The 226,289-nt window shown below is 48.5% G+C and carries 229 protein-coding genes, 1 tRNA gene, 24 pseudogenes, 1 CRISPR repeat array and 1 riboswitch (2 of these 256 running past the window's edge); of the genes and pseudogenes, 153 read left to right on the top strand and 101 right to left on the bottom strand.

Annotated features, from left to right (window positions below; genetic code table 11):
* The 3 genes from GKO28_RS16220 to typA form a co-directional block, all read left to right on the top strand.
* Positions 1–2,454 carry the 3' portion of a response regulator gene (locus GKO28_RS16220; protein ID WP_182077068.1) on the top strand. 675 nt of this gene lie to the left of the window's left edge, so 2,454 of the gene's 3,129 nt are visible here — the last part of the coding sequence; its start codon lies beyond the left edge, outside the window; its stop codon occupies positions 2,452–2,454.
* A gap of 71 nt (positions 2,455–2,525) precedes the next feature.
* Positions 2,526–3,176, top strand: a complete 651-nt coding sequence (locus GKO28_RS16225) for a CoA pyrophosphatase (protein ID WP_182077069.1) — start codon at positions 2,526–2,528, stop codon at positions 3,174–3,176.
* 202 nt (positions 3,177–3,378) lie between these two features.
* Positions 3,379–5,187 (top strand): translational GTPase TypA, encoded by a 1,809-nt coding sequence (typA, locus tag GKO28_RS16230; RefSeq protein WP_173534360.1) that lies wholly within the window; start codon positions 3,379–3,381, stop codon positions 5,185–5,187.
* Positions 5,188–5,392: 205 nt separating this feature from the next.
* Here the strand turns inward: typA and trxB are convergent, their stop codons facing one another.
* Positions 5,393–6,346, bottom strand: a complete 954-nt coding sequence (trxB, locus tag GKO28_RS16235) for a thioredoxin-disulfide reductase (RefSeq protein ID WP_182077070.1) — start codon at positions 6,344–6,346, stop codon at positions 5,393–5,395.
* A gap of 309 nt (positions 6,347–6,655) precedes the next feature.
* On the opposite strand from trxB, the gene GKO28_RS16240 reads away from it, so the two are divergent.
* The 32 genes and pseudogenes from GKO28_RS16240 to GKO28_RS20485 all read left to right on the top strand — a co-directional run bounded on the left by GKO28_RS16240 (position 6,656) and on the right by GKO28_RS20485 (position 28,804).
* Positions 6,656–7,294 carry an ABC transporter permease gene (locus tag GKO28_RS16240; protein ID WP_203564229.1) on the top strand — a complete coding sequence of 213 codons (639 nt, stop codon included), beginning with the start codon at positions 6,656–6,658 and terminating at the stop codon, positions 7,292–7,294.
* On the top strand, positions 7,291–7,458 hold the full coding sequence (locus GKO28_RS16245; RefSeq protein ID WP_182077072.1) for a hypothetical protein: 168 nt from the start codon (positions 7,291–7,293) through the stop codon (positions 7,456–7,458). The genes GKO28_RS16240 and GKO28_RS16245 overlap by 4 nt, the downstream gene beginning before the upstream one ends.
* Positions 7,455–7,859 (top strand): hypothetical protein, encoded by a 405-nt coding sequence (locus GKO28_RS16250; RefSeq protein WP_182077073.1) that lies wholly within the window; start codon positions 7,455–7,457, stop codon positions 7,857–7,859. Before GKO28_RS16245 ends, GKO28_RS16250 begins: the two co-directional genes overlap by 4 nt.
* Complete coding sequence (locus GKO28_RS16255) at positions 7,849–8,490, top strand: MlaD family protein (RefSeq protein ID WP_182077074.1); 642 nt, start codon at positions 7,849–7,851, stop codon at positions 8,488–8,490. The genes GKO28_RS16250 and GKO28_RS16255 overlap by 11 nt, the downstream gene beginning before the upstream one ends.
* Complete coding sequence (locus GKO28_RS16260; protein WP_182077075.1) at positions 8,433–8,831, top strand: hypothetical protein; 399 nt, start codon at positions 8,433–8,435, stop codon at positions 8,829–8,831. Before GKO28_RS16255 ends, GKO28_RS16260 begins: the two co-directional genes overlap by 58 nt.
* Positions 8,828–9,613 (top strand): hypothetical protein, encoded by a 786-nt coding sequence (locus tag GKO28_RS16265; RefSeq protein ID WP_203564230.1) that lies wholly within the window; start codon positions 8,828–8,830, stop codon positions 9,611–9,613. The genes GKO28_RS16260 and GKO28_RS16265 overlap by 4 nt, the downstream gene beginning before the upstream one ends.
* A 171-nt stretch (positions 9,614–9,784) precedes the next feature.
* Positions 9,785–10,511, top strand: a pseudogene (gene rpsB / locus GKO28_RS16270) (30S ribosomal protein S2).
* Between the two features lie 92 nt (positions 10,512–10,603).
* Positions 10,604–11,488 (top strand): translation elongation factor Ts, encoded by an 885-nt coding sequence (gene tsf / locus GKO28_RS16275; RefSeq protein ID WP_182077514.1) that lies wholly within the window; start codon positions 10,604–10,606, stop codon positions 11,486–11,488.
* Positions 11,489–11,574: 86 nt separating this feature from the next.
* On the top strand, positions 11,575–12,294 hold the full coding sequence (gene pyrH, locus GKO28_RS16280; protein ID WP_173534352.1) for a UMP kinase: 720 nt from the start codon (positions 11,575–11,577) through the stop codon (positions 12,292–12,294).
* Between the two features lie 70 nt (positions 12,295–12,364).
* Positions 12,365–12,922, top strand: a complete 558-nt coding sequence (gene frr, locus GKO28_RS16285; RefSeq protein WP_173534729.1) for a ribosome recycling factor — start codon at positions 12,365–12,367, stop codon at positions 12,920–12,922.
* A 28-nt stretch (positions 12,923–12,950) separates the two neighbouring features.
* The gene (gene uppS / locus GKO28_RS16290) at positions 12,951–13,709 is read left to right on the top strand and encodes a polyprenyl diphosphate synthase (protein WP_182077077.1); all 759 of its coding nucleotides are present in this window, start codon (positions 12,951–12,953) and stop codon (positions 13,707–13,709) included.
* A gap of 10 nt (positions 13,710–13,719) precedes the next feature.
* Positions 13,720–14,214 carry a phosphatidate cytidylyltransferase gene (locus GKO28_RS21870; protein WP_282099346.1) on the top strand — a complete coding sequence of 165 codons (495 nt, stop codon included), beginning with the start codon at positions 13,720–13,722 and terminating at the stop codon, positions 14,212–14,214.
* Positions 14,108–14,548, top strand: a complete 441-nt coding sequence (locus GKO28_RS21875) for a phosphatidate cytidylyltransferase (protein ID WP_282099347.1) — start codon at positions 14,108–14,110, stop codon at positions 14,546–14,548. The genes GKO28_RS21870 and GKO28_RS21875 overlap by 107 nt, the downstream gene beginning before the upstream one ends.
* An 18-nt stretch (positions 14,549–14,566) precedes the next feature.
* Positions 14,567–15,763 carry a 1-deoxy-D-xylulose-5-phosphate reductoisomerase gene (ispC, locus tag GKO28_RS16300; protein WP_182077078.1) on the top strand — a complete coding sequence of 399 codons (1,197 nt, stop codon included), beginning with the start codon at positions 14,567–14,569 and terminating at the stop codon, positions 15,761–15,763.
* 7 nt (positions 15,764–15,770) lie between these two features.
* Complete coding sequence (rseP, locus tag GKO28_RS21880) at positions 15,771–16,643, top strand: RIP metalloprotease RseP (protein ID WP_182077079.1); 873 nt, start codon at positions 15,771–15,773, stop codon at positions 16,641–16,643.
* A gap of 11 nt (positions 16,644–16,654) precedes the next feature.
* On the top strand, positions 16,655–17,116 hold the full coding sequence (locus tag GKO28_RS21885; protein ID WP_182077080.1) for a site-2 protease family protein: 462 nt from the start codon (positions 16,655–16,657) through the stop codon (positions 17,114–17,116).
* A gap of 26 nt (positions 17,117–17,142) precedes the next feature.
* The gene (bamA, locus tag GKO28_RS16315; RefSeq protein WP_282099348.1) at positions 17,143–18,903 is read left to right on the top strand and encodes an outer membrane protein assembly factor BamA; all 1,761 of its coding nucleotides are present in this window, start codon (positions 17,143–17,145) and stop codon (positions 18,901–18,903) included.
* Entirely contained in the window at positions 18,896–19,444 is a 549-nt protein-coding gene (locus GKO28_RS21890; protein WP_282099349.1) for a BamA/TamA family outer membrane protein, read from the top strand. Before bamA ends, GKO28_RS21890 begins: the two co-directional genes overlap by 8 nt.
* A 14-nt stretch (positions 19,445–19,458) precedes the next feature.
* The gene (locus tag GKO28_RS23010) at positions 19,459–19,698 is read left to right on the top strand and encodes an OmpH family outer membrane protein (RefSeq protein WP_374220739.1); all 240 of its coding nucleotides are present in this window, start codon (positions 19,459–19,461) and stop codon (positions 19,696–19,698) included.
* Positions 19,619–19,945 carry an OmpH family outer membrane protein gene (locus tag GKO28_RS16320; RefSeq protein WP_374220774.1) on the top strand — a complete coding sequence of 109 codons (327 nt, stop codon included), beginning with the start codon at positions 19,619–19,621 and terminating at the stop codon, positions 19,943–19,945. Before GKO28_RS23010 ends, GKO28_RS16320 begins: the two co-directional genes overlap by 80 nt.
* A gap of 2 nt (positions 19,946–19,947) precedes the next feature.
* A complete protein-coding gene (locus GKO28_RS22425) occupies positions 19,948–20,613 on the top strand; it encodes an LpxD N-terminal domain-containing protein (protein ID WP_182077081.1) in 666 nt (221 codons plus the stop codon).
* On the top strand, positions 20,553–20,987 hold the full coding sequence (locus GKO28_RS16330; RefSeq protein ID WP_182077082.1) for a hypothetical protein: 435 nt from the start codon (positions 20,553–20,555) through the stop codon (positions 20,985–20,987). The genes GKO28_RS22425 and GKO28_RS16330 overlap by 61 nt, the downstream gene beginning before the upstream one ends.
* A 10-nt stretch (positions 20,988–20,997) precedes the next feature.
* A complete protein-coding gene (fabZ, locus tag GKO28_RS16335) occupies positions 20,998–21,453 on the top strand; it encodes a 3-hydroxyacyl-ACP dehydratase FabZ (protein WP_173534346.1) in 456 nt (151 codons plus the stop codon).
* Positions 21,454–21,460: 7 nt separating this feature from the next.
* Positions 21,461–22,239 (top strand): annotated as a pseudogene (gene lpxA / locus GKO28_RS16340) (acyl-ACP--UDP-N-acetylglucosamine O-acyltransferase).
* 5 nt (positions 22,240–22,244) lie between these two features.
* Positions 22,245–23,429, top strand: coding sequence for a lipid-A-disaccharide synthase (gene lpxB, locus GKO28_RS16345; protein ID WP_182077083.1), 1,185 nt, complete (start codon positions 22,245–22,247; stop codon positions 23,427–23,429).
* On the top strand, positions 23,423–24,040 hold the full coding sequence (gene rnhB, locus GKO28_RS16350; protein ID WP_182077084.1) for a ribonuclease HII: 618 nt from the start codon (positions 23,423–23,425) through the stop codon (positions 24,038–24,040). The genes lpxB and rnhB overlap by 7 nt, the downstream gene beginning before the upstream one ends.
* A gap of 39 nt (positions 24,041–24,079) precedes the next feature.
* On the top strand, positions 24,080–24,940 hold the full coding sequence (gene motA, locus GKO28_RS16355; RefSeq protein WP_173534342.1) for a flagellar motor stator protein MotA: 861 nt from the start codon (positions 24,080–24,082) through the stop codon (positions 24,938–24,940).
* Positions 24,941–24,965: 25 nt separating this feature from the next.
* Positions 24,966–25,166 carry a flagellar motor protein MotB gene (locus GKO28_RS20480; protein ID WP_247646603.1) on the top strand — a complete coding sequence of 67 codons (201 nt, stop codon included), beginning with the start codon at positions 24,966–24,968 and terminating at the stop codon, positions 25,164–25,166.
* Between the two features lie 176 nt (positions 25,167–25,342).
* Positions 25,343–25,891: an OmpA family protein gene (locus tag GKO28_RS16360; RefSeq protein ID WP_282099350.1), complete on the top strand. Its 549-nt coding sequence runs from the start codon at positions 25,343–25,345 to the stop codon at positions 25,889–25,891.
* A 1-nt stretch (position 25,892) separates the two neighbouring features.
* Positions 25,893–26,618, top strand: a complete 726-nt coding sequence (locus GKO28_RS16365) for a class I SAM-dependent methyltransferase (RefSeq protein WP_203564232.1) — start codon at positions 25,893–25,895, stop codon at positions 26,616–26,618.
* Positions 26,606–28,003, top strand: coding sequence for an HDOD domain-containing protein (locus tag GKO28_RS16370; RefSeq protein WP_182077086.1), 1,398 nt, complete (start codon positions 26,606–26,608; stop codon positions 28,001–28,003). The genes GKO28_RS16365 and GKO28_RS16370 overlap by 13 nt, the downstream gene beginning before the upstream one ends.
* A gap of 5 nt (positions 28,004–28,008) precedes the next feature.
* Positions 28,009–28,804, top strand: a pseudogene (locus GKO28_RS20485) (TrmH family RNA methyltransferase).
* Between the two features lie 215 nt (positions 28,805–29,019).
* On the opposite strand, the gene GKO28_RS16385 reads toward GKO28_RS20485, so the two are convergent.
* Together GKO28_RS16385 and GKO28_RS16390 are read right to left on the bottom strand one after the other, a co-directional pair.
* The gene (locus GKO28_RS16385) at positions 29,020–29,988 is read right to left on the bottom strand and encodes a glycoside hydrolase family 18 protein (protein WP_182077089.1); all 969 of its coding nucleotides are present in this window, start codon (positions 29,986–29,988) and stop codon (positions 29,020–29,022) included.
* The gene (locus GKO28_RS16390; RefSeq protein ID WP_182077090.1) at positions 29,972–30,793 is read right to left on the bottom strand and encodes a hypothetical protein; all 822 of its coding nucleotides are present in this window, start codon (positions 30,791–30,793) and stop codon (positions 29,972–29,974) included. The genes GKO28_RS16385 and GKO28_RS16390 overlap by 17 nt, the downstream gene beginning before the upstream one ends.
* Positions 30,794–30,963: 170 nt before the next feature.
* Between GKO28_RS16390 and GKO28_RS16395 the strand changes: the two genes are divergently transcribed.
* Positions 30,964–31,194 carry a DUF2789 domain-containing protein gene (locus GKO28_RS16395; RefSeq protein ID WP_182077091.1) on the top strand — a complete coding sequence of 77 codons (231 nt, stop codon included), beginning with the start codon at positions 30,964–30,966 and terminating at the stop codon, positions 31,192–31,194.
* On the opposite strand, the gene GKO28_RS16400 is transcribed toward GKO28_RS16395, so the two are convergent.
* From GKO28_RS16400 to GKO28_RS16420, 5 genes and pseudogenes are all read right to left on the bottom strand, one after another.
* Complete coding sequence (locus GKO28_RS16400; protein ID WP_182077092.1) at positions 31,191–31,952, bottom strand: molybdopterin-binding protein; 762 nt, start codon at positions 31,950–31,952, stop codon at positions 31,191–31,193. The two genes, GKO28_RS16395 and GKO28_RS16400, sit on opposite strands and share 4 nt — an antisense overlap.
* An 88-nt stretch (positions 31,953–32,040) precedes the next feature.
* A complete protein-coding gene (locus tag GKO28_RS16405; RefSeq protein ID WP_247646604.1) occupies positions 32,041–32,655 on the bottom strand; it encodes an ATP-dependent endonuclease in 615 nt (204 codons plus the stop codon).
* A gap of 6 nt (positions 32,656–32,661) precedes the next feature.
* A pseudogene (locus GKO28_RS23015) lies at positions 32,662–32,772 on the bottom strand (DUF2813 domain-containing protein); the annotation flags it as partial.
* Positions 32,756–33,717 (bottom strand): annotated as a pseudogene (locus GKO28_RS16410) (DUF2813 domain-containing protein). The pseudogenes GKO28_RS16410 and GKO28_RS23015, both read right to left, overlap by 17 nt.
* Positions 33,718–33,778: 61 nt before the next feature.
* Positions 33,779–34,708, bottom strand: coding sequence for a LysR family transcriptional regulator (locus GKO28_RS16420; protein WP_182077095.1), 930 nt, complete (start codon positions 34,706–34,708; stop codon positions 33,779–33,781).
* Positions 34,709–34,826: 118 nt separating this feature from the next.
* Between GKO28_RS16420 and GKO28_RS21905 the strand changes: the two genes are divergently transcribed.
* The 3 genes from GKO28_RS21905 (at position 34,827) to GKO28_RS16435 (ending at position 36,464) form a co-directional block, all read left to right on the top strand.
* Positions 34,827–35,198 carry a putative sulfate exporter family transporter gene (locus GKO28_RS21905; RefSeq protein WP_203564233.1) on the top strand — a complete coding sequence of 124 codons (372 nt, stop codon included), beginning with the start codon at positions 34,827–34,829 and terminating at the stop codon, positions 35,196–35,198.
* Positions 35,186–35,833, top strand: a complete 648-nt coding sequence (locus tag GKO28_RS21910; RefSeq protein ID WP_203564234.1) for a YeiH family protein — start codon at positions 35,186–35,188, stop codon at positions 35,831–35,833. Before GKO28_RS21905 ends, GKO28_RS21910 begins: the two co-directional genes overlap by 13 nt.
* 205 nt (positions 35,834–36,038) lie before the next feature.
* The gene (locus GKO28_RS16435; protein WP_182077096.1) at positions 36,039–36,464 is read left to right on the top strand and encodes an ion channel; all 426 of its coding nucleotides are present in this window, start codon (positions 36,039–36,041) and stop codon (positions 36,462–36,464) included.
* Between the two features lie 56 nt (positions 36,465–36,520).
* On the opposite strand, the gene GKO28_RS16440 is transcribed toward GKO28_RS16435, so the two are convergent.
* The 4 genes and pseudogenes from GKO28_RS16440 to GKO28_RS16455 all read right to left on the bottom strand — a co-directional run bounded on the left by GKO28_RS16440 (position 36,521) and on the right by GKO28_RS16455 (position 40,221).
* Positions 36,521–37,213, bottom strand: a complete 693-nt coding sequence (locus tag GKO28_RS16440) for an aspartate/glutamate racemase family protein (protein ID WP_182077097.1) — start codon at positions 37,211–37,213, stop codon at positions 36,521–36,523.
* An 89-nt stretch (positions 37,214–37,302) separates the two neighbouring features.
* Positions 37,303–37,884, bottom strand: coding sequence for a DUF4442 domain-containing protein (locus GKO28_RS16445; protein WP_182077098.1), 582 nt, complete (start codon positions 37,882–37,884; stop codon positions 37,303–37,305).
* Positions 37,885–37,927: 43 nt separating this feature from the next.
* Positions 37,928–38,296, bottom strand: a complete 369-nt coding sequence (locus tag GKO28_RS16450) for an antibiotic biosynthesis monooxygenase (protein ID WP_247646605.1) — start codon at positions 38,294–38,296, stop codon at positions 37,928–37,930.
* Positions 38,297–38,387: 91 nt separating this feature from the next.
* Positions 38,388–40,221, bottom strand: a pseudogene (locus tag GKO28_RS16455) (ABC transporter ATP-binding protein).
* Positions 40,222–40,400: 179 nt separating this feature from the next.
* On the opposite strand from GKO28_RS16455, the gene GKO28_RS16460 reads away from it, so the two are divergent.
* The 9 genes from GKO28_RS16460 (at position 40,401) to recD (ending at position 52,316) form a co-directional block, all read left to right on the top strand.
* Positions 40,401–42,794 (top strand): DUF1631 family protein, encoded by a 2,394-nt coding sequence (locus GKO28_RS16460; RefSeq protein WP_182077099.1) that lies wholly within the window; start codon positions 40,401–40,403, stop codon positions 42,792–42,794.
* Positions 42,791–43,015, top strand: coding sequence for a hypothetical protein (locus GKO28_RS16465; RefSeq protein WP_182077100.1), 225 nt, complete (start codon positions 42,791–42,793; stop codon positions 43,013–43,015). Before GKO28_RS16460 ends, GKO28_RS16465 begins: the two co-directional genes overlap by 4 nt.
* A 173-nt stretch (positions 43,016–43,188) precedes the next feature.
* Positions 43,189–45,441 (top strand): exodeoxyribonuclease V subunit gamma, encoded by a 2,253-nt coding sequence (gene recC, locus GKO28_RS16470; protein WP_182077101.1) that lies wholly within the window; start codon positions 43,189–43,191, stop codon positions 45,439–45,441.
* A complete protein-coding gene (locus GKO28_RS16475; RefSeq protein ID WP_182077102.1) occupies positions 45,407–46,480 on the top strand; it encodes a hypothetical protein in 1,074 nt (357 codons plus the stop codon). The genes recC and GKO28_RS16475 overlap by 35 nt, the downstream gene beginning before the upstream one ends.
* The gene (locus tag GKO28_RS16480; protein WP_182077103.1) at positions 46,437–46,730 is read left to right on the top strand and encodes a hypothetical protein; all 294 of its coding nucleotides are present in this window, start codon (positions 46,437–46,439) and stop codon (positions 46,728–46,730) included. Before GKO28_RS16475 ends, GKO28_RS16480 begins: the two co-directional genes overlap by 44 nt.
* On the top strand, positions 46,730–48,112 hold the full coding sequence (locus GKO28_RS16485; RefSeq protein WP_182077104.1) for a UvrD-helicase domain-containing protein: 1,383 nt from the start codon (positions 46,730–46,732) through the stop codon (positions 48,110–48,112). The genes GKO28_RS16480 and GKO28_RS16485 overlap by 1 nt, the downstream gene beginning before the upstream one ends.
* The gene (locus GKO28_RS21915) at positions 48,081–48,464 is read left to right on the top strand and encodes a UvrD-helicase domain-containing protein (RefSeq protein WP_182077105.1); all 384 of its coding nucleotides are present in this window, start codon (positions 48,081–48,083) and stop codon (positions 48,462–48,464) included. Before GKO28_RS16485 ends, GKO28_RS21915 begins: the two co-directional genes overlap by 32 nt.
* Positions 48,445–50,514, top strand: a complete 2,070-nt coding sequence (locus tag GKO28_RS16495) for a 3'-5' exonuclease (protein ID WP_203564236.1) — start codon at positions 48,445–48,447, stop codon at positions 50,512–50,514. Before GKO28_RS21915 ends, GKO28_RS16495 begins: the two co-directional genes overlap by 20 nt.
* Positions 50,511–52,316, top strand: coding sequence for an exodeoxyribonuclease V subunit alpha (recD, locus tag GKO28_RS16500; protein WP_182077107.1), 1,806 nt, complete (start codon positions 50,511–50,513; stop codon positions 52,314–52,316). Before GKO28_RS16495 ends, recD begins: the two co-directional genes overlap by 4 nt.
* A 7-nt stretch (positions 52,317–52,323) precedes the next feature.
* Here recD and GKO28_RS16505 read toward each other — a convergent pair whose 3' ends face one another.
* Positions 52,324–53,112: a tRNA pseudouridine(65) synthase TruC gene (locus tag GKO28_RS16505; RefSeq protein WP_182077108.1), complete on the bottom strand. Its 789-nt coding sequence runs from the start codon at positions 53,110–53,112 to the stop codon at positions 52,324–52,326.
* A gap of 105 nt (positions 53,113–53,217) precedes the next feature.
* Here GKO28_RS16505 and GKO28_RS16510 point away from each other — a divergent pair, with 105 nt between their 5' ends.
* On the top strand, positions 53,218–53,712 hold the full coding sequence (locus GKO28_RS16510; protein WP_182077109.1) for a hypothetical protein: 495 nt from the start codon (positions 53,218–53,220) through the stop codon (positions 53,710–53,712).
* Positions 53,713–53,792: 80 nt separating this feature from the next.
* Here GKO28_RS16510 and glnE read toward each other — a convergent pair.
* Positions 53,793–56,481: pseudogene (glnE, locus tag GKO28_RS23020) on the bottom strand (bifunctional [glutamate--ammonia ligase]-adenylyl-L-tyrosine phosphorylase/[glutamate--ammonia-ligase] adenylyltransferase).
* A 284-nt stretch (positions 56,482–56,765) separates the two neighbouring features.
* On the opposite strand from glnE, the gene GKO28_RS16525 reads away from it, so the two are divergent.
* From GKO28_RS16525 to GKO28_RS16550, 6 genes and pseudogenes are all read left to right on the top strand, one after another.
* Entirely contained in the window at positions 56,766–57,437 is a 672-nt protein-coding gene (locus GKO28_RS16525; protein ID WP_182077112.1) for an AsmA family protein, read from the top strand.
* A gap of 13 nt (positions 57,438–57,450) precedes the next feature.
* A complete protein-coding gene (locus GKO28_RS16530; RefSeq protein WP_203564237.1) occupies positions 57,451–60,564 on the top strand; it encodes a YhdP family protein in 3,114 nt (1,037 codons plus the stop codon).
* Positions 60,565–60,741: 177 nt separating this feature from the next.
* Positions 60,742–61,448: pseudogene (locus GKO28_RS22435) on the top strand (carbon-nitrogen hydrolase family protein).
* A gap of 201 nt (positions 61,449–61,649) precedes the next feature.
* A pseudogene (gene tldD / locus GKO28_RS16540) lies at positions 61,650–63,089 on the top strand (metalloprotease TldD).
* 1 nt (position 63,090) lies between these two features.
* Entirely contained in the window at positions 63,091–63,534 is a 444-nt protein-coding gene (locus GKO28_RS16545) for a GNAT family N-acetyltransferase (RefSeq protein ID WP_182077114.1), read from the top strand.
* Positions 63,535–63,538: 4 nt separating this feature from the next.
* Positions 63,539–63,868 (top strand): antibiotic biosynthesis monooxygenase, encoded by a 330-nt coding sequence (locus tag GKO28_RS16550; protein WP_210768911.1) that lies wholly within the window; start codon positions 63,539–63,541, stop codon positions 63,866–63,868.
* Here GKO28_RS16550 and GKO28_RS16555 read toward each other — a convergent pair.
* Positions 63,865–64,728, bottom strand: a complete 864-nt coding sequence (locus GKO28_RS16555; protein ID WP_182077115.1) for an HDOD domain-containing protein — start codon at positions 64,726–64,728, stop codon at positions 63,865–63,867. The two genes, GKO28_RS16550 and GKO28_RS16555, sit on opposite strands and share 4 nt — an antisense overlap.
* Positions 64,729–64,910: 182 nt before the next feature.
* Here GKO28_RS16555 and rlmB point away from each other — a divergent pair.
* Positions 64,911–65,655: pseudogene (gene rlmB / locus GKO28_RS16560) on the top strand (23S rRNA (guanosine(2251)-2'-O)-methyltransferase RlmB).
* A gap of 120 nt (positions 65,656–65,775) precedes the next feature.
* Here rlmB and GKO28_RS16565 read toward each other — a convergent pair.
* Together GKO28_RS16565 and fnr are read right to left on the bottom strand one after the other, a co-directional pair.
* Positions 65,776–66,444, bottom strand: a complete 669-nt coding sequence (locus GKO28_RS16565; protein ID WP_182077116.1) for a hypothetical protein — start codon at positions 66,442–66,444, stop codon at positions 65,776–65,778.
* 47 nt (positions 66,445–66,491) lie between these two features.
* Positions 66,492–67,239: pseudogene (gene fnr, locus GKO28_RS16570) on the bottom strand (fumarate/nitrate reduction transcriptional regulator Fnr).
* Between the two features lie 160 nt (positions 67,240–67,399).
* On the opposite strand from fnr, the pseudogene hemN reads away from it, so the two are divergent.
* Positions 67,400–68,813: pseudogene (gene hemN, locus GKO28_RS16575) on the top strand (oxygen-independent coproporphyrinogen III oxidase).
* 16 nt (positions 68,814–68,829) lie between these two features.
* On the top strand, positions 68,830–69,492 hold the full coding sequence (locus GKO28_RS16580; protein ID WP_182077117.1) for a sulfite exporter TauE/SafE family protein: 663 nt from the start codon (positions 68,830–68,832) through the stop codon (positions 69,490–69,492).
* Between the two features lie 51 nt (positions 69,493–69,543).
* Here the strand turns inward: GKO28_RS16580 and nadB are convergent.
* Positions 69,544–71,133 (bottom strand): annotated as a pseudogene (nadB, locus tag GKO28_RS16585) (L-aspartate oxidase).
* Positions 71,134–71,295: 162 nt separating this feature from the next.
* On the opposite strand from nadB, the gene rpoE reads away from it, so the two are divergent.
* The 16 genes from rpoE (at position 71,296) to GKO28_RS16660 (ending at position 82,816) form a co-directional block, all read left to right on the top strand.
* Positions 71,296–71,898, top strand: a complete 603-nt coding sequence (gene rpoE / locus GKO28_RS16590; protein ID WP_173534724.1) for an RNA polymerase sigma factor RpoE — start codon at positions 71,296–71,298, stop codon at positions 71,896–71,898.
* Positions 71,899–71,942: 44 nt separating this feature from the next.
* On the top strand, positions 71,943–72,416 hold the full coding sequence (locus GKO28_RS16595; protein ID WP_182077118.1) for a sigma-E factor negative regulatory protein: 474 nt from the start codon (positions 71,943–71,945) through the stop codon (positions 72,414–72,416).
* Positions 72,416–73,378, top strand: coding sequence for a MucB/RseB C-terminal domain-containing protein (locus GKO28_RS16600; RefSeq protein WP_247646828.1), 963 nt, complete (start codon positions 72,416–72,418; stop codon positions 73,376–73,378). The genes GKO28_RS16595 and GKO28_RS16600 overlap by 1 nt, the downstream gene beginning before the upstream one ends.
* 26 nt (positions 73,379–73,404) lie before the next feature.
* Positions 73,405–73,872, top strand: a complete 468-nt coding sequence (locus GKO28_RS16605) for a SoxR reducing system RseC family protein (RefSeq protein WP_182077120.1) — start codon at positions 73,405–73,407, stop codon at positions 73,870–73,872.
* 51 nt (positions 73,873–73,923) lie between these two features.
* Positions 73,924–74,163, top strand: coding sequence for a glutaredoxin family protein (locus GKO28_RS16610; RefSeq protein WP_173534305.1), 240 nt, complete (start codon positions 73,924–73,926; stop codon positions 74,161–74,163).
* Positions 74,164–74,249: 86 nt separating this feature from the next.
* Positions 74,250–76,043, top strand: a complete 1,794-nt coding sequence (gene lepA, locus GKO28_RS16615) for a translation elongation factor 4 (RefSeq protein WP_182077121.1) — start codon at positions 74,250–74,252, stop codon at positions 76,041–76,043.
* Positions 76,044–76,072: 29 nt separating this feature from the next.
* Entirely contained in the window at positions 76,073–76,237 is a 165-nt protein-coding gene (locus tag GKO28_RS20505; protein ID WP_182077122.1) for a hypothetical protein, read from the top strand.
* 120 nt (positions 76,238–76,357) lie between these two features.
* Positions 76,358–77,035: a signal peptidase I gene (gene lepB, locus GKO28_RS20510; RefSeq protein ID WP_307839043.1), complete on the top strand. Its 678-nt coding sequence runs from the start codon at positions 76,358–76,360 to the stop codon at positions 77,033–77,035.
* A 10-nt stretch (positions 77,036–77,045) separates the two neighbouring features.
* A complete protein-coding gene (locus GKO28_RS16625) occupies positions 77,046–77,411 on the top strand; it encodes a DUF4845 domain-containing protein (protein WP_182077123.1) in 366 nt (121 codons plus the stop codon).
* Between the two features lie 17 nt (positions 77,412–77,428).
* Complete coding sequence (gene rnc / locus GKO28_RS16630; protein ID WP_173534301.1) at positions 77,429–78,139, top strand: ribonuclease III; 711 nt, start codon at positions 77,429–77,431, stop codon at positions 78,137–78,139.
* On the top strand, positions 78,136–79,068 hold the full coding sequence (era, locus tag GKO28_RS16635; RefSeq protein ID WP_182077124.1) for a GTPase Era: 933 nt from the start codon (positions 78,136–78,138) through the stop codon (positions 79,066–79,068). Before rnc ends, era begins: the two co-directional genes overlap by 4 nt.
* 3 nt (positions 79,069–79,071) lie before the next feature.
* A complete protein-coding gene (locus GKO28_RS16640) occupies positions 79,072–79,401 on the top strand; it encodes a DNA repair protein RecO (RefSeq protein WP_182077125.1) in 330 nt (109 codons plus the stop codon).
* Positions 79,370–79,804 carry a DNA repair protein RecO gene (locus GKO28_RS16645; RefSeq protein WP_182077126.1) on the top strand — a complete coding sequence of 145 codons (435 nt, stop codon included), beginning with the start codon at positions 79,370–79,372 and terminating at the stop codon, positions 79,802–79,804. The genes GKO28_RS16640 and GKO28_RS16645 overlap by 32 nt, the downstream gene beginning before the upstream one ends.
* Before the next feature lie 74 nt (positions 79,805–79,878).
* Positions 79,879–80,616: a pyridoxine 5'-phosphate synthase gene (pdxJ, locus tag GKO28_RS16650; RefSeq protein WP_182077127.1), complete on the top strand. Its 738-nt coding sequence runs from the start codon at positions 79,879–79,881 to the stop codon at positions 80,614–80,616.
* Positions 80,617–80,693: 77 nt separating this feature from the next.
* Complete coding sequence (locus GKO28_RS16655; protein ID WP_182077128.1) at positions 80,694–81,053, top strand: STAS/SEC14 domain-containing protein; 360 nt, start codon at positions 80,694–80,696, stop codon at positions 81,051–81,053.
* 47 nt (positions 81,054–81,100) lie between these two features.
* On the top strand, positions 81,101–82,816 hold the full coding sequence (locus GKO28_RS16660; RefSeq protein WP_182077129.1) for a hypothetical protein: 1,716 nt from the start codon (positions 81,101–81,103) through the stop codon (positions 82,814–82,816).
* Between the two features lie 64 nt (positions 82,817–82,880).
* On the opposite strand, the pseudogene mog reads toward GKO28_RS16660, so the two are convergent.
* The 3 genes and pseudogenes from mog to yjgA form a co-directional block, all read right to left on the bottom strand.
* A pseudogene (gene mog, locus GKO28_RS16665) lies at positions 82,881–83,463 on the bottom strand (molybdopterin adenylyltransferase).
* Complete coding sequence (locus tag GKO28_RS16670) at positions 83,460–84,125, bottom strand: HAD-IA family hydrolase (RefSeq protein ID WP_182077130.1); 666 nt, start codon at positions 84,123–84,125, stop codon at positions 83,460–83,462. Before GKO28_RS16670 ends, mog begins: the two are co-directional and overlap by 4 nt.
* Positions 84,126–84,128: 3 nt before the next feature.
* Positions 84,129–84,704: a ribosome biogenesis factor YjgA gene (gene yjgA, locus GKO28_RS16675; RefSeq protein ID WP_182077131.1), complete on the bottom strand. Its 576-nt coding sequence runs from the start codon at positions 84,702–84,704 to the stop codon at positions 84,129–84,131.
* A 77-nt stretch (positions 84,705–84,781) separates the two neighbouring features.
* Between yjgA and GKO28_RS20515 the strand changes: the two genes are divergently transcribed.
* The 4 genes and pseudogenes from GKO28_RS20515 to GKO28_RS16690 all read left to right on the top strand — a co-directional run bounded on the left by GKO28_RS20515 (position 84,782) and on the right by GKO28_RS16690 (position 87,227).
* Complete coding sequence (locus GKO28_RS20515; RefSeq protein ID WP_247646609.1) at positions 84,782–85,009, top strand: PmbA/TldA family metallopeptidase; 228 nt, start codon at positions 84,782–84,784, stop codon at positions 85,007–85,009.
* Positions 84,963–86,113: pseudogene (locus GKO28_RS16680) on the top strand (metallopeptidase TldD-related protein). The gene GKO28_RS20515 and the pseudogene GKO28_RS16680 overlap by 47 nt, the downstream one beginning before the upstream one ends.
* Positions 86,106–86,738 carry a DNA-3-methyladenine glycosylase 2 family protein gene (locus GKO28_RS16685; RefSeq protein ID WP_307839044.1) on the top strand — a complete coding sequence of 211 codons (633 nt, stop codon included), beginning with the start codon at positions 86,106–86,108 and terminating at the stop codon, positions 86,736–86,738. Before GKO28_RS16680 ends, GKO28_RS16685 begins: the two are co-directional and overlap by 8 nt.
* 24 nt (positions 86,739–86,762) lie before the next feature.
* On the top strand, positions 86,763–87,227 hold the full coding sequence (locus tag GKO28_RS16690) for a polyhydroxyalkanoate granule-associated phasin (protein WP_182077132.1): 465 nt from the start codon (positions 86,763–86,765) through the stop codon (positions 87,225–87,227).
* Here the strand turns inward: GKO28_RS16690 and GKO28_RS16695 are convergent, their stop codons facing one another.
* Positions 87,228–88,175 (bottom strand): dihydroorotate oxidase, encoded by a 948-nt coding sequence (locus GKO28_RS16695; protein ID WP_182077133.1) that lies wholly within the window; start codon positions 88,173–88,175, stop codon positions 87,228–87,230.
* A gap of 204 nt (positions 88,176–88,379) precedes the next feature.
* Positions 88,380–88,694, bottom strand: a complete 315-nt coding sequence (locus tag GKO28_RS16700; protein WP_182077134.1) for a helix-turn-helix domain-containing protein — start codon at positions 88,692–88,694, stop codon at positions 88,380–88,382.
* 65 nt (positions 88,695–88,759) lie between these two features.
* Between GKO28_RS16700 and GKO28_RS16705 the strand changes: the two genes are divergently transcribed.
* The 6 genes and pseudogenes from GKO28_RS16705 (at position 88,760) to thiD (ending at position 92,565) form a co-directional block, all read left to right on the top strand.
* On the top strand, positions 88,760–89,521 hold the full coding sequence (locus GKO28_RS16705) for an aminotransferase class I/II-fold pyridoxal phosphate-dependent enzyme (protein ID WP_282099351.1): 762 nt from the start codon (positions 88,760–88,762) through the stop codon (positions 89,519–89,521).
* Positions 89,466–89,906, top strand: coding sequence for a hypothetical protein (locus GKO28_RS21930; RefSeq protein WP_282099352.1), 441 nt, complete (start codon positions 89,466–89,468; stop codon positions 89,904–89,906). Before GKO28_RS16705 ends, GKO28_RS21930 begins: the two co-directional genes overlap by 56 nt.
* Positions 89,907–90,088: 182 nt before the next feature.
* A riboswitch (TPP riboswitch) is annotated at positions 90,089–90,233 on the top strand.
* Positions 90,234–90,263: 30 nt separating this feature from the next.
* Positions 90,264–91,095: pseudogene (gene thiM, locus GKO28_RS23025) on the top strand (hydroxyethylthiazole kinase).
* A 3-nt stretch (positions 91,096–91,098) separates the two neighbouring features.
* Positions 91,099–91,770, top strand: coding sequence for a thiamine phosphate synthase (gene thiE / locus GKO28_RS16720; RefSeq protein ID WP_182077135.1), 672 nt, complete (start codon positions 91,099–91,101; stop codon positions 91,768–91,770).
* Complete coding sequence (locus GKO28_RS22440) at positions 91,767–91,970, top strand: bifunctional hydroxymethylpyrimidine kinase/phosphomethylpyrimidine kinase (protein ID WP_307839045.1); 204 nt, start codon at positions 91,767–91,769, stop codon at positions 91,968–91,970. Before thiE ends, GKO28_RS22440 begins: the two co-directional genes overlap by 4 nt.
* Positions 91,924–92,565, top strand: a complete 642-nt coding sequence (gene thiD / locus GKO28_RS16725; protein WP_307839046.1) for a bifunctional hydroxymethylpyrimidine kinase/phosphomethylpyrimidine kinase — start codon at positions 91,924–91,926, stop codon at positions 92,563–92,565. The genes GKO28_RS22440 and thiD overlap by 47 nt, the downstream gene beginning before the upstream one ends.
* Before the next feature lie 77 nt (positions 92,566–92,642).
* Here thiD and GKO28_RS16730 read toward each other — a convergent pair whose 3' ends face one another.
* The 7 genes from GKO28_RS16730 to radC form a co-directional block, all read right to left on the bottom strand.
* Positions 92,643–92,981, bottom strand: coding sequence for a hypothetical protein (locus tag GKO28_RS16730; protein ID WP_173534281.1), 339 nt, complete (start codon positions 92,979–92,981; stop codon positions 92,643–92,645).
* Between the two features lie 12 nt (positions 92,982–92,993).
* Positions 92,994–94,442 carry a serine hydrolase gene (locus GKO28_RS16735; protein ID WP_182077136.1) on the bottom strand — a complete coding sequence of 483 codons (1,449 nt, stop codon included), beginning with the start codon at positions 94,440–94,442 and terminating at the stop codon, positions 92,994–92,996.
* Between the two features lie 91 nt (positions 94,443–94,533).
* Complete coding sequence (locus tag GKO28_RS16740) at positions 94,534–95,553, bottom strand: serine hydrolase (protein ID WP_182077137.1); 1,020 nt, start codon at positions 95,551–95,553, stop codon at positions 94,534–94,536.
* The gene (locus GKO28_RS21935) at positions 95,525–96,070 is read right to left on the bottom strand and encodes a serine hydrolase (protein ID WP_182077138.1); all 546 of its coding nucleotides are present in this window, start codon (positions 96,068–96,070) and stop codon (positions 95,525–95,527) included. The genes GKO28_RS16740 and GKO28_RS21935 overlap by 29 nt, the downstream gene beginning before the upstream one ends.
* A gap of 64 nt (positions 96,071–96,134) precedes the next feature.
* Positions 96,135–97,139 (bottom strand): GyrI-like domain-containing protein, encoded by a 1,005-nt coding sequence (locus tag GKO28_RS16750; protein WP_182077139.1) that lies wholly within the window; start codon positions 97,137–97,139, stop codon positions 96,135–96,137.
* A gap of 77 nt (positions 97,140–97,216) precedes the next feature.
* Positions 97,217–98,467, bottom strand: coding sequence for a branched-chain amino acid ABC transporter substrate-binding protein (locus tag GKO28_RS16755; RefSeq protein ID WP_182077140.1), 1,251 nt, complete (start codon positions 98,465–98,467; stop codon positions 97,217–97,219).
* Positions 98,468–98,852: 385 nt separating this feature from the next.
* Positions 98,853–99,527 (bottom strand): DNA repair protein RadC, encoded by a 675-nt coding sequence (gene radC / locus GKO28_RS16760; protein ID WP_173534276.1) that lies wholly within the window; start codon positions 99,525–99,527, stop codon positions 98,853–98,855.
* 50 nt (positions 99,528–99,577) lie between these two features.
* Here radC and coaBC point away from each other — a divergent pair.
* Together coaBC and dut are read left to right on the top strand one after the other, a co-directional pair.
* Positions 99,578–100,773: pseudogene (gene coaBC, locus GKO28_RS23030) on the top strand (bifunctional phosphopantothenoylcysteine decarboxylase/phosphopantothenate--cysteine ligase CoaBC).
* A 250-nt stretch (positions 100,774–101,023) separates the two neighbouring features.
* Complete coding sequence (gene dut / locus GKO28_RS16770; RefSeq protein WP_173534274.1) at positions 101,024–101,473, top strand: dUTP diphosphatase; 450 nt, start codon at positions 101,024–101,026, stop codon at positions 101,471–101,473.
* A gap of 68 nt (positions 101,474–101,541) precedes the next feature.
* On the opposite strand, the gene GKO28_RS16775 is transcribed toward dut, so the two are convergent.
* Genes GKO28_RS16775 through GKO28_RS16790 form a run of 4 tightly spaced genes read right to left on the bottom strand, consistent with a single transcriptional unit; the run spans position 101,542 to position 102,966 of the window.
* Positions 101,542–101,862 carry a CHAD domain-containing protein gene (locus tag GKO28_RS16775; protein WP_182077141.1) on the bottom strand — a complete coding sequence of 107 codons (321 nt, stop codon included), beginning with the start codon at positions 101,860–101,862 and terminating at the stop codon, positions 101,542–101,544.
* Positions 101,863–101,881: 19 nt separating this feature from the next.
* Complete coding sequence (locus tag GKO28_RS16780) at positions 101,882–102,148, bottom strand: hypothetical protein (RefSeq protein ID WP_182077544.1); 267 nt, start codon at positions 102,146–102,148, stop codon at positions 101,882–101,884.
* A complete protein-coding gene (locus GKO28_RS23035; RefSeq protein WP_182077142.1) occupies positions 102,033–102,296 on the bottom strand; it encodes a CHAD domain-containing protein in 264 nt (87 codons plus the stop codon). The genes GKO28_RS16780 and GKO28_RS23035 overlap by 116 nt, the downstream gene beginning before the upstream one ends.
* Positions 102,280–102,966, bottom strand: coding sequence for an HAD family phosphatase (locus GKO28_RS16790; RefSeq protein ID WP_182077143.1), 687 nt, complete (start codon positions 102,964–102,966; stop codon positions 102,280–102,282). Before GKO28_RS16790 ends, GKO28_RS23035 begins: the two co-directional genes overlap by 17 nt.
* A gap of 57 nt (positions 102,967–103,023) precedes the next feature.
* Here GKO28_RS16790 and GKO28_RS16795 point away from each other — a divergent pair, with 57 nt between their 5' ends.
* The 14 genes and pseudogenes from GKO28_RS16795 to GKO28_RS16850 all read left to right on the top strand — a co-directional run bounded on the left by GKO28_RS16795 (position 103,024) and on the right by GKO28_RS16850 (position 120,171).
* The gene (locus GKO28_RS16795) at positions 103,024–103,422 is read left to right on the top strand and encodes a YchJ family protein (RefSeq protein ID WP_247646610.1); all 399 of its coding nucleotides are present in this window, start codon (positions 103,024–103,026) and stop codon (positions 103,420–103,422) included.
* Positions 103,422–104,750 (top strand): leucine-rich repeat-containing protein kinase family protein, encoded by a 1,329-nt coding sequence (locus tag GKO28_RS16800; protein ID WP_182077144.1) that lies wholly within the window; start codon positions 103,422–103,424, stop codon positions 104,748–104,750. The genes GKO28_RS16795 and GKO28_RS16800 overlap by 1 nt, the downstream gene beginning before the upstream one ends.
* 109 nt (positions 104,751–104,859) lie before the next feature.
* Entirely contained in the window at positions 104,860–105,504 is a 645-nt protein-coding gene (locus GKO28_RS16805) for a TetR/AcrR family transcriptional regulator (protein ID WP_173534270.1), read from the top strand.
* A 19-nt stretch (positions 105,505–105,523) separates the two neighbouring features.
* A complete protein-coding gene (locus GKO28_RS16810) occupies positions 105,524–107,926 on the top strand; it encodes an acyl-CoA dehydrogenase (RefSeq protein WP_247646611.1) in 2,403 nt (800 codons plus the stop codon).
* A gap of 123 nt (positions 107,927–108,049) precedes the next feature.
* A complete protein-coding gene (locus tag GKO28_RS21950) occupies positions 108,050–108,946 on the top strand; it encodes an OmpP1/FadL family transporter (protein WP_182077145.1) in 897 nt (298 codons plus the stop codon).
* Positions 108,943–109,374 (top strand): outer membrane protein transport protein, encoded by a 432-nt coding sequence (locus GKO28_RS21955; RefSeq protein WP_182077146.1) that lies wholly within the window; start codon positions 108,943–108,945, stop codon positions 109,372–109,374. Before GKO28_RS21950 ends, GKO28_RS21955 begins: the two co-directional genes overlap by 4 nt.
* A gap of 88 nt (positions 109,375–109,462) precedes the next feature.
* A complete protein-coding gene (locus tag GKO28_RS23040; protein ID WP_374220740.1) occupies positions 109,463–109,918 on the top strand; it encodes a 3-hydroxyacyl-CoA dehydrogenase family protein in 456 nt (151 codons plus the stop codon).
* Positions 109,869–111,854 (top strand): 3-hydroxyacyl-CoA dehydrogenase/enoyl-CoA hydratase family protein, encoded by a 1,986-nt coding sequence (locus tag GKO28_RS16825; RefSeq protein ID WP_374220741.1) that lies wholly within the window; start codon positions 109,869–109,871, stop codon positions 111,852–111,854. The genes GKO28_RS23040 and GKO28_RS16825 overlap by 50 nt, the downstream gene beginning before the upstream one ends.
* A 176-nt stretch (positions 111,855–112,030) precedes the next feature.
* Positions 112,031–113,234, top strand: a pseudogene (locus tag GKO28_RS16830) (acetyl-CoA C-acyltransferase).
* A gap of 71 nt (positions 113,235–113,305) precedes the next feature.
* A complete protein-coding gene (locus tag GKO28_RS21960) occupies positions 113,306–113,431 on the top strand; it encodes a hypothetical protein (RefSeq protein WP_282099353.1) in 126 nt (41 codons plus the stop codon).
* Entirely contained in the window at positions 113,425–113,874 is a 450-nt protein-coding gene (locus GKO28_RS16835; protein ID WP_307839122.1) for a chalcone isomerase family protein, read from the top strand. Before GKO28_RS21960 ends, GKO28_RS16835 begins: the two co-directional genes overlap by 7 nt.
* 666 nt (positions 113,875–114,540) lie before the next feature.
* Positions 114,541–115,101, top strand: coding sequence for a hypothetical protein (locus tag GKO28_RS16840; protein WP_203564240.1), 561 nt, complete (start codon positions 114,541–114,543; stop codon positions 115,099–115,101).
* Positions 115,061–116,317, top strand: a complete 1,257-nt coding sequence (locus GKO28_RS16845) for an autotransporter assembly complex family protein (protein WP_203564241.1) — start codon at positions 115,061–115,063, stop codon at positions 116,315–116,317. The genes GKO28_RS16840 and GKO28_RS16845 overlap by 41 nt, the downstream gene beginning before the upstream one ends.
* Positions 116,314–120,171 carry a translocation/assembly module TamB domain-containing protein gene (locus GKO28_RS16850; protein WP_182077150.1) on the top strand — a complete coding sequence of 1,286 codons (3,858 nt, stop codon included), beginning with the start codon at positions 116,314–116,316 and terminating at the stop codon, positions 120,169–120,171. Before GKO28_RS16845 ends, GKO28_RS16850 begins: the two co-directional genes overlap by 4 nt.
* A 59-nt stretch (positions 120,172–120,230) precedes the next feature.
* Here the strand turns inward: GKO28_RS16850 and GKO28_RS16855 are convergent, their stop codons facing one another.
* Positions 120,231–121,295 carry a type II asparaginase gene (locus GKO28_RS16855; RefSeq protein WP_182077151.1) on the bottom strand — a complete coding sequence of 355 codons (1,065 nt, stop codon included), beginning with the start codon at positions 121,293–121,295 and terminating at the stop codon, positions 120,231–120,233.
* Between the two features lie 143 nt (positions 121,296–121,438).
* Positions 121,439–121,762 carry a ComF family protein gene (locus GKO28_RS16860; RefSeq protein ID WP_182077152.1) on the bottom strand — a complete coding sequence of 108 codons (324 nt, stop codon included), beginning with the start codon at positions 121,760–121,762 and terminating at the stop codon, positions 121,439–121,441.
* A gap of 513 nt (positions 121,763–122,275) precedes the next feature.
* Between GKO28_RS16860 and bioB the strand changes: the two genes are divergently transcribed.
* Positions 122,276–123,271, top strand: coding sequence for a biotin synthase BioB (gene bioB / locus GKO28_RS16865; RefSeq protein WP_182077153.1), 996 nt, complete (start codon positions 122,276–122,278; stop codon positions 123,269–123,271).
* 68 nt (positions 123,272–123,339) lie between these two features.
* Positions 123,340–123,528: a hypothetical protein gene (locus GKO28_RS16870; RefSeq protein WP_182077154.1), complete on the top strand. Its 189-nt coding sequence runs from the start codon at positions 123,340–123,342 to the stop codon at positions 123,526–123,528.
* A gap of 24 nt (positions 123,529–123,552) precedes the next feature.
* Here GKO28_RS16870 and GKO28_RS16875 read toward each other — a convergent pair whose 3' ends face one another.
* From GKO28_RS16875 to GKO28_RS16895, 6 genes are all read right to left on the bottom strand, one after another.
* A complete protein-coding gene (locus GKO28_RS16875; protein ID WP_173534259.1) occupies positions 123,553–123,858 on the bottom strand; it encodes a metal-sensitive transcriptional regulator in 306 nt (101 codons plus the stop codon).
* Positions 123,842–124,051: a heavy-metal-associated domain-containing protein gene (locus tag GKO28_RS16880; protein WP_173534258.1), complete on the bottom strand. Its 210-nt coding sequence runs from the start codon at positions 124,049–124,051 to the stop codon at positions 123,842–123,844. The genes GKO28_RS16875 and GKO28_RS16880 overlap by 17 nt, the downstream gene beginning before the upstream one ends.
* A gap of 133 nt (positions 124,052–124,184) precedes the next feature.
* Positions 124,185–125,825 (bottom strand): copper-translocating P-type ATPase, encoded by a 1,641-nt coding sequence (locus tag GKO28_RS16885; protein ID WP_307839049.1) that lies wholly within the window; start codon positions 125,823–125,825, stop codon positions 124,185–124,187.
* The gene (locus tag GKO28_RS20535) at positions 125,710–126,417 is read right to left on the bottom strand and encodes a heavy-metal-associated domain-containing protein (protein WP_247646612.1); all 708 of its coding nucleotides are present in this window, start codon (positions 126,415–126,417) and stop codon (positions 125,710–125,712) included. Before GKO28_RS20535 ends, GKO28_RS16885 begins: the two co-directional genes overlap by 116 nt.
* Before the next feature lie 274 nt (positions 126,418–126,691).
* On the bottom strand, positions 126,692–127,006 hold the full coding sequence (locus GKO28_RS16890; RefSeq protein ID WP_173534256.1) for an RnfH family protein: 315 nt from the start codon (positions 127,004–127,006) through the stop codon (positions 126,692–126,694).
* Positions 127,007–127,077: 71 nt separating this feature from the next.
* Entirely contained in the window at positions 127,078–127,506 is a 429-nt protein-coding gene (locus GKO28_RS16895) for a type II toxin-antitoxin system RatA family toxin (protein WP_182077155.1), read from the bottom strand.
* 48 nt (positions 127,507–127,554) lie between these two features.
* Here GKO28_RS16895 and dnaB point away from each other — a divergent pair, with 48 nt between their 5' ends.
* The 4 genes from dnaB (at position 127,555) to GKO28_RS16915 (ending at position 132,580) form a co-directional block, all read left to right on the top strand.
* Positions 127,555–129,003, top strand: coding sequence for a replicative DNA helicase (dnaB, locus tag GKO28_RS16900; protein WP_373314787.1), 1,449 nt, complete (start codon positions 127,555–127,557; stop codon positions 129,001–129,003).
* A gap of 125 nt (positions 129,004–129,128) precedes the next feature.
* On the top strand, positions 129,129–129,473 hold the full coding sequence (locus GKO28_RS16905) for a cupin domain-containing protein (protein ID WP_307839050.1): 345 nt from the start codon (positions 129,129–129,131) through the stop codon (positions 129,471–129,473).
* Positions 129,474–129,499: 26 nt separating this feature from the next.
* Positions 129,500–132,196, top strand: coding sequence for a DNA translocase FtsK (locus GKO28_RS16910; RefSeq protein WP_182077156.1), 2,697 nt, complete (start codon positions 129,500–129,502; stop codon positions 132,194–132,196).
* Between the two features lie 66 nt (positions 132,197–132,262).
* Complete coding sequence (locus GKO28_RS16915; protein ID WP_182077157.1) at positions 132,263–132,580, top strand: DUF805 domain-containing protein; 318 nt, start codon at positions 132,263–132,265, stop codon at positions 132,578–132,580.
* 308 nt (positions 132,581–132,888) lie between these two features.
* Here the strand turns inward: GKO28_RS16915 and GKO28_RS16920 are convergent, their stop codons facing one another.
* Positions 132,889–133,245 (bottom strand): hypothetical protein, encoded by a 357-nt coding sequence (locus tag GKO28_RS16920; protein ID WP_182077158.1) that lies wholly within the window; start codon positions 133,243–133,245, stop codon positions 132,889–132,891.
* Between the two features lie 2 nt (positions 133,246–133,247).
* Complete coding sequence (locus GKO28_RS16925; protein WP_182077159.1) at positions 133,248–133,613, bottom strand: imelysin family protein; 366 nt, start codon at positions 133,611–133,613, stop codon at positions 133,248–133,250.
* A gap of 183 nt (positions 133,614–133,796) precedes the next feature.
* On the opposite strand from GKO28_RS16925, the gene GKO28_RS16930 reads away from it, so the two are divergent.
* From GKO28_RS16930 to GKO28_RS16940, 3 genes are all read left to right on the top strand, one after another.
* The gene (locus GKO28_RS16930) at positions 133,797–134,168 is read left to right on the top strand and encodes a hypothetical protein (protein WP_182077160.1); all 372 of its coding nucleotides are present in this window, start codon (positions 133,797–133,799) and stop codon (positions 134,166–134,168) included.
* 95 nt (positions 134,169–134,263) lie between these two features.
* Complete coding sequence (locus tag GKO28_RS16935; protein WP_182077161.1) at positions 134,264–135,982, top strand: proline--tRNA ligase; 1,719 nt, start codon at positions 134,264–134,266, stop codon at positions 135,980–135,982.
* Between the two features lie 153 nt (positions 135,983–136,135).
* Entirely contained in the window at positions 136,136–136,753 is a 618-nt protein-coding gene (locus GKO28_RS16940) for a lytic transglycosylase domain-containing protein (RefSeq protein WP_307839051.1), read from the top strand.
* A 127-nt stretch (positions 136,754–136,880) separates the two neighbouring features.
* On the opposite strand, the gene GKO28_RS16945 is transcribed toward GKO28_RS16940, so the two are convergent.
* The 3 genes and pseudogenes from GKO28_RS16945 to GKO28_RS16955 form a co-directional block, all read right to left on the bottom strand.
* Positions 136,881–137,552 (bottom strand): Crp/Fnr family transcriptional regulator, encoded by a 672-nt coding sequence (locus GKO28_RS16945; RefSeq protein WP_182077162.1) that lies wholly within the window; start codon positions 137,550–137,552, stop codon positions 136,881–136,883.
* 9 nt (positions 137,553–137,561) lie between these two features.
* Positions 137,562–138,333 (bottom strand): annotated as a pseudogene (xth, locus tag GKO28_RS16950) (exodeoxyribonuclease III).
* A 227-nt stretch (positions 138,334–138,560) separates the two neighbouring features.
* On the bottom strand, positions 138,561–139,334 hold the full coding sequence (locus GKO28_RS16955) for a carbonic anhydrase (RefSeq protein ID WP_182077163.1): 774 nt from the start codon (positions 139,332–139,334) through the stop codon (positions 138,561–138,563).
* Between the two features lie 239 nt (positions 139,335–139,573).
* Here GKO28_RS16955 and GKO28_RS16960 point away from each other — a divergent pair, with 239 nt between their 5' ends.
* The 8 genes and pseudogenes from GKO28_RS16960 (at position 139,574) to GKO28_RS16995 (ending at position 145,368) form a co-directional block, all read left to right on the top strand.
* Entirely contained in the window at positions 139,574–140,083 is a 510-nt protein-coding gene (locus tag GKO28_RS16960; protein WP_182077164.1) for a hypothetical protein, read from the top strand.
* Positions 140,084–140,098: 15 nt separating this feature from the next.
* Positions 140,099–140,761 (top strand): uracil-DNA glycosylase, encoded by a 663-nt coding sequence (ung, locus tag GKO28_RS16965; protein ID WP_203564324.1) that lies wholly within the window; start codon positions 140,099–140,101, stop codon positions 140,759–140,761.
* A complete protein-coding gene (locus GKO28_RS16970; RefSeq protein WP_182077165.1) occupies positions 140,758–141,534 on the top strand; it encodes an ROK family protein in 777 nt (258 codons plus the stop codon). The genes ung and GKO28_RS16970 overlap by 4 nt, the downstream gene beginning before the upstream one ends.
* A gap of 116 nt (positions 141,535–141,650) precedes the next feature.
* A complete protein-coding gene (locus GKO28_RS23045; protein ID WP_374220742.1) occupies positions 141,651–143,339 on the top strand; it encodes a glycoside hydrolase family 9 protein in 1,689 nt (562 codons plus the stop codon).
* 24 nt (positions 143,340–143,363) lie between these two features.
* A pseudogene (rfaD, locus tag GKO28_RS16980) lies at positions 143,364–144,366 on the top strand (ADP-glyceromanno-heptose 6-epimerase).
* Positions 144,367–144,495: 129 nt separating this feature from the next.
* A complete protein-coding gene (locus tag GKO28_RS16985; protein WP_182077166.1) occupies positions 144,496–144,924 on the top strand; it encodes a DUF4124 domain-containing protein in 429 nt (142 codons plus the stop codon).
* A gap of 48 nt (positions 144,925–144,972) precedes the next feature.
* Positions 144,973–145,128 carry a hypothetical protein gene (locus tag GKO28_RS16990; protein ID WP_182077167.1) on the top strand — a complete coding sequence of 52 codons (156 nt, stop codon included), beginning with the start codon at positions 144,973–144,975 and terminating at the stop codon, positions 145,126–145,128.
* A gap of 39 nt (positions 145,129–145,167) precedes the next feature.
* Positions 145,168–145,368, top strand: coding sequence for a hypothetical protein (locus GKO28_RS16995; protein WP_173534238.1), 201 nt, complete (start codon positions 145,168–145,170; stop codon positions 145,366–145,368).
* Here GKO28_RS16995 and GKO28_RS23050 read toward each other — a convergent pair.
* The 8 genes from GKO28_RS23050 to phbB all read right to left on the bottom strand — a co-directional run bounded on the left by GKO28_RS23050 (position 145,335) and on the right by phbB (position 152,851).
* Positions 145,335–145,505 (bottom strand): YgjP-like metallopeptidase domain-containing protein, encoded by a 171-nt coding sequence (locus GKO28_RS23050; protein ID WP_247646613.1) that lies wholly within the window; start codon positions 145,503–145,505, stop codon positions 145,335–145,337. The two genes, GKO28_RS16995 and GKO28_RS23050, sit on opposite strands and share 34 nt — an antisense overlap.
* Complete coding sequence (locus tag GKO28_RS17000; protein WP_247646614.1) at positions 145,474–145,854, bottom strand: metal-dependent hydrolase; 381 nt, start codon at positions 145,852–145,854, stop codon at positions 145,474–145,476. Before GKO28_RS17000 ends, GKO28_RS23050 begins: the two co-directional genes overlap by 32 nt.
* A gap of 85 nt (positions 145,855–145,939) precedes the next feature.
* Positions 145,940–146,013: transfer RNA gene (locus tag GKO28_RS17005), tRNA-Gly, on the bottom strand.
* A gap of 138 nt (positions 146,014–146,151) precedes the next feature.
* Entirely contained in the window at positions 146,152–147,546 is a 1,395-nt protein-coding gene (locus GKO28_RS17010; protein WP_182077168.1) for an efflux transporter outer membrane subunit, read from the bottom strand.
* Complete coding sequence (locus tag GKO28_RS21965; RefSeq protein ID WP_282099354.1) at positions 147,539–149,050, bottom strand: efflux RND transporter permease subunit; 1,512 nt, start codon at positions 149,048–149,050, stop codon at positions 147,539–147,541. Before GKO28_RS21965 ends, GKO28_RS17010 begins: the two co-directional genes overlap by 8 nt.
* Positions 148,995–150,668 carry an efflux RND transporter permease subunit gene (locus GKO28_RS21970; protein WP_282099355.1) on the bottom strand — a complete coding sequence of 558 codons (1,674 nt, stop codon included), beginning with the start codon at positions 150,666–150,668 and terminating at the stop codon, positions 148,995–148,997. The genes GKO28_RS21965 and GKO28_RS21970 overlap by 56 nt, the downstream gene beginning before the upstream one ends.
* Before the next feature lie 11 nt (positions 150,669–150,679).
* Positions 150,680–151,837: an efflux RND transporter periplasmic adaptor subunit gene (locus GKO28_RS17020; RefSeq protein WP_182077169.1), complete on the bottom strand. Its 1,158-nt coding sequence runs from the start codon at positions 151,835–151,837 to the stop codon at positions 150,680–150,682.
* Between the two features lie 279 nt (positions 151,838–152,116).
* Entirely contained in the window at positions 152,117–152,851 is a 735-nt protein-coding gene (gene phbB / locus GKO28_RS17025; RefSeq protein ID WP_182077519.1) for an acetoacetyl-CoA reductase, read from the bottom strand.
* Between the two features lie 503 nt (positions 152,852–153,354).
* Between phbB and GKO28_RS17030 the strand changes: the two are divergent.
* From GKO28_RS17030 to GKO28_RS17055, 7 genes and pseudogenes are all read left to right on the top strand, one after another.
* Positions 153,355–155,012, top strand: a pseudogene (locus GKO28_RS17030) (CTP synthase).
* A gap of 205 nt (positions 155,013–155,217) precedes the next feature.
* The gene (locus GKO28_RS23055; RefSeq protein WP_374220743.1) at positions 155,218–155,544 is read left to right on the top strand and encodes a hypothetical protein; all 327 of its coding nucleotides are present in this window, start codon (positions 155,218–155,220) and stop codon (positions 155,542–155,544) included.
* 34 nt (positions 155,545–155,578) lie between these two features.
* Entirely contained in the window at positions 155,579–156,031 is a 453-nt protein-coding gene (locus GKO28_RS23060; RefSeq protein WP_374220744.1) for a hypothetical protein, read from the top strand.
* A 57-nt stretch (positions 156,032–156,088) separates the two neighbouring features.
* Positions 156,089–157,384 (top strand): phosphopyruvate hydratase, encoded by a 1,296-nt coding sequence (gene eno, locus GKO28_RS17040; protein ID WP_182077170.1) that lies wholly within the window; start codon positions 156,089–156,091, stop codon positions 157,382–157,384.
* Between the two features lie 97 nt (positions 157,385–157,481).
* Positions 157,482–157,829, top strand: coding sequence for a cell division protein FtsB (gene ftsB, locus GKO28_RS17045; protein WP_182077171.1), 348 nt, complete (start codon positions 157,482–157,484; stop codon positions 157,827–157,829).
* A gap of 93 nt (positions 157,830–157,922) precedes the next feature.
* Positions 157,923–158,654, top strand: a complete 732-nt coding sequence (locus GKO28_RS17050; RefSeq protein WP_182077172.1) for a PLP-dependent aminotransferase family protein — start codon at positions 157,923–157,925, stop codon at positions 158,652–158,654.
* A gap of 31 nt (positions 158,655–158,685) precedes the next feature.
* Entirely contained in the window at positions 158,686–159,387 is a 702-nt protein-coding gene (locus GKO28_RS17055; RefSeq protein WP_182077173.1) for a PLP-dependent aminotransferase family protein, read from the top strand.
* Here the strand turns inward: GKO28_RS17055 and GKO28_RS17060 are convergent.
* The 5 genes from GKO28_RS17060 to GKO28_RS17080 all read right to left on the bottom strand — a co-directional run bounded on the left by GKO28_RS17060 (position 159,371) and on the right by GKO28_RS17080 (position 163,334).
* Positions 159,371–159,709 (bottom strand): hypothetical protein, encoded by a 339-nt coding sequence (locus GKO28_RS17060; protein WP_203564243.1) that lies wholly within the window; start codon positions 159,707–159,709, stop codon positions 159,371–159,373. The genes GKO28_RS17055 and GKO28_RS17060 overlap by 17 nt on opposite strands.
* A gap of 140 nt (positions 159,710–159,849) precedes the next feature.
* On the bottom strand, positions 159,850–160,116 hold the full coding sequence (locus GKO28_RS17065; RefSeq protein ID WP_182077175.1) for a DUF2917 domain-containing protein: 267 nt from the start codon (positions 160,114–160,116) through the stop codon (positions 159,850–159,852).
* Positions 160,117–160,237: 121 nt separating this feature from the next.
* Positions 160,238–161,602 (bottom strand): FAD-dependent 5-carboxymethylaminomethyl-2-thiouridine(34) oxidoreductase MnmC, encoded by a 1,365-nt coding sequence (gene mnmC / locus GKO28_RS17070; protein ID WP_182077176.1) that lies wholly within the window; start codon positions 161,600–161,602, stop codon positions 160,238–160,240.
* The gene (locus tag GKO28_RS17075) at positions 161,577–162,095 is read right to left on the bottom strand and encodes an MnmC family methyltransferase (RefSeq protein ID WP_182077177.1); all 519 of its coding nucleotides are present in this window, start codon (positions 162,093–162,095) and stop codon (positions 161,577–161,579) included. The genes mnmC and GKO28_RS17075 overlap by 26 nt, the downstream gene beginning before the upstream one ends.
* Positions 162,096–162,107: 12 nt before the next feature.
* A complete protein-coding gene (locus GKO28_RS17080; RefSeq protein ID WP_182077178.1) occupies positions 162,108–163,334 on the bottom strand; it encodes an MFS transporter in 1,227 nt (408 codons plus the stop codon).
* 170 nt (positions 163,335–163,504) lie between these two features.
* Between GKO28_RS17080 and GKO28_RS17085 the strand changes: the two genes are divergently transcribed.
* Complete coding sequence (locus tag GKO28_RS17085; RefSeq protein WP_182077179.1) at positions 163,505–163,657, top strand: hypothetical protein; 153 nt, start codon at positions 163,505–163,507, stop codon at positions 163,655–163,657.
* Positions 163,638–163,823 carry an HU family DNA-binding protein gene (locus GKO28_RS17090; RefSeq protein ID WP_374220745.1) on the top strand — a complete coding sequence of 62 codons (186 nt, stop codon included), beginning with the start codon at positions 163,638–163,640 and terminating at the stop codon, positions 163,821–163,823. Before GKO28_RS17085 ends, GKO28_RS17090 begins: the two co-directional genes overlap by 20 nt.
* Positions 163,824–164,915: 1,092 nt before the next feature.
* Here the strand turns inward: GKO28_RS17090 and GKO28_RS17095 are convergent.
* The 11 genes from GKO28_RS17095 to GKO28_RS17145 form a co-directional block, all read right to left on the bottom strand.
* On the bottom strand, positions 164,916–166,385 hold the full coding sequence (locus GKO28_RS17095; RefSeq protein ID WP_182077182.1) for a DUF927 domain-containing protein: 1,470 nt from the start codon (positions 166,383–166,385) through the stop codon (positions 164,916–164,918).
* A gap of 161 nt (positions 166,386–166,546) precedes the next feature.
* Entirely contained in the window at positions 166,547–166,795 is a 249-nt protein-coding gene (locus GKO28_RS17100; protein WP_182077183.1) for a hypothetical protein, read from the bottom strand.
* Complete coding sequence (locus GKO28_RS17105; RefSeq protein ID WP_182077184.1) at positions 166,788–167,885, bottom strand: toprim domain-containing protein; 1,098 nt, start codon at positions 167,883–167,885, stop codon at positions 166,788–166,790. Before GKO28_RS17105 ends, GKO28_RS17100 begins: the two co-directional genes overlap by 8 nt.
* Positions 167,886–167,895: 10 nt before the next feature.
* Complete coding sequence (locus GKO28_RS17110) at positions 167,896–168,267, bottom strand: DUF1484 family protein (protein WP_182077185.1); 372 nt, start codon at positions 168,265–168,267, stop codon at positions 167,896–167,898.
* Positions 168,267–168,548: a hypothetical protein gene (locus GKO28_RS17115; protein WP_182077186.1), complete on the bottom strand. Its 282-nt coding sequence runs from the start codon at positions 168,546–168,548 to the stop codon at positions 168,267–168,269. Before GKO28_RS17115 ends, GKO28_RS17110 begins: the two co-directional genes overlap by 1 nt.
* Entirely contained in the window at positions 168,541–169,062 is a 522-nt protein-coding gene (locus tag GKO28_RS17120; protein WP_182077187.1) for a hypothetical protein, read from the bottom strand. The genes GKO28_RS17115 and GKO28_RS17120 overlap by 8 nt, the downstream gene beginning before the upstream one ends.
* Positions 169,063–169,151: 89 nt before the next feature.
* Positions 169,152–169,331, bottom strand: coding sequence for a hypothetical protein (locus GKO28_RS17125; protein ID WP_203564244.1), 180 nt, complete (start codon positions 169,329–169,331; stop codon positions 169,152–169,154).
* Between the two features lie 46 nt (positions 169,332–169,377).
* Positions 169,378–169,590 (bottom strand): hypothetical protein, encoded by a 213-nt coding sequence (locus tag GKO28_RS17130; RefSeq protein WP_182077189.1) that lies wholly within the window; start codon positions 169,588–169,590, stop codon positions 169,378–169,380.
* Between the two features lie 110 nt (positions 169,591–169,700).
* Entirely contained in the window at positions 169,701–169,928 is a 228-nt protein-coding gene (locus tag GKO28_RS17135) for an ogr/Delta-like zinc finger family protein (protein ID WP_182077190.1), read from the bottom strand.
* 12 nt (positions 169,929–169,940) lie between these two features.
* Complete coding sequence (locus tag GKO28_RS17140) at positions 169,941–170,669, bottom strand: hypothetical protein (RefSeq protein WP_182077191.1); 729 nt, start codon at positions 170,667–170,669, stop codon at positions 169,941–169,943.
* A 17-nt stretch (positions 170,670–170,686) separates the two neighbouring features.
* Positions 170,687–170,902 (bottom strand): AlpA family transcriptional regulator, encoded by a 216-nt coding sequence (locus tag GKO28_RS17145; protein ID WP_182077192.1) that lies wholly within the window; start codon positions 170,900–170,902, stop codon positions 170,687–170,689.
* 609 nt (positions 170,903–171,511) lie between these two features.
* On the opposite strand from GKO28_RS17145, the gene GKO28_RS17150 reads away from it, so the two are divergent.
* On the top strand, positions 171,512–171,853 hold the full coding sequence (locus GKO28_RS17150) for a hypothetical protein (RefSeq protein ID WP_182077193.1): 342 nt from the start codon (positions 171,512–171,514) through the stop codon (positions 171,851–171,853).
* A 182-nt stretch (positions 171,854–172,035) separates the two neighbouring features.
* Here the strand turns inward: GKO28_RS17150 and GKO28_RS17155 are convergent, their stop codons facing one another.
* From GKO28_RS17155 to GKO28_RS17185, 7 genes are all read right to left on the bottom strand, one after another.
* Positions 172,036–172,449, bottom strand: coding sequence for a tyrosine-type recombinase/integrase (locus tag GKO28_RS17155; protein ID WP_203564245.1), 414 nt, complete (start codon positions 172,447–172,449; stop codon positions 172,036–172,038).
* Positions 172,433–172,987, bottom strand: a complete 555-nt coding sequence (locus GKO28_RS17160) for a hypothetical protein (RefSeq protein ID WP_203564246.1) — start codon at positions 172,985–172,987, stop codon at positions 172,433–172,435. The genes GKO28_RS17155 and GKO28_RS17160 overlap by 17 nt, the downstream gene beginning before the upstream one ends.
* Before the next feature lie 4 nt (positions 172,988–172,991).
* Positions 172,992–173,300, bottom strand: coding sequence for an Arm DNA-binding domain-containing protein (locus tag GKO28_RS17165; protein WP_203564247.1), 309 nt, complete (start codon positions 173,298–173,300; stop codon positions 172,992–172,994).
* Between the two features lie 163 nt (positions 173,301–173,463).
* On the bottom strand, positions 173,464–174,984 hold the full coding sequence (gene lysS / locus GKO28_RS17170) for a lysine--tRNA ligase (RefSeq protein ID WP_182077194.1): 1,521 nt from the start codon (positions 174,982–174,984) through the stop codon (positions 173,464–173,466).
* 69 nt (positions 174,985–175,053) lie between these two features.
* Complete coding sequence (gene prfB, locus GKO28_RS17175; RefSeq protein WP_182077195.1) at positions 175,054–176,157, bottom strand: peptide chain release factor 2; 1,104 nt, start codon at positions 176,155–176,157, stop codon at positions 175,054–175,056.
* 79 nt (positions 176,158–176,236) lie between these two features.
* Positions 176,237–176,911, bottom strand: coding sequence for an NAD-glutamate dehydrogenase domain-containing protein (locus GKO28_RS17180; RefSeq protein ID WP_182077196.1), 675 nt, complete (start codon positions 176,909–176,911; stop codon positions 176,237–176,239).
* Positions 176,877–180,968 carry an NAD-glutamate dehydrogenase gene (locus tag GKO28_RS17185; RefSeq protein WP_182077197.1) on the bottom strand — a complete coding sequence of 1,364 codons (4,092 nt, stop codon included), beginning with the start codon at positions 180,966–180,968 and terminating at the stop codon, positions 176,877–176,879. Before GKO28_RS17185 ends, GKO28_RS17180 begins: the two co-directional genes overlap by 35 nt.
* A 234-nt stretch (positions 180,969–181,202) precedes the next feature.
* Between GKO28_RS17185 and GKO28_RS17190 the strand changes: the two genes are divergently transcribed.
* From GKO28_RS17190 to GKO28_RS17205, 7 genes are all read left to right on the top strand, one after another.
* Complete coding sequence (locus GKO28_RS17190; RefSeq protein WP_182077198.1) at positions 181,203–182,792, top strand: DUF1631 family protein; 1,590 nt, start codon at positions 181,203–181,205, stop codon at positions 182,790–182,792.
* A 1-nt stretch (position 182,793) separates the two neighbouring features.
* Complete coding sequence (locus GKO28_RS20555) at positions 182,794–183,036, top strand: DUF1631 domain-containing protein (RefSeq protein WP_247646854.1); 243 nt, start codon at positions 182,794–182,796, stop codon at positions 183,034–183,036.
* On the top strand, positions 182,942–183,343 hold the full coding sequence (locus GKO28_RS17195) for a DUF1631 family protein (protein ID WP_307839124.1): 402 nt from the start codon (positions 182,942–182,944) through the stop codon (positions 183,341–183,343). The genes GKO28_RS20555 and GKO28_RS17195 overlap by 95 nt, the downstream gene beginning before the upstream one ends.
* A gap of 289 nt (positions 183,344–183,632) precedes the next feature.
* Positions 183,633–184,217: an ATP-binding cassette domain-containing protein gene (locus tag GKO28_RS22450; protein ID WP_307839053.1), complete on the top strand. Its 585-nt coding sequence runs from the start codon at positions 183,633–183,635 to the stop codon at positions 184,215–184,217.
* Positions 184,218–184,230: 13 nt separating this feature from the next.
* Positions 184,231–185,217, top strand: a complete 987-nt coding sequence (locus tag GKO28_RS22455; RefSeq protein WP_307839054.1) for an ATP-binding cassette domain-containing protein — start codon at positions 184,231–184,233, stop codon at positions 185,215–185,217.
* Positions 185,168–185,518 carry a hypothetical protein gene (locus tag GKO28_RS22460; protein ID WP_307839055.1) on the top strand — a complete coding sequence of 117 codons (351 nt, stop codon included), beginning with the start codon at positions 185,168–185,170 and terminating at the stop codon, positions 185,516–185,518. Before GKO28_RS22455 ends, GKO28_RS22460 begins: the two co-directional genes overlap by 50 nt.
* A 110-nt stretch (positions 185,519–185,628) precedes the next feature.
* Entirely contained in the window at positions 185,629–186,120 is a 492-nt protein-coding gene (locus GKO28_RS17205) for a TIGR02281 family clan AA aspartic protease (protein WP_182077201.1), read from the top strand.
* Positions 186,121–186,168: 48 nt separating this feature from the next.
* On the opposite strand, the gene GKO28_RS22465 is transcribed toward GKO28_RS17205, so the two are convergent.
* The 17 genes and pseudogenes from GKO28_RS22465 to pnuC form a co-directional block, all read right to left on the bottom strand.
* Complete coding sequence (locus tag GKO28_RS22465) at positions 186,169–188,220, bottom strand: insulinase family protein (protein ID WP_182077202.1); 2,052 nt, start codon at positions 188,218–188,220, stop codon at positions 186,169–186,171.
* A complete protein-coding gene (locus GKO28_RS17215; protein WP_203564249.1) occupies positions 188,157–188,615 on the bottom strand; it encodes a pitrilysin family protein in 459 nt (152 codons plus the stop codon). Before GKO28_RS17215 ends, GKO28_RS22465 begins: the two co-directional genes overlap by 64 nt.
* Positions 188,560–188,898 (bottom strand): pitrilysin family protein, encoded by a 339-nt coding sequence (locus GKO28_RS17220; protein ID WP_203564250.1) that lies wholly within the window; start codon positions 188,896–188,898, stop codon positions 188,560–188,562. The genes GKO28_RS17215 and GKO28_RS17220 overlap by 56 nt, the downstream gene beginning before the upstream one ends.
* A 164-nt stretch (positions 188,899–189,062) precedes the next feature.
* Positions 189,063–189,776 carry a 1-acyl-sn-glycerol-3-phosphate acyltransferase gene (locus tag GKO28_RS20565; RefSeq protein WP_247646617.1) on the bottom strand — a complete coding sequence of 238 codons (714 nt, stop codon included), beginning with the start codon at positions 189,774–189,776 and terminating at the stop codon, positions 189,063–189,065.
* Complete coding sequence (locus GKO28_RS20570) at positions 189,757–190,134, bottom strand: hypothetical protein (RefSeq protein ID WP_247646618.1); 378 nt, start codon at positions 190,132–190,134, stop codon at positions 189,757–189,759. Before GKO28_RS20570 ends, GKO28_RS20565 begins: the two co-directional genes overlap by 20 nt.
* 62 nt (positions 190,135–190,196) lie before the next feature.
* Positions 190,197–190,946, bottom strand: a complete 750-nt coding sequence (locus GKO28_RS20575; RefSeq protein ID WP_307839056.1) for an MFS transporter — start codon at positions 190,944–190,946, stop codon at positions 190,197–190,199.
* A gap of 155 nt (positions 190,947–191,101) precedes the next feature.
* Positions 191,102–191,863 (bottom strand): flagellar brake protein, encoded by a 762-nt coding sequence (locus GKO28_RS17230; RefSeq protein WP_182077205.1) that lies wholly within the window; start codon positions 191,861–191,863, stop codon positions 191,102–191,104.
* Between the two features lie 22 nt (positions 191,864–191,885).
* Positions 191,886–192,452 carry an SCO family protein gene (locus GKO28_RS17235; RefSeq protein ID WP_182077206.1) on the bottom strand — a complete coding sequence of 189 codons (567 nt, stop codon included), beginning with the start codon at positions 192,450–192,452 and terminating at the stop codon, positions 191,886–191,888.
* An 18-nt stretch (positions 192,453–192,470) separates the two neighbouring features.
* Positions 192,471–193,175 (bottom strand): dethiobiotin synthase, encoded by a 705-nt coding sequence (bioD, locus tag GKO28_RS17240; protein ID WP_182077207.1) that lies wholly within the window; start codon positions 193,173–193,175, stop codon positions 192,471–192,473.
* On the bottom strand, positions 193,172–193,768 hold the full coding sequence (locus GKO28_RS17245; RefSeq protein WP_282099359.1) for a methyltransferase domain-containing protein: 597 nt from the start codon (positions 193,766–193,768) through the stop codon (positions 193,172–193,174). The genes bioD and GKO28_RS17245 overlap by 4 nt, the downstream gene beginning before the upstream one ends.
* Positions 193,728–194,069 carry a methyltransferase domain-containing protein gene (locus tag GKO28_RS21975; RefSeq protein ID WP_282099360.1) on the bottom strand — a complete coding sequence of 114 codons (342 nt, stop codon included), beginning with the start codon at positions 194,067–194,069 and terminating at the stop codon, positions 193,728–193,730. The genes GKO28_RS17245 and GKO28_RS21975 overlap by 41 nt, the downstream gene beginning before the upstream one ends.
* Positions 194,066–194,712, bottom strand: a pseudogene (locus GKO28_RS17250) (DedA family protein). Before GKO28_RS17250 ends, GKO28_RS21975 begins: the two are co-directional and overlap by 4 nt.
* 77 nt (positions 194,713–194,789) lie before the next feature.
* Complete coding sequence (gene secF, locus GKO28_RS17255; RefSeq protein WP_182077520.1) at positions 194,790–195,728, bottom strand: protein translocase subunit SecF; 939 nt, start codon at positions 195,726–195,728, stop codon at positions 194,790–194,792.
* A gap of 17 nt (positions 195,729–195,745) precedes the next feature.
* Positions 195,746–197,573, bottom strand: a pseudogene (gene secD / locus GKO28_RS17260) (protein translocase subunit SecD).
* A gap of 45 nt (positions 197,574–197,618) precedes the next feature.
* Complete coding sequence (yajC, locus tag GKO28_RS17265; RefSeq protein ID WP_182077521.1) at positions 197,619–197,888, bottom strand: preprotein translocase subunit YajC; 270 nt, start codon at positions 197,886–197,888, stop codon at positions 197,619–197,621.
* 338 nt (positions 197,889–198,226) lie between these two features.
* Positions 198,227–198,760 carry an AAA family ATPase gene (locus tag GKO28_RS17270; protein ID WP_203564251.1) on the bottom strand — a complete coding sequence of 178 codons (534 nt, stop codon included), beginning with the start codon at positions 198,758–198,760 and terminating at the stop codon, positions 198,227–198,229.
* Positions 198,739–199,290: a nicotinamide riboside transporter PnuC gene (pnuC, locus tag GKO28_RS17275; protein ID WP_182077209.1), complete on the bottom strand. Its 552-nt coding sequence runs from the start codon at positions 199,288–199,290 to the stop codon at positions 198,739–198,741. Before pnuC ends, GKO28_RS17270 begins: the two co-directional genes overlap by 22 nt.
* A 297-nt stretch (positions 199,291–199,587) precedes the next feature.
* Between pnuC and GKO28_RS17280 the strand changes: the two genes are divergently transcribed.
* From GKO28_RS17280 to GKO28_RS17290, 3 genes are all read left to right on the top strand, one after another.
* Positions 199,588–199,905: a protein kinase gene (locus tag GKO28_RS17280; protein WP_182077210.1), complete on the top strand. Its 318-nt coding sequence runs from the start codon at positions 199,588–199,590 to the stop codon at positions 199,903–199,905.
* Positions 199,906–199,909: 4 nt separating this feature from the next.
* Positions 199,910–201,781, top strand: a complete 1,872-nt coding sequence (locus tag GKO28_RS17285) for an HDOD domain-containing protein (RefSeq protein ID WP_182077211.1) — start codon at positions 199,910–199,912, stop codon at positions 201,779–201,781.
* Positions 201,782–201,875: 94 nt separating this feature from the next.
* A complete protein-coding gene (locus GKO28_RS17290; RefSeq protein ID WP_182077212.1) occupies positions 201,876–202,343 on the top strand; it encodes a phasin family protein in 468 nt (155 codons plus the stop codon).
* Positions 202,344–202,509: 166 nt separating this feature from the next.
* On the opposite strand, the gene bamC is transcribed toward GKO28_RS17290, so the two are convergent.
* On the bottom strand, positions 202,510–203,658 hold the full coding sequence (gene bamC, locus GKO28_RS17295) for an outer membrane protein assembly factor BamC (protein WP_182077213.1): 1,149 nt from the start codon (positions 203,656–203,658) through the stop codon (positions 202,510–202,512).
* A gap of 31 nt (positions 203,659–203,689) precedes the next feature.
* Positions 203,690–204,566, bottom strand: a pseudogene (gene dapA, locus GKO28_RS17300) (4-hydroxy-tetrahydrodipicolinate synthase).
* Positions 204,567–205,098: 532 nt separating this feature from the next.
* On the opposite strand from dapA, the gene GKO28_RS21980 reads away from it, so the two are divergent.
* The 8 genes from GKO28_RS21980 to GKO28_RS22475 all read left to right on the top strand — a co-directional run bounded on the left by GKO28_RS21980 (position 205,099) and on the right by GKO28_RS22475 (position 209,262).
* Positions 205,099–205,719: a PTS transporter subunit EIIC gene (locus GKO28_RS21980; protein ID WP_203564252.1), complete on the top strand. Its 621-nt coding sequence runs from the start codon at positions 205,099–205,101 to the stop codon at positions 205,717–205,719.
* Positions 205,720–205,730: 11 nt separating this feature from the next.
* Positions 205,731–206,000: a PTS transporter subunit EIIC gene (locus tag GKO28_RS21985; protein ID WP_282099361.1), complete on the top strand. Its 270-nt coding sequence runs from the start codon at positions 205,731–205,733 to the stop codon at positions 205,998–206,000.
* Positions 205,997–206,602 (top strand): glucose PTS transporter subunit EIIB, encoded by a 606-nt coding sequence (locus tag GKO28_RS22470; RefSeq protein WP_203564254.1) that lies wholly within the window; start codon positions 205,997–205,999, stop codon positions 206,600–206,602. Before GKO28_RS21985 ends, GKO28_RS22470 begins: the two co-directional genes overlap by 4 nt.
* Positions 206,602–206,994 carry a glucose PTS transporter subunit IIA gene (locus GKO28_RS17320; RefSeq protein WP_182077214.1) on the top strand — a complete coding sequence of 131 codons (393 nt, stop codon included), beginning with the start codon at positions 206,602–206,604 and terminating at the stop codon, positions 206,992–206,994. The genes GKO28_RS22470 and GKO28_RS17320 overlap by 1 nt, the downstream gene beginning before the upstream one ends.
* The gene (locus tag GKO28_RS20590; RefSeq protein ID WP_182077215.1) at positions 206,970–207,125 is read left to right on the top strand and encodes a hypothetical protein; all 156 of its coding nucleotides are present in this window, start codon (positions 206,970–206,972) and stop codon (positions 207,123–207,125) included. The genes GKO28_RS17320 and GKO28_RS20590 overlap by 25 nt, the downstream gene beginning before the upstream one ends.
* A 103-nt stretch (positions 207,126–207,228) precedes the next feature.
* Positions 207,229–207,528 (top strand): hypothetical protein, encoded by a 300-nt coding sequence (locus GKO28_RS20595; RefSeq protein WP_247646620.1) that lies wholly within the window; start codon positions 207,229–207,231, stop codon positions 207,526–207,528.
* Entirely contained in the window at positions 207,477–208,241 is a 765-nt protein-coding gene (locus tag GKO28_RS20600) for a hypothetical protein (protein ID WP_247646621.1), read from the top strand. Before GKO28_RS20595 ends, GKO28_RS20600 begins: the two co-directional genes overlap by 52 nt.
* 7 nt (positions 208,242–208,248) lie before the next feature.
* Complete coding sequence (locus GKO28_RS22475; RefSeq protein WP_307839057.1) at positions 208,249–209,262, top strand: prolyl oligopeptidase family serine peptidase; 1,014 nt, start codon at positions 208,249–208,251, stop codon at positions 209,260–209,262.
* A gap of 64 nt (positions 209,263–209,326) precedes the next feature.
* Here the strand turns inward: GKO28_RS22475 and GKO28_RS17330 are convergent, their stop codons facing one another.
* From GKO28_RS17330 to GKO28_RS17345, 4 genes are all read right to left on the bottom strand, one after another.
* Positions 209,327–209,587, bottom strand: coding sequence for a DUF2164 domain-containing protein (locus GKO28_RS17330; RefSeq protein WP_182077216.1), 261 nt, complete (start codon positions 209,585–209,587; stop codon positions 209,327–209,329).
* A 65-nt stretch (positions 209,588–209,652) separates the two neighbouring features.
* Positions 209,653–210,747: an anhydro-N-acetylmuramic acid kinase gene (locus GKO28_RS17335; RefSeq protein WP_182077217.1), complete on the bottom strand. Its 1,095-nt coding sequence runs from the start codon at positions 210,745–210,747 to the stop codon at positions 209,653–209,655.
* 19 nt (positions 210,748–210,766) lie between these two features.
* On the bottom strand, positions 210,767–211,873 hold the full coding sequence (locus GKO28_RS17340) for a peptidoglycan DD-metalloendopeptidase family protein (RefSeq protein ID WP_182077218.1): 1,107 nt from the start codon (positions 211,871–211,873) through the stop codon (positions 210,767–210,769).
* A 15-nt stretch (positions 211,874–211,888) separates the two neighbouring features.
* The gene (locus GKO28_RS17345; RefSeq protein WP_182077219.1) at positions 211,889–212,101 is read right to left on the bottom strand and encodes a hypothetical protein; all 213 of its coding nucleotides are present in this window, start codon (positions 212,099–212,101) and stop codon (positions 211,889–211,891) included.
* A 329-nt stretch (positions 212,102–212,430) separates the two neighbouring features.
* Here GKO28_RS17345 and GKO28_RS17350 point away from each other — a divergent pair, with 329 nt between their 5' ends.
* The 8 genes from GKO28_RS17350 (at position 212,431) to cas6f (ending at position 221,854) form a co-directional block, all read left to right on the top strand.
* A complete protein-coding gene (locus GKO28_RS17350; protein ID WP_182077220.1) occupies positions 212,431–213,255 on the top strand; it encodes an SAM-dependent methyltransferase in 825 nt (274 codons plus the stop codon).
* A gap of 201 nt (positions 213,256–213,456) precedes the next feature.
* Positions 213,457–214,452 carry a type I-F CRISPR-associated endonuclease Cas1f gene (gene cas1f / locus GKO28_RS17355; RefSeq protein ID WP_182077221.1) on the top strand — a complete coding sequence of 332 codons (996 nt, stop codon included), beginning with the start codon at positions 213,457–213,459 and terminating at the stop codon, positions 214,450–214,452.
* Positions 214,449–215,837 (top strand): CRISPR-associated endonuclease Cas3'', encoded by a 1,389-nt coding sequence (locus GKO28_RS17360; RefSeq protein WP_203564255.1) that lies wholly within the window; start codon positions 214,449–214,451, stop codon positions 215,835–215,837. The genes cas1f and GKO28_RS17360 overlap by 4 nt, the downstream gene beginning before the upstream one ends.
* A complete protein-coding gene (cas3f, locus tag GKO28_RS17365; RefSeq protein WP_203564256.1) occupies positions 215,818–217,785 on the top strand; it encodes a type I-F CRISPR-associated helicase Cas3f in 1,968 nt (655 codons plus the stop codon). Before GKO28_RS17360 ends, cas3f begins: the two co-directional genes overlap by 20 nt.
* A gap of 69 nt (positions 217,786–217,854) precedes the next feature.
* Positions 217,855–219,174: a type I-F CRISPR-associated protein Csy1 gene (gene csy1, locus GKO28_RS17370; RefSeq protein WP_182077222.1), complete on the top strand. Its 1,320-nt coding sequence runs from the start codon at positions 217,855–217,857 to the stop codon at positions 219,172–219,174.
* Positions 219,171–220,133, top strand: a complete 963-nt coding sequence (gene csy2, locus GKO28_RS17375) for a type I-F CRISPR-associated protein Csy2 (RefSeq protein ID WP_182077223.1) — start codon at positions 219,171–219,173, stop codon at positions 220,131–220,133. Before csy1 ends, csy2 begins: the two co-directional genes overlap by 4 nt.
* Positions 220,134–220,270: 137 nt before the next feature.
* Positions 220,271–221,284 carry a type I-F CRISPR-associated protein Csy3 gene (csy3, locus tag GKO28_RS17380; protein WP_182077224.1) on the top strand — a complete coding sequence of 338 codons (1,014 nt, stop codon included), beginning with the start codon at positions 220,271–220,273 and terminating at the stop codon, positions 221,282–221,284.
* Positions 221,285–221,293: 9 nt separating this feature from the next.
* On the top strand, positions 221,294–221,854 hold the full coding sequence (gene cas6f / locus GKO28_RS17385) for a type I-F CRISPR-associated endoribonuclease Cas6/Csy4 (RefSeq protein WP_182077225.1): 561 nt from the start codon (positions 221,294–221,296) through the stop codon (positions 221,852–221,854).
* A 128-nt stretch (positions 221,855–221,982) separates the two neighbouring features.
* Positions 221,983–226,289: a CRISPR direct-repeat array (repeat unit 28 nt; unit sequence GTTCACTGCCGCACAGGCAGCTCAGAAA) (it continues 412 nt past the right edge of the window).

Genomic DNA, 226,289 nt, shown 5'->3' on the forward strand with positions numbered 1-226,289 from the left:
GAATTAATGCTGATTGAGCAAGATACGGAGTTGACGCACTTGCAGCAGCAATTAAGCAGTGTGGTGAATTCGGCTACTGAAATTTGCATTATTGCTACGGGTGTTATGGGCGAGATTCAGTTGTTTAATGTCGGCGCAGAAAAGATGCTGGGTTATTCTGCTGAATCCGTGATCGGTATTTTAACGCCTGATGTCTTTCATGATGCCAACGAGTTGACGAGCCGAGCGCAATATATTGCCGCACAAACCGGGGTTTCTGTCGGTGGATTTGAAGTGCTGGTGTATATGGCAAGGCAAGAAGGGAGTGATACCCATGAGTGGACTTATATTTGTCGAGACGGCTCGCGGTTAACGGTCAATTTGATTGTCACTGCGCGATATGATGATGCCGGTGAATTGATTGGGTACTTAGGTGTGGCCACCGATGTGACCGAGCAAAAACACATTAATGCCGCACTGGAGGCTGCCATTGATCAAGCGGTGGCGGCCAGTCAGGCGAAAAGCGATTTCTTAGCCAATATGAGCCATGAGATTCGCACGCCAATGAATGCAGTGATTGGGTTTTCAACCTTGCTGTCCGATACCCCTTTGAGTGCGGTGCAGCTTGAGTTTGTTGGTGCGATTCAGCAATCCGGCGATGCGTTGCTGAGTTTGATTAATGATATTTTAGATTTTTCTAAGATTGAAGCGGGGCATTTGCAGCTCGAGCAAATTGAATTTGATGTACGCTATTTGCTGGAAGGCGCTTTGGATATTGTGGCGGAGAAAGCGGCTAAACAGGCGCTTGATTTAGCCTGTATTATCAATCCCAATGTGCCGTTACGTTTGATTGGCGATCCGAGTCGTTTACGGCAGGTGGTGCTTAATTTACTCAATAACGCGATTAAATTTACCGCGCAAGGCGAGGTGGTGGCGCGGTTGGTGGCGTTGCCTAGCTCAAATGATGCGCGTTGTGTGTTGCGCTTTAGTGTTAAAGATTCCGGTATTGGGATGAGCGAGTCGGCGCAAGTGTCTTTGTTTCGGCCATTTTGTCAGGCTGATGCTTCGACAACGCGCCGTTTTGGCGGCACAGGCTTGGGCTTGTCGATTTGTAAGCGCTTAATCGAAGCTATGGGCGGTGAAGTCGGCGTGGTGAGCGTTTTGGGTGAGGGGTCGGAGTTTTGGTTTGAGGTGACGTTAGCCGTTGCCAAAGTCGAAGCGCCACCACCCGATGTTGAGTTGGCCTTACAAGGTTTGCGCGTGCTGGTGGTGGATGATTTTGCCGCCAATCGTGAGCTGATCGCTTTGCAATTGACGTCTTTTGGGATGGAGCCGGTTTGTTTTCACTCACCACAGGAAGCGTTGAGCGTTTTGGCGCAAGCGCCCACACACTTTGCATTGGCGCTGATTGATTTGCAGTTGCCTGGCTTGGATGGATTGCAATTGGCGAGACAAATACAGACTATGGTGGGTGAAACGCCATTGCCATTGGTGTTGCTGACTTCGATGGCGGTGCCAGGTTTGGCCGCCGAAGCCAAAGCAGCCGGCTACTCGGCATTTTTGACCAAACCAGTCCGACAAACACAATTGCTCCATGTTATTGAAGAGGCTTTGAAAATGCGGCAATTTCCTCGTGGGACGCAAAATTTCGTAACAGCGCATCATTTGGCCGAGCAGATCGCGGCGAGTAAGCCTTATTTATTATTGGCTGAAGACAACCCCATCAATCAGAAGGTGGCCGTGTTGATGTTGGAAAAATTTGGCTGCCGGGTCGATGTGGTTGAAAATGGCGCATTGGCCGTCGCCGCAGTCGAGCAACGCCGTTATGATTTAGTGTTGATGGATTGCCAGATGCCAGAAATGGATGGCTTTGTGGCGACGCAAACGATTCGTGCATTGCCACCCGAGCAAGCGGATGTTTATATCGTGGCGTTAACTGCGAACGCATTTCAATCGGATGTGGATCATTGTTACGCGGTGGGGATGAATGATTTTGTCGCCAAGCCGATTCACATGGCTGAGATTTCATTGGCTTTGCAGCGGGGCTTGGCAAAATCAGGGCGTTTGGCACGCTTAGAGCCGCAGGTACAAGAGCCGGGGGGCGATATGGAAGTGGGCATTAGTTTAGAGTTGCAGCAAGAGTTATTAGATATTGATCGCATGTTTAATGAGCTGAAGCAGGCCGTTGGCATGGATATGAAAGATGAGTTGCTGGCTTTGTTTTTCCCTACTTTGGATGAGTGCATCACAGGTTTGTCGCCCGCTATTGCGGCTGGCGATTCAGTTCAGGTGGTGAGTTTGGCGCATAAACTAAAAGGCGCTGCTGCGCAGTTAGGTGCGACAAAAATCGCAACGTATTGCAAGGCAATTGAAATGGCCGCCAAAAGCAATGATTTTGAGTCGGCAGCGGCACAGTTTGCGTTGGTGCAGTCTTTGGGTGTGGGTTTGACGCAGCAATTGCGCGCTAAAGCTTAGTTGCAGGGCAGTGCGCCTTGCTGGCCCATGAATGACGGCTTAAATGGCCCTTAAGTTAGGAATGAATAAATATGTTGCCAGATGTTGCGCAATTACCGCACTGGCTGAGTCAGCAATTGGCGAATTCGTCACGAGTAAGTGGTTATGACTACCAGTATCAATCTTCTCGATCCGCCGCAGTTTTGATTCCTATTGTGCTGCGCCCTGAAGGGGCTACTGTGTTGCTTACCGTCAGGGCCGAGCATTTATCGCAACATGCTGGGCAGATTAGCTTTCCGGGTGGGGCGACTGAGTCTGGCGATCAAGATGCTGTTGCGACCGCCTTGCGTGAAACGGCAGAAGAAATCGGTTTGGAGCGTGATCGAGTGCAAGTTGTGGCTTGTTTGGGGGAGTACCACACCATCAGTGGGTTTTGTGTGACGCCAGTGGTGGGGGTGTTGCAGCCGGGTTTTTCAATTTGCCCTGACCCGAATGAGGTTGCTGATGTGTTTGAGCTCCCTCTGGCAGTGCTACTGAATCGCTCGTTGTATGAAAAGCGTTGGGTGAGCCGGCAGGGTATACGCGGTGCAACGCATTTTTTAGAGGTTAATCAACGTGTTGTTTGGGGTGCTACTGCAGGTATATTGCTCAACTTCGCACTGGACTTGATGTTGGATGGTATACCTAAAGATATGACCATTGAAACGGCCAATGGGCAGCACGTATCGTCCTCGTCGCCGTAAATTGAAGTTGGCTGATAGATGGAGCCAATTTTATTGGCGATTAGCGCTTTTAATCGTGCTGCAGGTGCAAATGAATCTGCCGTTAATCAGAGAATTGCCAATAAAAATCAGCTTTACTCGCCAAAGTCATTGACGAGTTCGCAGTTTTTTCATTAAGGCGTGATACAATCCGCCACTTTCGCAAATAGCCCACAGTCCAAACATGACCCGTGCACTTCGTAACGTCGCCATTATCGCCCACGTCGATCATGGTAAAACCACGCTGGTAGACCAGCTTTTACAACAAGCCGGTACTTTCCGTGCTAACCAAGCGGTTGTTGAACGCGTAATGGATTCTAACGATCTTGAAAAAGAGCGTGGGATTACCATTTTGGCGAAAAACACGGCCATCGAATACGAAGGCACGCATATCAATATCGTTGATACCCCAGGTCACGCGGACTTCGGTGGTGAAGTTGAACGTGTATTGGGTATGGTTGACGGCGTATTGCTGCTGGTTGATGCCGTTGAAGGCCCAATGCCACAAACGCGTTTCGTGACTAAAAAAGCTTTGGCTTTAGGTCTGAAACCGATCGTGGTAATTAATAAAGTAGACCGTCCAGGTGCACGTCCGGATTGGGTTCACGATCAAGTGTTTGACTTGTTCGACAAACTCGGTGCGACTGACGAACAGCTCGACTTTAAAATGATTTACGCTTCAGGTTTGAATGGCTTTGCCAAGCTGACTTTGGAAGAAGAATCAGACAATATGCGTCCATTGTTGGACTTGTTGGTAGCAACAGTGCCTAGCCCTCCGGGCGACGCTGATGCGCCATTGCAATTGCAAATTTCTGCCTTGGATTACTCTACATTTACCGGCCGTCTTGGCGTGGGTAAAGTATTGAATGGTCGTATCAAGCCAGGTCAACAAGTTGTGGTGATGAACCATGATGACCAAGTGTCTAGCGGCCGTATCAATCAAGTTCTGGGCTTTAAAGGCCTTGAGCGCGTACCTGTTGAAGAAGCTGAAGCTGGCGACATCATCATTATCTCTGGTTTGGATGAGATCGGTATCGGTGTCACCATTTGTGATCGCGATCAACCTGTTGGCTTGCCAGTGCTTGGCGTTGATGAACCAACGTTGACCATGGACTTTATGGTGAATACATCACCACTCGCTGGTACTGAAGGCAAGTTTGTAACGAGCCGCCAGATTCGTGAGCGTTTGACTAAAGAATTGTTGGTTAACGTTGCATTGCGCGTTGAAGATACTGACAACACGGATATCTTCCGCGTTTCAGGTCGTGGCGAATTGCATTTGACTATTTTGCTCGAAAACATGCGCCGTGAAGGCTTTGAATTGGCTGTGGCAAAACCACGTGTCGTTTACAAAGACATCAACGGTGAGAAATGTGAGCCATACGAAAACTTGACCATCGACTTAGAAGATGAGCATCAAGGTGGCGTGATGGAAGAAATCGGTCGTCGCCGTGGCGAATTGACCAATATGGTTTCTGACGGTCAAGGCCGTACACGTTTGGAATATCATGTTCCTGCGCGTGGTTTGATCGGTTTCCAAGGTGATTTCATGACCTTGACTCGTGGTACTGGTTTGATGAGTCACGTGTTTGATGACTACGCCCCAGCCAAGCCTGATATGCCAGGTCGTCATAACGGCGTGTTGATTTCTCAAGACAATGGCGAAGCAGTGGCTTACGCATTGTGGAAATTGGAAGATCGCGGTCGTATGTTTGTTAGCCCAGGCGACAAACTGTACGAAGGTATGGTTATCGGTATCCATAGTCGTGACAACGATTTGGTTGTGAACCCAATTAAAGGTAAACAACTGACTAACGTTCGCTCTTCTGGTACTGATGAAGCAGTTCGTTTGACTACACCAGTTAAAATGACTTTGGAATCAGCCGTTGAGTTTATTGATGATGATGAATTGGTTGAAATCACACCAAAAACCATCCGTATCCGTAAGCGCTTCTTGACTGACAACGAACGTCGTCGCAATAAAGTCGCTTAATCGCTGCTTTAAGTGCCAAAAAAACGCCAATCGATTGATTGGCGTTTTTTTATGCCCAGTGTTTGTTGGTGGCGGATTTTGGTATGACAAGACCCAGAGGTGTGTTGATGGGGGTGTAAAAAACGCCATCTGGAAGGATGGCGTTTTGTTGGGTATATTTCTATAGGTCTTAGCCATCAAAGCTTATGGCTAAATACCCTATATTTTAACGCAGTGTTTCTAAGTATTTATCAGCATCCAATGCCGCTTGGCAGCCGCTCGCTGCGGATGTTACGGCTTGGCGATAGATGTGGTCTTGCACGTCACCGGCAGCAAATACCCCAGCAATGCTGGTGGCTGTTGCGCCGCCGTTGCGGCCGCCTTGGGTGATGATGTAGCCCGTGCTGTCCATGTCGAGCTGACCTTTGAAGATGTCCGTGTTTGGCTTGTGGCCGATGGCAATAAACACACCCATCAAGGCTAAGTCTTTGGTCGAGCCATCAACAGTTGATTTCAGGCGTGCACCCGTTACGCCTGTTGCATCGCCCAAAACTTCATCGAGTGTTTGGTTGGTTTCAAGGGTGATTTTGCCTTCGGCAACTTTTTCCATCAGATGGTCGATCAGGATTTTTTCTGAGCGGAAAGTATCGCGGCGGTGAATTAAAGTTACATGCTTGGCGATGTTTGATAGGTAGAGTGCTTCTTCTACGGCAGTATTGCCACCGCCAACGACGGCAACATCTTGGCCGCGATAGAAGAAACCGTCGCATGTGGCGCAGGCCGAAACGCCGCGACCAGAAAATGTTTCTTCAGAAGGTAAACCTAAGTATTGGGCTGATGCGCCGGTGGCAATAATCAGCGCGTCGCAGGTATATTCTCCTGAGTCGCCCACTAAGCGGATTGGTTTTTCAGTTAAATGCGTCGTGTGAATGTGATCAAACAGCATTTCGGTGCCAAAGCGTTCGGCGTGCTTTTGAAAGCGCGTCATCAACTCTGGGCCTTGGACGCCGTCAAAATCGGCTGGCCAGTTGTCAACTTCAGTGGTGGTCATGAGTTGGCCACCTTGTGCCATACCGGTAATTAATACAGGCTTTAAATTGGCACGTGCGGCATAGACGGCGGCAGTGTAGCCTGCTGGGCCTGAGCCCAAAATGAGTAAACGATGATGTTGGCTTGCCATGTCGATTCCTTGCTGTTGGTCTAAATAATGCTACTCAATGGGCTTGAGTGTAATGGTTTTTTAAGAAAGCTTCTAATCTAGCTTTTAAATCGGTGCCATAGCGTAAGGCTTGTTTTTAATGTTGGGGGCGATGCATGGCAATATCAAGTGTTGTTGCCGCTAGGTTTGATGGATGAGTCGGAGTGGGAAATTGTTTACAATTGCAATTTTAATTTTTGATGGTGTACGGATCATGCAAAAAGGGCTGGCGCATTGTTGCTTATCTTGAAGCGGTTTTTAAATCATTTTGCTGCTTTAGCGCGCCCACCCGTGAGGCGAGTACTGTTAAAGCAAATTTATTTTACCGCCAATGAGGCGGTTTGGTTGGTGGCGATTACAGGTTTTGCTTTGGGTGCGACGGTCGTGGTGCAGTTGCACGAAGAATATGGGCAAAGTCGTGATGCGGCGTTGCGGCTTTTGGGGTCTTTGAGTTTTGTCGAGTTATCGCCTTTGTTGGCGTGTTTAATGATGGTGGCGCGCTCGGCGTCAGCAATGGCGATTGAATTGGCGTCGATGCGAATTTCAGGAGAGGTTGCCGCGCTGCGGCGCATGGGGATTTCGATTGAGTCTTATTTGTTGTTGCCTCGGGTGCTGGGGATGACGCTGGCGGCTGTGGTTTTGGCGGGTGTCATGTCGCTGGCGTCGGTGTTGGGTGGTGTATTGTTTGCAACTGGCTGGGATGCAAGTTACCAAATTTTCGCTTTGGAGCGAATGCTGCGCTGGCATGAGGTGCTGATTTGTTTGTTAAAAGCGGCTAGTTTTGGTTTGGTGGCTGGGGTGGTGTCGATTTATGCTGGGTTTTCGGTGCCGCTGCAGGTGTCCGAAATTCCTAAGGCGGCATCGCGAGCGGTGCTGCGAGGGTTGTTGGCTTTGTTTGTGTTGGATTTTTGTTGGGCGCTGGTGTTATGACGCAAGGTATATTGAATATTGATTTGAGTCTTGCGTCTGGGCAGTTTTGGCTGGAATTGGCTGCGTCTGACGATTTTTCGTTGTGGATTGATCGTATCTCAGAGGATTTAAATCGTTCGGCTTTTAATGGGTTTTTGGTGTTTTGGAGTCTAGGCCGGTTTTGATTAGCAATTTGCGAGTGTGGGAAAACATCGTTTTGCCGTGTTGGTATCATGGCGCTGGCGACTTGTCGGATGCTGAGTTGGCGCTGCAAACGATTTTGCAGCGAGCGGGCTTAGATGTTGCTGCGCAGTCAGCCATGTTGGCAATGTTGCCTGATCGGTTGGATGTAATGCAGCGCCGATTGGTGGCTTTGCTGCGCTTGGCGCTGCAAGACGCACGAATTTGGGTGGTCGAGGAGGCTTGGTGGCGTTGGTGGCATGATCCGCTGTGTGCTGAATGGCCTTTGGTAAAAGTTTTTTTACAGTTGCCGGTGCCGCAGGTATTGCTGGTGATCGCTGCGCAGCCCGCGCCAGCGGGGTTTGAGTGCGTTACCTTGGTAAAGAGTCGGGATAATGAAGAATAAAGTGCAGTTATTAAAGGATTACGATCCTCGATTTCGTTGGCTAACTTGGCGGGTGGTGTTGTTGGCAACGTGGGTTTTTGTGGCTTTTGCCGTGCTGCTGGTGGTTTTGGGGCAGCGGCAAGGCTTTTTTAGTAGTAAGGAAAAAGTACATTTTGTTGCCGAAAATGGCAGTGGATTGACGCCGGGAATGCAGGTGCGATTGTCTGGGTTTCGTATCGGGGTGACCGATAAAGTGAGCTTGAATGAGCAGGCGAAGGTGGATGTCACTTTATTGATTGAGCAGCAATATATGCAGTGGCTGAAGGCCGATTCGATTGCGATTTTGCAGCAAGAGGGTTTGATTGGGGATCATTATATTGAGATTGCCGGAGGCTCGGCGGCAGCGCCGCGTTTGCCTGAGGGTGGTGTGCTGGTGTTTGCGCCGGCCTTGGGTCTTGCTGATATTGCGCAAAATCTAAGCAATCGTACTTTGCCGATGATTGATTCGATGCAGCAAACATTTGATTATTTGAATGATCCTAAAGGGGATATTCGTTTAGCGCTGGCCAATGTGCGGCAGTTGAGCTCGTCGAAATGCGTGAAACGCGCCAGCGACTCGATCAATTATTGGCTCGGGTTGATGGTGTGGTGAATGTTGAGGCGCGTAGCACATTAAATAGTGCGGATCGCTTGTTGGCGCGAGTGGATGGGGTGGCCGCAGAGTTAAATACACAATTGTCGCCGGTGCTGCTCGGGGCGGCATCGATTGTGGTGAGTGTTGATGCGGCCGCCAAGGACGCAAGTGCGACGGCCGCCGTAGTGCGTAAGGCGATTGAATTGTCTGCGCCAAGCTTGCCTGGGATGGTGCGTCATACTGATGAGTTGCTGTATGGTGGCCGGCAAACCTTGGAGGCGGTGAATCAGAGTTGGCCAATCAATACCATGCTAACGCCTTTGCCATTGCAGGCGCCAGTACCGGAGAGTCGACGATGAATCGAGTTTGGGTGTTTTTATTTTGCGTGGTGTTCACGGCATGCGGTACGGCCCCAGTTGTGACTTCGCCTGCACGTATGGCCGCTGAGCGCTCGCATCGCATGGCTTTGCAAGCAATACAGGATGGACGTGTTCAAAGTGCAGAGGGCGAATGGCAGCAGGCGTTGCGTGGATATCAGGCCATAGACGATTGGCGTGGACAGGGAATGGCAAGATTGGGTTTGGCGCAGGCAAGTCAGCGTTTGGGGCGAAGCTTTCAGGCTGAACAAACTTTGTTGCCAATGCTGCAAGATGGGTATTTTTTGCCAGAGCAGCAGGTGCAGGCCGCTTTGCAGTTGGCGCAATTGATTTGGCGACAGGACTTGCCTCGCGCGCAGCAGTTGCTAGCTCAGGCGCGTTTAAATTGCGCTGCGCCTTGTTTTGTGGCGGTGCAGATGGATAATTTGGCGGCGCAGATTGCGCTTGAGCAAGGTGATGTGTCTACTGCTGCGCAATTGGCCGCTCAGGCGCTCGATTTGGCAGCAGAGCGCCCAGCTGAGCACGCATTTGCGCTGCGCTTATTGGCTGAGGTGGCGTTGCGGCAAGGGCGTTGGTTTGATGATGCTGAGCGTGCGCTGATGCAGGCGATTGATTTAGATCGTCAAAGTGCCGAGCCCATGTGGTTGCTGGACGATTACCGTTTGTTATTAAGCATTGCGAAGCGCAAAGGCGATGTGGCGTTAGAAAAGAAGGCGCAGGCGCATTTGGCATCTTTGTGTGCGGCAATTGAATGTTCGCCTTGAGTCAAATTTGTATTTCCTATATAATCTTTGGCTTGCTATGTTTGTGTTGTTTTAAAATAGCGTCGTAAGCACAGCTAAAATCCCGTTCGCCCTGTCAGGGGTGCGCTTCAAATGGTTTGAAGTGTCCCGAGCGAATGGAAGACCTAACCCTAAGACACATTGGAGAATTAAATGTCTGTAAGTATGCGCGATATGCTCGAAGCTGGTGTCCACTTTGGTCACCAAACCCGTTACTGGAACCCAAAAATGGGTAAGTACATCTTCGGTGCACGCAACAAGATTCACATTATCAACTTTAGAAAAAACACTGCCATTGTTTGAAGACGCGATGAAATACATCCGTCAATTGTCTGCAAACAAAGGCAATGTAATGTTTGTTGGTACAAAACGCGCTGCTCGCGAAATCATCGCTGAAGAAGCAGCACGTGCAGGCGCTCCTTTCGTTGATCACCGCTGGTTGGGTGGTATGTTGACTAACTTTAAAACAGTTAAGCAATCAATCAAACGCCTGGCTGAAATGAAAGCTGTTCTGGAAAATGCTGAAGGCAGTGGCTACGGCAAGAAAGAATTGTTGATGATGAAACGTGATGTTGAAAAACTAGAGCGTTCATTGGGCGGTATTAAAGAGATGGGCGGTTTGCCTGATGCGATTTTCGTTATCGATACTGGCTACCAAAAAGGCGCGATTGTTGAAGCCGTTAAATTGGGTATCCCAGTAATTGGTGTTGTTGATACTAACAACAGCCCAGAAGGTATTGACTTCGTAATTCCTGGTAACGATGATTCTTCACGTGCAATTCGTTTGTACGCTCGTGCTGCTGCTGATGCAGTGCTTGAAGGCCGTAACCAAGCAACTCAAGCTTTGGCTGCTGCGGTTGCCGAAGCTGCTGCTGAGTAAGTAGCCCATCGCTGAAACCAAGAAAAAGGGGCGTCTGCCCCCTTTTTTGTAATGTTTACCGAATAAACTGAAATCCCTATTCAGGAGAATACATAATGTCTATTACTGCAAAAATGGTCGCTGAGCTACGTGAATTAACCCGCCTTGGCATGATGGAATGCAAGAAAGCTTTGGTTGAAGTTGAGGGCGACATCAAAAAAGCTGAAGAATTGTTGCGTATTAAGTCAGGTAACAAAGCATCTAAAATGGCTGGCCGTACTGCTGCTGAAGGTGTAATTGCATCGTTCATCTCTGCAGACAAAAAAGTTGGCGCGGTTGTTGAAGTTAACTGCGAAACTGACTTTGTTGCTAAAGATGAAGGCTTTGTCGCTTTTGCTAAAGCCATTGCTCAAGCTGCTGCAGAATCTAATGCTGCTGATGTTGAAGCTTTGTCTGCGGTTCAATTGGCGACTGGCGAAACCGTTGAAGAAGCACGTAAAGCATTGATCGCTAAACTTGGCGAAAACATGACTGTACGTCGTTTTGCCCGCTACGAAACTGAAGGCGAGTTGGCGACTTACTTGCACGGCGCAAAAATCGGCGTGTTGGTCAACTTGATCGGCGGCGACGAAGTTTTGGGTAAAGATATCGCGATGCATATCGCTGCTGCTAAACCAAAAGCATTGGATGCTAGTGGTGTTGATCCTGAGTTGATCGAAACTGAGCGTCGTGTTGCCATTGAACGCGCAAAAGCCGATAACAAGCCAGAAGAAATGTTGACTAAAATTGCTGACGGCACAGTGAACAAATTCTTGAAAGACGTTACTTTGGTAAACCAAGTGTTTATTAAAGCGGAAGATGGCAAACAAACTATTGAGCAATTGTTGAAATCTAAATCAGCTTCTGTTGCTGGTTTCACCATGTTTGTTGTTGGTGAAGGCATTGAGAAAAAAGTGGTAGATTACGCTGCTGAAGTTGCAGCAGCTGCACAACTTTAAGTCTAGTCTTAGGCTTTGAAATGACGCCGCACGGTGACGTGCGGCGTTTGTACGACCACGACCACGCACTGTAAAAGGATAAATACATGAGTCAAACCACAAAATACAAACGCATTTTGTTGAAACTCTCCGGTGAAGCCTTAATGGGTGATGATAGCTACGGCATTAACCGAGCGACGATCGACCGGATTGTGCAGGAAGTGAAGAGCGTTGTTGATTTGGGCGTTCAAGTCGCTATCGTTATCGGTGGCGGTAATATTTTTCGCGGTGTTGCGCCTGCAGCATCGGGCATGGATCGTGCCACTGCTGATTATATGGGCATGCTGGCTACGGTGATGAATGCGCTGGCATTGCAAGATGCAATGAAGCGTGCGGGCATTATTTCACGCGTTCAATCTGCGCTGACTATTGCTCAGGTTGCTGAGCCTTATGTTCGCGGCAAGGCTATTCAATATCTGGAAGAAAATAAAGTCGTAATTTTTGGTGCCGGTACTGGTAATCCATTTTTTACTACTGACACTGCAGCCGCGCTGCGTGGCATGGAAATGGGCGCTGATATCGTAATCAAAGCCACCAAAGTGGACGGCGTTTATACTGACGATCCTAAAAAGAACCCAGATGCAGTTCGTTATCAAACCGTGACGTTTGATGAAGTGATTGGCCGCAATTTGAAGGTCATGGATGCGACAGCATTTGCTTTGTGCCGTGATCAAAAAATGAATATTTGCGTATTAAGTATCTTCAAAGCTGGCGCATTAAAGCGTATGGTGCTTGGGGAAGACGAGGGTACGCTGGTACACTGCTAAGCGTGTTGATTCGCAGGGCGACGGGCGGAGCGATGTTCCGCCTGTTTTTTATTGCAGCAAGAGGTAAATGATGATTGCAGATCTAAAGAAAACCACCGAAGCCAAAATGCAAAAAACGGCTGAAAAACTACGCACGGACCTCGCTAAGGTACGTACTGGGCGTGCTCATACGGGCTTGCTAGATCATGTACAAGTGGATTACTGGGGTAGTATGGTGCCAGTGAGTCAGGTTGCGAATGTGACACTGATTGATTCACGCACGATTGGTGTACAGCCTTGGGAAAAGCCGATGGTGGCTAAGGTTGAAAAGGCCATTCGTGATTGTGATTTGGGCTTGAATCCGGCTTCGCAAGGTGACTTGATTCGTGTGCCGATGCCGATGCTAACTGAAGAGCGCCGCAAAGATTTAATTAAAGTGGTTCGCAATGAAACCGAAGAAGCTCGGGTTGCAATGCGCAATGTTCGTCGCGATGCCAATGATCAAATGAAGCGTGCGCTTAAAGATAAAGAAATTTCGGAAGATGAAGAGCGCCGTGGTCAAGATGAAGTGCAAAAGCTGACTGACAAATATATCGCTGAGCTTGATAAGCAGCTTGCAGATAAAGAAAAAGAACTTTTGACGGTATAAAAGTCGATTTGATTAGGCGGTAAGAAACGTGGCTTTATTCTCTCGCGAACGCGAAGAACCCAATGTTTTAGCGGGTAAAATTCCTCAACATATTGCGGTCATTATGGATGGTAACGGACGCTGGGCTAAACAGCGTCTGATGCCTCGAGTGTTTGGCCATAAGAAAGGGGTCGATTCTTTACGCGAAGTGATTAGCACTTGCAAAGAATTGGGCGTGCAATGCCTGACTGTTTTTGCTTTTTCAAGTGAAAACTGGCGTCGTCCTGAGGAAGAAGTCACGTTTTTGATGGGTCTGTTTTTGCAAGTTTTGCAAACTGAAATTGAGCGGATGTTTCGCAACAATATTCAATTAAAGATCATTGGTAATCGCAGTCATTTTTCAGCTGAATTATTACAAATGATTGAAAATGCAGAGGCAAAAACGGCAGTCAATGATGGTCTGGTGCTGACGATTGCTGCCGATTACGGTGGGCACTGGGATGTACTGCAAGCCACGCATCGTTTGCTGGCCGATTATCCTGAGCGTGCTTGCGAGTTTGGCGAAGAAGACCTGAAGCCTTACCTTGCAATGGCCTACGCGCCCGATCCTGATCTATTTATCCGAACTGGCGGTGAGCAAAGAATTAGTAATTTCTTGCTATGGCAATTGGCCTACACCGAACTTTATTTTACTGATTTGCCTTGGCCTGACTTTGGTCGTGAGCCTTTGCTGGATGCTATTGCATGGTACCAAGGGCGAGAGCGACGTTTTGGCCGTATCAGTGAACAACTTGATGTATCAAAATAAATAATTATATATGCTGAAAACCCGTGTTTTAACTACGTTACTGTTGTTGCCGCTGGTTTTAGCAGCGCTGTTTTTATTGCCGCCAATGGCTTGGACTTTGTTTTGTGCCCTGCTAATGGGGTTGGCCGCATGGGAATGGAAGAGCCTAGTCGGTATGCATGGCCGTTTTTCTACGTGCTACCCCTGGTTAACTGCGGTTTTGTTTTTGCTGTGCTCTCGATTTGCGCCAATTTATTTTATCTATGGCTTATTATTGGCGTCGCTCATTTTTTGGCTGTTTTTGGTACCATTCTGGCTCAAATTTAAATGGCCTTTAAACTCAGTTGGCAATTTAAATGCCTTTAGTGGTTGGGCGTTATTGATTCCTGCTGGGCTTTCCATGATCGTATTGCGTGGCAATGGGTGGCCATTGTTGTGTGTTATGGCCATTGCTTGGGTCGCCGACTCATTCGCGTATTTTTCAGGCAAGAAGTTTGGCAAGAAAAAAATTAGCGCCAAATATTAGCCCTGGTAAAAGTTGGGAAGGGGTATATGGTGGAGCACTTGCTGTTGTATGCTATTCCCTGTTAATACCCAAGCCATTTTTGTTGCTGCCAAGTATTGTTGTTTTACAAAGTCAAACAGCACAAATGTTTGTCTGGGCTATTTTTGCGCTGGTACTCACCGCAGCAAGCGTGATGGGTGATTTACTTGAGTCATTGTTAAAGCGACAGCGCGGCATCAAAGACAGTAGTCATTTATTGCCAGGACATGGCGGCATCTTGGATCGTGTTGACAGTTTATTGGCCATCTTACCCATCTCTGCGGCGATTTACCTACTCCACCTTATGCCCTTGTAACAAAGCGATCGGATAACCATGCAGCAACAAATTGTAACTATTCTCGGTGCGACTGGCAGTATCGGTAGCAGCACATTGGACGTGATCGGGCGTCATCCTGAGCGTTATCGCATTTTTGCGCTGAGCGCAGCAACGCAAATTGATAAGTTACTTGCTGCCTGTGAAGTGCACCGGCCGCTACATGCTGTGGTACTTGATGAACAAAGTGCTGAACGGCTGAAAAAAGGTTTGCTTGCTCGTGGTTTAAGTACTGAGGTGAGTTATGGTGCTGAGGCGTTGGTGCAAGTCTCAACCGCGCCAGAGGTATCGACGGTAATGGCAGCGATTGTGGGTGCTGCCGGGATGTCGGCGACGTTAGCCGCGGCGCAAGCAGGTAAGCGAGTCTTGCTGGCCAATAAAGAAACCTTGGTTTTGGCCGGTCAGTTATTTATGGATGCCGTGGCACGTTCAGGCAGCGTGCTCTTGCCGATTGATAGCGAACACAATGCGATTTTTCAATCCCTGCCCACTTTCTATCGCGAGAATCCTTACGCCTATACACTGGCAGACGCAGGGATTGAAAAAATTCTACTGACTGCATCAGGTGGCCCTTTTCGAACTCGCGAGCTCGATACCTTTTCGCAAATTACAGCCGCTGAGGCGGTCAAACACCCAAATTGGTCAATGGGGCGAAAAATTTCGGTTGATTCGGCCAGTATGATGAATAAAGGTCTCGAAGTCATTGAAGCGCGTTGGTTATTTAATGCGCCAGCAGAGCAAATCGAGGTTGTGGTTCATCCACAAAGCGTGGTTCATTCGATGGTGCAATACCGCGATGGATCCGTGATGGCCCAATTGGGTTCACCCGATATGCGCACGCCCATTGCATATGGTTTGGCTTATCCAGAGCGTATTGCTGCCGGCGTGAAAGCTTTAGATTTATTTTCAGTAGGTCGGCTGGACTTTTCTGCGCCGGATTTTGCGCGTTTTCCATGTTTAAATTTGGCTTATGAAGCACTTAAAGCCGGAGGCGCTGCGCCAGCAGTACTTAATGCTGCGAATGAGGTTGCGGTAGCCGCATTTTTAGAATCGACGATTTTGTTTACTCAAATCCCGCAAGTCATTGAAAAAACACTCAGTCAATTGTCGTTGCAGCCAGCCGGTAATATTGAAGAGTTGCTCGATGTTGATGCTCAGTCGCGGTGTGTGTTGCGCAAGAATTCATCTTGCAAATAGGCCGTACATGCTAACGCTATTTGCATTTATTGTTGCGATTGGACTGCTGGTATTCATTCACGAGTTCGGTCATTACTGGGTTGCAAGGCGATGCGGGGTAGGGGTATTGACCTTCTCGATTGGTTTTGGTCGACCTATTTATCAGTGGCAACGCGGTCAAACAACTTGGCAAATTGCGCTAATTCCTTTGGGTGGCTACGTCAAAATGCTCGACGAATCCGAGGGTGAGGTTGCGCCTGCATTGCGACAATTTGCGTTTAATACCCAGCATCCGGCAAAAAAAATGGCGATCGCATTGGCTGGTCCCTTGGCCAATTTGCTATTGGCGTCGTTCATTTATGCTGGGTTGTATGCTTACGGAGTTGTGACGTTAAAACCACTGGTGGCAACGGTTGCGATGGACAGTATTGCGGCCAAGGCCGGTTTGCGCGCTGGCGATGTATTGCAGCGGGTTAACGGTGATGCAGTACAAAGTTGGGATCAGGCGCAGGTGAGTATTTTTGGTGCAGCCAGTCAAAAAGAGCTTAAGCTTGAGGTGGCTACGCCACAGGGCGAACGAGCATTTACTTTAGATTTAAGCTCATTAAGTAGTGAAGACTTCGATCAGCATATTTTAAGTCGTCTGGGACTGTCGCCCTATGCAACGACCAATCAAATTGCCTATGTGCAAGAAAAAGGTGCGGCGGCACGTGCTGGACTTCAGGTGGGAGATGTGGTGCTAACGCTCAATCAGCAGCCATTGACCTCATGGTTGGAATTTCAGCGCTATATTGCTCAAAATCCAAGCCAGCCTTTTGAATTAAAAATTCGACGCGGCGCACAAACACAGACTTTAACGATCTCGCCAGATGTTATTGATCAAGATGGCAAAAAAAAATAGGCCGTATCGGCGTGAGCCCAGCCAATGACAAGGTTTTGTATGAAAGCATGCAGCAAACCATTCGTTTGTCCCCGGCGCAAGCGATGCTGGGCGGGATTGAAAAAACCTATGATCTATCGGTTTTAACGGTGAAGATGTTTGGTAAAATGCTGGTTGGCGCTATTTCTCCCAAACAAATTAGCGGTCCATTGGGGATCGCTGAATTTGCTGGTCAGAGTGCCGCAATGGGCTGGGTGGCTTATCTGCAATGTTTGGCTTTGATCAGTGTCAGCTTGGGGGTTCTCAATTTGATGCCAGTACCGATTTTGGATGGCGGCCATTTGCTGTATCATGGCTACGAATGGCTAACTGGACGTACCATCCAGGCTTGGCTGACTGTGGTCTTGCAAAAAATTGGCATTTTTTTATTGCTCATGTTAATGGCGCTGGCGTTATTTAATGACGCTCAACGCTTCTTGTTTGGCTTAGGCTAATCTCTAACCTGTTGACGAATCGACCGATGAAATTTAAACCTATGTATGCGCTGGTCGCAGCGGCGTTTGCCAGCATCAGCCTTGCTGCTCAAGCTTTTAACCCTATCACTGTTCAGGATATTCGAGTCGAAGGGTTGCAAAGAACCGACCCAGGGACGGTTTTTAATTATCTCACTGTCAAAGTGGGTGATAAATTTGATGAAGCCCAAGCCAGTGAAGCAATTCGCGCCTTGTTCGCGACAGGTTTTTTTGATGACGTTCGTATCGAGGTCGATAAAAACGTGATCGTCATTACGGTTGAAGAGCGGCCAACAGTGGCGCAAATCAATGTCAATGGCGCCAAATTATTAGAAAAAGATCAAGTTAAAGCTGCATTTAAAGGACAAAACTTAGCCGAAGGACGCATCTTTCAGCAAGAGGTCTTGGACGCTGCGGTTAACGAATTAAAACAACAGTATTACGCCCGTGGTCGGTATTCGGTCGATGTGAAAGCGACAGTGACTAAGTTGGACCGTAATCGCGTTGGGGTACAAGTTGACATCTCTGAAGGGGATGTCGCTAAAATTAAATCAATTAATTTTGTTGGTAATAAAGTTTACTCGCAGGATGATTTAATTAGCCAAATGTCACTCACTACGCCAACTTGGATGACTTGGTATACCAAAACCGATCAATATTCAAAACCAAAATTTGGTGCTGATTTAGAGGCGATTAAGTCGCTTTATTTAGATAATGGCTATTTAAATTTTGCGATTGAATCGACGCAAGTGGCTTTATCAGAAGATAAAGCCGATGTGTTTTTAACTATTAATTTACGCGAAGGCGATTTATACCATACTGGTGATATTAGCTTTGCGGGTAATTTTGATTTGCCAGAAGCAGAGTTAAAAGCCTTGGTTGCAGCTGAACCTGGCGAAGTTTTTTCTCGTGATTCGATTAATAAAACCACCGCAGCCATCTCTGATCGTCTGGGTAAAGAAGGACACGCCTTCCCGAATGTAAATGCAGTGCCAACGATTGATGAGGCGAAAAAAACCGTCGCGTTTACTTTCTTTGTTGATCCAGGCAAAAAGACATCAGTTCGACGTATTAATATTTATGGTAATAATTTAACTAAAGACGAAGTATTACGCCGTGAAGTGCGCCAAATGGAATCGGCTGAATATAATTTAGCGGATATCAAGCGTACCAAAGAGCGTTTGCAGCAGCTAGATTTCTTTAGTGAAGTCAATATTGATACGCCTGTCGTTCCAGAAAGTTCTGACTTAGTGGATATGAACATCAATGTAGTTGAGAAAAAAACCGGCAATTTAAATTTTGGTGTTGGTTATGGGCAGGGTGAAGGTGCTTTATTCCAAGCCTCGATTTCGCAGGCCAATTTTTTGGGTACTGGGAAACGATTCTCTGCCGAAGTAAATACCAGTCAAGCATCTAAAGTTTTAGCTTTTGGGATGAATAATCCATATGCTACATCTGATGGTGTGTCTTTTGGCTGGACTGCTTATTTGCGCGATACTGATCCAGGTGTAATGGATTTAGGGCAGTATCAAACGCAATCAAAAGGGGTCGGTTTTAATTTTGGCATGCCAACCACTGAATATAATTCAATTGGTTTGGGTATCAATGCTGAGATCATGGATTTCAAAGTATCAGAGCTGTCCCCTGATTATGTACTTGATTACATTGAAGAATATGGGAAAAGTGCTGCGATCTATTCTTTAAATGCCAATTGGGCAACAGATTCTCGTGATTCTGCAGTATTTCCAACTAAAGGCTTTTTTGTTTAAAACTTCTGCAGAACTAGGGATTCCGCCGCGGTCAGATATTAATTATTATAAATTAAATTTGCAGAGTCAATATTTCTACTACTCTCTACCTACTAAAAAACCATTTACATTTTTGTGGAATATGGAAATCGGTTATGGTGGGTCTTATGGTGGATCGAATGAATATCCATTCTATAAAAACTTTTATGCTGGTGGTGTAAACTCAGTTCGTGGTTATAAATCAGGTAGCTTAGGACCGATTGATAATACTGATAACAGCATGGGTGGTTCGACTCGATTTGTGAATAATTTTGAAGTCTTTGCACCAGTACCTGGTATGAAAGACGATAAATCAATGCGCTTAAGTGCGTTTTATGATGCTGGTAATGTTTGGGGCTATGATCAAGATATTAATTTTGGCTCTATTCAGCATTCAGTCGGCGTTGGCTTTACCTGGATATCGCCGATTGGTCCATTGAAATTAATTTATGCACATCCAATTAATCCATCAGCGACAGCAAAAACTGAATCTATTCAGTTTCAAATTGGTCAGCTATTTTAAAAGAGATGAGAACAATGAAGTTGATAAAACTATGGCCGATATTTTTTATTTTCGCTGTGGCGAATGTTTTTGCGGATACCAAAATTGGCTTTGTTGATACACAGCGAATTTTGCGCGAAGCTTCGCCAGCAGTTCGTGCAGCGAAAAAACTGGAAAAAGAGTTTGAGCCACGGCGTGCTGAAATGCAAAGAGTCTCAACCCAAGGCAAGTTGTTGCAGCAGGTCTTGGATAAAAAACAATATATCGGAAAGTGATCGTCGAATTAAAGAGCGTGAATTAATTAAATTGAATCAAGACTTTCAGCGTATGCAGCGTGAAATCAATGAAGATTTAAATGCTCGCCGTAATGAAGAATTAGCGGGTTTACAAGAGCGAGTTAATTTGGCAATTCGTACGGTTGCAGAGGGTGAAAAACTAGATCTAGTGGTTCAAGATGCTGTTTATCGTAATCCAAAGATAGATGTTACTGATAAAGTCTTGAAACTATTGGTAGATAAATAATCGTGATTGAAACAATAAAATTATATAAATTATCGGCATTAATTAACGCTTTTGGTGGTGAGTTACGCGGAGAGGATATTGAGATCTCCGCGGTTTCATCTTTAGATTCTGCAGTTGCAGGTTGTTTGTCATTTTGTTTGGGAAGTAAATTTCTAAATCAGGCGAAAGCATGTCAGGCTTCTGCTTTGGCGTTAAGACAATTTGAGCCTGAATTACAATGCTCACAAATCATCATTAAAGACCCGCAGTTGTTTATTGCGCGGGTATTGTCTTTATTGCATCCAGCCCCTAAAGCACAAGGGAGGATTCACCACTCAGCGATTGTTGCTGATGATGCGGTTGTTGATCCAACCGCAGAGATTGGCCCTTTGGTGGTCATTGAGTCGGGGGCGGTCATTGGTGCAAATACCTTGATTCAAGCCGGTACGGTCATCGGCCAAAATGTAAAAATTGGCGCCCATTGCTTATTTCACGCCCGTGTGGTGGTCTATGCCGATACTGAAATTGCCGATTATGTTGAAATCCATAGTGGTGCAGTGATTGGTTCGGACGGTTTTGGTAATGCTTGGGCCGGTCAGCGCTGGAAAAAATCCCACAAATTGGCCGAGTGCAGATTGGCTCACATGTTGAAATCGGCGCCAATACCACGATTGACCGTGGGGCTTTAGATAACACTGTGATTGCCGATGGCGTGCGTTTGGATAATCAAATTCAAGTCGCGCATAATGTAAAAATTGGCGCGCATACTGCAATTGCAGCATGTACTGGTATTGCTGGATCAACCACCATTGGCGCCAATTGCTTGATTGGCGGCGGTGTTTTGATTGCCGGCCATATTGAAATTGCGGATCGGATTACTTTATTGGCTGGAAATGGCGTGCCGTCTTCATTAACTGAGGCGGGCGTTTATGCTAGCGGTGTACCGGTGATGCCTTATGCATCATGGGCAAGAAATGTATTGCAGTTTAGGCGTTTAGATGAAATGACTAAGCGTTTAAAAAAAATCGAGAAACAATGCTTAGCTAAAGATTCTGAGCAGTAAGGAGAAACAAATGGAACCTATTGATATTGTCGGCATTATGAAACATTTGCCACATCGCTATCCCTTTTTATTGGTAGATCGTGTTCTGGAACTTGAAAAAGGAAAGTCTGTTGTTGCATTAAAAAATGTATCAATGAATGAGCCTTTTTTTCAAGGACATTTCCCTAAATATCCAGTAATGCCAGGTGTGTTAATTTTAGAAGCATTGGCACAAGCTGCAGGTATTTTGACATTCAAAAGTATTGAACCTGCGCCATCAGAAGATACCATTTTATTTTATGCCGGTATTGATAACGCGCGTTTTAAACGTCAAGTTGTGCCGGGTGATCAATTGATTTTAAAAGCTGAGATTGTGGCAAGTAAACGTGGCATTTGGAAGTATGTTGCCAAAGCTTATGTTGGCGATGAACTCGCTTGTGAAGCTGATTTAATGTGCGCTCAGCGCGAAGTTACACCTAATAATTAAGAAATATATGCCAAGAATTCATCCTACTGCGCTGGTCGATTCAAATGCTGTACTGGCAGATGATGTGACTATTGGTCCATATTCTATTATTGGGCCAAATGTTAAATTATCTGCAGGTACCGTTGTTGAAGCGCATTGCGTGATTGAAGGTCACACCCAGATTGGTGAAAACAATCTATTTCATTCTTTTTGTTCTGTTGGCTGTGTGCCACAAGATAAAAAATATAATGGTGAGTCGACCCAATTAACGATCGGGGATCGAAATACATTTTTTCAAAATGTGACGATTTCAGTGGGTACAGCGCAAGATCGTGGGCACACTATTGTTGGCAATGATAATTGGATCATGGCCTATGCGCATATTGCGCATGATTGCATTGTTGGCAATAACGTGATTTTAGCCAACAATGCGACATTGGCAGGGCATGTTTCAATTGGCGACTTTGTGATTTTAGGTGGGCTCACGGCGGTTCATCAATTTTGTGTGTTATTGGCGATCATGCTATGGCGGGTGGTGGTTCGATTATTGTGCAAGATTTACCACCATTTGTGATGTGTGAAGGTAATCGCGCTAGTGCTCGAAGTATCAATATTGAAGGTTTAAAACGCCGTGGTTTTAGCGCTGAAGCTATTTCTGCAGTTAAAAAAGCTTATAAAATTTTGTATCGAGATGGCGTTGCATATAATGATGCAATGGCACAAATTCGTGAAATGGCAAAGACAGAATCTGCTCTAGATTGCTTCGTTAATTTCTTTGATCAAGCCAAACGTGGGATTGTTCGTTAATACTTATGAACGATCAACTGTTTACCGCAGCGAAAGGGCCGCGTATTGCCATTGTTGCCGGAGAAGCTTCTGGTGATTTATTGGGCGCGGCCTTAATTAAAGCACTACTACTTCATTTTCCAACTGCTCAATTTTCCGGTGTTGCTGGCCCTAAAATGCTAGCTGCTGGCGCTAAAACCATTGAGCCTATGGAGACATTATCTGTTGGGGGTATTGTAGAGGTGTTGCGGCATTTGCCTAATTTGCTCAAATTAAGGCGGCGTTTAGTCCGTGCAATTAAAAAAGAAACACCTGATTTATTAATTACGATTGATGCCCCTGATTTTAATATTGGATTGGCGCGTAAAGTAAAACGAAGTGGTATTCCAACCGTTCATTATGTGAGTCCTTCGGTATGGGCTTGGCGTCCTGAGCGGATTAAAGCAATTGGCAAAGCGGTATCGCATATGTTACTTATTTTGCCATTTGAAAAATCAATTTATCAGCAAGCTAATATTCCCGCTACTTATGTAGGTCATCCTTTGGCAGATTTAATGCCTTTGATCGATGAGCAATCTAAAATGCGTGAAGTATTGAATGTTGGATCCGCAAAAAAAGTAATTGCAGTTTTGCCCGGTAGCCGTCAACGTGAAGTGAAAGTAATGGCGTCTATTTTTGTTAAAACCGCTTTACGATTGTCTGAAGTGCAATCGGATATGGTTTTTTTAGTGCCTTTTATTACTCGCGAAACCAGACAAATCTTTGAGAGTGAAATTTGGCTACAAAATGCGCAGGCACTGGATTGGCGTTTAATGTTTGGTCATTCACATGAAGCAATGATTGCATCTGATGCAATTTTATTGGCTTCTGGTACTGCGGCATTAGAAGCAATGCTCGCCAAAAAACCGGTTGTCGTTGCGTATAAAATTAGCCCGCTGACGTATAAAATGATCAAAAGAAAGTTCTTATTGCCCTATGTAAGTTTGCCTAATATTATTGCCGGTCGTTTTATTGTTCCTGAATTTTTACAAGATGAAGCGGTGCCAGAAAACTTGGCGCAAGCATTAAATAATTATTTGCTGGATAAAAACTTGTCGAGCGATTTAGCCGCAGTGTTTACTAGTCAGCATGAAACGTTGCAATGCGATGCAGCTGCGCGAGCAGCTGCGGCTGTGGCACAGCTGTTACCTAAAAGAGCGCAGCTATGCTGATCTGTGGCGTTGACGAGGCAGGGCGCGGCCCCCTCGTTGGATCGGTGTTTGCTGGCGCAGTGATTTTGCCCAGCAACCATACGATTGAAGGGTTGACTGACTCCAAAAAGCTATCAGAAAAACAACGTGATCGTTTAGCTGTATGCATTAAAGAGCAGGCGATTGCTTGGGCTGTAGCCAGTGCTACTGCCGCTGAGGTCGATGAGATTAATATTTTGCAAGCGACTATGCTCGCGATGCAGCGCGCAGTTGGCGCTTTATCGATTACGCCATCTGAAGTTTTAGTTGATGGCAATAGAACGCCAGTATTGGCAATGCCGAGTAGGGCGATTATTAAGGGTGATGCCACTGAGGCATGTATTTCTGCCGCCTCAATCTTGGCCAAAGTCAGTCGTGATGCCGAAGCGTATGCCTTAGATTTACGCTATCCGCAGTATGGTTTTGCTCAGCACAAAGGCTATGGCACAGCACAGCATTTGGCGGCACTGGCTCAATTTGGCCCCATCCCAGAGCACCGCACCTCGTTTGCACCTGTTCGAGCTGCATACGCGCAACGTCAGCTATTTTTAAACGTTGTCGTGGTCTGCTGTAACTTCTATGATGTAATGTAGTAATTTTCTTTGCGTGATCGCTAACTAGGAAGCTGGCTTATGTTTGTCATTATTGGCTACATTTTTATGTGCGTCTGTATTTTAGGGGCATATGTCTGGCATGGTGGTCATTTGGCAGTGTTTTGGCAGCCGTCTGAAATTATTATTATTTTCGGTGGTGCAATTGGCGGCATGATTGCTGGTTCCAGCGCGAAAGGATTAAAATTATTCACCAAAGCTTTACCGACAATTTTTAAAGGCTCGCCTTTTAATAAAGCATTTTATATGGATTTATTTGCTTGCCTTTTTGAATTGCTGGCTAAAGTGCGCAAAGAAGGCTTGATGTCGATTGAAGGCGATGTGGAAGATCCGCACGCCAGTCCTATTTTTTCTAAATACCCCAAAATTGCGCATGACCATCATGTCACAGATTTTATTTGTGACTATTTGCGTTTAATGGTCGGTGGTAATTTAAATGCATTTGAAATCGAAAATCTGATGGATATCGAAATCGAAGCCCATCATAACGAAGCCCATGTGGCAGCAGGAATGATGGCCAAATTGGGCGATGGTTTACCGGCATTTGGTATTGTGGCTGCGGTTATGGGGGTGGTGCATGTGATGGGGTCTTTGCACTTACCGCCGTCTGAATTAGGTAAATTAATTGGTGCTGCGCTGGTTGGTACCTTTATGGGTATTTGGTTGGCCTATGGTTTTGTTGGGCCATTGGCGAATGTATTAGAAACTAAAATGGCCGAAGGGCATCAAGTCTTTCTCACTATTAAAGTGACGTTAATTGCCAGCCTAAATGGCTATGCACCGCAAGTTGCCGTTGAATTTGGGCGTAAGGCATTGGATTCAACCGAGCGGCCTTCGTTTAAAGAATTAGAAGAGTTTGTTAAAAACGCTAAATCTAAATAATGCAGTCCTTAAGGGTTGATAAATAATGAGCGATGACTCTCAGCGCCCCATTGTTGTAAAAAAAATTAAAAAAGGTGGCGGTGGCCATCATGGTGGCGCATGGAAAATTGCCTATGCCGACTTTGTAACGGCAATGATGGCATTTTTCTTATTAATGTGGCTGCTGGGCTCGGTATCTAAAGGGAATTTAAAAGGGATTTCGGATTATATTTTAACAACCCTTTAAAAGTCGCTAACGCCGGTGGTTCGGGATCCGGTGATGCTGATTCGCTGATTCAAGGCGGTGGTAATGACATTACCAAGCAAGCTGGGCAAGTCAATAAGGGGGCGCCCCCTGCGCAAACCGAGGCAGCAAAAGACAAAAAAAGATTGAATGAGTTAAAGCAAAAGTTTGAAGCTTTAATGGATGATAAAATAAAACAAAACACCAATTTAGGGCAGTACAAAAATCAAATTAAGCTCGATATGGTGGCAGAAGGATTACGGATTCAAATCGTGGATGAGCAAAATCGCCCAATGTTTAAATCCGGTAGTTCCGAATTAGAGGATTATGCGCATGGTGTTTTGCAAGAAATCGCGCAATTACTCAATGAAGTGCCTAATACCGTTTCATTAGCCGGTCATACCGACGGCACGCAATTTGCGGGTGGTGCGGCTGGATTTACCAATTGGGAATTGTCGTCAGAGCGCGCAAATTCTTCGCGTCGCGAGTTGATTATTGGTGGCTTAGATCCAGAAAAAGTATTGCGCGTGAATGGTTTTGGCGATGTGATTCCGCTCGATAAAGGCAATGTCTATAACCCGGTGAATCGTCGGATCAGTATTGTGGTTCTCAATCGGGATGCAGAAACGGATATTCGTCGTCAAGCGGGGCAAAGTGAAGATGCCGTTGAACCCGTAGCGTCGGCGCAGGAAGGTTTTGTTAATCCAATTAAAAAACCTGTGCAATAGCATGTCAGTGACAAATTGGCCGCAAAGCGCCATTTTTTTGTTGATCACTTCGGCTTCTTTGCTGCTTCTTTATCCCATCAGTCATTTTTTTAGCCCTTTGCTGGCGACGATGATCATTCCAATGGCGGCGTTTTTAGCCGCTTATTTATTGCATGATCGCTTCTGGTGGAAATGGATGCATTTATGCTTTTTGCCATTACTGCTGCTGTTTTCTCAGTTAAATATTCAATCGTATTGGTATTTATTCGCCTTGCTGCTGTGTTGGTTTATTTTTGGCCGGGTGATGATCTCGCGAGTGCCGTTGTATTTAAGTAATCACTCTGCTTTACAACAACTAGCAGGTATAGTGCCAGAACAGGCGCGCTTCTTAGATATTGGTGCTGGTACCGGTACTGTTTTGCACTACTTAGCGCAGCATCGCGAAGACTTAAGCCTAAGTGGGGTGGAATATGCCAAAGGGCCTTGGCTAGTCGGTAAAGTTCGATTGCCTGCCAATGTAGCGTGGCTCAATACCGATTACCAAAACGTTGATTTAGGTGCTTTTGAATGCGTGTATGCTTTTTTATCCTCTGCGGCAATGCCGGATTTGTGGCAGCAAGCGGTAGCGCAAATGCGTCCTGGTACTTTGTTTATTAGTAATACCTTTGTGGTTCCAGAAGCTCCTGCGGATCAAGTGATCGAATTAAATGATTGGAAAGACGGTAAGCTTTTCCTATGGCGAATGTAAAATCAGTAAGTAATGCTTGGCTGCAATTTTGGGATCGCCGTGCGATTCCTATCTTGCAAGAGTCTCGCAATCAATTGATGGGGATGATTCGCCGTGCTGACCTGATTCGGCCCAGTGAAGTGGCCGAAATTGTCGCACGTGATCCATTACTGACCGCACAAGTGCTCAGAATGATGAATCAGCGGCAAAAAAGCAGCATGTCGGCAGATGTAGTGGCGATTGAGTCTGCAATCCTGTTAATCGGTGTGACGCCATTTCTGGAACGTTTTGCTCGCGCACAAACAGTAGAGAGTGTCATGCTGCCGGCACATCAGGCAGAGTACGGGCAACTACTCAAACGTGTTTTTGAAGCGCGCTTGGCACGGCGCTTAGCTACGGTTTTTGCCAACAAACGTTTTGATGCCAAATTGGGAGAAATCCAAGCCGCTGCGGTGTTGGCTAATTTGTGTGAGTCATTGGCAATCATTAGTCCCCATCTTGATGAGCAAGCGCCTGCAGCTTCTTTGGATTTATTGAACTTGCTCGAACAATGGCAAATGCCCACCGCCATTTTGGATCTCATTCGGGTTGATGCTGAGCCCGCAACGCGTAGCGTGCTACAGCATGCGGTGGTGCCCTTATCGCGGCAATTAGATCGAGGGTGGTGGCAAGACGAAATTCAGCAGCGGTTACTGACCATTGCAGGGGTGTTGAACTTCCCACCCGAACAAGTTTGGCAATTGCTGACTGAGCAGTTGCTTGCGTTTGCACGTAAAGAGGGCAAAAGCAGTCAACTGTATACACCAGCACGTTATTTGGTCATGTTGCCCGGCGCTTGGCCGACGCCCGCGAGGACTGCACCGGCAGCCAATCTGGCTGCTGCAATCCCAGCGAAGGATCTCTTGGCTGAACGAATGCAAGCTTTGCATTTGGCGGGCGTGCAAGGGGTACCGACGAATCAAGTGATGGCTTTAGCCGTTCGTGCCTTAGCCGAAGGCCTGGGCATGCAGCGCATTGCATTTACTTTATTGATGGCGGCGGAAAATGCGCTACGCGCTCGGTATGTGCAAGGTGTTACCCCGACAGACTCATTGCATGCATTACGAATTTCTTTAGAAAAGCAGCATATTTTTACCAAGTTATTGCAAAAACCACAGAGTTTTTGGCTTAACGCTGATAATTACACTCAGTTTTCGCCGCATTTACCGCCAGAATTGGTCGCGCAAATTGGCGCAAAAAGCTTCTGTGCGATGTCCATTTTTGTGGGGGCGCAGCCTGTGGGTTTAATTTATGCCGATTCAGGTTTGGATGGTACAGTGAATGAATTTCACTACACGCATTTTAAAAATATATGTATTTTGGCGAGCAAGGCCTTGGCGCATAACGCTCGCCGCTCTTCAGTGTGAAATCAATGGAAATTATTACTTCGTCGCAAAACAGCCTTTTTAAACAAGTGATGAAGTTATCGCAAAATCGGCGTGAGCGAATTAAAACGCAACAAACCCTGCTCGATGGCAGTCATTTATTAGCCGCATGGCTCGATGCGGGTCATCCGCTTGAAAAAATCATTGTTTCCGAATCCGGTTGCCAACGTAGTGAAATTCAAGCCTTGCTGACGCGCAGTCCGGCGCATGTGGTTTGTTTTGCCAACGCATTATTTAATCAGCTAACGGACTTACCCAGTGCCAGTGGCGTATTGACCGTGGTGGCGATCCCTAGGGCGCCAACAGCGCAATATTCGGGTTTTGTGTTGTTGCTTGATGGCGTGCAAGATCCGGGTAATGTCGGCGCGATTTTGCGTACGGCACAAGCGGCTGGTGTTGAGCAGGTATTGCTCTCTAAGCGCCTGTGCAGATGTTTGGTCGCCGAAGGTACTCAGGGCGGGTATGGGGGCGCAGTTGGCTTTGCCGATGATTGAAAACGCCGATCTTTGCCTGTTTGCTAGCCAGTTTAAAGGACAAATCGCCGCCACTTTACTCGATGGCGCAGTCGATCTTTATGATGCTCCGCTGACTGGGTCTTTAGCGCTGGTTTTGGGCTCAGAAGGCGCAGGGGTGAGTGAAGCATTGGCTAAAGTGGCCACGCAGCGAATTAAAATTCCGATGCAACAAGGCATTGAGTCGCTCAATGTCGGTCATGCGGCAGCGATTTGTTTATATGAAATTAAGCGACAAAATCGCAGCACTTCATGCGTAAACGCACTTTAATATGATGGCATGGCGATAACGCCGATTTTGCCGCGCTCGCAATTTGTGGGCGCGGTTTTCGTTTACTGGCGCATTCATTTCTTATCGCTCTTGCTGAGTGGCAATGAATGATGTGCAATCAAGAATAAAAAGCGGCTGCCGCCTTTAAAAAAACTGAGGCGATACAGCCGCTTAAAAAACACTTCAATTGGCTAAATTAGCGAATTATTCGCTAATTATTTTTTAATCAGTCCTTGGTAAATGGTGTCGACTAATTCAGCATCAGCGCTGTCTTGCGACAATTCCCACGCCATAATACCGCCGAGTTTTTTCTTTTTAACGAAAGCAATTTTCTCTTTTAATAATTGCACATCGTCATACACCCAAACGTCTTTACCATTCACTTTCCACACTGCACGCGTTTTTTCATCGCGATGCACCGTGCCGGGCAAGGTTTTTAAGTAAGAATAAGGCGCAGAGCCCGCTTCGAGCGGGCCTTTGGCTTTGGCGATTGCCGGTTGATATAGGCCATTGTTGTCTAAGCTATTTACGGTCCAGCCATAGCCATAAAATGGCACGCCCAACACGATTTTATTGGCAGGTACGCCGCGGCTGAGGTATTCATCAACGGTGCTATCCACTGAAACGCGATCTTTTGCGCCGCCGATTAAGGTGGCATGGTGTCCGGTGGTGGCAGACCATGGCCCGGTGAAGTCATACGTCATGAGGTTGATCCAGTTTAATGACGGAATGACTTTTTCTAGCTCGATTTTTTCTGATTTTGAGCTGGCAGCGGGCGTGGCAATCGTGAGTAGCAGGCCGGGTTGAACTGCATCGATTTGCTTACGGAACTCAGCGAGTAGCGCGGTATAGTTAGGGGTGTCTTCTTCGCGAACGACATTGCCATCATTGCCGGCGGAACCTGGGTATTCCCAGTCGATATCAAAGCCATCGAATACCCCTGCGGCCAGGCCAGGTACCACTTTGCCGTTTTTATCCGGTACATTGCCTTTGATGTAGGCATCAACGCAAGACTTAACAAATGCTTCTCGATTGGCCGGTAGCGCCGCATCTGAAAAGTGTTTCGACCACGTCCAACCGCCCAAACTGATGACTACTTTTAAATTTGGGTATTTTTTCTTTAATTGCTTAAGTTGATTCCAATGGCCGTATAAGCCTTTGTCGCCTTTATCTTCTAAAACCATTGAGCGTTTTATCGGCTGCTAACGGTAGCCAGTAATCGTCACCGGCCGTGCCTTCGCCAGCTTGATCAACGCCGACCACACAACGATTGTTTTTTACATTACCAAAGGCGTATTCAAGCACGGTGATTTTGCCGGCCGCGCCGCTGGTTTCGAGATTTTTAACGTTAAAATCGCTGCTGTGTTTACCCCAAGAGGTGAAATACATCACCGACTGTGGGCTGCTTGGCCCCGCAGCACCGCTGGTAATCGGTTTGACTACGCTGGCAGCACTGGTGGCGGTATTGTCAGCATCAAGGCGAATGAGTTTGAGGTTGTCAATAAAGGCATCTTTGCCTTCCCCTTTGGCTGAATCCCATTGCTCCCACTTCAGATGGAAATCAAATTTAGCCTTAAATTCGATTTCATAATGTTCCCATTTTTTGGTGTCTTTCAGGCGATTGGGAAAGCCATTGGCGGTACTGGCAATCCATTGTTCTTTGCGACCGGGTTTGCCTTCATCCAAACCGAGCGTTGCGCCGCAATTGCTGCCGCACATCCCCAAATAATCAAAAACAATTTTATATTGGCCGGCTGGAAATTGCTTACGGCTAAAAATATCGCCAATATTAACCGGTTTATTAAAGCGCGCGGCTTTGTTTTCGGCATTGAGCGGATCGGGCTCAATCGAGGTGTATATTGGCGAGGTTTCTTCACCGCCTAGACCAATCCATTGACTTAAATCTTGATTGAAGTTGTCTTCCATGACCGGCGTCTCGGCATGGGCGAACGCGGTAACAAGCAGTAATGGTAATAGTTTTTTTCTCATTATTATTCCCCTCTGTAAGGCAAAAAAAAGCCAGTGCTTAGCTTACTGTAAAGGGGGCGCGACATACCAATTTATATGCCGTTGTGTTTGATTTGTAGCGATTAAAAATGAGCTACAACAAGAGCAGATGCTGTGTTTAATTTAGAACTTTTATCGGGTGGGAATGAGCGATGGATACCAATACACATACCTTGGCAGTATTGTTTGCCCAATTGGGTTTGCCCAATGCGCCGCAAGAAATTGAGCAGTTTTTGGCTGCGCACCATTTGCCTCGAGGTGTGCCTATTGCGCAAGCTTCGTTTTGGAGCAGCAGCCAAGCTGCTTTTTTACGTGAGGCTTTAGAGCAAGATGCAGAATGGGCCGAGTCGATTGATATGCTGGCCAATTTGCTGAGCAATTAGTCGCTCGGCATATTGGCGGGCTCTAAAAATAAATAGCCCAGTTGACTCAGTTGTTGCTGTAAAAAATCAATTGCCGTTTGGCTGTCGTGCGTATCGCCTTGCACGCTAAATTCGATATGCGCTTGCTGGCAATGCGGGTTGCCAAAACTAGGTAAGCTAGAAAAAGTCAGTTGCGGCCATTGATCGACAACGGCTTGCATAACATCAATTAAATCACCTTCTTTAGCGTCGAGCACGGTCAAGCTGCGGCGAGTGGCCATGGTGCCTGCGGTGTAGTACTGATCAAGTAGCCATTCCACCATCGGCCAAGCCATCGTGGGAAAACCCGGCAGCAAGTAATGCTGTGCAATCGCCGCGCCCGCCACTTGGTTGACTGGATTGGGGATGATGCTTGCGCCTTGGGGGAATTCCGCCATTTTTATGCGATGCGGATACGCGTCATCCCCAAAGCGCTGCTCAATCAGAGCCGCTGCTTGCGGTTGCAGTTGTAATGGCACATTGAGCGCACTAGCGAGGGCGGCACGCGTAAAGTCGTCGGGCGTAGCGCCAATGCCGCCGCAGCTAATGACGTGGCGTTTTTCGGCCAAAGTGCGCTGAAAATGTGCGATCAGCGTCGCCGGATCATCCGGTAAATAATGCACGCTGCTTAAGGTATGGCCGCGCGACTGCAGTCGCTGCAAAATCGCCGCAAAGTGCTGATCGACACGCCGGCCGCTTAAAATCTCATCACCAATAATCAATACAGTAAATTGCGCCATTGTGTTGTATCCATAAAATAGTTTTTGATGGGTATATCCATGTGGCTAATGTATTGTTTGTCATGCACGGATATACATTGCAAAGTAATTAGCTGCTTTCTTCGCTTAAAGTTTGTAGGGTTTGAAACATGTTTTGCAAAACTGCCGGCACAGCTTGCCGACCTTTGATTTCGGCGGCTTCGGCGATTTCGAGCGCCATCCCCGGTTTGGAGTGATGGCGTAGCGCGCGGCTGATGATTTCTTCATCGTTGAGCGGTGGCTGTTGTTCTAGTGCGGCACGGTAATAGTGATTCATTTCGCCGCGTGGTGCGGCAGCTTGGCGATAGGTGTCGGCAAAGCCGTTATCCCACAAAAAATGCTCGATGTCGCGACAGTTGAGCATCGTAATGTGCTGCTCTTCTGGGCGATTCCCCAGTAGGCTGCGGGCGCGTTTTTGGTATTTCATGCCGGCGTCGTCGCCGTCGCAAATCACATGCCAATGAATGCCCAAATGATCGGCAAATTTAATCAACGGTGCTAAGCCCGCTTGGGCAAACTCAACGCAGCGTATGCCTTCGAGTGGGAAATTAACCCCGCAAATTCGCGCCAGTTCCGGTAATAACCAAAACTCAGTTTCACCCTCAACCAATAGCCACACGCGAGCAAACATACTGCTGGCGCGATTGCTGCGAATATGAAAAGCGACTTTTCTGGCGTCAGACATCGATAGCGCGTGATCGGCCAATTGATAAACGTGAACGTGGTTACTCCGGCGCACTAAGCGGCGCAGCGCGTGCTGCGCAAAGCTACCAAGTAAGTCGCCATTATTGGTGGTGATGATTTTTTTGCAAGGTGAGTTGCTCGATCAAGCCCCAAATCATCGCCAATTGAATCGGGTGCAGATGGGTTTCGGGGTCTTCCATCACCAAAATGGGTTTGGCATCGGCGTGAAGTGGGTTTTCGCCACGTGCGGCCAATAAAGCACCGAGCAACATCAGCAGCGTCACGCGGCGCGAACTCGAACCAGAACGATTGGCAATTTCAATTAAAGTGTCGTCGTCACGAAAATTAAGCGGCGCAGCAGCGATTTGTTCTGCCAGCCGCTGTGGTGGCTCTTTGCCTTGTAATAAGTGTGCTTGTTCGTGAAATAACGCTTGCATCGCGGCTAAGCCAGCGGATAACTCTTGCGGGTGTAGCTGATGTGGTAGCGTTAAAATTCGCTCAAACACGGCGCGCACCGCGGCGCTGGCCGGCAGTAGCGGGTCGTCATCGTGCGCTTGGCTGGCTAGGCGCGGATGGGTGAGCCAATCGGTGAGTTGCATATCGCGAAAACGTAATACTGGATGCAATTGAATTAATTGCGTAGCGAGCGCATCGCTATTGGGGTGCTCAATTTCGTTGCCATCGGCGCCAATAAAGCTGCGCCGAGCGCGAATCTCGGTGTGACCAAAGCGCTCGGCAGCAAAGCGCAGCGCCAAGGTGCTCACCCCATTGGCATTGGGCCAAGTCAGTGCCCCCAAGCGTTGGGCGTAGTGCACTGGAAAACCAAAGTAATATGTAGCCGCCGCGCAATGCTGGCGCGTGAATTGGCGATGCGATGAAAATCATCATGGGTAAATAAAGTAGCAATCGGGGCTGGGCTAGAGAGGCAGCGACATAGCGCGCTAATCAGGCTGGTTTTTCCCCAGTTGTTCTCGCCAAAGAGCGCCGTCGCGTTGGCATTCAATGCTAAGTCGATTTGACTAATGCCACGAAAATTGGTGATTTGAAGCCGAGCCAGTTGCATTGTCGATTACCGAGTCAAGAAAGGGCGTCACGTTGATCAATGCAATCATAACATGCACTTGTCAATGTTCGTCAGCACGCATCAAGTGCTTTGTTTTTCTGCCTCTTGTTCGTTGTCTAGCCATTGATGACACGCCAAACGTAAGCGCTCTGCACCGGCGGTAAGTTGTTTTTCTGCATGCCACACAATAAAAAAATCGCCGCTCCAAAGCATGGTTTTTTAAATGAATGGTGGCAAAAGTGCCTGCCGCCAATTCGCGCTTGATCGCGCGGCGTGAGCCGCAACTAATGCCCATATTCAGTCGAATTGCTTCTCGAATTGCTTCGCCACTACCTAATTCAAGCACCACATTGATGGTGCCTAGATGGGGCAACAGCATAGTTTCTAAACTCTGCCGCACGCCAGAGCCCGGCTCGCGCAAAATCCACGCGCATTGCGCGAGTTCAGTTGGATTGGGTGTGCTGCCAGCCAAAGGATGATCAGGATGGCAAAAAATAACCATTTCATCTTTGAGCCAGAGCTCGCACATTAAATTACTGTGGGTGAGCGGCGCTTCGATCAGGCCAATATCGGCCCTGCAGTCGAGCAGCATTTTCATGACTGCCGGTGAGTTGCCGATTTCAACTTCATAGCGCGTGTTCGCCACTTGCATTAAAGGCGCGAGCAGCGCCGGTAATACATAGTTGCCGATGGTGAGACTGGCGGCGATTTTAAGGCGGCTTGGCACGCCTTGCTGGTAAATGGTTTCTAAATCATGGGCTTGTTGCAGCATATTGAGCGCACGCGGCAATAAATAGCGACCGTGCTCATTAAGCGAGACTCGGCGGCCGATTCGATCAAACAAAGTCACGCCTAAGCGGCGCTCTAATTCGCCAATCGCGCCACTCATTGCCGATTGCGAAAGCCCAAGTGCCGCACCCGCGGCAGTAACTTGCCCCGCTTGGCTGATGGCGACAAAGACTTCGAGCTCTCTCAGGGTGATTTTTAGCATGGTATTTTCGCTTATCGGTTTTTCCGATGATTATAGCCTGAAAATACGGTTTATCTTGATGTAGGGGTGGGGGATATAGTGGCGTTGTCCGCAAATAAAAACATCACTGGATCAATTTATGACCTTCATCAATCAACTTAAATCTTGCGCACCCGGTTTGGCCGTAGTTTTGGGTTTGACCATTATTTCAACCCTTGTCGGTAATGCATTTCCACTCATGGGTGGCGCAGTAGTTGGGATTTTACTGGGTATTATCATCCGCAGTCGTACGACCATTGCGCCGCAATTTAGCGCGGGGATTCAATTTTCATCCAAGCAAATTTTACAATGGTCGATTGTTGGCTTGGGCTTTAGCTTGCCGATTGCCGATGTGATTAAAACCGGCATGAGCTCGTTAGAAATCACTTTTGCCACCATTACCGCCGCGGTACTCAGTGCCATTATTTTTGGCCGCTTATTTAAAAATCCCACTCAAATGTGTGTGTATTAATCGGTACCGGTACGGCGATTTGTGGTGGTTCGGCGATTGCGGCAATTACGCCAGTTGTGAAGCCCGATGAACACGATACGGCATTCGCTTTGTCGACGATTTTCTTATTTAATATTGTCGCTGTGCTGGTATTTCCTGCCATTGGCCAGATGCTGGGTATGAGCGATAGTGGCTTTGGTATGTGGGCCGGTACCGCGATTAATGACACCTCGTCAGTGGTCGCTGCCGCGTATTCATGGAGTGACAATGCCGGTGACTATGCAACGATTGTGAAGCTGACTCGCGCCATGTTGATTATTCCGGTGACGTTGATTTTTGCTTTCTTGTTTGGCATGACCCGTCGCAAAGAAACCATCGCAGAAGAAACTGGCTCAGTGTGGAAAGCAGTGCCTTGGTTTATTTTGTGGTTCTTATTGGCTTCTTTGTTTGGCAGTATGTTGCCAGATTGGATGATTAAAACCGCGCAGTTTATTGCCCCAGTGATGATTACGATGGCTTTGGTGGCGATTGGTTTGTCGACTGATTTGGGCCGGATGCGTCAAACCGGCTGGCGTCCAGTGGCTTTGGGTTTACTGGTATGGGTGAGTGTAGCCAGCACCAGCTTGGTGGTGCAGCATTTGACGGGTCGCTGGTAGTCTTGTGACAAAATGAGTTAACTAAAAAGTATTGATTATTAGGGTATTGCGCTATGGGCTTTTTTTATATAAAGCACATAAACCAATACCCTTTTTGTTTGATGTGGCGATCTTTGATATTTTTTCATCGTGCCTCGCGCAAGTTTGATGGAGGCGCTCTAGACTGAGTGGCAATCGAGTGTAATTTGCCTTTTGAGGGGTAGAGATGATTTATTTAATCTGTGGGTTTTTACTGGTTGTCGCTACGGTATTGATACATGTATTGGGTATTTTTTTAATTACCTATGTTGAAAAATTCTTAATCCAGCAATTTGCCAGCTCGATCATGGTTGAGGCGATTTTATTTGCCATCGTGACGTATTTGTTGTTGGTGGTGCATTTGGTGTCGATCTTTCTTTGGGCCTTTGTGTACGTCGAGATTGGTGCCATGCATAATTTTAGCGATGCTTTTTTCTATTCGATTTCTAGTTATTCCACCGTCGGTTTTTATGCTGAAGGTCCAACTGGGCCGATTGGCCGCTTAAGCGGGGCATTTGAATCTTGCGTTGGCATGGTGATGTTTGGCTTGTCCGCGTCGTATTTGTTTGGCATTCGCGGCAAGTTAAATGCCAATGCGCTTGCCAATAACTAAAGGGTATATGCCTGTTATATATGTTTATAAATGATGATGAACATATACCCTTGTGTTTATGATAGGGCGAATTGAGCAATGGCTTGTGCATGGAGTTGTGCCGTGTCAAAGAGCGGCACGCTGGCATCTTCTGCTTTAACAAGAAGAGCAATTTCGGTGCAGCCTAAAATAATACCTTCAGCGCCTTGGGCGACGAGCTCGGACATGATGTCGCGATAGACTGATAGCGATTCAGGACGGATTTGCCCAAGGCAGAGCTCATCGTAAATGATGCGATGCACGCTCAAACGGTCAGCCTTGTTGGGCGTGAGTACCGTGAGACCAAACTGTTCGATCAGTCGATCGCGATAAAATGCTTGTTCCATGGTGAATTGGGTGCCCAATAAACCTATTTTATTTAAATGGTGCTCACTAATGGCCTCGCCAGTAGCATCGGCAATATGAATCAACGGAATATGGACTGCTTGGCTGACGGTTGGGGCGACTTTATGCATGGTATTAGTGCAAATGGCGATGCAGTCAGCCCCGGCTATTTCGAGAGTACGAGCTGCTTGGGCGAGCAACTCCCCCGCCTTTTCCCATTGTCCGCTGCTTTGTAAGATTTCTATCTCATGAAAATCAACGCTGTATAAAATAATTTTCGCTGAATGCAGTCCACCACGGCGATGTTTGATGGCCTCATTGATATGTCGATAATAGGGAATGGTTGATTCCCAGCTCATCCCGCCGATGAGTCCGATGGTTTTCATTTGCGTCCCTAAAATCAATAATAATCTCGTATTGTTCGTGTTTGATGTCATCGCACCAATGGTGCTGAGGCCTGGTTTGACCTTTTTCCTTAATTTGGCGTTGACGAAGTCGATGTAGCTGCGCCACTGGCTGCTTGCGCTAGTCGCTGGCGGCGTTCCAGTTGTTTTGCGTCGTAAGCCGATTTGTGCGCGATATATAATACGCGGTCGACTTCGGCGCAGACATCGCCCTTGGCGTTCACCATTGCCACAGCATAGGTGCGAGTGATTTCTGGGGTGATGGCGAGTAATTGATGGATTTCAGTCAGTTCTGCTTCGTCGAGTCTAAATTCAGCCGTTAGCGTGCTGAGTGCCGGGCGTTTAAAGCGGATGGTGCCGCCTTTATCCCAAACTACATACTCTTCGCCCAAATTAAAATACAGCATGCTCATATAAAAAGGGTCGGTGGCGGCAAACATGCTGCCGCCAAACAGGCTGCCATTGAGGTTGCGCGTTTTCCAGTTCAGTGGCAATTTGACGGTGATTTGCCGCACGTCGGTACTAATTTGGCTGACTTTGCAACCGGTGCGGCGGATCGCAGGGTAGTAGTTAAAACCGATTTTCAATAGCGCAGCCGCAAGGCGCGGTCGAGCAAGGATGGCAAAGGCGAGTTTTTTTACTAGGGGCGACATAGTCATCCATCGGTTTCTAATGCGTTAATCAGTCACTAATGCGTTAATCAATCATGCCGTGCGTTGATTCCAGATTAAAACGCATAATCACGCTCCACTTTGGCAATGCGGGTTTTTTGTACTGGCTATACCACTGGGCGCGGCCCGACTTTTGCGCTAGTTGATGCTCGCTATGGGCTTTCCAGTTTTGGATTGAAGCTAAATCTGCCCAGTACGACACCGTGATGCCAATGCTGGCTCGGGCAGACTCAACCCCTAAGAACCCCGGTTGCTGTTGCGCTAATGCCAGCATTTTTTCCGCCATTTGAGCGTAGCCTTGCTCATCCTCAGTACGTATTGAAGTGAAAATCACGGCGTAGTAAGGTGGTTTTGGCGTATTGGCATAGCTTGGGTGCTGGTTTTCAGTTGTCATGATGGTGCCGCCATTGCCTTGAAGTGTTAATCAGGGAAATCGTCAGTGATAGGTCATGTTTGCCGCATGTTGTACCACTGACGATGAGGGTTTAATCGGCTTCTTCGCCTAAAAATCCGCCGCTTTGATGTGACCACAGTCGCGCATAGAGCCCGCCTTGTTCCAGCAGGCTTTGATGGTCGCCTTGCTCAACAATCCGTCCTTGGTCGAGCACGATCAAGCGATCCATCGCAGCAATGGTGGATAAACGATGTGCAATCGCCACCACGGTTTTGCCTTCCATTAAACGGTATAAGCTGGTTTGAATCGCCGCTTCCACTTCAGAATCGAGCGCGCTAGTGGCTTCGTCGAGCAATAAAATCGGCGCGTCTTTGAGCATCACGCGCGCAATTGCAATCCTTTGGCGCTGCCCACCCGAGAGTTTGACGCCGCGCTCGCCTACATGCGCGTCGTAGCCGGTGCGCCCAGCAGGGTCGCTTAAGTTCAGAATAAAATCATGCGCTTCAGCGCGTTTGGCAGCGGCAATCATTTCCTCATCTGTGGCATTGGGGCGGCCGTATAGGATGTTTTCGCGTACTGAGCGATGTAGGAGCGACGTGTCTTGCGTCACCATGCCGATATGGGCGCGTAAGCTGTCTTGCGATACGTGCGCGATGTTTTGGCCGTCTATCGTGATTTGCCCCGCCTGAATATCGTAAAAGCGCAGCAATAGATTAACAATCGTCGATTTGCCCGCGCCGGATCGACCGACTAAACCGATTTTTTCGCCGGCGCGAATGTGTAGCGACAATTGTTTTAGTAGCAAGCGATCTGCTTCGTAGCCAAAATCAACGTGGGCAAATTGCACCTCTCCGCGTGGAACGGTGAGTGCGGTGGCGCCAGGGGCGTCGTTGACTTCATGTGGCGTGGTGAGGGTGTTGATGCCGTCTTGTACGGTACCAATATGCTCAAACAGCGCGGCGATTTCCCACATAATCCATTGTGACATGCCGTTTAAACGCAGCGCCATCGCCAATGAGGCTGCAACCGCGCCAGCGCTCACTTGGCCATGACTCCATAAATACAAGGCGGTGCCGGCGCTGGCAATAATTAAACAGATGCTTAAGGTGTGATTGACCACCTCAAAGCTGCTGACCAAACGCATTTGGCCATGCACGGTATGCATAAACTCCTGCATCGCGCTGCGAGCAAATGCCGCTTCGCGGCGACCGTGCGAGAACAGCTTTACTGTTGCAATATTGGTATAAGCATCGGTAATTCGCCCCGTCATCAATGAGCGAGCATCTGCTTGGTTTTGCGCGGCTTTGCCTAGGCGCGGCACAAAATAAAACATCGCGCCAATATACAGCAGCATCCATGACAAGAGCGGCACCAGCAGCCACAGATCAAAGCTGCCGGCCACAGCCAGCATGGTGAAAAAATAAATCGCGACAAACACCATAATGTCGGTCACGATAAATACAGTTTCGCGTACCGCTAACGCCGTTTGCATGACTTTGGCCGAAACGCGACCGGCAAATTCATCCTGATAAAAACTCATGCTTTGGTGGAGCATTTGCCGGTGAAAATCCCAGCGCAGCAACATCGGGAAATTACCCGCTAAGGCTTGATGTTTCAGCAAAGTTTGCAGGCCGACCACCAGCGGGCTGAGTAATAGCACGCCCGCAATCAAACTCAGGCGTAAGTGTTCTTGCGCCCAGAGTTGACTTGGCTCGACGTGCGCCAACCAATCGACAATATGCCCGAGCAAACTATACAAAATCGCTTCAAAAGAACCAATGATGGCGGTGCAGAGCATCATGCCAAAAATCAGTGGGCGTAGTCCTTTTGTACAGCGCCATATAAATGATTTGAAATCATGGGGGTAAGGTTTTGTTTTGCTGTTCAGGGTAGGGGTGAACTATATTTTCAAAAAGTCGAAACACTGAGAGTGAGCCTTGCTGCCATTCGGATAGCTAGATTGTACCGAATCTGACGCAAGCAGCGAGGGCTATTGTCAGTTATCATCCGGTTTTTATGCAGTTTGAGTTGAATGCTGTTGTTCAACTTAGCGCAATGCAATTTCGGCTAGGCCGACTTAATTCGATGTGTGAGGGTGTGCCAGATGGATAGAAATGATTTACTCATTGCGACGCGCTCGGTGTTTTTGGCTGAATTTAATCAAAGAATGCCGATGGTGCTGGCGCACTCGATAGGGCAATTATTTAATCAGGCCGATCGGGCCACTTCAATGCTTGAGCAACGTCGTTTACTCGCTGCGCGGCAATTGATTATGAATCACGATCAAAAACTTGAGCAGCAGCTGTCGCGTCAAGTTGAGCAATTATTGCATCGCAGTTTTCAAAAACAGCTTATAACCACTTTCGTCCGTCCTTTACCGAGGGGTTCAGTGCCACATTGTCCTTGGTGGAGTCGGCGTCGTTTGAAGAAGAATTACATATTGATCAAAATTACCACGCGTTTTCGGCAAGAGGCCGAAGAAGGTATTCGCGATTTAAATATTCGCATTGCTTTATTGCTTGAGCAAGACGTGATTAAAGAACGCGAAAATCCATTTCGTACTTATATTCTCTCGCGCAGTATTGCGAATGCTTTAGAGGAAACCGTCGCCGAAACGGGCAGCGACAATGAATTAATTCCAGTGCTCTTAGCGCAATTTACCACGTCAATGTGCCCGCATGTCGCGCCGCTGTATGAGGCTTTAAATCAGCTGCTGGCCCAGCATGGGATTGCAGCGCAATTGCAATTAAAGGTTAGAAAACAAAGTGAACCCGCTGCAGGCGCAGCGGGAAATCTGCTGGATCAGTCTGATGAATCGCCCTCAGCATTAACACCTGACGCGCAGCACAGCGAATCGGTATCGCGAAGCGGTGAGTCGCCACGCGCAGTGTCAAGCACTCGTTCATCGATGGGCTCATCGGTGGGCTCGGTAGGCGCAGCGCCGTGGGGCGCACGCTCGGAAGATCAATTTTTGGATTTTGTGCAATCTAGACCGTCTGCATCGCAGGCTGCATTGCAGGGGGCTGCGCCAGCGAGTGTACCGAATGCTGTGGCAGGCATGGGTTCTGGCGGTTCTGGCTTGATGGACTCGGTGGCAGCGCCGTTGGTGGCGTCCAGTGCCGAGGCACGCGCCAGTATGGCGCGGGCACCGTCATGGCTGAGTCATATTGGGCAAGTGGGGCGCAGTATTCAGCAGTTTTTTAGTGGCCACAGTCTGCAGCAAGGCGCGCAGGGGCAAGGCCCGGTGTGGGATGACGCCGCATCGCTGGAACTGCGTTCGGTGAGTGCGCCGCTGAGCCAATCACTGCAAAGTCTGATTGAAGTCGCTACGCCAACGGCAGAGGCCATGTGGAATGGCGATGGTCGGCTGCGCAATCTGATTTTAGAGCAGCGCCAACAATTGGGCGCCAGCACCAGTGACGTCAATGAAGCCATGACCATTGATGTGGTGGCCATGCTGTTTGAATTTATTTTGCGTGACGATAAAGTGCCGGCCGAAGTTCGGGCGCAGCTTGGGCGTTTGCAGTTTTTGGTATTAAAAATCGCGCTGCAAGATCCAAATCTATTTGCCAGAAAAACCCACCCAGCGCGCATGCTGGTCAACCGAATTGGTTCGATTTCTTTGGGTATGCAGCAAAATAGCGAAAGCGCCGCCCGAGTCAATACCGAGATTTGCCGCATTGTGGCGATTATTTTGGCCGATGAAAGCGAAGATTTAGGCTTATTTGTGCAAATGCTCGATGCGCTGGATGCGTGGGTGGCCAATGAATTAGCGCATTCCGAAAAAATGGCCAGTAGCGCCACGCAAGTTTTGGATTCTGCCAAACAGCGCACATTACATTTTGCGCGTATTACCGCGATGATTTCCGACGCTTTGTCGCCCTATACCATTGAGCCGTATTTGTATGATTTTTTGATCAGCACTTGGGCGCGAGTGATTGAGTTAGCGGGGCGCGAAGCGCCGCATAAAGCAACACAATATCGTTTATTGGTGCCCGATTTGATTTGGAGCTTGGCACCTAAGGTTGATCGTGATGAATGCAAAATTTTATTGGGTTTGATTCCAACCATGATCGCCACTTTGCGCGAAGGGGTGTTAACGCTCAATTGGACGGCCGAACAATTACAAGAATTAAATCTGCATTTGGTGGATGCGCATCGTTTGGCGATGCGCTCAGGCTCGATTCAAGTGCATGGTGCTGTGCCGCCGCCGCTGTCGGTGATGCATGAGGCTTTTGCGCCATTTTTGGACGCGGTGCATCCCACTGAAATCACCGAGAATGAGGCCGTGGTCACGTTAAATCCACTGTTTATTCAAGCTGAGATCGATGCTTTAGAAGTTAATCTCAATCTGATTGATCAATTGATTGAATCGGAATTAGGGCCGCAAACTGCAGTTGAAATCGATAGCGTAGATGAAGACTTTACAGCGTGTTTAAGTAATGGCGTGGCGGTGGAAATTAATTTTTTGCTGGCACTGCGCGCATTGCCCAGTTGAGCTGGCAAGCGAATCATCCCGATGCGATTGTATTAACTTGGCCTGATCAAGACGCGCCGGCGGTATTGAGTTTACGGGCGTTTCGCCGTTTATTTGCCCGTGATCGCGTGCGCTTTTTAGAGCAAGCACCACTCTTTGATCGGGCAATGAGCGAATTATTGGCCTCGGCCGAGCAAGTGGCCAGTACCGAAACGGCATTGCCCAGCATGGTGATGGCCTAACCAAGCCCAAGCATGGGGAACCGCCTAAAACAGCGTCTCGCTGGTGCTGGTCTTGATGTTAGCTCAGCGTGACGTGCCGATTGCGGTTCAAAACTTACTTTGTGCGCCTTTTCTGGCAACTGAAGTCAGCTTAACAAGGTAGAATAAGCCTTGCTTCTTACTTCGGTGCCCGCATGTCCAGCCGCCTGCATATTTACCAGTCCAATCGCCTCGAAAATCTGTTCGAATTATTGCAAGCGCTGTATGGCGTCGCTTTGAGCGATCCGTTTGCCAGCGAAAAAATCATTGTTTCCAGTAAAGGTATGGAACGCTGGCTGCGGTTTAAATTGGCCGATCGCGTTGGGATTTGCGCGGGGATCGACTTTCAACTGCCCGCCAGCTTTGTCTGGTCTTTGCTCAAAGACGCATTACCGCATTTACAAGCTGATTCGCCATATAGCGCTAGCCCCCTTGCTTGGCGCTTATTTGGGGTGTTGCCAACATCCGGCGCTCGCGCTGCTAGCCCGATTGTGGCGGCGTATTTGAGTGAGGGGGACGCGCGGCGGCAAATGGCGTTGGCGGGTAAGTTGGCCGACGTGTTCGATCAGTATTTGGTGTTTCGCAGTCATTGGATTGCGGCGTGGGAAGCGGGTCAGTTAGTGGGTTTGGGCCCCGATGAAGCGTGGCAAGCCACATTGTGGCGTGAAGTGAAAGCCAGTATCGACGCCGATTTTGGCTCCATGCCACATCGTGCCGATATGTTTGTGCAACTGTTTAATACGTGGCAAAACGATGGGCCAAGTCGTTTGCCTGAGCGCATTACCGTGTTTGGTATTGCCGGCATGCCGCCAGCGTATATCGACGTGCTGGGAGCTTTGGCTGAGCACATCGACGTGAATTTATTTTTGCTTAATCCTTGCCGCGAAGAATGGGGCGCTATTGTCAGCGCCCAAGTGATTGCGCGCCGCGAGTTAGACCGCAAGCAAGAATCACTCTACCTCGATATTGGTCATCCTTTATTGGCATCGATGGGCAAGGCGGGGCGTGATTTTTATCGCGCGGTAACGGAAGCTTTCCCGTGGAGCGGTGGCGGTGAGCAGTGGTTGTTTTATGACCCGCTCGAGCATATTTCCACGCCGAACTTATTGCAAACGCTGCAATCGGATGTGCTCAATTTACTCAATCGTGATGCATTAAATGCCCATGTGGTGGCAAAGAACGATCGTTCACTAACGTTCCATAACGCACATAGCGCGATGCGTGAAGTTGAAATCTTGCACGATGAAATCGCCGCCATGCTGGTCAATGACGACAGTTTGTTGGCTTCAGAAATTGCCGTGTTACTGCCCGATATGGGGCCGTATGCGCCGCTGATTGAGGCGGTTTTTGGCGGTGCCAAAGCCTCTGGCGCACCCAATATTCCGTTTAATATCGCCGACTTAACCACGCAGCAAGAATGCCCGGCGGTCGATGTGTTAATGCAGCTCTTGCGATTGCCGGAAAGCCGCTGCAAAGCCGATGAAATGTATGGCTTACTCGAAACGCCGCAAGTGGCGGCGCGTTTTGACATCAGCAGTGATCAGTTGCTGACTTTGCGGCATTGGATTGCGGCGGTGGGCATCCGCTGGGGCTTAGATGCGGCGCATCGGGCTGAGTTTGATTTGTCCGATATGGGCGCAGCCAATACCTGGCAGCTGGGTTTAGATCGATTGCTATTGGGTTTAGCCTTGCCCAATGCATTGGCGGGTGACGCAGTACCGCTGTGGGGCGAGGACACGTCTGAATTAGCCGCGCTGGCGCCGTGGGATGATTTGGAAGGCTCGCAAGCGAGCTTATTGGCCAAATTAACGACATTTGTTGCCGCAGTACGGCATTGGCGAGCGGCGCTCAGTATTTCGCGTACTTTGCCGGAGTGGCGCGATGCGGCTTTATTGCTACTCGAAAATTTTATTTTATTTGACGAGCATGACGAGGCCGAACTCAAACTGGCTGAAGCTATTCGCACAACGCTAGCGGATTTAGCCGATGAAGCGCAATTGGCCGGTTTGGCTGAGCCCGTGCCGCGCGAAGTGGTGTGCGATTGGTTGCAACATCGCTTTGAAAACAGCAGCCGTGGCTCGGGATTTATGTCGCGCGGGGTGACGTTTTGCACCATGGTGCCGATGCGCGGCTTGCCGTTTCGGGTGGTGGCGGTGTTGGGTTTGAATGAAAATGATTTTCCACGCAATCCGCCGACGGCGGGTTTTGATTTAATTGCCCAGCATCCGCGCTTAGGCGATCGTTCGCGCCGCTTGGATGATCGGTATTTATTTTTAGATTTGATATTGGCGGCACGAGAAAAACTTTATCTGTCGTGGGTTGGGCGCAGCTTAAAAGACGATGCGCATTTTCCGCCGTCGGTATTGGTGAGCGATGTGCTCGATTGTGTGGCGCAAGGGTTTTTTTGAGGGTGATATCGACGCGAGTCTCGAAGTGCGACGAGCGAATTTATTGCAGCATTTAACCCTTGAGTATCCTTTGCAACCCTTTAGCCTACAAAACTTTGTTGGCCATACCCCTGAAAGCAATGCAAATGCCATTGCGTCGTTTAATCCGCTGTGGTGTCGTGCTGCTGAACAAATTGCATTGGCGGCGGTTGGGCGCGTGTCGAGCGTTGCTGAGGGCGCAGGCGATGCTGTATTGAATGAGCTGGCGCACAGCGATGCGATCAGTGATGCGCCGAGCGATTCAGGCGCAATCCATTTGGCCACTGCCGAGCAATATCCGCCATTTGCCATGCCCAATAGTTTGCGCTGGGATGAGTTGGCACAGTGTTTGGCCAAACCTGCCGCTTACTTTTTGCGGCATCGGGCGAATTTGCATTTTCAGCCTAGCGCCAATGATGCCGGTTTAGAGGACGATGAGGCGTTTGATTTAAAAGATTTTCGCGACAATGCCGTGCGCGATTTGGGTCTTAAGTATGGGCTTGAAGCGCATGATCTAGCTTTTGCGCGGGGCAATACCCCGTTGGGAGTGCCGGGTGAAATGCTGGTGGATGAACAACTCTTTGCCGCTTGTGCGCTGCTGGATGCTTTGCCGCGCTATCAATGTAGTGATCAGTTGCCCGCGCAAATGGTGCAAATGACTTTGTCGCCGTCTTGGTCGCCAACTCCAGCTGATGTGCAAATTACTGGTTGGTTAGATGCGTGTTATGCCGATGGGCGCATTGTTTTAAAAAGCCAAATTTATCCGCGCGATATGTTCCGTGCTTGGGTTGAGCATTTACTACTGTGCGCCATGCAGCCCAGCGCCATGCAAACCGTGACGCGTTGGTTGTCGCCTGAACGCGTGTTGTACTGCTCGCCGATTGCGGCGGAACAAGCGAAGGTGTATTTGAGTGATATTTTGGCTTTATATCAAGCCGCAATGGCCGCGCCATTGCCGTTATTCCCGCACAGTGCGTTTGGCGTGGGGGAAGGCGCTGCCAAGCGATACGGTCGAGGATGAAAACACTCAAGCCTTACGCTGGGCAGCGGCGATTAAGCGTTGGTTACCGAGCTTTAACCGCGATGGCGAATGGCTAGAAGTGCAAAATCAATTGCTATGGCCGCAAGATCCACTGCAAACCAATAGTCCCAACGGCGTGCAATTTACGGCGTGGGCGACGCGAATTGTGTTGCCGATGTTGGCCGCAGTCGAGGAGCGAACCTTGCATCATGATTTAAACCGCTTGTTAGCCGAACAAGGACGTGCGTGATGACTGAACGCCAATTGGATGGATCGATGGCGCACGCCAGCGTGGTAACGCCTTCAGCCGCAGACAAAACGGCCATGCCTGAATTTGCGCCGTTAATGGTGCACGATGTGCCGCTCGGTGGCCGAGTGTTGATCGAAGCTTCGGCCGGTACCGGCAAAACCTTTAATATCACTGGCCTGTATGCGCGTTTGATTTTAGGCGCGGGTATTGGACCCGATGAGCCAGCGTATAACGCGGTCAATGGATTACTCCCCGAGAGTATCTTGGTGGTGACGTTTACCAAGGCAGCCACAGCCGAGCTCAAAGATCGGATTCGTTTGCGCTTGGCGCAATTAACGCAAACCTTTGTTGAGCAAACGCCGGTCATGGTGGGCGGCGCGCCAGAACCATTTTGTGCCGAGGTGTGGGAGCGGGTCATCGCCGAGGGTTTAGATCCCGATCCTTTATTGCGGCAACTGCGCTTGGCGCTCGCGACGCTCGATTGTGCCGCGATTTCAACGATTCATAGTTTTTGCCAGCGCTTATTGACCGAGCAAGCGTTTGAGGCGGGCTTTGACTTTGATCGGCAATTACTTGAGGACGAAAGCGAATTACTCGCTGAAATTACCCATGATTTTTGGCGCAGTCAGGTGTATGCCGCCGATATGGCGTGGGTGGCGTATTTGCGTGAGCAAAAAATCGACGTGCCGTATTTAGAGCAATTGGCTGGACAAGTCAAAAGCCTAGATCCAGTGTATTTCTTGCCTTTGCCCGATTTGCCATCGGCTACGTATCGGGACGAGCGCCGTGCGCAATATGCTGAGCAATGGCGGCAATGCCAGCGCTGGTGGGATCCAGACGAAATCGCCGCGCTGTTACTCAATGCCCAAGCCGGTGGCATTTTTTCTGGCACGTATAAGCTGACGAATGAAAAATGGCAGGATGGGCTAGCGGCGGTCAATCGCTTATTACAAAGCCCAACGCCCAGCGTGTCTTTATGTAAAGATTGGGAGAAATTCACCCAAAGTCATTTGCTCAAAATGACTAAAAAAGAATTTAAACCGGTGGTGCCGCAACATGCGTTTTTTGCCGCCGCCGAAGCTTTATTGGCCAATGCCGACAGTATGGCGGCTGATTTGGCTTTGCAACTTAAATACTGGCGCTTGGATTTTGCCCGCTATGTGCGTGAGCAATTGGCGCTTCGCAAAGCGCACAGCGGCAAAATGTCGTTTGATGACAGCATTACTTGCTTGGCTGCGGCGCTGGACGATACGGTGCGGGCGCAAAACTTAGCCAATAAGGTCAATCAAAAATATCGCGCGGCCTTAGTCGATGAGTTTCAAGATACCGATCCGTTGCAATTTAAAATTATTGATCGTTTTGTTTGGCCATGCTTTAAGTGACGGCAGCGAGCCGCCGTTTTTTATGGTGGGCGACCCGAAGCAAGCGATTTACGCTTTTCGCGGTGCCGACGTGTATGCCTATTTGGGCGCGCGTGGGCAGGCTAAAGCGTGTTATTCGATTGAGACTAATTTTCGCTCTGACGCGCCGATTGTTGAATTTGTGAACGCGCTATTTGCGCCCAAAGACGCTTTTGTTGAGCAACAAATTAGTCATCCGACCATTGCCGCCAAGCAAAGCGGTGAATCTAAATGGCAATGCGCCGATGACCGTGCGGCGGTGCACGCTTTTGTGTTTGATGGTGGCAATCCCGATACGGCGGAAAAAACTGCTATTGGCGGCAACCGCCGATGAAATCGCTGGTTTACTGAATGCCGCTAGCCAAGGCAAAGCCACGCTCAATGGGGACGCTTTAAGTCCAAAAGATATTGCGGTTTTAGTGCCGAGCCATCGGCAAGCGCATGCCATGCGCCATGCGCTGGCGGAGCGCGGCGTGGCGGCGGTGATGCAAACTCGAGAAAGTGTTTTTGCCTCCAGCGAGGCGCAAGGCTTGTGTGCGATGTTGGCGGCGATTGAAGCGCCAGCGCAAACCAGTTTGCTGCGTAAAGCCTTGGTGAGCTCGGTGATGGGCTTTAGCGTGGCGCAATTAATGGCGCTGCAATTGGATGATGCAGCGTGGCAAGACGAAGTCGAAAACCTACAAAGTTGGCGCGATGAATGGCGCAAGTTTGGCTTTATGCCGATGTTTCGGCGCTGGTTGGTCGAGGCCGATATTGCCAGCCGCGTATTAAAGCAAGACGGAGGCGAGCGGCGCTTGACCAATTTACTGCATGTGGCGGAGCTGGTGCAGCATGAATCCAGATCCCGCCCCAATCCGGCCTTATTGCTGGCGTGGCTCGAGCGGCAAATTGCTGAGCCCAATCAGGGCGCAGAAAGCCAGCAAATGCGTTTAGAAAGCGACGCCGATCGCGTGCGCTTGGTGACGATCCATGCGTCCAAAGGCTTGGAATATCCGATTGTGTTTTGCCCATTTGCATGGAAAGGTAAGAGCGAGTTGGTGCGTAACCCGCAATGGGTGTCGTTTCACCAACCAAGCGCGGCGCATGCGTTGCAGATTGATGTCGGTACGTCTGAGCTCGACGCGCATCTGGCGCAAGCCGAGCACGAAGCCTATGCCGAACAGATTCGTTTGTTGTATGTGGCTGTCACCCGCGCCAAGCATCGGCTGTATTTAGCGTATCCGGCGTTTGAAAAGCTCGCTTGGCAGTCGCAGGCGGGACTAAAAAACGCGCCGTTAACGCATTTATTGCGCACGGAATCAGGTCAAGCCATTAGCGAACACCTCAAATCGCTTTCGCTGCCTTTGCTGAGTGACGCATTTAAGCGCTTGGATGCCCGCGTGTCGGTGAGTGGCTTACCCGAGTGGACGCGATATGCCGGCACGGATCGTGCACTACCGCATTTGCAATTAGCTGCGCGCTCTAAGCGCTTTGATTACGCACCGTGGAGTTTGGCGGCGCCGTGGCGCTTAGCCAGTTTTACTTCGCTCACGCGCAGTTACGCCAGCGATGCAGTGGCTGAAGCGGGGACTGATTACGACGCTGATGGGGTGCAAGTGCCTCGCTTGGATAGCGAAGCGTTGTCGGATGAAATGCGCTTTCGATTTATGCGCGGTAGTCGGGCTGGTACCACATTGCATTCGGTGTTTGAGCACACTGATTTTACGCGAGTCGATGCCGCAGTCTTGGCGCAAACGGTGACGCAAGCGATGCAAAAATCCGGCTTGGCCTTAGCGCTCGATGCCGCACCGCCAGTCGCCGATTGGTTGCTGGCCGTGCTCGCCGCGCCCATTGAGCTGGCGACGGGTGTGTTGCGCTTAAATCAATTAACGCATCGCCAGCGCTTAAATGAATGGCAGTTTTTATTGGGGTGTAAGTCGGTGGATATCGCCGCCTTTTGCCGCGTATTGGCCCAGCCTGAGTTTGGCGTTGAGCCGCGCTTTATCGCCGCTGCCCAGCGGCTAAAGCCAGAAAAATTCGTCGGTTATTTAAATGGTTTTGTCGATTTGGTTTTTTTCTGGCAAGGCCAGTATTTTATTGCCGATTACAAATCCAACTTTTTGGGCGATCGCTTGAGCGATTACGATCCTGCCGCATTGCGTGATGTGATGAGTGACTCGCATTATTACTTACAGTATTTGCTGTATAGCTGCGCTTGGCATCGGCATATGTTGGCGCGCTTGGGTGAGCGCTATGACTATGCGCGTGATTTTGGTGGGGTGTTGTATTTATTTATTCGGGGTATGTCGCCAGAAGTCGCTAATTGTGGCGTTTGGCACGATAAACCCCCTTTGAAACTGATTGAGGCGCTCAATCGTGCCCTAGGTGAAGGCGTAGCGCAATGACCAATACCGTAGAAACAACGACGCCACTGACGGCGATCAATTCCCGCGCAGTAGAAAAAATCGATTTTTCTAGCGTATTGCTGGATTTATTGCGGCGCAAAAATCCTAACGCTCCCGCTGATTTATTGGGGCTTGCCGCGCAATTGGCTAAAGCCAGTGAGCGCGGCGATGTGTGTGTGGATATCCCGCCGCAAACCGATTTGGCGGCATGGCTGGCCAGTGGTTTGGTGGGCGAGGCGGGTGATTTTATGCCCTTAATTGCTTCGCATCAGCGGCTGTATTTAGCGCGCTATCACGCGTATGAGTCGCGATTGGCCTTGCAATTGCGCGCCATGGCGCTTGATGCGCCGCCAGCGCCAGATGAAGCTCGACTGGCGGCACATTTACAGACTTTTTTTGCCGGCAGCCAAGAAAATCCCGATTGGCAAAAAATCGCTGTGACCGCTGCGCTGCATCAACGACTGAGTATTGTTAGCGGTGGTCCAGGAACTGGAAAAACCACCACGCTGATTAAATTATTAACCTTGCTGCAAGTCAGTAGCGATCGCGTACTCAATATTGCGCTGGCGGCGCCGACAGGTAAGGCCGCCATGCGCATGCAGGCGGCGATTAGTCAGGGCAAGCAAGATTTAGCCGCGAAAGGCTTGTTAAGTGCGGAGTTGGCAGCGCAAATCCCCGATCAAGCCACGACTTTGCATCGTTTACTCGGCAGCCAATTTAATTCCGTGCAGTTTCGCCACCATGCCGCGCGCCCTTTAGTACTCGATGTGCTGGTGCTGGACGAAGCGTCGATGATCGATTTGGCCTTGATGAGTAAATTGGTCGATGCTTTGCCGCCACACGCTCGGTTGATTTTATTGGGTGATAAAGATCAGCTCGCTTCGGTTGAAGCGGGCGCAGTGATGGGGGATTTATGTGCCGAAAGTGGGTTTTCGCCTGACTTTGCTGCCAAATTATCGCGCTTAACCGGCCAAGTGGTTGAGCCTAGTTTTTCCGCGTCGGCACTGGGCGAGCATGTGTTGACGTTGCATAAAAGCTATCGGTTTTCTGGCGCGATTGGCGCTTTGGCCAAGGCGATGAATGGCGGCGATTTACGTGCAATCAGTACGCTATTGCAGTCTGCCGCCAGCCAAGCCAAAAGCGATGCGCCATTGATTTGGTATGCCAGTAATCCCGCTGCCAGCGGTCAAGATTTATCCGCGCCACTGCTGGCAGGCTACGCGCCATTTTTTGCTGCGGTGGCGGCCAATGCCGCGCCGAGCGAGGTGTTTAAGGCGTTTGATGCGTTTCGAGTGTTGAGTCCGGTGCGCCAAGGCGCAGCCAGCGTGTCGCGTGTGAATCATTTGATTGAGGCGCAATTGGTCAAACAAGGTTTAAGAATGAATGACCAAGTTTGGTATGCCGGTCGGCCGGTATTGGTGCCACAAAATCTATACGATTTAGCACTGTATAACGGCGATATTGGCCTGACTTTAGCCGATGAAAACGGCAAGCTCTGGGTGTATTTTCCCGATAGCAATGGCGGCACACGCAAAGTTGCGCCTGCGCGCTTGCCCTCGGTGGAAACCGCGTTTGCAATGACGGTGCATAAATCACAAGGCTCGGAGTTTGCGCATGTGTTGTTGCTGTTGCCCAGCCCAAGTGATGGCAGCGTGAGCGCTTTAAGTCGGGAGCTGGTTTACACCGCGATTACGCGTGCGCGCCAGCAAGTGAGCTTGTGGGGTGAGGAAAGCATTATTACCAGCGCCAGCCGCAAAGGCATTACGCGGCAATCGGGTTTGGCGCTGCGTTTACTGGCGTGAAACGGACTTAAACAAAAATTTGGCGCTGCAGTGACGTACTCGGTTGTGGTGCTTGGTACTCGATTTGGTGGGTGCCTAAAGCCGCTAAGCAGCCTAATTCTTGGATTACCCAGCTCATATCGGCGGCGACGGGTGCTGTAATACTGAGCATTTGTCCGCTAATGGGGTGTTTAAACTGCATCTGAGTGCACGCCAACAATAGGCGATTCACGCCAAAAGCTTGCGCAAAGGCGCGATTGTGTCGACCCTTGCCGTAGGTGGTGTCGCCAATAATTGGATGGCTTAGGTGTTTGAGGTGGCGGCGAATTTGATGGCGGCGGCCAGTAATTGGATCGAGCGTGACTAAGGCATAGCGGCTGCTGGGGTATTTGTCGACCATCCACGGCAGCTCGACACTGGCAATACGTCGATAGTGGGTTTGACTGGCTTGCGCGGCTTTTTCAACAATGCCACCAAACACTTCGGCGTCGTCTTTACGGATTTCTAATGGATGATCGATTTCGCCTTGCTCATCCGGCCAGCCGCGCACTACCGCCAGATAGTTTTTTGCCACTTGCCGTTCGGCAAATTGCATCGACAGGGCGCGGGCGCTGTCTGAGTTAAGGCCAAACAATAAAACCCCTGAGGTGGCTTTATCCAAGCGATGCGCCGGAAAAACATGCTGGCCAATTTGATCGCGTAACAGCTGCACCGCAAAGCGCGTTTCGTAGGCGTCTAAGCTGCTGCGGTGAACTAATAAATCACTGGGTTTGTGAATGGCAACGAGATGATCGTCTTGATACAAAATGGGGAGCATAGTGCTGCTTTGTGGCGAGGGGTTTGGATGAGACTGGCTGGTTTATGACGAAATCAGTCAGCATGTGCTAATGTAATGGTTGTCTGCATGTGTTTTGGGTACGTCATGTCTATGGTTCAGCAATTGCCACATTACATTTGTGGCCATCATCATCCGCTGGAAGCCTATCAGCAAGCGGATGATCACTCACAAACTTTGTGTTGGTCAGCAATGACCTTGCCATGCCCAAATTGCTGCACGCAAATTGTGCAAACCTTAGATTTGAATCCGCAAGTTTACGTTAATCTTCAGCAATTATCATCCAGTTTGACCGCTTTTGTGATTGAGGTGAGCGAGGTGAGCCAGCCTTTAGATGGCGTTTTATCTCTGACGGGTTATGTGCAGCGCGCGGCGTCGATTGATGAATTGCATCCTGGTGGCGATATTTTTGACCTGCCCAATGCAGTGTGGCGCAAAGAATATTGGTTTGATAATGACACTGAGCCGATGCACGTGGTGGCCTTGCTCCGGCATTTAAAGCAAGAGATGCGTTGGTTAGAAACGTATTTGCCGCAAGGCGTGCGCGCGATTCATTTTGCTGATTTTGTCGGCACGACTTAATTTTTAATGGGCCATCGATGGCAAAAAGCCCCAACGTTGCAAGGCGTTGGGGCTTGATTGTTTTTAGTTAGCTGAAGCCATCACCCAAACAGGTTTTGCCAAGTGGCTTGCACCGATTGCAGATCGTTTTCCAGCGGCGCAATCATATCGGGCGTGAGCGGCGTGCCATTCAGGCGATTGATATGCTGCAAGCGGCGTAGTGCGCGGTAGGCAATGCGGGCGTGCTCAGCAGCGTGGCTGCTGATTAAGCCGTGTTGGGCGGCGGTGTCGAGTAAGGCGATATTGCCCAAATTGGCGGTGAGCGCCGGAATCGTGGCTGAATACGCCAAAATCAAAAATTGCATAATAAATTCAATATCCACAATCCCGCCGCGTAAATGCTTCACATCCACGGCGCTGGCTGGGTGGGTTTCAAGGATTTTTTCGCGCATTTTTTTAACTTCGGCTTTGAGCGAATCAATGTCACGCTCAAGGCAAATCACCGCATTGCGAATCAGCGTGAATTTTTGACCGATGGCGACATCCCCCGCGCAATAGCGAGCGCGTGTGAGGGCTTGATGCTCCCAAACCCAGGCTGAATTGCGCTGATATTGCTCGAAAGCATCAATGCTAGAGACCAGCAATCCCGATGTGCCATTAGGGCGTAAGCGTAAATCAATATCGTACAGCTGACCGGCCGAGGTCATGCTGGTGAGCCAGTTGACTACCCGCTTAGCAAAGCGAGCGTAAATTTCGCCGGCGTTGGGGTGCTCGTCCTCGTATAAAAACACCAGATCCAAGTCCGATGCGTAGCCTAATTCTTTGCCCCCCAATTTGCCGTAACCAATAATGGCAAATTGCGGTGTTTCGAGGTGTTTATTGGGCATTTCGCGCCAAACTTCTTCGACGGCGACCGATAAAATGAGATCGGCCAGATCGGACAAATGATCCGATAGCGTTTCTAACGGCAATAAGTCGGCCAAGTCTTGCGAAACTAAGCGAAAAATCTGCGTGTGTTGAAAGTGCCGTAAGCAATCCATCTTGGCTTCGGTGTCGTCTTTAAGCTGGCCAATGTCTTGCCTCAGCTGCTCACCTAATTTACCCCAATCTGGCGCTTGATGTAGTAAGCGTGAGTCGAGTAATTCATCGAGCAAGATTGGGTGGCGAGTCAGGTATGCAGACACCCAAGGGCTAGCGCTATACAGTGATGCGAGCCGTTTTAACGCCTGCGGGTGTTCTGCGTAGTGCCAAGTAAGATTCGCGGCGGCCAATGGCTTCGAGTAAGTCGAGTAAGCGCGTCAGCGTAATATCAGGATTGCTCACTTGGGCGGAGATGGTAATCAGTGACGGTAAGATCGCGTCGAGTCGTTGCCGGCAGCGATCGGGCATTTGCCGATATTTGCTGCTGTCGTGCAAAGCATTGAGTCGACGTTGGATTTCCAGCGGTTTGGCAAAGCCCAATGCACTTAATCGGCTGGTGTCTTCGTCAAGGTATTGGTCGATATGCGTTTCGGTGTTGCTGGCATTGAGAGCACTGTGCTCAGGTAGCGCAAAAATTTGTTCAAATTGTGCGGTAACTTGCGCGCGGTGCATGTCGAGCGTGGCTTTAAATTGCGCCCAATCGCCGACGCCTTGGTTGGCAAACCCCATGCTCAGCGCCAGTCGCGCCTGATCGTCGCTTTGTGTGGGCAGCATTTGGGTCTGCGCATCGTCTAAATACATAATTCGATGTTCGACATTGCGTAAAAAAACATACGCCGCTTGCAGTTGATTGACGATGTCGGCAGGGAGTGTGCCTTGTTGTTCCAGCTCGTTCAAAATGACTTGTGTGGGTCTTTGCTGCAAAGCCTTGGTGCGCCCACCGCGGATGAGCTGGAACACTTGGCCGATAAATTCAATTTCACGAATGCCGCCAGGGCCCAATTTGACGTTTTCAAAGCGATCTTTGCGCGCCACTTCACGGCGGATCTGGCTGTGCAGCTCTCGCATAGAGTGATACGCGCCGTAATCGAGGTATTTTCGGTAAATAAACGGCGTGACTAAGCTCATTAATCCGGCCGCGTCACCGCTTAAAGCGCGCCCTTTAATCCATGCATATCGCTCCCACTCGCGCCCTTGGGTGAGCAGGTAGTTTTCTAAAGCGGCAAAGCTGGTGACTAAGGGGCCAGAGTCACCAAAGGGGCGTAAGCGCATGTCGACTCTAAATACAAACCCATCTGCTGTGGTGTCGCCAATGATGCGAATTAGCTTTTTGCCAATTTGGGCAAAGTACTCATGATTGCTGATGCGCTTAGTGCCATTGGTTTCGCCGTCTTCGGGGTAGACAAAGATTAAATCAATGTCCGATGAGACATTGAGCTCACGGCCACCTAATTTACCCATACCAACAATAATCAGCTCTTGCACGGTGTCGCTGTCTTCGCCAATGGGTTGGCCAATGCGCTCGGTGGCTCGACTTAAAAATTGCAATGCGTGGCTGAGCGCCACTTCAGCTAAATCGCTAGTGGTGGTGACCACTTCATTGAGGTCAGATCGACCGCTGATTTCTCGGGTGATGAGTCTGGCCATCACCGCTTGGCGCAAATTACGTAATTGTTGGCTGAGTTGTTCTTCGGTTTCAATGGGCTCTTGCGCCAGTTGATCGAGCATCGCTTGTCGAGTAAAGACTTGCTCGAGCGATGCGATGGTGGCGTTGATCAAGTGGGGGTGACGCATAAAGAGATTATTAAGGTAGCGGCTATGCTGGCGTGCGGCAAGAATGGCAGGGTTGGCGGAGGCGATATCGGTCATGGGCTCACTCGTAGGCATTGGCAATTGGCGCTATGGGGCTTCCCCTGAAGGTGTCTAGTGTGATGCGGGGCATAGACGGCGGCAAATCTTTGCGAGAAATGCCAAGTGAAGCAGAATGCCGCTTTGGAATCAGGGTAAAATAGCGTTCATGTGCGTAACCCTAGCATAGCCGAGCCTGTTTGGGCGCTTTCCCCTTTCTGAATTTGGACGTTTTTTTAGTGCGCCGCATCAAACTTGCTTTATTTCATCTTCCGCACAGCCTCTTCCGGTGGCTAAAGCGTCTTGTGCTGGCCTTTTTGTTATTGTTGCTGATTGTGGCGAGTGCTTGGCAGTTCTGGTTTATGCCGCGATTGAATGATTATCGGCCTTGGCTGATGACGCAGCTCGAGCAGGCTACGGGTGTGCCGGTGTTTATTGGGCAAGTCAGTGGCGGCTGGCAAGGGGGCTACCCACAGTTAATGGTGCGCGATTTTGCTGTAGGTAAGAATCGCCAAGCGCCCGACCTGCGCTTTGCGACGCTCAGTGCCACTTTATCGGTTCGCACGCTATTTTTAGGGCAGATTCAATTTCATCAAATCGTGCTTCAGTCGCCTTTGCTCGACATTAGTCGCACTATGGATGGTCGTTGGTGGATGGGGGGTGTGGCATTAAGCCAACAATCTAGCGAGCACCGCGATGCCAGTATGCTTAATTGGTTATTGGCGCAAAATGAAATCGTCATTGAGCAAGGGCAAGTGCGGTTTAGTGACGCACAAGGCCAATACCCTAGTTTGACGCTCAGTCAGGTGGATTTTTCTACCGATCAATTTCTAGGCGCACATCGCTTTAATTTGGCTTTAACGCCACCACCCAGTGTGGGGCCGCGTATTCAAGTGCAGGGTCGATTAAAAGGGCGAGATGTTGCGCAACTACAGCAATGGTCGGGCTGGCTAAAATTGCAATTGCCCGAAAAGTAATCTGATTAAGTTTATGCCGTGGCTGAATGCCTTAATGCCTAAAACTTTGTTGCTTGAGCATGGTGTGGGGCAGTTAAATTTGCGGGTCGATTTAGCACAAGGCCAATTGCAAGCCATCGAGGCCGATTTGGGCGCGCGTGATTGGCAAATGCGTGATCAAGCTACGACCACCCTGTATCAGCTGCCAAAGCTTGATGCCGTTGTCTTCTGGTCTGATACCCCTAAGGGAAAAACCTTAAAAATTAATGGTCGGCAAATTGAATCGCCGTCTGGGGTGTTGTGTACATCGTGTAATCTGACATACAGCCAAACCAAGGCCGAATCGACGACCGAGGCGGCTTTACAGTTAAAGCAGTGGCAGCTTGCGGGTTTAAATGCGTATTTGCCGTTACTCAAGCCTTATTTGGCTAGAGCAAGGATGCCGCAATTGAGCAGTGCCCCCGCTCAGGTGGGCGGGCTGATTCAAGAGGCAGAGCTCAGTTGGCAAGGCCCATTATCTGCCGCCAAGGCATTCGCTGGACGTTTTGATGCGCAAGCGCTGGTGCTGCGCCATGCTGATTTGAATTTTGGCCCGATTGATTTGACGGGGCAGTGGCAAGAACAAGGTGGACGACTTGATGTACGGGGACGTAATACCGAGTTTAACTACCCGGCACAATTTGTCGATCCCATGCTGCTCAACGAGCTAAGTACCCGCATCGAATGGCAAAAGAAGGCGCAAAACTGGCGCTTTGATCTGCTGAATTTTTCAATGATGAATCCAGCCATTCAGTTGAAATTAGATGGTCATTATGAAGGGCCAAGTTCAGGATTGGGCAAGGTCAAAGTATCGGGAGATATTGCGCATCTGTCGGCCAATCAGGCGTATCGCTATTTGCCACGCATTTTGGGCGATGATGTCCTTGTTTGGTTAAAACAAGCTTTGTTGGCAGGGGATGCCAGTCAGGGGCGAATTACTTGGCAGGGGGATGTTGCTGGATTTCCTTACCATAAAGGTTCGGCGGATGAGGCACGTGGCCAATTTGCAATTTATGCCAAAGCGGCGGATGTGACGCTGAACTATGTGCCAGGCTGGCCAATGATTGACCATATTAATGGTGATTTGGCTTTTGAAGGCTTGGCGATGAAAATTAATGCATCGGCTGGCGAGATCTCAAAAACCCGTTTAAGTGGCGTGCAGGTTGAAGTTCCAAATTTAGAACAAGATCAGCATATCTTGGTCAGCGGTCAAGTAAGTGGGCGTACGCATGACTTTTTATCGTTTGTTGCCAATAGTCCGGTTAAGGAGAGCACGCAAGGGTTTTTAGATACTTTGGAGGCCGAAGGCGATGGCACGTTGGATTTAAAGCTCGATATGCCAATGATGGATATTGATCACACCAAGGTGAGTGGTCGCTATCGATTTAAGCAAAATCAATTGCGCTTTGGCGGTGCGATTCCGGTACTCAATGCCGCGACTGGCGAGGTCGAGTTTTCCGAATCGGCGATTAAAGTGCCATATGCTCAGGCCAAAGCACTTGGCGGTACGGTTAAACTATTGGGCTCGAACGATGTGAATGGCGCTTTGGTATTGAATTTAACCGGCGACGCGGCAATGGGGCAGATTGCGACCGCCTATTTGCCGGCACTGCAAACGCAGATTTCAGGGCAAAGTCAGTATCAAGCGCAGCTTAAAGTCGCGCCTAAGCAATTTGATCTATCGGTGAGTAGCGATTTACAGGGCGCTAAAGTTAATCTGCCAGCGCCGTTGGGCAAAAATGCCGCGCAAAGCCGGTCGCTGAATGTTAAAGCCAGCGGTGGGGCTTTGCAGCATCAGTTAACGTTTTCTTTAGGCCAATTATTATTCGGCAAAATGCAAAGTAAACAATCGAGTCCTAGCGCCGAACCGAAAGTGCAAATGGTGCTCGGTCTAGGCAGTGAAGTGAGGGCGTTACCAGAAAGTGGCGTAGTAGTGACTGGGCATTGGCCAGCGCTAGATGTTGAAGATTGGCTCGATTTTGTTGAAAAAATGCCGCACTCAGCGAGTGCCGCTAGCAATAGCTTGCCGGCAATTACAGTGAAAGAGCTGGGTTTTAAGCAAGTGAATGCATGGGGGCGCTTGTTTAATGGCGTCATCATCAGCGCTAAGCCTGCAGCAAAAAATTGGCAGGTTGATTTAGAGAGTAAAGAGTTGGCGGGCCGAATCCACTGGCAGGCCGGTAGTCGGCAGCTGAATGCCAAGCTGAGTAAGTTATGGCTGCCATTTTCGATGGAGTCACAGGCCGCACCGACCACTGTGCCGGGTTTAAGTGGGCCGGTGCAAAACAATGCATTGGACGAGCCAAGTGCTTGGCCGCAAATGACTTTAGATGTGGCTGATTTACGCTATGAGCAGATTGAATTGGGTCGGTTAAATGTATTAGCGGTACCGCAAGGCGCGGCGCTCAATATTGAGCAGTTACAGTTAAAAAACACCGACGGTGATTTAACATTAAATGGAATCTGGAAGCAAAAAGACGGTAAAAATCTGACTCAAGGGCAGGTGCAACTGACTTCAGCCAATTTGGGGCGATTATTGACTCGGTTTGGCTACCCAGAGGCGATGACGATGGCGCCGCTGCATTTTGGCGGCAATGTTGAATGGCAAGGCCCGCCTTGGTCTCCCAAACTCAATTCAATGCAAGGGCAGTTTAAAATTGACGTTGGTGCTGGGCAGTTCCTTAAAATTGATCCGGGCGCAGGACGGTTTTTGACGGTACTCAATTTGCAAGCGATTCCTCGGCGTTTAAAACTCGATTTTGAAGATTTAATTTCACAAGGCTTTGGCTTTGATCGAATCACCGGGGACGCCACGATGAATCAGGGCGTTGCCAAGACTAAAAACCTCACGATTGACGCGCCGTCGGCCAAAGTGCGTTTTAAAGGCGACGCCAATTTTGTCGCTGGGACGCAAGACATTGTGGTGCGCATCGTTCCTGCCGTCGGGGATGCGGTGGCTTTGGGCGTGGCGGCGATTAATCCGATTGCGGGTTTGGCGACTTTTGCCGCGCAGCGCTTGTTTGATCAAAATCCCTTGGGAGAGCTGGTTTCGTTTGAGTATCAAATCAGCGGTTCAATGCGTGATCCACAGGTTAAAAAATTAAACTAATGGGTATGTTGCTGTAGTTAATATTAGATGTGGCTTTTGTGGCTATACATGGCGAGGGTAATATGCAGTCAGTTCAAGTCTGTGCGATTCAAATGATTTCTGGCCCGGTGGTGGCTGACAATTTTACAGCGCGCCAAGCTGCTGATTGCACAGGCAGCACAGGCAGGTGCCAAGCTGGTGCTGTTGCCAGAATATTTTGCGATGATGGGGCAAACCGATCAAGACAAATTGGCAATACAAGAAACCTTTGGCGCTGGGGCGATCCAAGACTTTCTGGCCGCAGCGGCGCGCGAGCACGGCATTTATTTGGTGGCCGGTACGATCGCATTGCGCTCGGAGCATGCCGCAAAGGTTAAAAATAGTTGTCTGGTATTTGACCCGCTGGCGCGTGTATTGCGCGCTACGACAAAATTCATTTATTTGGTTTTGATAGTGGTACCGAGCAGTTTTGTGAAAGCAACACCATTAGCGCAGGCGATGCAGTGGTCGCGTTTGACACGCCATTTGGCCGCGTAGGTTTGGCAGTTTGTTATGATTTACGCTTTCCAGAGTTGTTTCGCCAAGTGGACGGTGTTGACATTTGGTTATTACCGGCGGCATTTACGGCAACGACCGGCCGCGCACATTGGGAAGTATTGCTGCGCGCGCGGGCGATTGAAAATCAATGCTTTGTCATTGCTGCCGATCAAGGTGGCGAACATCCCAGTGGTCGAACCACCTATGGGCATAGCATGATTATTGATCCTTGGGGGCAAGTGCTAAACTGCCTGGCCAGTGGTGATGGGCTGGTGTTGGCTGAATTAAAGGCCAGCCAGTTGCAGCGAGTTCGCAGTAGTTTGCCGGCTTTGTCGCATCGAGTATTGTCATTGCCGGCAAGCGACTAACCGGCACTCGATGGGCATGTTGTTTTCTTTGGTTTGAATTGCCGATCGGAAACAATGAAATTGTTCGTACTTTTTTTGGTCTTTGATGGACAATCGCGGTAACTCAATGTTGTAAAAGTGTGCAGGGTTGATTTTGATTGCAAGGCCTTGCCGACTTGGTGCTCCATACAACTTAAACACCCTAATTAAAAGTGAAATCCAATGACCGTTTTTGCCTTAGCTGAACAGCAATTACTAACCCCATTTAATTTGGATGAGGCGGCGCTCAGTCAAGTTTTTAGCGACATCATGACGCACAATATTGATTACGCCGATTTGTATTTTCAGTACAGCCGCTCTGAAGCGTGGAGTTTGGATGAAGGGATTGTAAAGTCAGGTAGCTTTAGCATTGACCAAGGTGTGGGCGTGCGGGCGATTCAAGGCGAAAAAACGGCGTTTGCCTATTCAGACGATATCAGCTTGCCCGCATTAACGCAGGCCGCTTATGCCACTCGGGCGATTGGTCGGCAAGGGGGTGAGGGTATTGCTCGCCATGTCACAAAACATAATGCACGTCAGCTTTATACCCCAACAGATCCTATTTCGAGTTTGAACGAAGCGGCCAAAGTGGCGATGTTGGAAAAATTGGAGCAATTGGCGCGCAGTCTCGATCCTCGCGTAGTGCAAGTGATGGCGAGCTTGGCAGGCGAGTATGAACTGGTGTATATCGCGCGTCACGATGGCCATCGTGCTGCGGATGTGCGCCCGATGGTGCGCTTGTCGATCAATGTCATTGTTGAAGCCAATGGTAAGCGTGAGCAAGGTAGTGCCCGGTGGTGGTGGCCGTTTTGATTATGGCTATTTCACCGACATGGTTTTGCTCGATTACGCCAAAAAAGCGGTTGATCAGGCGGTGCTCAATTTAGATGCTAGACCGGCTCCGGCGGGCGAGATGACGGTGGTGTTAGGGAATGGCTGGCCCGGCATTTTGCTGCACGAAGCGATGGTCATGGTTTAGAGGGTGACTTTAATCGCAAAGGCAGCTCGGCTTTTGCTGGCAAAATTGGTCAGCGTGTTGCGGCGCCAGGCGTAACGGTGGTCGATGACGGCACGATTGGTGATCGTCGTGGTTCGCTCAATGTCGATGATGAAGGCAATCCAACGCAGCGCACGGTGTTGATTGAAGACGGTATTTTACAAGGCTATCTGCAAGATAGTCTCAATGCTCGTTTGATGGGGCAGCCGGTAACGGGCAATGGCCGTCGTGAAAGCTACGCGCACATCACCATGCCGCGCATGACCAATACCTTGATGGAAAACGGCGATAAAGATCCGCAAGAAATTATTGCGTCGATTAAACGCGGTTTGTATGCGGTGAACTTCGGTGGTGGTCAGGTGGATATCACCAGCGGTAAATTTGTGTTTTCTGCGGCTGAAGCGTGGTGGGTTGAGGACGGGAAAATGCTGTATCCGGTGAAGGGCGCAACGCTGATTGGTAATGGTCCAGATGTACTGACTAAAGTGTCGATGCTGGGTAATGATTTGTCGCTCGATCCGGGTGTGGGAACGTGTGGCAAAGATGGGCAAAGCGTGCCTGTTGGCGTGGGACAACCCACGATGCGAATTGATGGCGGCTTAACGGTGGGTGGTACCGGGGGTTAAGATGGCATTGGTGATTCGAAAAATTGTCGCCGATGAATATCAGCGTGCCGCAGAGGTGGTGCAAACGACTTTTGCGCATTTGGCCGTGCAGTATCAGCCCCCTGCTGGGGTTGCAACGTTTGCCCGCTTGTCGACTGCCGATGAGATTGCCAGTCGCGATGCGCGGCACTCGATGACGTATGTGGCTTTGATTCAAGACGTGATTATTGGCGTATTGCAGGTGAGGTCATCACAACATATTGCCATGCTGTTTGTATTGCCGGAAATGCAAAGTCGCGGCGTTGGCCGCGCTTTATTGAAGGCTGCTGAGCAAGATGCGCCACTACAAACGGTGAGTGCTAGTGTCAATAGTGTGATGGCGTATATGCGCTACGGCTTTATGCCTTGTGGTGGTGACCAAGTTAGCCCATCAGGGATTCGTTTTGTACCGATGCAAAAAGGATGATGTTTTGATCTACTCCGCCACCTTTATTTTTGACACCAAGCAATTTGACGCTGAATTTCATCGGCTCGATCAGCAAATTGCTCAAGCGGCCAAAGAAACCGAGGGTTATTTGGGTGAAGAGGCTTGGCAAAATGTAGAGAGCGGTCGGCTTTGCAATGTGTATTATTGGCAGTCAGAAGCGGGCTTAAAGGCGTTAATGCAGCATCCGGCGCATTTGGAAGCCAAGCAGCGTTACGCGCAATGGCTGTCCGGTTATCAAGTTATTATTGCTCAGGTGGTTCGATCTTACGGTGACTCGTTAATCAGCCATCCTTGCGCAGTCAATCATGGTTAAAACACACTCAAAATTTCTTGGCAGGCTTCATTCATTTCATTAATTAAGTTGGTGTATTGCGGGTCACTGAGCTCGGAGGGGGCAAAGGCTTCGGACAAGTCTTGTTTGTTGATTTCGTCCAACCCGCCGGCAAATAAATTGGCCACATAAATCACGTCGGTGAGACGTCTTAATTGTGTGGTCGGTGGGCGAGGTAAATCAATGTCTCGGACTGCTTCGATGATTTCTTCTGGTAGCGATAAGGTGTCAAGCAGGACGGTACCAATGCTGTCATGCCATTGCGCGACTAAATATTCTACGGTTTTGGGTCTTTCGAGGAGCTCTGGGTTTCTACCGGCGCGATCGAGCATAAAGAAAGCACCCAAATCGTGAACCAGTCCGGCTAAAAAAGCGACTTCAGGATTGAGACGCGGCGCGAGGTGCTTGCAAAGTACTCGGGCAATGGCGGCAGTTTTGAGACTATGTTGCCACCAGAGGCGAGATTGCGCCTCAAAGGGCGCAAGCTGCGCTGAGCGTGATAGTTGATCCATCGCACAAGCCAGCGCTGCCGAACGTGCGACCCCCATTCCTAAGCGAATCACGGCATTTTCGATATTTACAATGGCGCGCCCAGAGGGGTTGTAGCTGGCAGAATTGGCTAGCTTAAGTAATTTGGTGGTGATGAGCGGGTCTTTTTCTACTTCGCTGGCAATTTTTTGCATTGAAGCATTGGGGTCTTTCATTGCAGCGCCAATTTGGATTGAGATATCAAAGCAAACTGGAAAAATCGTATTGCCATCGAGTTCTTTGGCAATGTCCTCTAGCATCGCGAGGTATTGATCTCTGAGCTCGGTTCTGGATTTGTTTTCAGTGGCTGTCATGGTCATGGCATGCTGAGGCTATTTGATGATGGTAGTGGTTTAAGAATAGTATCTATTTAACTGAGTATTGCCTTCGCTGTAAAATAATAAGCGCTTTCTGGCGCTAACAATGTCTTATTTACAGTCTTTTTTGCATAAACACCGTAAAATTGCGAATCTCGGCTTTATTAGGAAATATGCGTATGTCGCAAAATAAAATTATTCATGGGTTTCATGCAGTCACATCGCGCTTGCGGCGTTTTCCCGATTCTGTGCTGGAGGTTTACGTTAATAGTGAACGTAGCGACCCACGGATGAAAGACTTACTGAAAACCGTGAAATTACAAGATGTAAAACTGGTTCAAGTGGATGGTGCGCGTTTGGATGGTATTGCTGGCCATGTGCGTCATCAAGGTGTTGCGGCGCTGATTGATACTGAAAAAAGCTATTTGTCGATTGAAGATGTGTTGGATGATTTAGATGAGCCACCGTTTTTATTGATCTTAGATGGGATTACCGATCCGCATAATTTGGGCGCCTGCCTTCGGGTGGCCGATGCTATGGGCGTGCATGCGGTGATTGCACCGAAAGATAAATGTGTTGGCGTAACGGCGACCGTATCCAAAGTGGCGTGTGGTGCCGCTGAAGTCGTGCCGTATGTGATGGTGACGAATTTGGCGCGAACGATTCGCGACTAAAAAAGAGCGTGGTATTTGGGTGGTGGGTACTGCGGCTGATGGTCAGTGCGATTTGTTCCATTATGGGCAAACGGGCCCGATTGCGTGGGTGTTGGGTAATGAGGGTGAAGGCATGCGCCGTTTGACGCGTGAGCTTTGCGATAGTTTGGTATCGATTCCAATGTATGGTTCGGTCGAAAGTTTGAATGTGTCGGTAGCCGCAGGGATAGTCTTGTCTGAAAGCCGTCGTCAGCGCGTGATGGCCAAGTAAGCCATAGTCGCTGCGTTGGGTTTGAGTGTGCTTGACTGAAAGTTGGCATGATTAAATAGGTATTGCGATGTAGGCTTTGTTCAATAAGCGCTGCATTGCAATACCTATTTTTATTGGCGCTTAATTGGTAGGCGTAGATTGCGTGGGGATTTGTAAAATAAAGCTGGCTAATTGTTGGGCTGGCGAAGTATTGGTTTGGCTCCATGGGCCAAAAAATTGGCGTTGTAATGGTGGGTAGGCATGGAAGTTATGCGCTGGATACTGGTTGAGAAATTCGCTGGCAAGCTGCTGGAGCGCGATGCATTGTTGTTGCTGTGCACCCATTTGCTGGGCGAGCTCGGCAAGGAACTGCGCTTGATCAAGCGGATTGGGAGTGGGTAGGTTTGGGATGTTTTGCCAAAAGGCGGGGTTTTCTTGTGAGGGGTTGCCGGTCATGATTTGCCACGCGCGATGTGCAAAGCTGGCCGCGCCAAAGTCGCCAATATGCAGCCAACCATTGGCAATCGGGGCGAGTGCATCCAGTAAAGGGGCAGCACTTTGTAGTGCGGTTACCGAACCCGCTGCGGCGAAGATAAAACCGTGTTCAGCTGCTTGCAGTGCTGGCAGGGCGAGTAGTTCAATATCGGCGTGAAAAGTGTTGGGTGCCGCGTGTGGATTGGCTTGGACAAACATCATTGCCGATTGGGCGTTGGTTTTGTCGCAAAATTGATAGTCAATCGCCGCAAAATGCTTGAGACGATGTGCGAGCAGTGCTTGTAGGGGTTGTGGCGCGACGATGGTGTAATGCATTGTAGCTCCATTGGGCTGCCGTTATTGATTGGGCAGCCCGTGCGAGATTATTCGCCTTGGCAGTTGCTCAACAGCTTTTTCAAACTGTCGCCATCAATGATTTCAATTAAGCGATTTTGAACTTTGATAAAACCTTGGTCTTGAAATTTTGACAGAGTACGACTGACGGTTTCAAGTTTGAGTCCGAGGTAGCTACCGATTTCTTCACGCGTCATTCGCAAATGAAAGCTAGTTGATGAGTAGCCGCGCACGGCAAAGCGTTGTGATAGGTTGAGCAAAAAAGCTGCCAAGCGTTCTTCTGCTTTCATATTGCCTAATAGCAACATGACGCCATGATCGCGAACGATTTCGCGGCTCATTACTTTATATAAGTGGCGCTGCAAGAGTGGTACGTCACCGGCTAATTCTTCAATTTCACCAAACGGCAGTTCACATACTTCGCTGTCTTCGAGTGCAATGGCGTCGCAAGTATGAAAATCTGAACTAATGGCATCCATACCCATTAATTCGCCAGACATATGAAAGCCCGTGACTTGTTCTCGGCCATCCTCAGAAATTACACTGGCTTTAAAAAAAACCAACGCGGATGGCAAACAGTGATTTAAATGGTTCACCAGCACGGTAAAGGGCTTCGCCGCGTTTGATCGGTCGGGCTTGCGTGATAATGGCATCGAGCTCTTGCATTTCATCGGGGTTAAGCCCGATAGGGAGGCAAAGTTCACGCAAGCTGCAGTTAGAACATGATTGACGAAGGTGGCGAGGAGTCAGTTCGCGTATTTGAATATTTTGAATCATATAAGGCTCGATGTACGCTTGAATGATAATTTCAGCAGCTGTTGTAAAGCAAAATCAGCTATCTATAAAGAGGGATGTTGTATTTTATCTGATTTAGATCAAACTTTATTCTACTGGTCCATCTTATTCTGCGACCAAAGCAAAGTTACTGGGAAAGATCATGATCTCGAAAAAAATAAACATTACTACGCCAGCTATTGATTTCGATCGTGAGTTAATCGTGCGTTACGATGGCAAAGGCCCTCGCTATACCTCCTACCCAACCGCAGATCGATTTGTTGCTGGTCTTAGCCAAGAGGCGCATTCGGCTTGCCTAAGTCAGCGCATGCCTGGCGCATTGTCAATGCCTTTGTCATTGTACTTCCATTTGCCGTTCTGTAATACGATATGTTACTACTGCGGTTGTAATAAAAATTATTACTAAAGATCAGTCTAAAGCCGATGAATACCTCGATTATCTCACGCAAGAGGTAAAAATGTACGGTGATTTGTTGCCGAATCGACCTAAAGTAAGCCAGTTGCACTTAGGGGGCGGCACGCCGACCTTTTTGTCGCATGCTCAGCTGCAGCGTTTAATGGATGTGGTCAATACCCATTTTACTTTGCTGGAAAATGGCGAGTATTCAATTGAAATTGACCCGCGCAAAGTCGGTGAAGAAACGATTAAGCATTTGGCCAATCTTGGCTTTAATCGAATGAGTGTTGGCATCCAAGATTTTAATACCGAAGTGCAGGTTGCAGTCAATCGCGTGCAATCGGAAGCCGAAACACGCACCGTGATTGAAGCGGCTAGGATGTATGGTTTTCGCTCAGTCAGCGTTGATTTGATTTATGGTTTGCCGAAACAAACAGCGGCATCACTGGCGGAAACCATTGATCGCGTGCTGATGCTCAAGCCTGATCGTATTGCCCTATATAACTACGCGCATTTGCCCGAACGATTTATGCCACAACGTCGCATTAATGCCGATGAGTTGCCGTCGGCAGAGACGAAACTCGATATTTTACAAAATTCAATCGAGCAATTAACTCAGGCCGGTTATGTCTTAATTGGGATGGATCACTTTGCGCTGCCCAATGATGATTTGGCCGTCGCGCAGCGTCGTGGCCGCTTGCAGCGTAATTTCCAAGGATATTCAACGCATGCCGATTGTGATTTGCTGGCATTTGGCGTGTCTTCGATCGGTAAGGTTGGTGCGAACTACTACCAAAATGTAAAAACATTGGAAGCGTATTACGCCAAGCTAGCGCTAAATGAATTTCCGATTGAGCGTGGCTTGACCATGAACCGGGATGATGATGCGCTGCGCCGCGCGGTGATTCAGGCTTTAATGTGTCAGTTTGAGTTATTCTTTCAGACGTTTGAATCTGGCTATGTGATTGATTTTGTTGACTACTTTGCCGAAGAGCTTGAGCTGCTTAAGCCTTTTGTTGCAGATGGTTTGTTGGTGTTAGAGACGGATTCTATCGTGGTGACGCCTAAAGGGCGGATGTTGATTCGTTCGATTGCGATGGTGTTTGATGCGTATTTACGGACAAAAGCGACTCAAGCAAGGTATTCTCAGCTGATTTAATGGCTTGTGAAGTGGTATGCTTGAACTAGATTGGCTGGCGTTATTTTTAGCAGGTTTACTCGGTGGCGGTCACTGCGCAGGGATGTGCGGTGGTATTGTTGCAGCGTTTAGTGCCAATTTACCCAAAGGCCCAAGGTGGATGTACGACTTGGGCTTTAATTTTGGCCGCTTAGCAGGGTATGTCGCTGTAGGCGCAATATTGGGTGGCATTGCGAGCTTTACTGCCCTTAGTCAGCTGCAGGCATTAAAATCAATCTTATTTATTTTGGCCAATATATTGCTCATTGTTTTGGGTCTATATATTGCAGGTTGGTCGTTGTGGCTCACTCAAATTGAGAAAGTCGGACAGCCGCTGTGGCGGGCGATTCAACCGATTTTACGGCGTTTTTTACCGATACGTTCGGTGTGGCATACGCCTTTGATTGGTTTTTTATGGGGCTGGATTCCTTGTGGTCTGGTTTATACCGCCAGCTTGGCTGCGCTATCAACGGCATCAGCACTCAAGGGTGGGGTGGTCATGTTAGCGTTTGGTTTGGGGACGCTGCCGAATTTGTTGTTGATGGGCTTTTTTGCGGCACGCTTTATGCGGGTATTAAATTACCCTGGAGTTCGTCCTAGCTTTGGTTTGGTGATTGTGGTCTTTTGGGGTGTATCGACTATTGAGTTTGATTTGATTTGATTTGATTTGATTTTTGTCTAAAAAAGCGCCGCAGTGAGTGCGGCGCTTTTTTTATTTTCTACTGGACTGAGGCGTAAGGATGGTCGGTTTAGCTTGCGGGGCCATGTCAGGGTAATCTCGGCTGTAATGTAGGCCACGGCTTTCTTTTCTGGCCATGGCGCAACGAACGATAAGCTCGGCGGTAATCACCAGATTACGTAATTCAATTAAGTCGTTTGACACGCGGAAATTGCGATAAAACTCATGAATTTCGCTCTTGAGTAATTCAATCCGGTGCAGTGCGCGCTCAAAGTCGTTTGGTGGTGCGCACGATGCCAACGTAGTCCCACATAAAGCGTCGTAGCTCGTCCCAGTTGTGTGAAATCACCACTTCTTCGTCAGGGTCGGTGACGCGGCTTTCATCCCATTCGGCAACGTGAGGGAGGTTGCGAGGAGTTTTTGTTGCAAGATGTGCTCGGCTGCTGATTTGCCTAAAACCATGCATTCAAGCAAGGAATTTGACGCAAGTCGGTTGGCACCATGTAGACCAGTGCAGGCCACTTCACCCACGCCATAAAGTCCGGCCACGTCGGTTTGCCCGTTCAGATTGGTGACTAAGCCGCCGCACGTATAGTGCGCGGCGGGTACCACGGGAATTGGCTCTTTAGTGATGTCGATGCCCAGCTCAAGGCAGCGCAGGTAAATGTTGGGGAAGTGCTCTTTGACAAAGGCGGCGGGTTTATAGGAAATGTCTAAATAAACACAGTCAAAACCGCCTTTTTTCATTTCAAAGTCAATGGCGCGTGCCACGATGTCCCGAGGGGCTAATTCTGCCCGCTCATCGTGATTGGGCATAAATCGCGTGCCGTCCGGTAGGCGCAAGATGCCGCCTTCACCGCGCACGGCTTCGGTAATCAAAAAAGATTTAGCGTGGGGATGGTAGAGGCAGGTCGGGTGAAATTGAATGAATTCCATATTGGCCACGCTACAGCCCGCGCGCCAGCCCATGGCGATGCCGTCGCCAGTGGCCACGTCAGGATTGGTGGTGTACAGATAGACTTTGCCCGCACCGCCGGTGGCGAGTACGGTGTGCTGCGCAAGGATGGTTTCAACTTGATCGGTAGCTTTGTTGTAAACATAGGCGCCGATGCAGCGATTTTCACTGGTTTTATCCGTAATTAAATCGACGGCGATATGTTCTTCCAGTACGGTAATGTTTGGGTGTGCGGCTACTTTGATCGCCAACGTGTCAATCACTGCCGCGCCTGTAGCGTCGGCGGCATGAATGATTCGGCGGTGACTGTGGCCACCTTCTCTGGTGAGATGAAAGCCGTGGTAGCTGGTTTGACCTTCGTCGTCTTTGGTGAAGGGAACGCCCATTTCGATGAGCCAATCGATAGCTTCTTTAGAGTTTTCGATAATAAATCGAGTAGCGTCAAGATCACACAAGCCTGCGCCAGCCACTTGCGTGTCATTGATGTGTAGCTCGCTGCTGTCGGAGCCATCCAGTACGGCGGCGATGCCACCTTGCGCCCATCCGCTACCGCCATCGCGTAGCGCGCGTTTGGTAATGAGGCCGACTTTGAGTTGGCTTGCCAATTGAAGTGCGATGGTCATGCCACCGAGTCCGCTGCCCAGAATCAATACATCAAATGTGCGCATGGTGATTTATTTCGAAAAATGGATGGGCAAATATTAACAGAGCGCACGATCTCTGGCTTGGCTTACAACAATGTGGCTTGCAATTTTCAAGCCAAACCCAATATATCAAGGCTTAAATGTAATAAATGCAATTTTCTGTGGGAGTTTTTACCCTTGCTTAAAATCAGTGAGCGCGATTTAGATCATGAATTGGTCTTGCGGGCGCAAAATGGCGACCAGCGTGCTTTTGAACTGTTGGTTGTAAAGTATCAGCGACGTGTGGTGCGACTGTTATCGAGAATGATTCGTGATCAAAATGAAATCGAAGACGTAACCCAAGAGGCTTTTATTAAGGCCTATCGGGCTTTGCCGTCTTTTCGCGGTGAAAGTGCGTTTTATACGTGGCTGTATCGCATTGCGATTAATACCGCGAAAAACTACCTGTCGACCTTGGGTCGCCGGCCGATTTTGTCTGCAGAGTATGAAGATGAGGATGGCGATACTGTCGATGCGGCTGCATTAGTACCAGATTTTCATACGCCAGAGACTGAACTATCCAATAAGCAGATTGTCTCTACAGTCAATGAGGCGGTTGATGCTTTGCCTGATGAATTGCGCGAAGCGATTACTTTGCGTGAAATGGATGGGATGAGTTATGACGAAATCGCCTTGGCGATGGATTGTCCGATAGGTACCGTGCGTTCGCGTATCTTTCGCGCGCGGGAAGCGATTGCCAATCGCCTGCGTCCTTTGCTGGGCGATGTGGGCAAGGATAAACGCTGGTAGTCGGGCGTGGCGTATGGCGGCGGTTAAAGACAGGGGTTTGTAGTATGAGTGAAAAAATTTCAGCCTTAATGGATTGTGAAGTTGCGCCGCAAGATGTTGCAGCTGTAGTGGATGAGTTGCTCTCGTCGGCAGAGCAGCAAGAGGATTGGTGTCGTTGGCATTTGGCGCGAGATGCGATTGGGCAGCCGCATCTGTCGACGTCGTCTGAATTTATGCAAAAATTTTCTGCCAGATTGGCGCAAGAGCCGGTGGTGATTGCACCTCGTGCATTGCGCCCCAAGAAAGCGCCATGGCTGCAATTGGCCGCGCTGGCATCGGTGGCGTTTGTGGGTTTGGTGGTGTGGCAGTACTCCTTACCAAGCGCTTTGCCTGTTGATGTGATGGCGCAGCAAAAACCGATTGAATTAAAGTCTGCAGAAATTAGCCCTTATTTGGTTGCGCATCGGGACGGCTTTTCAAATCCTTTAGCCTCTGAGCAATTTGCTCAAGCGCATTTTGAAGTTGGAGAGCAGCATTGATGGTGGCGAAAGCGTATTGCCGGATTGTGGTCATATTGGGGTGTTTGTGTGCCTTTAGCGCGCAAGCCACGCCTTTAGATAAAGCTGAGGCGCAGCGGGTGTTGGCGCGCTCGGCATCGGCCGCCGAGGCGGTGAGCTATACGGGCAATTATATTTATCAATCAGGCGAGAATATTGCCAACTATAAAATCAGTCATGCGATCGAGAATGGCGTGGCCGCAGAACATCGTGAACTATTAGACGGTGAGCCGCGTGAGTATTTACGAGTGGGTGATAAAGTCAGTATGTATCCGGCGCAAGGCTATGCTGTGCAACTGGATCGTCGCTATACCTCTAAATTATTTCCAAATCATTTGCCTGATGATGTAAGCGAGTTGCTGCATTCTTATGGGGTTTCTAAAGTAGGGCGTGAGCGGGTTGTCGGTCGAGAGACGACGATTTATCAGCTTGATCCATTGGATGCTTACCGTTATCCGCAGCGTTTTTGGGTGGATGATGAGAGTGGTTTGATTTTGAAATGGTTGATGATGGGTATGCGCCAAGAAATGGTGCAGTCGTTTAGCTTTACTCAAATTCAGGTTGGCGGCAAAATCAATCAAAAATTGCTAAAGCCCATTTATCCGCTGCGTAGTGTGCAGGTGAATGACGGTGCAGTGCTGGATCTTGCCGAAGATAAAAAATGGCGCATTAAGCCGACTGTACCGGGTTTTAAGCTGATCAAAAAAAGCACTCGAAGCTTGCCGCATAAATCACGCGAAGTGGTGCACTACTTATTTAGTGATGGGGCAGTAACGTTGTCGGTGTTTGTTGAGCCGATGAATGCCAGTATTCCCCTTGGGTTGGCGCATCAAGGTGCGATTCATTTGTATGCGCGGCAAGTTGATCAATATTTATTGAGCTGCTTGGGTGAAGTGCCTGCCGTGACGGTGGAGCGTTTTGCGAAAGCGTATACGCTGCGTTGAATTAATGAATAAGGTTTAATCTCAGAATGATAATCACAGAGGCGCAAGTTGAGCGCTGTGAAGGTGGCCAGGCATGGGTCAAAATCCGGCCTCGTAGTCCTTGTGGCAATTGCCATCCAAAGTATGGCTGCAAGTCTGTGGCGATTACGCGCTTGTTTGGGCAGGGGCAAGAGAGCTATCCGGTGCAAAATCAATTGGGGGCGAAGGCCAGCGATTGGGTAAAAGTGGCGGTGAATGACGGAGTGTTGCTGCAAAGTGCGCTGTGGGGTTATGGCTTGCCTTTGTTGTTGTTGCTGTTGGGTGCTGCATTGGCTTTGTTGGTTGCGCCAGCGGCTTGGTCTGAGTTGGCGTCCTTATTGGGTGCTGCTCTGGGTTTTGTTGTTGCGTTTGTAGTGCTGCGTTGGCGTAATGCCAAAATGCAAGCATTTCAGCCGCGAGTGATCGAAATTATGTCAGCCACATCAGGCTCGACGATGTGCGCGGGACGGCAATGATGGTTGTTTTTTCTGGTTCGCATTGGGCGCAGTAGCGCGCGTAAAGGGTTTATGAAATTAAAATTATATGGCCGCGCCTATTGCAGCCTATGTACACAGATGCAAGCGCAGTTGTTGGCGCAAGCGGCTGGACGATTTGAGCTTGAGTGGATTGATATCGATGATATTGATGAATTAGAGGCAAAATACGGTGAGTGGGTGCCGGTTTTGCTTGATTCTGATGGTGTTGAAATCTGTCATTACCACCTTGATCAACAGGCTTTGGATGCTAGCCTGGCAAAAATCAGTTAAAATGGGCGGTTATCGCTAGTATGGGCACGCGCAGCGTGCCTTTTTCTATTCGCAAATTGTGTAACAGCTTAGTGGCTGCGGGACTCATGGATCACATTCGTAATTTCTCTATTATCGCGCACATCGACCACGGTAAAAGTACCTTGGCTGATCGTTTTATTCAATTTTGTGGTGGCTTGGAAATGCGTGAAATGAGCGCCCAAGTCCTTGATTCCATGGATATTGAAAAAGAGCGTGGCATTACCATTAAAGCGCAAACTGCCGCTTTAAAATACAAAGCACGTGACGGCAAAATATACAATCTCAATTTGATTGATACCCCAGGTCACGTTGACTTTAGCTATGAAGTGAGCCGGTCGCTGGCCGCCTGTGAAGGTGCGTTGTTGGTGGTTGATGCCTCGCAAGGGGTTGAGGCACAAACCGTTGCTAACTGCTACACCGCGCTTGAACTCGGTGTTGAAGTGCGTACGGTCTTAAATAAAATTGATTTGCCTGCTGCCGATCCAGATCGAGTGGCGCAAGAAGTCGAAGACATTATTGGTATTGAAGCGGTAAATGCGGTTCATGCTTCGGCCAAGTCGGGTATTGGTATCGAAGACATTCTGGAAGAGGTTGTTAACAAGATACCCTGTCCAAAAGGCGATCCAGATGGTCCATTAAAAGCGCTAATTATTGACTCGTGGTTTGATAATTATGTTGGCGTGATTATGTTAGTGCGCGTGATTGATGGCGAAATTCGTCCGAAAGACAAAATTTTATTTATGTCGACTAAAGCGCAGCATTTGTGTGAACAGGTTGGGGTGTTTACGCCTAAATCAGTACAACGCGATGCGCTTCGTGCTGGTGAAGTTGGCTTTATCATTGCTGGGATTAAAGAAATTGCCAGCGCTAAAGTGGGGGATACCATCACTACGGTTAAAAATCCTGCCGCTGCTGCTTTGCCAGGCTTTAAAGATGTTAAGTCACAAGTTTTTGCCGGGCTTTATCCGGTAGAAAGCCATGACTATGAAAAGCTGCGTGATAGTTTAGAAAAACTTCAGCTCAATGATGCATCCTTGCATTATGAGCCTGAGGTTTCGCAAGCCTTGGGCTTTGGTTTCCGTTGTGGCTTCTTAGGGCTCTTGCATTTAGAAATTGTGCAAGAACGCTTAGAGCGCGAATTTGATATGGATTTGATTACGACGGCACCAAGCGTGGTTTTTGAGTTGGTACTCAAAGGCGGCGAAGTGGTACAAATCGAAAATCCATCCAAGCTGCCAGACCCGTCAAAATACGATGAAGTCCGTGAGCCGATTATTACTGCTACGATTTTAGTGCCGCAAGATTATGTCGGCCCCGTGATGACTTTGTGTAATCAAAAACGCGGTATGCAAATCAATATGCAGTATATGGGTCGTCAAGTGATGTTGACCTATGAAATGCCAATGGCCGAAGTGGTGATGGATTTCTTTGATAAGCTCAAATCAGTGAGTCGTGGTTATGCCTCGCTCGATTATGACTTTAAAGAATTCCGCGTTGGCGATTTAGTGAAGTTGGATGTTTTGGTTAATAGCGAGCGCGTTGATGCACTGAGTTTGATCGTTCACCGCAGTACTAGCCAATATCGTGGTCGTGAATTGGTTTCGAAAATGCGTGAGTTAATTCCACGGCAAATGTTTGATATTGCAATTCAGGCGGCAATTGGTAGTCATATTATTGCGCGTGAAACGGTTAAAGCGGTACGAAAAGACGTATTGGCTAAATGTTATGGTGGCGATGTGTCACGAAAACGTAAATTGCTAGATAAACAAAAGGCCGGAAAAAAACGCATGAAGCAAGTAGGGAATGTGGAAATTCCACAAGAAGCCTTCTTAGCAATTTTACAAGTTAGCGACAAATAAACACTCCACTTCGTTAAAAGGAACAGTCAATGAATTGGCTCGTAATTGGTATTCTTTCTTTGGTGTTAGGCCCGATTTTAATTATGGCAGGGGCCAAGCACGAACGAAAAAATAATGAACCACCTCAGTTGGTGCAATACGGCTATTTATTGGCTGTTGTTGGCTTGTTTATTTTGTTGGTGCAGTTTTTTTAGTATTAGTGCCGCCATGTTGATTTTTGTTGCTCTGACCGGTGTGGTCTGGGCAATGGATAAATTTGTTTGGGGAAAAAACACGCGGCGATAAACAAATCGCTGATTGGGTTGAGTACGCGCGTGGATTTTTTCCGGTTATTTTGGCGGTATTTGTATTGCGCTCGTTTATTGTTGAGCCGTTTCAAAATTCCATCTTCTTCTATGCGTCCAGGATTGGTCGTCGGTGATTTTATTTTAGTGAATAAATTCTCTTACGGACTGCGCTTGCCGATCTTGAATAAAGTGATCGTGCCAGTAGGTGAGCCTGAACGCGGTGATGTGATGGTGTTTGATTATCCAGATAATCCGAAAATTCAATATATTAAGCGGGTTATTGGTTTACCCGGTGATGTAATTGAATATCACGGAAAAAAACTCACGGTTAATGGCAAGCCCGTAAATACGACGGCAGAAGGTGAGCACCAATACGTTGAAAATGGCGTGTATTTGGTCAATAACCAACAATTTGTTGAGCAACTCGGCCAGAAGCAATATAAAACATTAAATATGGCCGAAGTGCCGGCGCTCAATTTACGTGAAGTGGGTGATTTCCCGTTTAGAGAAAATTGTAGCTACGATGATTCAGGCTTTAAATGTACGGTGCCTCAGGGCCAGTACTTTATGATGGGTGACAATCGGGATCATAGCGCTGATAGCCGTTATTGGGGTTTTGTTCCTAGCGAAAATATTGTGGGTAAAGCGTTTTTTGTTTGGATGAATTTCAAACATTTTGATCGTATTGGTACTGCTATTAAATAGGGGTGTGGCAATGAAAAAGCAATTAGGGCTATCTTTTTTTGGTTTTATTATTGTCGCAATGGCAGTGGCTATGGCATTGATTGTCGGCTTTAAAGTTGTGCCAACGTATACCCAGTTTTTCTCGATACAAAATACGGTCCAGAAGTTAGCAAAAAGTAGTGCCGGACAAAGTCCAGACGCGATTCGTGAATCTTTTGATAAAGATGCCGCAATCGGTTACATCACGGATGTGACGGGTAAAGATTTATCGATCACCCAAGTGGGTGGAGTGACAACAATCGCAGCCAACTATGAAAAGGTTGTACCTTTAGTCGCCAATGTGAGTCTTTTGTTTGATTTTCAAATTGAGCAGTCTTCCGGCACGAGTGCTCAATAATTTGAGGGATATTTAATTTGTCAGTCGTCTTACCCGCCGAGCGTTTGCAAAAAACGCTCGGTTATGTTTTTTCTGAACCTAAGCTGCTAAAGCAAGCTTTAACGCATCGTAGTTTCTCATCGAAACACAATGAACGGCTTGAGTTTGTTGGCGATGGTATTTTGAACTCAATTGTGGCTCGCAGCCTGTATTTTGCATTCCCACAATTGAGCGAGGGCGATTTGTCGCGCTTGCGTGCGCATTTTGTTCGACAAGAATCATTGGCGGTGATTGCCAGTGAATTGCAGCTGGGTGATTACCTTTCGCTAGGCGAAGGGGAGCTCAAAAGCGGTGGTCATCGTCGTCCGAGTATTTTGGCAGATGCACTGGAAGCGATTTTGGGCGCGATTTGGCTTGATGGCGGCTTTGCCGCTGTAGAAGCCGTATTGAATCAGCTATTTGCTGCGCGTATTGCGGCGGTTAATCCTGAAGAAGCAATGAAAGATCCAAAAACTTCATTGCAAGAGTGGTTGCAAGCTCGCAAAGTTGAATTACCTAACTACGTGATTGAACGGCAGCAGGGTGATTCACCTGACCAAATTTTTGAAGTAAGTTGCACCATTGCTGAATTAAAAGTCAGCGCAAAAGCAGAAGGTACTAGCCGGCGAGCCGCAGAGCAGCTTGCTGCTGGCGCAGTACTCCATCAATTGCGTGAGCAATTTCCAGGCAAAAAGGTTGTACGAAAATGAATGAACTAATTAATGAAGAAAATGCAGTAAGCGATGGTTTTCGCTGTGGTTTTGTTGCCATTGTTGGTCAACCTAATGTTGGTAAGTCAACGTTAATGAATCATTTGATTGGTCAAAAATTAAGTATTACGTCGCGTAAGGCACAAACTACCCGTCATCGTATTACTGGGATTTTAACCTCTGAGACTGCGCAGTTTGTTTTTGTGGATACGCCAGGGTTTCAAAAGCGGTTTAGAAATGCGCTCAATCAAGCGATGAATCGTAGTGTAACGACAACGTTAGCCGATGTTGACGCGATTTTATTTGTGGTTGAAGCTGGGCGTTTTGGTCCTGCAGATCAAGCGGTACTTGAGTTATTGCCTAAAGATCGTCCGGTTGTTTTGGTGATTAATAAAGTCGATATGCTGCCCAATAAATCGGCGTTATTCCCGTTTATTGAAGAAGTTGCTCAGAGTTTTAACTTTGCCGCAATTGTGCCAGTATCGGCCCAAAAAGGCTTGAAATTAGATGTCTTGGTGTCGGCGATCGAACCGTTGCTACCAGAGTCAGTGCCGATGTTTGGTGAAGATCAGATTACCGACCGTAACGAGCGATTTTTAGCTTCGGAAATTATTCGTGAGAAAATTTTCCGCATGATGGGCGAGGAATTGCCCTATGTAATGGCGGTAGAAATCGAAAAATTCGAAGAAGAAACACTGGCTGATGGCCGTGAATTACGTCGAATTTATGCAGCGATTTTGGTGGATAGAGAAAATCAAAAGCCGATTTTGATTGGTAAAAATGGCACCAAATTAAAGAAAATCGCTACCGATGCCCGTATAGATATGGAAAAATTGTTTGATGCCAAAGTGCATTTAGAGGTTTGGGTCAAAGTAAAAAGTGGTTGGGCTGACGACACCCGTTTGGTGCGTCAATTCGGTTACGAATAAAGTATGACGCGTTCGTCAAGTAAGCTGCGGATTAATTTGCAGCCTGCTTTTGTTTTGCACCAGTATGCGTATCGTGAAACGAGCCGCTTGCTGGATGTGTTTTCTCGAGATCATGGTCGTGTAACGCTCTACGCACGTGGCGTGCAGCGACCAGGGTCGCAAATTCGCAGTGTTTTGCTGGGTTTTCAACCCTTGTTGTTGTCGTGGTTTGGGGGCGGGGATTTAAAAACACTGCATGCTGCACAATGGCAGCCTGGCTTGCCCCAGTTAAGCGGCTTGCCGCTGTTGTGTGTGTTTTTATATGAACGAGCTGTTGCAGCGTTTATGTCCTAAAGAAGAGGCTAATCCCGCCTTATTTACCGCTTATTTTTCTGCAATTCAAGCTTTAGGCAAACTCGGTGCGGATCAGCGTGCGGTTGAACCTATTTTACGCTTATTTGAACGCCAATTACTCGATAGTCTGGGGTATGGCATTGATTGGCTGCGTATCGCCCGATCTGATCAACCGCTCAATCTGCTTGAACGATATGAGTTTGAATATGGCGTCGGTTTAGTGCCTAGCCAAAGCGCAGTAGCTTGTCCTGCGCCGTTAATTTTGGCATTTGCTGCGGGAGATTTTACTGATCTGCAGGTTTTGCCATGGGCCAAAATGTGGATGCGACAATCGATTGCAGCAGTGTTGGGTGATTCCGTATTGCACACGCGACAATTGCTGATTGATTTGCAGAAGTTATAATAGGGTATGCTTTACTAGCGCATGCTATTGTTATGTTGCTGGCTTATACCTTAATTAATAGGATTAATTTGCACATGTCTCGTTCTATTTTACTCGGTGTTAATATTGACCATGTTGCAACGGTACGTAATGCCCGTGGTACGCTCTATCCACAACCTGTGTTGGCGGCGCAGCTCGCCGAGCAAGCAGGTGCTGATTTAATTACCTTGCATCTACGTGAAGATCGTCGACATATTCGTGATGAAGACGTCCGTTTGGTGCGTGCGGTATTGCAAACGCGTATGAATTTAGAAATGGCATTAACCGAAGAAATGCTGGCGCATGCGCTAGACATTCAGCCGCAAGACGTTTGCTTGGTGCCTGAGCATCGTGCTGAAGTGACTACCGAAGGTGGACTTGATGTATTAGCTAATCCAGCGCATTGCGGTCGATATATTCAAACATTACAAGACGCAGGGATTCGCACTTCAATTTTTATTGATCCGGATTACGCGCAAATTAAAATGGCCCATGAATTGGGCGCACCAGTGATTGAGATTCATACTGGGCGTTATGCTGATGCTAAAAATAGGGCTGAGCAACAGTCTGAATTAGAGCGCGTTAAACAAGCGGCAGCTTATGCTGCCTCTTTAGGTTTGGTGGTTAATGCTGGGCATGGTTTGCATTATCATAATGTACAAGCCATTGCCGCCATTGCCGAAATCGAAGAACTAAATATTGGACATGCTTTAATTTCGCATTCAATTTTTGTCGGTTTAAAAACCGCAATTGTCGAAATGAAAGCATTAATGCAGGCTGCTCGTTGTAGTTAGTTGTGCGCCTGAGGGCACCTAGCTGAGTCTTTCGGTGATCAGTTTTACCTTAGTTGTTCATACTTGAGGGAATAGCCATGATTAGTATTTCACACGAAGCTAAATATACGCATGCAGTGGTATTTGAACAATTTACCCTGCAAGACTATAAAGAGTTCGAAGATAATGTCTTATATGATATTCGTTTTCATGGGGCAGCCCGGCTTTTGCTCGATTTGAGATTAATGGATGGCTATACCATCGATATGGCATTAGAGGAAATTCGATTTTCAAAGCAAAATCGTCAAAATTTTGATCGAGTGGCCGTGGTCAGTGATGATCAATGGGTGGTTTGGTCTGTTTGGTTAAATCAAGTTATTTCTGAGTCTGAAATAAAAGTATTTGCCGATATTGTGAGCGCACAGCAGTGGCTTGAAGATGTGAATATTGCCGCCTAAATGTCGTATTTTATGTTGACGACAAAACATGCAGTTTGGATATAAATATGCTCGATCGAATTAGCTCTCTTTTTTCTCGTGAAAAATCGCCGCTAGCAAACCAAAAGTCTGCGCAGCAGTGGTGTAAACAAATATTGCAATTAGATCCGGCATCTCGTTGCAATAAAGTGCATGAGTTAGTTACAGATTTTATTGCGGCAGCGGACAAAGCTTCATTTGAACGCTTGCAAGCTTTGATGCTGGTTGATGAACAAATACAAGAGGCATTTGACGCGGTTTGTTATCAATATATATCTAATCCGCGCATGTCTAAAGAAATGGAGCAGCAGCTCTGGAAATCTGTAGTGAGTTTTTCTACGGATATGGTGGATGCTTATCAACGATTTGTACAAGCCGATGGCAGCGAGAGCCAGCAACAATCATTTGATCCTTTGATGCCGGTTGTTTTGGCGCGCAGCTTGCGTTATCTCGCCATTCAAGCTAAATGGCATTACTTCCGTTTTGAAAAAGTACCGCCAAAATTATGGCTGCAAGCGCATCAGTTATATCGTTTATCTGAAATCGGCGGTTTTGACTGCAATTCATTCGCACTTTATCCAAGCAGTAAGGACGAGGTGTCATCATGTGCGGATGAATATATTCAAATGCTCATGCTCAATACCTTATCAAATAATAATTTATCAGTGCGTCAAATTGACATGATTGATGGCTGGCTTGAGCAATGGTCTAAATTCATTCAGATCGGCCGAAAATATCAAGATACGCAGCATCATTTCTGTATCAATTTGCAAGAGTCGCAAGGTCCGCAAAAAATTAATAACGATTTATTGGGTGAGCCCTATCGTTATTGGGGATTGAACGATTTAATCGGGCATATTCAAGAGACATTGGGCAAGCTAATGACTGGCTCTAGTTATGCCTCTTTGGGTTTGAACTCCGATTCGCGTGGATCAGCGGTGAGTGATTTACTCAAACACCTGGATGTATTTTGGACCATGTGTATGCGTAACAGTCAGGTGAAACGCAGCGCTAGACAAAAGGTGACGAAATCCGCTGACGTGATTTATGGTTTGGATCGTATTTGTCGGTACGTTAAATTAGATAACGATAAATTTAATCGACAAGGTGCAGATGCTAAAGACACAGTAGATTACGATGAAATCATGGATATGCGTTTATATGGATTTGTTTCTTCAAGAACCAAAGAAAAACTAGCCGCCAATCCATATAGTTTTACTAGTAATGCCAAGCAAGAAGTCGATTGGCATAGCTGGTCTATAGATAATGAAAGCGCTGACGGTTTTGGCGCTACATTACGGTTTTCTGAAAACGAATGGATACGGCCTAGTTTATTGTTAGCCTCGCGTGAAAATAATGAAGCGAACTGGCGAATTGGTATTTTGCGTCGAATAGCACGCTTGAGTGATGACGAAGTTTCTGTTGGCGTACAAGTTATTAGCGTCACACCGGTGATGGTTGGGATGAAGTCAGAACAAAAAGATCGAGTTGAAACAATTACCGTAGCCGATTTGAATTTTACTGCCGGACTTGAATTGCCCAATGTTCGAACTGCACTGTATGTCGCGCATCAGTTAAATGGAAATAGCGTCAATACTTTGATTATGAATTTAGCTGATTATGGCGTAGATAAAGTTTATCAAGTAAATGCACGCGATAAGAAGTTTTCGGTTAGTTTAGGGTCAGTGTTAGAAAAAGGGGTTGATTGGGCTTGGGTCACAGTGAATGTGTTGCGGCAAGCATAATGAATGCAACTGAATACGGTACATAAAAAATGGCGTGAATCTCACGCCATTTTTTATGGGTCAATTAATGCCGTATTGCTGATTTTGGGCGGAATGATTTTACAATTGCAGGGTCTGTTTCTATGTATGGACCGTCAAGCAATTGAATGCAATATGGAATAGCAGAGAAAATGCCCGGCACGAGTGTTTTGGCCTTGGTCGTTTTTTAAGCCTTCTAATGTTTCTTTGATCGATTTGGGTTGCCCTGGCAAGTTTAAAATTAAACTATTACCGCGAATGACGGCAGTTTGTCGTGACAAAATGGCGGTCGGTACAAAATGCAAACTAATCTGCCGCATTTGCTCGCCAAACCCAGGCATTTCTTTATCCATTACTGCACGCGTTGCTTCAGGCGTGACATCGCGTTTAGCGGGGCCGGTACCGCCTGTAGTGAGGACGAGTTGGCAAGCGGCGATATCAACCAGTTCGACTAAGGTTTGCTCGATCAGCGATTGCTCATCAGCAATGAGGCGCGTTTCTAGTGTGAATGGCGTAGTGAGTACTTGCGCTAGCCACTCACCAAGTGCCGGGATGCCTTGGTCTGCATAAATACCGCTGCTGGCTCGATCAGAGATAGAAACAAGCCCAATTTTTAATGCAGAATTCATATTGAAATACTCAAAGTAAAGCTTGATGCCGTGCGGTTTAATTGAAGAGCAGTAAAGTCGCAAACGCTAAATTGCGCCAAACCGGTTGAATCTGCTCCGGCCGCATGGCTAATGGCAATAACGTGAGCGCCTGCTGCATGTGCTGAACGAATTCCCGCTGGCGCATCTTCAAATGCGATGCAATCACGAGCATCAAGTTGTAGTAATGCAGCGCCTTGTAAGTAGGGTGCTGGATTGGGTTTGCCCAAAGTTACATCTTCTGCGCCAATTAAGTGTTTGGGCGTCGGTAGGCCTACAAAAGCCAGTTTTGCCAGCGCCAGTTCACGTGGCGCCGAGGTGACCACGGCCCATTGATCGAGATCGAGTGACTCAAGAAAATTCTTCGCGCCAGCGATCGCTACCGAGCCATCTAGGCTTAGTAGTTCTTCAGCAATCAACTGCGCTGTTTCTGCTTGAGCATCTAGATGGGGTGCAACGAGGGCAATGGTTTCTTCGCCACGTCGACCATGCATGACTTTTAAAATGGTGGAGAAATCGATTTGATGACGTTCAGCCCAATTGCGCCAGATTTTTTCAATGCAAAGCGTTGAGTCAACCAAAGTGCCATCCATATCAAACAAAAAACCGTGAGCGCAAAGCCTCGGAGCTGAATCGGGGTGCATAAATTAATCCTTGGTCGGGGCTTCTTCTTCGGGGTCTTGGTATCCGGTAGCCGGCTCTTTGATGAAAGTTTTCATCAACTGAAATAATTCTCGGAAAGCTTTTGGCGGTACGTGCTTGCCTGCTTCTTGTTGTTGGCGCTCTTTGAGTGAATTGCGGATCAGTTGGCGTAGGTGCTGAATGTCAACTTCAGGATAGTCGGCGATAAAGGTTTCAACGGTTTTTACATCGGTGAGCATTTTTTCGCGTAAACGCTCAATTTGGTGCAGCCAAATATTGTGCGTGTTTGAAATGCCTTTTTGCGCATCAAGAAACGCATAAATTGGGGCTGGATCGATATTTCGCATCAATTTGCCGATATACTGCTTCTGACGTGCAGTGGCACCATTGGCCGTGATTTTCCGACCTTCTTTGACTGCATCCAAAATGTTCTCTGGCAGGTTCAAAAGGGCGAGTTGTTTTGGCGTATATTGCAGCAAAGTCGCGCCTAATTCTTGCAACGCAATGGCGTCGCGCTTGGCTTGTGACTTGCTGATGATGCCAACGGGCTCATCGCTGTCGTATTGATTTAGGTTGGTCATGGTGTCAAGTACTTGTGCAAAAGCAGTATGATACCAAACGAAACCCTGTTACTGATTGTTCTTCTGGGAAAACTTCTGTGTCTGAATTTAGTTTTAGTGAACAAAACCTGCGTGATTTAGCCGCGCAAGTGTTACAAGAGGCGCAAAAACAAGGCGCAACCGCTTGTGACGTTGAGGTTTCCGAAGGCGCGGGCCAAAATGTATCGACTCGTTTGGACGAAATCGAAACGATTGAATACAACCGAGATAAAGGTGTGAATGTTACCGTTTATCTGGGGCAGCAAAAAAGCGCATGCCAGCAGTAGCGATTTTTCTAGCGCTGCATTAGCTGAAACGGTCAATAAAGCGTTAAGCATTGCCAAATACACTGCTGCCGATGAATTTGCCGGTCAGGCCGATCCGGCGCGCTTGTGTACGCACTTTCCTGATTTGGACTTATATCACCCTTGGCCTTTATCCGTCGAAGGCGCGATTGAGTTGGCGCGAGAGTGTGAAGCAGCCGCTCGCGGAGTGGATACGCGAATAAATAATTCCGATGGCGCCACGGTATCGACGTCTGGCTCGCGCTGGGTGTACGCCAATTCCTTGGGTTTTATGGGCACGGGTACCAGTACGCGCTACAGTATTTCTGCGGCAGTGATTGCCGAAGATGAAAGCGCCATGCAGCGCGATTACTGGTATAGCTCGGCGCGCGCCGAAACCGATTTAGATTCGGCCAAGAAAATTGGTCAACGTGCCGGTGAGCGCACGATTCGCCGATTGGGCGCACGTCGGCTAAAAACTGGCGAATACCCCGTGCTGTTTGAGGCACCCGTGGCCAGCTCTTTGATCGGACATTGGATTGCAGCGGTGAGTGGTGCAAGTTTGTATCGAAAATCGAGCTTTTTGGTCGATAGCCTAGGCAAATCGGTGTTTTCGCCGTGCGTTACGATCACTGAAGATCCATTTTTAAAGCGCGGCTTTGCCAGCGGGGCTTTTGATGCCGAAGGCGTGGCCACCGTGGCGCGTACGGTGGTGGATGTCGGTGTGCAGCAAGGGTATTTCCTTGGTAGCTATTCAGCGCGAAAGCTAGGGATGGATACCACGGGTAATGCCGGCGGCCCACATAATCTCTTGGTGGCACCCACCATCGATGCGGCCAGTCTATTGGGCTTGATGGGAACGGGCTTATTGGTGACCGAATTACTGGGGCATGGCACCAATATGGTCACGGGGATTATTCGCGTGGCGCGGCTGGGTTTTGGGTTGAGAATGGCGTGATTCAATATCCGGTTGAAGAAATCACCATTGCCGGTAATTTGCGCGAGATGTATCAGCAAATTATTGCCGTGGGAGATGACGGTTTGCGCTCAAGTAGTCGCCATGTTGGCTCGATTTTGATCGAAAAAATGACCGTGGCCGGTGAATGACCTCACAGCTTCCCGCTTATTGGCAACAAGCCTGCGTGCATTTAGCGGCGCAAGATACAGTGTGGCCAAGCTCATTGCGGCGCATCCTGCGGCTAGCCTGCAAAGCCGAGGGGATGTTTTTCATACCTTGGCCAGAGCGATTGTTGGGCAACAAATCTCGGTTAAAGCCGCTGATACAGTCTGGGCAAGATTCTGTGCGGCGCTGGGGGATGTATCAAGCGCCGCCGTGTTGCAGCAAGATCCAGAGGCACTACGCGCCTGTGGCTTGTCGGCCAGAAAGGTGGAATACCTCTGCGATTTGGCCGCGCAGCAGCATCAAGCGGGGCGCTTAGACCCGAGTTTGTGGGTGGACTGGGATGATGAAGCGATTATTCAAGCATTGATCGCCATCCGCGGAATAGGGCGCTGGTCGGCGGAGATGTTTTTATTGTTTTATTTATTGCGCCCCAATGTTTTGCCGCTGGCGGATATCGGTTTGGTCAAAGCCATTGCACTGCATTACCACGCAGGTGAGCGTTTGCCGCGTGCGGCGTTGATTGAGCTTGCCGCAGTGTGGCAGCCGTGGTGTAGTGTGGCCACGTGGTATCTGTGGCGCAGTTTAGACCCAGTTCCGGTCGAATATTAATGCTGTTCTTTGATAAGAAATGATATGACTCAATTAACGCAAGACCCGTTTGCTACATGGCATGAGTTGGCACAAAAAACGCAAGAAATGTGGCTCGATTCCGCCTTTGTCTTTTCACAGCGCACGCAAATGCTCGCGCAAGCGGGGATGAATCCGAATGCGGCCGAACAAGCTGAAATGACGCAGATGGGGATGGAAAAACTCGAAGCGGTGGGTGAATCTTCTGTCGCTGCTTTGCAGCAAATCGGGGCTATGCAGCAAGCCTTGTGGGCCAAGGCTTTGCAGCAAAATCAAGCGGCCATTGCCTTGGTGACCGCCAGTATGGCTTCGCCGCAAGCTGCACTAGCGGCACAGCAACAATATTCTTATCAGTTGCTCAGTCCTGAGCTACTCACGCAAGCCAGCGCCGATATGGCGCATGCCATTCTGCATCCAGTGCATAAACGCACCACTGAAAATGCAGAACGGTTGCGGGAAGAGAACGATTAATTACAATGTTTTGAGCTTGCCATGAAATTGTGACAAGCTTGAATAGCCTTTCTTTTCCATGATTTCGCTAAGCTCAGCTTTTACTCGGCCAAAAATGCTCGGGCCTTCTTCATACAGCGCCGTGCCCATTTGCACCAAAGTCGCACCTGCTAGAATGTGCAAGAATGCTTCATGACCTGATTTCACACCACCGCAACCGATGATGGCTTTTTCTGGGCAACGGCGATAAAACGCATTCACATTGGCTAGCGCAGTCGGCAGAACGTAATCGCCACCCAAGCCACCAAAGCCATCTTTCGGTTTGATGATGACCGATTCGCTGTCAATATCAATCGCCAGCGCATTCCCAATTGAATTAATACAAGTCACGAAAGCGACGCTTGGGTAACGATTTAAAATCGCCGCCGCTTCGTCAAAATGCGCAATATCAAAATACGGGGGTAATTTCACGCCTAAAGCACGTTGCCCGTAACCGGAGGTGACTTCGGCCAATAAAGTATCCATGGCATCAAAATCATAACCCAGCTGCGCTTTGCCCGGTACATTCGGGCAAGACAAATTGATTTCTAAGATCGCCGGAGTCACCGCGTCTTTTAAGCTGTCGATCATCGCCAAATTGTCATCGAGCGTGAGACCCGAAATCGAAATAAACAAGGGCTTGCTTTCGTAGTCATGACGCTCGGTATAGCGCAAATAATAAGCAAAGCCTTCGTTAGGTAGCCCCATCGAATTGATGCTGCCCCACGGCTTATCCCCATTGAGGACGCGGTAGCGCGGCTCGGGATTGCCATCGCGCGGCTGTAAAGTACAGCTTTTGGTCACCATGGCGCCCGCTTCTGATTCTTGCAGTGCTTCGAGTTGTGAACCCACGCTGCACCAAACCCCTGAGGCGTTCATCAGTGGGTTGTTCAGAGGTAGATCTAAAAATGTTGTAGCTAAATTGGGCATGAGAATGGCTCCCTAAGACGATTAAATTCATCTTAGCGGCTAGAGCGCAATGGGAATGTGAGCCTAATCAACAAAAGCTTGTTTTAAGATTTTGATGTGATTTGTTGGCTGAGCGTCGCCATCATTTGCCGCCATGCCGTGGTGACCTCGGGGCCTAGCTCTGTTTCTATGCGTAGCAGTAGTTCGCGTTGTGGGCTGGTGAGCTCATGCTCGAGTTGCTGGCCAAGTGGCGTCAAATATAGGTTTTTTTACTCGCTTGTCATGTTCGTCGCTTTGGCTGGCAATCAATTGGGCCGCTTGCAAGGCTTTGAGTGGTCCGTGTAATGCTTGTTTGCTTACGCCTAATTTGCTTAAAAGTTGGTGAATAGCAACACCAGGATTTCTGGCGACAAAATACAACACTCGATGATGAACGCGTCCCCATTGTCGTTCGGCCAGTAAAGCGTCCGCTTGTGCGGTAAAGGCACGGTAGCCATAAAACAAGAGTTCAATATCGGCTTCAATTTTTTGGTCAATCATATTGACTTAATTTTCCTTGATGGGCATGATTTAGGTCTACTTAATTGACCTATATGGCGTATCTTATGCTAGCTAGAAGAATTGAACGTTTAACTTCGTCATTGGTTCGCGATATTTTAGCGGTCGCGCAACAACCTGGGGTGATTTCATTTGCCGGTGGCTTACCCGCCAGCGAAGCTTTGTTGTCGCTCGATTTAGCCGCATTGCCTGCCGACGTGGTGAAAAGTGCCTTGCAATATGGCCCGAGCGAAGGCGAGCCGCAGTTGCGCGAGTTAATCGCTCAACGAATGCAAGCTATCGGTTTTAACTGCAGCGCCGAGCAAGTATTGATTCTGAATGGCTCGCAGCAAGGGATTGATCTCGTTAGCAAGTTAATGATCGACGAAGGTACGCCGGTCTTGGTCGAGGAGCCGGCGTATTTAGCCGCTTTGCAGTCGTTCCGTTTATTGGGAGCTGATTTACGCACTTTGCCGATTGCCGATGGCGTTGATTTAGTTGCGTTGGCCGATCAGTTGCCGCAGGTGGCTATGGCGTATTTAACGCCGACATTTCAAAACCCATCGGGCTATTGCTACAGCCATGCGGAGCGGAAAGCGGTAGCGGAGCTGCTCGATACCCATGGTACGTGTTTGTTTGAGGACGACCCCTATCGCGAGCTAGCATACGATACCCCCGCACCTGCACCCTTGGTGAGTCATTTGACATCGGCGCCTTGGGTGTATCAAAGGCTCGTTCAGCAAAACTTTGGCACCGGGTTTACGCTTGGGCTATTTGATTGCACATCCAGATTTAATGCCGCATTTGGTGCGCTTAAAGCAAGCGGCTGATTTGCATAGCAATCGTTTAAGTCAATTGATTGTGACGCAAATATTGGCGAATGATCAGCTCGATCCACATTTAGCTGCCGTATTGCCATTGTATCGACAACGCCGTGATGCGATGGCCACGGCTTTGGCAACGCATTTAAGCCCTTATGCCACGTGGTCCTTGCCGAGTGGCGGTTTGTTTTTTTGGGTCAAACTCAACACAGTCGATGACACTTTAGCGCTGATGCGCGCCGCTTTGGCGCAAAAATTGGCGATTATGCCCGGCGTGGCATTTATGGCGTCGAATCAAGATGATGGGGCGATTCGACTCAATTTTAGTCATGCTAATCCCGAACAAATTCAAATTGGGATTGCGCGCTTAGCGCAGATCTTGCGGGACTTTTGAGCGCAGAATCGGACTTGGCGCGGATTGCGGACTGAGGTTGCAGCCACACGCTTTAGGCGCGTCTGTTGACGTTTGCTTGCTCGCTGCTGCTGACGCGATTTTTGCGGCGAATACAACGTCAAAGAACCTAGCTAAAAAGTTGATCTAGTGCCGCACCGCGCCTGCGCTGAGACGGTACAATAGCCACAGACTCGGGGTGTCGTGAGGGGCTGTTGCTGTGTGGTTTACCAACCGGGAAGCCAACGTCAATAGGTCGAGACCGGCTGAGAGAAACCCGTTGTACCTGATCCAGATCATACTGGCGTAGGGATGTCTGCTGCGACTTGGCGACTTCCTGCGCTTTATAAGGAAATCGCGATGTCTCAAGTTGATCTTACAATTGCTGAACTGCCATTTCATTTAGTTGCCGATGAGCTAGAACGCTTACGCGCTAATACCCCCCTAGTGCATGTGCTGACCAATGAGGTCGTGCAATGCTTTACTGCCAATACCCTACTTGCCATTGGCGCTTCGCCAGCGATGATTGTGGCCGAAGCAGAGGTCGCTGATTTTGCGGCGATTGCCGATGCGCTGCTGATTAATATCGGCACCGTTTACCCAGCCCGACTACAAGCAATGAACTTAGCGATTGATGCCGCTAACGCGGCGGCAACGCCGTGGGTGCTCGATCCGGTGGCGGTTGGCGTATTGCAATACCGCCGCGATGCAGCGCTTGCGATGTTGGCGAAAAAAACCAGCGGCAATTCGCGGCAATGGCTCAGAGATTTTGGCTTTGGCCGCTGCATTGGCTTTAAATGCTGAGGCGACAGCGGGCGGGAAAGGCGTTGATAGCACGATGAGCTCAATGTCGGCACTCAGCGCCGCGCAGCAATTGGCGCGCGCCACTGGCGCGATTGTTGCCGTGACGGGCGCGACGGACTACATCACCGATGGCGAGCAAACATGGGCGGTGCCGTGGGGTCACCCAATGATGACGCGCGTGGTGGGCACGGGTTGTGCGTTGTCGGCCGTGGTGGCGGCCTTTTTGGCTGATGCGCCCAATCGACTCAATGCCGTGGCCGCAGCCTGCGCCGTGATGGCGATTGCTGGCGAGCGGGCGGTAGAGTGCTCTGATGGTCCGGGGCACATTTGTTGCGCCGTTTTTAGACGCATTACACGTGATTCATCCGGTGCAATTACGGAGCTATAGCGAATGACGACAACAGCGAACCCGATTGATTTAAGCCTGTATTTGGTGCTTGACCCGGATTTATGTGGCGGATTGGATGAAATGGTCAGCACCGCGAAAATCGCCGCGCAAAACGGCGCCACCGTAGTGCAATTGCGCGCGCCGCAATGGAAAAAACGCCAATGGTTGCTGGCCGCTCAAGCGTTAAAAACCGTGCTGGCACCGTACAATGTGCCACTGATTATTAACGATCAGCTCGATATTGCGCTGGCGATGGATGCCGATGGCGTGCACGTTGGCCAACAAGATCTGCCCGCTAGTGAAGTACGGCGATTATTGGGGCCAAATAAAATCGTTGGTTTATCAACCAATGGTTTGGCGCAATTTCATGAGGCCGAGGCAATGTATCAGGCTGGCATCATTGATTATGTTGGGGTTGGGCCGGTATACCCTACAGGAACGAAAAAAGATGCTTCGCCAGTGATCGCCGTGGACGAAGTGGCCGCCATGCTGCAGAACCGCATCTTGCCAGCGGTGGCTATTGGTGGCATTCAAGCAGGGAAAGTGGCTCACTTGATGGCGCAGGGCTTTGATGGGGTTGCCGTGGTCTCGGCGATTTGCGGCCAAGCCGATGTCGCAGCCGCAACGCAAGGTCTCTTGGCTGAAATACATGCCGCAAAGGGAGGTACGAAATGACCATTCATACTTTAACCATTGCCGGTTCAGACTCTGGCGGCGGTGCAGGGATACAGGCCGATTTAAAGACTTTTTCAGCGCTTGGCACTTACGGCATGAGTGTGATTACCGCGCTCACCGCCCAAAACACCCAAGGCGTGCACGGCGTTACAGGTGGTCTCCCCCGAATTTATCGCTGCGCAATGCGATGCGGTGTTTAGCGATATTCGGGTTGACGCCGTCAAAATGGGCATGCTTGGCAATGCGGCGACGATTGCCGTGGTGGCTGAGCGTTTGGCGCATTATCAACCGCCAATTATGGTGCTCGATACGGTGATGATTGCGAAGGGCGGTCATGCGCTGCTTGATCCGGCGGCGGTGAATGCGCTGCGCGAGCAATTATTGCCGATGGCCAGCATCATTACGCCGAATTTACCCGAAGCGGCGGCATTGCTCGGCTGTGCGGAAGCGCAATCAGAAGCGCAAATGCGGCAACAAGGTCGCGAATTAATCGCCGCAGGCGCGCAAGCCGTATTGATGAAGGGCGGGCACTTAGGCGGTACATCCTGCCCAGATTGGTTGATTACACCGAATAATGAAGTGTGCTTCCCTGCAGTGCGCATTGCCACACGGCATACGCATGGCACCGGCTGCACCTTGTCGGCGGCGCTCACCGCGCTGCGCCCGCAATGCGCTGATTGGGTAGAAACCGTCGCCAAAGCCAAAGCATGGTTATTGCTGGCCATTAGCGAGGCCGAACGCCTCGAAGTGGGCCACGGTATTGGTCCGGTGCATCACTTTCATCAGTGGTGGTAGTTGGTGAGTGCGAAGTAGAAGGATTGCCGCACAAACGATGCTCATGCGGCAATCAAATTATTGCTCATTCATGTTAATTAAGACTTAGGCCAGAATAAAAATGCCGCGCAGAGTGCCGCGCAACAAAACACCACAAAATAGCCGAGTGCATGATTGCAAATAAATAGCCTGCGCCATGTATTGCTCTCTATGCGTTTCCAGTTGCCTGTTTTAGCTGCATACCGTATGCCATCCAGAAAGCCACCCATTGCCTCTGCATCGTGCATATACAGTTCTAGGCGAGGCGGCAGGGCATCGCTGTAATTTTCTTTCAAATAAGTGTAGAGCGCATGCGAGCATGCCAGATACACCAAACCACCTAGCAGGCCACTGAGCACTAAAAATGGCATGATGTAATCGAGAAAAAGTTCGCGCATTTTATAAATCCTTTATGGTTTGACTAAAAGGCCAGTGGCTTGGCCGCTCGATGATTCATTGTCGGCATAGCTCAATTCGACATTGTTTTTATTGAACTTGAATGAATAATGCCGAGAAATTGCCCCTTCCGCATATTGGGTTTTGATTTCTAGCGTATTGGTATTTTTCCATCGCGCCTTGGCATATAAATTTAGATTGTGAAAACGCGCATCGGCTTGGCGACGATATGCGCCATCCAGACCAACAGGCCAACTGGTTTTGCCGTTGATTGAATCCACCTCCCAAATTAAGCTACCTGCATCTTGTGGGTCAAGTTTGAGGCTAATGGCTTCGATGCCCCACGGCTTGTTGGAAAAACGCCATGTTTTGGCGTACCAATTGCTGCCAAGTTCAAGGGTGTTTTTTGCATCGCTGTCAGGCAAGGCGATGGCTTGTATTGTTTCGCTTAATTCCGCTAGAGCTATGGCATTGACGGGTAACGGTGGTTTATTTTTTGCTAATTGATGCAGTTGATTAAGCGTTCTTTCATTAAAGTCTTGATCAGCAATTTTACTGGTCATCACGATCACTAATTGCTGCGCTGGGTCAACTAGAACAAATTGCCCGTGTCGCCCCAAGGCTTGAACGTGTTTTTGACTTAAATCCACCCAGAAACCACGGCGATAGCCTGCGCTTTGCGCTGATCTTGTATCTTCAAATAGATTTTTTATCCAACCGGCTGGCAATAGTCGCTGGCCTTGCCAAACGCCATCTTGCAGCCAAAATTGCCCTAGCTTGGCTAAATCGTGCGGTGCAAGGGCCAAGTTAGCTTCGCCAATGGTGTGGCCAGATGGATCTTTTTGCCAATAAAAGTTTTGAATGCCAAGCGGTTTAAAGAGTTGCAGGGCGGCAACTTCTTGCATCGGCATATTCCAAGCCTTTTCAATCACTGCGGACAGCAAATTCATATTGCCACCGTTGTAATTAAAGGTTCGTCCGGGTTCATCGTCCATGGCTTGCTGCAAAACGTATTGATTCCAATCGGCGCTGTTGACCATCTGATAAATACTGGATTGAGAATTATAAGGTATTTCATACCAAGCAATCCCCGAGTGCATGTCGACCAGATTACCAAGCGTAATCGCCGCCTTGCGTGGGTCAATATCACCTTTCAGTTGCTCGGCAAAAAAAGGTCGCATCGGCTGATCAAGGCTTTTAAGTTTGCCTTGCTCAATTGAAATCCCCAGCATCGTTGAGGTAACGCTTTTGGTAACCGATCGCAGATCGTGCAGAGTATTGGGTTGATAAGGATAGAAATAGCTGTCTAGAACAACATACCCATTGCGCATGATTAAGATGCTATCAATGGGTGTGCCTGATTTTTGAATTTCTTTCAGTGCCATATTCAGCTGAGCCGAGTCGATCCCCTGCGCCTCGGGCGAGCTGGTGGGTAAATCATTGGTGTTGTTGGCAGCAACCATGCCACTCGCCATTAGCAGTAGCAAACTACAAAATTTAAAGCACATGCTGATGCCCTTGTTGATTTGGTTGGTGATGAAATCGACCTAATGCTTAGCGGAGAATGCCTTGGCTGGCGATTGAGTTGTTCATATTGAGTAAGGTCGCCTTCTTGCCGTTGAATTTGATCTTGTAATTTACGCGGTAAGATTCATCCACATCCATCGCTTCGAATTGCAAGGTGTCGTTATCCAGCCATTGCGCTCGCGCGGCGCGCATTGATTCTGGCCCGGATTTTTGCCAACGATTGTCGATGGGTGTTACGGGGGTGTATCGCCAGGCATCATTCAAACTGGCTTGAATAATGAAGGGCTTGTTAATGGGGCTGCGTGGCGACACCGTGATGGTGGCGATATCATTATTGAATTCAAGTTGTAGCTGGCTTAGCCAAAATTCAGGGTTAGCAAGATCAATTTTGCGTTGATGGAGCGTTTTTTCCAGTGGTGAGCGCAGCTTTGACGTGGCTGTTGGGGTGGCAAGTTGCGTGATTTTATTTTGTAGCATTTCGAATGCGACGGGGTTAGCTTCAGACGGCGCTTTGAGTTTTAAATAAAATTCGCGCAGTGCGCTGAGGCCAAAATCGGATTGTTCTTGGTTGCGTGAGGTCATCACCACAGTGATGTCATCTTGCGGAAAAACGGCAATAATTTGTCCTGCATAACCCGATGCGGTATACCATTCTCGGTTTTTTCCTACCCACCATTGCGCGCCATAGTAATGAGAGCCTGAAGCGATACTTAACATTGGCGCTGTGGCGTATTGCACCCAGCTAGCGGGCACGATTTGTTGACCTAGCCAAACGCCATTTTGCCGATACAGTTCCCCGAGTTTTAGCATGTCGAGCGGCATGATATAAAGCCCGCGCCCACCAGCAAGATGGCCTTGTTGGTCGCTATTGATCCAGCGTGTATTGCTAATACCGAGTGGTTTAAACAATCGTTGTTCGGCGTAATCGGCCAATGAACTACCCAATGCCGCTTCACCCAAAACACCAAGCAACTCCGATCCACCGCTGTTGTAGTTAAAATTATTGACCTGATCGGGTTCAAGAGAGCGATTGAGTACAAACTTCACGATATCGATATCGGGTTTGTCGTTTTAGCTCATCAAAATCACCAAAATCATCACCACGCCACTCTTGCCACAACAATCCTGACTTCATCCCCAGCAATTGTTCAACAGTAATCAGTTTGGCATTTGGCAAGTCGGCGTATTGCGGCAAAATATCGGCGACGGTGTCGGTCAGCTTGAGCTTGCCGTCGCCGATTAACATGCCAATCAAAGTCGCCATAAAGCTTTTGGTGACTGAATTAACTTGATGCGGAATGCCGGCGTGAAACGGCGCAACATAGGCTTCGAGTACCACCTTGCCATGCCGCGCAAGGATAATACTTTCCATATCAAAGCCGGGCGTTTGCAAGTAGTTGAGCATTTTGCTGAGCTGCGCGGAGTCTAGTCCCACTGATTCGGGTGTGGCGCGCTGGACTAATGCCGTGGCTTGTGTGGTGGGTGAGCTGGGTAAGTCGCTAGTTGCGGCTTGACTTAAGCTCAGGCTCAGCGCGATGGCGACGCTAATCAGACGATATTGCATACAGTATCCTTGGGTATTGGCTTGAGCCTGTTATTGATTAAGGTTTGTAGTTAAATACATCGTATTATTTCGCTCGCCGTTGCTTTACGGGTACACAAAGCTGATAAGTAAATTTGGTTGTCGCCAGCAGCGTCTCTTGTGGGTCTTTAATTGGCCCTAGCGTATGGCCGGGTCGACTTTCGTCAAACGTCCATTTGCTGTGCGGCAAGTAATAGCCAAATACATACTGAGCCAGAATCATTGAGTCGGCGACGGTGCCGCAAAAATCGACGACTAAATACTGCCCCGCTGCAATGTCGGCGACGAGGATGTTGCGCTCAGCTTGAAACGTCGCATCGACCAGCAAGCCAACGGCGTATTCGCAGCGCCGATGGTCGGTGACGTTGGGGTTGTCCAGCATCCGTGAAACCAAGCGGCTGTTCGCATTCGTTAAGCCGTGTGCTTGCCCCCATTGCGCTACGCGTTGCCAAAGCGTAAACATTTGCTCGAGCGCCACGCCGTTTTGCCAAAAATACACCCAACGATAGCTCGGCATTTTTTCAAATTTGAGCGCTGAAATTTGCCGTGGTAATTCGCCATTCCTGGCCGCTGCCAGTGCGACTTGAAGCTGTGTATCGGGTATTGATTCTATGGGTTTATCCGAATGGGATACTTTGCAATTCTTGCTATCTTGCAAGATGTTTTCATTATTTTTGTGAGATTGCTGACGCCAGTTATAGCTTAAACCGTCTAAAGTCCATTGCTCGCCTTTACGCCAGTCGCTGGCCGTCATACCAAAGTGCGTGCGAAATGCCCGAGAAAACAAGGCTTGGGATTTAAAACCACAATCGAGCGCAATTTGCTGCATGGGGAAGGGCGGGTAAATCAAAAGTAGATTCGCTGCACGTTCAATGCGGATGCGACGTAGATAATCATTCGGCGTTTCGTGCTGAATCGCCGTGAATACGCGGTGAAAATGATAGGGTGAAAAATGCGCGGCTTGGGCTAAATCAGCGAGGACGATGTGCTGGTCAAAGTGGTGGTGAATGTATTGCAGGGCTAAATGAATGCGCTTGACGTAGTCGTCCATATTTGGCGATAACAGTTTTTTTGGGGTGAACAATAAAAAAGGGAAGCGGATGCTTCCCTTTTTTTAAGTGCGGCTAATTATTTGGCAGGTGCTGGTGCTGGTGCCGATGCCGTAGCCGATGCCGCTGCAGCTGGTGCGCCGCCGCCGACAACTTCAACGATTTCCCATTTGCCATTTTTAACGACATAAACACCGATGGCACCATTTTTAACGTCGCCTTTTTCGTCAAAAGTGATGGTGCTCGTCAAACCTGGGTATTCCATGGTTTTTAGGACTGGCAAGTATTTTGCTGGGTTGGCAGAGCCCGCTTTTTGCATTGCAGCGACCATCATTTTGGTTGCGTCATAGCAATATGGCGCATAGAGCTGAACTTCTACGCCAAATTTATTTTTGAATTTTTCTTTAAATTCTTTACCGCCTGGCATGTCTTCTAGAGATTTACCTGGGCTAGATGCGTAAGTGCCTTCGGCATCGGTACCGGCCAATTTGATAAATTCGCCAGTTTGGGTGCCGTCAGCACTCATCACGGTAGCTGGAATGCCGAGTTTTTTGGTTTGTTTTTTCAATGGTGCGGCTTGTGCGTCCATACCACCGTAGAAAATCAAATCTGGTTTTGCGCCTTTGATGTTAGTCAGAATGGCGTTGAAGTCTGTTTCTTGGTTAGTGGTGAATTCACGTTTCACGATTTCAGCACCAGCGGCTTTAGCGGCTTTTTCAAATTCGTCAGCTAAGCCTTGGCCGTAGGCAGTGCGATCGTCAATGATGGCGATTTTTTTGGCTTTGAGTTTTTTAACTGCAAAGTCACCGAGTACCACACCTTGCTGTGCATCATTGGCCATCACGCGAAATGCGGTTGGGAAACCTTGTGCGGTGTAGGCAACAGCAGTGGATGATGGTGAAATTTGTACGATGCCAGCATCGTTATAAATTTTTGACGCTGGAATGGTCGTGCCTGAATTCAAGTGGCCGATCACGCCGCTGACTTTTTGGTCAACAAAGCGCTGAGCGACGGTGGTGGCGGTTTTCGGATCGGCTTGGTCGTCTTCTGACACCAATTCAATTTTCATTTTTTTGCCAGCAATATCCACACCGCCAGCGGCATTGATTTCGTCGATGGCCATTTGCACGCCATGTTCGTTGTCTTTACCCAAGTGGGCGATATTGCCGGTCATTGGCGAGGCTTGACCAATTTTGATGATGTCGGTTTCCACTTCAACCGTAACGGGTGCAGATGCTGGGGCGCTGGCCGTGTCGGCCGGTTGTTGTTTGCCGCAGGCAGTGATCGACAAAATAGCGGCAGCGATGAGGCTGAGGCGAGCGATGGTCATCGTGAATCTCCGAGATGGGGTGTTGTTATTAATTACGGTTGTTTGGGTACTATTGCCATTTAAAGGCAATCAATCTTGCTTTCGCAATCAGCGACTAGAAATCAGTGTTTTCCTGTATCTCGACCGCAACAGTTCTTGCATATTGTAGGGGTGACAGTTGCTAGGAGCGGGTCAATCATTGCTGATTTGTTTGTTAACTGAAAGAAATACGCCAGATAGCCACGTTCTACGGTGTTTTGAGGCGTGCTTTGGGTGATGGATTTTCGGGTTTGGGGACGTGCAGTTTGGACTCGGGATTGGCGTTTATTTTTAAAATGGTTGTTTGAATGCATGTTGCATTTTTGCTACGAAGCCCGTTACCGGTGGTTGGGGTTTAACGTCGGCGCTATAAATGGCCTAGTTCGGCCAACGACACTACGCGGTGGGCGGCGACGATAAAGTGATCGAGTAGTTTGATGTCCAGCAGCGCCAAAGCGTGTTGCAATTGGCTGGTGAGTAAAATATCCGCTGGCGATGGTTCGGCGTGGCCAGAAGGGTGGTTGTGCGCGACGATCAGCGCAGCGGCATTGAGCTCTAACGCGCGCCGCGCCAGCTCTCGGGGGTAAACGCGGGTTTCAGTGAGTGTGCCTTTAAATAAAATCTCGGCGGCAATCAGCTTGTGGCTGTTGTCTAAAAATAAGCCATGAAATTCTTCATGATTGAGGCCGCGCAGCCGCAGCTTTAAAAAATCCCGCACAGCGCTGGGGCTACTCAGCGTATCGCGCGCTTTGAGTTCTTCACATAGCGCACGGCGGCTCATTTCGAGTACCGCTTGCAATTGGGCATATTTGGCGTCGCCAATGCCGTTAATGTGCGCGAAATCATCGAGCTTAGCTTGAAATAAAGCTTGTAATGAGCCGAAATGCTGTAGCAAATCACGTGCTAAATCGACGGCGCTTTTACCGGCAATCCCCACGCGTAAAAAAATCGCCAGTAATTCAGCGTCATTAAGTGCCACTGCGCCATGGCGAAGTAATTTTTCCCGTGGACGAGAATCTGCAGGCCAATCGGTGATAGACATCGGCGTTTCTTGGTAAACTTCGGATATTCGCTATAGCAGAGGCTTACATTGTGAGTCATAAAAAAATTGTATTGGGCATTACCGGCGGCGTTGCCGCGTATAAATCGGCGGAATTAACGCGGCTGTTGGTGAAGGCCGGTTATCAAGTCCATGTGGTGATGACCGAGGCGGCAACGCATTTTGTTGGCGCAGTAACGTTTCAAGCATTGTCAGGCCATCCAGTGTTTGTTGATCAGTGGGATGCGCGTATGCCCAATAATATGGCGCATATCGATTTAACCCGTGGCGCGGCCGCGGTGTTGATTGCGCCGGCATCGGCCGATATGTTGGCCAAAATTGCGCAAGGGCATTGCGATGATTTATTGTCGACCTTGGTCGCGGCGCGGACTTGCCCATTGCTCGTTGCGCCAGCAATGAATAAACAAATGTGGGAAAACGCCCCTAATCAGCGCAATGTGGCGCAATTACGTGCCGATGGCGTGGCCATCTTGGGGCCGAGCTCCGGTGAGCAAGCGTGTGGCGAGGTCGGTGATGGCCGGATGCTGGAAGCGGCGCAAATTTTTTGAAATGCTTGAAGCCAGTCTGCAGCCGAAACGCTTGCTGGGTAAACGGGTGTTGCTCACTGCAGGCCCCACTTTTGAGCGAATTGACGCGGTGCGCGGTATTACCAATAGCAGCTCAGGCAAAATGGGCTACGCGATTGCGCGCGCAGCGTATGAGGCGGGTGCTGAAGTGGTGCTGGTGTCGGGTGAAACGGCGTTGCCAACGCCGATGGGGACGCGGCGTATTAATGTCTTGAGCGCGCAGCAAATGCTCAATGCGGTCGAGGCCGAGGTGGCTGCGGCGGATATCTTTATCGCGGTGGCTGCCGTGGCTGATTACTACGTGCTCAATCCGTCTGAGCAAAAAATCAAAAAAAGACGCGCATATTTTAACGCTAGAGCTCGCGCCCAATCCGGATATTTTGGCCAATATTACCGCCAAAGAAAATCCACCGTTTTGTGTGGGTTTTGCCGCTGAATCAGAAAATCTATTGGAATACGCTGAAGCCAAACGTAAGCGTAAAAAACTGCCGTTATTGGCCGCCAACTTAGTGCAAACGGCGATGGGGCATGATGATAATGAAATTGTGCTGCTGGATGACAGTGGTGAAACGCGTTTAGCGCGCGCACCAAAAATCGACATTGCGCGCAAACTGATTGCGCATATCACCCGTTTGTACGACGCAGCGCAATTAGAAAAATAAAAATGGGTTTACCCGCTTAAAATTGACTCAGCTAGGTGCTTGCGACTGATTGAGTTCAATCGACTAAGGGTTTGCCAACCGCGTTTGTGCGGATTTTGGCCTGAGGCAAGGCACGAAGCGCGCAGCGTAGTCATTCTACGCCAGCGCTTGGTAACGCCGCATCAGGCCAAAAGCACTCCAGCGCGGCGGGAAACCAAACTTCAACAGACCCTAGGCCATTGTTTAATTTAAATATTTTTAGGAAATACTTATGACCACGATCGATGTAAAGATTTTAGACGAACGCTTAAAAGATAATTTGCCGGCCTATGCCACAGCAGGTGCCGCAGGATTGGATTTGCGCGCTTGTTTGACTGCGCCGATCGAATTGGCGCCCGGCGCAACGACTTTGGTGCCAACGGGCATGGCCTTGCACTTGGATAATCCCGGCTTGGCGGCGATGATTTTGCCGCGTTCAGGCTTGGGGCATAAGCATGGCATCGTGTTAGGCAATTTGGTCGGTCTGATTGATTCTGATTACCAAGGGCAAATCTTTGTTTCGGTCTGGAATCGAGGCAATACCACGTTTACGATCCAACCTTTAGAGCGCATTGCACAATTGGTGATCGTGCCGGTAGTGCAAGTAGGCTTTAATATCGTCGATGAATTTGCCGCGAGTGATCGCGGAGAAGGCGGCTTTGGCAGTACTGGTAAGCATTAAGCGAATCCAATGCGAAGAGTAAATCTCTTCGCATTATGGGTATCTATTTGTAGCAGTCATATTTAATGCTATTGATGGATATACTCCAGTTGAACGTTGAGCTTTTTCCAATCGCGCTGTGCATTGAGCCAGTGCGATTTTTTTACGCGTTTTTTTCCTAGCCACAGCGCTAAAACGCTGGCGTCGTGCAATTCACCCAATGAAGTTTGTGCAGTTTTGAGTGCGGGTGATAGTGCATGAAAGCGAGTCGGCAACCACGTTGTCGCTAGCGTATTTAAGTAACGCAAATGTTTGATATGCGCGCGACGTTGATGCCATTGTGCCATTGATGCTGAGGAACTTGTTTTGCGGCTTAGCGCTTGGATTTGTTGGCGGGCTTGCCGTACCACCTGATGTTTTAACTGCGTTTTACTGGTTTTTTGGATGCGCCGCTGGCAATGCCTGCAAGGTGCTCATGGCTAAAGTAGCGACGTCATTGGTACTGAGTGCCGCTTTTAAGATCGCAATGCCTTCGACGTAAGCTTTACTGAGTGAATTAAATTGTGCGGCATTGATGTCTTTACCCAGTAAAGTCAGCATCACCTCCGCATCGCGTGTTGGGCTGCTGAGTTTGGCGAGCGCTTGCCATGCTTTTAAAATCGCCGCGTCGAGTTTTTTGTTGGATTTTAAAAACAATCGGCAGCAAGCAGCGTAAACGGCGTAAGGCGACTCTAAATTGATGCAGTGCTTCGCTGTTCTTGCCTTTGATGATTTTATTTTTGGCGCGATCCAAGATGATCAGTTGCTTAGCGATTGAGTGTAAAAAATCATTTTTTTTCGGCATGACCTTGCTCCAAGATGAATCGCGCAGCGCTGAGTGAATCAACTATTTCAATCTCTAACGCTTGTGTTTGCTCGGTTGCGGGAAGTAAATCGGGCACCATAATGACTCGACATCCAGCAGCATGGCCAGCTTGCGCGCCGAAATTTGAGTCTTCAAACACCACGCAATTGGCAGCATGCACGCCCAGTTGTGAGATTACTTTAAGGTAAATGTCGGGGGCCGGTTTGGGGTGAATGATTTCATCGCCGCAAACGGCAAATTGAAAATAAGGCCATAAACCGCTGATGCTCAGGTGATGATTGGCCATGGCGCGTTTCGTTGAGGTGGCAACCGCGCAGGGAATGGCGCTGTGTTTTAAAAAATCGAGTAATTCGATCACACCGGGCCGTAAATTGATCGTTTCATGGCTGCGGGCGAGGTAGATTTCGTGCGTTGTTGCGCGCAATTGAGCGACTGGAAAATGCGGCCCGAGTGCAGCGTGCAAATACGCTTCGGTTTTCGATGAATGCATGCCAATCATGCCCAGCGGGATCTCGGCGGCAATGGCGTGGCCTAATTGTTCGGCCGCATCATGCCAGCAGCTTAAGGCCATTCGCTCACTATCAATTAATAAACCGTCCATATCAAAGATGGCCGCCGCAATTTTATTGGGGTTGGTGTTTATTTTCATTGCCTTATTTTCGATTTATTTCAACAATACGCCAGTTTACTCGCCTTGAATTGATTTATGACTCTGAAAATGACCGTTTCTGCCCAATCGATTTGCCCGTGTGGCTTACCTGCAACCTATGGCCGCTGCTGTGGCCGTTATCATGCCGGTCTTGCTGCGCCGACGCCTGAAAGCCTGATGCGCTCTCGCTATAGCGCGTACGTGCTTGAATTAACGGATTATCTAAACGCCACTTGGCACCCTTCAACCCGCCCTGATGATTTAGGCGTAAGCGAAGACGACGCCGTGAAGTGGCAAAGCTTGAAAGTGAATTTTGCTGCCGAGCAAGGCGATGAGGGTGAAGTGAGCTTTGTTGCTCGCTATAAAGTCGGCACGGTGGCGTACCGCTTGAGCGAGCATAGCCGTTTTGTTCGTGAAGATGGGCGCTGGTTTTACCTTGATGGTGAAGTGATTTAATGCTCAAAGGTTTGAGTACTTTAGCGCAATTAAAAGCCGGTGCCTTGCAAGGCTGCACGCGCTTAGATATTAGCTGTGGTTTGACTGAGTTTCCGCGCGAAATTTTTGCTCTGGCCGATAGCCTTAAAATTCTTAATCTATCCGGTAATCAGCTATCGAGCTTGCCGGATGATTTGCCAAGGCTGCGGCATTTAGAAGTGATTTTTTGTTCTGAAAATCGCTTTACTGAGCTCCCTGCCGTATTGGGGCAATGCCCATCGCTGACGATGATAGGCTTTAAATCCAATCAAATTGCGCATGTTGACGATGAGGCATTGCCGCCGCATTTACGCTGGTTGATTTTAACGGACAATCAACTGACTGAACTGCCTAGCTCAATTGGGCGCTGTCATGAGTTAGAAAAACTGATGTTGGCGGGTAATCGTTTGGCGGCACTGCCCGCTGCGCTGACGCAATGCCAGCAATTGGCCTTAGTTCGGGTGGCAGCCAATCAATTGACGGCGTTTCCGGCGTGCTTATTGCAGTTGCCGCGCTTGGCGTGGTTGGCGATCGGTGGTAATCCATTCAATGCGGCGCTCGAACGAAACCAGATGGATGACGTTGCGAGTGTGAATGCGTCCGAGGTGACACTAGGGCAAAAGCTCGGAGAAGGGGCGTCGGGCACCATTTATCAAGCGCAATGGCATCTCGCTGAGCCACGAACAGTGGCCGTTAAGTTATTTAAAGGTGCAGTCACTAGCGACGGTTGGCCGCACACTGAAATGGCGGTGTGCCGCGCGGCAGGAGAGCATCTGCATTTAATCGGGGTGTATGCCCAATTGCTAGGGCATCCTGCGGGGGATGGCTTGGTATTACCGTTGATTTCTCCCGAATTTACCGTATTGGCGGCACCTCCGAGTTTAAAAACATGTATTGCCGATGTGTACGCCAGCGATTTACGGTTTACTTGGCGTGTCGCCTTGCTGCTGGCGCATGGCATTGCCGATGCGGCGCGGCATTTACATCAGCGCGGCATTTTGCACGGTGATTTATATGCGCATAATATTTTGCATCACTCCGATGGCCGAGCTTATTTGGGTGACTTTGGTGCTGCGTCGTTTTACTCGCCAGATGCCGCATGGGCACCGGCGCTAGAGTGCATTGAGGTTCGTGCTTTTGTTCATTTATTGCTTGAATTGCTGGCGCGAATCGATTGGTCAGCGGCTGATGACGAGGTGCGGCTTGCTGTGATGTGTTGGCAGGAGCAATGTGTCGATTTAGCGGGCGCTGGTCGAATCACTTTTGCTGATTTGCAACAAGGACTGTGGCGAATTCTGCAAAACAACTAGGTATCTTCCCTAGATTGCTGTGACAGACTTGACAGATGTAGTGGCTCGATTTAATTTTCAAACAGTCGTTTGAAGTTGATGCAAGTCAAGTTATTACATGGGGTCTGGCATGGAAACGGGGAAGGCACTAGAAACATCATTACGCATCTTAAATGCGGCAGAAATCTTGTTCGTTGAGCATGGTTTTTCCGGCACGTCGATGCGGCAAATCACTGGCGCGGCACAGGTCAATATTGCGGCAGTGAATTATTATTTCGGTTCCAAAGAAGGCTTGTTTCAAGCGGTATTTGAGCGCCGAGCCGAGCCTTTTGCTCGCCTTTCTCTCGATAAAATCAATCAACTCACCAGTAGTAAAAACAACTTTACCGCCACTGAAGTCGCCGAGGCATTTATGTCTGCGGCGATGGAAATGGGGAGTAATCCTGCGCACGGCGGGCTGATTTTTGTGAAGTTGCTGGCGCGTAGCTATGTTGAACCCAATCCCGTTTTAAAAGAAAAATTGCCACAGCGCTATGGCGAGTTGACGCGTCGTTATCTTGAAGCGTTGGGGCAGGCTTTGCCGCATTTATCCAGTCAGGAAGTGAGTTGGCGCTTTCACTTTATGACCAGCGCCATGTTTAACGCATTCGCTGGTAATAATGTGATGCGCTTATTTATGACCCAGTCTTTGGTTAATGCCCGTGATCCGCAGTTAGTTGCACAGATGTTATTACCTTTCATTGCTGCAGGCTTAAATAGCCCTGCTGCCGTTTAGTTGCCACTTGGAGTTAATCATGTCAATTTTTATCTGCATTGTTGCAGTTGTGGCTTTACTCGGGGTACTTGCTTATTCCCGCGCGCCACTGTGGTGGAGTTCTTTGCTGATTTTGATCGGGGCAGCTTATGCTTTTTATCAGCAAAGTTTAAACCCAATTGTGCTGGGTATGTTGATCGCGCTGTTGATTATCATAAACTTCAAGCCAATACGTCGTGCTTTAATTACTGGGCCTTTGTTTAGTATTTTCCGCAAAATCACGCCACCCATGTCACAAACCGAGCAAGAAGCCGTTGATGCCGGTACGGTATGGTGGGATCGCGATTTGTTCTCGGGCAAGCCTGATTTTGATAAATTGCATCAGTATGCCAAGCCAACGTTGACTGCTGAAGAAGAAGCGTTTTTAAATGGCCCGACCGAAACCTTATGCGCAATGCTTAATGATTGGCAAATCACGCAAAAAGATAAAGATTTGCCACCAGAAGCTTGGGATTTCATTAAGAAAAACGGCTTTTTTGGCATGATGATTATTAAAAAAGAATTCGGCGGTAAAGAGTTTAGTAATTATGCGCATGCTCGCGTCGTCACTAAAATTGCTACCCGTTCGGGCTCTGCAGCGGTGACAGTGATGGTGCCTAATTCACTCGGCCCGGGTGAGTTGCTGCAGCATTATGGTACTGAAGCCCAAAAGAATTATTACTTGCCACGCTTGGCGGTCGGTGAAGAGATTCCATGCTTTGCCTTGACGAGCCCAGAAGCTGGCTCTGATGCCGGTGGCATCCCTGACTTTGGTATCGTGACACGCGGCAGCTATACCGATCCGCGCACTGGCGTCGCCCATGAAAACGTACTCGGGATTCGCTTGACTTGGGAAAAGCGCTATATCACTTTGGGTCCAGTCGCCACCATCTTGGGCTTGGCATTCAAGCTGTACGATCCAGATCACCTCTTGGGTGGCAAAGAAGACATCGGCATTACTTGCGCTTTGATTCCAACTGAGCACAAAGGCGTTGAAATTGGTCGTCGCCATTACCCAGGTACTAGCGCGTTCCAAAATGGCCCGAACTGGGGTAAGGACGTGTTTATTCCGATGGATTGGGTGATCGGTGGTCAAGATTACGTCGGTAAAGGTTGGAAAATGTTGGTCGAGTGCTTGTCAGTGGGCCGCTGCATTTCATTGCCAGCGATGTCGGTTGCCACCGGCATGCTGTCGTCTTACACCACCGGCGCTTACGCCCGTATTCGTAGTCAGTTTGGTTTGTCGATTGGTCGCTTTGAAGGTGTGGATGAAGCATTGGGCCGTATTGGTGGCTTTACCTATCAGATGGATGCCGCGCAACGTTTGGCGTTGACGGGGCTCGATTCGGGTGAAAAACCATCGGTGATTTCCGGTATTTTGAAATATCACAATACTGAAAAAATGCGTAAAACGCTGAATGACGCCATGGATGTACATGCGGGTAAAGCGGTATGTATTGGGCCACGCAACTACTTGGCGCTGGGTTACCACGCTATACCTGTTGCAATTACGGTAGAAGGCGCCAATATTCTGACTCGCAGCATGATTATCTTTGGTCAAGGCGCAATCCGTAGCCATCCGTTTGTGCTGCGTGAACTTAAAGCGGCAATGAATAAAGATTTACCTGCTTTTGATGACGCAGTAATTAGCCACATTGGTTTTGCAGTTTCTAATCTGGTGCGTAGCTGCTGGTTAGGTTTGACCGGTGCGCGTTTTGTTAGCGTGCCAGTGTCAGGACCGACCGCACAGCACTATCGTGACATCGTTCGATTCTCGTCAGCATTTGCTTTCTTGGCCGATATGGGGATGGCAACGTTAGGTGGTAGCCTCAAATTTAAAGAGAAACTATCCGCGCGTTTGGGCGATATGTTGTCAAATTTATACATCGCCACTGCGGCATTAAAGAAATTTAATGATGATGGCCAACCGACAGAAGATCGTCCATTGGTACGTTGGGCGGTGGAAACTGCGCTCTACGATTGTCAGGAAGCGATGAATGGCTTTTTGGCCAATCACCCGAATCGGGCGTTGGCATGGTGTGTACGTAAGCTGGTATTCCCATGCGGCATGACGATGCGCCAGCCAGCAGACACGGTGGGTACTGATATTGCCCGTAGCTTGATGGAGCCTTCTGCGTCGCGTGATCGCTTGGTGCAATTCATGTACCGCTCAAGTGATGAAAACGATTCGATTGGTGTTTTGGAGCATGCCTTGAAGGCCGTGATTGCGACTGAAGCCATCGAGAACAAATTGCGCCGTGCGCAGCGCGAAGGCAAGTTGAAAGCGATTGTGGCTCAGGCTCGCTTACAAGAAGCCTTGAATCAGGGATTGATTACTGCAGAAGAACACGCCGCAGTGGTGCGTGCTCGTCGTCTCAAGCGGGAAGTGGATTATGGTGGATGATTTTGATGCACAGTTAATGCATGCAGATTCTGAGGCCATTCACCGAGTGATTGTGTAATATAAGAGTAAGCTAATAAAAGCTTACATTGTATGTGGTACAACAAAACCCTTGGAGATATAAAAATGAAGATGCTTGTGCGTTCAATGAAAGTGATCGGTGCAACTAGTTTGTTTCTCAGCTCTGCCTCAGTTTTGGCTTCGGGCTACCACTTTGGTACCCAAAGTGCGAGTAATCAGGGTGTCGCCAACTCCGGTGCTGCCGAAGTCATGGACGCGTCAACCATTTTCTACAATCCAGCCGGTATGAGCCGTCTTGAAGGTACGCAAGTGTCGGGCGTGTTGAATGTGATTATTCCCAAGGGTGAGTACACCAACATCAAAACCACCACCGCCACCGGTAAAACGGTGACGGGTGGTAATGGCGGTAGTTTTGGATCAACGACGGCCGTGCCACATCTGTACGCCACCTACCAAGTGAATGACAAGGTGAATGTCGGGGTTGGGGTGTTTGTACCCTTTGGTTCGCATACTGATTACGAAGCAGGCTGGGTGGGTCGCTACCAAGCTTTAGAAAGCAAGATCGAAACGATTAACGTGAATCCATCGATCTCTTACAAAGTGAACGACACGGTGGCCCTCGGTGCCGGTGTGAGTGTGCAATATATCAATGGCCAAATTAGCAAGGCTTTGGATTTAGGTACGGCAACAAGAAACCCTGCGTTTTTTGGTAACCCAGCTTTTGATGGTGAGTCGGAAGTCAAAGGTAACGACATTGGCTACGGCTTTAACTTGGGTGCTTTGTTTAATATCAGCCAAGACACCCGAGTAGGGGTGGCGTATCGCTCAAAAATCAAACACACCTTGGAAGGTGATTTGACCTTTAAGGTGCCGAGCGCACTGCAATCGACCGTGGGTAAATCACCGTCGTTACAAAATCGCGACGCAACATTGTCGGTTGAAACGCCAGAATCATTCTCGATTAATGGCTTTTTCACCAATTTAACCCTGAATGGGCGATGACCGCCGATTACACCTGGACTGGTCACTCGCGCTTTGACGAAATCCGAATTCAGTCTGCAGGTAATGCCGATTCAGTGACGGTGACTCGCTGGCGCGATACCAGCCGTTATTCAGTGGGCGGTATTTATACGCCAAATCAAACTTGGACTTTCCGTGCCGGTTTAGCGTATGACCAATCTCCTGAAGCCAATGATGCTGAGCGCATTGCCAGTATTCCCGATAGCGACCGGATTTGGTATGCCTTGGGCGCTCGTTACAATATTGATAAAAACAATTCGATTGACCTTGCCGCCATTTATGTTCATCTAAAAAGCTCAACCATCAATCGTAAGCCTTTAGATCCAAGTGAAGCCTCGGGTGGTTCAATTAACGGCAATTACAGCGTTAATTCAGTGACCTTGGGTATGCAATACAACTATCGTTTCTAACTCTAGATTGTGCCCAGAGCGAAGGCTTTGGGCACGAAAAGAAAATCTAACCGAATAGCTGCAGGGCTGGCCTGCGAAGAGAGTGATTATGAGTGTGAGTGTGACAATGCCAATTCGCAAAGTGGCAGTTTTAGGGGCAGGCGTGATGGGCGCGCAAATTGCAGCGCATCTCTCCAATGCTGGGATTGATACCGTATTATTTGATTTGCCCGCAGCAACTGGCAATCCCAATGCGATTTCACTCAAAGCTTTAGATAATCTTAAAAAATTAAAACCAGCCCCATTGATGTCTGCCAGCCGGATTGATGGCATCGTGCCTGCCAACTATGGTAGCGACTTGGCGTTATTGGCCGATTGCGATTTGGTGATTGAAGCCATTGCTGAGCGCTTGGATTGGAAGGCCGATTTATATGCCAAAATCGCGCCACATTTGGCTGAGCATGCGATTTTAGCCAGTAATACCTCAGGTTTATCGATTGAAGCTTTGGCTGCGAATGTACCGGCTGCGCTGCAATCGCGTTTTTGCGGCATTCATTTCTTTTAATCCGCCACGTTATATGTATCTGGTTGAGCTCATTGCCACTAAAGGTTGCCAGGCCGATACCCTTGATGCACTCGAAACATTCCTCACGCTACGTTTAGGTAAAGGCGTGGTTCGCGCCAAAGATAGCCCTAACTTTATCGCCAATCGGATTGGTGTGTTCTCGATGCTGGCGACGATTGAGCACGCTAAAAACTTCGGCATCCGTTTTGATGTGGTCGATGATTTAACTGGCCCACGTTTAGGTCGGCCAAAATCAGCGACATTCCGTACCGCCGATGTGGTGGGTTTGGATACGTTTGCCCATGTGGTTAAAACCATGACCGATACATTGCAAGCCGATCCATGGCATGCCTTGTTTAAATCACCCGAATGGCTAGAGCAACTGATTGCTGCTGGTGCATTAGGGCAAAAAACCCGCCAAGGTATTTTTAAGAAAGTCGGCAAAGACGTGTTGATGTTGGACCCGAGCACCGGTGAGTACATCGCCGGTGGTCAAAAAGCGTCTGATGCAGTGAAAGCTTTACTAAAAAATACTGATTTTGCCGCCAAGGTAGCGTCGCTACGCGCTTCAAACTTGCCAGAAGCACAATTTTTGTGGGCTTGCTTGCGTGATGTGTGGCATTACATCGCTGTGCAACTGGAACACATCGCTGACAATGCCCGCGATGTTGATTTTGCCATCCGTTGGGGCTTTGGCTGGGAACAAGGTCCGTTCGAAATGTGGCAAGCGGCCGGCTGGCAAACCATTGCTGCCGCGATTAATGAAGACATCGCTGCGGGCAAAACTTTGTCGAGCAACCCATTGCCAGCTTGGGTTATGGCGCGCGATGGCGTGCATACCCCAGCCGGTTCACTCAATGCGGTGACGCAAGAGTTGGTTGGTCGTTCAACCTTGCCAGTGTACGAGCGTCAATTGTATCCACCGAAAGTACTGGGCGAAGCTGAGCCTGATTTTGGTGAAACCATTTACGAAAACGACAGCGTTCGGATGTGGATGCCGCCGAGCAATTTAACCACGGCTGGCGTGCCGGTACTGAGCTTTAAAACCAAGGCGCATTGTGTCGGTGCAAACGTATTGGCCGGTATCCAAGAGTCCATCAAGATTGCTGAGCAATACCATCCAGGTTTGGTGATTTGGCACGCTACAGCACCGTTTTCAGTTGGTGCGGATTTGATGAGTATGGGCCCGGCGTTTATGAGTGGCGATTTTGCTGCGCTTGAGCGGATGGTGTTTGAATTTCAAAAAACGTCGCAAGCGATTAAATACGCCAAAGTACCGGTGGTGGGCGCAGCGCAAGGTTATGCCTTTGGTGGCGGTTGTGAATTCTTAATGCACTGCGCTCGAGTGGTGGCGCATGTTGAAACCTATATCGGTTTGGTTGAAGTCGGCGTGGGCTTGTTGCCAGCGGGGGGTGGTTGTAAAGAATTTGCACTGCGCGCTTCGCGTTTAGCTCGTAACGGCAATATTTTAGAAGTGCTCAAAGATTATTACCTCGCGATGGCGATGGCCAAAGTCGGTACCAGCGCGGAAGAAGGCCAGCAAATTGGCTATCTGAAAGAATCGGATGTGATTGTGATGAATGCCAACGAGTTGCTGTTTGTGGCGCAAGCGCAAGTGACTGCGATGGCGGCCACCGGCTACCGTCCGCCAGTACGTCCGAAAGCATTCGCGGTTGCCGGTCGCTCAGGCGCAGCAACGATTCGTGCGCAATTGGTCAATATGCTCGAAGGCGGCTTTATTAGTAAGTATGACTTCCATATTGGCGTACAAATTGCCGAAATCGTCTGCGGTGGCGATGTCGATGCCGGTACCTTGGTCGACGAAGATTGGATCTTGAAATTAGAGCGTGAACGCTTTATGGGCTTGCTGCAAAAAGGCAAAACCCAAGAACGAATCATGCACATGATTGAATTTAATAAACCACTGAGAAATTGATCGTTGTCGTACCGAGCGCAGTGCAGGTACGACAAGGCGATAACAGCCCGCTAACTGCAATTTTCAAAAAGCGTTGGTAGGTTGATCGCAAATTAAAAATCAAACGTGAACCCACGGCCAAATTCGCTATTGTGCCGGTCGTGGATTCAGGTTTTGCCAAATTTTAGGAATTCAAAATGAGCAAACAGATTCAAGAAGCTTATATTGTTGCCGCAGTGCGCACGCCAGTGGGCAAAGCGCCGCGCGGCATGCTAAAGGGTGTTCGCCCGGATGATTTATTGGCGCATGTATTGAAAGCTGCGATGGCGCAAGTGCCATCGCTCGATCCAGCTTTGGTGTCGGATGTGGTGGCTGGCTGCGCCATGCCAGAAGGCGAGCAAGGGATGAATGTGGCGCGGATTGGTGCGCTGCTGGCCGGTCTGCCCAATGCCGTGGGCGGCATTACGATTAATCGTTTTTGCTCGTCGGGCATTAATGCTGTGGCGCTGGCGGCCGACAAAATTCGTTTAGGCGAAGCCGATGTGATGATTGCGGCAGGTACCGAGTCGATGTCGATGGTGCCAATGGGTGGCAATAAATTGTCATTGGGCGCGAGTATTTTTGACACCGATGAAAACGTAGCCATTGCTTACGGTATGGGTTTGACTGCGGAAAAAGTGGCGCAGCAATGGCAGGTAAATCGTGAAGATCAAGACGCTTTTGCTGTTGAATCGCACCGCCGTGCTTTGGCGGCGATTGCTGAGGGTAAATTTAACGCGGAAATCGCACCGATTGATGTGACGTATCGCGTACCCAATTTGGCCACCGGCGAAGTGGAGTTGATTAACAAAACCTTGCTCAATGATGAAGGCCCACGCGCTGACACGAGCTTGGAAGGCCTGGCTAAACTGAAAACCGTATTTGCCGCCAAAGGCAGCGTGACTGCCGGTAATAGCTCGCAAATGTCCGACGGTGCTGCGGCGTTGATTTTGGTTTCAGAAAAAAATCCTCAAAGAATTTAATCTCACGCCATTGGCTAAGTACGTTTCTTTTGCGGTGAAAGGCGTGCCACCGGCGATTATGGGGATTGGTCCGAAAGAAGCGATTCCTGCGGCGCTAAAACAAGCCGGTTTGAATTTGTCTGATTTGGCTTGGATTGAACTCAATGAAGCATTTGCTGCGCAAGCGCTGGCGGTGAGTCGTGATTTGAATTTGGATATGTCGATTGTCAATCCACATGGTGGTGCCATTGCCTTGGGCCATCCTTTGGGTGCGACGGGCGCGATTCGTGCCGCAACGGCGATTCATGGTCTGCGCGGTCAAGGCAAATCAGGCTATGCCATGGTGACGATGTGTATCGGCACCGGTATGGGTGCTGCTGGTATTTTGCAAGTTTTATAAGCGATTCATTTTGAATTCAATTTATCTAAAGCCCGCTGAGTTGAAAGCGGGCTTTTTTTTTGGAGAACGCAATGAAAAAACAACTCACGGCAATGGCTTTGGCCCTGTTATTGGCCAATTCGGCATATGCGCTTGAAGTGGCGGGGGTGAGCTTGCCAGAGAAGGTGAGCGTGGCTGAAACACCTTTTTGGTGTTAAACGGCGCCGGTATTCGCAAGAAAATGGTTTTTGAAGTGTATGTGGCGGCTTTATATACCACGGCCAAAAGCAATGATGCGAACGCCATCATTAATGCTGCTACGCCAAGACGGATTCAATTGGATATGTTGCGCAATGTGGAGTCGGCGACGTTGTACAGCGCTTTGCTCGAAGGCTTGCAAGACAATCTCAGTGCAGCGCAATATAAAGCGCTTGCCCCCAAGGTGGCGGAACTTGAGAAAATCTTTATGGATATTAAGGTCGCCAATAAAGGCGATGTGATTATGTTGGATTTTTTGCCGGGTAAGGGGGTGAAAGTACTGGTGCGTGGTCAGGTGGCCGGCATGATTACTGGCGATGCAATTGCTAGCGCAATGCTATCGATCTGGCTGGGTAAATCGCCGGTCAGTGATAGTTTAAAGGCTGCCTTATTAAAAGCATAAAAAGTAGTCCGTGGCGAGTCGTTAAATCTGCAGTCTAAACGACTGAGTACGATCGAATCGTAGGGAGTACGACCCATGGCGATGCGGCCCCGACCTGATTTAGGTTGGGGCTTTTCTTTTGGCTTACTCTTCTTGCTGTGCTTTGTAATGTATTTTTTGAGTTAAATGTAGTATTGCTACATTTGTATTTTTCATTTATTGGTGTTTGTTACAAGTTATGTTGTTGTTATATATGGATTTAAGATATTTTTGTGTACTTGTAGTTGCTTGTATTGGTTGTTAAGTATGTAATTTAAGTACAAAAAGACTTGCGTAGTCTGGGTAGTTTTGTTAAAGTACGTACATCGAAAGAAACACAGCAAGGCCGGTTGGTTCAACCGGATAACTAAAGGAGAAACACCATGCGTGGCTTACTCAAAATGATCAAAAACTTTGAATTTCAGCAACAATTGCTGGTTAAGTCTTATGGCTGGAAATTGACTCAGCGCTAAGCACCGATTTCATGTAGTAACCGTAGTACCCGCAGCGAAAGTTGCGTTATCGACTCCATCCTCCTGTGCCCGACTTTGACTTGTGTTTTATTACGCAAGACAAGTCGGGATTTTTTTTGTTTATCGCACGATAATGCAGCTAATTTGCTTGAGTTTGGGTAAAGTAGCATTTTGCGTGACTCATGGTTTTGTCTTGTTTAATTCATCTCTTTTCTATCCGCTTGGCGCTGGTTTGTTGGTCTTTTCTACAACGGTTGCGGCTGCCGAAGCCCCATTTACTTATCGTGTGGTGCTGCGCGCCGATTCAAGCGTGTCGGCTTTACTTGAGCAGTATCTTGAGATCTTTAAGCTAAAAGATAATCCACGAAATTCGCCTGAACAATTAAGTCGTTCACTTGAATTTTTGCCACAAGCGGTGGCTGATTTACTCGCCACCCAAGGGTATTTCAATACCAAAACGGTATCGGAAATGAAAACCGAGCAGGGGCAAACCGTGGTGTATATCCAAGTCGATTTGGGTAAGCCGGTGGTGATTCATGATGCCAAACTCAATGTAAGCGGTGCGGTACGCGATAATCCGGAGCGTTTGGCGGTACTGGAATCGCGCTTTCAAGAGCGAAGCGACGCGATCATTGGTACGTCATTTACGCAAAGCGAATGGGATGATTTAAAAAAAACGCACTTTAGCGTCGTTTATGGCGCGAGATTATCCTGCCTCAGTGATGAGTTCGAGTGAAGCCATCATTGATCCTGAATTAAAAACCGCGCAGCTAAATATCACGATGGACAGTGGTCCAGCCTATGTGTATGGCCCGGTACACATTCAGGGCTTGCAGCGTTACCCAGAAAAATTGGTTCGTGATTTGGTTGATTTGCCAGAAGGCGCGCCGTATCGGCGTAGTCAATTACTCAATTTACAAACTGAATTACAAAATTTACCGCATTTTGCTTCGGCCTTGGTCGATGTAAATTTACCGCCGGATGCGCCTTTTATTGCACCGGTACAAATTGATGTGCAAGAGTCGCCCTTAAGTAAAGTCAGTACGAATTTGGGTTACAGCACCAATACGGGTGCGCAAGCTGGGGTGGATTATCGTTATTTAAATTTGTTTGATCGTGGCTGGATATTTAATTCCAAGCTTGAAATTAAACAAAAAGAACAGCTGTTTGATATCGCCGTGGCCATTCCAAAAATGTCGAGCGGCTGGGAGCATAACGGTTACATCAATTATGCCAGCTCAGATATTGAAGGCTTGCAGTCGGACAATTATCGGATTGGGGTGTCGCGCAATTGGATTGAACGCCGGCAAGAGCATTATATTTCATTGCAATATCTGGCTGAACGTCGCCAAATTAGCAATGGCAGTAGTGATCGTCCGCATTCTTTGACTTTAAATTACAAGACGATTATCCGCGATTTAGATAGCTTAAAAGACCCACGGCATGGCTATATGCTGCAAGCTGAAATTGGTGGCGCTTCTGAGCAAGTCATGAGTGATGTTAGTTTTGTCCGCGCTTATGGCAATGCCATTCATTACAACAAGATCGGGCAAGAAGGGATTTTGGCCTTGCGTTTGGAGCTAGGGCAAACTTTTACCAGCAGCGCGATTGGCGTGCCGACCGAATGGTTGTTTCGTGCCGGTGGTATGGGCTCCGTGCGTGGCTATGATTATCAATCTTTAGGGGTTGATATCGATGGTTCGGTTGTGCCAGGGCGCGTTTTGGCAACGTCATCGATTGAATATCAACATCTGGTTTACAAAGATTGGCGGGCGGCAATTTTTTATGATTATGGTGGCGCTGGCACCGATTGGCGCACATTAAATCCAGTGCGTGGCGCTGGGATTGGCGCGCGTTGGTTAAGTCCGGTCGGGCAAATCGGCGCGGATATTGCCTACGGCATCGATAAATCTCAATTTCGCTTTCAATTTGCGATGGGTCTTGCGTTTTGAATCCTGAGTTAACTCCTGAAGCCACCCCAGTCGCGGTGGTGACTCCGCCTACTTATAGCCGAGCGCGGCAGATTGCGCGTGGGGTATTTTGGAGCGTACTAGCGAGTGTAACGCTGTGTATTGCTTTGCTGGCGGGGCTGCTGTTTGCGCTCGATTCCAATTATGGCCGTGCCCGTCTGGTGGAAATGATTAATCGCAGCGGCATGGTGTCAATCCAATCTTTGCAGGGCTCGTTTTGGTCGCGCTTGGAAGTTCGCAATTTAAAAGTAGACACATCCAGTGCCTTGGTGCAATTGGATCACGGGGTATTGGACTGGAGCCCCTATTCATTATTGCTTAGAAAGCTATACATCAATGAATTGCGCTTAGGTATTTTGCAGATAGAAACGAAACCGACGCCGCCGATGGCCAAGCCCAGTCCAGTACCGCAAAACTTAAACCTGCCTTTAAGTTTGCAAGTGCTGGATCTACGGATCGCGCAATTGCAAATCAGTGGCGCGCCAACGATTCAGCAAATTCAAGCGGGTTTTGATAGTAATGGTAAAGAGCACCGCATTACGATTAGCCAATTACATGCCCCACAAGGCACGCTCAGTGCTGCGCTGAATGTGTCGGGTAAAGCGCCATTTCGCACCGCAGGCTCGTTTGTCTTAGCTGGGCAGCTCGAAGGGCAAGAGTTGACTGCAGTCGGTCAAGTGCTCGGTGATTTGCGGGCGTTGGCGGTGAAGGCCGATTTAAATGCCGCCAAAGTGCGCGCAAATGTCGATGTTAAATTGGATGTGTTTGCGGCGCATGCCTATCAAATGTTGCAGCATGGTCAAATTAAGCTAGAGCAGTTTAATCCTGCCGCATGGAACTCGGCGGCACCACAAGCCAAAATTGATGCCAGCTTACAAGTTGAGCCTAGCTCAACTGGGGTGGTGATGCGTTTGCAGCTTAAAAATCATCAACTCGGGTCTTTAGATCGACAGGGTTTGCCGCTGGCGGCGTTGAATGCTCGGCTTAATTTAGCCGGTAATGACTTGCAGATTAAGCAGTTGGAGATGGGGTTTGCCGGGGATGGACAGCTCAAGGCCACTGGCGGTATTCGTGATGAAGTGCTTGATCTTAATTTGGCTTTGCAAGGCATCGATCCAGCGCAATTTTGGTCGCCACAAGCGGCCAGTCAAATGAGCGGGTTGATGACGCTGAAAGGGCCGTGGCTGGCACCCAATGTGCAAGGTGAGATTAAAGATCAGCGCTTAAAAACCGCACTTAAGTTGGATTTGGGCTGGATAAAACCGACTGAGCAGCGCCGAATTGCTGTGCGCCAATTGGATTTGCAGCGTGGTAGTAGTCAATTGGCCGCCAAAGGCGAGTTAAATTTACAAGCACCGTATGACTTTACGTTAACCGCGCAATTGCAGCAGTTTAATCCGGCCGAATTGATTGCGGCATCGCCAGCGGGGCGAATTAATAGCCAAATCAAGGCCAGTGGCCAGATTGAGCCAACGCTGCGTTTGGATGTTGAATATCAACTTTTAAATAGTATTTACAATCAACAGGCTTTATCGGGGGCCGGTCAGTTAAAACTGGATAACAATCGTTTGAATGTACCGCAGCTGTGGTTGGCCTTAGGTAAAAACCGCCTCGATTTGAATGGTGTGCTTGGAAAAACCAACGACAAGCTGAATTATCAAATTGATTTCCCTGAGCTACAGGTGTTAGGCAAGGGCTTTTCGGGGGTGGTGACTGGCAAAGGGCTGCTCTCGGGCACACTGCCACAAGCCAATGTGCAAGGCATACTGAATGTTAAACAGCTTAATACGCCGTGGGCGCTAGAAGTTGCCAGCGCGGATTTGTTTGCCAATGTACAGTCCGACTTAAAAGGACCCATTGAGCTGCGCTTGGCCGTCAATCAGTTAATCATGCCAGGGCTGCAGATTGCCAACGCCAATATGTTAATCAACGGTCGTCAAGACCAGCATACGGTGACGCTAAGCGCCAAAGGCCGTAAAGATCAGCAAGAGTTGGCTTTAGAGGTGTTGCTCAAGGGGGGCTTGAATGCCAGTCAAGTGTGGCAAGGACAAATTGAGCGCTTGAACGGGATGGCATGGCTGCCTTTTCAACTACAAAGCGCGGCGACTTTGTCGCTGGCAAGCGATCAATTACGCTTGTCTGGCGCTAGTTTGAAACTGGGGCGCAGTGTGATTGATATTGGCCGCTTTGATTGGCGCAATGGTGCGATAAATACCCAAGGCCAGATTAAGCAATTTCAGGTGAGCGATTGGGTCGGTTTACTCGACAATCCCGCCGTGCAAAGTGATTTGGTTTTGGCTGGGCAGTGGGATTTAACCCAGTCGGCACCTGCCGCGCCGGTCAGTGGACGCTTTGCGCTGACCCGTCAGCAAGGTGATGTGGTTTGGCGTGGTCATGATGGCTTGCGGCCCTTTTTGCTGGATGCTTTGGCGTTAAACGGCGAAATTAATCAAAATCAATTTAATGTGAACAGCCAGTTAAGCAGTCCTCGCTATGGCAAGGTGGGATTGACGGCGAGCGGTTTGCTTGATGCGGCGCAGTGGCAGTTTTCTGCGTTGCAAGCGATGAAAGTTGCTCTCGTTGGCGACTTGCCAGATTTAAAAGTCTTTGCGCCGTTTGTGGGTGACGGCGTGGCTTTGGGGGGGCGAGCGCATTTGGATGTAAGCCGCGTTGCGCTAGGAGATAAGATAACCTTGGCCGGACAAATTAAAGGTACGGGTCTGCTGTATAAAGATGCCGCTTTAGGTGTGCATTTGCGAGACGGTGTGCTGGATATTGGCTTGGATGGTCAGCAAATTACGCTAAAAACCATGAAGTTTAATGGCAGTGGTAACGGTACGGTGGAGGGCTCGGGCCGGATTGATTTAACCGACAAAGCGCAACCGGACTTAACCATTCAATTGGCGGCTAAGAAATTTACCTTAATTAGCAAGGCCGATATGCTGTTGGTGATTTCAGGCCAAGGTACATTGGCAATGCACAACGGCGCTTTGGCGGTGAACGGGCAGTTTATTGCCGATGAGGGCGATATTCAGTTTGTTTCTAACGATGTACCGCACTTGTCGTCCGATGTGGTGGTGTTAGGCGCTGCACCAAAAAAAGTAGCCAAACCGATGTCGGCCAGTGTTGAAATTGGCGTTGATTTGGGCAAAAATTTTCGCTTTCGAGGTTATGGGCTCGACGCCGAGCTGATTGGGCAATTACGCCTGAAAGCCAGCGGTAATCAAGCACTGACTGCCCATGGTACGGTAAGTGTTGAAGAGGGCGAATATAAAGCCTACGGACAAAAGCTCGATATTGAGCGCGGCGTGTTGTCATTTATTGGTCCGCTGGATAATCCAGGTTTAGATATTTTGGCGGTGCGAACCAATTTAGCGGTTGAGGCAGGGGTGAAAGTGCAAGGTTCAGCTTATTCGCCACGAGTGACTTTGTATTCTGATCCGAATGTGCCTGATTCAGAAAAACTGTCATGGTTGCTGTTTGGGCATGGTTCTGAAAATATGGAAAAAGCCGATGGGGCTTTGATCTTGCAGGTTTTAAATGCTATGGCCAGCAATAATAATGGTCAAGGCTTAACCGATCAATTGTTTGGTGCGGTAGGGATTGATGAAGTGGGTTATAACACGGTGCGCGAAAAAGATGGCAGTACCACACAAGTGGTTTCGGTCAGTAAGCAGTTGGCCAAAAATTTACGCGTGTCGCTGGATAAAAGCTTTAATGGTTTGCGTGATGCGGTAAGGTTTACGTTGCAGCTCTCTAGAAACTGGTCTGTGGTCTCGCGCATTGGGGTTGATGAGAGCTCGCTGAATGTCGATTACACATGGCAATTTGATTGAACAAATAAATTGATACCAGAGACCTAAAAAAGGCACGGCTTTTAGCCGTGCCTTTTTGATTAGTAGGTGTAGAACATGCGTTGAATTTCTTGGCTGTCTTTGGTTTTGGTGAGTGCCAGCATTAACAAAATCCGCGCTTTTTGAGGTGAAAGCGTATCGGCAACGGTGAAATCAGTTTTATCGTCATTGTTTTCGCCATTGCGAATGGTTGGCCCATTGCTAATGCGGGACGAGCGATTGATGTGTATGCCTTTTTGACGCAATTCAGTTAAACGCGCTCGAACTGGGGCGGCTAAGCTGCCATTGCCGGTGCCGGCGTAAACAATGCCTACGTCGCCCGCAGCGGCAAAGGCATCAATTGCCAAAGTATTGGCGTTGGCTGAGCCATACGCGATATTTACCGCTGGCAGGCTATCGAGTTTTGATACATCAAACTCAGTATTGCTCGTGTGTTTACGGGTGCTGGCACGGTAAAAATTAGGTTTGCCGGAAACGATATAACCCAAACTACCTAGCTCTGGCGAGCGGAAAGTATTGGTCGTCATGGTATTGGTTTTGACCACGTCGCGTGCGCCTTGAATTTCATCGTTGAGCGCGACCAATACGCCTTGGCCAATGGCTTCTTTGCTGCCCGCGAGTGCGACGGCATTGTATAGGTTGATCGGGCCGTCAGCGCTGATTGCAGTGGCTGGGCGCATGGCACCGACGATCACCACCGGTTTATTGCTTTTAACTACCAGATTCAAGAAGTACGCGGTTTCTTCAATGGTGTCAGTGCCGTGGGTAATCACCACACCATCAACGTCTTTGCGTTTGAGTGTTTCATTGACCTTTTTGGCTAGTTTGAGCCAATGCTCATTAGTCATGCTCTCGCTGGCAATTTGAAATACCTGCTCGCCACTCACATCAGCGACTTTGCTCAGTTCAGGTACCGCAGCAATCAGCGCGTCAACGCCAATTTTGGCTGCGGTATAGCCGACGGTGGTGGTGCTCGTATTGCCCGTGCCAGCAATGGTGCCGCCAGTGGCAAGAATCACGACTTTGGGTTTTTCAGCCGCGATGGCTGTGCCGGCGATGAAGCTGCTAAGCACAAGTAATGTGGTGGTTTTTATCGCTAAATTCATGGTGTCTCCGTTTTTATTTTGAGCTGGATGATGCTTTTAGCTCGTCAGCGAGGCGCGTCGAGTGCTGATCATCTCGGATAAACCGCTGATGACGGTATTGTGACAAGTGCTAATGGGATAAGCTCTAGTGGTGAAATGGCTTATTAGGGAGTGCGGGCGATTACCCAAGCGAACACCTCAATCGCGCCAGCAGATTTGAGTGCTTGGGCTGCCGCATTCATGCTCGCGCCGCTGGTCATCACATCGTCAATGAGTGCGATGCGTAAGCCGTTGGCTGAATCGCGGCAAACAAAGGCATTACGCATATTGTGCCAGCGAGCCTTGGCGCTCAGGCGTGCTTGATGTTCGGTATTTTTATGCCGGGATAATAGCCCGATCTCCATTGGGAGTTGTAAGCGCTTGGCGATGGGTTGAGCGATTTCTAATGCTTGGTTAAATCCGCGCTCTTTGAGTCGTGCCGGATGCAAGGGCAGGGGAATGATTAAGTCGGGCCTTGCAGCGTTTGAGAGTTGCTCGGCGAGCTGCTCGCCCAGCGGTGGTAATAAAGACCAACGCCCAGCAAATTTTGCCGCTTGAATCAGGCTAGCAATTGGGTCGGTGTATAAAAAGGCCGCAATGGTGACGTCAAATTCGGGCGGAATTTTGCTGCAAGCGCCGCAGATGAGCCCTTGCGTGCTGGGGCGTGCACAGCATGGGCAACTTTGTGCAACGCAGGGGCGATCTAAAGTAGCAAGGCAGGCGCGCGCAAAAGCGACTTTTACTGCTAGCGGCGCAAAGTAAGCATTGTTGTGGGGTGATGTAGTTCAAAATTTGGTCGAATAAATTTGACAACTCAGTGCCTCGTTTGGACAATGCGATTGATGTCGTTGGTCGGCGGTGGCTTTTAGCCGTGACTAGGGTCTGTTGACGTTTGGTTTTCGATCCGCAAATCAAACGCCAACAGACCTTCTTAGTATTAAAATTATTTGGATAAATAGCGAATGAATTGTTCCAGCTCAGCAACACAAACCATCGAATTTAAGCGCGCATCGCCGCATCCGGAGCAAGCGCTATGGTCAGAGGCCGCCGTCGCTCAATTGTTTGCGTTGCCGTTTAATGATTTGCTGTTTCAAGCGCAAACAGTGCATCGACAAAATTTTGATGCCAATCGAGTCCAGTTGTCGACTTTACTGTCGGTAAAAACCGGCGGTTGCTCAGAAGATTGTGGTTATTGCTCACAATCGGCGCGCCACGATACTGGATTAGAAACCGAAAAACTGATGGACGCCGATGAAGTGATCGCCAAAGCGGCGATTGCCAAAGAAAATGGCTCGTCGCGGTTTTGCATGGGCGCAGCATGGCGCGGCCCGAAAAACAAAGATTTAGCTGAAGTTAAAAAAATGATTGCCGGCGTGAAAGCCCTAGGTTTAGAAACCTGTGCCACTTTTGGTATGCTTAAAGACGGCCAAGCAGAACAATTACGCGATGCCGGTTTAGACTATTACAACCACAATCTGGATACCTCAGAAGCCAAATATGGCGAAATCGTTACGACGCACAGCTATGCCGATCGTTTAGATACCTTGGGCAAGGCACGTAAAGCCGGTTTAAATGTGTGCTCAGGCGGGATTGTTGGCTTGGGTGAAACGCGCTTGGATCGTGCTGGCTTAGTGGCGCAATTGGCCAATCTTGATCCGCAGCCGGATTCAGTGCCAATTAATAATTTAGTACAAATTGACGGCACGCCGCTCGATGGTTCAGAGCCCGTGGATTGGACTGAGTTTGTTCGCACCATTGCCGTAGCGCGCATTACCATGCCAAAGGCTTATGTTCGCTTGTCGGCAGGTCGCCAGCAAATGCCCGAAGCGATGCAGGCACTGTGCTTTTTGGCCGGGGCGAATTCGATTTTTTACGGCGATAAACTATTAACCACCGGCAACCCAGATGTTGAAGGCGATCGTGCTTTGTTCCGTAAACTCAACCTGCAACCACTGTAAGTGGTTGGTGGCTTGCGGCGCTGAGTATTCATGCGCCACATAAAAACAAAGGGTATTGCTTGGTAGGCATGATCATTCATGCACTACAAAGCAATACCCTTATTGCTTCGGGTTTGGCGGATTTTGATCTGATGCTGCGTTACCAAGCGCGCTGGCGTAGAATGACTACGCTGCGTGCTTCGTGCCTTGCCTCAGGTCAAAAGCCGCACAAACGCGGCTGGCAAACTAAACGCCAACAGGCCCTAGCGTCACCGTGATTGCGGCGAGATTGACTCTAGTGTTTAGCCGCGCACTTTTTTGACCACTTGCATCAATTGCGCTGCCGCTTCATCACCTTGGCCGCTTTTAAGCGCTTGGGCGATGCAATCTTGGGTTTGTTGTTCAAGCAAGATGAGACCTAAAGCATCCAGTGCCGAACGTGCTGCCGCCACTTGGTTGAGGATGTCACCGCTATATTTCTCTTCTTCGACCATGCGGGTAATGCCCGAAACTTGGCCGACGATGCGGTTAAGTCGCTTAATCAATAAATCGCGATTTGGGCGCGGTAATTGCGTTTTGTCTTGTGTCTTTTTAGTGCTTGATGTCATATCCGGCTTCCTCAATGGCTGTTTCCAGTGCGGCGCGACTGGTTTGTTGGGCGTCGAACACAATATGTGCCGCGCCTGGGTTAAGTGTGACATTGGCCGACTGCACCCCTGTCACGGCTTGCAGAACACGCGTTACGCCAGCTGTGCAGCCGCCGCACGTCATGCCGTCAATTTGAATGTCGATGGTTTCCATCGTAACTCCTTAGCTTTTCCAGCGTTTTAATAACAATGCATTGCTCACCACCGAAATAGACGACATCGCCATTGCGGCACCAGCAACAATGGGGTTGAGTAAGCCTAAGGCGGCAACGGGAATGCCTAAAGCGTTATAAATAAAGGCGAAAAATATAATTTTGTCTGATTTTACGAATTGTGGCTTTCGATAGGCTAATGGCGGCAGCAATATGCGCAATATCGTTGTGCATCAAGGTGATGTCGGCGGTTTCAATCGCCACGCTGGCGCCGCTTTGCATTGCAAAGCTCACATTGGCTGCCGCCAATGCCGGTGCATCATTAATCCCGTCGCCTGCCATGGCCACATGCCGACCTTGGGCTTGCAATTGGGTGATCAGTGCCGCTTTGTCTTTGGGACTCATCTGCGCTTGAAACGTCGTAATGCCGAGCTCGTTGGCAATCGCTGCCGCCGTGGCGGGGTTGTCACCCGTTAACATAATAATGTTGATGCCGGCCTGTTGTAAGGCTTTGACGGCGGCTTTTGCATCAGTGCGTGGCGTGTCTTTTAGGCCAATAAAGCCTTGCAATTGATCATTTTTAGCCAGCGCGATGACAGTTTGTCCGGCTTGCGTCATGGCGTCTAGTTGCGTCGTTTGCGCTGCAGTGAGCGGCGTAACCCAGTCTGGACGGCCGACTTTAAATTGATCGTTGCCGATCTGTGCCGACATGCCAAGGCCTACTTCGGTGTGAATCTCGCTGGCGCTCAGTAAAGTCAGTTGCCGAGTTTGTGCCTCGCTGATTAAGGCGTGTGCCAAAGGGTGTTGTGAATGCGCTTCAATGCTGGCTGCGTGCAAAATAAACTCGGATTCTGTGCCGTTAATCAGCTGAACCGCACTGACTTTGGGTTGGCCCTCAGTCAAAGTACCTGTTTTATCGACGATTAAGGTGTCGATATGGCTCGCCAACTCCAAGGCGCTGGCATTGCGAAACAATAAACCGTTTTTGGCGCCGAGCCCGACGCCGACCATAATCGCGGTCGGTGTGGCTAAGCCTAGTGCACATGGGCAGGCAATGACTAAGACGGCAATGGCGTGGATTAAAGCGGTGCTTGGATCATGTAGCACCAGCCAAGTGGCAATAAAGGTCAGTAGGGCAATACCCAGTACCGCAGGCACAAAAATGGCGGCGATTTGATCGGCCAGTCGTTGAATCGGGGCTTTACTGCCTTGCGCTTGGCGCACCATGCGAATAATCGCCGCCAATTGCGTGGCGCTGCCAATGCTGGTAGCGCGGATGGTAATGCTGCCTTGGCTGCTGCGCGTACCCGCAAACACGGTGTCGCCAATGGTTTTGCTGGCTGGGATGGATTCTCCGGTCAGCATGGCTTCATCAACCGCAATGCTGCCACTGAGAATCACCCCGTCAACGGCAATGCTTTCACCATCGCGCACCATTAAAATATCGCCTTGCTGGATATTGGCAATCGCCAGTTCTAGCCATTGTCCATTGCGCTCCACCCTGGCCGTTTGCGGCTGCAGCGCCAGCAGTTCGCTAATGGCGCTGGCGGTTTTGTGTTTGGCGCGGCTTTCTAGCCATTTACCCAGCATGACTAAGGTAATAATCGCTGCGCTGGCTTCAAAATACAGATCATGGCGCCCAGCATACCAAGCCCAGCAGCTATACAGCCACGCCATCGACGTGCCAAGCGCGACCAGCACATCCATATTGGCGGCGCCACCGCGTAGGGCAAAATAAGCGCCGCGATAAAAACGCAGGCCAGGAATAAATTGCACTATGCTCGCGAGCGCAAATTGCACGCGCGAAAGACAAAATGCCGTGTCGGCCAAACAGCATGCCGCCCATTTCAATTAAAAAGGGCAGCGTGCAAACGATGGCAATGATAAACAGCCAAGGGGTTTCAGTTGCTGGTGCGGTGTTGATCTCTGTGCTTGTTGGGCTTGAAAAGCCAGCTTTTTCAATCGCCGCTTTCACCACATCTAAATCAATAAGACCACGTGGGGCGCTGATTTGGGCAGTTTCATTGGCAAAATTAACTTGGGCGCTTAAATTGGGCAGTCGATTGAGGACTTTCTCGAGCCGCAGCGCGCAAGCGCTGCACGTCATCCCCTCGACAGGGAGTTCAAGCTGCTGGCGCGGCACTTGGTAGCCTGCGTGTTCAATCGCTTGGATGATGGGGGCGATTTCAATACTGGGCTGGCTGCTATTAATTTGCGCTGTTTCGCTGGCAAAATTGACGCTCGCTTGAATGCCTTCCAATTGATTGAGTACTTTTTCAACACGCTGAGCGCAAGCAGAGCAAGTCATGCCCTCGATGGGTATATCGATGGAAGTGTTGCTGGCTAATGGGTTCAGGGTTTGACTCATGGGGGTATAGTAGGCTGGATATGACATACCCGCAAGGGGTATATCGCCACCGTTCAGCCCTTAGCTGGCAAGGGTAGTCAGCTTGATATGGCTGGGTTTTTTGGCGAGAACTCGACTGTCAATGCGCTGCTTGATTAGGTTTTTAGCCTATTGCATTAAGGCGGGTTTTATCTGGCACTCGCCCTGATTGGCCGCCCTTGATCAAGGAAAACTGCAGCGCAGTTGAGACACCTTGATCAAGCAAAGTACGTGGGTTTTGGATTTACTGAATGGGTTACTCCGCGTCGCCGCCGCCTTTTTTCATGACTTTGCCCGCTTGCGCACGTTGGCGGCGGACTTCTTTCGGGTCGGCAATGAGTGGGCGATAAATTTCAACACGATCTTTATGCCGCAGCACGGTATCGAGTTTGACGGCCTTGGCGAAAATGCCAATTTTTTGTTGGCTTAAGTCAATTTCAGGGAATTCTTGCAATAGCCCCGATTGTTCAATGGCTTGTTGGGCCGTTGTGCCGTTTGGGACTTTTAGACTTAATAGTTTTTGCTTTGCCGCTGTGGCGTAAACCACTTCAACGGTGATTAATTCACTCATACACTTCTTCTGTCAGGTGGGTATCTGCTTCTAGCCCTTGCGCTTTAATGACTAGAGATTGATACAGGGTGTTAACCAAATTTTCGGTCGGCCTCTTTAACAAAAGCATCAACAAAGGTTGAGGTGATTTTGCCAAATACTGGGCCGATGATGGCATCCAAAGCGCGATTGGAAAACTCGTAATCCAGCGAAAACTCGATTTTGCAGGCGTCTTCCATCAGTGGGATAAAACGCCAAACGCCGGTAAGTGCCTTAAATGGACCATCGACAAAATGCATCACGATTTCGTTTTCGGTTTTGGTGTCACGGGTACGAAAAAAAGTGCTGACTTTTAAAAATTCGATTTTGATGGTGACATCTAAGATCTCGGCTGAGCGCTCGTGCACTTCCACGCCGCCGCACCACGGCAAAAATCGTGGGTAATCTTCCACACGATCGACTAAATCGAACATTTCTTGGGCTGAATGGGAGACAAGAACTGATTTGCGTAAACACTGCATGGCTTTGAAGGGGTAAAATAGCGAACTAATCTACCCTGTGATTGAGAAATGACTGATTATCCTGACCAAGTGAACGAGATGCAAGCGAGCTATCGCGCTAATTCGCATGCCGATGATGAAACTGCGGTATATCGGATTCCACCGCACTCGGTTGAAGCGGAGCAATCGGTACTCGGTGGTTTGATGCTCGACAATCAGGCCTTTGACAAGATTGCCGATATTATTGGTGATCAAGACTTCTACCGTGAAGACCATCGCCGCATCTATCAAGCCATTATCAAATTGGTTGAGCACAATCGTCCAGCTGATGTGATCACGGTGAAAGAGTCGCTCGATACCACCAATGATTTGACGTATGTCGGTGGACTCGCCTATCTAGGCTCCTTGGTACAAAATACCCCCTCGGCCGCCAATATTCGTCGTTACGCCGAAATCGTGCGCGAAAAGTCGGTGATGCGCCAGCTCGCCAGCGTGGCGACAGAAATCGCTGATGCCACGTTTTTCCCTAATGGGCGAGACGCCAAGCAATTACTCGACGAAGCCGAATCGCGCGTCTTTATGATTGCCGAGCAATCACAAAAAGGCAGCCAAGGCTTTTTTGCGATGCCACCGATTTTGAAAGAAATCGTCGAGCGCATCGATTATTTGTATCAACAAGACAATCCATCTGAAATCACCGGCACGGCGACCGGCTTTATCGATCTGGATAAAATGACCTCCGGCCTGCAAGGCGGCGACTTGATTATTGTCGCCGGTCGTCCGTCGATGGGGAAAACGGCGTTTTCGATCAATATTGCGGAGAACGTCGCCATTGATAGCAAATTGCCGGTGGCGATTTTCTCAATGGAAATGGGCGCGGCGCAGCTCGGGATGCGGATGGTTGGCTCGGTCGGCAAGATCGATATGCATAAGCTCAAAACCGGTAAATTTGAAGACGACGATTGGCTGCGTCTGACGCATGCCGTGGGTAAGCTCTCTGAAGCGCCAATTTTTATTGAAGAAACTGGCGCGCTGACCGCGCTGGATATTCGCACCAAATCACGCCGTTTGGCGCGGCAATGTGGCGGCCAGCTAGGGCTGATTGTGATCGACTATTTGCAATTGATGGCCGGGCGCTCGGGGGCAAAAGATCAAAATCGCGCAACTGAATTGGGTGAAATTTCGCGTTCGCTCAAAGGTTTGGCACGCGAGCTCAAATGCCCAATTATTGCGCTGTCGCAGTTAAGCCGTTCGGTCGAGCAACGGACCGACAAGCGTCCAATGATGTCCGATTTGCGTGAATCGGGCGCGATTGAGCAAGATGCTGACTTGATTATGTTTTTGTATCGCGACGAATATTACAACCCAGATAGCCAATTTAAAGGTATTGCTGAATGTATCTTGGGTAAACACCGGAATGGCCCAACCGGCAAAATTCCACTGGTATTCCAAGGGATGCATTCACGCTTTGATAATGCGCTGATGCGCCCAGATGGTTGGTCGAGCGATTTGGAATAACGAATAACCATTACGGCTAGCGGTGGCATGGGTTTGATGCCGCTATGACCGATGTGTGACATATCGCAGTGTTTGGTACTGCCGTTTTGCTGTGATGTCTGTGTTTTACTGAGTTTGGGGAGCGGGTGTTGATTACTCATTTTAATGTGCCGGTACTGCCGACGTTTGATCAGCCAAGAGCCGATCGCTTGTTAAGCGGCAATCCACAGCGCACCACTTGGTCGCACTATACGAGCGCTGATCATCAATTGTCTTGTGGTATTTGGGCGTGTGATGTTGGCTCGTGGCGCATTGCTTTTGCCGCAGACAAAGAAGAATTCTTTTGCGTGATTGAAGGCGAAGTTTGCTTATGGGATCGGAACGATCAGGGTGTGGTCGTTAAAGCGGGTGAGGCGGCGGTCATTCCAGCTGGCTTTGTGGGGCGCGTTTTGAAGTCATTCAAGCGGTACGTAAATATTTTGTTGTTTTAGATCGTTCTGCTGCTGTTTAGAAAAAAATGAAAAAAATTAAAAATCTGTTTACCCGTTTAAATAATCAACTTGATGGTGATATGGATGATGCGGCGCGGCAAGCTGCCATCGAGCGCGCCCGTACTGAGCCAGAACAGGGTGAGTCTGATAAGCCGGGCATTGATCGACTATTTGAATTGCCGCTGTCGCCGGTGGTCAATGTGGCCAGTAAAGGCATTGCGGGATTGCGAAGTGCCGTCACTAAAATCAAAGGCTTGGCGCATCGCGATGCGGATGAAGTGGATGCTGGGACCTTGGCGGAAAGGAGCGAGCCCGCGTTGGATCCTTTGTTAAGTTCAGTTCATCCAGCAGCAACGAGGACTCATCGGGCGGAACCTAGCGCCACGCCACGTCCAGCGGCCGATTTGCATCAACGATCATTGCACGAAGAGACTGTTGCTGCTGCCAGTGTTCGCGCTGCACCAATGACAAAACCGGCCGCTGCGCCAGCATTGCCAGCGACTCAGGCAACAGCTTCGCAAACGGCTCAGCCATCGCCGATGCCACGTCGCCGAGAATTACCCACTATCGACTTGGAGCAAATTCAACATAATTTAGCGTTAAGCCAGCGTAAATTAGCCGCCGAAGGGGCGAAAATGCCCAGTAAGGCTGCGCCGGAGGTGTTGCCGATTATCGATGTGGCTGAAATTCGCAGTCGCTTGCAAGAAATTCATGCCAAACCCGAAGTGGTGGCCCCCACAAGGCGCATGGGCGTTAGCCGCGTGGCCAAGCTAGATAAAGATGGCGGCGGTTTGGTCACTCAAACACCAGCCAAAAGTAAAGCCCCATTGGCACCACCGACTTTATTGCGAAAAACTGAACGTATTGAGCCACAGCCTACAACTAATGCCGCGAAGCTGGATATACCCGCTGCATCTGCTGCGAGAGAGAATATGGGGGCTGTGGCGGATCATGTAGTGAAATCGACTGAGGTATTGCTGGAGCCGTTGTTGTCTGATGCGCCCATCTTACCGCCAGTGGATCACCGTTTTACCCGCGCGCAAGTGCCGGTTGTGGCGCACGATGAGCCCGAGCCGCCGCAGGTCGCTCCAGCATGGGTGCCGCCCACGCCGGATGTCGCTGCGCCGCCAAGTCCATTGGCTGTGCCGCCCATCGTTCGTCCTACTCACTTTTTGCGCCCGGATGAGTTTGGTGCTGCTCAAACTGCCCCTAAGCCCAATGCCGCGTGGGGTGCGTGTGAAAATGGTTTGTGCTTGCCGCTCGACTTACTGCGCCCACCGTTGGTGAGCGCGCAAACCGTAACGCAAGACGATTTGCTTGAGCGCAGTATTTTAATTGAAGAAAAGCTCACCGAGTTTAAAGTCAAAGTCAGCGTGCTTGATGCTTATGCTGGCCCAGTAATTACCCGCTTTGAGGTCGAGCCCGCAATGGGCGTGCGCGGTGCGCAAGTGGTGAATTTGGCTAAAGATCTGGCTCGTTCGCTGGGTGTTGCCGCCGTGCGGGTGGTCGAGACGATTCCGGGCAAAACCTGCATGGGTTTGGAATTGCCCAATCCAACCCGGCAAATGATTCGCTTGTCTGAGATTTTGTCGGCACCAGAATACCAGCAGCAAGTTTCGCCCATTACCATTGCGTTGGGTAAAGATATTGCCGGTTTACCCGTTGCGACCGATCTAGCCAAAACGCCGCATATGCTGGTGGCGGGAACGACCGGCTCGGGGAAGTCGGTTGGTGTGAATGCGATGATTTTGTCGATTTTATTTAAAGCTACGCCCGATGAAGTGCGCTTTATTATGATTGATCCCAAAATGCTGGAATTGTCGATTTATGAAGGCATTCCGCATTTGCTGGCGCCGGTGGTGACCGATATGAAACTGGCCGCCAATGCACTCAATTGGTGTGTTGGCGAAATGGAAAAACGCTATCGCTTGTTGAGTGCGCTTGGCGTGCGTAATTTGGCGGGATTTAACCAAAAAGTCGCCGATGCTGCTGCCAAGGGGCGCAAACTGACCAATCCATTTTCTTTAACGCCAGATGATCCCGAGCCGCTAGAGCATCTCCCCTTGATTGTGGTGGTGGTGGATGAATTTGCTGATTTGATGATGGTGGCGGGTAAAAAAATCGAGGAATTAATCGCCCGCTTGGCGCAAAAGGCCCGCGCAGCGGGGATTCATTTGATTTTGGCGACGCAACGCCCATCGGTCGATGTGATTACCGGCTTAATTAAAGCCAATATTCCAACGCGCTTGGCGTTTCAGGTGTCGAGCAAAATCGACAGTCGAACCATTCTTGATCAAATGGGCGCAGAGGCTTTGCTAGGGCAGGGCGATATGCTGTTCTTGCCGCCCGGTAGCGGTTATCCAACACGGATTCATGGTGCGTTTGTGGATGATGCCGAGGTGCATTGTGTTGTTGAATACTTAAAGCAACTTGGCGAACCCAATTATGTTGAGGGTGTGTTGCATCCAGTTGCGGGTGAGGATAATGGCATCAGTGGCTGGACGAGCGGTGCAGAGGGCGAAGAGGCGGATCCTTTATACGACGAGGCGGTTGCCTTGGTGCTAAAAAGTCGCCGCGCTTCGATTTCTGGCGTGCAAAGACAAATGCGAATTGGCTACAACCGTGCCGCACGCTTAATCGAGCAAATGGAAGCGGCGGGTTTAGTCAGTGCCATGGAAACCAGCGGCAACCGTACTGTTTTGGCGCCACCCTTGGCGGAATAGCGGATAAGTCCGGCCTTCAAACTACATTGTGGCTTTTGTTTTGGTGTTTTACATAAAGGGGAAATCATGAAGTTTGAAGAATCAATCCGCACTTGTTTTAGTAAGTACGCTGATTTTAAAGGGCGCGCGGTCCGTTCTGAATATTGGTGGTGGGTGTTGTTTACGTTCTTGGCGGGAGTGGCGCTGAGCTTGGCTGGAGAAACCGTTTCAGGGGTTTTTTCCTTGCTGACGCTATTGCCATCGTTGGCCGTTGGCGCACGCCGATTGCATGATACCAATCGCAGTGGTTGGTGGCAGCTGATTTGGTTCTTACCGATTATTGGCTGGATTTTATTGTTGTATTGGTTTGCCAGTGAAGGCGTAGAACCGAATCGTTTTGATTGATGCAAGTTCGATACGATTTGGTAAGACAATTGGGCCAGCATAATGCTGGCCCAATTGTTTAGTTTCGGCGCAGTGCCGTGGCTACATCGGTGCGTAAGGTGTAATTTAATGATTGAGCTGCAGCGCTGACTTGTTTGGCGTTGCGCTCGCTATTGTGCTGCGCCAATTGTTGGCCCGCCTGCTGTAATTTGCTGAGCTGCTGTTGCGTTTTTTTCCATTGCTTTTGGTGCTGACGCGATAGTAGATAATCATCCAGCCCAATGCCATTTGCACCGGTGATGAGTGCGCTAAGCCCCGCAATATTGGCGTTAATCTCTTGGGCGATATGTGGCTTGGCACTGTCTTTGCGGTTTGAAACTCGCTAAACGCTGGCTGCCCGCTTCGAGCGCTTTCAAGTATTCGGTCATTAATTGCCCGGGGTAAGAAATATCGTACGCCGCGCCTCGAATTAAACCCTGCCATTCATACTGCAAAATGGTGACTTGTCGCGATATGGTTTTTGCTTGCCAATTGACATAGGCGCACAGTGAATCTTGCTGCAGCAAAGTCAGCGGCGGCGTGTCGTTAAATAACACGGCAGCAATGACAGGTAGCCCAAGATAGCCATCGGCAAGCTGCTGGCCATAATAATGTGCTTCACCGTCGCTCATTGGCTGGGTGGGCATGGTTAAACTTTGCCGAGCGAGTTCGGTGGTGCTTTGGGCAGGGATTTCAAATAGCCGCGTAGTTTGTTGTTGCTTGCTTGCTGGGGTCCAATGGGAGCAATGCCGATCTGTTGCCAAGCGCTGAATGTCTTGAGGTAGGCTTGTTGCGCTTGCTGTAAATTGGCCTCGCTTGGCTGCTGGCAAAGCGCCGCCGTGTTTTGATTTAATTCATTGACCGCGGTTTGTAATGCTTCAATTTGCGGTGTAATGACTTGACTCATGATCGAGAGCGTTAATTCTGGGGTGGTCACTTTGCTGGTCGTTGGCGTGTTCGACGCCAGCGCAACACCAATCCAAGCGCTCATAACGAGTAAAGCGTGTTTTTTCATGGCACTCCTCCTTTTTTATGGCGTATTGATATCACATGGTTTGTCTCATTGTCAGTAGGTTTGATGGACTGCCGCGTTTTAGTTCATTGATATTCTCTCGGATGTTGCATTTTTTGCTGACGAATTGGTGATGGCTTGTATAATCGGCGACTTGTTTAATGAATTGATTGATGGATGCAAAGCATGAGCTTTTATTTTCGCCCTGATGACGTACCTGAGTTGCAAGGCCTAACGCGCTGGGATCAGCGTGTATTGCTACGGGGTACTTTTATCAAAGAGCGTGCGATGTCGACTGTCGTTTTGTTGATGGCGGTGCTGGGTAGTGTGCAATTTGTGATTAATCCATTGCTGCTGCAATACGCTCCCACGGTTCGTGCCGATAATATGTTTTATGCCGCGATTTTAGTCGGCTGGCTGTTGTTTTTGATGTGGGCGCGTGATGCCATCATGATGAATGTGCTGCGGCCCAAGTTGGCGCTCAAACGTGCCGAAATGAAGGCAGCAGAAGTGGCGAAATTAGAAACCGCACGAGCCAGCGAGCAAGGTGAGGCCTAATCGGTGTTGCTGCTGCTAGTTTGCCGCGCTATGGATTAGGCGCGCGGACGATCGCGGCCAATTTTATTTGATTTACTTTTCGGAATTATTTTCTTATGCGCACTTCGCAACTGTTTATTTCTACTAAAAAAGAAGCGCCCGCTGAAGCAGAATTGCTTTCACATAAATTGATGTTGCGTGCGGGTTTAATTAAGCGTTTGGGTTCGGGTTTGTATACGTGGATGCCACTGGGTTTGCGTGTGTTGCGTAAAGTGGAGGCGGTCGTTCGCTCAGAAATGAATACCGCTGGCGCACAAGAGTTGTTGATGCCTGCGGTGCAGCCAAAAGAGCTGTGGGAAGAAACCGGTCGTTGGGCGGTTTTTGGCCCACAAATGCTCAAAATCACCGACCGTCATGAGCGTCAATTCTGTTTTGGCCCAACGCACGAAGAAGTGATTACCGATATTGCGCGCAGCGAATTGCGCTCTTACAAGCAATTGCCGGCTAACTTTTATCAAGTTCAAACCAAATTCCGCGATGAGATCCGCCCACGCTTTGGCGTGATGCGTGCGCGTGAATTTATGATGAAAGATGCGTATTCATTCCATGCGTCTTTTGAATCGTTGCAACAAACTTATGATGTGATGTACGGCGCGTACTCTAAGGTGTTTACCCGTCTAGGTTTGCAGTTCCGTGCGGTTGCGGCCGATACCGGTGCAATCGGTGGCTCGGGCTCGCACGAGTTTCATGTGTTGGCTGATGCTGGCGAAGATTTGCTAGCGTATTGCCCAACGTCAGATTACGCAGCTAACGTTGAATTGGCTCAGGCCTTCGCGCCGAGCGCGCCACGCGCTGCTGCGGCAGAGGCGATGACTGAGGTGGATACACCGAAGCAAACTGCCTGCGCAGATGTGGCTGCCTTGCTTGGTGTTGGCGTAGAACGCACCGTAAAAGCCATTGCTTTGGTGACGGTTGCGGGTGAATTTGTATTGGCATTACTACGTGGCGATCATAATCTGAACGAAGTAAAAATCGCTAAGCTCGAAGGTATGGCAGATTTCCGATTTGCATCGGATGATGAAATCCGTGCCGCGCTATTATGCCCACCAGGATTTATCGGTCCAGTCGGCATCAATGCCGATATCCGTGTGATCGCCGATTTGACGGTTGCGGCGATGAGCGACTTTATTTGTGGCGCGAATAAGCCAAAATTGCATTTGTCGGGCGTGAACTTTGGCCGTGATTTACCAGAGCCGCACATCGTTGCTGACATTCGTAATGTGATGAATGGTGACGTGTGCCCAGATGGCAAGGGCGGTGTGCTGGAATTGTGCCGTGGTATTGAAGTCGGCCATATTTTCCAATTGCGCACTAAGTATTCAGAAGCCATGAATTGCGTTTTTGTGACTGAGCAAAATACCCAGCAAGCGATGGAAATGGGTTGCTACGGTATTGGCGTATCGCGCATTGTTGCTGCGGCGATTGAACAAAATCATGATGCCAAAGGCATTATTTGGCCAGCAGCGATGGCGCCATTTAGCGTGGCTGTTGTGGCAGTGGGTTACCACAAGTCTGAAGCCGTGAAAGCCGCTGCGGATCAATTGTATGCCCAGCTGCTTGCGGCCGGTGTCGATGTCTTACTGGATGATCGCAATGAGCGTCCGGGCTCGATGTTTGCCGATATGGAATTGATTGGCATTCCACATCGCGTCACCATTGGCGATAAAGCATTGGCTGAAGGCATGGTTGAATATGTGGCGCGCCGCGACGGTGAAATGAAAAAAATCGCCCTGAGCGAAGCGCTGGAATGGATTCAAACGCAAACGCAGGCATAAGTAAAACTTAAACTAAGCTTACCTTGGTGAGCTTAGTTTACTATTGCCTTGCTGAGCTTTGGTATTTGTTAGGTATATTCATGCAGTGCATTTATTTATTGTTTTACATGAATATACCCCTCGCTTAAGATCTTGTGACAAAAGGGGTTTGACGTGAAGTGCAGCGCATTGCTGGTTACGAGTTTGTTGTGTTGGCCTTTGTTGACTTGGGCTGGTGCGCAAAGAGAGGAAACTTTATCTTCATCGGTGCAAACGACGTTGCAGCGCTCGATTAGTGATCGAATGGAGCCGCGCTTAATTTTTGCGAACCCAGCTGATGCCGAAGTTTGGCTGTCGGCGATGTCTGAGCGACTCAAAAAACGAATTCCAGATGAGTTTGTTCGTCGTAAATTACTGACGGCGATTCATTACGAAGCCACGCGGGCGGGGCTTGATCCGCAGTTAGTCATGGGCTTGATCCATGTTGAGAGCGGTTTTAATCGTTATGCGGTGAGTGTGGTGGGCGCGCGTGGCTTAATGCAGGTGATGCCATTTTGGCAGCGCAGTATTGGCAGTGCTGAGCACAATCTCTTTGATATGAATACCAATCTGCGTTACGGTTGTACCATTTTGCGGCATTATTTGGATCGCGAAAACGGCGATTATTTTCGCGCCTTGGGCCGTTATAACGGTAGTTTAGGCAAAGCGGAGTATCCTAATTTGGTGCATGGCGCTTGGAAGAATGGCTATGACTGGCAAAGTCCAAGTAATGGGCTAGTAGCGCAAAAATAAATGGGTTTGCATTAAAAAAGCGGCGTCACTAGTGACGTCGCTTTTTTTGTTGGTTCGTAAAATATTTTGAGTTTAGCCGCTGGCGAAATGGCCATCTGAGCCGAGTTCCAGTAACCGTTAATAGCGGCTAGCTGGGTAATTGATCGATTTGAATGATTTGGATAAAGCCACTTTTCATTTTAAGAAAGCCGGCTTCTTCCCAGTGACTGAGTTGCTTGTTGACGCTTTCTCGCGATGCACCGACAAAATTAGCTAAATCTTGTTGGGTCATTTTTAAATCAATCCGTACGCCATCGGCATTGGCTTGGCCGTAGTTATGCGCCAACTGGCGTAATATTTTCGCTAGTCGCAGTGGCAAAGGTAGAAAGAGCGTGTCTTGTACTAAGTCATTGGCGCTTCTGAGTCGCTCGCACAGTGTGGTAATCAGTGAGCGCATCACATGCGGGTGATGATCAAGGTATTGATCGACTGCGCTACGTTGCAAGACTAAAAGTTCACCGTCTTCAAGCGCTTCGACGCTGGCGTTGCGCGGTGCGCCATCGAGCATGGCGAGCTCGCCAAAGACTTCGCCGCCTTCTAAAATCGCCAGCGTAATTTCACGGCCTTCTTCATTGCTGCGAGTGACTTTTAAGCGACCATGAATCACGGCAAACATCTCATCACCGCAAACACCTTGGGCGACGATAATTTGTTTGGCTTTAACGTGTCGAGTTTGCGCTTGCTGCGCTAAATTTTCCAGCTCGCTTGGCGTGAGCTCGCAAAATAAGCTGCTGCCGGATAGTAATTTGGCTTTGTTCATCGTGATCTCTTAGCTTAATGTGGCAATAACCGGTGTATGGTCAGATGGACGCTCATTTTTGCGCGGTTCGATGTCGATTTCACAGGCAGTGCATTGTGCGGCAAGCGCTGGCGAGAGCAAAATGTGGTCGATGCGCAGCCCGGCATTTTTTTTTTGAAAGAAAATCCACGGTAATCCCACCAGCTAAAGGATTTTTCTGGCTGATCAAACAATCGAAAGCTATCGACCAAACCCAATTGCAGCCATTGCGCAAACATGTCCCGTTCTTGAGGTGACACCAAATTGCCGCCTTGCCACTTGGTGATGTCGTGTACATCACGGTCTTCGGGGGCAATATTGTAGTCGCCCAGTAGCGCCAGCTTGGGATGTAGCGCCATTTTGCTCAATTAAAAACGCTTTCATCGCGGCGAGCCACGCCATTTTGTAAGGGAATTTCTCTGAGTCTAAAGCTTGTCCATTAGGAATATAGGCACCGATCAGGCGAATGCCCGCCACCGTGGCAGTAATAACGCGTTTTTGCGCATCGGGGTATTCGGGTAGGTTAATGATGACGTCGGAAATTGCTTCGCGCGCGATAATCGCCACACCGTTATAGGTTTTTTGACCGGCAAATTCGACAAAAAACCCGGCATTTTCGATTTTCTTCTTGAGGGAAAACTGGGTCGTCCATTTTGGTTTCTTGCAAGCAAAGTGCAGTAACGTCAGGATTTGCATCGAGCCAATCTAAAACCTGCGGCAAGCGAACCTTGAGTGAATTGACGTTCCAGGTTGCAATTTTCATTGTAAGGCGATTCCTAAATAATCTGTTTGGCGTAAAGGTGCCGTATTTTCACATAGTTTCATCACTAAGTGATGAAGCAAAAGCTTTCTTGCTTCGTGGCCGCTTCTTGTCGTGCTCGGGGTGCTGTCTACGGCTTTGGCGTCTAGCCAGCAAACTTTTGTATGCGCACTGTATGGGTCATCAGTATGCTGATGTGACCTATGCGCTCAATCATTGTGCTGGCAATACTAATTGCTTTCTAAAATTGCGCGTTGCTGTAGCGATTGAATTGGCCGTGCATTCATGGGGAACTCGCGTTCAAAGTGGGCGATTTGTGCCGCAGAGAGTGTTTGCGGTGTTTTTAGTACTAACCAACGAACCCCTTCACTGCATGGCGGCGTGGTGAGTGAGCCCATAAAGGTCCAGTACTGACGGTTGCTGGGTAGTAGGTCGTTGATGTTGTAACGAATGTCATCGTAGTTGCGTGTTTCATTATGGTTTTTGGGGAATTTATCCCAAAACTGCGCCAGCATAGCTTGGGCGTTGCTGCCTTGATTGAGCAGTACGGCAATAACAGCGAGTTGCCCAGCTTCATTTTTATGAACTAAATGCGCCACCATCGGGTAGCGTTGACCGCCAACGGCTTCTTCGCTTGGGGTGTGAAAATGAAATTGCAGTAATTGGTAGCGGTCATTGCCAATGACTAAAAAACTACCGGGATCATAATTGAGTTGAATCGTGTGACCATTATTTTGAATATTGGTTTTTGAGTCGCGATATTGAAATTGTAATGGCTCTAAGTCATGGCTATACGTTTCGGTAATGTTGATGGGCGACTGTTGTTTTCCGTCGCGACATAAACTAAATTCGGACTTCATATCGCCCCAATGGCTGGGTCCCGATTCACCGTCGTAACTCCAGTGTGTCGGATCATGTTTGGCTTTATGGGGTTTTTCATTGGCCAAACTACTCGCAAATACACCAGACAAAGCAATTGCAAGAATTGTGGTTTTTATCAGCATTGCAGCACTCCAGAAAATTAGATATTTGTGCATCGTCTTCGGCCAAAGTCGATCACCATCGGTGGGGAATTAAGTACGCCAACATTGTATGGTGAAGCAAGGCGGTTTTGTATTGTCGACTTAAATGCATTACTACTTTTTATTAGCATAGAAAGCGTGCGCTTGTTTTGCGCTGTTTTGCATTAATACACAAACTTCACGTTATAATCGTCTCATTATTGATTGTATCAAAGTGGCGCATGCGATTATCTCCATTTGATGGCCCTTGTTTGTTGCGCGAAGCACTGCCATTGGCTTGGTCTTTAGAGGATGAAGCGGGTAACGATTGGGAAATGTGTCGTTATTTGCAGGTGTTGGCTGATTTTGAATTGCCCCATGATGGCAGTGATGATTCGCAATCGTTACAAGCAATAAAAACCGATTTGACTTTGCTTTGGTTGGCCAAAACATTAAAAGTCAAGCTGCCCGATGAGGTTGAGGCCGTGATGGGGTTAGAGTCGGTGGCTTGGCATGCTCATGCCGCTTTGCCGATCGGCCAGCAAGGTGTGGTGGTTTTTTGTTTGTCGAAAGAATTTCCAATGTTATTAAAATTAAACGCACAAATCGAGCAATGCATTTCGCAGGCGTCGGGTTATGTGATTTATGCTAAATGGTTGCCCATGCGCAATATGTTGTTGGATAGTTTTGAGAAAATGATATTTCGTTATCATCGCCGTTATATTCAACAATTGCGCGAGCTGGGTGTATGAATTTTATATTCTGTAATTCCATCGGCTTGGCAGCCTGCTTTATCCGCTACTTGCCAACGCCCCGAAATTGAACAATTAACCCAATTTTTAACAGCAGAAATAGCGCAAAAAAAAGTCATTTATCCAGCGCAAGCCGATTGGTTTAATGCCCTAAAACTGGTTTCACCAGAAGCGGTTAAAGTCGTTATTTTGGGGCAAGACCCTTATCATGGCGCGGGTGAGGCGCATGGTTTGGCATTTTCTGTACCATTTGGCGTAAAAACGCCACCCTCTTTACGCAATATTTGGCAAGAACTTGCGCGAGATTTGGGCGTAACCCCGGCGCAGCATGGCAATCTAACTGGGTGGGCGAAACAAGGCGTGTTATTACTCAATACCTCGCTCACTGTTGAGGCGAATCAGGCGGGCTCTCATACAAAAAAAGGCTGGGAAGTCTTAACTGATGCGGTGATTACGCATCTGGCTAAAACGCAAACCGGATTGGTCTTTGTGTTGTGGGGCGCTCATGCACAAAAGAAGATCCCTTTAATTGGTTCTTCGCATTGTATTTTAAGTTCGGCGCATCCTTCGCCTTTGTCGGCTTACCGTGGCTTTCTGGGGTGCGGGCATTTTTCGAGCGTGAATGCTTATTTATCTAGCCAAGGGCGGCGCGAAATTGATTGGAGTCAGGCAGAGTGAATGTATTGGCATTTGATATTGGTGGTACCCAGATTAAGTATGGTGTTGTAACGCCGGATGGTGAGGTATTGTCGGCGCAGGTGGTTGATACGCCTAAGCAATCAGCGGCTTTGGTGCAATGCTTGCGCGAATTAGTTGGGCAGATGCAGCAACAGTTTACGTTTGGCGGTATTGCAATCAGTACCTTTGGCTTGGTCGACGTCAATAGCGGGATGATTTTAGGTGCTGCTGAAGCCATTCCTGACTACGCAGGAACGTCACCTAAAGCGATTCTGGCTCAAGAATTTGGCTTGCCGGTAAGCATTGATAATGATGTGAACTGCGTGGCTTTAGCAGAAGGCTGGCGTGGTGCGGCGCAAGGTGTGGCGCATTATCTGGCCATTGCCATCGGCACCGGCATTGGTGGCGGTATCGTGCTGAATCAGCAAATTTATCGGGGCCATCGCGCAGCGGCAGGTGAGTGGGGATATATGAAGATTGATGGCCTAGTTTGGGAGGATCATGCCTCTATGCGTGGCTTGCTGTCGGCTGCAAATCAGCGCGGTTTAAGTCAGTTTGTTGATGGTCGCGCGGTTTTTGCCGCGTATGATCAGCAAGACCTTGCGGTTGTACCGGTGGTGCAAGACTGGTTTAAATTGCTGGCAACGGGGATTGCAAACTTAATTTATGCGTTTAATCCCGAGCGTGTGGTAATCGGTGGCGGGGTAAGTGCGCGTGGTGTTGTGTTTCTCAATGAAATTAAATGCGGCAATCGACGCACAATTATTGCCTGATTTTCAGGGGATGACCGAAGTGGTATTGGCTTGCGCCGGCAATCATGCGGGCATGATCGGCGCTACCCGAAACTGGTTGCAAACCAATAAATATTAAAAAGCCAAAGGATTGTATTGTGAATTTTTTATTTAATCATCTTGGGTTTGCCCCAAATGCCGAGAAGGTTGCTTTGATTGAAGCGCCAGTTGATCAGTTGGCAGGCAAAACATTTACCGTGTTTGATGCCAATACGCGCCAAGCGGTGTTGCGTGGCGCAATTACGCCGCAAGGTAGCGTTGCTAAATGGAAAAACTGGCATTTTTGGGGCGCTGATTTTTCGGCCCTAACCACCGTAGGTGAATACTTTGTGGTGGTTGATGATTTGCATCCCCCTTTGATTTCGCATCGGTTTGCCATTGCCGAGGGCTTATTTGCCGGACAAATGCTTTCGGATATCGTTCATTACATTAAAGGTCAGCGCTGTACTGGGATTTACAATCAGGCTGATTTGTCTCGCCCTAAGTGGGGCTCGGATGAGCGTCGAGATGTGAGCGGTGGTTGGTATGATGCTTCTGGCGACTGCTCGAAATATTTGTCGCATTTGGCTTTTTCGCAATATATGAATCCTCAGCAAACGCCACAAGTGGTGTGGAATTTAATTGATGGGCATTCACGTTTGCCAGCGCAGTTGAAGTGGTTTGATGAACGCATGGTTGATGAAGCGTTGCATGGCGCAGACTTTTTAGTTCGCATGCAAGATCCAGCCGGGTACTTCTACATGACGGTGTTTGATCAGTGGAGTAAAGACGAAAATCGGCGTGATATTTGTGAATATAAAACCCAGAAAGGGGATAAATACGCCAGTTATCAAGCCGCTTTCCGACAAGGTGGCGGCATGGCTATTGCGGCATTGGCCCGCGCGTCGCAATTGTCTCGCGATGGCGAGTGCTTTGGTCGGGCGGATTATTTGCTGGCCGCTAGCCGTGGATTTGCGCACTTAGAAGCGCATAATCTAGCGTATTTAGAAGATCAAACTGAAAACATTATTGATGATTATTGCGCATTATTGGCGGCATCCGAATTGTGGGATGTGACTGCCGATAGCGTGTATTTGGCCGCGGCCGAGCGCCGTGTGCAGCAGATTTTGGCGCGTCAGCAGCCTGAGGGTTGGTTCCGAGCTGATGAGTTCGGTGCGCGAAGCTATTTCCATGCGGCCGAAGCCGGTTTGCTGTATATCGCTTTGTTGCGCTTTATTGAAGTGGCGCCAGAGTCAATATGGCTTGCTTCAATCCGAGATGCGCTGCGCTTGGCTTATACGTTTGAGATTAAAATTACTTATGCGGACGTGAATAATCCATTTGGGTATCCGCGTCAATATGTTAAAAATAATGGCTTAGCGGGCAATACCCAGTTCTTTTTCCGCATCCGCATCAAAATGAATCAGGGTATTGGTGGCAGGGTGAAAACGCACGTTTGGCATCGATTGTTGCCGCCGCGGCGCAGGTGCAGTGTTTATTTGCCGATGATACCGAGTTTGCGGCGCAAATCGCCAAATATGGTCAGTCGGCACTGGATTGGATCTTGGGTGCTAATCCTTATGATGCTTGTATGTTGCAAGGCTGGGGTCGCAATAATCCACGTTATGAACCGGGGTTTTATAATGCCCCGGGCGGGGTGTGTAATGGGATTACCAGCGGCTTTGATGATGAAGCCGATATCGACTTTAAAACGGCGGAAGTGGCCACTATGGCCAATAGTTGGCGCTGGACCGAGCAATGGATGCCGCATGGTGCCTGGCTATTTTTGGCGCTGTGTTGCCGAGTAAAAAACGAATCAAAAGAGGTGTGAAATGAGTATTGTTGTGACGGGTGCTGCAGGCTTTATTGGTTCGAATATTATTAAAGCGCTCAATGAGCGTGGTGAATTTGATATTATTGCCGTGGATAATTTAACGCGTGGCGATAAATTTAAAAATTTAGTGGATCTGAAAATTGCGCATTACTTAGATAAAAATGATTTTATCGAAGAATTAGCTGCAGGTGCTTTTGATGGCGCCATTAGTGCCATTATTCATCAAGGCGCATGTTCGGATACAATGGAACATAACGGAAAGTATATGATGGATAATAACTATCAATATACTTTGGCATTGTTTGATTGGTGTCAGTCAGAGCAAGTGCAATTTCTTTATGCTTCATCTGCGGCAACTTATGGCAATGGTGATAATGGCTTTATTGAAACACCAGACTGTGAAAGTCCACTTAATGTTTATGGCTATTCAAAATTACTTTTTGATCAAGTATTACGTGAACGAATTGCCAACGGTGAAATAACCGCGCAAGTTGCGGGCTTCCGTTATTTTAATGTATATGGTTCACGAGAATGGCATAAAGAAAGAATGGCTTCGGTGGCTTTTCATCATTTTTAATCAGTATCAAGCAACCGGAAAGGTGAAGTTATTTGGAGAGTACGGCGGTTATCCCGCTGGCGGACATACTCGTGACTTTATTTCTGTTGAAGACGTAGTGAAAGTAAATCTGTGGTTTTTAGATAATCCAGAAGTGTGCGGTATTTACAATGTCGGCACGGGGCATTCACAGCCATTTAATGATATTGCGATTACTGCGGTCAATACTTGCCGTGAAGTGGCTGGCTTGCCAGTGTTAACGTTGGAAGAGATGTTGGCGCAAGGTATCTTAGAGTACACCGAGTTTCCTGAAGCTTTGAAAGGGAAGTATCAGTGTTTTACTGAGGCGGATTTAACCTTGTTGCGCGAAGCTGGTTATGCTGAGAAATTTTTGACGGTGCAAGAAGGTGTGCGTCGTTATATACAAGCATTGCTGCGCAATTAATTGACTAAGCAATAAAAAGCCTAGCGATGATGCGTCGCTAGGTTTTAATTTTGTTGGTTTGGCCCAATGTATGCGCAGGCTTGAGTACTTTGTCGCTTTGATCGAGTCATAATGAATTGAGGTGGAATAATGCGTGGATTGATTCTGTTGTTATGCGTTTTAAGTGTTGGGGCTCAGGCTGAAGTGTATAAGTGGAAAGATGATTCAGGTAAGGTGGTGTATTCTGATCAACCGCCGCCTGCCGCTAAAGCCAAGGCGCAGCCACTTGGGTTTAAAGAAACAATTATTATTACTGAAGTGCCGAAGACCGCCGTTGCATCATCCACCGTGGCGGTTAAGGCTTCGGCGCCGACGGCGGTATCATCACCGGCTCCTGTTAAGCCAGCGAAAGATGAGCAAGCTTGTGCTGCAGCGGAAAAACGATTGGCCTTTCTGAAAGGGGCGAAGCTATTTAAGCAGGTGAGTAACCAAAACGGGGATATGGAGTACTTGCCGTACAAGCAAAAAGAGCAAGAAATCGCTGAAAAAACAGTTTTTATTGAAAAAAACTGTCGTTAACGCTGTCTCGCTGGTTTTTATGATTGTTGTTTTATTTTTGAGTTTAAAATGAATTTAATTAAAAGTATTGCCCATCTTTTTTCAAAAAAGTCTAAATTAAAAGACGGTGAAGCTCAGACCCTTGCTGACAGCTTACCAAGGTCGGTTGAGCTGAGCATCCCAAACAGTAAGGCTAAGCGCCGTAAACAGAAGCGTGGTTATTAATATAATCGCCATTATTAAACACAGGAGTGGATTTAAAAATTGAATTCAGCAGCAGATTTATTCAATACCGAAACTTGGCATATCCTGAAGCAGGAGCAAGAGCGCGCCAATAGTCAGCGCATTGCCCGTCAAAGAAAAAAGCGTGAGCTCATGGAGTCTTTACAGGCGCAATTGGCCGATGCGGGCATATCAATGGATGAGTTTATTCAGGCATCTATGGGGCATGCTAGCGATGCTTGATGCTCTAGGTGAGTGAGATATAGGCGCAAATCAAATTCAAGTTGCATATATTGCGGTTCAATATGTTGGCATAGCTGATAAAAGGCTTTGTTATGCTCTTTGATTTTAAGATGTGCCAACTCGTGTGTTGTAATCATTTTTTAAAAATTCAGGCGGCGTATTTTTAAATAAACTCGCAATGCGAATTTCATGCTTTGCTTTTAGTTTGTTGCCTTGAATGCGTGAAATTTGCGTATGGGTGCCCAAGGCATGTTGAATGTCTTTGATTTTACTGTCAAAGATGACTTTCGAGATGGCGGGTGCGTTTTTTAAGAATTCATTTTTAATTGAAAGCGTATAGTCATACAGCATTTTGTCGGTTTGAATGCCATGCTGATTTGGATAGCGCTGAGCAAGTAGCGGCCCAAGTTGTTGAGCGGAAATCATAGTAATGACACGTTGTTGAATATGCTCAGGATATGCGCTTAGATATTTCAAGGTTTTCATGGTCGATATTGCACGATAGCATCGTGATGCTGAAATATAATAAAAAAGCCAAAGTGCATTTGCACTTTGGCTTTTTTATTATATTTGGAGCGGGCGATGAGAATCGAACTCACGGCTCTAGCTTGGGAAGCTAGGGTATTACCATTATACGACGCCCGCGTAAGTATTAAATTATATCAGAATCTACATTTTCAATGTGAATGAATTTCAGTATTTTATGTTGTAAATCGGCGTACTGATCATGTTTATGTGCAGTAAAGGCCAATGTTTTGTATTGGCCTTTACTGTTTTTCTTTATTACTGCGGTGTAGGTGTTTTTGACCAGCCACCACCAAGCGCTTTATAAAGCTCAACTCGGGCATTAATTTGGTTGCGTTGTGCTTTAACCAAATTTAATTGAGAGTTAAATAAACTACGTTGTGCATCAAGCACTTCAAGATAACTTGAGTACCCATTGTCATAACGAAGTGTAGCTAATTTTAGCTGCTGCTTTAATGCGCTCACTTGTGTTTGTTCAAAACCAGTTTTAGCTTGTACTGTTTGATTCACAATTAAGCTTGAGCGGGTTTCGGCAAAGGCGGTTTGAATTACAAGTTGATATTGCGCAACGGCTTGCTTTTCTTGTGCTTTTGCTTGGTCAATTTGCGCTGCTGTCAGGCCGCCATTAAATAGTGGCATCGCTAAGTCGCCAGCAAAAGACCAGCCTCGAGTGCCTTGATTAAATAAGGTGTCTAGGCTGTTACTTTGTACGCCAAGCAAGCCCGTGAGCGAGATGCGTGGAAAGTAAGCTGCACGAGCCACTTGCACTCGGGCACGTGTGGCTAACAAATTAGCTTCTGCTTGGGCGATATCTGGACGTTGTAACAATAATTCTGAACTCAGTTGGTCTGGAATTTCATTGTTAATTTGTAGCTCAGAGATTGATTTGCCACGTCCAATACCTTGCTCCATCATGGCGCGCGGAGATTGTCCGACCAAGACGCTGAGTGCGCTTTCAAGTCGAGCAATTGCCTCTTTAAAATCAGGCAAGTTACTTCGCGCATTGGCGAGCTCAACTTCTGCTTGTTTCACATCTAACTCTGATGTGACGCCGCCACGATAGCGTTTTTGTTGCAAATCATACGCTTCAAAACGTGATTGAACCGTGTGCTTGGTGATTTCTAGCTGCGCATCCAAAGCCCGCAAATTGAAGTAGTTTTGCGTCACTTCGGTAGTGAGCGCCAAGATGGCGGCATCACGATTGTACTCAATTGCCATCAGGTCTTGTTGTGCTGCAGTGGCGGTGTTTCGTACACGTCCCCAGAAGTCGATTTCCCAAGATGCTTGGCCTGCAAGTTGGAAGTTATTGCTAGGCGGCAAATCAAGATCTGTGCTGTTTTGCGATGCTTGTGCTCGCGCGCCACGACCACTGAGGTCGATCCGTGGCAGTTTGGCAGAGTCTGCAATCCCTAAACGAGCGCGAGCTTCATCAACTTTAGCGGTGACTAAAGCCAAGTTTTGGCTGTTTTGTAGTGCAGTTGCGACCAATTGATTTAAAACTGGATCATTAAATTGAGTCCACCAGTTTTTTTCTACCGACACCTTGGCTTCCATTGCGGTAGGAAGCTCAGTTTTTGGCAATGCATTGTCTGGCGTGAACGCGCAGCCGGTAAAGGCGAGGGCGACGCTGAGGGAAAGAATGGTTTTAAGCATGATTCTCTCCTTCTGGTTTTGATTTTTTCTCGGTCATTTGCATGATCAGACGGAAAAAGAGTGGGATAAAGAAAATGGCAATAAATGTGGCCGCTAACATGCCGCCAATCACCGGTACGCCCAATGCAAAACGACTGCCTGAACCTGCACCGCTGGATGTTACTAGTGGTACGCAACCCAAGATAAAGGCCAGTGAAGTCATAACGATAGGGCGGAAGCGTAAACGAGCTGCTTCGAGTGCCGCATTGAGTAGGGTTTCACCTTCTTCGTATTTCATGATGGCAAATTCAACGATCAGAATCGCATTTTTTGCCGCCAAACCCACCAAGGTGATTAAGCCCACTTGGAAGTAGACGTTATTGGTTTGACCGGTTAGATAGACCGCCAACAGAGCACCAAACAAAGCAAATGGCACGGCGGTGATGACTGCAAATGGCAAACTCCAGCGTTCATACTGCGCAGCCAAGATCAAGAACACCATCAAAATGCCCATCAAGAATGCAGTCGCGGCAGTACCACTTGAGGCTTGCTCTTGATACGCTGAGCCAGTCCATTCAAGTTTGTAGTCCGAAGATCCCATTTCGGCTTCGACTTCTTCCAGCGCTTTAATCGCTTGCCCTGAGCTCACGCCTTGAGCGGGGGTTGCCATGATTTTTGCGGCTTGAAATACATTAAAACGCTCAACCAATTCTGGACCCATTGATGTCTTAACATGAACCAAGCTCGTCAATGGAATCATGGTGCCTTTATCAGAGCGAACATAGACGTTACGAATATCGTCAGGGCGAGCGCGGTAATCGGCTTCAGATTGCAATTGAACGCGGTAAGTACGGCCAAATTGGTTAAAGTCATTGACATAAACTTGACCAAAAGTAGCCGACATCGCATCAAAAACTTGGTTTACGTTCACGCCAAGTGCTTTGGCTTTTTCTCGGTCGAGATCAAGATAAATTTGCGGTACATTGGCGCGGAATGTGGTTGAAACACTGGCGAATTCGGGGCGTTTTTTAGCTTGTGCCACAAATTCATTCACTGCCGCCGAGAAGGTGGCGATGTCGCCCGTGCCACGATTTTGGTAGTAACCTTCAATACCACCAGTCGTTGACATGCCGCTAATAGGAGGGGGATTAAAGGTAGCTGCAAAGCCGTCTTTAATGCCCATAAACGCCATGCCTTGGAAGGTGTTGGCTAGGTCAAATGAACTGTCGCCTTTACCTTGCCGTTCAGACCAGTCTTTGAGTGTGACAAAAGAAACGCCGCCGCTACTAATCACTGCGCCAGAAAGTAGGTCAAAACCAGCAAATGACACCACATTCTCAACGTTTTTATTCGCCATGAGCATTTTGTCAAAACTAGCGCTGGTGGCTTCGGTGCGATTGAGTGAGGCCGCGTCAGGCAGCATCACTGCGCTGAGCAAGTAACCTTGATCTTCGTCGGGAACCAAAGAGCTAGGTACTTGTTTTAGCAAGACGAACATCGAGACAATGATGCCGGCAAAAATCATAAACGCAATGGCAACTCGGCGATTTAAAAAATGATACGCCGCTTACATAGCCGTTGGTGATTTTGTCGAAATTACGGTTAAACGCTTTAAAGAAGCGATTTGGCTCATGGTGTGCGTTTTTAAGCATAATCGCGCACAGTGCGGGTGTGAGCGTTAATGCCACAATGCCGGAAATCACGACTGAAATCGCAATGGTAACGGCAAACTGTTGGTACATCACACCGGTCATGCCACCCATAAAGGCGACGGGTAAGAATACTGCGCAAAGCACTAAAACAATCGCCACAACGGGGCCAGACACTTCTTCCATCGCTTTAATTGAGGCTTCTTTGGCTGAGCACTTGGTTTCACTCATGATCCGTTCGACGTTCTCAAGTACCACGATGGCATCATCGACCACGATACCAATTGCCAGTACTAAACCAAATAGAGTCAATAAGTTGATAGAAAAGCCAAACGCGAGCATGCCGGCAAAGGTGCCAATTAATGAAATTGGCACGGCAATACACGGAATGAGCGTTGCTCTAAAGTTTTGAAGAAACAAATAAACCACCAAAAACACCAGTACGATGGCTTCGGCTAGCGTATGGACCACTTCTTCAATCGAGATTTTTACGAACGTTGTGGTGTCATAAGGGATTGAGTATTCAATTCCTTCAGGGAAACGTTTTTTAAGCTCGTCCATTTTTTTGGTAATTGCTGCTGCAACACCGATGGCATTAGCGCCTGGTTGTAAATAAATCCCCATGGCGACGGCTGATTTACCATTAATGCTGGCTTTAAGGTCGTAATCCTTGCCGCCAATTTCAACGCGAGCGACGTCTTTAAGTCGAATTGTTGCGCCATCTGCGTTTGAGCGCACAATGATGTTATTGAATTCATCCACTGATTTAAGACGGCCTTGTGCATTCACGGTATAGGTGAAATCAATGGCTTCAGTGGTTGGCTGTGCGCCAATTTTACCGGCAGAGAACTGCGCATTTTGCTCACGAATTGCATTGATCACATCGCTAGGGGTCAGGCTTAACTGAGCTAAGCGATCAGGGCGCAACCATACGCGCATCGCGTAATCAGTGCCCCCGAACATCGTCAAATCACCCACGCCAGGAATACGTTTGATTTCATCAACAATATTCAGCAATGCATAGTTTGATAGGTAAGTTGTATCGTAGCGGCCATTTGGTGAGTTGATTGCAATCACGTTCAGGATCGATGTCGATTTCTTTTTCACCGTCACACCTTGACGCTTCACCTCTTCAGGTAATTGCGCCATCGCCGCAGAAACGCGATTGTTCACGTTAATGGTGGCTTGGTCGGGATCGGTGCCAATGGCGAAATAAACGTTCATATTCATCTGGCCGTTTGAGGCTGAGCCAGATTGCACATAAAGCATTTTTTCTACGCCATTAATCTGCTGCTCAAGTGGTGCGGCAACAGTTTGTGCGATGACTTCAGGGGTGGCACCAGGGAAAAACGCGGTCACCGAAACCACTGGCGGGGTAATTCCCGGGTATTGCTCAATCGGCAAAGACTTCATCCCTGCTAAGCCGAGAATCACGATAATGATCGAGATCACGCTAGCAAAGATGGGCCGTTCAATAAAAAATTTAGAAAACATACCGACTCCGATTATTTGCTGGCCGTAGCAGGTGAGCTAGCAGGAATAGGTTTAACAATTGAGCCTGGGGGCGCTTTCATTTGACCTTCGACAATCACTATGTCGCCGGACTTTAAGCCGCTATTGATGACGACTTGACCTTGGTAGACTGAGCCTAGTGTTACCGGTTTTGGCACTACTTTATTGTCTTTGTCGACGGTCATGACGATGTGATCGGCTTGTGATTGAATTACGGCGCGTTCTGGTACCAAGATGGCATTTTTACGAGTGCCAAGATCGAGCGTAACACGAACGAATTGGCCTGGTAGTAACTCGCCTTTTGGATTGCTAAAAATTGCGCGGGCACGAATGGTGCCGGTTTTAGGGTCGACTCGATTGTCCGAGAAATTGATTTTACCCACTTCGTTATATTGGCTGCCGTCGGCAAGCTTGAGTTTGGCAAATACTTCTTTCGATGGTTTTAGCTCGACTGAACCGCTATGTTGCGCTGCGTTAAGTTCTTGTTTGTCTTGTTCTGAATATGAAAAATTGACATAAAGCGGATCAAGTTGCGAGATCGTGGTTAATTTGCCAGAGTCGCCAGTGGCGGTAATTAAGCTACCTTCAGATTGTACGAGTTTACTGGTTGTGCCTGAAATCGGCGCAGTGACTTTGGTGTAGCCTAGATTTAGTTCTGCTTGTCTAACACGAGCTTGTGCGGCGCTATTGCTCGCTACGGCAGCGTTATAGGCTGCGTTGGCATCGTCATAATCTTTGCGGCTAACTGCGTTTTCTTTAAATAGAGGCACAATGCGATCACGATCGGCGCGTGCTTTTTCAAGCTTGGCCACTTCTTGAGACAAAATACCTTGGGCTTGGTCGAGCTCTGCTTTATAAGGTTCTGGGTCAATTTCAAATAAAACTTGCCCAGCTTGAACAATTTGCCCTTCAACGTAGGTGCGTTTAAGCAAAATGCCATTGACGCGTGCACGGACATCAACATCGCGATAGCCCGCGGTTTCTCCGACCATTTCTTTGGTGAGCGGTACATCGGATGGCTTGGCTTCAATGATGCTGACAGGCGCAGGCGGGCGTTCTTTTTTTTCTGGTGCTTTGTCGCACGCAGCTAATGCCGAAACGATGAGTAGGCTGATCGATATTCTTCGAAATGTCGTTGTGGTGTTGTGCATGCAAAGCACTCCAAATAAATTTAAATTGTATTGGGGATTAAGAATAAACAAATGTATCTAATTGCTTATATGGATATCGATAGGCAAAAAATTGGGCGTAGTTTAACAGCTTAAGCGAAGCTGATGAGCCCTTAAAATTTTGTAATTGTACACATTTGCTATGTACTCTATCTACCTAGCTGGTGTTTTTGTTTCTGGCGTTGAGCGGAATCAATAAATAAAAAACCGGCCATAAAATGACCGGTTTGGAATTGTATAAATTTAATGAACTATGTTTATTTAGCAGGTGTGTTGACCGCCATTGATTGCAAGATTGGCACCAGTCATAAATCCAGCAAGATCGGAAGCAAGGTAGCTAATTAAGCCAGCGATTTCTTCAGGAAGACCAAGGCGAGCAACAGGGATGTTGGCGATAATTTTATTGCGAACGTCTTCTGGGACCGCCATGACCATATCGGTGGCGATATAGCCAGGCGATACCGTGTTGACTGTAACCCCTTTTTTCGCCACTTCTTGTGCCAATGCCATGCTAAATCCATGCATGCCAGCCTTGGCTGCCGAGTAATTGGTTTGCCCAAACTGACCTTTTTGGCCATTGATTGACGAGATGTTAATGACACGGCCCCAGCCACGATCTGCCATGCCGTCAACAAACTGTTTGGAAATATTAAATACGGAGTTGAGATTGGTGCCGATGACCATGTCCCAGTCTGTTTTGCTTAGTTTTTTAAATGAGGCGTCTCGTGTGATACCTGCATTATTGACAAGTACGTCAACTTGGCCTAGTTCGTTGTTAATTTTTTCGGCCAAGGCAGCGCAGGCCGAATAATCAGTTACATCACACTCATAGGCGTGGAAATGATAGCCTGCAGCTTGATTGTCAGACAACCAGCTTGTTTCTTTACCTGGTTTTGAGTATGTCGTGACTACTTGAAAGCCATCATCAGCTAGTTTTCTACAGATTGACGTACCAATGCCACCCATGCCGCCAGTAACTAGTGCAACTTTTGCCATACGCGAATATTTCCTAGGAAAGGTGTGATTAGATTCTGTGTTTGAGATTGTGATGCTCGGTATTGTCCGGCACCTTTCAAATGCTATCATGCAATATTAATTGTATGTAAGTATAAGCTGATTGTTATATGAAATGATGACAATTTTGAGACAGGCAATTGCTTTTTGGTGTAAGTGTGGTCTATTTTTATGTGTTGCTTTAATTGTTCAAATGCTTTGTGCGAGCTTGATTGGGTTGAATAGCTTGGATTGTTGATCTCTATGTTGTTTGTTGTTTTGGGCTTCATTGGCGTGCTTTGGCTGTTTTTTTATGGCGATACTGAAACAGTGAGCGGTTCGCAGTAAGGCGCAGTTTTCCTTGGTTTACCGTTAGGTTGCCTAAAGTTTGTTGCGAATTTAAGTGCCTTAAATGGTGCCGATCAGGTTTTTTTTTGTGCTTGTCCAGAATTGAGGGTGCGCTGTTGTTCAGGTAGAATAGGGGATTCAAACTTGTGCGCACCAACATGACCAAGTACATATTCGTAACCGGTGGCGTTGTTTCTTCCTTAGGTAAGGGCATCGCCGCCGCATCTCTCGCGTCGATTTTAGAGTCACGCGGTCTTAATGTAACCATGATGAAGCTTGATCCATATATCAATGTGGATCCAGGTACGATGAGCCCAATGCAGCATGGTGAAGTCTTTGTTACCGAAGACGGCGCTGAAACTGACTTAGATTTGGGCCATTACGAGCGCTTTATCACCGCTAAAATGAAAAAAACGCAATAATTTTACCACGGGTCAAATTTATGACTCAGTGATTAAAAAAGAGCGTCGCGGTGAATACCTCGGTAAAACCGTTCAAGTTATTCCACATATTACTGATGAAATTCGTCATTTTATTAGCCTTGGCGCAGAAGGTTCTGAAATCGCGGTGATTGAAGTGGGCGGAACGGTCGGTGATATCGAATCTCTGCCGTTTCTTGAAGCGATTCGTCAAATGGGCGTTTTACTGGGTAGAGACAACACCTGTTTCGTGCATTTGTCTTACGTGCCTTATATCGCCGCAGCAGGTGAAATCAAAACCAAGCCGACGCAACATAGCGTTAAAGAATTGCGCGAAATTGGCATTATGCCTGACGTGTTGATTTGCCGTGCTGATCGCATGGTGCCGGATGAAGAACGCCGTAAAATCGCTTTGTTTACTAACGTTCAAGAAAAAGCCGTGATTTCTTGTCCTGACGTCGATTCTATTTACAAAATACCTCGTGTTTTATCTGAACAAGGTATTGATGAAATTATCTGTAAACAATTCAACCTGCAATTGCCTGCCGCTGATTTGTCGGTTTGGGACAAGATTGTCGCTGCGGTGCAAAGCCCACAGCAGACCGTTAATATTGCCATGGTTGGGAAGTATGTTGATTTAACCGAGTCGTATAAGTCGCTGATCGAGGCGTTACGGCATGCAGGTTTACATACCCACTCAGAAGTCAAAATCCATTTTGTTGATTCTGAATCGCTAGAAACCGAAGGCGCCGAGTGCTTGCGCGATATGGATGCCATTTTGGTGCCGGGCGGTTTTGGTAAGCGTGGCGTTGAAGGTAAAAATTGTTGCGGTTCGTTTTGCTCGCGAAAACAATATCCCATACATGGGGATTTGTTTGGGGATGCAAATTGCGCTGATTGAATATGCTCGCGATGTAGCTGGCATGTCTGGCGCGAATTCCACCGAATTTGATTTGGCAACTCAATACCCTGTCGTGGCTTTGATTGATGAGTGGGTTAATCATGATGGCCAAGTAGAAAAACGCGATGAAAACTCGGATATGGGTGGCACGATGCGACTGGGTTCGCAAGAATGTCGTCTTGAAGAGGGTACTTTGGCGGCTAAAATCTATGGCGGCACATCTGCAATTGAACGTCACCGTCATCGCTACGAAGTAAATAATTACTATTTGGCGCGTTTAGAAGCGGCTGGTTTAAAAATCAGTGGTAAGTCAATGGGGGCGGAAGCCTTGGTTGAAACCATCGAATTGCCAAATCATCGTTGGTTCTTTGCTTGTCAGTTCCATCCAGAATTTACTTCGACACCACGTGATGGTCATCCATTGTTTATTTCTTATGTGCAAGCCGCAATTGCTTACGCCAAAGAGAATGGACGTGAAGGCTTGAGCTGCAAATAAGTAGCAATTAATGCTGCTTTAATTTGGGCTCGTGCTGTCGTTTGGAGGCCTCGATGCAATGTCAATTGCTCGAGGTGAATCCAAATATTTGATGTGTATTTGTGTATTGCTCTATTGGGTATTGGCTGCTAGCCTATATTAGATCAAATTTAGAGCGGTATACCCGAGGAGGTTGGCGTGAAGTTATGTGGCTTTGATGTGGGTATTGAGCATCCTTTTTTTTCTCATTGCCGGTCCTTGTGTGATTGAAAGTGAGCAACTTGCAATCGATACTGCAGGTTATTTAAAAGAACTCACTACCGAGTTAAACATCCCATTTATCTATAAATCTAGCTTTGACAAAGCCAATCGTTCATCTGGTAAATCGTTTCGGGGTTTGGGAATTGATGAAGGTTTGCGAATTCTTTCGGAAGTGAAGCGTCAGCTAGGTGTACCTGTTCTGACTGATATTCATACCGAGGCCGAGGCGGCGATTGCAGCACAAGTAGTCGATGTATTGCAAACCCCCGCTTTTTTTGGCGCGACAAACTGACTTTATTCATGCGGTTTGTGCCACTGGAAAGCCAGTGAATATCAAAAAGGGCCAGTTTATGGCGCCTTGGGATATGAAGAATGTTGTTGAAAAAGCCAAAGAAGCCAATGGTGGTATCGACAATATTATGGTTTGTGATCGTGGCACCTCTTTTGGCTATAACACCTTGGTCAGTGATATGCGCGGCTTGGCCATTATGCGTGATACGCAGTGTCCGGTGGTGTTTGATGCGACCCATTCGGTGCAGCAACCTGGTGGCTTGGGTGATAAATCCGGTGGCCAGCGTGAGTTTGTGCCGGTATTGGCGCGCGCGGCGATTGCCTCAGGTGTTGCTGGGGTCTTTATGGAAACCCATCCTGATCCATGTAAAGCGATGTCTGATGGTCCGAATGTCATGCCAATCGCGAGAATGAAGGAATTGCTGACCGTCCTCAAAGACATTGACCGTGTAGTTAAGGCACACTCCTTTATTGAGCATACATTGTAAAGTGTTGTGTAATTTTATCGCAGTATTAATTCAACCGTTTTAAGGGGTATAGAACCGATGAGCGCAATCGTTGAAGTGATCGCACGTGAAATCTTAGATTCACGTGGCAATCCAACAGTAGAAGCCGATGTACTTCTAGAATCAGGTGTAATGGGCCGTGCCGCAGTACCGTCTGGTGCATCAACGGGTGAGCGTGAAGCGCTTGAGTTGCGTGATGGTGATAAAGCACGTTACTTAGGTAAGGGCGTATTGAAAGCTGTTGAAAATATCAACACTGAAATCTGTGAAGCCATCATTGGTCTAGATGCTGCAGATCAAGCTTTCATCGACAAAACGATGATTGACTTGGATGGTACTGAAGACAAGCGCAACTTAGGTGCAAATGCAATCTTGGCGGTTTCTATGGCCGTTGCGAAAGCTGCTGCTGAAGAAGCAGGTTTGCCTCTTTACCGTTACATTGGTGGTTCAGGCCCGATGGCTTTGCCAGTACCAATGATGAACGTAATTAACGGCGGTGAGCACGCATCTAACAGCTTGGACTTCCAAGAGTTGATGATTGTTCCTGTTGGCGCGCCAACATTCCGTGAAGCAATGCGTTACGGTGCTGAAGTTTTCCATAACTTGAAAAAAATCTTGCACGACAAAGGCATGCCAACTCAAGTCGGTGACGAAGGTGGTTTTGCTCCTGACGTTGCAGGTCCTGAAGAAGCGCTGGACATGTTGATGGCCGCGATTGAAAAAGCTGGTTACAAAGCAGGTACTGACTTCCGTATCGCTTTGGATTGCGCGGCTTCTGAATACTTTGATAAAGCCACTGGCAACTATGTATTCAAAAAATCAGGCAATCGCACTTTCACTTCAGTTGAAATGGTTGATTACCTTGAAAGCCTCGTTAACAAATATCCAATCATTTCGATTGAAGATGGTATGGGCGAGCGCGATTGGGACGGTTGGAAAGTATTGACTGATCGTTTGGGGCAACGTGTTCAATTGGTCGGCGATGATCTTTTTGTTACCAACACCAAAATTTTGGCAGAAGGTATCAAACGCGGCATTTGCAATTCAATCTTGATTAAAGTGAATCAAATCGGTTCTTTGACTGAGACATTGGCTGCGGTCGATTTGGCTAAACGTCATGGCTACACTTCAGTAATGAGCCATCGTTCAGGTGAAACTGAAGATGCAACGATTGCTGATTTGGCTGTTGCTACTAACTGCATGCAAATCAAAACAGGTTCATTGAGCCGTTCTGATCGTATTGCAAAATACAACCAAATCTTGCGCATTGAAGAAGAGTTGGGTGATGCAGCTGTGTACCCAGGTATCGGTGCATTTTATCAGTTGAAAGGTTAATCCTTTTTATTGGTAATTATTTCGACGTAAATTAGCGTCTGTAGTAAGATGTAAAACCGGAGCCTAGCTCCGGTTTTATTTTGTCACGAAGGCTTGTATGCGCATATTGGCAATTTTTTTTGCGATTATTATTGTTGCTTTGCAGTGGCCGCTCTGGGTTGGTAAAGGAAGTTGGCTGCGAGTTTGGCAGTTGGATTCGCAATTAAGCCAACATCGTGAAAGCAATGCCAAATTGAAAGAGCGCAATGAAGCACTCGAGGCTGAAGTGCAGGATTTAAAAAATGGCACAGATGCCATTGAAGAGCGTGCCCGTAATGAATTGGGCATGATTCGGCAGGGTGAGGTGTTTTTTCAGGTGCTCGATCAGTCGCCAGAAAGTATCGCTGTAATCAAGCCCAATGCCGCCAATACAGCTGCTTCTGGCTCATCATCCAAAGCACATTGATCCGGTACACTATTTTTGTCACAGCGAAAAATGTAAAACTGTTTTTTTTCTAAGCCCTCAGTTATAGTGTCATGACTATCGGGGGATGGCGAAATGAATGACCTAACATTGCTGGATCAATCGCAGCGAAAAAAATCAGAAACACTGTACTTTCAATTGGCAGAAGAGCTAGCACAAGCGATTCATGCTGGAGTTTTGCGTGCTGGTGAGAAATTACCTTCAATTCGCAAACTATCTTCAGAGCGTCATTTAAGTCTTTCCACCATCATGGAAGCCTACCGAGAGTTGGAAGATCGTGGATTGGTTGAGGCGCGACCTCAATCTGGTTTTTATGTTCGCGCCATCCGTCATTTGGCCTCGCCTGAATTGACCAAGCCACCGCAACGCCCCTCGCATGTGGTGATTGATCCATTGTTAACCCCTAGTGTATTAGCGCGAATTAATGCGTTGAAAGTCGACTTTGGCTTGGCCATTTTGTCACCCAAACTATTTCCAAATCAGCAAATTCAAAGAATTTTGTCACAAGTAACCCGAAATGATCCCGATATGATCGCCGATTATGGTGAATCGCTTGGCGATATTCAGTTACGGCGGCAAATCGCGCGCCGATCTTTGACTTGGGGTGGTCAAATTGAAGCTGATGATGTCTTAATTACGCATGGTGCAATTGAAGGGTTAAATCTGTGTCTGCGCGCAGTGACCAAGCCTGGTGACGTGGTTGCGATTGAGTCACCGGCATATTTTGGTTTGTTGCAAATTCTGGAAAGTTTTAAATTAAAAGCCTTAGAAATCCCGACGCACCCCAAAAACGGGAATTTCAATTGAGGCGCTGGAATTGGCTTCAAGAAATGGGGCTGTGACAGCCTGCGTATTATTGCCGAATTACTCTAATCCTTGTGGCAGTTTAATGCCCGATGAAAATAAAAGAAGATTAGTTGAATTATTAGAACAAAGAAATATCCCTTTAATTGAAGATGATATTTATGGTGAATTTTGTTACCAAGGTGATCGCCCGCGCCCAGCCAAAGCCTATGATCAAACTGGCAATGTTATGCTGATTGCATCGTTTACCAAATTATTGGCGCCTGCATTTCGAATTGGTTGGGTATTTGGTGGCCGTTGGCAAAAAGAAATTGAGCAGCTGAAATTTATTAATACCTACTCAACGTCATTGGTATTGCAAAGAACCATCGCTCATTTTTTAGAAAGTGGTGGATACGATCATCATTTAAGGCGGTTACGTAAGCATTGTGCCGAGCAGATTAATGATGCAGTCGATGCGATTCAGCGCTTTTTCCCTGCCGACACGCGTTTACATGTGCCGCAAGGTGGTTATGTGCTTTGGTTGGAGCTCAATGAAAAAGTAGATACTTTGCAGCTATTGCAGCAAGCATTAACTGAAGGGATTAGCTTTACGCCTGGGGTGATGTTTTCTCCGAGCAGCAGCTATCGCAATTGCTTACGTATTTGTTGTGGCGAGCCGTGGACAGTAACCCATGAAAAGGCCATCGAACGACTTGGTCAGATGGCGCAAGGTTATATCAATCAGTCCAAATAGCGTATTGAAATGTCGGCGTACTTAGTATGCCGTCATTTGTACTGAAGGCATCATCGATTCTGTTTTCTGCCGCTTCATGCTTTTGCATTACATTCAGACAGCTTTTGGCTTCGTTGGATTGAACTTCAACGCAGCGCGCAGAATAGGCCATTAAGCAGGGCTCTATTTGCGCGCTCTCATCGACCCACAGCACAATAGTACGCTCGCCACAGGCGGTGGCCAAAATGTCGTTGACATCGATAATGTCGTCAATAATTTGTGCGTTGCTGCTTAAGGATGCCAATCCTGATAGCAGTGTCATCAGAAGCAATTTTCCGCGCATAGCCCACCTCCAATGGCGGACGGCGCTTCGAATGAAGTGCAACTGCCAGCCTGCCTTTACTATCGGCAGGCGGATCTTTGATTCGCAATCTGTGGTTTCTTAAGCGTTCAGAATGGCAGATTAACGGTAAGTCCGACTTTTTACTGCGCCAGTGCTGCTGCGGGAATCGCAGTCTTTGGTGCTGACTGAACGCTGACTGCGGTATTAGCTTGTACCCGATAACGGCTATTTTGCAATGCTTCGATAACGACTAAATCACCTTGATGAACAAAATATTTTTGCCCCCGCTCAAGCACAATATCTTCACCATCGTGGCTAAGCCATAGCTGACCTGCTTCGCAATGTATCCAGCAATGTTTCGCTTGCAAGGAATTTACTTGGGCGTGATTAAGTTGAGTGGTTTGCATGATTTAAGCCCTCGTAACGGTTTGGGATGAGATCAACTATACGTCGATTCAGCCCAGCTGCTTAGTGGCAAACTGTATGTAAGTTGAGCATTCAATTGCGAATAATTCATAACTGTTATGCTCAATTTGAGGGCTTTCTGCATTCTTTCTGCAAGCCATGGACTACTTTGCGCAGCTCACGCAAAGCAAATCGTGCTGGATCGATTGCTGCGACAAGACTGCGCTCAATAGGAAGTGGCTCTTGATTGAGTTGACACGCCAACATTTCAGCAATCAAAACATGCCAGGTCATGCCGCGCGCGCCAAGCCCCAGTAGACCATATAGACCGGATTGACGAGGGATTTGAAAGAGCTGATCGACTGAGCGAGAGATAGTATTGCGCTCTGGGATTTGACCTGCCAAAGGTAGTCGATCTGATGAGTTGGGGCGAAAACATAGCCGAGTTTCAATGGATTTGCTGGTGACTACGGTTGTGCCGATGAGCTGACTCAAGTCGTCGAGGTTTTGTTGTTCTGCATATTGTGGATGTTGGGTGTCAACGCGACTTGCTCCTGCGCAGCGCCAGCCAGCGAGAGCAGGGGTTAAATAACTCAGACCTGAAAGGCTGAAAGTGCTTGCGGGTAGATCGCCGCTCCAAACTTTGGACACGCTGCGTAAGCTCGCCGAGAGCGGTAGTTCGGCCTCGGGGATTAAGCGAGTCGCATCATTGGCACTGGCTAAAATCAGCATTTTGCTTTTGGCAATCAGTTGTTGTTCGGCATCGTAAAGATGCCAGTGCTGATCGATTAGTTTAATTTGATCTACATGGGTATTGAGTTGCAGATCAATTAAATGGGCGTATTGACTAATATACCCCTTGCAAATACTGTACGGATTGGCCCATATTCCTTCTGGAAACCACCAACCACCAAATTCGCAGTCTATCGCCAGCTGGGTCTGGCATTGTTGTCGATCTAACCAGCGAACCATCTGTGCAAGATGCGGTTGTTCGGCGCTGATTGTTTGCATCAACGCCGCCGCAGTGCTGTCTTTGGCCAATTGCAAGTGACCATCGGCACCAAAAAGAATCTCTATGCCTTGCTGAGTTAGCAGCTTGAGCTTTTGTTGTGTGGCGGCAAAGCCTGCGCGTGATAGGCGGGCTTGGAAATTATCATCACGGCTTAGTGTTGGGTGACAAAGGCCCACATGATTGCCTGAGGCTTGACTGGCGATGTCGGCTTGGGTGTCGATCAGTTTGATTTGCCAGCCGCGCTCGGCGAGCTGGTTGGCCATGGCGCAGCCCGCCATGCCGGCGCCAATGATGATGGCTTCTGGCTCGATGGGTGTTGCTTTACTCTCATGGCGATGTTGACGCGTTGTTGCTACCCAAAAATCGTCTGTGGATGTCGCTGGCAATATAAAGCCAACTTGAGTTAAATACTGGCGAAGTAGCGAATCATTGCATTGCCCAATGACCAAACTATTTTGCGTGGCAAGGCGACGCAATTGCTTGCATTGAATGAGCGTTAGTGAGTGATGATGGCGTCGCTAAATTTAGGTAAATAAGATCAATTGGGCTGCTGATTTCACAGAGCTGTGCAGGGTCGCCAAACACAAGGGTAAGGCTGATTTGCCCTTGTACTAAATGCAGCCGGTGAAACCCCGTTTGCCAGCGTGGCCACATTGCCTGTAATTGATGGATCAAGCTGGCAAATTCGGGGTATTGCTGGGCAATGCTTTGCAAATTGCTGACTGGAAATGTACTCGGAATCAGGCTGACAAAATGGAGCCGTGCCGTGGCAGGGCGAGTCGTGAGCCAATGCTGACACGTTGCCAAGAATGCCGCACCCTGCGCCCAATCGAGACTGAGAATTGATTGATTCGATTGGGGGTGACTGGTGGCAAGGTGGCTAAGTAAAGCCGTCTGCGTGTGGTGCAAAGCAGACTGAAATGTTGCTGGCCATTCAGCGTCGGCTTTGATCAATGGTGTGTCTTGCATTGATGTACTCAATTAATCAGCTTGTTCGCCAAGCGGTCCGCGTAAGAAATAACGTCTGGCACTAATGGCGCAGCAGCCCATAATTAAGCAGATCACAATAAAGCCACGATTGCCCCAAAGTTCATGGCCGAGTTTAGCGGATTCTATCGCGATTGAAAAAATCACCATAATAATAATACCCAGCATGGCGGAAACCGTGCCTTTGCTTTGGTCGCTGGCAAATAATGCCAATCTAAATTGTGCCGCATTGATAATACCAATCCCAATGGCGGCCACTGAGAGTGACGCAATCAGCCATTGCCAATCCATTGGTGCTTTAAATAGCCACAGTGTCATCGCAAGGCCCACCATTAACGGAATCGAGCCTAGCTTGATAATTCGGTAAATCGGCACGCTGGTCACGACTTTGGCCAAGATTAGATTGCCTAAAATTAAACCGACAAAGACCGGCGTTTGCCAATAGCCATAGGCAATTGTGGATAATTGCGCGTCTTGCATTAAAATCACTGGCGCCAAGGCGATCCAGGCCAATAAAGGCGCTGAGGTGCAACCAATGGAAATGGCACCCGCTAAGAAGCGACGGTTGCTCAGCACTGCGGTGTAGTCTTGGCGCAAGCGTCCAAAACGCAATGGTGTATCAATCTTTGGTGAAGTTTCTGGCATAAAGCGCCAGAGGCCGAACGCTGAGAAACTAGCAATAATCGCCACAAAAATAAAGATCCAATACCAACTGGCTACTTGCAACACCATGGCCCCTGCTAAGGGGCCAATGAGCGGCGCAATCAACGCCACATTGGCCATTAAAGCGGTAACACGAATGGCGGTGGCTTCAGCAAAGCTTTCTTGAATGGCGGCGTAGCCAACTGCGCCGATAAAGCACATGCCGGTGCCTTGCAAAAAGCGGCAAAATAAAAACCAACTGTAAGATTCAGAAAATACGATGGCAATACAAGATAGAATAAATAGCAATACGCCCGCCAACATGACTGGGCGACGGCCGATTCGATCTGAAAGTGGGCCAAGTAACCATTGCAAGCTGGCGCCACCCAATAAACAAATCGACATTGCCGATGGAATATGAATTGGATCAATTGCAAATGAATTAACAATGATTGGCATTGCTGGCAGAATCATATCGTTTGAAATGTACGTTGCAAATTCAAACAAAACTAAGGCCAGAGGAAATAAAAGCGCTAAAAATGTGATGTTGGGACTGGGCGATTGGCTGCTGGTGTTCATGTCATCTCTCTGTGTGACATTCGCATTTTCCTCGGATTGTTATTTAAAAGCGAGGTGAATAGTGCATTTTGCATAAATGAAAAACTATGCGCAAAGCTAAAGCTTATTTTGATGGGCTGCGGCATAATAGCTTATCTAATCTATGCGCTGCGCCCATTAAAAGGTCTTTTATGAATAAAACTGAATTAATTGCGATTGTCCATAACCTAGTGTCAATTGATCATCCAGAGGTTTCTAAGAAAGCGGTTGCGGCAACCATTGAAACCTTGTCCGAGGTGATTTTGGCGACAGTCAGTGGTGGTGGTGAAGTGGTTTTTGCCTAATGTGGCTAAAGTGGCATTAAAGTCACGCGATGCGCGAGTAGGGCGTAACCCTCGTACCGGTGAAGCCGTGCAAATCCCCGCCAAGCGTGTACTTAAGTTTACCGCGGCAAAAGCACTCAAAGACGCGGTTGCTCAGCATGATGCTGCGCAAGAAAAATCAGTGTAAGCATTGATTAGAAAGCAACAAAAAACCGGCTTGTCGCCGGTTTTTTTATAGGTATTGCTATCTAGGCTATATTTTCAATGGCCTAGACAGTAATACAGGTGATGCTTAATCTTCCCGACGCATTTGCGGGAACAAAAATCATCGTTTAACCAATTGAAAACAAACAAATAATTTTTGATTGCTATCAGAGATACCCCCGTTGATACCCCCAGATGATTTTAAAGAAGGCAAAATCGGGCATTTGTAGGCCAATGGCAGGGTAAATCTCTGAATTGTTAAAGAAGGGGCGGGCTGAACGTTATTTCAGGCGCTGTTGGTATGCTTGTTGTAAATAAAAGACATTTATTTAGTCTGCAAGACGACTTGGTCTTTTCCAACATTTCATCACTTTACTTTAAAAATGGCGTTTAAGTCACTTTTTTCTACCAAGTGGTTGAGTAACTCACCGATGGTTATGTTGTTCTGCTTGGCACACATTTTTAACTGTTCACGGGTTTGCCCCAGCACCACGGCATTGAGTTGCACAACTTTATTTAAAAAACACCGTCTTTACTTTCGCGTGCTGCTTTTGCATTCAGTCGGTCTCGATAGCTTTTTGTTCTTTCTGAATTTCGGGACGTGCTATCCGGTAGAGGAGGGCGGCCACGGCGTTTTTTTTTGGGGTTCGGTTTGCTGCTCGCTACTGGTTGTGTTGGTCATCATTTTTATGCTCGTTCGAGTGCTTTTTCGTGTGAGAAAGAATCATATCGTGTAGTGGATAAATTGCATAACACTTACGTATATGTAAGTTATTTTTTTCGTATTCTGTATAGACTCCATTTTTGCCTGATTCACCTGATAACCTGATGCACGCCCCTCTAGCCCGCATAGATGCTAGGTTTTGCTGCATCAGGCATGTATCAGGTTTTTGGCTTTGTATCAGGTTATCGATAGAAATGAAAATTTTCAACCCAATACATAATTGCAAAGCCAGATGCGTGTCTTATGCAATAAAACGTAATAAATACAATGCATTAAGGGTTGCGCATCAAATTTTCAAGTGAATCTGGCGTGTTTTACGCGCATACGGAGGTTTGCTTTAAGACTAAATGATTAAAGCTCAGTTTCGTCTGGATTCTTACAAGGTTTTAGCTTCATTTTGTAGCCGCGCCCTTTTTTTCTGGCAATAACCACTGTCCATCCATCATGACCTTTTGCCCTCTCTAACATCCCCGCTTCGTGAAGTATCTTGCAGGCTTTTCTTGGTTCAAAACCCTTGGCAATTTCATCTTTAAACGCATGGGGTAAAATATAAAAAATATCCCCATCTGCTTGAATGCGCTTATAGCCCATCATATTGACGGAGACAGGTTCGCCCACATAATCGCCTTCATGGTTTGCCAGTAAAACAAAGCGCGGAGACATCTGATTTGCCGCCAGAATTGCGTTAGCCTGATCAATCAATCTATTATCATCACGGCTTTCCGTTCCAAACACAGCCAACCAGCGCCGCCAAATTGCCCGTGTTGCGTCAAAGGCTTCTTCTTGCGCGAATGGGGTCGCGCCTGCCTCTCCTGCCATTTCTAACGCTGCGGCGATAATGCCAAACTTGCGCGTTGCACGACGTACTAGCGGTGCGGCATGGCTTGGTAATTCAGCTAATAGACGGCTTTCTGTCTTTGTTACCCATGACTTCACTTGCGCTTGGTTATTAATTAGCCATTCGACAAACGCCCGTCCTGCATTGCCGCAATCACGCCGCGCTTGTGTTGCTAATTCTTTAGCAAATACATCAGCCCCCATATAGTCGTGAATGCAATCAAAAGCCCTGTATAGGCCGCCATCAGCGGGTACGTCCAGCATGCGAATTTCTTGACCACCCTTCACCTGCTCGCCAGCCTCAGTAATAAATTGATTTATTCCTAGTTCGCCCGTAGATAGCAACGAATTAAGCCATGATTTCGTTTCCTCGTTACCACCGCCAGCTAATCCACGCCCCCGTGATTGCCCGTTGATCGTGGCGTAAATGACTTTGCCTAGCCGCCTTGTATCTCCCGCGCCGATTTCGTCGGTATACATCATCATGCTATTGGCGGCCTGTGCGGAATTGGTTAGTGATATTGGCGTGGCATCCCATGATTTTTTAAGCCGTTTTGGGTGTCCCCACACACTTGCAGCAACATCGGCACAAGTCGTTTTTCCGCTTGATGTTTCCGTGTACAGGTGCATGCCAATGCCTTCCTCAGCGTCGATAAGCTCCAAAATCGCCCCCGAAAACGCCAGCCCCATTACAACCATAACTAGCGGGTTATTTCTTGCCAGTGAACATACGCCATCGTTCCAGCCTTGCAAGCTTCCCCTTGGGGTGAAGCCCCCGCGCAAATTTGCCGAACCATTAAAGAAAATATTGCGCTTTGCATCGCCGATTATTTCACCTGTTGGCAGTACAAAATTGCCCTGATTCCAGCCGCTCATAGATAGAACGTCAAAACGTGGCTTATTCTTCGTGCCTTGTAGTAAATAGTTCGCCAAATTTACCCGTTCGCCACTACCAGCAGATACCGCAAAACCTAGGCCATTCATTCGTTTCCAGCTTTCTCGGTCGCCTATTTCAGAATCAGGTAGCGCAATGATTTCGGCTTTTTTTTCGAACGGCGCGTTCTATTTGCACCATGCAATAACCATCGTCGTTGACATCAAAGCCATGCCCCACAATCTCCAGTGCATTGCACAAGCGCAGCGGCTCACACAGGGATGACTTCCCCTTTGCCGTTTTTGCGCGTGCCGTGGTAAAACAACTCCTTTTTGAGCTGATCTACGGCGTAATACGGCTTGATTTCACCCAGTAATTCGGCCTTGCTTTTAGGAGTGAATGCTGCCGCATTATCAGGGTTGGCCAATTCAAACGCGCCACGTGGCAAAGTGATGGTAACGCTTTCAGTCATGCTGTTTGCAGTATCTGCATTCAGTTGTTTTTGTGACAAATCAGTCATTGTGTTTAGCCTCGGTTTTATTGTTATTCAGCACATCTAGCCAATCAGTCCCCGCTTGCGGCGGTAAAATGACTTTTACTTTACGGCCTTCGTCGAGTAGGCGAGTTGCCAAAATGTAAGCCGCTTCTGCCCCTGCGTTGCGGCCTTTGTGGTCGGGCTGATCGTTGTCGCCGTAAATAAAGACTTCACGCGCTGTATCGGGTAATTGCACCGTTTTTAAGCCGCTAGCGCTGATGCACGCCCAAACTGGAAGGCCAGTGAGTTGATGCACAGCCAGTGCCGTTTCTATGCCCTCAGTGAGCGCTAGCCGTCCTTCGCCAGTCAGCGGTCTTAAGCGGCAAGCTGCGCCGGCTAAAGCGCCGTCATGTGCCGTTTGTAGCTTTTTGGCGGGCAGGACTTCGTTATTGTCGCCATATAGCAAAGCCAGCTTATTGGCATCCACATCTAGGTAAATACGATGCAATCCAGCCAGCGCCCCGCATGGCTTTTGGATTCTGGCGATCAGCGCTTCACCGCTGGCTAATCTTTGGGGTTTGCCATCGACAACATGCCAGTAGTCCAGCGCATCGCAATAGCGCAGTTGCGTGGTTCGATTAATCAGATCTTCCCGAATGCCGCGTTGATAGAGGTAACGCCCCGCTGTGTTGTGCATGCCGATGTCGTCGCCAGCATCAAACAATCGCTGTAGTTTTTCTGAGTGATTGATTTGCGGTGTGGGTGCCGCTTCGATTTGCGTGGGTAAAGTTAGTGTTATACGGTGCGAGCCTAAGCCGAGCACATTGGCGACGGCTTGTACTGCCTCAGGAAAACTCAAGTTAAAAACATGCATAACCAGTGCAAAGCCATCGCCGCCTTGTTTGTCCAAGCCACGGCAAGCAAAGCGGCCATACGGCGCGGCAGTGCCGCGCACCGTAAATTGAAAGCGATCAGTGCCGCCGCAAGCAGGGCAAGGATGATTGCGCCCATCCAAGGTTTTGGCGGGAATGCCCATAGTTTGCAAGATATGCGGCCATAGGCCGCGTGCAGCTTGCTTGATTTCAAGGCTAAAGCGCGGCGTGACTTTGCCACGGGGTTGGGTATTGGAATTCATTGCGTCCTCCTCACAGCGCGTCAGCTAAGTAATTGTTAGCTTCGTGTTGGCGCTGCAGTAAAGGTGTTAGCAGGCTATGTAGGCGACTGCATGGCATGGCTCGGGTGTCGCTGCTTTCGAGTAGCTCAGCCAGTGCTAACAGACCGTCTTCGCAGAGTATTAATTCGTCACGAACGCGTTCTAATAGGTCAATAAGTTGTTGGTTTTGTGCCTGCATTAGCGCGGCATGCTCGCTGAGCTGCTTTTTGCTGCCACCGTCAGGCAAGTGAGCGACGCCACGCTGTAGGCCGTCGATGGCTTGAGTGAGCTGCTCAAAACGCAAAGCAGGTACGGATGGATTGCTGGGTAATGTGGCAGGGAGTTGGTAAGGGCGAACGCACATTATTGAGTCCCTCCAATGGTGGTGGTGGGGCAAGGCTTGGGCGCGTCTGGGTTGAGTCCTGCTGCCGTCACAATGGCGCTAATGTATTCCAGTGCGGCCCATACGTGATATTCGCGATAATTGGAGTCAAGGTCGGTGCGAGAATCTTGCAGGCATTCCAACGCCATCAAGAGCGCAGTTTCGGCGGATAGCTCATAGGTGTAATTTGCTACACCCATGAGTGGCGCGGTGTATGGATGCGGCAGGGCAATGGCTTGATCTAAATCGAATGGCTTAATCATGGCGAGCCCCTCCGATAACGTGGGCAAGGCAGAAAGCAGCAAACGACAATGCAACAACGATCAAGGGGGTATTGCGCTCAAACGCAATGACAGTAATAGCTAAGAGGGAATACGTCAGGAAAGTACGGGCGAGTTTTGGCATGGTGAATGCACCTTTTTCATGGGGGTAAAATCCCCGCCATCCGCTGTCAAACGGAGGTGGCGAGAACGTGGCAGGGTTGACAGACTGGCGAAAAAGTAAACCAGCAAGCCCGAAGGCTTCCCCACCACGTCCCACCAGTGAAGGTGCAACTATGGCGTGTACGGGTACGTACGGACGCTCAAGGCGTTCAGACGTAAAAAAACCGCTAAGCAGCGGTTGTCCCGCTTTTTCATTCAGCCTGTCAAAGCTGCTTGCGTGATTGAACGCAAGACCTGCATTTTTCATCATTTGTTTGAGTGCGTCAAGTGATATAGGCCACATTGCAATAGGGCTTGCCAATAATGAATTGCCTGTGTGAGAATTGATTGTCATGGTGTGTCCTTGTATGGATGAGCCCCCAAAGCCTTTACTTTGGGGGCTTTTTTTTATGGGTTTAATTAAACAAATGCGGGTTAATTGAATTAGCAATCGGCTAAAAACTCATGACGCATGAAATTGTTTTGGTTTGTTGTTGCAGGTTGGTGATTTAATTGCGAGTTAAATTTGTAATTAGAATCAGCCAAATAATTAAGGCATTCATCGCAAATTTTGCCGGTGTCTTCTTCGACGCGAATTGCAATATTGTCAAATAGTGCGAGCATATCGCCGTCTTTTTGGTTGGTGATTTTGCAGCCGCCAATGCTGTTATCATCTAGCCATTTCTGAATACCAAAAATCTGCTTGCTGTCGCTGGCACGCGCAGTAAAATATACGCACTTCATATTCGCCGTCTTCAATCCATTTTTTGATACGATTCAACATGGCTTCAATCGGCTCACCAATTGTATTGTTACGTGCTCCTTTATTGGACTTGGCTAATGTGCCGTCTAAATCGACGCCAATCCATTTTTTCTGATCCATAATTAATTCCTTTTTGTGTAGATGCAATTTAAATAGGGCGCAGCAATCCCCGCACGCGATAAATTAAGGCGTGAACTATTAGGTTTGTTTGTATTTATATCGCTTGAATATTAGCCGCGTGGTGGCGCTGATGATTCCGGTTTGATAACGGGTAAATGGCACTTCGGGTTAGGAAACTGTGCTGGCACAATGGTTTTAATCAGCTCAGTGATCGCAATTGCAATGTGCCCACAATGCAAGTTGGTACAGCGATAATAAATTTCACGACTAATTAGCGATGTTTCTCGGCTAGAGCGAATGTGCATGGTTTCGCCACAGTGCGGACAATTCATACTCATTACGCATTCCTTTTAGTAGACGATACCCAGTTCGGCACAGCGTTTGTTTGTGGCAACAATTGATAGATTAGGTGTTGCGTATTGGTTTTGAATTGGTGGAATTAACTCTAAAAAGCAGTCATTAATAAGTGGCTCGCTGCTGCTTAATTCGTTACCTACCTTTTTTAGAAAATCTTTAAAATAGTCATAGTCAATGTATTTTTTGTCATGGGTTGAAATGACCGAGTAACTCAGTGCTTGAACTGGGTTGGCATTGGTGTCGTTATGCGTTAGCTCTAACGCGGTGCGTAATAATGAAAAGCCATTGTTTTTGTGTAATTCATCAATTGCAACGCGAAAAATAATTTTTCCTATTTCGTGCGCTGTTTTTAATCGCAATGTTGCAACTGAGTTTCTGGCTTTTTCTAAAGCAAAGGATTGAATTTCTAATGCAGTAACAAGTTCGGTGCGGATTTCTTGGTAATCCTCTACCAAGTTATAGGCGGCTTGTTCTTTCGATTTGGCATTCAGTAATTGTTTGGTTTCAAAAATTAAAGATCGAATGAGCGATTTGCTATTTTCTCGTGCTTCACGCGCTTCATTCTCAATTGCAGCAATAGTTCGATTTAAGGTGTCCAGTTTTTCTTTCGCTACGGTGTAGTGAGCAATTTTTTCGTTATGGATGCTGACCGCTTCTTGATAGCGCGCTTGTAGATTTTTAATTTCGGCTTCTTGCTCAGCCGTAAATGGAATTTTTTGCATTGTGCTGTCCCTTGGGTTTAGTTGGCGTTGCGTTCGGCGATTTTGCTTTGTTGCCATGCGATGATTTCACTTTCTAGCCAGCCAACGCGTTGAGCACCTAGCGGCACAGGCTTGGGAAAAAGGTTTTTTGCTTGCCACTCGTACAAGGTCGAATCAGCAATGTCGCCAATCAAGTGCTTGAGTGCAGTTCGTGAAATAAAGCGCTCTAAGCGCGGCGCGTTGCTGTCTGACATTGTTTTGCTCCTGTGCTGGTTTTCTGTTTTGGTCGTTTCCGGTGTGCACCGAATGGCAACAGGGGCAAGTATTCCAGCAGGAGAAAAATCGGGCATCTAGTTGCGGTTGTGTCAGCGCTGGCACAACCGGATTTTTTAAAAAGTGGCGTTTTGGCTGGCAAGCTGTAGCAGTTGGAAGCATTTTTTAAAATTTAATAGCTACAGCAAGCGGCTATCAGGTGGTATCGGCATACATCGACAGCAACAAATAGACCGCCCATTGCTTGGGGTGCCATGCGAGGCAAATCACTGCATGTGTACCCCTGCATTTTCTGCATAAATCCGCATAGATTTTTGAAAGTGAAATCTGCTGGGCAAGCTGTGCTGGCATTGGCTCGATCGGACTTATGCAGGTGCATAGCAAGCGACCCAAGAGGGGCGGAGGAGAGGCGGGGCATCAATCGCGCGCCTCGGGGTTTAGGGCTAAATCCTGCGTTGCAGCCTCACAATCCACGCATGCGCGATTATTTTTGTTTTTTTGTGTGTTGGTGTGTCTTTTGATTGTATGCCCGTATATCGCGTTTATGCGCCTTGTTTTGCTGTTGCACTCACTTTTTAATGGGCGGTTTTATGAGCAAATGGATTGGCGTTGACTTAGACGGAACGTTAGCCGAGTACCACGGCGCGATGGGCTCGGCGATTGGTGAACCAGTAAAGCCGATGCTGGCGCGAGTTCGTGAGTGGTTGGACGCTGGGCGAGAAGTCCGGATTTTTACTGCGAGAGCCAGCGACCCAGCGCAGATTCCTGCAATTCGCCAATGGCTTGCCACGCATGGTTTGGGTCAGCTTGCGATTACCAATGTCAAAGATTTTGGCATGCAGGAACTTTACGACGACAAGGCCATGCGGGTTCGGCGCAATGTTGGTTGGATTTGCCCGAACTGCTACCGAATGAAGAGCGGCAAGGCGTGATTTTTATCTGTACAGCATGAAATAGAAGCACTTTTTTCGAGTTTTTAAACATATAACCTGATACAAAGCCAATAACCTGATGCATGCCTGATGCAGTAAATACCTTTATATACATATGGTTAAGTAGTCTGTATCAGGTTATCAGGTGTATCAGGCTATTTTTACGCACACACGGAGAAAACCTAAGGGCTAATCAGTGTGAGCGGTTTTGCCTCGCCCCGCTGATGTACCTCGTCCAAATAATCTGCCCACGCCTGCAGCATTGATTTTCTCTCGTTCAAATATTCCGCACGGTTATAAGCTGCCCTAACTAGGTTTTGCTCAGAATGTGAAAGCTGGCGTTCAATCGCATCAGGATTAAATCCCGCCTCGTTCAAGATGGTGGATGCTGTTGCCCTAAAGCCATGCGTGACCAAGTGCCCATTGGTTTTGTTTTTCCCTCCGTAGCCGATCCGCTCCAGGGCTTTACCGGGTGTGGCGGTGCTCATGTAGCCATGTGGATTTGAAAAGCTCGGGAAAACATAAGGGCTATTTGGGTTTCTGTGCTGCTCAAGCTCCCTGAATGCAGCCAAAACCTGCTTAGAAAAGTGGCACAAGATGGGGGTTGGCCGATGCTTTTAGTTTGTGCACTAGCTTGCGGTTTTCCGCAGGAATCGTCCAAAGCGCAGCCTCAAAATCAAGGTGATCCCATTCGGCTCGCACGGTTTCGCCAACGCGAGTAAAGCAAAGCATGATGATTTGCAGTAGCAATCGTGTTTGCAATGTGAAGTTGTCGCCGGAATACAGCGCATTCAGGAAGGTTGGCAGCTCATCAAACCGCAGGGCGGGGTGCTTGGTGCTAACTGGTGGTTGCAGTGCGTCCATCAGATCGGCGGCGGGGTTGTACTTGGCTAGACCGGATGCAATCGCTAAACGAAAAATGGCATTGCATCGCTCTCTAAGGCGCTTGGCCGTATCACGTTTGCCGCTCATTTCGACTTTTCGCAGCGCCTCCAATACGTCCTGTGGCTCAATCGCATTGACTGGGCGATTGCCTAGTGCGGGGAAAAGGTATCTTTCCAGTGAAAGCAGTACTGATTCGGCGTGTCTGGTCGCCCATTCCGCCGACTTAATCCGGTGCCATTCACGCGCCACGGCCTCAAAGCTGTTTTTTTTCAGCCATTTTGCGAGCAAGTTTGTCGTTTTGCCGTTGCAAGCTGGGGTCAGTGCCGCTTGACAGTATCCGCCTTGCCTCATCGCGCTTTGTTCGTGCCGCTTTTAACGAAACTTCAGGGTAAACACCCAGCGCTAATGATTTCTCTTTTTCCGCCCAGCGATACTTGAAACGCCAATATTTCGCCCCGTTGGGCATAACCCAGAGCGATAAGCCTAAACCATCAGCTATTTTTGCAATTTTTCCATCATCTTTGGGTTTGGCTTTGTCTACTTCGAGTTTTGTTAGTGGCATAAAACCTTGGGGGTATCTGGGTGGGGGTATTTTGAAATTATACCCCCAAAGATACCCCCAAAAACATGCGGATAGTATCGAAACACACCGGAACGTATCGAAATAAAAAACCCGCAAAACCTAGGGTTTATGCGGTTTGTCGGCATGTATCGGGGTGTATCGGTTAATCTTCCCTACGCATTTGCGGGAACAAAATAACATCACGAATACTTGGGGCGTTGGTGAGCAGCATAACCAGTCGGTCAATACCAATACCACAACCACCTGTTGGCGCTAAGCCATGCTCTAGCGCGCGAACATAGTCAGCGTCGTAATGCATCGCTTCGTCGTCACCCTTGTCTTTAAGGTCGACCTGAGCTTGGAAGCGCGCTGCTTGGTCTTCAGGGTCGTTCAACTCTGAGTAGCCGTTAGCATGTTCGCGACCAACGATGAATAATTCAAAGCGCTCAGTCAGCCCGGCTTGCGTGTCTGATGCGCGCGCCAGTGGCGAAACCTCAGCAGGGTAGTCAACGATGAAGGTGGGTTCCCACAGTTTGCTTTCAGTGTTTTCTTCAAACAAACTCAATTGCAAACCGCCAATGCCAGCAGTCAGCACCGGTTTTCCGCCAAGACGAGCGATTTCGGCCTTGAGGAAGTCTGCATCATTCAATTGCGCGTCGGTGTATTCAGGGTTGTAGTGCTGAATGGCTTGGGCGATGGTGAAACGGGTAAATGGTTTTGATAGGTCAACCATTTTGCCTTGATATTCAATCACAGTGTCGCCGGTCGCTTCTTTGGCGCAGGCACGAATAATACCTTCGGCCATTTCCATCATGCGTTGGTAGTCAGCATACGCTTCGTAGAATTCGATCATGGTGAATTCTGGATTGTGGCGCGTGCTCATGCCTTCGTTGCGGAATGAGCGGTTGATTTCAAATACCCGCTCTAAGCCGCCGACAACCAAGCGTTTGAGGTAGAGCTCGGGTGCAATACGCAAATACAGCGGCATGTCGAGTGCATTGTGATGTGTCACAAATGGCTTGGCGGTTGCGCCACCAGGAATCGAATGCATCATTGGCGTTTCGACTTCGAGGTAGTCTTCGTGCACCATGAATTCACGTAAACGCTGGATGATTTTTGAGCGTTTGATGAATGTGCTGCGGCTATGGTCATTGGTGATCAGATCAAGATGGCGTTGACGATAGATCTGCTCTTGATCGGCCATGCCGTGGTGTTTGTCCGGCAATGGGCGCAATGATTTAGTCAATAGGCGCAATTCAGTCACGAGGACGGATAGCTCGCCGGTTTTGGTTTTCATTAGTGTGCCGCGTGCGGCAACGATGTCACCTAAATCCCACGTTTTAAAGTCGTCATAAACGGCTTCGCCAACGCTTTCTTTGCTGATGTAAAACTGAATACGGCCAGTGCCGTCTTGGATGGTGGCAAAGCTGGCTTTACCCATGACGCGTTTGAGCATCATGCGCCCAGCTACGGCAACCATGACAGCTTGTGATTCAAGATCGGCTTTTTCGAGTGCATTGTATTGATCGTGCAGCGGGCCGGAGAGTTGTTCACGCTTAAAATCGTTTGGAAAAGCAATGCCCTTGGCGCGAATGGCCGCTAGCTTGGCGCGGCGCTCTAAGATAATTTGATTTTCATCGACCGCCACTTCGACGGCTTGGCTTGCAACTTGATTTTCACTCATCGTTTTTCCACTCAATACACTTAATGACATCAGGGAGCGAATGATCGCTCCCTGCTTGGATGCTATAAATTAAACGCCTTGTTTGAGGCTGGCAGCAATAAAGTTGTCAAGATCACCGTCCATGACGCCTTTGATATTGCCTACTTCATAGCTGGTGCGTAAATCTTTAATGCGGCTTTGATCGAATACGTAAGAACGAATTTGATGCCCCCAACCGATGTCCGACTTGGTCGCCTCGAGCGATTGCTGTGCTTCCATGCGTTTACGTAGCTCAAGTTCAAACAACTTAGCCCGTAACATCTTCCACGCTTCATCACGGTTTTTATGTTGTGATCGATCGTTTTGGCATTGCACGACGGTATTGGTCGGAATGTGCGTTAAACGAACGGCAGAATCGGTTTTGTTAATGTGCTGACCACCCGCGCCTGAAGCGCGATAGGTATCGGTACGCACGTCAGAAGGGTTGATATCAATTTCAAAACTGTCATCCACTTCTGGGTATACAAATACCGAGGCAAACGAGGTGTGACGACGGTTGTTAGAATCGTATGGCGAGCAGCGAACTAGGCGGTGAACGCCGGTTTCGGTGCGTAAAAAGCCATAAGCATAATCGCCAGTCAGTTTGATGGTGGCTTGGCTGATGCCGACGATGTCGCCATCCGATTGCTCCATCACTTCAACGGTAAAGCCTTTGCGCTCACCGTAGCGAACGTACATTCGCAATAGCATGCCGGCCCAGTCTTGCGCTTCAGTGCCGCCAGCGCCAGATTGAATGTCAATAAAGCAAGGATTTGGATCCATTGGGTTATTGAACATCCGGCGAAATTCGAGCTTGGCCACTTCGGCTTCAAGTAAGGCGTATTCTTGCGCGATGACTTCGGCAGTGCCAAAGTCACCTTCTTCTTTGGCCATTTCAAATAGCTCAAGCGAATCGGTGACGCCATCGGCGACACGATCTAAAACCAGAACGATATCCTCTAGGGCTTTTCGTTCTCGGCCTACTTCTTGGGCTTTTTTGGGGTCGTTCCAGGTTTCTGGCGCCTCAGAAAGTCGAACGACTTCTTCGAGTCGATCGACTTTTCCGGGGTAGTCAAGATAGCGCTTAAGTTCGTCTGCGCGTACGCCTAGCTCTTTGAGCTGGTTTTCAATCTGATTAAGCTGTTCCGCTTCCATGCGATAGAATCCGCGTTTGCTATTGCAAAACCGTGAATTATATCAGTCTGTGCGTCTTCGCAGTAGCGGAAATGCATAACTAAACCTCGCTAAGTGCAGTTTTAACGATTAATCGGTGGCGTAGCTCGCGCAGTGCCGCTGAAATCATCGCCAAATCTGGGGTGGCTGCACGCAGCTCAGTAAACATGGCACTCACTCGCTCGCGCTCGCTACTACTATTTTGCGCCAGCCATTCGCTCAGATTGTCTGGGCTTTGTTGCCAAGCCTGCATAAATAGCTCTTTGTGTAGGCGTTGCAAGTCATCGCGCACCGCCAAACGAGCGAGGGTCTGCCAGCGGCTTTCACGCGGCAATTGCTCGATGGCGAGCGCCAACCATTTAAGCTCTAATGCCTCGCCCAGTGCCAAATACATTCGCATGTGCTCGGCAAGCTGCCCAGAGTCATTGCTGCACTGGCTTAACTCAAGCAAGGATTGTGCTTCTTGGACTGCCAGCACCTTCATGGCCAATCCGCCACTCACACCTGCGGCTTGCCATTGCAGTGCCTGCGTTTGATGGCTTGGGCTGCTAGTTAGCCACAGCGGTAGTTGCGGCAGGGCCAGTGCCGCACAAGTGCGCATGTGATCGAGCGCCGGTTTGCTTAAGGTTTGCTGCAACAGCCAGCGTGCGACACGCTCGGTTTGACGGCGAACTTGAAGCAGTAGTGTGTTCTGGCCTTCGCTACTGCATTGATCGGCGTTCTGTTCGATTTTCAAGCGCCAGCGTTTCACTATCAAGCAAGCTTTCGGCGGCGATTAAAGCGTCGACAATATCGCTATAACTGCGCTCGGTTTCCTCTTGCAAACGATAAACTGAATTGGTACCAAAGCGATTAACAATATGATTGGTCAGCACGGTGGCAATGATTTCACGACGCAAAGGATGCAAAGGCAGTTGTGCGGCAAAAGACTCGCGCAAGCGGGTTGGGAAATACTGGCTCAGGCGTTGGTTCCATTTGTTGTCGTCAATTAACGACTCGTCGAGTAAGTTTTGCTTGATTACAATTTTGGCGTAAGCCATTAAAACCGCTATTTCTGGACGAGAAAGTCCCAGTCCTAGCGCTTGACGTTCGATGAGCTGATTGTTGCTTGGCAGGTATTCAATACGGCGCGATAGCTTGCCAGCCGCTTCCATCGATTGCATGAGGCGCAAATGAACTGAGGCCAAGGATAATGATTGCGAGAACTCTAACGAAATGGCCAAAGTTTGCAATTCATTGTCACGTAGGACTAAATGGCCGACTTCGTCGGTCATGCTGGCGAGCACTTCATTGCGTTGCTTGAGCGTTAAATCGCCATCGGCGACGATACGGCCCAGTAAAATTTTGATATTCACTTCATGGTCTGAGCAATCCACCCCGGCAGAGTTATCAATGGCGTCGGTATGAATTCTGCCGCCGTTGAGCGCGTATTCAATGCGGCCGAGTTGCGTAAAGCCTAAGTTCCCACCCTCGGCAATGACTTTGCAGCGTAAGTCGCGACCATCAACGCGCACGGCGTCGTTATTGCGATCATTTACTTCGGCATGGGTTTGTGCGCTGGACTTAACATACGTACCAATGCCACCGTTGTAGAGCAAATCAACCGGCGCTTTGAGTAGGGCTTGAATCAGCTGATCGGGCTCAAGCTCGGCATCTTCGATGTGCAATCTTTGACGTATTTGCTCAGAGATTTTGATTTTCTTCAGGGTGCGAGCGTATACCCCGCCACCTTCTGAGATGAGCTCTGAATTGTAATCGGCCCATGAAGAGCGCGGCAGCGCGTACATGCGAGCACGCTCAGCAAAAGCCACGGCGCTATCGGGCTGTGGGTCTAAGAAAATGTGGCGATGATCAAATGCAGCCAACAGTTGAATGGTTGGTGTGCGCAATAAACCATTGCCAAACACGTCACCGGACATATCGCCAATACCCACGGCGGTAAATGCGTCGGTATTGGTGTCGACCCCCATTTCACGGAAGCTGCGCTCAACTGAAATCCACGCGCCACGCGCGGTAATGCCCATTTTTTTATGGTCATAACCGACTGAGCCACCAGAGGCAAACGCATCGTCCAACCAGAAGTTATATTCTTGCGAGATGGCGTTGGCGATGTCGGAGAACGTTGCGGTGCCTTTATCGGCGGCAACCACCAAGTAAGGATCGTCGCCGTCGCGGCGCAAAACATTGGCCGGCGGGATGATTTTTCCGTTGATAAAGTTGTCGGTTAAATCCAGTAAGCCACGAATAAAGGTCTGGTAGCAGGCGACGCCGCTAGCGAGCAACGCTTCGCGCTCGAGTGGCGGGTTTTTAACGATAAAACCACCTTTGGAGCCGACAGGCACAATCACGGTGTTTTTAACCATCTGCGCTTTCACCAAGCCCAGCACTTCGGTGCGGAAGTCCTCACGTCGGTCAGACCAACGTAAGCCGCCGCGCGCCACTTTGCCGCCACGTAAATGCACGCCTTCCATTTGTGGTGAATACACAAAAATTTCAAACATCGGTACCGGTTGCGGCATCATCGGCATTTGGCCAGAAGCGATTTTGAGTGACAAGTAAGTTTTGTTGCCATTGTCCTGATAAAAATTGGTGCGCAGCGTGGCTTGTATTGCCGACAGTAGGCCGCTAATGATTTTTTCATCATCAATATTGGGCATGGCGCGCGCCGCTTGGGCGATTTCTTCCTGCGTGATTTCAGCGACCGCAGGCTCGGCCTGTTGTGGATGATTCAGTAGTTCAAACGCATGTACCAATTGCTGGGCTTGTGTGCCATAGCGCAATAAGCAGTCGGCGATGGTGTCCATATCGTATTTGAGTGCGACTTGCTTTAAAAAGCGCGAATACGCCCGCAAAATCAGTACATCACGCCAAGCCAAGCCGTTATGCAAAATCAGTTGATTGAGCTTGTCGTTTTCCGCCGCACCTTTTGAAAGCGCGATAAAAGCCGCTAAAAATCGTAGCCGTTGCTCTGCCGATTCAAGCGAAGCTTGTGCCGGTAGGCGAATGCCGATGTCGACAATCCACGCGGTTTGTTGTTCAAAATGAATGGTGTAAGGGCGCTCGTCAAGAATGCGCACGCCAAGGCTTTCAAGTAGCGGCAAAAAGTCAGACAACTCAATGGCTTGGTGCTGATAAAGCTTTAAGCGCCAGACCATTTCGTCGAGCGCGCTGCCCGGGGTGAGCGTGGCGACCAATTGCTGGGTTTGTAGCGCTCGCTCGAGTGCCTCAACGTCGTGGATCGCAACGCGCGCTGAAAAATCAGCGCAGTAGGCGGCAGGGAAGGCATTTAAGTATTTTTGTTGTAGCGTGCCGCCTTTTTCTTCACCAAAACTTTGAATTAATTGTTGGTGTAGACCGTCTTGCCAGCGCTGCGCCAAGTGTTCAATTTCGATTTCAATGGCTTTGGCATCGTACTGAGTTTCGCCAACGGCCGAGCGGCGAACAATGTAATGAATGCGCGCCAGTGGGTTGTCGCTCAGTAATACGTTAAATTCAGTGGCGTTGCCATTGAGGTGCTGCATCAAGAGATTGCCGATTTTGATGCGTACGTCGGTGCTGTAGTTGTCGCGCGGCACAAAGACCATGACCGATACATATCGACGGTAAATGTCATCTCTAAAAAATGCGCGAACGCGATTTCGTTCGTGCAAATTGACGACGCCATTGGCAATGCGTCCTAGCTCGGCGACTTCAATTTCAATCAGCTCATCTCGTGGGTAGGTATCCAATACATTGAGTAGCGCTTTGCCGCGATAGCCGGTTAATTCTGCGCCGCACAGAGCCATGGCGTGATCAATTTTTTGCCGCAAAATCGGGATTTGTCGCGGCGGCGCGGTATACGCGCTGGCCGAATACAGTCCAACAATGCGTAATTCACCCATCAATTGGCCGTCGGTATTGATGTGCCGTAGCAAAACGGTATCTAAATAAACCGGCCGATGCACCATAGAGCGATGGTCTGATTTGGTGAGCATCAATAAGCGATCAGGCGTGTAAGCAATTTGCCGTAAGTCAGGCGATAGACTGGCCCAAATATGAGAGGGCTGAGCTAAGCCGTTGTCGCGCAGTAAGCCTTTGCCCGAATGCGGCACAACATTAAGTGACTCGCCGCCAAATTGGTAGTCGCGCAAGCCAAGAAAAACAAAGTGTCCAGATAATAGCCATTCAAGATAGGCGATGGTTTCAGTGACCACCGAGCGCGGTAGTGGCGGTGGGTCGCTGCGCAGTTGCTCAAGTGCCGTCATAACGCGATCAGTCATGGCTGGCCAATCCGCTACCGAGGTGGCGATGCTGTCGAGCGCTTGATTGATCTCTTGTTCGATGTGGGCCATGTTGGCGGCGTCACTGATGCGATTGATTTCAAAGTGCATCCATGACTCGGCACGACCTTTGGGATCGAGTTGAATAATTCGCCCCTCGGTATCGCGTAAAACTTTAAATACCGGATGTATAACGCTGTGTGCAGTGTATTTTAAGCGTGCCAGCACAATACCCACTGAATCGACTAAAAACGGCATGTCATCTTGGACGATTTCAATCACCGTGTGCGGGCATTGCCAGCCATGCTCGCTTAAATTGGGGTTGTAAACGCGAATCAGGCGTTGCTGTGGTTGGCGTGGTGCTGCCATACGCCAGTGTGCGAGTAGCGCGCCGGCTAAATCCTCTGTGGCGCGGGGCTGTAAATCGTCTTCTGGCACGTTGGCATAATATTGTTGAAGCGCCGTGGCGATATCGCCTGAAACATGTTCGGTTGCCCACGTTTGTAGGGCTTGCAAAGGCGTGCTTGTGCTCATTTTGACTGTGGCCTATCGACTGGATGCAGTCCTCCACTGTAGACGGAGTTGCAGCGCCTTCCAACAAGGGTTACCACCTATTTAATAGCTTAGTTGCTTTGGTGACAGACTCATAAGGCATTGAAGTAATGAGTATTTGAACAAAACGCACAATAAAAATGACCAACGGGTAATAATTCTATATTATTGAATGCTAATGTGTGCATTGTCCGCAGACAACAAAGAGGCCGTAGCATGAGCCAAGTTCGCTCTATCCTTGCTGATTCCACATCAGCCGTCATGACCGCATCGACCGATGTCGATCCAATGTTGCTCATGTGCCGTGATTTGGCGTTAAAAATGTTAAGCCAATCCATGGAAGGTTTTTTTGAGCGACTAGAAGACACTTATTTTGAGTTGGCTGATACGACTTTTGATCGCAAACTGCGCGATGATTATTTTGCGGCACGCGAAGAAACACATCAAAAGCGCGATATATTGGCTGAACAATTTAAGCGCAACTTTTTATCGAGTTTTAATGATCGAATGAGTAAGGCGGCCAGCACTAACGCTACAGAAGCAGCTAGTCCGTTTTATCGTGTTCAAGCCCATCCCGATCAACTTAGTTTGGTCGCCAACGAAGAGTATGAAGAGCATCTTTCGGCAGATTTAATTGTTAAGGCCTTTAAACATACCGGGGGCGATACGCTGACCGAGCTTGAGCAGCGTTTTGCCGGCTTAATGCCCGAGCAAGCCGATGGCGCAACCAATCCGCTAGCGCCAGAAGCGATTTGCGATGCGTTTATGCAGGCCTGCAAACAACTTGAAACGGGGATCGATGCTCGCCTAGTGGCGTTAAAAGCGTTTGAGAACGAGCTGTCTAATCAAGTGGCTGACGTGTATCGGCACGTCAATCAATACTTGATTGCGCAGAATGTTGAGCGGGTAATGCCGGGCTCGATTAAACGTCAAAACCATGCTGCACCTTCATTAGCGCCGCAAACCAGTGTCGATGCTATCGACACAGCACAGGCTTCGAGCGTGACGACGCCAATGCCATTAGCGGCGCATTTAGCGCATTTGGCACAAACACCAATAGCCGAAAACGCAGTCGAGACTGTGCCAGGCTGGATGTCGTTTTTGGATGTGTTGCAACATAAGCCGCCGGTGGCGAGTGCGCTCAATGGCGCAGATGCGGCGGTTTTTGAGCGCAATATGTTGGGTGTGTTGCGGCATTCTGGCTGGGCCAAAAACCTACCGCAAATGGACGCAATGACATTAGAGCTCATTGCTTTGCTGTTTGAGCGTATGTTTGATGATGCGCGACTCTCGGCGTCGATCAAGGGCTTGATAGCACGCCTACAAATCCCGATTTTGAAAGTCGCCATGCTGGATGCGGGGTTTTTTGCCAATAAAAAACACAGTGCACGAGTCTTACTCGACACATTGGCGGAAATAACCCTCGACGCGCCCGATATGCTGGCTGGTGACGCACGTTACGATCAAATTGCCGTCATTGTTACCCAGATAAGTCAGCAATTTACCGATGATATTGCTGTATTTGATCGAGCGCTTGCTGCACTTAAAGCACTGCAAGATGCAGAAGTTGCGGCGCTTGAAGGCGCATTGCAAAGTAATGCTCAGGCCTTACTGCAAAACGAAATGGCCGAGTTGGCAACGGTCACCAGCGAGGCCTTGGTGCAGTCGCGGTTGAGTCGGTCAGACTTACCACCCTTAGTACGTGATTTTTTAGCGCAATATTGGCCCCTTGCTTTGGCGCAGCGCTTTGGCATTGTGGGTGAGAGTGCGCCAGAATTTATCGCTGCCCTAAAAAACCATGGATGATTTGATTTGGAGCGTTCAAGCCAAACAAGGTGCGGATGAGCGTTTTGCCTTGGTCAATGTGTTGCCCGGCATGCTTAAATCACTAGAAGACATGGCTCGCGAGCAGGGTATGAGCGATGCGGCAGCTAAGTCGTTTTTTGCCGAATTTAGTGCATTGCCATGCAGCGGCCATTCGCAATGGTTTACGCCCAGCAGTAGTGCCCGTTGCTGCGCCTGCCGAGCCTACTTTGTCATCGCGCGATAATGAAATCGCGAAAGAAAATAAAGAGGCCGTGCAGTGTGAATCTTTGCCGCCGCACAGTGATTTTCCGATTCGGGGTGAGTGGGTGGAGTGGATCGGTGAGCAAAATGAAGTTTTACGTTTGCGTTTATCGTGGATTAGCCCCAAAGCAACGCGCTATTTGTTTACCAATCGCCATGGCAGCAATAGCCAAGCCTTTTTACGCGCTGAGTTGCTTGCAGCGCTCAATAGCGGCCGAATTCGCCGCATTCAAGCCGGCAATAGTTTGCTGGATCAAGCTTTGGATGCATTAAAAAGCAATTTGAAATGAGTGGACTGGAAAAGGATGGCGTGGCGGGGGCTTGAGCTGATACGGTTGGGCAGGCGACGACCCATTTATCTTATGTTCTTGATCGTGCTGCGCCGTTGTTGGTCACGATCTTCATCGTGTCCGACTTCCGTTCTTGATGGTTAACCCCGTTTTTTACTGCGTTGATATGCATAGCATGGGTCGATCTTCGCGTTAGATGCATCCAAGTGGCATTATTTTTCCGTAAACTGGGTAATTTTCCTTGTTGCAAAGGCAATCAAGGCGGCTAGCTCTGTTAGAATCTTGCCCCATGATCAGACTTAAAACACTCACACTCCGTCGCGGCACCAAGGTGCTCCTTAATCGTGTCGAACTCACGCTACAACCTGGCTCAAAAACCGGGGTAGTTGGAGCCAATGGCGCGGGTAAATCCAGTTTTTTTGCCTTATTGCGTGATGAAATTCATGCTGATGAAGGCGATTTAGAAATGCCACCTCGAGTGGCGATTGCGCACGTGGCGCAAGAAACCCCTGCATTGCCGTGTTCGGCACTGGATTACGTACTTGATGGTGACATTGAGCTGCGCAAAATCGAAGCCGAAATTGCCGCGATTACTTACGACGCCGATGATGACGGTATGGCCCATGGCGAGCTATTTGCTCGCCTTGAAGCCATTGACGGCTATACCGCGCAAGCGCGCGCTGCCAAATTATTAGCCGGTTTAGGCTTTTCTTTAGAAGAAAATTCACGTCCGGTATCGAGTTTTTCCGGTGGTTGGCGGATGCGTTTAAATTTGGCGCAAGCGTTAATGTGTCGTTCCGACCTGTTGCTGCTCGATGAACCCACCAATCACTTGGATTTAGAAACCGTAGTTTGGTTGGAAGAATGGCTTTAAAACCTATCCGGGCATGTTGTTGATTATTTCGCATGATCGCGACTTCTTAGACAGCACCATCAAACAAATTTTGCACGTTGATAACGCGCAACTCACCGTTTACACCGGTACTTACGAAGACTTTGAAAATCAATGTGCTGAGCGCTTAGCGCAGCAATCACAAGCGTTTGACAAACAGCAACGTCAAATCGCCCATTTGGAAAGCTTTATTACCCGCTTTAAAGCCAAGGCCAGTAAAGCCAAGCAGGCGCAAAGTCGAGTGAAAGCATTAGAAAAAATGGAGAAAATCGCTGCCGCGCATGTTGATTCACCATTTAATTTCTCTTTCCGCGAGCCCGATTCAAGCCCGAACCCTTTGGTGCATCTCGAAATGGCGTCGGCAGGTTATAGCGCCGATCATCCAATTTTGTCGGGCATTAATCTTTCCGTTGATAACTCAGCGCGTTTAGGGTTGCTCGGGGTGAATGGTGCCGGTAAATCAACGTTTATTCGCTCATTAGCCGGTGAGCAAGACTTGCTGTCGGGGATTCGTACTGAAGGCAAAGGCTTAAAAATGGGTTATTTTGCCCAGCATCAGCTGGAATACCTGCGCATTGATGAGTCGCCACTGTGGCATATGCAAAAAATCGACCCAACCACTCGCGAGCAAGAGCATCGCAATTTCTTGGGTGGATTTAATTTTCACGGCCAGATGGCGCTCAATCCCATTGCGCCATTTTCTGGCGGTGAAAAAGCACGTTTGGCCTTGGCTTTGCTGATTTGGCAAAAACCAAATCTCTTGCTGCTCGATGAACCAACCAATCACTTGGACATCGAAATGCGTGAAGCGCTAACCTTTGCGCTACAAGATTTTGATGGCGCTTTGATTGTGGTATCACATGATCGGCACATTTTGCGTGCCACGGTTGATGATTTTTGGTTGATCGAAGACGGCAAAGTTCAGCCTTTTGATGGTGATTTGGACGATTACACGCGTTACAGTCAAGAAAAAACGCAGTAGTGACAAGTCTGCCGTAGTGGCCGCCGCCAGTGTAAGCAGCAATAGCACAGCGCCAACGGTGAATCGCAAAGAGCAAAAACGCCTCGAAGCCGAAGCACGGCAAAAATTGGCTAATGCGCGCAAACCACTAGAAAAAGATTTAGCGCGAATTGAGGCTGAAATGGCCCGAATTAGCGCCGAGCAAGCCACCATCACCAGTACTTTGGCCGATGAAACCTTGTATTTGCCTGAGCGTAAAGACGCGTTGCAAAAAATCTTGGCGAGCGAACTCAAGCTCAAAGAAAAAACTCGCCGAGCGTGAGCTCGCTTGGGTGAGTGTGAGCGAAGAAATCGACAACCTGTCAGTGTAATGATGTATTGCCCGCCAAGCATTGATGCTATTGATCTGGCGGGTAATACCTAAGGGTGGTTATGCGATCAAATTGGGCTATTTTCTTGGTTTGGGCGCTGGTGTTAGCGTTGATTTACTGGGTGTTTAGTAGCTTTATTGCTCAGCAATATCAGCCCAAAATGCAGATCTTCCAAACTGGCAATGCCACTGAGCTCACTTTGCAGCGAGCCAGAGATGGTCATTTTCGGATTAACGGCCACATCAATGGCACTGCGGTCACGCTGCTACTCGACACGGGGGCGACCTCGATTACGCTGAGCGAGCGCTTGGCTGAGCGCCTTAATTTACCGCGCGGCGAATCGTTTATTGCGCGCACCGCCAATGGCGAGGTAGAAGGTTACGAATCGCGACTGAGTGAGTTAAGTTTTGGCCCATTTCGCTTTGAAAACGTCCGAGTGGGGGTGTTGCCCAATTTGGGGGATGAAGTATTGCTGGGGATGAATATCATTCGTCATTTTGATATTCGTACCCAAGACCAGCAAATGCATTTAAAACTGATTGATCAAAATTGATTGAACGTAAATAAAAAAATAGGCCGCTTAGATAGCGGCCTATTTTTTTTATTGGGTGCTAACTAGTTGCTGTAAATCGACGATGTCATTACACATATAATTGCCAACAGCCCAGTGTTGAGGCTCAAACCATATTTGTGCTGCTGCGTGTAAAGACTGCGCGGTGATTTGGCGTAGATCAGGCTGATTACTCGACGTATTACCATTTCTTAACCAAGCGGTGGCGTAAGACAGTGCGTATGGAATAGGCATATTGACCCGTTCGGCGATGGATTTTCTTAGTCGATCATGGATGGCGTTGACTTCGGTTGTGCTAGGGGCAGTTTGTCGTAGCTTAATTAATGCATTGAGCACTGTTTGGCTACTTTGTTCGCAGTGCGCAGCATCGGTACGATAGGCAAAACCGAGGGTTAAACCTTGCGGTGTATTGCGATTGGGCACCAGTGAAAGCCAATAAATATTGCCTGTTTTCTCTCTTAGTCCGTCGAGAAGGCGCTGATGTAATAAATCAGCCATCGCGGTTAACTGCAATTCATTTTCGGCGTTTGCCTTTACAGGTAGATACGCTTGCCAATGGCGATATGCGCCTGTATTGGCCCAGCCTAATTGCACTTCTTTGACTGGCACTTGAGGTAGTGTACTTATCTGTGGCAGGTTTGAATGCTGGGTAGGTAGGCTTGCTAGGTACTGCTCGAGCAAAGCTTCGGTTTTTTTGTCATTGGCGACGCCGGTGATGACAAAACGAAAAGCCCCCGGATTGCCATAGAGCCGCTGCTTGGCGGTTTTTAATTGGGCGAATGAGGCCTCATAAAAAGGGCTGAGCATTTTTCGATTACTAGGAAATAAATCCGGCGTTTGATAGCGCAATTGATTTAAGGTATTGGCTAAACTTTGTTCATCATTGTTAGCCATATTTTGCAAAGTGAGTTCCCGGCTCACATTAGCAGCCTCTTCATTGTCATCGCTGGCTGTCAATGCGAGATAATTGAGCTGTAATAATGCTTCAATGTCTTTTGGAATACTCACTCCAGAAAAACCATGGGTGTCCATGCCAACAAACGGTAGTAGTTTGGTTTGTTTGTTGCTCATGATGCGCTCAATGTCATTTGGGCGCATGCCATCTAATCCGGCGCGTAGTAAATACTCTGGCAATATTCTGGCTGCGGGATATAAATCAGCGCTCAGCGCGGTAAGTCCGCCCAAAGCCTGCGCAGCAAAACCAATGTTTTCTGTTTTACTTTGTGGCGCAATAGTGAGGACTTCAATGCCATTACTTAATTGCCAAAGCGTACTTTTATTGGCGGCATCCTCTATTGAACGAATAATTTTACCTTTGGCGGGTAAGGTGCCCAGCAATTGATTTCGTGTGGTATTCGTTGTTATTGGTGTTAAGGTTTCTGCTTGAATTTCAGCGATTAACTCTTTCAGCCAAAGTTGATTGATATAATCTTCCGACTGGACTCGAGTGGATTTTAGTGCGTAAACCACTTGATCAGGATAGGCCAAAATATCTACCATTAATTTTTGCAAGTCCGTAGTTTGAGTCGCCTCAAAAAAACGCTGGTGTTGAGTTGGGTAATCGGATGGATTGCGAACTGATTCAGCAAAACGATAATGCATAAATAGTTGATTGGCCCAAACTAAGTTATCCCAATTTGTGCCAATCATGGCTTTTCTGGTTTCAAATGCATTGTTTAATTCTTCAGCACTAAAACCAAATTGTTTGGCGCGTACAATTTCTCGATATAACTGGCGCAATGCCGCTTGGCTGCGATTGTTTTTTGCATTAACAAAAAAACCATATTGAATTTGTCTAGTTGGTAAATCCGTGCCGTGCGAATTGAGCCAAATGGCATCACTGACTGCACTGTCTTGGTTTTGTGCCAAATTAGAAAGACGGCGCTGCAAAATAATGCCGATTAATTCACGTTGATAGTCGCGTAACGCAGCGTCTGCGTCACTCATTGAGTCGCTAGGTAAAACCCAAGTCCAGCCAACACGTGCTTGTGATAAAGACTGAACTTGATTTTCATTAACTAGGCGTAACTGATCGATTGCGGCTGGGCTTGGGTAGTTAACGGCATGATTGCCGGCTGGCACGGCATTAAAATTTTTTTTTTGATTTGAGTTTCAATTTGACGTGGATTGATATCACCAGAAACTAAAATAGCCATTTTTTGCGCTTGATATTCGCGCTGATAAAAAGCATTTATTTTTTCGAGAGGAATGCTTTTTATGGTTTTGCTATCACCAATTGGCATTCGATTAGCGTAGTTTTGATTAGGATAAATTGTTTTATATATTGATTGATAGATTGCATGGTCGGAGCGACGAATACGCTCTTCATTCAGTACGACTTCTCGCTCGGTATTGAGCTCGTTTTCATCGAACTCGATTTGATATGCCCAATCGGCAAGCAATTGCAGCGCCTGAGCCGCATCATCGGGTGAAACTGATAAAAATATAAACTGTATTTTCATGACTGGTAAAGGCATTGCTATCGCCACCCCAACGCATACCATGGCTATCTAAAAATGCTTTGACTTGTCCTGCTTTAAAATTTTTGGTTTGACGAAATGCCATATGCTCAAGCAAATGGGCGACACCTAATTCATCGTCTTTTTCACTCATTGAACCAACATTAACGACTAAACGCATTTCAACTTTATTGCTCGGCTGTTGATTTGGCTTAATAAAATAATGTAGGCCGTTGTTTAGTTGCCCCTGAATAATATCTGGTGCAAGAACCGGTAAGATTTTTAACTTGGGCCTGGCCAACAACTGATGTCAAACATAAAAATACCGTGGCACAAAAATTACGCATTATTACGCACACCTTTTAAATTTTTAATGCATATTCCAGCATCATTTTAATGGGTGCAAGTATTAAAATCCAAAATAAAATTTATGCAACGCCATATGGGTTTAAAAAACCGATAAATTTATTGCCAATCGCCACGTAATAGATGTGTTTCTTGCTCTAGTTTTAATCGGGTAACGGACTCCGGCGCAATGGGTTTGCCAACGATTAGGCCGATTTTAGAGAAAATGCCGCGTGGCATCTTGAGCATGGCGGCACCATCTTTACGGCTAAAAAAACTACCCCATAAACCTTGTAGCGCCATTGGAATGACCGGCACGGGTGTAGTTTTAATAATTTGCTCAATCCCCGGCATGAAGCGATTAATTTTGCCATTGCTGGTAATTCGCCCTTCAGGAAAAATAGCCACGATTTCGCCCTCGGCCAGTGCTTGCGCGATTTGGGTAAAAGCAGTGTCTTTCATTTGCGCGCTTTCTTTGGTTGGCGCAATTGGAATAGCATTAGCAGTGCGGCAAATGAAATTCATGATGGGTAAATTGTAAATTCGATGATCCATCACAAATCGAACTGGGCGACGAATTGCGCCAGCGAGAATCATCGCATCCATAAAGCTAACGTGATTGCACGTTAATACCACTGCGCCATGCTCGGGGATGTTTTCTAGGCCGGTTTTTTTGATTCGGTATAAAGTATGCGTCAAAATCCAGACCATAAATCGCATTAAAAATTCGGGGATCAACGTATAAATATAAATCGCGACAAAAATATTCAAAATGCCAGCGAGTAATAATAGCTGCGATACACTTACACCTGCTTCAAGCAACACAATACTCATTGCTGCGGCAACCACCATAAACAATGAGTTTTAAAATATTATTGGCGGCAATCGCGCGCGAAGTGAATTCATGTTCGGTGCGAATTTGAATCAATGCGTATAAAGGCACAATAAAAAATCCGCCAAAAACGCCAATCAATAAAATATCAATAATAACTCTCCAGCTAGAGAGGCTTGTTAAGAATGTATAGGCGGTGTAACTAGCTGGGGCTAAGCTTTGGCTGGCGAAAAATAAATCAATGGCAAAGACTGATAGTCCAATTGAGCCAAATGGCACCAGTCCTAGTTCAACTGTCGCATCGGACAGCTTTTCACACAGCAGTGAGCCAATGGCCACGCCAAGTGAAAATAAGGTCATTAATAATGTGTATACCGATGCATCACCATGCAGTGTTTCTTTGGCAAAGTGTGGGAATTGGGTTAAGTAAATAGATCCAAAAAACCAGAACCAAGAAATACCAAGTAGGCTATTAAATACGGTTTTGTTCTTTCGAGTATGAGACAGAATTTTTGCGGTCTCTCAGCAAATACATTCCAGCCAATTTTTAGATTTGGTGCGGTGGGCGGGGCAGCAGGCATGGCGCGGCTGCAAAAGTAACCAATTATTGCAAAACCAAGACAGGCGATAATAATATAAATTTCACCATAAGGTTGTTGCTGAATAATCAATGTGCCGGCAATTTGTCCTAATAAAATAGCCACAAAAGTGCCCATCTCGATTAAGCCATTGCCGCCGAGGATTTCATTACTTTTTAAGTATTGCGGTAAAACAGAATATTTTAATGGGCCAAAAAAAGCTGAATGCACCCCCATCAAAAATAGACAGCACATTAAGATTGCAGCATTGTGCCAAATAAATCCAAGGCCCGCGAGCAGCATGATGATGATCTCTAAACCTTTAATCCAACGTGCTAATAGTGCCTTGTCATATTTTTCTGCAAGTTGCCCAGCCAGCGTTGAGAAAAGAAAGAAAGGTAAAATAAAAATCCCTGCGGCCATATTAATTAGCACCGCACTATTGAGCCCCGCAGTGGAGAGTCCATAAAATGCAATTAAAACCAAAAACGCATTTTTAAATAAATTATCATTAAATGCGCCAGTAAACTGAGTGAGAAACAAGGGTAGAAAACGCTTCTGACCCATTAGGTCAAACTGATTTGGCTTATGCATGATGATATCCGCAGGGGGCAACAAAAAATCGATTGCAGATGGCAATCGATTCCGGCTAAGTCTTCTTTTTTCTAAATGAGTAATAGCGCATAGCGTACAAGGAGGTGATCAATGCGTTTTAATGCCAAAAGAGAACTTTAAAAAAAATTCTAAAACTAACCAATCAAGGCTTTACGTTCACGCTCTAAATTGGCGAGTAAACGCTGCAAACTATTTTCGATTGGGCGCGGCAAATCAACAAAACGCACCCCCAATAACCAGCGCACTTTACCATCGGCCATGGTCACGGCATGCGTAGAGCGAATTTCAATATCGACTTTTGCAAAGCCAGCACTGGCCAAGTCAAAGTTGGCTTGATTTAAAACCATTCCAGACGGAAATTCATCTTTGGGCTCGTCTTTCAACCAAATGCCAGCGCCACCCAAAGAAATATCATGCAGCTCAAGCCGCATTTTTTGCGAATTAGGCAGACTTAATTCACAAGTTAATGGATTGGTGATAGGCGTAAGTAAGCGAAAGAATTCTCGGCGCTGTAATTTAATCAGATCGCTGGGAAATTGAATCGTAAACGCCGCTTTGCCTTCAAATTGACAGCGTTTGGCAAGGCCAACAGAGAATTGAATTTTGACGTTGTCCAGTGCCGTGACAAATAAGATTTTGCTGGCTTGGGTGATCGCGGTATTGGTGGCATCGTGTCCGCCAACGTCAATAATAAATTGCTGCGCTTTAGTATCTACACTTAATACGCGCGATAACATCATGTCGCGTCCAGCATTAAAATACAGCGCCAAATTGGCATTGCTTTGCGCTAAATTGCGCAATACAAAGGCAATTTCCATAATGGCGGTGATGCGGTAGGGGGCAATGTCTTCTTGCTCGCCAATTGGGGCAATGCCGCCATTCACTTCATCTGACATCGTATATCCTGTATTGATATTTTTATTCTGCTAATAGTAAATCTAAATCATGCGCAAATACAGTAGCACCGGCACCATAATTAATCATGACACGGGTTTTTCCTTCTGGATCAATTAAATAACTACCCGCAGTATGATCCATCGTATAGCTATCTCCCTGTGGCTGCTTTTGGTAAATGATTTTATATTGTTGGGCAATATCAGCTAATTGACTGTCGTTGCCGCGTAAACCGATAAATCGAGGATCAAAAGCGGGGACATACGCCGCAAGGATTGTTTGGCTGTCACGCTCTGGATCGACCGTAACAAATAAAACTTGAACGCGATTGGCTTTTTCGCCCAATTGTTGCATTGCTGATTTTAATTCAGAGAGTGTGGTGGGGCAAACCTCAGGGCATTGGGTGAAGCCGAAAAATAAAACCACGACTTTGCCTTTAAAATCTTGCAGTGACCGTGGCTTACCATGGTGATCAGTGAGTTTAAAATCTCCGCCAATTGGACCATTCGTGATGTCGGCCCCTTTAAATTCAGGCTTGCTGCAGCCGCCCAGTAAGATCAACAACAAGCTCATCAGAATTATTTTTTTCATGCAATGCTCTCATTGGCGTTAAATTGAATCGAGCGGCGATTTAAATTGTTCAAGTTGCGCGATTGCAACTGGCGAAATGGCGGCATTTAATGCCTCTGGCGTATAGCTCAGCTCCGCTAGCAATGGTGCGGCAAGCTGCTGTTTTAAATACGCTAAATTTTCAGCGTATCGGCTAAATAGAGGGTCGACTGGATTGGCGATCCAGCCGGCAAGTGTTAAGCCTTGCTGCTTAATGGCTTTGGCCGTGAGCATGGCATGATTTAAGCAGCCAAGCCGCATGCCAACCACCATAATGACCGGCGCTTGTAGTTCCGTTGCCAAATCAGCAATCGTTGCCTGAGTCGAGAGAGGAGCAAACCATCCGCCCGCACCTTCGATAATGACGCGATCGGCAATGCTGGTTAGCTGCTCGGCGCAATTTTTTAGGTGTTGTAAATCAATATCTATACCGGCTTCGTGTGCCGCAATGTGCGGCGAAATCGCCGGCTCGAATAAATAGGGGCTACAGAGTGCTGCCGGTGCTTGGATATTGCTGGCTGCGCGGTGTAATTCTACGTCGGTATTAATGAGTATATCGCCAGACCTGATGCAGCCTGAGGCTGCTGGCTTCATACCCACGGCATCAAATCCAGCCCGAACAAAACCGCGAATCAGCTGCGCGCTGGCTACGGTTTTGCCGACGTCGGTGTCTGTACCGGTCACAAAAAATAGTTTGCCGCTCATGCTGACGGTGTTCTCGGACGGAAATTGATAATTTGGCTGCCATCGGAACGCGCATTGTTTTTTGGCGTCGGTTTAAACGCATGGCCATACACGACTTCATACGTGCAGGGTAAAACGCCATTGCGACGGAATGCTTCGTATTGTGCTTGGACTTTTAGCCATGCCGCTTTGCCCAGTAAGCCATTAGGTCGACCATCCATTTTATTGCTGGCACCAATGTGCTTTAAATCTTGCATCACATCTTTGGCTTTGGCATAGGTCATTGTAATGTGCTCCATATCCATCACGGGCATCGTTAAACCATGTTTGACCAGCGCATCACCTAAATCATGCATGTCGATGAATTGATTGACGTGTTGGTGGCCATCAATGCCGGCAAATGCGCTACGGAGTTCTTTGAGCGTATCCGGTCCCAAGGTGGCAAAAATAATTACGCCGCCGGGTTTTAAGATGCGATTAAATTCTTTAAACGCGGCATCGGGCGTATTGCACCATTGCAGCGTTAAGCTCGACCAAATTAAATCAACCGATTCATCGGCTAGCGGGATTTGTTCAATGTCGGCGCAAAGCGAATTGGCTTTGTTTTTTGTCAAAGACCGATAGCCATTGCTTGAATGTGCTGGTTTTGGCTTGCGACGCTTTGAGCATATTGAGCGCTAAATCAAGCTCAATATATTGGGCACTCGTAAAGCGCTGGCGTAAAAATGAACGGGCATAACCGGTGCCGCAGCCAGCATCGAGGATGACTTTGGGGTCGATATTAATGACGGCAAGGCGGTCAAATAAACGGTCAACCACTTCTCGTTGTAATACTGCCGCCGCATCGTAGCTGCTGGCGGCTTTATCAAATGCGCTGCGAATTCGGTCTTTCTGATTGTAAAACGTTTCGTTCATGTCGGCGCCTTCGCCATTTTGTGTTTCACGATTTCAATAATGCCCGGCAAAATTGAGAGAAAAATAATCCCGAAGATAATCGCACTGAGGTTTTTTTGGATGATTTCTATGCCGCCCAATAAATAACCGGCATAAAGTAGTGAGCCAACCCACGCTGCGCCGCCGATCACGTTATAAGCAAAAAAATTTCCGGTACGTCATTGCCGCCATGCCAGCAACAAACGGCGCAAAGGTGCGAACAATCGGCACAAAAGCGCGCGATAATAATGGTCTTTCCGCCGTATTTTTTCAAAAAAATCGTGGGTTTTGCTTAAGTATTCTGGACGGAATATTTTTGAGTCTTTTTTTGGCAAACAAACGATGGCCAAAAGTATTTGCCAATAGTGTAATTGAGCGCATCACCCAGCACTGCCGCAACAAACAGCAACGCAACTAATAAATGGACATTCATTGCACCGGTTGCGGCAATCATGCCAGCGACAAAGAGTAAAGAGTCGCCAGGTAAAAATGGCGTGACGACCAAGCCGGTTTCACAAAAAATCACCGCAAATAAGATGGCATAAATCCAAACACCATACAGGGCAACCCATTGCGCCAGATACACATCCAGATGCAAGAAAATATTGATGAGATTAAAGTCCATACTGGGCTCCGCAGAAGTGACTCAAGAAAAACGCCGACGAAGCTTCGTCGGCGCTGATTGTATGCGATTGAAGGCGCTTAAACTACCGCTTCTTCTTTCACTTTGACTGGCTTGATCATATTGTCGCGGGTAATGCCAAACATCAGCAACAGTGGCGAGGCCACAAGTACTGATGAATAAATCCCAAACACGATACCGATGGTAAGAGCCATGGCAAAACCATGTAACGCAGCAGCGCCACCAAACAACAGCATTGACAACACCATGCACTCGGTTGAACCGTGGGTAATGATGGTACGGCTAATGGTCGCAGTAATGGCGTTGTCGATCACTTCTGGGACGGATTTGCCACGCAAAGCCGGTTGACGGAAGTTTTCGCGAATCCGATCAAACACCACCACTGATTCATTCACCGAATAGCCCAATACCGCCAAGATCCCTGCCAATACGGTGAGGTTAAATTCCCACTGAAAGAGGGCGAAGCAACCCAAAATGATCACCACATCATGCATATTGGCAATCACGGCCGATACCGCAAAGCGCCATTCAAAGCGCATCGCCAAATAAGCGATAATACCGACACACACCAAAATGAGTGCAGTTAGACCATGAGTAAATAGCTCGTCACCGACCGATGGACCGATAAACTCCACTTTACGCAATTCAACATCACTGCGGGTTTTTTGCAGTGTGGTGAGCACTTCATTGGAAAGCTGAGCGCTATTTTTGTCTTTAATATTCGGTAAACGCAGCATGACATCGGTGGTGGTGCCCATCGATTGCACTTGCGCCTCGCCGTACTTTAAAGCATCCACCTGATGGCGAATTTCACTCAGATTAGCGGCTTTTTGGTAGCGTAATTCCATGACTGTGCCGCCAGTAAATTCGATACCAAAATTTAAGCCTTTGGCGACCAAGAAAAACACCGCCAATACAAAGGTCGCCAATGAAATCGCCGTCGTGAGCTTGCCGTAGCTCATAAATGGGATGTCACGTTTTACATGAAAAAATTCAATCATTTTTCGCTCCCGCCTTAAACTGCTAACGTGTTCACACGACGGTTGCCGTAGATGAGGTTGATCAAGGCGCGAGACACAAAGACTGCGCTATACATTGAAGTCAAAATCCCGATGCAATGCACCCAAGCAAAACCACGAATCGCACCCGAACCAAAAATCAATAGCGCCAATCCGGCGATCAAGGTGGTGATATTCGAATCCAAAATGGTTGCAAACGCATGGTCATAACCGTTTTTGATTGCCAATTGCGGTGTTGCGCCATTGCGTAACTCTTCACGTACCCGTTCATTAATCAGTACATTGGCATCAATCGCCATCCCTAAGGTTAAGGCAATCGCCGCAATCCCCGGTAATGTGAGTGTAACGCCCAGTAAGGACAGCAAGGCGAGCAAGAACAACAAGTTGGCACCCAGTGCAAGGGTTGAGACCACACCAAATACGCGGTAATAGAACATCATAAATACCGCAATCGCCAAGAACCCATACAAGGTTGAGTTAAAACCCTTGCTGATGTTTTCTTTACCCAATGATGGGCCGATGGTGCGTTCTTCAACGATGTTCATTGGTGCCGCAAGCGAACCGGCGCGAAGCAACAGCGCGGTGTCATTGGCTTCGGCAACGCCCATCGAGCCAGAAATTTGCACGCGACCGCCACCAATTTCTCCACGAACCACCGGCGCAGTAACCACTTCGCCTTTGCCTTTTTCAACCACCAAGATCATTGCCACGCGTTTGCCAACGTTATCGCGCGTTAATACTTTGAAAATCGCTGCGCCAGTTGAGTCTAAGCCTAGATGAACTGCAGGTTCGTTTTTGTCATCAAAGCCCGCTTGTGCGTCGTTGATGTTTTCACCGGTGAGCTCAACTTCTTTTTTCAACAAGATCGGCACATTGCGACCATCGCTACGGCGCTCACTCATTAGCTCGTAACCTGCTGGTACATTGCCATTAATGGCTTCAGTCAGCAGCGCTTGATCATCCGCGACCATGCGTACTTCGAGGGTGGCTGTGCGGCCAAGAATGTCTTTGGCTTTGGCAGTGTCTTGTACACCAGGCAGTTGCACAACAATGCGGCCTTCGCCTTGCTGTTGGATCACGGGTTCCGCCACGCCCAGTTCATTCACCCGATTGTGTAGCGTGGTGATGTTTTGTAAAACGGCGTCATTTTTAAGCTTGGTAATCTCGGCAGCTGGATAGGTGATGACGAGTTTGTAAGTGCCATTTTCGGCAACGTCTTGAACTTTTAGATTGCCCAAGATTTTACGTACTGCGAAATTAGCAGCTTTCAGCGTTGCTTCGTCGCGCAGTTGTACTTCAACGCGATCACGTTCGCGGCTCACTTTGCCGTAACGGATTTTTTTGTCTTTGAGTTCGCGGCGAACGTCGCCGGCGGTTTTTTTCAAGGGCTTTATCTACCGCCGCTTTCATGTCTACTTCAAGCAAGAAGTGCACGCCACCGCGTAAATCTAGACCCAGTACCATCGGTTTGGCATGCAGTTTGCTGAGCCAAACTGGCGTGTCTGAAATTAAATTTAACGCCACGATATAGTCGTCGCCCAAGGCCGCTTGGATTGCATCTTTGGCTTTGAGTTGGGTGTCGGTATCTTTAAAGCGAACTTTGACTGAAGTGCCTTCGAAATAGCTGTCAACCGGTGTGACGCCGATGGCCTTTAGAATCGTATCGGCGCGTGCCACCATGGCATCGCTGACTTTAATCGTTGCTCGGGCGCTAGAGATTTGCAGCGCAGGGCTTTCACCGTAGAAATTAGGAATCGTGTAAATCGCTGCAATCAGAATCGACGCAACAATAAGAAGGTACTTCCAAAGAGGATAGCGGTTCATGCTTGGGCCCCAACAAATACGGCAGCAAGGCTGCCGTATCATTGATTATTTATTGTTTTTTAGGGTGCCTTTTTCCAGGCGCTGACCGATGGCCGCACGCTGAACTAAGATCTCAACATTGTCTGACAATTCAAGCGTAACAAATTGGTCGTTTAATTTAACGATTTTGCCTACGACGCCACCGGTGGTGATGACTTCGTCATTTTTTTGCAGTGCTTCGAGCATGGCACGAAGTTCTTTTGCTTTTTTCTGTTGTGGGCGAATCATTAAAAACCAGAAAATCGCAAAAATAGCGATCATTGGCAAAAATGACATAAAGCTTGCTTCTGCGCCTGGCGCAGCAGCATTAGCGAAAGCAGGTGCAATCAAACATATAGTTTCCAGTGTGTAAGCCAAACAAAGGCGGACTATTCTAGCGGGTGTCGCCGCTAAAATCCACCGCTCTGCGTTTCAGAGACGGCATTCATCATGACTAAGATGGGGTAAAAAAGTTCTGCGTTGGGTCATAAAGTGCACAACAAATGCTTGTTTAAGGCAAAAAAATAGCAATGTTGTGGCGATTGCCGCACATCGTCAACTCAGCCAATTCACGTCCTGTGCAAAATACCAACTATTTAATGCAGTATATTTCGGTCGCTTTTATGCATCAAAGGCTACAGGTCGATACCCATTGTGCTTAATTGTTGTTGTGCACAAGTGAATCTTTGTGCGCCCAGTCCGGTGACAACTCGAAATGGCGTACTGCCTATTTGTAAGCGTTGTGCATAGCGCTCAAAGATTGCATTGCGATCAGTGGGGTTTTCTCGCAAGGGATCGGCTTGCCATGGCAAATCCGGCGCACAGAGCAAGATGCCGTCATAGCGCGTGGCTAATTCTAATTGCTCAATCTCTGCCGGGCAGTGGCCAAATTTCACTTCGCTCCAAATTCGGCACACCAATGGCGAGGTATCACAAATCAAATGTGTATGCTGGCGTGCCTCTTCGATTTCTTGCTGAAATTGCCTTTGTGCAATGCGGATGACATCGTTGATGCTGTAATTTTGATGGGGGTGCGTGGCGAAATATTCCCGAGCATATTCAGCAACATAGCCGCATTGAAAGTGCGTCGCCAAAGCCATGCCAAGCGTTGACTTGCCGCAAGATTCAGGTCCAACGATGGCGATTCTCATCGCAGTTTTTTGCGCCAAGTTAGCCAGCCTGTTAGCGCCAAAACAGTCAAAATAAGATACAGCACGGCAGTAAGCTGCAAATCTTTATACCAATAGATACCAGCAGAAATTAAGTCGAGCACAATCCAATAAATCCAGTTTTCTATTTTTTTACGCGCTTGCATCCATTGGGCAATTAATCCAAAAATAAACACGCTGGAATCCAAATATGGCACGTCAGTAGGCAGAAATTGTACTTGAAATTGCGCCACCAGCAACAGCAACACAATGCCGGCAGCATTAATATACAGCCATTCTTTACGACTTAAGCGCTCGATTTTGACAACATCGATTTGGGTTTGATTGCGCCAATGATAAAAGCCATATGCAGCAATGCCGGCATACACCAATTGCAATAGGCTTTCGCCATATAAATGCGCATTTAAAAATAAATACACATATAACAAGCTGGCGATGATTTGCAAAGGCCAAGTAAAACGGTGCTGGCGTGTCGCTAAATAAATCGCGAGTAAACTAATTACAAAGCCAATAATTTCAATCGAACTCATTCAATTTAACCTGTTAATCCATTAAGTCGTTAATGCGTGATACCGAAAGTGGTGTGCTCAGAGTTTTAAGTATCGTCTTGCTGATATGCAGAGAACAGCGTGAAAACACGGTAAATAAATGACATATCAATCTGGAGCTGCATTTTTTTCAGGCCGCAGACTATATTGAATAGAGAAAAAAAGGAAGCCAGAAATGAAAAGCTTTGCCAATGGCCGCTTTATCGTTGAAAAAAAATTAGGGCAGGGCCAGCAGGGCTTGGTGTATTTAGTTAACGATACACACAGCAGCAGCGACGTGTGGCTTTAAAAGTGCTGCATAGTCACGCCATCGAGCAACTTCAATCAGCACAAATCTTAAGCCAATTCAATCATTCAAGTATGGTGAGCCTGTACGAAATCTTGGTGGATCAAGGGCATCCTTGCGTGGTCTTTGAGTGGGTAGAAGGGCAAACAATGGTTGAATATTTGCAATCGACGGGTCCGGTATCGCCCGTCGTTGCAGTGCAATGGATGCTGCGTTTATTAGAGGGGGTTAGCGCTGCGGCCCAACTGGGGGTGACGGTACAAGGCAGTGTATTGCATAACGTTTTTTTTAAACGCCAGTGGCCAAGTTAAGTTAATGGATTTTACCATCAGCCCAGGGATTTTAAATGGTGACGCTGCTTTGCTATCTGAAGCGATCGGTCGCCGGATTGATCGTCAATCAGCAGTGGTTTTTGCTTATGGTTTGATGTTGTATCAGCTGTTAAGTGGCCAATATTTAACGCCGGATGCGCTGCCTGAGGTGCTAACAGCCATTGCGAGTGGGACGTTGTCATCAACGCACGATGTGGCGATTGATCCGCAATTAAATCATTTGCTGATGATGGCGCTGTGCGAGGGCGAAAAACCTGCTTATGCCGATATTGGCGCATTGCAAATGGCACTCTCGGCATGGCTACTCAGTAGCGAGGGTCAGCAAGCTCATGCAGCGCAGCGTAATAGTACCTTTGATTTTTTGTTGCGGCGAATGCGCCATACCGCCGACTTTCCATCGCTGTCGCAAACCATTAGTGCCATAAATAAACTCAATGATATTGAAGGAGAGCGTTTGCAAAATCTATCGAGCGTGATTTTGCAGGATTTTTCTTTAACCAATAAATTACTCAAAATGGTCAATTCGGCCACTTATGGTCAATTTGGTGGTTCGATTAGTACGATTTCGCGGGCCATTGTGATTTTAGGTTTTGATACCGTTCGCAATTTAGCCATTACGATCATGCTGTTTGAGCACATGCAAAACAAGGGGCAGGCCGAGCGTTTGCGTGAGGCGGTATTGCAAAGCTTTTTTGGCGGCATTTTAGCCCGCGAGTTGGGTGTAAAAAGTGCTTGGCGCGATGTTGAGGAGTTACTCATTTGCGGCGTTTTTCAGCACTTGGGTCGGTTGCTGACTTTGTATTATTTTCATGAAGAAAGCTTAGAAATCAATAAACGAGAACAACAAAATCAAGAAAGCGAGTCGGTGGCGGCCGAAGCTGTGCTAGGCATCACCTATCGAGAGCTCGCCGCTTTGGTGATGCACACATGGCATTTCCCGGAGCGGATTACCCAAAGCCTACGTGAATTGCCAAGCGTGCGGCATGTTCCCCAAAATCAAGCTGACCGTTTACGCGTATTTGCTAATTTATCTTCTGATTTATTGCCCTTGGTCGCCCTGTCGGGCAAGGCGTCAACGACGTATTTACAGCAAGTAGCTCAGCGCTATGCCGGAGCAGTTGCTTTCAAAGAGGCTGCTTATCATGAGGTGCTGCGATCTGCGGCACAGCAATATTTGTCTTATTTGTCGATTCTAGGGGTCGATATTCAAGGTAGTGTATTTGCCCGCAGCATTAAGAAACTTGTGATGCTCAGCGATATACCTGCCGAGGGCGTAGAAGTCGATGGCATGCAAGCGGCCGCAATTCGTTTGCAAGAGCCGGCATCAACGCTTAACGCGGCCGCCAGCTTAGCCGCTGGGGTGCAAGACATCACCAATACCATGGTGGGTGAGTTTAAATTAAACGATGTGCTGCGAATGATCTTAGAAACCATGTATCGCAGCGTGGGTTTTGAGCGGGTTTTATTTTGTACGCGAGACATCAAGTCAGCAGGGATGGTGGCACGATTTGGATTTGGTGCGGAAATTGAACGGATTTTGCCGCAGTTTCAATTTAAATTAGAGCCGGTGCTCGACGTATTTCAATGGGTGATCGCGCAGCAAGCGGATGTGCTGGTTGAGGATATTAATGCCCAGAATATTACCGATCGGATTCCTGCTTGGTATCGGGCGCTCGTGCCAGCGCACACTTTGATTGTATTTCCTTTGGTGCTCGATAAAAAAACTATTGGTTTGTTTTACGCAGACAAATGTCAGGCACAATCTTTAGTGATTGCGCCTGAGCAGCTTAATTTGCTAAAAACACTGCGCAATCAGGCGATTTTGGCCATCAAACAAAAGCAACTCAGTGGTTAATGGTGCGCTGCACAAATAAAACTTGACATTCGCTGGTCGCAAGCTAAAAATGACCATTGATGCAGTGCACAATTCAACCATTTGGAGATTCTACATGTTTAATACTCAACAACAGTTTGCTGATCTTGGCCAGGCCCAACTAGAAAAATCTTTACGTTTAACTAATATCGCTTTGAGCGGTGCTGAGCGTTTGTTCCAATTGCAAATGGGTATTGCACGTGATTTGTTGACTGAAAACGCAAAAACAGCAAAAGCTTTGTCGGGTGTTAAGTCAGTTCAAGAATTGGTTGAATTACAAAAAGGCTTAGCGCAACCTAATGTTGAGAAAAGCATTGCAGTTGCGCGTACCGTTTATGAAGCAGCAAGCAGCACGCAAGCTGAATTGAATAAATTGGTTGAAGAGCAAGTGCTTGAGTTCAACAAAAATCTAGTGTCGAGCTTGGATAAAGCTGTAGCGCAAACGCCAGCGGCTAGCCCAGCAGTTGCGGCAATGAAAAAAAAGCGGTTGAGAGTGCAAGCAGCGCTTACGATGCAATCAATAAAACCAGCCAACGCATTGTGACTAACCTCACTGATGCCACTGTTGCTGCAGTAGAAACTAGCGCAAAAACTGTTGCGCACGCTGCAAAGTAATTCGGTTTGACACATAAAAAAATCGACCTTCGGGTCGATTTTTTTATGGCTACACATTGTGTGCTATTGCAATAGCGCACAGTGTGTATTGGCGTTTATTTCAATTGCTGCAGCAAGTCTTGCAAGATTTGTTTGCTGTTTGCATCGCTTGCGCCACCATTGAGTGGTTTTGCCGTGATACGGGTGCGATCTAGCTCTTGTTTTAACTGAACTTGATATTGCTGCATCGGTGTTTCTTTTGGATTTTCTTTGCTACGCCAAAATGTCAAGCTACCGAGGTAATCGGTTTCTTTTTCTTTCGAAATATTCGCGGCAGCACGTTGTACGATAAATGTGCCTTCATTGCGATTGCGATCTTCTACGGTATAACCAATTCGATCAAAGGCTAGGCCAACACGGCGCCAAGCTCGATCATAAGTGTCTTTAAGCTCGAGCTGATTGCCAGCTGGGTTGAGCGCAGCGCGTGACGCAATGGTGGTTGCTGTTTGCATCGCCGTCGTGGCTTGTTCTTTGCTCATGCCAAATTGCTGCAACATCAATTTAAGCATTTCAGCGTCTAATTCAGGATCTGATGGGCGTGGTGTCCAGATGGTTTTGCCACCGCCGCCAGCGGCAGAAACTTTAGCTTCTTCTGAGCCATCGGCAAACACTTCGCGCATACCGCGATGCGTGACATAAATTTCAACCGTACCTGGTTCAGTACCGCGCTCGATGCGTGTGCGGTAACGATCGAGCTCACCCGTAGAGATGAACCCATCGGCCACTTTACGTAATAAATTGGTGACAAAGTCGCCCGGCAAAGCCGCGCGATTCTCTAGCCAATCCGTTTCCATTACCCCAGTTTGCTCATTGTCTTGTGTGAGCAAAAAGCCATTGCTGAGCCAAAACTCACGCAATTCAGGCCAAATTTTAGCTGGGTCACCCTTAACCACCAGCCAGCGTGCGCCGTTGGCTTGCATGATCTTAGCGTTTTCATAGACCGGCAGCACGCTGCCGTTGTTGCCGCTGGTTTTCTGCGCTTGCGCTTCATTGGCCAAAACGGCGCTCTTCGGAACCGCGTAGTTAGCATTTACACTCACAGCAGTTAGATCAGGCGGTACTTCGAGCGCGTTTTTCGCTAAATTATCGCTGCCACCACGGTAATCAACTTTGCTTTGCATAAGGAGTTGATCAGTTGAGCAACCCATTAGGCTGCCAATCATGAATGCACTTGATAGATATAAAGCTAATTTCTTTTGCTGCATGTTTGTATCCATAAATGTGGACGACACAAAGTTATAAAGCACCAGCCTGAATAAGCGCTTGGCGCACTATACCCTGAGCACTCTCTGTAAGGCGAGTTAATGGTAGACGAATCCCTTCTGGAACCCAGCCCATTGTTTCTAGTGCCCATTTAACTGGGATCGGATTGGCTTCGATAAATAAGTGTTTATGTAGACCTTGCAAACGATCATTGATGCTTTTTGCGGTTTGAATATCGCCGTTTAATGCCGCCGTACACATTTCATGCATGGCTTTCGGTGCCACATTGGCGGTCACTGAAATTGTGCCGTGCCCGCCCAGCAAAATAAAGGGCAGTGTTGACGCATCGTCGCCGCTATAAAAGGCAAAAATCTTTTGGCGCACGCAGCATTAAATCTGCGGCTCGCTCCATATTGCCAGTCGCGTCTTTAATCCCAACGATATTGGGCAATTGCGCCAATTGCAGTGCAGTATCGTTCGATAAGTCACACACCGTGCGCCCTGGCACGTTATACAGCAGGGTTGGCAAGGCGGTATTTTCTGCGATGGCTTTAAAGTGTAAATACAAACCATGCTGTGATGGTTTGTTGTAATAAGGGACCACGCTTAGACCGTAGTTGGCACCCACTGACAACGCACGTTGTGAGAGGTGAATGGCTTCGCGGGTTGAATTCGCTCCGGTGCCCGCAATGACAGGAACACGGCCCGCCGCTTGTTCGACGACCACTTTAACAATCTCAATATGTTCATCCACTGAGACAGTAGGTGACTCTCCTGTTGTGCCAACGGCCACTAAACCGTCGGTGCCTTGTTCAATATGCCAATCGACCAGCTTTCTAAGCGCTGAGAAATTGATTTGACCATCCGCATCCATCGGAGTGACTAATGCAACTAGGCTTCCTGTGAGCATGAGCAAATTTTACCAGTGAGCAAAAGGGAATCATTCTAACCGAAGCAATTCACTCACGAAACCGACTTATTCCATTCAAGGCATGAAATATTGGCGTTTTTGATGCCGTTGTAATTTTATTTGCCTTAAATTACATCTTTATATGTAATTTAATGTAACAAATGTTTAAGAAGTTGCAAATGCCATTGAGCTTGTTGAGCAAACTCAACAATATGGGAAAACTTGTAGCAGAGAATGAGTTTTTGGTTTTGGTTGTTCTGGAAAAAGTATCGACAAAGATCGAAACCATTCATGCAAAAAACACTGCGCCAATAGCAAGGTGAGCCACAAAATGTCAGGCCGTAATGACATCAAAAGGATCAAGTCTTGTTATAGAAGTGGGTTCGGTGCTGCGTATTTTCAATCTGCTGTTGATTGCTAAATACAAAGGGCATGAATAAGTTCAGCTGTTTCTTCTACGAGCGAATAACACTGCATGCAGTTATGGTGCAGATCACCATTTTGGTGAACATGTAAAAAAAGGGGATGCGTCGTGAATATTTTAGGTTATTTACAAAAAATCGGCCGTGCGCTGATGGTGCCGGTGGCAACTTTGCCAGCCGCCGCAATTATGATGGGTATCGGTTACTGGCTTGATCCAAACGGCTGGGGTGCGGATAGCGCCACTGCAGCCTTTTTGATCAAGGCCGGTGCTGCGATCATCGACAATATGTCGATCTTGTTCGCAGTCGGTGTTGCATACGGTATGTCAAAAGATAAAGACGGTGCTGCGGCACTGGCCGGTTTGGTGGGTTACTACGTTTTGACGACACTATTGTCGCCAGGCGCAGTATCGCAAATCGAAGGCATTGCACTCAAAGACGTGCCTGTCGCTTTTGGTAAAATCAATAACCAATTTATCGGTATCTTAACGGGTGTGATCGCGGCTGAAATTTACAACCGCTTTAGCCAAGTTGAGTTGCACAAAGCCTTGGCCTTCTTTAGTGGCCGTCGTTGTGTGCCAATCATCACTTCGTTTGTGATGATTGTTGTTGCCTTTATCTTGATGGCGATTTGGCCAGTGATTTACAACGGCTTGGTTAACTTCGGTATGAGCATTAAAGATATGGCCCTACAGGTGCTGGTATCTATGCCTTCTTTAACCGTTTGTTGATTCCAGTTGGCTTGCATCATGCTCTGAATTCAGTGTTTTGGTTTGACGTTGCCGGTATTAACGATATCCCTAACTTCTTGGGCGGTGCTAAATCTATCGCTGAAGGCAAAGCGGTTATCGGTGTAACGGGTATCTACCAAGCTGGTTTCTTCCCAATCATGATGTTTGGCTTGCCAGGCGCGGCATTGGCGATTTACCACACTGCAAAACCTGAAAACAAAGCACGCGTTGCATCCATCATGATCGCCGCTGGTTTTTTGCTTCATTCTTTACCGGTGTGACTGAACCGCTTGAATTCTCATTCATGTTCGTAGCACCAGTATTGTATGTATTGCACGCGTTCTTGACCGGTGTATCGGTTTACATCGCAGCAAGCATGCAATGGATTGCTGGTTTTGGCTTTAGTGCTGGTTTGGTGGATATGGTCTTGTCTTCGCGCAACCCATTGGCCAAAGACTGGTTTATGTTGTTAGGTCAAGGTGCAGTATTCTTTGCGGTGTACTACTTCGCTTTCCGTGCAGCGATCACTGCGATGAACTTGAAAACACCAGGTCGTGAAGACGAAATCATCGAAGAAATCGCAACACCAGAATCTGCAGCTGCTTCTGCTGCTGTAGCTTCAGGTAGCACTGGCGAATTGGCCATGGCCTATGTGACTGTGGTTGGTGGCGCGAGCAATGTAACCAACGTTGATGCATGTATCACTCGTTTGCGTTTGTCAGTGGTTGATGCTGACTTGGTGAACGAAGCTGCAGCAAAAAGCTTGGGTGCCAGTGGCGTGATTAAATTGAACAAACAAAGTGTACAAATCATTGTTGGCCCTAAAGCTGAATTGATTGCTGACGCTTTGCGGATTCAGTTGGCGTCTTCAGCAAAAAAGTAATGGAAGTTGCGCCTGCTGCTGCACCAGCAGCGGCGAGCGTAGCACCCGTAGTAAATAGCAATGAAACGATCCTCTTGGCACCGATTAGTGGTGAAGTGATTGCGATCGAAGAAGTACCTGATGCAGCATTTGCGAGTAAAGCGGTTGGTGAAGGTGTTGCCATTCGCCCTACAGGTAAAATCGTTGTCGCGCCTTGTGATGGTGAATTGGTGAAGATTTTCAATACCAATCACGCCTTTGCCTTGGTGACTGATTCAGGCGCTGAATTGATCGTGCATATCGGGATCGAAACAGTGAAGTTAGGCGGGCAAGGTTTTACTCGTCTGGCACAGCAAGGCGCACGTGTGTTAAAGCGGGCGACCCAGTTTTGGAATTGGATCTTGATTATTTAGCAGCCCATGCTGCATCGATCATTAGCCCAGTGATTTTGTCCAATGCCGATCAGTTCCAAGCACTAGAAAGTGTGGCGAGCGGTTCGGTTGAGGCAGGCAAAACAGTGCTGTACACCTTCAAAGCCAAGTAATTAGTTGGCGTTTTAAAAAGCCACGAGTCTGCTCGTGGCTTTTTTGCGTTGAAAGCTAACGCCATTGGCGTATATTGACGCGCTTCACGTTAAGTAGTCGCCTATGTCACACTCAGATGCTTTTCTTTTTCTTGAAGACCACGACCAAGCACGAAGCTGGATTGCGGCGCAAAATCAACGCTGCCGTGTGGCAATAGATGCTGATCCAAAATTTGCGCTAATGACTGAGCAAATCTTGCAATTTAGCCAAAGCCAACAGCAAATCCCGTACTTTGCCCAGCATGGTGACTGGCTGTATCACTTTTACCAAGGCAGCACCCAGCCGCGCGCGGCGTTTATCGCCGCACGACATTGGCGTCGTACCAAAGCCCCGACCCGCAATGGCACATTGTTTTTGACTTAGACCAATTGGCGGCAGATGAAGGGGTTGAATGGCAGTTGGCTGGGATTTCGCACTGCATTTTGCAAGCTAATTTGTGCCTTATTAGCTTGAGTGTGAGTGGGTCAGACGGGCATGTTTGCCGTGAATATGATGTAGAGCAGCAAGGTTTTGTTGCAAACAGCTTTCATTTTCCTTTTGGCAAAAATGTCATTCATTGGCGCGACGCCAATAGTGTTTTTGTTGCCCCAGCATGGGATGAAAGCCAACTGACGCAAGCGGGCTTGCCGTGTGAGGTGTGGTTGCTGCAGCGCGGGCAAGATTGGGATGACGCCGATAATTTGGTGGTGCTACCAGAAACAGCACTCAGAGCGCAAGCATGGCGTTTTTTAGATGGTAACCTGACCGCATTGGATGTGATCGAAGCCGCGCACAGCTTGGATCAAAAAGCCTATTACCATCTGGATGATGACTTGCAATTGCAGCATTTGCCGCTGCCGTTACGTTGTGATGTTTTGGCGTATAGCCATGGTGATTTAATCGTTAAATTGGCCAGCAATTGGTCGCGACAAGGGCAGGATTACCCATCGGGCGCATTGCTGGCGGTGGCGTGCGATGCAAAAACCGCGCAATTGGGTCGAATTGAACTGCTCATTGCACCAACGGCGCAGCAAAGCATTCAGACCATTGAGGCCACATTGAGCGGCATCGTGGTGGCGATGCTCGATTGCGTTTAAAAGTCGGGTGCTTGGCTTTGTTTGGCAACAAGGGGCGTGGCAGCAGCAAGCCAATTTATTGCCTGATGGCGGCGTGATCGAGTTTGTGGATCAGCCTTGGCAAACCGATGTTTTGTATTTCAACTACAGCGATTTTTTGCACCCAGCCACGCTGTACCGTTACGATTTACTCGGCCAACAGACGCCAGAAATACTACGCCAACAACTGCCGGCTTTTGATAGCCAGCATTTTATTCAACAGCAACGCTTTGCTCGTGCCAAAGATGGCACGCCGATTCCGTACTTTATCGTGCATCATCAATCTTTGGTTTTGGACGGGCAAACACCGACCCTGCTGTATGGTTACGGTGGGTTTGCGCAGTCTTTGCTGCCGTATTACGTCGACAATTTGGGCCCGCAATGGTTGGCTAAAGGAGGGGCTTTTGTCGTGGCCAATATTCGCGGCGGTGGCGAGTTTGGCCCCGCTTGGCATCAGGCGGCGCAAGGCGCTGCGCGGCAGACGAGTTTTGATGACTTTATTGCCATTGCTGAAGACTTGATTGCACAAGGGTTTACATCGCCACGGCGGCTGGCTATCCAAGGTGGCAGCCATGGCGGTTTATTGGTCGGGGCTTGTTTGACTCAGCGCCCTGAATTATTTAAAGCCGTTGTTTGCGAAGCGCCTTTGCTCGATATGCTGCGCTACCCCGAGCTAGGGGCGGGCGCCAGTTGGTTGGCCGAGTATGGTGACCCAGCGATTGCCGAGCAAGGTGCTGTTTTGGCGGCGTATTCGCCGTACCAGCATGTCGCCCCCGCCAGCGAGCAAACTTATCCTGCCGTATTGCTAAGCTGTGCCAGTTGTGATGATCGCGTTCATCCGGCGCACGCAAGGAAAATGGCGGCCAAACTGCTTGAGCAAGGACATCAGGTGCTGTTTTTTGAAAAAGCGCAAGGCGGCCATCAGTACGGTTATTCGGCGCTAGAAACCGCTCAAGAGCTCAGTCGTACCTTGGTTTTTTTGCAGCAACAATTGATGGGTTAATGGGACTGCATGGTAGGTATTTAATTCTGGCGTTTATTGGCCAAGCGCTAGATTAATATACCCATCAGCGTTGGGGTTTCTTGTTCCAATAGCCAGCGGCGATTTCAAAGCAGTGCTCAGGCAGCGACTCCACTTGTTGCACCAGATGGTTTTGCGCGTCGCGAATCGCTTGGTTGTAGATGTGTGGACCGATTTCGCGCAGTACAAAATCCAGCACCAAAGTCGCTTGCAGCTCGCCAATGTCGGTGTCGAGCTCTTCTCGGCAATAGCGTTGAATGGCGTGCTGTAATTGTGGGTGTAGTGATTTTTCGATTTGAATGCTCATATTTGGTCAGTAGCTGTGTTTGAGGTTGATTGCTAGGGTGTAAGCGAGTGCTGATTTTGCAGCGCTTAGTTTGGCCAGATAGCGCCTAAAATGCGTGGGCCTTGCGCGCCGGTCACGGCAGGTAGATTAGCGCTGGCGCGGGTTATGCAGCGCTCGGCCAGCCATGCAAATGCAAAAGCTTCCACCCAATCTGGATGGATGCCAGCGCTGGCGGTACTGCTGACTGGGCAAGAGAGTTGCTGGGCCAATAGATGCATCAACTGCTGATTATGCGCGCCACCGCCACAAACCAATACTTCATCTGGCGTGCCTTGACTTAAAATGGCTTGGCTGATGCTGTTGGCGGTCAGGGCGCATAAAGTCGCTTGCACGTCTGCAGGTTTGTCGTTCCGGCCTGCCAAGTGCTGATCTAGCCAAGTTTGGTGAAATAAATCACGCCCCGTGCTTTTGGGGGCGGGTTGCGCAAAAAATGGCTCGGTGAGCATGTCTGCCAGTAGATCGGGCAAAATTTGACCGCTGGCAGCCCAAGCGCCATCGGCATCGTAATTCGCCCCTCGGTGCTGGTAAATCCACAGGTCCATCAATACATTGCCCGGGCCACTATCAAAGCCAGTAATACGCTGGTCTTGACCTAGCCAGCTTAAATTGGCTATGCCGCCAATATTCAGAATTACCCGATTTTGATTTGGGCTAGCAAAAACCGCTTGGTGAAATGCGGGAACTAGCGGTGCACCTTGCCCGCCCGCAGCCACATCTCGAGAACGAAAATCACCGACCACGGTAATGCCAGTATGCTCAGCAAGCAGTGCATGGTTACCGATTTGCAGTGTATACCCCAGCTCAGGGCGATGACGAATGGTTTGGCCGTGATTGCCAATGGCCATAATGGCGTTGGGCTTGAGTTGCGCTTTCTCGAGTAGCGTCGCCACTACCGCAGCACAGGCCAGGCTATGAGCATTCGCGGCGAGTTGCGCCAAGTGGATTTCATCGTGCGACGCGCTTTGTAATTGCAATAATTGCGAACGCAGTCGTGGCGGCAGTGGCGCGCCCAAGCTGGCGACCAGGCGTGGAGCAGTGCCTTGCATGTCGACGATGACTGCGTCGATACCATCCAAGCTCGTACCTGTCATGAGCCCAATATAAAGATTACTCTGCGCCATTGCCGCTACATCCTGTGAATTAATCCAATTTGGCCAATTCTACCTTGCTCAGCAGCGCCAATTGTTGCTTTGTGCGCAGCATTTGTGGTTTAAATTGCGCCAATTGGGTCGCATTGAGTGGTTTGCTATTGGGGAGCTTCAAAGTTAAAGGATTAACTTGCGTACCTTTGATTTTGAATTCGTAATGCAAATGCGGCCCAGTGACGCGGCCAGTGCGGCCTACTGCGCCAATCACTTCGCCTTTTTTAATGCTTTGTCCGGGTTTTAGTCCCTTGGCAAAAGCCGATAAATGCGCGTACAGCGTGCTGTATTGGTCACCATGCTTTATCTCGATAAATTTGCCATAGCCAGCATCGCGAGTCACTCGCGTTACTACACCGTCGGCCGCGCTGTAAATGGGCGTGCCAGTTGGTGCGGCGTAATCTACGCCTTTGTGTGATTTCCATTTAAATAATACCGGATGGAAACGACGAGAAAATCCTGAGCTAATCCGTGAGAATTTTACTGGCGAAGACAAAAAGCTTTGCCCTGAGGTTTCACCATTTTGATCAAAATAAGCGCCTTCAATGCCCGCGCCGGCAAACCAGTAAATCTCGTGCTTTTGTCCGTTATTGGTAAATTGCGCGGCTAAAATCCGCCCGGTGCGTAAATCTTCGCCGCCACTTTTTTCGACTTCGTAAATAACCGAAAAATGATCTCCCGCTTTCAGGCTGTTATGAAAGTCGACTTTTTGCTCAAATGCTTCGATCAATTGCTGGGCGACTTCATCGGGTAGGCCGATCGCGTCGGTTGCACCATAAAAAGAGCTGCTAATGGTGCCGGATTTTTGTTGTGTGTATTTCTCAGTGACGGCGGGAGCGATTTGAGTGCGCAGTTGCTCGCCATCGCGAATCACCTGAATCAAATTACCCGCTTTGTTGAGGTAGCTCATTTGTAATAAACGGCCGTCAGGCGTGGTTTGCGCGCGAATTAAACGCCCAGCAGACAGCTCGTACAACACCTTGGCACTGGGATCGGTGCGAATAAATTCCCAGGCTTGGTTGTCGTTGATCGATAGCTTATTAAACAATTTACCCAGCCCGTCGCCGGTTTGAATGATTTCTTTCACGCCAGAATGGGGTGTCACTTTGTGCCGAGGCAATCATGGGGTAATGAGTTGTTGTGTGACTTGGCGCACATTGACCGGCTCACTCGGGCCGTACTCAACCACACCGTAAGCGGTGACCATCAAGCTCAGGGGTAAAAAAACGGCTGCTGTCAACCATGCTAAATGTCTTTTTTGCCAAGATGCTGGCGTCGAAAGCGCACTAGTGGCGCGCACCTTGGTGAGTGATTGCGGTAAAATTCGTTTCATATAGTTCCTAGCCCAAACCGCATGGCGCGCTAAGGCACGCCGTTCGTGATTGATATAACTTGTCGCTAAGCCACAAAGCTCATGCAGTATTTGTCGCGATTGACAGTGTTTTTTGAAGTTCAACAACAAGCCGACACCTTCAAGCAGACTCTGAAGTCAATTTTTAGTTCGCCACTGTAGCATTGAAACGAATTGCGGCTTTTGGCACTTCTTGCGACTGTAAATAGTCACACTGGCGCTTGAATTTAAATGATATGTACCTGTAGCAAGGCTTTGAATTGCCTTGCAGGTGGGGCAATACCCAAAGAGTTACTTAGATAGGATTTGATATGAACGCCATTCCAGAAATACGCGCAGGCCAATCGATTGAGCTATTAAAAGCGCTGCATATTCTCACGCGCGATGGCAAACTAAACCAAGATAGTCGACGTAAGCTTAAGCAGGTTTACCACTTGTTTAACTTTATTGAGCCCTTGCTAAAATCAACGCTGGCTGACCATGAAAATGTCACCCTGGTTGACCATGGCGCGGGCAAGTCTTACTTGGGGTTTATTATTTATGATTTGTTTTTTAAAGATAAACCGGCAGGCCATATTTACGGTACGGAATTTCGTTCCGAATTAGTGCAAAAATCGCGCGAACTGGCCCAGCTTTGTGGGTTTGAGCGGATGACTTTTTTAGATATGTTGGTTGAGCAGGCTGCCGCCGCCAAAGAAATGCCAGCGCAAATCGACATCGTCACCGCGCTACACGCTTGCGACACCGCGACCGACGACGCGATTAAATTTGGCCTAGAAAAAAACGCTCGCCACATGGTGTTGGTGCCGTGTTGCCAAGCTGAAGTCGCCAGTGTGCTGCGTAAACACAAAAGCAAAGCCTTAGCGAGCTCGCCGCTGGCGGAAATGTGGCGTCACCCGATTCACACGCGAGAATTTGGCAGCCAACTCACCAATGTACTGCGCTGCCTGCAGCTACAAGCCAATGGCTATCAAGTGACGGTGACCGAATTGGTCGGTTGGGAGCACTCAATGAAAAACGAGCTGATTATCGCCAGTCAAAGCAAAGACGCCCCGCGCAAACAAGCCCGAGAAAAAATCGCACAGATTCTCGCTGAAACGAATTTGAGTGATATGACGGGACGGTTTTTGTACTAAACAGTCCCATCTTAAATCACCAAACAAAGCCGCTCAATTTAATCAATGAGCGGCTTTGTGCTATGTGGGTTATCGAATGAGACCACGTAAGCTACACATTATTTTATTCTTACAGCAAAGACCCAGTGCGCACTAAGGTTTGGTGTAGAGTGTTCGGCGTGTTTTATTGTTATCGTCGGGTTTAGCATCTGGAGCGACAGAATGAGTGAATTTACCCCGTCAGAACTAAAAACCATCTTGCACTCTAAGCGCGCTAATTTGTATTACTTACAGCATTGTCGTGTTTTGGTGAATGATGGGCGCGTTGAGTATGTGACTGATGAGGGTAAGCAGTCTTTGTATTGGAATATTCCCATCGCCAATACCACGTCGATATTATTAGGGACAGGGACATCGATCACGCAAGCTGCGATGCGTGAATTAGCGAAGGCTGGCGTTTTGGTCGGTTTTTGCGGTGGTGGCGGCTCGCCGCTGTTTGCCGCAAATGAGGTCGAAGTCGAGGTATCTTGGCTCACGCCGCAGAGTGAATATCGCCCAACTGAATACCTGCAAGATTGGACCAGTTTCTGGTTTGATGATGAAAAACGCTTGCAAGCGGCGATTCTCTTTCAGCAAGTGCGCATCGAACAAATTCGCCAACATTGGCTCAGTAGCCGAATGCAGCGCGAAGAGGGCTTTAAGGTTTTTCCGGAGCAACTTAATCCCATCCTGAATCAATTTTCAAGTCGCTTGAGCGCTTGCCAAAATAGTAATGACGTCATGACGCTAGAAGCAACGATGAGCAAGGCACTCTACAAACTAGCGGCAAACGCGGTCAAATATGGTGATTTCACGCGTGCCAAACGCGGCAGTGGCATCGACCTTGCCAATCGATACTTGGATCATGGCAATTATTTGGCTTACGGATTAGCGGCAACGGCCACGTGGGTGATTGGCTTACCGCATGGCTTGGCCATTTTGCACGGCAAGACACGGCGCGGCGGCTTGGTGTTTGACGTGGCTGATTTAGTCAAAGATGCGTTGGTGTTGCCGCAAGCATTTATTGCGGCAATGGCGGGTGATGATGAGCAGGAGTTTCGCCAGCGCTGCATTCGTGGTTTTCAAAAGGCCGAAGCGCTCGATGTGATGATTGATACCTTGCAGCACGCTGCCAAAACGTTACGGCAATATCGCATACCCGTGGCAGTAGAATCATGAATATTTTATTGATTTCTGAATGCAGTAAACAAGCCTTAACTGAAACGCGGCGGGTGATCGACCAGTTTGCCGAGCGCAAAGGTGAGCGGACTTGGCAAACTGTCATCACATCGGATGGTCTAGCAACACTGAGAAAATTGCTCCGCAAAACCGCTAGGCGAAATACCGCGGTGGCTTGCCATTGGATTAAAGCGGGTGGGACGGCAGAGGTACTGTGGGTTGTTGGCAATTTACGCAAATTTAATCACGATGGTTCAGTGCCGACCAATACCACCGAGCGCGATATTTTGCGCAGCCAAGATGAAAACCAATGGCAGACCGCTGAATCGATTGCCTTGCTGGCAGGTATCGCTGGCTTATTTCATGACTTTGGTAAAGCCAACCGACTATTTCAAGACAAGCTCGATCCCGATAAAAAAACCAAATTATCCGAGCCGTATCGCCACGAATGGGTATCGCTGCGGCTGTTTCAGGCTTTTGTAGGAGAGGATGGCGACGAGCAATGGCTGCAGCGACTTGGCTTGATTAAGCCAGACGATGAAGCGGAGATTCTGGGTCGCCTGATTCGGGATCATCTTGATATAAGGCCGTTTCATCCATTTGATTTGCAAAAAGGGCTGAAAACGCCGTTGGCACAAACCATAGGCTGGCTGATTGTTTCGCACCATCGTCTACCCAAAGCGCAAAAAGACAATGCGCCGCGCCTTGATGCGATAAACCAATGGATGACAGGATCGAGATTTACGCCTGCGTGGAACTCACCGCAATGCCTGTACGATGATTGGAAAACCAGCGATTGGACGCAAGTTTGGCAATTCGATTTAGGTACGCCACTGCGCAGCCAGACTTGGTGTAATAAAGCCCAAAGCCTCGCTGCGCGGGCTATCAAACACCGTCAATTGCAGGAAAAAGATTGGTTGCAAGATGGGTTTTCCAGCCATTTGGCGCGTTTAACATTAATGCTGGCCGACCATGTTTATTCGGCGTTTGAGCCAAAAAATGAGTACGAAGTGCGGCGTCAAACGAATTGGCGGGATCCCAAATACAAAGCCTTTGCCAATACCAAATTAATGAATACTGCTACTGGCGAACGTGAACTTAAGCAAAAGCTCGATGAGCACAATATCGGCGTCGGGCATAACGCGGTTTTGTTGGCCAAAAGCCTGCCTAAATTGCGCCAAACGCTGCCCGCAATTACGCGGCATAAAGGCTTTAAACAGCGGGCAACGAATGACAAATATCGCTGGCAAGATAAAGCTTACGATCTAGCCAAAGCGCTGGCCACGAGCAGCGTCAATCAAGGGTTTTTTGGCGTGAATATGGCGTCAACGGGCTGCGGAAAAAACCTTTGCCAATGCACGGATTATGTATGGTTTGGCCGATGAAAAGCTGGGCTGTCGCTTTAGTGTGGCACTGGGCTTACGGACCTTAACGCTGCAAACCGGCGATGCGCTGCGTGAGCGGCTGCATTTAGAAAGCGATGATTTGGCGGTGTTAATTGGTTCGCAAGCGGTGCGGCAATTGCATGAGCTGAGACGTGAATCAAAGGCGGGCGAGGCCGAACCAACGCCCGCCGAGCAGTCGGGCAGTGAATCGGCTGAGTCACTGTTTGCCGAGCATCAATACGTGCGCTACGACGGCAGTTTAGATGATGGCCGTTTAAGCCAATGGCTCAAAGCCACGCCGAGTTTGCACCAATTACTCAGCGCGCCGGTGCTGGTGAGCACCATTGACCATTTGATGCCCGCCACCGAGGGTGAGCGTGGTGGCAAGCAGATTGCGCCGATGCTGCGTTTGCTCACGTCAGATTTGGTGCTCGATGAACCCGATGATTTTGATTTGGCTGATTTACCTGCATTGTGCCGTCTGGTGAATTGGGCGGGGATGTTGGGCTCGCGTGTATTGCTCTCGTCGGCGACTTTACCTCCCAATTTAATTGGCGCTCTATTTGAAGCGTATTGCTCTGGACGCTTTATATTTAATGCCTCACGAGGCAATACTCGGCTTGAAGTGTGCTGCGCATGGTTTGATGAATACAAAATAGCCCAAAGCGAGGCTGTGGATTTAGCGCAATTTACAGTGGCGCACCAGCAATTTGTCGCGCAGCGCGTCTCCGCTTTGGCCAAGCAAGTTGCATTGCGTAAAGCGGCTTTGTGGCCTGTCGTGGCCGACTCACAGTCCACGTCCGATGTGGTGCAAGCGATGAGCGCGGCTATTTCTCGCGCAGCGACCCAATTGCATACTCAGCACCATCAAACGCACCCGCCGACGGGGAAAAAGGTTTCAATTGGTTTGGTTCGGATGGCCAACATTAAGCCGCTCGTGGCGGTGACGCAGCATCTGCTTAGCCAAGCCGCGCCTGACTCGGTACGGCTACACTTTTGCATTTATCACAGCCAGCATCCGTTGTTGGTGCGCTCTGAAATGGAACAGCAACTCGACGCGGCTTTAACCCGAAACGATCAAGATCAGCTCTGGTTACAGCCTGCCATTGCCAGCGCACTACACCTCCCCGAAACCCATCAAATATTTATTGTGTTCGCGACTGCCGTCGCCGAAGTGGGGCGCGATCATGATTACGATTGGGCGGTGGCTGAACCCAGCTCGATGCGCTCCTTGATTCAGCTCGCTGGGCGGATTCAGCGCCACCGTCAACAGCAACCCGCAACGCCAAACTTGCTGATATTAGATAAAAATTATCGCGCCTTAAAAGGCGAGTCGATCGCTTATACGAGGCCGGGCTTTGAATCAGAAAAATTCCCGCTCGCGAGCAAAGATTTGAATGACATTCTATTGCCCGCGCAATATCAGCAGCTCAGCGCTGCGCCACGGATTCAACCACGACCATCGTTGGAGGCCAGCCACAATCTGGTCGATTTAGAACATGTCCATTTGGCTGCGCGGCTATTTGGCACGCCAGCAACGAGCGAGTGCGCCCAATTATGGTGGGCTTGGCAGCAGGGGGGCGGGCGCAACCCTAGTTGGTGTGCCGAGCTGCAACGGCGGATGCCATTTCGCGCCTCGGGCAAAGATGAGGCATTTGTTTTGCTGTTGGACGAAGAGGGCGAGCAGCCGCAATTTCATCTGCGCGGTGAAACGGGGGAATTAAAGGCAGTGGATCAATCGCGTTTTGCACGTTGTGATGTGGTTTTGGGCGCAAATATTCAGCCGTGGCTGGAGAATGACGCGGCGGTTCTAATTGAAGATTTGGCCGACCGTTTAGAGTTGACTTTGAGTAACACCAGCCAGAAATTTGCCGAAATTCGTTTGCGAGAAAGCCAACAACAATGGCGCTATCACCGGTGGTTCGGGGTGTATGAAGATTTATTTTAGCAAGGGTATTTTATTGCAAACTTTTATTTTAAAAGCCGTCATTAAGATACATCGTTAACTAGGAGTGGTATGGATAATCCAATATCAGAACGTATCAAAGACTACATCCAAGGCCGAGCCAGTACGCGTTTGGAGAAGTGGGACAAAGAAGTAGAAAAAGAACTGAAAGACGCACCAGAACGAGAAGACGAATTTTCTGGTTTGCGGGCTGTTGAAATGGCTAAGTTCGACACTAGAACTTGGTTGAGCGATGCGGCGCAACGTGCCAAGCAAATTAGCTTTGCCACCCATCCGCCAAAATTCACCCATTCGGATTCGAAAAGCAGTAGTGTTTTTGTGCAAAGTACGTCGCAGTCAATGCCCTATCTGTGTACTGCCCGTTTAACCGAGGCGCAAAGCGATGTGGTTGGCAATGCTGCTGCACTCGATGTGGCGGGTTTGTTGCAACTGGCTGACTGCGGGCTGAGCTTGGCACAGCAAATTGCGGCAAATGATTTGTCTGCATTGCAGCCATTTGCTGAAAGTGAAGAACAACTTGCAGAATGGCAGCAAGGTTTTCAGCAGGCGCTAGCGAGTAAAGAGTTGCGTTCGCACGCACTGGCCAAGCAATTGTATTTCCCTTTGGGAACCGGCGATTACCATCTAATCAGTCCGCTATTTTCATCATCCTTAGCGCATGCTTTGCATCAACGTATTAGTGATAGCCGCTTTTCTGATACAGCTAAAGCCATTCGCCAGCTTAAGCGTGAAGAGAAATTCAGTGCTGAGCCCACGGTCGATTATGTCAATGTTGCTGTACAAACCTACGGCGGTACTAAGCCGCAGAATATTTCTTTATTAAACAGTGCTCGCCGTGGGCAAGCCTATTTACTCAACGCCTGCCCGCCGATATGGCAATCCCAAGCCAAGCCACCGAGCGAGAGCCGCGATGCTTTTTGGCGTCAATTAGACCAACTGACTTGGCGCAAGACACGAGACTTGAAAGCGTTTTTAATCCGAGTCGCAGACCGCAACAATATCCGTATTCGTGAAAAACGCGCCGAGTGGGTCGATGACCTTATCGATATTTTGCTGCAATACGCCGCGTCGATTCAGGCCATGCGCGAGCTAGCCGGCTGGAGTGCGGCATCCAAATTGCCGCCTGCCGAACAGTTATGGCTCGACCCATGGCGTGCTGAGGTCGATGTAGATTTTCATACCGAGCGCGAAAGCAAAGATTGGCAACAGCGCGTGGCACAGCGATTTGGGCTTTGGCTTAACGCCAAGCTAAGCGACAAAGCACTATTGATGGGCGATGCCGAATACAAAGAATGGGTAGGTGAATTACAGCCCAAGCTAGAGGCGCGCATGCGTGACGATATTGTGCTGCAACAGGAGGACGGACAATGAAAGCCATGCTTTGTTTACGCCATATCAAGGTGGAAAACGCCAATGCGATTGCGGGCTTGACCTACGGTTTTCCTGCCATCAGCAACTTTCTCGGATTTAGCCATGCGTTGTCACGTGCGCTGCAGCACGATCATGGACTGACTTTGGGCGGCTGCGCAGTGGTGTGCCATCAACATCAAATTCATGCGGTTCAGCCTGCGGGCTGGGGTGATTATGTGTTTGCTTTGACGCGGAATCCACTCACCAAAGAAGCTAAAACTGCGGCATTTAACGAAGAAGGCCGGATGAATTTGGACGTGTCTTTATTGATTGAGTGTGAGTTTAGTGCCGATGATTTGGACTTTTTTGACGCTGGGGAAACCTCGCTTAACGTGCAATGTTTGGAGCAATATCTATACCGAAAAGCGCAGACGCTACGCCTTGCTGGTGGCCATATTGTTGGGCTGCAAGCGCTGACTTTGAGCGAAGTGCCTGAGGGAGATGATGAGTTCAGCCAATGGCAACGTCGGCAATTATTGCGCTTGTTGCCCGGCTTTGCCCTCGTTGAGCGCAGTGACGTTTTGCATAAGCATCATCAAACCCGTGTGGCGGACGATGCCGATGCACAATTGATTGATTCATGGTTGGATTTTGCCGCGCTGAAATATCAAGCTATTGCCGATGCCGATGCCGATGATGCTGAGGTAAAAGTAGACAAAAAGGTCAAATGGCAATATCTAGCCAAACCTGCTGCGGGTTATTTAGTGCCGATCACGATTGGCTATCACGCGATTTCACCGTTGTACGCCAATGGCGATGTCGCCAGCACTCGCGATGCAACCACGCCATTTCGGTTTGTCGAGTCGGCATATTCGATTGGACAATGGATTAGCCCCCATCGAGCTAAAAATATATCCGACTTGTTTTGGCGCTACCACGTGAGTGACGAAGCGTATCTTTGTAAAAATCAAGATGTTTGAAGGAGAGGGTATATGGATGAAGTCTATGATTATGAATGACTACATTTGAATACCCATTAGGCTTTGAGTGAATAGGTAGAAGAATTTGTTCCCGCAGTAACACTAACTAATCGGTTAATTTATTTAAAGGAAATATCATGGCGATTAAAACAGCATCTGTCTTGGCGTTTGAACGCAAACTCTCTAATTCCGACGCATTAATGTCGGCAGGGCAATGGGCGTCGCGTGCTGCGAGCCAAGCATGGGAAAAACTGGCCGTTTCGAGTAAAGATGTACGTGGCACGATTTCCAATCGTTTGAAAAACGCCGTCGCCAGTGACCCAGCCAAGCTCGATGCCGAAATTCAAAAAGCCAATTTGCAGCGCGTTGATTTTGCCGCTTTGCCATTTGAGGCCGACACCTTAAAAGTCAGCTTTACCTTACGCGTATTGGGTGATTTGGCGGTGCCTTCGGCGTGTAATGACCAAGAGTATCAAGCTGAGCTCAGCAAGAAAATTAATGGCTATATCGCCGAGCATCAATTCACCGAATTGGCGGCGCGCTATGCGGAAAATCTCGCCAATGGTCGTTTCTTATGGCGCAATCGTGTGGGTGCAGAGTCGGTTGAAGTGCATGTTAGCCATATTGTCGATGGCCAAAAAACCAGCTGGGTGTTTAATAGCCACGATTATCTGTTGCGTCAATTTACAACGCCAACTGGCGATTTGGCGGCACTGGCTGAGGTAATTCGCCAAGGTTTGATGGGTAAGTCGTTTGCTTTTCTGCAAGTCGATGGCTTTGTACGACTTGGCGCAGGGCAAGAAATCTTCCCGTCGCAAGAGCTAGTGCTGGACGGTGGGCGAGATAGCGCCAAGAGTAAATACTTGTACCACGTCAACGATGTCGCCGCCATGCACTCGCAAAAAATCGGCAATGCGCTACGTACCATTGACACATGGTATCCAGAAGCGGCTGATTTAGGCCCGATTGCCGTTGAGCCGTATGGCTCGGTCACCAATCGTGGCAAAGCCTATCGCCAGCCGAAGGATAAAATGGATTTTTATAACTTATTAGATGGCTGGATTATTAAAGACAAAGTACCTACCGCTGAGCAGCAGCATTACGTGATTGCGACGTTAGTACGTGGCGGTGTGTTTGGTGAAGCGGGCTAAGGGGTTCACATGGATCATTATGTCGACATCAAGGTGGTGACCGATTCAGACCTTGAGTTGGGGGTTGGCGATTTGCTCAATGCGCTGTTTGCCAAATTGCATCGGGCTTTGGTGGATGTGGGGCAGGGCAGAATTGGGGTAAGTTTTCCGCTAGCCAAGCAATCGCTAGGATCCTTACTGCGCTTGCACGGCAGCCAAGCGGCACTAACTCAACTGATGGCCGAATCATGGCTAAAAGGTTTGCGCGATTACACCGAAGTCAGTGCGATTTTACTCGTGCCGACTACCGATCAGTATCGCGTGGTGCAGCGGGTGCAAGTCAAAAGCAACCCTGAGCGCCTATATCGACGCTCGGTACGCAACGGGAAATTGACTGAGCCGCAGGCGCAAGAACGGCTTGATCAGGCTAGGGCGGTGCAATCGCAATTGCCGTTCATTCAAATGAAAAGCAATTCAAATGCACAAGCGTTTCGCCTATTCATTCAGCAAGGCGCAGTGCAATCTGCCCCAATTATCGGTACGTTTAGCAATTACGGCCTAAGTCCCACCACCACCATACCCGTTTTTTGACCCTTTTTTTAACCGTCATCGCCAAGCCTTGATTTTAAAGGCTTGGCGATGACGGTTAATTATTAGGATTTTTGACGAAAAGTACGAAAGTTCTTTAACAATGAAAGAGTTGTGATTAAATACGCCCTGTTCACTGCCGCACAGGCAGCTCAGAAATTGCAACGCTTGCCACCGAGCGCCTCAAGATCGTTCACTGCCGCACAGGCAGCTCAGAAACATCGCCCAAAACGAAACGACAGAAGCAAAACGTTCACTGCCGCACAGGCAGCTCAGAAATCAAAATTGGAAAAGAGTTAGTCAGTAAACGAGTTCACTGCCGCACAGGCAGCTCAGAAAACATTGAAATTGTCGCTGTGAAATTGCGCGAAGTTCACTGCCGCACAGGCAGCTCAGAAAAGCGGCCATCTTCTTTATAGCCAAAGCGGATTGTTCACTGCCGCACAGGCAGCTCAGAAACTGCCGATTCTATTGCTTATGCAGTAGATCGTGTTCACTGCCGCACAGGCAGCTCAGAAAAGCGGCTGAGGTCGAAGCATTAAAGGCTGATTGTTCACTGCCGCACAGGCAGCTCAGAAATAATTCCGATATGTTTCATAAATTAGCGCCATGTTCACTGCCGCACAGGCAGCTCAGAAAAGTGAGGTTGTGCAGCACATTAAGCGATACACGTTCACTGCCGCACAGGCAGCTCAGAAATTGGGTGAAGCCCCGAAGGGCTTGTGGATTTAGTTCACTGCCGCACAGGCAGCTCAGAAAGTAATCGACCGCCATATTGAGCAATACAATGGGTTCACTGCCGCACAGGCAGCTCAGAAAGTTGACCGAGGCGGCTTTGAATCGGCTTAGACGTTCACTGCCGCACAGGCAGCTCAGAAAAAGATAACTTGCTCTGCTTCGGCATCAGTCAAGTTCACTGCCGCACAGGCAGCTCAGAAAAGAATACGTTGCTGGCCATGGCACTCACTAAGGTTCACTGCCGCACAGGCAGCTCAGAAATCAGTCTGGGCATAGCCTGTCTTTTGAAACCTGTTCACTGCCGCACAGGCAGCTCAGAAAAAAGGCAAAGCTAGTTTCAAATTGGCGCTTGTGTTCACTGCCGCACAGGCAGCTCAGAAAGTCACAAAAAAATGCCTGTTATACCCGAGTAAGTTCACTGCCGCACAGGCAGCTCAGAAAGCAGGCGACTCGGTTAGTTTATCTATACTGCCGTTCACTGCCGCACAGGCAGCTCAGAAAAACACCTCACGCACCACCGTCGCGCGCGTGATGTTCACTGCCGCACAGGCAGCTCAGAAAATAGGAAAATCAGGAACGCGGCAATAATTAACGTTCACTGCCGCACAGGCAGCTCAGAAAAAGCGGTGAAAACTTGGGTGATTGGGATAACCGTTCACTGCCGCACAGGCAGCTCAGAAAAATTCGTCCAGTATAAGAACGCCATTTTTTATCTGTTCACTGCCGCACAGGCAGCTCAGAAAGACAGCGCTAGAAACCACGCTACATGGGCTGAGTTCACTGCCGCACAGGCAGCTCAGAAAGTTGCCGCTTTTGTTATTGCAACAGGTGTATTGTTCACTGCCGCACAGGCAGCTCAGAAAAAATCTGGAATGTCTGGGCCAGTAAAGCCATTGCGTTCACTGCCGCACAGGCAGCTCAGAAAAGTTCGCTACGATGACATTCCAATCTCACAAAGTTCACTGCCGCACAGGCAGCTCAGAAAATTAAATCACTGTAATGTTCTGCAATAAAAGCGTTCACTGCCGCACAGGCAGCTCAGAAATAGAGATTAAAGTTTGCGGATAAGCTGAATTGGTTCACTGCCGCACAGGCAGCTCAGAAACAAAAACAAAGCCACTTTTAAGTTGGCACTTGTGTTCACTGCCGCACAGGCAGCTCAGAAAGCCAAGTGCCTTGATTTTTTTTGGCGACATTGCGTTCACTGCCGCACAGGCAGCTCAGAAACGCACGTTTAACAGGCGTAAAATAACCATCACGTTCACTGCCGCACAGGCAGCTCAGAAACGACACCTCACCATACTTCGCCTGGGCATATCGTTCACTGCCGCACAGGCAGCTCAGAAAGCATCCGAAATTCAAGCGGTTGACCCCGCAATGTTCACTGCCGCACAGGCAGCTCAGAAAACAGGATAGCAAGCAAGACGCAGATCCAGAAAAGTTCACTGCCGCACAGGCAGCTCAGAAAGATACGTTGACGTCGCGCCCCAAATTTTTATTAGTTCACTGCCGCACAGGCAGCTCAGAAAATCAGGCGCACTAAGGCTGGTTGGGCCGCGACGTTCACTGCCGCACAGGCAGCTCAGAAATGATGCTTGCGCCGCCGCCTTGAACTTGGCGAGTTCACTGCCGCACAGGCAGCTCAGAAATCGACGTTTGCCGTGCTAGCCCAATGCACGAAGTTCACTGCCGCACAGGCAGCTCAGAAAAATTGGAAGCCGCCAGCCATCCCGCCCAAAGCGTTCACTGCCGCACAGGCAGCTCAGAAAAAGGTAAAACAGCATGAGCGCGATTGCCTACCGTTCACTGCCGCACAGGCAGCTCAGAAAAAGGACTACACGAAAGAGCAGAACGACCAAAAGTTCACTGCCGCACAGGCAGCTCAGAAAAGCGATAACTAACACCGACATTGCCTTTTCACGTTCACTGCCGCACAGGCAGCTCAGAAATGGTTGCGCCCCCACAAATCCAAATAGCCATCGTTCACTGCCGCACAGGCAGCTCAGAAAAGTGCCGCCGTGTCGCACGCGCCCCGACTGCCGTTCACTGCCGCACAGGCAGCTCAGAAAGCTCGCAATTCCGCTTACCTTGGGCGCTTTATGTTCACTGCCGCACAGGCAGCTCAGAAAGCAAACTGCACCCACTTATGATGATCTAGCTCGTTCACTGCCGCACAGGCAGCTCAGAAACAAAGAAGAAAATGGCGAGCTAGTCCAAGTAAAGTTCACTGCCGCACAGGCAGCTCAGAAAATAAACACCGCCGTTTGTTGTTTAATTCACAAGTTCACTGCCGCACAGGCAGCTCAGAAAATTACAGCCTCAATCAAAATAACCAAGCCTCAGTTCACTGCCGCACAGGCAGCTCAGAAAAAGTCAGATGCCATAGGAAAGTCAGGGACACGGTTCACTGCCGCACAGGCAGCTCAGAAATATCCGACAAAGTAAGTCAGTCATTCGCTGATGTTCACTGCCGCACAGGCAGCTCAGAAAACGTCCGATCTTGCGTCACCACAACGCCGCTAGTTCACTGCCGCACAGGCAGCTCAGAAATGAAAATCGGTTAATGCATCAACCACATTTGTGTTCACTGCCGCACAGGCAGCTCAGAAATGTGGTTTATGCGTAACAGCTCGGGCGTTAATGTTCACTGCCGCACAGGCAGCTCAGAAACACCACGCCCAACACTAAAACCATCGGATTAAGTTTACTGCCGCACAGGCAGCTCAGAAAGTAACAGCAAAACTTCGCGCGACGCCAGAGCTGTTCACTGCCGCACAGGCAGCTCAGAAAGAGTAGCGCTCCCACACGCTTCTCTTCACCGAGTTCACTGCCGCACAGGCAGCTCAGAAAATCGTCAGCGCCGCCGCAGTATTGATTAAGCTGTTCACTGCCGCACAGGCAGCTCAGAAAATGCTGCTGCGTATTGCCTTGCAGGCCAGCCGGTTCACTGCCGCACAGGCAGCTCAGAAATTATCCCACAACATGCGGATGAACTCACTATCGTTCACTGCCGCACAGGCAGCTCAGAAAAGCGTGAATGCCAAATCAACATCAGACTCATGGTTCACTGCCGCACAGGCAGCTCAGAAAAAAACGGCGCGAGCATCGTCGTCTTTGAAGGCGTTCACTGCCGCACAGGCAGCTCAGAAAGCGTCGATGGCCCGCAGCGCCAAAGAAAAGCAGTTCACTGCCGCACAGGCAGCTCAGAAACACCCAGACGAATGACCACCACGGCCAGCCATGTTCACTGCCGCACAGGCAGCTCAGAAAAAAGACATCGTCGCGCAAATCAAAAACGACAGGTTCACTGCCGCACAGGCAGCTCAGAAAAGCCTAAAAACAATCGCGCCAATGATGCAAATGTTCACTGCCGCACAGGCAGCTCAGAAAAGAAAATACGGGTGATATTGGTGTGGATTCATGTTCACTGCCGCACAGGCAGCTCAGAAAGACAGGTCAGCAAGGGTAAAGCTTTGCCCTTTGTTCACTGCCGCACAGGCAGCTCAGAAAGTAGCCCATGTATTTAAAATCACCGAGAGATTGTTCACTGCCGCACAGGCAGCTCAGAAAATGAGCAATGTGGGTAATTTGCCGGTGGTTTAGTTCACTGCCGCACAGGCAGCTCAGAAAACTCACCACGCCAGCGCCAACCGTCGCAGTGATGTTCACTGCCGCACAGGCAGCTCAGAAAAAAGGCCGT

The organism is Deefgea sp. CFH1-16 (assembly GCF_016881365.1).
Classification (GTDB): Bacteria; Pseudomonadota; Gammaproteobacteria; order Burkholderiales; family Chitinibacteraceae; genus Deefgea.

What these genes read in the sequence shown, in the direction of transcription:
- GKO28_RS16225 (WP_182077069.1), top strand. Translation starts at nt 2,526, where the DNA reads ATGTTGCCAGATGTTGCGCAATTACCGCACTGGCTGAGTCAGCAATTG.
- typA (WP_173534360.1), top strand. Translation starts at nt 3,379, where the DNA reads ATGACCCGTGCACTTCGTAACGTCGCCATTATCGCCCACGTCGATCAT.
- trxB (WP_182077070.1), bottom strand. Translation starts at nt 6,346, where the DNA reads ATGGCAAGCCAACATCATCGTTTACTCATTTTGGGCTCAGGCCCAGCA.
- GKO28_RS16245 (WP_182077072.1), top strand. Translation starts at nt 7,291, where the DNA reads ATGACGCAAGGTATATTGAATATTGATTTGAGTCTTGCGTCTGGGCAG.
- GKO28_RS16255 (WP_182077074.1), top strand. Translation starts at nt 7,849, where the DNA reads ATGAAGAATAAAGTGCAGTTATTAAAGGATTACGATCCTCGATTTCGT.
- GKO28_RS16260 (WP_182077075.1), top strand. Translation starts at nt 8,433, where the DNA reads ATGCGTGAAACGCGCCAGCGACTCGATCAATTATTGGCTCGGGTTGAT.
- GKO28_RS16265 (WP_203564230.1), top strand. Translation starts at nt 8,828, where the DNA reads ATGAATCGAGTTTGGGTGTTTTTATTTTGCGTGGTGTTCACGGCATGC.
- pyrH (WP_173534352.1), top strand. Translation starts at nt 11,575, where the DNA reads ATGAGTCAAACCACAAAATACAAACGCATTTTGTTGAAACTCTCCGGT.
- frr (WP_173534729.1), top strand. Translation starts at nt 12,365, where the DNA reads ATGATTGCAGATCTAAAGAAAACCACCGAAGCCAAAATGCAAAAAACG.
- GKO28_RS21870 (WP_282099346.1), top strand. Translation starts at nt 13,720, where the DNA reads ATGCTGAAAACCCGTGTTTTAACTACGTTACTGTTGTTGCCGCTGGTT.
- GKO28_RS21875 (WP_282099347.1), top strand. Translation starts at nt 14,108, where the DNA reads ATGGGTGGCCATTGTTGTGTGTTATGGCCATTGCTTGGGTCGCCGACT.
- ispC (WP_182077078.1), top strand. Translation starts at nt 14,567, where the DNA reads ATGCAGCAACAAATTGTAACTATTCTCGGTGCGACTGGCAGTATCGGT.
- rseP (WP_182077079.1), top strand. Translation starts at nt 15,771, where the DNA reads ATGCTAACGCTATTTGCATTTATTGTTGCGATTGGACTGCTGGTATTC.
- bamA (WP_282099348.1), top strand. Translation starts at nt 17,143, where the DNA reads ATGAAATTTAAACCTATGTATGCGCTGGTCGCAGCGGCGTTTGCCAGC.
- GKO28_RS23010 (WP_374220739.1), top strand. Translation starts at nt 19,459, where the DNA reads ATGAAGTTGATAAAACTATGGCCGATATTTTTTATTTTCGCTGTGGCG.
- fabZ (WP_173534346.1), top strand. Translation starts at nt 20,998, where the DNA reads ATGGAACCTATTGATATTGTCGGCATTATGAAACATTTGCCACATCGC.
- lpxB (WP_182077083.1), top strand. Translation starts at nt 22,245, where the DNA reads ATGAACGATCAACTGTTTACCGCAGCGAAAGGGCCGCGTATTGCCATT.
- rnhB (WP_182077084.1), top strand. Translation starts at nt 23,423, where the DNA reads ATGCTGATCTGTGGCGTTGACGAGGCAGGGCGCGGCCCCCTCGTTGGA.
- motA (WP_173534342.1), top strand. Translation starts at nt 24,080, where the DNA reads ATGTTTGTCATTATTGGCTACATTTTTATGTGCGTCTGTATTTTAGGG.
- GKO28_RS20480 (WP_247646603.1), top strand. Translation starts at nt 24,966, where the DNA reads ATGAGCGATGACTCTCAGCGCCCCATTGTTGTAAAAAAAATTAAAAAA.
- GKO28_RS16360 (WP_282099350.1), top strand. Translation starts at nt 25,343, where the DNA reads ATGGATGATAAAATAAAACAAAACACCAATTTAGGGCAGTACAAAAAT.
- GKO28_RS16365 (WP_203564232.1), top strand. Translation starts at nt 25,893, where the DNA reads ATGTCAGTGACAAATTGGCCGCAAAGCGCCATTTTTTTGTTGATCACT.
- GKO28_RS16370 (WP_182077086.1), top strand. Translation starts at nt 26,606, where the DNA reads ATGGCGAATGTAAAATCAGTAAGTAATGCTTGGCTGCAATTTTGGGAT.
- GKO28_RS16385 (WP_182077089.1), bottom strand. Translation starts at nt 29,988, where the DNA reads ATGGTTTTAGAAGATAAAGGCGACAAAGGCTTATACGGCCATTGGAAT.
- GKO28_RS16390 (WP_182077090.1), bottom strand. Translation starts at nt 30,793, where the DNA reads ATGAGAAAAAAACTATTACCATTACTGCTTGTTACCGCGTTCGCCCAT.
- GKO28_RS16395 (WP_182077091.1), top strand. Translation starts at nt 30,964, where the DNA reads ATGGATACCAATACACATACCTTGGCAGTATTGTTTGCCCAATTGGGT.
- GKO28_RS16400 (WP_182077092.1), bottom strand. Translation starts at nt 31,952, where the DNA reads ATGGCGCAATTTACTGTATTGATTATTGGTGATGAGATTTTAAGCGGC.
- GKO28_RS16405 (WP_247646604.1), bottom strand. Translation starts at nt 32,655, where the DNA reads ATGTCTGACGCCAGAAAAGTCGCTTTTCATATTCGCAGCAATCGCGCC.
- GKO28_RS16420 (WP_182077095.1), bottom strand. Translation starts at nt 34,708, where the DNA reads ATGCTAAAAATCACCCTGAGAGAGCTCGAAGTCTTTGTCGCCATCAGC.
- GKO28_RS21905 (WP_203564233.1), top strand. Translation starts at nt 34,827, where the DNA reads ATGACCTTCATCAATCAACTTAAATCTTGCGCACCCGGTTTGGCCGTA.
- GKO28_RS16435 (WP_182077096.1), top strand. Translation starts at nt 36,039, where the DNA reads ATGATTTATTTAATCTGTGGGTTTTTACTGGTTGTCGCTACGGTATTG.
- GKO28_RS16440 (WP_182077097.1), bottom strand. Translation starts at nt 37,213, where the DNA reads ATGAAAACCATCGGACTCATCGGCGGGATGAGCTGGGAATCAACCATT.
- GKO28_RS16445 (WP_182077098.1), bottom strand. Translation starts at nt 37,884, where the DNA reads ATGTCGCCCCTAGTAAAAAAACTCGCCTTTGCCATCCTTGCTCGACCG.
- GKO28_RS16450 (WP_247646605.1), bottom strand. Translation starts at nt 38,296, where the DNA reads ATGACAACTGAAAACCAGCACCCAAGCTATGCCAATACGCCAAAACCA.
- GKO28_RS16460 (WP_182077099.1), top strand. Translation starts at nt 40,401, where the DNA reads ATGGATAGAAATGATTTACTCATTGCGACGCGCTCGGTGTTTTTGGCT.
- recC (WP_182077101.1), top strand. Translation starts at nt 43,189, where the DNA reads ATGTCCAGCCGCCTGCATATTTACCAGTCCAATCGCCTCGAAAATCTG.
- GKO28_RS16475 (WP_182077102.1), top strand. Translation starts at nt 45,407, where the DNA reads ATGTGCTCGATTGTGTGGCGCAAGGGTTTTTTTGAGGGTGATATCGAC.
- GKO28_RS16485 (WP_182077104.1), top strand. Translation starts at nt 46,730, where the DNA reads ATGACTGAACGCCAATTGGATGGATCGATGGCGCACGCCAGCGTGGTA.
- recD (WP_182077107.1), top strand. Translation starts at nt 50,511, where the DNA reads ATGACCAATACCGTAGAAACAACGACGCCACTGACGGCGATCAATTCC.
- GKO28_RS16505 (WP_182077108.1), bottom strand. Translation starts at nt 53,112, where the DNA reads ATGCTCCCCATTTTGTATCAAGACGATCATCTCGTTGCCATTCACAAA.
- GKO28_RS16510 (WP_182077109.1), top strand. Translation starts at nt 53,218, where the DNA reads ATGTCTATGGTTCAGCAATTGCCACATTACATTTGTGGCCATCATCAT.
- GKO28_RS16530 (WP_203564237.1), top strand. Translation starts at nt 57,451, where the DNA reads ATGCCGTGGCTGAATGCCTTAATGCCTAAAACTTTGTTGCTTGAGCAT.
- GKO28_RS16545 (WP_182077114.1), top strand. Translation starts at nt 63,091, where the DNA reads ATGGCATTGGTGATTCGAAAAATTGTCGCCGATGAATATCAGCGTGCC.
- GKO28_RS16555 (WP_182077115.1), bottom strand. Translation starts at nt 64,728, where the DNA reads ATGACAGCCACTGAAAACAAATCCAGAACCGAGCTCAGAGATCAATAC.
- GKO28_RS16565 (WP_182077116.1), bottom strand. Translation starts at nt 66,444, where the DNA reads ATGCATTACACCATCGTCGCGCCACAACCCCTACAAGCACTGCTCGCA.
- GKO28_RS16580 (WP_182077117.1), top strand. Translation starts at nt 68,830, where the DNA reads ATGCTTGAACTAGATTGGCTGGCGTTATTTTTAGCAGGTTTACTCGGT.
- GKO28_RS16595 (WP_182077118.1), top strand. Translation starts at nt 71,943, where the DNA reads ATGAGTGAAAAAATTTCAGCCTTAATGGATTGTGAAGTTGCGCCGCAA.
- GKO28_RS16600 (WP_247646828.1), top strand. Translation starts at nt 72,416, where the DNA reads ATGGTGGCGAAAGCGTATTGCCGGATTGTGGTCATATTGGGGTGTTTG.
- GKO28_RS16605 (WP_182077120.1), top strand. Translation starts at nt 73,405, where the DNA reads ATGATAATCACAGAGGCGCAAGTTGAGCGCTGTGAAGGTGGCCAGGCA.
- GKO28_RS16610 (WP_173534305.1), top strand. Translation starts at nt 73,924, where the DNA reads ATGAAATTAAAATTATATGGCCGCGCCTATTGCAGCCTATGTACACAG.
- lepA (WP_182077121.1), top strand. Translation starts at nt 74,250, where the DNA reads ATGGATCACATTCGTAATTTCTCTATTATCGCGCACATCGACCACGGT.
- GKO28_RS20505 (WP_182077122.1), top strand. Translation starts at nt 76,073, where the DNA reads ATGAATTGGCTCGTAATTGGTATTCTTTCTTTGGTGTTAGGCCCGATT.
- GKO28_RS16625 (WP_182077123.1), top strand. Translation starts at nt 77,046, where the DNA reads ATGAAAAAGCAATTAGGGCTATCTTTTTTTGGTTTTATTATTGTCGCA.
- era (WP_182077124.1), top strand. Translation starts at nt 78,136, where the DNA reads ATGAATGAACTAATTAATGAAGAAAATGCAGTAAGCGATGGTTTTCGC.
- GKO28_RS16640 (WP_182077125.1), top strand. Translation starts at nt 79,072, where the DNA reads ATGACGCGTTCGTCAAGTAAGCTGCGGATTAATTTGCAGCCTGCTTTT.
- GKO28_RS16645 (WP_182077126.1), top strand. Translation starts at nt 79,370, where the DNA reads ATGAACGAGCTGTTGCAGCGTTTATGTCCTAAAGAAGAGGCTAATCCC.
- pdxJ (WP_182077127.1), top strand. Translation starts at nt 79,879, where the DNA reads ATGTCTCGTTCTATTTTACTCGGTGTTAATATTGACCATGTTGCAACG.
- GKO28_RS16655 (WP_182077128.1), top strand. Translation starts at nt 80,694, where the DNA reads ATGATTAGTATTTCACACGAAGCTAAATATACGCATGCAGTGGTATTT.
- GKO28_RS16660 (WP_182077129.1), top strand. Translation starts at nt 81,101, where the DNA reads ATGCTCGATCGAATTAGCTCTCTTTTTTCTCGTGAAAAATCGCCGCTA.
- GKO28_RS16670 (WP_182077130.1), bottom strand. Translation starts at nt 84,125, where the DNA reads ATGCACCCCGATTCAGCTCCGAGGCTTTGCGCTCACGGTTTTTTGTTT.
- yjgA (WP_182077131.1), bottom strand. Translation starts at nt 84,704, where the DNA reads ATGACCAACCTAAATCAATACGACAGCGATGAGCCCGTTGGCATCATC.
- GKO28_RS16690 (WP_182077132.1), top strand. Translation starts at nt 86,763, where the DNA reads ATGACTCAATTAACGCAAGACCCGTTTGCTACATGGCATGAGTTGGCA.
- GKO28_RS16695 (WP_182077133.1), bottom strand. Translation starts at nt 88,175, where the DNA reads ATGCCCAATTTAGCTACAACATTTTTAGATCTACCTCTGAACAACCCA.
- GKO28_RS16700 (WP_182077134.1), bottom strand. Translation starts at nt 88,694, where the DNA reads ATGATTGACCAAAAAATTGAAGCCGATATTGAACTCTTGTTTTATGGC.
- GKO28_RS16705 (WP_282099351.1), top strand. Translation starts at nt 88,760, where the DNA reads ATGCTAGCTAGAAGAATTGAACGTTTAACTTCGTCATTGGTTCGCGAT.
- thiE (WP_182077135.1), top strand. Translation starts at nt 91,099, where the DNA reads ATGACGACAACAGCGAACCCGATTGATTTAAGCCTGTATTTGGTGCTT.
- GKO28_RS22440 (WP_307839045.1), top strand. Translation starts at nt 91,767, where the DNA reads ATGACCATTCATACTTTAACCATTGCCGGTTCAGACTCTGGCGGCGGT.
- GKO28_RS16730 (WP_173534281.1), bottom strand. Translation starts at nt 92,981, where the DNA reads ATGCGCGAACTTTTTCTCGATTACATCATGCCATTTTTAGTGCTCAGT.
- GKO28_RS16735 (WP_182077136.1), bottom strand. Translation starts at nt 94,442, where the DNA reads ATGGTTGCTGCCAACAACACCAATGATTTACCCACCAGCTCGCCCGAG.
- GKO28_RS21935 (WP_182077138.1), bottom strand. Translation starts at nt 96,070, where the DNA reads ATGCAATATCGTCTGATTAGCGTCGCCATCGCGCTGAGCCTGAGCTTA.
- GKO28_RS16750 (WP_182077139.1), bottom strand. Translation starts at nt 97,139, where the DNA reads ATGGACGACTACGTCAAGCGCATTCATTTAGCCCTGCAATACATTCAC.
- GKO28_RS16755 (WP_182077140.1), bottom strand. Translation starts at nt 98,467, where the DNA reads ATGACCATCGCTCGCCTCAGCCTCATCGCTGCCGCTATTTTGTCGATC.
- radC (WP_173534276.1), bottom strand. Translation starts at nt 99,527, where the DNA reads ATGTCTATCACCGATTGGCCTGCAGATTCTCGTCCACGGGAAAAATTA.
- dut (WP_173534274.1), top strand. Translation starts at nt 101,024, where the DNA reads ATGACCACGATCGATGTAAAGATTTTAGACGAACGCTTAAAAGATAAT.
- GKO28_RS23035 (WP_182077142.1), bottom strand. Translation starts at nt 102,296, where the DNA reads ATGCCGAAAAAAAATGATTTTTTACACTCAATCGCTAAGCAACTGATC.
- GKO28_RS16790 (WP_182077143.1), bottom strand. Translation starts at nt 102,966, where the DNA reads ATGAAAATAAACACCAACCCCAATAAAATTGCGGCGGCCATCTTTGAT.
- GKO28_RS16795 (WP_247646610.1), top strand. Translation starts at nt 103,024, where the DNA reads ATGACTCTGAAAATGACCGTTTCTGCCCAATCGATTTGCCCGTGTGGC.
- GKO28_RS16800 (WP_182077144.1), top strand. Translation starts at nt 103,422, where the DNA reads ATGCTCAAAGGTTTGAGTACTTTAGCGCAATTAAAAGCCGGTGCCTTG.
- GKO28_RS16805 (WP_173534270.1), top strand. Translation starts at nt 104,860, where the DNA reads ATGGAAACGGGGAAGGCACTAGAAACATCATTACGCATCTTAAATGCG.
- GKO28_RS16810 (WP_247646611.1), top strand. Translation starts at nt 105,524, where the DNA reads ATGTCAATTTTTATCTGCATTGTTGCAGTTGTGGCTTTACTCGGGGTA.
- GKO28_RS21950 (WP_182077145.1), top strand. Translation starts at nt 108,050, where the DNA reads ATGAAGATGCTTGTGCGTTCAATGAAAGTGATCGGTGCAACTAGTTTG.
- GKO28_RS21955 (WP_182077146.1), top strand. Translation starts at nt 108,943, where the DNA reads ATGACCGCCGATTACACCTGGACTGGTCACTCGCGCTTTGACGAAATC.
- GKO28_RS23040 (WP_374220740.1), top strand. Translation starts at nt 109,463, where the DNA reads ATGAGTGTGAGTGTGACAATGCCAATTCGCAAAGTGGCAGTTTTAGGG.
- GKO28_RS16825 (WP_374220741.1), top strand. Translation starts at nt 109,869, where the DNA reads ATGTACCGGCTGCGCTGCAATCGCGTTTTTGCGGCATTCATTTCTTTT.
- GKO28_RS21960 (WP_282099353.1), top strand. Translation starts at nt 113,306, where the DNA reads ATGAAAAAACAACTCACGGCAATGGCTTTGGCCCTGTTATTGGCCAAT.
- GKO28_RS16845 (WP_203564241.1), top strand. Translation starts at nt 115,061, where the DNA reads ATGGCGCGAGATTATCCTGCCTCAGTGATGAGTTCGAGTGAAGCCATC.
- GKO28_RS16855 (WP_182077151.1), bottom strand. Translation starts at nt 121,295, where the DNA reads ATGAATTTAGCGATAAAAACCACCACATTACTTGTGCTTAGCAGCTTC.
- bioB (WP_182077153.1), top strand. Translation starts at nt 122,276, where the DNA reads ATGAATTGTTCCAGCTCAGCAACACAAACCATCGAATTTAAGCGCGCA.
- GKO28_RS16870 (WP_182077154.1), top strand. Translation starts at nt 123,340, where the DNA reads ATGATCATTCATGCACTACAAAGCAATACCCTTATTGCTTCGGGTTTG.
- GKO28_RS16875 (WP_173534259.1), bottom strand. Translation starts at nt 123,858, where the DNA reads ATGACATCAAGCACTAAAAAGACACAAGACAAAACGCAATTACCGCGC.
- GKO28_RS16880 (WP_173534258.1), bottom strand. Translation starts at nt 124,051, where the DNA reads ATGGAAACCATCGACATTCAAATTGACGGCATGACGTGCGGCGGCTGC.
- GKO28_RS20535 (WP_247646612.1), bottom strand. Translation starts at nt 126,417, where the DNA reads ATGAGTCAAACCCTGAACCCATTAGCCAGCAACACTTCCATCGATATA.
- GKO28_RS16890 (WP_173534256.1), bottom strand. Translation starts at nt 127,006, where the DNA reads ATGAGTGAATTAATCACCGTTGAAGTGGTTTACGCCACAGCGGCAAAG.
- GKO28_RS16895 (WP_182077155.1), bottom strand. Translation starts at nt 127,506, where the DNA reads ATGCAGTGTTTACGCAAATCAGTTCTTGTCTCCCATTCAGCCCAAGAA.
- dnaB (WP_373314787.1), top strand. Translation starts at nt 127,555, where the DNA reads ATGACTGATTATCCTGACCAAGTGAACGAGATGCAAGCGAGCTATCGC.
- GKO28_RS16910 (WP_182077156.1), top strand. Translation starts at nt 129,500, where the DNA reads ATGAAAAAAATTAAAAATCTGTTTACCCGTTTAAATAATCAACTTGAT.
- GKO28_RS16915 (WP_182077157.1), top strand. Translation starts at nt 132,263, where the DNA reads ATGAAGTTTGAAGAATCAATCCGCACTTGTTTTAGTAAGTACGCTGAT.
- GKO28_RS16920 (WP_182077158.1), bottom strand. Translation starts at nt 133,245, where the DNA reads ATGCCCACCCAGCCAATGAGCGACGGTGAAGCACATTATTATGGCCAG.
- GKO28_RS16925 (WP_182077159.1), bottom strand. Translation starts at nt 133,613, where the DNA reads ATGAAAAAACACGCTTTACTCGTTATGAGCGCTTGGATTGGTGTTGCG.
- GKO28_RS16930 (WP_182077160.1), top strand. Translation starts at nt 133,797, where the DNA reads ATGAGCTTTTATTTTCGCCCTGATGACGTACCTGAGTTGCAAGGCCTA.
- GKO28_RS16935 (WP_182077161.1), top strand. Translation starts at nt 134,264, where the DNA reads ATGCGCACTTCGCAACTGTTTATTTCTACTAAAAAAGAAGCGCCCGCT.
- GKO28_RS16945 (WP_182077162.1), bottom strand. Translation starts at nt 137,552, where the DNA reads ATGAACAAAGCCAAATTACTATCCGGCAGCAGCTTATTTTGCGAGCTC.
- GKO28_RS16955 (WP_182077163.1), bottom strand. Translation starts at nt 139,334, where the DNA reads ATGCTGATAAAAACCACAATTCTTGCAATTGCTTTGTCTGGTGTATTT.
- GKO28_RS16960 (WP_182077164.1), top strand. Translation starts at nt 139,574, where the DNA reads ATGCGATTATCTCCATTTGATGGCCCTTGTTTGTTGCGCGAAGCACTG.
- GKO28_RS16985 (WP_182077166.1), top strand. Translation starts at nt 144,496, where the DNA reads ATGCGTGGATTGATTCTGTTGTTATGCGTTTTAAGTGTTGGGGCTCAG.
- GKO28_RS16990 (WP_182077167.1), top strand. Translation starts at nt 144,973, where the DNA reads ATGAATTTAATTAAAAGTATTGCCCATCTTTTTTCAAAAAAGTCTAAA.
- GKO28_RS23050 (WP_247646613.1), bottom strand. Translation starts at nt 145,505, where the DNA reads ATGATTACAACACACGAGTTGGCACATCTTAAAATCAAAGAGCATAAC.
- GKO28_RS17000 (WP_247646614.1), bottom strand. Translation starts at nt 145,854, where the DNA reads ATGAAAACCTTGAAATATCTAAGCGCATATCCTGAGCATATTCAACAA.
- GKO28_RS17010 (WP_182077168.1), bottom strand. Translation starts at nt 147,546, where the DNA reads ATGCTTAAAACCATTCTTTCCCTCAGCGTCGCCCTCGCCTTTACCGGC.
- GKO28_RS21965 (WP_282099354.1), bottom strand. Translation starts at nt 149,050, where the DNA reads ATGATTTTTGCCGGCATCATTGTCTCGATGTTCGTCTTGCTAAAACAA.
- GKO28_RS21970 (WP_282099355.1), bottom strand. Translation starts at nt 150,668, where the DNA reads ATGTTTTCTAAATTTTTTATTGAACGGCCCATCTTTGCTAGCGTGATC.
- GKO28_RS17020 (WP_182077169.1), bottom strand. Translation starts at nt 151,837, where the DNA reads ATGCACAACACCACAACGACATTTCGAAGAATATCGATCAGCCTACTC.
- phbB (WP_182077519.1), bottom strand. Translation starts at nt 152,851, where the DNA reads ATGGCAAAAGTTGCACTAGTTACTGGCGGCATGGGTGGCATTGGTACG.
- eno (WP_182077170.1), top strand. Translation starts at nt 156,089, where the DNA reads ATGAGCGCAATCGTTGAAGTGATCGCACGTGAAATCTTAGATTCACGT.
- ftsB (WP_182077171.1), top strand. Translation starts at nt 157,482, where the DNA reads ATGCGCATATTGGCAATTTTTTTTGCGATTATTATTGTTGCTTTGCAG.
- GKO28_RS17050 (WP_182077172.1), top strand. Translation starts at nt 157,923, where the DNA reads ATGAATGACCTAACATTGCTGGATCAATCGCAGCGAAAAAAATCAGAA.
- GKO28_RS17060 (WP_203564243.1), bottom strand. Translation starts at nt 159,709, where the DNA reads ATGCGCGGAAAATTGCTTCTGATGACACTGCTATCAGGATTGGCATCC.
- GKO28_RS17065 (WP_182077175.1), bottom strand. Translation starts at nt 160,116, where the DNA reads ATGCAAACCACTCAACTTAATCACGCCCAAGTAAATTCCTTGCAAGCG.
- GKO28_RS17075 (WP_182077177.1), bottom strand. Translation starts at nt 162,095, where the DNA reads ATGCAAGACACACCATTGATCAAAGCCGACGCTGAATGGCCAGCAACA.
- GKO28_RS17080 (WP_182077178.1), bottom strand. Translation starts at nt 163,334, where the DNA reads ATGAACACCAGCAGCCAATCGCCCAGTCCCAACATCACATTTTTAGCG.
- GKO28_RS17085 (WP_182077179.1), top strand. Translation starts at nt 163,505, where the DNA reads ATGAATAAAACTGAATTAATTGCGATTGTCCATAACCTAGTGTCAATT.
- GKO28_RS17095 (WP_182077182.1), bottom strand. Translation starts at nt 166,385, where the DNA reads ATGAATGGCCTAGGTTTTGCGGTATCTGCTGGTAGTGGCGAACGGGTA.
- GKO28_RS17100 (WP_182077183.1), bottom strand. Translation starts at nt 166,795, where the DNA reads ATGACTGATTTGTCACAAAAACAACTGAATGCAGATACTGCAAACAGC.
- GKO28_RS17105 (WP_182077184.1), bottom strand. Translation starts at nt 167,885, where the DNA reads ATGAATTCCAATACCCAACCCCGTGGCAAAGTCACGCCGCGCTTTAGC.
- GKO28_RS17110 (WP_182077185.1), bottom strand. Translation starts at nt 168,267, where the DNA reads ATGTGCGTTCGCCCTTACCAACTCCCTGCCACATTACCCAGCAATCCA.
- GKO28_RS17115 (WP_182077186.1), bottom strand. Translation starts at nt 168,548, where the DNA reads ATGATTAAGCCATTCGATTTAGATCAAGCCATTGCCCTGCCGCATCCA.
- GKO28_RS17120 (WP_182077187.1), bottom strand. Translation starts at nt 169,062, where the DNA reads ATGACAATCAATTCTCACACAGGCAATTCATTATTGGCAAGCCCTATT.
- GKO28_RS17125 (WP_203564244.1), bottom strand. Translation starts at nt 169,331, where the DNA reads ATGCTCGCACTATTTGACAATATTGCAATTCGCGTCGAAGAAGACACC.
- GKO28_RS17130 (WP_182077189.1), bottom strand. Translation starts at nt 169,590, where the DNA reads ATGGATCAGAAAAAATGGATTGGCGTCGATTTAGACGGCACATTAGCC.
- GKO28_RS17135 (WP_182077190.1), bottom strand. Translation starts at nt 169,928, where the DNA reads ATGAGTATGAATTGTCCGCACTGTGGCGAAACCATGCACATTCGCTCT.
- GKO28_RS17140 (WP_182077191.1), bottom strand. Translation starts at nt 170,669, where the DNA reads ATGCAAAAAATTCCATTTACGGCTGAGCAAGAAGCCGAAATTAAAAAT.
- GKO28_RS17145 (WP_182077192.1), bottom strand. Translation starts at nt 170,902, where the DNA reads ATGTCAGACAGCAACGCGCCGCGCTTAGAGCGCTTTATTTCACGAACT.
- GKO28_RS17150 (WP_182077193.1), top strand. Translation starts at nt 171,512, where the DNA reads ATGAGCAAATGGATTGGCGTTGACTTAGACGGAACGTTAGCCGAGTAC.
- GKO28_RS17165 (WP_203564247.1), bottom strand. Translation starts at nt 173,300, where the DNA reads ATGCCACTAACAAAACTCGAAGTAGACAAAGCCAAACCCAAAGATGAT.
- lysS (WP_182077194.1), bottom strand. Translation starts at nt 174,984, where the DNA reads ATGAGTGAAAATCAAGTTGCAAGCCAAGCCGTCGAAGTGGCGGTCGAT.
- prfB (WP_182077195.1), bottom strand. Translation starts at nt 176,157, where the DNA reads ATGGAAGCGGAACAGCTTAATCAGATTGAAAACCAGCTCAAAGAGCTA.
- GKO28_RS17185 (WP_182077197.1), bottom strand. Translation starts at nt 180,968, where the DNA reads ATGAGCACAAGCACGCCTTTGCAAGCCCTACAAACGTGGGCAACCGAA.
- GKO28_RS17190 (WP_182077198.1), top strand. Translation starts at nt 181,203, where the DNA reads ATGAGCCAAGTTCGCTCTATCCTTGCTGATTCCACATCAGCCGTCATG.
- GKO28_RS22450 (WP_307839053.1), top strand. Translation starts at nt 183,633, where the DNA reads ATGATCAGACTTAAAACACTCACACTCCGTCGCGGCACCAAGGTGCTC.
- GKO28_RS22455 (WP_307839054.1), top strand. Translation starts at nt 184,231, where the DNA reads ATGTTGTTGATTATTTCGCATGATCGCGACTTCTTAGACAGCACCATC.
- GKO28_RS22460 (WP_307839055.1), top strand. Translation starts at nt 185,168, where the DNA reads ATGGTGATTTGGACGATTACACGCGTTACAGTCAAGAAAAAACGCAGT.
- GKO28_RS17205 (WP_182077201.1), top strand. Translation starts at nt 185,629, where the DNA reads ATGCGATCAAATTGGGCTATTTTCTTGGTTTGGGCGCTGGTGTTAGCG.
- GKO28_RS17215 (WP_203564249.1), bottom strand. Translation starts at nt 188,615, where the DNA reads ATGCCTTTACCAGTCATGAAAATACAGTTTATATTTTTATCAGTTTCA.
- GKO28_RS20565 (WP_247646617.1), bottom strand. Translation starts at nt 189,776, where the DNA reads ATGAGTATTGTGTTGCTTGAAGCAGGTGTAAGTGTATCGCAGCTATTA.
- GKO28_RS20570 (WP_247646618.1), bottom strand. Translation starts at nt 190,134, where the DNA reads ATGACCTTATTTTCACTTGGCGTGGCCATTGGCTCACTGCTGTGTGAA.
- GKO28_RS20575 (WP_307839056.1), bottom strand. Translation starts at nt 190,946, where the DNA reads ATGCATAAGCCAAATCAGTTTGACCTAATGGGTCAGAAGCGTTTTCTA.
- GKO28_RS17230 (WP_182077205.1), bottom strand. Translation starts at nt 191,863, where the DNA reads ATGTCAGATGAAGTGAATGGCGGCATTGCCCCAATTGGCGAGCAAGAA.
- GKO28_RS17235 (WP_182077206.1), bottom strand. Translation starts at nt 192,452, where the DNA reads ATGAAAAAAATAATTCTGATGAGCTTGTTGTTGATCTTACTGGGCGGC.
- bioD (WP_182077207.1), bottom strand. Translation starts at nt 193,175, where the DNA reads ATGAGCGGCAAACTATTTTTTGTGACCGGTACAGACACCGACGTCGGC.
- GKO28_RS21975 (WP_282099360.1), bottom strand. Translation starts at nt 194,069, where the DNA reads ATGAACGAAACGTTTTACAATCAGAAAGACCGAATTCGCAGCGCATTT.
- yajC (WP_182077521.1), bottom strand. Translation starts at nt 197,888, where the DNA reads ATGTCATTTTTGCCAATGATCGCTATTTTTGCGATTTTCTGGTTTTTA.
- pnuC (WP_182077209.1), bottom strand. Translation starts at nt 199,290, where the DNA reads ATGAGTTCGATTGAAATTATTGGCTTTGTAATTAGTTTACTCGCGATT.
- GKO28_RS17285 (WP_182077211.1), top strand. Translation starts at nt 199,910, where the DNA reads ATGGATTTTACCATCAGCCCAGGGATTTTAAATGGTGACGCTGCTTTG.
- GKO28_RS17290 (WP_182077212.1), top strand. Translation starts at nt 201,876, where the DNA reads ATGTTTAATACTCAACAACAGTTTGCTGATCTTGGCCAGGCCCAACTA.
- bamC (WP_182077213.1), bottom strand. Translation starts at nt 203,658, where the DNA reads ATGCAGCAAAAGAAATTAGCTTTATATCTATCAAGTGCATTCATGATT.
- GKO28_RS17320 (WP_182077214.1), top strand. Translation starts at nt 206,602, where the DNA reads ATGGAAGTTGCGCCTGCTGCTGCACCAGCAGCGGCGAGCGTAGCACCC.
- GKO28_RS20595 (WP_247646620.1), top strand. Translation starts at nt 207,229, where the DNA reads ATGTCACACTCAGATGCTTTTCTTTTTCTTGAAGACCACGACCAAGCA.
- GKO28_RS17330 (WP_182077216.1), bottom strand. Translation starts at nt 209,587, where the DNA reads ATGAGCATTCAAATCGAAAAATCACTACACCCACAATTACAGCACGCC.
- GKO28_RS17335 (WP_182077217.1), bottom strand. Translation starts at nt 210,747, where the DNA reads ATGGCGCAGAGTAATCTTTATATTGGGCTCATGACAGGTACGAGCTTG.
- GKO28_RS17345 (WP_182077219.1), bottom strand. Translation starts at nt 212,101, where the DNA reads ATGAAACGAATTTTACCGCAATCACTCACCAAGGTGCGCGCCACTAGT.
- GKO28_RS17350 (WP_182077220.1), top strand. Translation starts at nt 212,431, where the DNA reads ATGAACGCCATTCCAGAAATACGCGCAGGCCAATCGATTGAGCTATTA.
- cas1f (WP_182077221.1), top strand. Translation starts at nt 213,457, where the DNA reads ATGAGTGAATTTACCCCGTCAGAACTAAAAACCATCTTGCACTCTAAG.
- GKO28_RS17360 (WP_203564255.1), top strand. Translation starts at nt 214,449, where the DNA reads ATGAATATTTTATTGATTTCTGAATGCAGTAAACAAGCCTTAACTGAA.
- cas3f (WP_203564256.1), top strand. Translation starts at nt 215,818, where the DNA reads ATGTATGGTTTGGCCGATGAAAAGCTGGGCTGTCGCTTTAGTGTGGCA.
- csy1 (WP_182077222.1), top strand. Translation starts at nt 217,855, where the DNA reads ATGGATAATCCAATATCAGAACGTATCAAAGACTACATCCAAGGCCGA.
- csy2 (WP_182077223.1), top strand. Translation starts at nt 219,171, where the DNA reads ATGAAAGCCATGCTTTGTTTACGCCATATCAAGGTGGAAAACGCCAAT.
- csy3 (WP_182077224.1), top strand. Translation starts at nt 220,271, where the DNA reads ATGGCGATTAAAACAGCATCTGTCTTGGCGTTTGAACGCAAACTCTCT.
- cas6f (WP_182077225.1), top strand. Translation starts at nt 221,294, where the DNA reads ATGGATCATTATGTCGACATCAAGGTGGTGACCGATTCAGACCTTGAG.